The following is a 199,723-nucleotide window of genomic DNA, read 5'->3' as shown; positions in this document are numbered from 1 at the left end:
CGCCAGCCTGCGCAATATTGGACGGCGGCGGCGGCTCAACAGAGATCACCCGAATCGTGCCGATACCCGAGGCCTCCGTTACACGCCCGACATACCAGCGGTTGGCATGTTCAAGCCCGATCCGGTCACCGGGCGACAAGATGAGGGCTGGATCGACCGAGATGAAAGAGAGCGCGTTCCCAGAGGAAACCGAAGCCAAGCGGCCCGGCGTTCGCGCCGGTGCATGGTCCGTCCGATGCGCCATTGGATAACCATTGTGGGGCTGGCGAAACAGCACCGACCTGAGACCACCCCGCAGTGACAACCACCATGCCTCAACCGCAGAATACTCGTCATAGTCCAGCGGGCGCGTCTCAAGCGTGACCTCCCAAGCCGGCGCACCGACCTGGGTGTAGTTGATCAGGCCGCCGCCGGATGGAGATGCTGTGACGGTATCGCGAAGGATAAGATCGCTGGCCACATAGCCTACATCGGGGATCAATCGGGGAAAGGATACCGCCATCACAGCCCCCGCCGCTTTTGCGAGTTATGGACAGTGGATACGATCTGGTTCGGTAACTCTGCCTTGAGAGTTGCGAGCTGCCTTTCCACGCGTGCCAGGCCGGCGGCGTCCGCACCGGTGGCGTCGATGTGAATCTGGACCGGAGCGCTGACGCTGATCCCCTGCCCGCCGCCGCGGTTGTCGTTGAACCCGCGAAGTTGATGGTTCGGCACGACCTGCTCACCGCCCTTGAAGCGGACGAGCTCAGGCCCTTCCTCACCGACCATGGCGATACCTGCGCGAGCAGAGGCTGTGCCGTCGGCATATCCGTTCATCAGGAAGCCGCCGAGCGTAGTGTTAGCCTTGAAGCCTCCCCCACCACCAAAAAGGCCGCCGAACAGACCCGATAGGAATCCACCACCGCCCCCGGCCCCATTCACCTGGAACAGCGCATCCATGACGTCGCCAAGCAACTTATCGGTGATCCGATCGAGAACGTTGAGGGCAGCGTTGCCGAAGCTCTTCCAGAACCCCTCCCCGTTTTTCAGGCCGTTTCGGAGGTCGTTGACGAAGCCGAGCGCCGTCGACTTGGCGAAGTCCATCGCCTCTCTCGCCTTTTTCGTGGCTATTTCGGTCAAGGACATCTGACCAGCCAGGCTGTTCAACTCGCCCCGCTGCTTCGCCGTGAGAGCGATGCCTTTTTGCTGAGCCTCGTTGAGAAGATCCGTTTCGTACCGAAGCGAGAGGGAAGCCTGCTCGCTCATTCCCAATGCCAGTTGCTCGGCCTTCAGAGCGGCTATGCGCCGATTGGCTCCATCGACAATATCGGAGTATTTCTCGGCGTCCGACTTGCCGCCGGACTTCTTCTTTTTGTCGTCGACCGTGGTCATCCATTTGGCGAGCTCCTGAAGCTTGCCGGATGCCGCCGACGCGCCGCGGGAAATCGCCTCTCCGAACTGGCCGACGCGGTCCTGGCCCATGATGCGTTCGATGTTGGCGTTTCGGCCGTCCAACCCCTTTGCGACACGATCGGCAGCGCCACCATCGTCGATTCTGTAGTCGCCGAGGCTCACTTTGCCGAGTTGTGGAATCTGAAAGCCTTCGGGAAGGATTTTGTTCACCTGTGCGTGGAAGGTGTCCATCAGCTTCGCGGCCTTCTGAAGAAGGCTCTCGACTGCTGATAGGGCGACGTTTGCGGCCCCTACCACTGCAGCCTTGATAACATCCGGGAACGTATTCCAGATGAATTTCAGGTCCTCGAACGCAGCCTCGAACGAGTTGATCACGAAATTCGCGGCGTTCTTGACGTCACCGACGATGTCCCGCCCAAAAATCTGGGTGATTTCATCGCGGAAGATATTCATAGCCGCCACTGCTGCCGAAACGCCGAGAACAAACGCCCCCAGAGGGTTCGCCGCGGCTATGGCAACGCCCGCCGATACCGCTGCGACGGCCAGACGGCCAAGCAGGGCGATCACGCTCACGATGCCCCCGATGATGGCGGGCGCATAAAGCAGTGCGAGGCCAGCTGCTGCCGTTGCCGCATAGGGAGCAATCGTCACGAGCACGTTCGCCATCCCGCGCACAGCGTCGGCGGCAAGCTTCGTCCAGTTCACCATCTGCAAACCGGCGGCGGCGAACGCGGTAAGAGCAATTGATGCGAGCGATACGGGCGAAAGCAGCGATCTAAATGCAGTGGCGAAGACAGCGCTCGCCTTAGCTCCGCTCTGCATCGCCATTTCCATCTGGCCTGCGATCTGGGTGCCCTGCTGGAGGGCGATCATGACCGGGTTCATCCCCATCGCCGCGGTAACGCCGATGTCTTGGAACTGTGCGGCAAGGCCCGACATGCTGCCGCCCATACGATTCACCGTCACATTCGCCTTCGTGAGGTTGTCATTGACGGCGGCGGCGTGGGCTTTCGCGGCCGCTGTTGCTTTTTGGAAACCTCCAGCGGCCTGTGCAGCGGCAGCACCGGCATTCCGCGTCGATGCGGAAAGGCCATCGGCGGCAGCATCGGCGACCTTCGCAGCGTTGGAAAGCTTATTGAGATCGTTGGTGGCTGCCTTAACTTGAGTGGACTGGACTTCAAGACCTAGCTGAGCAACGTCCATTTGCGTTTCCTTTGGCGCGGGTTATCGTCCTCGCGCGTTTCAACGGAGGATGGCAATGAAGGCGATACTGATTGCGATGAGCGTGGTGGCGGTTCCCGCGTCGGCTAGTGCAAGCGACTGCAGCTCAGGGTCTGGCGATATACTAAAGTTAAACAGTTGGTCGGCTGCCGCGCGAGACGAGCGATCCACCAACGTATCGTTCACACTCGAAAACGTGACTGATCGCACCATTCAGATGGTTGACGGGACCGTTTGGTTTGAGGATGCGCTTGGTCAAAGCGTAGGTGGCATCGCCATTACGCCCGATGTTGCACTCGCCTCGGGAGCCGTGTTTGACCAGAAGAGCTTGATGGCCGGCTACGATCGGCTCGTTAAAGCCCGAAAACAAGACGTCAAGGCAATATCCTGCATCGATGCCGTTCTCTACGAAGATGGCACCAGGCAAGAGTTCAAATAGCCCGACTCGACTCCCGCCCAGATTGATTCCATGATGCCCTCAGGAGTTGGGGAACTCATCATGACAATCAATTTATCGTGGCGGATCGCCTCCGTCGCGGCGCTTTCATTTGTGCTTGCTTCCTGCGCGACGTCACAGACGCAATTCCGAAAGAATCCGAGCGCGGTCAGCAAGGCAAATCTCTGCCGAACATTCATAGATAGTCGAGACCAGGCTTACTTAATCGAACTGACCACCGAGCTAGCTCGCCGCGGTATTAACCCACTCGAATGCCACTACATGGTTCAGCAGCAGAACCAAGCTGCCGCTGCACTGGTGGCCGTGGCAATCGTTGGAACGGCCATCGCCGTCTGCGCCAACAATGATTGTGGTGGGCCGTCATATCCTTCCTACCGCGGCTATCCAGGGAACTGCCAGTATGAATGGCAGTATGACAGTGCCGGCCGCCGTTGCGGAAGGCGCGCCGCATCGGTTCGGGCTGGTGGATGGTAAAAGGCGCCCCGAAGAGCGCCTTTCGTCTTCATGCCTTCTTCTTGGCCTTGGCGGGTGGCTTCGCCGCCTGCCGATCGGAGAGGATCTTCTGCGCCTCTCCAAAGGTCACGTTTTCCGCTTCCATCAATTCACGTATGGGCTTGATTGTCTTCTCCCAACGCTTGAGTGCCGCGCGGGCATTTTTGATGTTTTCTTCCTTTGCATGCGTTGCTGCATCCAGGTCGGCAAGCGCAGCCAAACGCAGCGGCACATACGCGTAACCGCCCTCTGGCTGTTTCACGGCGAGGGTAGCCGGCGCATCATCCTTGATGAGCGATAGTTGTATGCCGTCGTCGCTGTTGATGCTGTGAGCATGCTTCAGGTGCGACTTGATCTTCCGCCTCACGGCCACCTCGGCAAGCATGCGCTCCGACTGGAACACTTCTACGCCTTTGGTCGCGATCAACTGAGCATAGACACTATCCACATCGAGGATCGCCCCCTGCTCGGTAAGCATGTCGCGGATAACCTTGGCGATCATCGGGCCGATATTAATCAGTGTGGACATTGCGATACTCCCAGTTCTGGTAGGCGACGTGGATGGCCTGCATCGTCATGAAGGCCTTGCGGAAGTGCTTGTTGATGTCGGGGGCTGCATATTTGGGGCAGTCATGGATGATGACGTCCACCGCGGTCTTAAGGTTGGCCAGCAGGGAGAACGCCTCAACCATATCGAACCGGTCGCTGTGATGCTTGTCATCGGCCGCGCGGTGGAGGTCCATGTTCTCCACGCCCGCCCCATGAAGTGCCTCGCGCCGCTCTGTCTTCGGCATTGTTGCCGCTGCACGCTGGAGTTCAGGGCGAAGCTGCACAACCTTCGATGCTTCGTGCAACGACATCTTGCCAGCTTCGACGGCAGCAACGACTTCCGGCTCGCCCTTCGCTGCAATAGACTTGGCAGTGCTCACCGACCGCTCTGAAACCTTCATTATCTTTGCCGCTTGGTGGGTCGGCAAATTTGCGGACCCACCCTTGTGTTGGTTTGCACCCATCTTCCAGTCGGCGAGCTTGCTGGCGGCCATAGCACGCTGGCTGGCATTGAGGTGCCGGCGGTGGAGGTTCAGAGATGCGACATACGCAGGGATATCCTCCTCATTCCCCTGAAAAAGACGGACCTTGGGCTCGATCTTGAGCCATGCACAAGCCCGAAGCCGATTTCGTCCGTCGATCACTTTTCCGTTGTAGACCACGATAGCTTCGCGCTGGCCGTGGTCCCTGATGTCGTCATGGAGATTTTTCCACTCCTCATCTGACATCTCGGGGAAGATCATTGCGGCAGGGTGGATCTGGTAATGCACTCCCGTTTCCTCTGTTCGTAGGCGTATCGCCATGTCAGGTCTCCTTCGGCGCTCGGCCGGCCAAGCCACAAGCGCAGTGGTCCGTTCTCACGGAACCGAGGCCGAAGAAGCTCGGTGTCCGCGCTTACCCTTTGGCCAAGGGTATTCAGTGATGTCAGATGGTCAGCGGAGAGTGCCGCTCGATCAGTATCTTGTTCGAACTGGACGTCTGGAAATGAAGCCGAACACTCTGAAGGCTGCGAAAATTCGTCCGATTTTCCAGTCTGTCGGAGTACCTGGCACCGGCATTGAGTATCCAGCCGTCAAACTCGGTCGTCAGCTCGTTCATCGCCGCGACGTAGGCATTCCAGTGATGTTCGGCCCGTTCCTTGGGCGTCAGCTGGTCCTCAACTGCCCTGACGCCGCCGGCTATGAACGGTGTAGCGGCAATCATACGAAGGACGTTCCGGCGTGGCGTTGACATCACACCACCTCCGGCTTCGGCTTCGCCGGCGGCTCGATAAAGTTCCGGCTGATCGTCACGAGCTGGCTCATATGGTCGATGGAAACACGCCAGTTTCCGCCATGAATGCGCTTCATAGCCTCGGCGAGGTAGTCGGCAGCGGCACGAACCTCTGCTTGAGCGACGGTGGCGGAAAGAACCGCCTGCGCGATGGACGGGTGGATTGCCAAAGACGGCGCGCGTTTGCTATCATGCGTTTGCATGTTGAAATCCTTCCAAGGGTTTTGATTGTTCGAAAGGCCGAAGCGGTGTTTTCTCAGGACCGCGCTTCGGCCTTTTCATTTGTGTGTCGCTCTATACGCTCTTTGAGAGCCATGATGATTTCAGCGTTCATCGAACGCATATTCAGGGCGGCGATTTCCTTAATGCAGCCACGCATCCCATTCGGCAGACGGAGGACATATTGGTCCATTTTGTCGCTCGGGTAATCAGTTCTAGCCAAATCGATCTCCTTCACCTTCTTATCGCCTAGTGCGATAGACTTGTTATCGCCTAGTGCGATAATTGCGTCAAGCGATTTTATATCCTAGTGCGATAAGAAATTCGGGAGACGTAAAATGGCGCAGGACACCCCCAGCCGAAAGCTGGATCAGTACATCGTTCGCTTCCCCGACGGGATGCGCGACCGCCTCAAGGTGGCTGCTGCTGAAAACAATCGCAGCCTAAATGCCGAAATCGTCGCTCGCCTTGAACAAAGCTTCGACCCGCTTATTGCCGAAGTTCATGGCGGCAGGGACATGCTGGACGTTCTTGCCGAAATGTCCGAGCGCATCGTCCGCAAGATCCGAGAAGAAGAGCGCAAGGAAGGCTTGGCTCCGCTTCCGTATGATCCTAAGGACGCCGACTAACCTCCCCTTCCGTTGAACACCTGCGCATTGAGACAGCGGAACACGGTCGGCGCAATCCCCTAAGATAAAGCAGAGGAGAACGCCGCGGGGAACGGCATCGAACAAGAATAAACTTCTAGGTCAACTTTGCACCAGACTGCTAATCTGGCGCTATCGCAAGGTTATCCACAGGGACCGTGCCATGCCCCTCACCCCACCCATTGAAGAAGCACTCGACCGCTTTGCTCTTGAGCAGAACATCACCCGGGAAGAAGCCCTCGCCGTTATCGCCGAGGACTGGCTGATCGGGCACGGCTACCTGTCGGCAGGCGAGGATGCGGAGCCGGCGGCAAACGAACCAGGCGCGGGCGGTGGTGGTTGAAGTGGTTTGGCTCTACCGCGAAATCCTGCGCACGAGGCTCGGTGGGTACTCCGATCTGTGAGTATTAGACTAGGTTCATTACCTACGGTGTTTCATTTCTTCTAATTCGTCCGGCGTTCGCAACTAGCGCCAATAGGTCGAATTGGATCGAAGGCTTGGAGTGGTCAATCTGCCGACCGTTCCACTCTAGGCGGCCCGCTGGTCGCGCGGGGGATGCGTAGCGTCAGCGGGTAGCCATCCGGCTGCGATACGTCTCCGATAGAGCGGATTGCCGCGTCCACCTCGGCGGCTATGGCGGTCCAGTCTTCGGCCATCATGCCCTCACGAGGAACTCAGTAGCGCCGCGGCTGCCGATGAGACCGGAAAGAACGCGCTCCACTTCGGTGAGCGTCGGCGCCATGTCCTCAGTCGTTGCAAAGGAGCGCAACGGCGTCCAGACAATGCCCTTTACGGCGGTGAGAACCTTCGACTGGCCAAGAACGACATCGGGCGACAGGCTGCCGGGCTTCCCGAGTTCGCGGAGTGCAGCGGCATAGGTGGCGCGCTCGACTTCGTCTGGCACCTCATCCGAAGCGATTGCATTGTGCTCGGCGTCAAATGCATTGATGCGAGGCCAATCACGAACCTGTGCGCGCGCACCGGCCTTCTGGCCGGGCCAACGGCTGCGATAGACGCCATCCAACCATTCAGACGCGCGAACAAGGGCGGATGTACGCTGTGGGTCTGTTGATGCTGCCCACGGCGCGTTTCCTCTCTCCTCGTGATAGGTTGCTGCATCAGCTAGCGTGCCATAATGAGTGGCCATCTAAATCCTCGCTCTCGTGCCTGGGCGGTAAGGCGTCAAACCGCTCTGGAAAATCAGGACTTTGCAAAAGTGACACGCATCAACTGCGTCCCGCCCTCCGAGCTCACAACGCCCCACCTGATTGCTGAATACCGCGAACTTCCGCGCATATTCGGTCTGGTCCGTGCCGCAATCGGGCGTGGAGAAAAGCCAGATGATGTCCGCAACCCAGCAGAATACCGGCTAGGCCAAGGGCATGTTCGGTTCTTCTATCCACGCCTCGGGTACCTGGCCAAACGCCAGAAAGAACTGATCGACGAAATGCTAAGCCGTGGCTACTCGCCAAACTTCACAGATCCGGCGGGGCTGCTCGCTGGGATCCCTGTCGAGTGGCAGGGGGAGTGGATACCGTCTGCCGCCGCTACTGCTCTCAATAGGGGCCGGATAGCCGAACGCCTAAAACTTTGACCGTGAAAGTCGGTATCAGCATAGTGAGCAAGCATGTGCCTTCCCCATGCTGACTACATTGCTTACCGGCGCTCTTCCCGGGCCAGATCACGCAGCGCGGCGAGGTCTTCGAGACTGTCGTTCGGGTCGAACTCGACCTGCATGCCTTCGAGATCCGCGGTGATCTCGCGGCGGGTTAGGCCGTTGGAGGCCATTTCCTCGGGTTGCTCAGCATTCAGGGCATTGAACTGCTCGATGAGCTTGTCCCGGCCCAGCTTGTGGTGCGGAGCCTTGCCGGTGGCTTCCTTGATTGCGGCACGAAGCTGATCATCGGAGAACTGGTCGCCGCTGTCCGTGCCGAGGCCGGCGGATGCGCCCTGCGTGGCCATTGCTTCGGCGATCTCCTCCGGCGTGCTGCGCGAGGCGTAGCCCACCGGTGGGTAGTTTGACGCTAGATAGCCGGCGGCCATGTATTCGGCGAGCGTGGGGCCATCTCCGCGAAGCGCGTCTTGCTCACCCGGCGGCTTGAAGCGAATGTCGAGCACCTTGAAGCCTTGCGCGTTCAGCTCGCGCTTGCGCTCAAAGGGCACCGGGTGGGTCTCATAGGCGATCCTGTCGAAAGAGAGCTTCTTGGACATGTCCGTCTCCAGTGTTGAATTTTGTGATGGGGGCGAGTGCTCCCCGCCCCCACTGCAAAAGCCAACGATCAGGCGAGGCCGACGGCGAGCGTGCCGGCGGTGTGCTTGATCGAGCTCGCAACCTTGTCCCAGTTGGAGCCGGTGGCGAGTTCCTGATCGGACGGAGATTTGCCGCCGTTCGCCTCGTCCCAGGTATAACCCTTGAGGCCCAGGCCGAACGTGTAGTCGATCTGCAGCGTGGTCTCGATCCGCTCCTTGCCGTTGCTCGTCTCGATGTTCGAGATGATGTCGCGGCTGTCGGTGACGGTTGCTGCACCGGCGACGAGGGAAAGGACACGACGCTTTGCCGGCGTTGCGGGATCGGCCACCGCTGCCGTGTAGAGCGCCGGGGCGTCGGTCACGACCGAGGTGCGGCCAAGGATCTCGATGACACGGACATTGCCGGCCTGGAACAGGGTGTTGGCGTTGGCGAGGTTCTGGCCGATGAAGTTGTGATAGGCCACGCCGTCCATGACCTGAGCCACGATCAGCGCCGAGTGGTCGCCGAACTTCGCATGGCTGTCGTTTACCGCGACGTAGTCGACACGCTTCGCGCCGCCGCCGGTCGAGACATCCACGGTGGTATCCGCGCCCTGGTTGCTGATGGCAGCCACCAGAGCCGCGATCGCCGTATTGAGCTGGTCCTGAAGCAGGGCCTCAGCGAAGTTGCGCGAAGCGACCTCGACACCCTCGGCAGTCGGCTTGTTCAGCCAGGTCATCTGCGACGGCTCGTAGCGAACGGGTCCGAAGCCGCCGGCCACCTTGACCGAGGTATGCTTGAGCTGCGTCAGATCCGTGGGCGCCGCGGCGTTGTTGGTCGCATAGCGATCGACACGGCGGCGGGCCGAATGAATGGCGGCGTAGAACGATTCCTGCATGAAATCGCCTTCGAAGCCTTCCGTGGTCAGACGGATTGCGCCGGCCGAAGCTGCATTGAACTTCTCGACCATCTGCGCGAGCGTTTCGATGGTGGCGGGCATGAAGTACTTGTTGAAGACCTGCATCTGCGAAAGAGACATGGCCAATTCCTTTCCGTTTTCCGTGATGGTTGGGTGTGGTGGCGGGCATTGCCCAGATGCCCGTCACCTCATTGAGATCACGGGAGCGCGCCCGGAGGCGCGAATGGTCAGGAGAGGCTAGGCCCCGCTCAGTTCAGGGAACATGCCGGCGATGGCCGCAGCACGGGCCTTCTGGTCGCCGCCGATATCACCTTTGACCTGCTGCTGCTGATGGCCGTTTTCGTTGCCTTTGGCGTTGTCGCCCTTGGCCGGGGCAACGAAGGACTTGCCCTCGTCGCCGGCAGCCCAGCGCTTGACCGCCTCCCCGATGCCCATCGGGCCAAGGCCGATATCCATGGAGGCTTCTTCAGCATCCATAGCGACACGCGGCTCCAGAAGCGCACGAGCAGCTTTGACGAAGGATGGGTTGGTGATGCCTGAGGCTGAAAGGGCGTCCGTCAGGGCTGCGTTGACCGCGGCCTTCTTGCCCTTGGTGACCTCGCCCTCGAACTTGCCCTTCCATTCGTCGCGCTCGCCTTCGAGGGTCTTGCGAAGCTCGACAAGCTGGCGCTGGTGGGCCGCGTCATCGGTCTTGCCGTCCTTGAGCTTCTTCCACGTCTCCGCGTCGAAGTCGTCGGGCGCAACCTTCTTCTTGGCCTGGGCAAGATCATTCTTGGCGGTGGCGAGATCGGCCTTCGTCCGGTCATAGGCATTGGCGAGAGGCAGCACGTCGCGGTGGCCGCGAACGCTGTCGGCGTCGGTATCCAGATGGAACTTGCCATCGGAATGCTCGACGTAAAGGGCCTTCAGGGCCTCGTCGACGTTGTCGAGCGAGTCCAGAACGAGTTTCAGGGCCATTGGCCTTATCTCCTGTTGATGGTGGCCGGAGTCCGGCCGGGTTTAGACGTGCGCCGCTGCGGCCTCGTCCTCTGCGCCCTCTGGATTGATGAGGGCGTATTCTTCTTCCGCGTCGCGCTCGGCAGAAAATATCCCGCCGGCCTGACCGCGTTCGTAGAATGTCTCCCAGGACATGCCGCCCTGGGTGTAGACTCCGAAGATCTGCGAGAAGTCTGCTGGTGACATGGTGCTGTCGAGCAGGTCTTTGGGCGGGTTCACGACGATATCGCCCTCGTCCAGCCCCTTCATACGAGCTGCGGCTTTCAAGCCACGTTCAAGAAGGGCTGCCGAGACCTGCGACACGCTCATGAGGTTGGCCGTCTCGCTGGCAAACCGCAGCTTGCGGGCCTCGCCGCTCTCCTGGCTGGACTTCTCCTGCTCAAACATCCGGGCGCCGGCCATGACGGCGGCTTCCTTCTGCTTCTCGATCGCGTCCTCGTGCTTCTGGATACCGGAGCACGTCGGAGAGACGTATTTCAGGTCGGGCGTCATGGTGTCGCTACCCATCATCTGGTGGACCACGCCGGCGCCTACAGTCTTCGGCGCCTCCCCATTGATGGCGACAAGCGTTTCCTGCCCGCTCATGAAGAGCTGCCAGCGCCAGTCGGCCGAAAGCTGGTAGGAGTTGATGATGGCGTTCGCGATCCCGATCAGCGGCGGCGTTTCCACCGCCGGCACCACGTCACGGGCATTGCCGACATAGAACGGCACGAAATCGAGGCGCTGGCCGCCGAGCGCAACAGGCTCCGTGGCGGTGATCGTGTTCAAGTCCTCGCCCTCGTAGACCGTTGAAACGTAGTGACCGTCGACCAGCTCAAGAACGCGGAATTTCGGATTGTCCTTCCATTCAAAGCCAACTCGGCGCTTGCCGCTCTCGTCCATGACGAAGAAGTCACGGTCCCAATTGATGATGCTGTCACCGGCATATCCGGCCAGGAAAGGTTCGCCGCCGTCGGCCGGGGCCGTGGTCAGGACCCCGTAGCGGCCAAGCCACAACAGATATCGGGTGATGCGGCGGTGGAAGGCCTCCAGGCTCATCCCCTCGCCATCGGCATTCTCCCAGATCGACGCCAGGCCATCGGGGATATCGATCTGCGTCTCCTTTGCGTGGATAATGCCGATCATCGCCGAAACGGATGGCGCCAGCAGCTCGGGGACGATAGCCCGGAGCTTGTAGGCCTTCTCGTATGCCTCCAATCCTCCGTCAGCCTGGGCCTTGAAGCCCGAGGGCATGGGCAGGTATCCGACGCCGGCCCGCTTTACCGATCGTGCGCCCTGCATCACGTCCCGCATCAGCTTCCAGTCGGCAAGCCGATCCGGTGTCAGGTCCGGGTGCATCGTCTTTACGTCTTGCATCAGATCAGACCTGTGATTGTCGTGGTGGTGGACGTGGGCTGTGGCGAGGCAATCTCGTTGAAAGCCCGGCTCGATGCGTCCACGATGTCTTTCAGTTTACCGTTCGGGAACACCTCGACCTCATCGAGGAACATGTCATTCCATTGCCCGGCGAGTATCACGACGTTCCCTGCCTCGCATTGGGCAGCCAGCGGCTCGGCGCGCGTGACCTTGTCACCGCTTTCCGGCGTGGCCTTGGCCCTGTATCCGGCCAGCATGGCAACAAGCTGCTGCGCCTGGTCCTTGCCCGCCTGCCCCGGATCCTTCGGCATTGAGACGATACAATCCCGCCCGTCCTGCTCGGCGGTGGTCTTGATCAGGGTACGGACACCTGCGGGGGACAGCCGATCGGCAGTGCAGTGAGCGATGATGAAGCGGCCGTCGGGCATCTTGCCGATCTTGACGCCAGCGGTTCGCGCGCCCTCGCCATCCTCGGTCGCAGCCAAGTCCCATCCGCGAACGAACCGCGTACCGGCGGGGACCACCTTGACGATCGAGAAATAGGCCCGCTTGAACATCCCGCCGCCACGCGGGGCCGGCCGCTGCTGGTTCTGCCCGGCGTGGCCGATCGATCCAAGCGAGACCTTGTCGCGCTCCACCACCTCACGAGAAAAGCGCTTGGTGAAAAGAAGCTCACCCTCTTCTGTCCGGATGTCCTGAGGATAGACCTCTTTCCACTCCGATTTTTCGACATATTCCTTGCGGCCCTCCGGGATCGCATCACCCTCGAAGTACCAGACCTGCTTGACCGGATCATATCGGCCCCGGTGAGGCTCCTCCTCATGGAAGGACGGTTTCACCACCGTGTAGCAGCGGCGCTCCGGCTCGAACTCCATGGGGAGCATCAAATGCTCGTATCCAAGGTTCTTGGACAACGCGACACCCGTCGTATCGTCCTCGTGCAGGCGCTGCATCACCAGGACGATGGCCGAGCTTTCCGGGTCACTGAGGCGAGACGGAACCGCCTCGAGGAAGGTTTCCCTCGCGTTCAGCCGGTCCGCATCAGACTTCGCCATATCAACCGAAAGCGGATCGTCGATGATCACCCGGTCGCCACGCTCGCCGGTGAGGGACTGGAACGACATAGCTGCCCGGAAGCCGGCAAGGTCATTCTCAAACTTCAGCGTCGAATTCTGGTCAGGCATCAGGTTGAACTGAGAGCCCCACCTATCCGTAAACCACCGCGACTTGATCAGGCGCCGGGCCTTGATGTTGTCGCGCTTCGCCAGCCCTTCCTTGTACGACGTGGCAATCGTTCGCAGGTGCGGCTTGTTGAGCGGCCCCCATTCCCATGCCGGCCAGAACACGCCCACTGTCAACGACTTCATGGTACCAGGCGGCACATTGATGATCAGTCGGGTCAGATGGCCGTCCGTGATCGCCCTCAGGTGATCCGAGATCGCATCGATATGCCAGCCGTGAACATACGCCCGGCCCGGCTCCAGCACATGCCAGCCGCCGCGGATGAAGGATGCGAGAGAGACGCCGGCCGCCGCAGCCTCCTCCTCAATCCTCTGGTTGGCTTCCCTCGCCTGCTTCTCCGCCCTGATCGCCTGCAGCGACAAGCCCGAGCTTCTGGAGAACTGGGTAGGCTGCTTCGAGAGATGCAAGCTCATCGTCCGTCAGCGCTTCCAGTTGTTTCGGTGTGATGGTGATGACCTGCAGCGTGCCGCTGATCTTTCGGTTCTCGACGCCGAGGCCGAACAGCTTTGCTTTTCCCATCGTGGCGCTCACAGCGGCCGACGATTGCTTTTCCTTCAAGGCGATAGCCCGTGCTTCCTCAAGCTCTTGAGCGAGGCTGTCGACGGTGATCTCGACCTTCTTGACGGTCTTGGACTGGAGTTCAGCGATCCGATTACGGATGCTGTCTTTTGCTGTCAGACGTGAGGCATTGCCCCTATCTGGCTTGTACCCGGCGAGCGAGTAGGCCTCGTCTGCCGTCTTCCCTTTCGCCAGCGCTTGGGCCATGCTCTCATGCCGTGCATTTTTCAGAACTGGCATGGGGGAACCTTGGGGGTAAAGATGGACGTAGCAACGGCGATCACTTCAGTCACAGCAGCTTTGGGACTTGTCAAAGAGCTTCGAGAAATCGACGTCCAATACGACAAGGCAGAGCTAAAACTAAAAATAGCCGATTTGACCGAAGCGTTGTCCGAGGCCAAACTTGGATTGGTCGATATCGCCGACCAACTTCGCGAAAAGGACGGTCAAATAGCCCGCCTCCAAGAACTCCTCCAGTTTCGAAACTCCAAGCTTCTAGACCGTGGCCAATTCCGTTTCTTTGCAGATGAGGCCGGAAATCCCAAAGGCCTACCGATTTGCCCGGTTTGCGAACGTAGAGGCAATCATCTTTCATTGGCCCAAGACAGAAGTAGAGGTGCCGGCGGGGTCACATATTACTGCCCCAGCTGCAAGGCAAACTATGGGCCACATGTTCCGAAGGGCTGACTCCGCTGGAGGATACAGAGAAAAGCATCTGAGAAGCCGGACCTAAGCCCGGCTCTCGTTTCAGGCATGCGGGATCAGCAGCGCCTTCGGAGCTCGACGAAGCGGATGGGGCTGCTGGACGTGTTGGCAAGGATCAGGCTGTCAGCGGCGCCGAGACTTCGGCCATCGGAACGGGTCATGACGGCCGGGGCTTCGCAGGTCAGCGCGACGTGCTCGTCGTAGACCTGGAGGATTGCCGGGGCGTCGAGGCTGGCCTTGACCGACTGGTAGATGCCCGGATCGGTGGGCGTGGCCGCAACTGCCGGCGCCGAGATGGTAAGGGCCATGGCCGCAAGGGCGAGGCCCGCATAGATAAGGCTTCGGATCATGCGCATACTGGTTCCTTTCTGCTGGGGTGGAAGAAGAAATTGGGGGTGCCGTGAATCGGGTGGCGCCACACAGAGCGACAGGTGACAATTCCTGCTTCAAAAAGGAGCAAGGCCATGTCATCCCTACTTGCATTCAACAGTATTGCGGCGGCGCGCGGCGACGGGCTGCGCCCAGAACTAGCCCGCGCCTTTGGTTGCGCTGGTCACGAGATCAGGCGTCCTGATATTCGGCAAAACCATCTTGCCGCCATGGACCATGACCTTCTTCGTCACGCGGCCGATGCGACAACGACGGTGAAGGCGGTTGACGACGTTCTCTGTCTCGCGCCGCATATCTTCAGCGAGCTTGAATAGAGTGACTGGCTGGGTCATCGCTCTCTCCTGAATGCGAAAGCCCGCCTCCGGGTGACAGACCGGGGCGGGCTCTCTAGCTCTATGCGATATGTATTATTCGGATCAGACGGTTACCGCGAACGGCAGCGTCCAGTCTTCGTCGTTTCCTTGTCGCCATCATCGTAGGCGATACCGATTTTCTCCCCAGAAAGGGAAGAAATCTTTCCGCTGTACCAGTCTCCGGCACCCTTGTAATTGCATTCAACCTTCGAGCCGACCTTCCAATCGTAAGGTCTCACGGCGCTCTGATATACCGTCTCCGTCTCACCGTCGTCATACTGGATGGTAATCTTGTCGCCAGAGGTCTTCGCGATAACACCAGGGAACCAGTAGCCAGCGCCTTGATAGTTTCCGAGCACCCAGTCCCCGACTGTTTGGGCATTTGCAGCGCCGGTACCGAATGCAAGGATACTGGAAACGATAAAAACTGTTGCATGCTTGAACAAATTACTTCTCCCAAAGCGAGCCCACAATCGGGCCCTAGGAGACGAAGTAGTGCTCGCCATATGAACGGCGGATTAACACCATCACGCGCATCTACGAAAAATACACGCAAAAAGCAGCGACGCGAGAGATTAAATCTTGCGCCTGATACGTGTACCCATTACCGCATGCGCGGAACATACCAACCATTTGAGGGAACAGCATGAAATTGAATATCAAGGGCTGCGTAGCCGCTCTCGCACTGACGGCCTCCGCTCTTGCGCCGACCACGTCAGCTTACGCGTGGGGCTGCATAGCAGTGTCAGCAGAGGGAACGTACGGTTACAGCTACGACTTCGACACCAGGAGCCAAGCGGAGAAGCGTGCGCTGAACGAATGCGCGAACCGGACAACGGACGATTCTTACTGCGAAATCACTGAGTGTGACGAAGACGATTGATCGTCTAACGTCCGGCGGCCCTACGACAGCGCGCCGCCGGACGGGCTCTTGTGCTTATTGCTAGTTGCTAACATTGAGAGAACAGTCGCGGAACAATTGCGGACCGATTGCGGAAATGATGCGACGCACTACGCCTTTGGAATAGGCGGAAAATCCCTGAGCAACCACTCCACTTTCCCGACTCCATGAAAATGGCCCGGCAGCGATGGCAGTCGCTCCGGGCCGCGGCTCTTTCATTCCGGGGAGGATTGAAAAGAACACGCTGAACGTTATCACGGCCACAAATTCAATTTCAACTGGCGCTGCTTCATCCGATAGACGCAGTGCGTGATTGCTGGCATCAGCCTTACTGAAGTCTTGCTCGGCTCCAGTGATACGCCCACCACGCAAAGCGGTACTTGATTCCGTGCTCAGGTGGGCCAAAGGGATGCTGCGGCAGCGGCCGGGCTCGCCGGCGTATTCACTACGGGCCCTCTGGGAACTGGTTGCGCTGGCAGGATTTCAACCTGCGGCCTCCAGCTTATGAGGCTGGCGAGCTACCGGACTGCTCTACACCCACATGAAGCCAAGGTTGCTATCCTCTGTGCAAGTGCCTACATAGGCGTAGTCGGCCCCGGCGCGAATATTGGCGCCCATTCCATGCCGCGATCTCAAGGAGACCAATCATGGCACAATCGAAAGACGCCTCGGCGTCTGCGAAAACTTATGACGCCAAGACACTTGCGAAGAAGCACCGTATCTCGGTGGAAGATGCCTCGAAGATCATTGCCCTGCATGGCTCCGATCTCAAGGCAGCAGACAAAGCGGCACGTCGCATAGCGGTGTAAAGCAAAAGCGGCAACGGGAAGGAGGCTGATCCGCCTTCCTGAGGCCGCTGCCGGGCTACCCTCCCGGCTTGGCCGCTGGGCCTTGGCGGCGTCACCCTCAGGTGGCCAAGGCTCCTATAGTGCGGGGCGCAGCGGCTTCCCCTTGGATTTCTACCCGGCGCCGAGGCTCCGGTTCTTGTCTGAATGCCGCGCCCGGACGCTCCGGGGGTCGAGTACCCTGACCGAGGCCAGAGCAGGGTCAACTTGCGGCTTCGCGTCCGGCGCGATCCAGTGTGTCGCGCATTTCTCGGACGGTACCGTTGTTGGTGTGTCTTCTACGCTGTTTTGCGACACGTCGTCCAGACGAATATCAAACCGAACCAGATGCTTACGGTTAAGTTCTGACGCAATGGTTTGACATGCCCGCTGAATTTTTCGCTCGAAAGTTCGGCGAACCATGTCATTTCGCTGAAGGTAGCGGTCCAGATACATGCCTTTCCGAGTCTTGATGAACCCATAGTCGTACACCAGCTTGCGATCGGCCTCGCCGAGGTAGGAGTTGATCCACGTCCATGTCTCTTCCATCCGGGAGATCGCGCCCGGGGCGAGGACGCGACGGAAGGAGGCTGAACCATAGCCATAGCTCTCCCCGATCTCGCGGACCACGTCGCCCATTGCCCCGCCTGCCATGCGCGGCCCGAGAGACGCCGGAGAGGCCAGAAGCGTGTCCGCCGCCTCAATGATCCGCGCCCTTACCTGTTCGTAGGTCCAGTCGACGAATACCGATACGTTCATGCCGCTTCTCCTATCATGTCCAAAAGATCGCCCTGGATGGGCTGGTAGAAGCGCACCGAGATCAGCACGAGCAGCGCCTTCCAATTCTCGATCGGCAGCTTCATCGCCTTCGTCTTGCGGCGCAGACTGCCGAGGTCGATTCCGTCAAAGTCCTTCATCAACGTGGCCGATTTTACGAGGTCGGGGTTCTCTACCAGCAGCGAGGAGACGGCCTTGAGCATATCCGCGAAGAGTTCCGCAGCGTTCATCTTGGTGCCCGTCATCAGCATGAACACGAGCCGAAGGTGTTCTTCCCCATGGTCCCGGCCAATCTCTCGCACCGTCGGCTTGCAGTAGCACTCGTACGCCTTCCGACCCGTCGGGCTATGCAGGTGCCCGTCGAACAGCTTCACGCCGCACTGGCGGGCGACCTTGTAGATATCGCAGCGATGGGTGCCACGAGGGGTCAATCGCCGCCCTCCCCGGCCAGCGGAAACCGCTTCTGCAGCATCCCGAAGTTCGGAGATCCGTCGGCGTCAAGGCAGTCCGCCGGCACCTCGACGAGCCCGACGACTTCCTTGTACTTCCCCGGCTTCTCACCGTGGTAGCAGACCGGCTGCCATTGACCGGTCATGGCACGTTCCCATGCAAACCAGATCATGCCGCAACTCCCTTCTCATCGACGTTGCGCGCCCCGCTGAAATATACCCGATCCACCTCCGACCGATACGAAGACGTTCCGTCGAAGCGCTCTCCGCGGATTTCCCGGCCGTTCATGAAGGCCAGCAGGTGCAACGAGACCTCTTTCCAAGCCTCGCCTTCCGTCTCGAAGACCTTGGGGCGCTCGCCCTTCGCCATTACCGGCCGGGGCTTTGCGTCGCGCGCAAAGCGTACCATCGCCCACCAGCCGAGGCCGCGCTTAAGGGGGTATCCTGAGAACTGGTTCAATTTTCCACTCCGTTAAGGCGTTCGAAAGAATGCCGCATCACAACCATGACAGGTGAATGAGGAGGAACATGATGCCCTGGCTTGAACACGTTGGTCGCGTATTTCATCGCAGAACAAACATCCGTGAGGTATTCGGCGGCAACCAGGTGATGGGCATTAGTGAGAGCCCGATCGAAGAAACGGTAATCGTTGTTTCCGACCCACATGGGAACAAATACAACTATCACGACCGCTTCCTTGCTGACGGAAGCTATGAATATTACGGCCAACGTGCCCAGGCGGGAGATCCCTGGCGGAACAACAACCACCAGATCCGCGATCACGCCGAAAACGGCAGGTCCCTGCTTCTGTTTTTGAAAGAGAATGACGAATATCGCTTCGATGGCGAGTGGTTCTACAATCGCCACCAGATCATCGATGTCAGAGGCGTGGAGCAGGTCGTTTTCAACCTGGTCAATGGTCGCGACCTCCGTCAGGAAAACCTCGAACGGGACATCGCCGCTCTTCAACGAGAAAATGCCGGCGCCTTGCGCGAGCGCGCAATTGCAGCAGGCAACCGAAATCCCGCCATTCGTGAACGAGCCGGAAACGTCTATCAACGCGCTGCAATGGTCGCCGCGCACGTCCTCAACCGAGCTGGAGGGCTTTGCGAATGCTGCGGTGAGGCTGCTCCATTCAACCGAGCTGATGGCCGACCGTACTTGGAATGCCACCATGTCGACCGACTGGCGGACCAGGGAGCCGACGATATCTATTCCGTGATTGCGCTTCACCCGGTTTGCCACAGATTTGTGCATCACGCCGGAGAGGCTGGACGAGCCCGCAATGATGAAATGCGCAATCGCTTGCGGGAGATCGAGCCCCGGCCTGCGTTGTAAAGGCATCACATGAGCCTCCCTTGATCCTGTTCCTGCAGGTCGGTGAACATGGTCTTCGCACCGTTCCAGCCGACCTCCTTGCGCTGGGGCCAGCGGGTGTGACGTGAAAGAGCGACGATGATCTCGGCCTTGCCCCGCACGCCGCCCATGACCTCCTCCCAGATCGGATGCAGGTCGGAACCCTCGGAGGGTTCAAGCTCCTGAAGGATTGGCTCGGCGCGAAATGGGATGATGACGTGGTTGGCGTCCTTTTCGCAGGAACCGTAGATGTCCGCGTATTTCGGGCGACGGCCGATGGCCTGAAGGAAGGTCGCGCGGCTCATCTTCCGGTCCTCGACGGCGAAGGTGTTCTTCTTGAGCTGCGCGGCCGCTACGATCGGGAGCCGAAGCCGGTTCGCAATCATCTTCAGGCGTCGTGTGACGAATGGCCCGAACTCCGTTTCCGATAGGCGCGCTGTCTCCCGATCTCGCTCCACAAGGCCGATATGGTCGATTATGGCCATGCCGCCGGGGTGACGCTTGGCGAAGTCCTTCAGGTCTCGCTCGATCTGTGCGAGCGTCATGCTGTCGTCACGGACGCAGACGCGCTCCTGCCATGTCTCGGCGTGGCGCCTGGCTTGCTCGAGCTGCTCATATTCTCGCTCGGAAACCTTGCCGCGGATCTGGCGCCATGCCTGGATATCGGTCACGCGAGACAGCGACCGGTGGGCAAGCTCCTCGAAACCCATCTCTCCGGAATAGACCCAGACCGGGTGACCGTTCGATGCCGCCCCGTGGATGATCTGCTCTATGAGGCTGGACTTGCCCTGCTTCGTGCCGCCGCCGATGACGATCAACTGGCCGGCGAGGAAGGGTCCGACCATATCCATCAGGAACCGAATGCCGTGATCGACGCCGGCGACGCCTCTGCCTTTGAATGCCGTGGCGGTCGATTCCAACGCGCGCTTGGCGCCTTCAGCAAGGGTTTTGGCCTGGCCGTTGCCGTTCAGCGCCCGAACGATGTCCTCGAACCGCGACCGAAGCGCATCCACCTCCTCCATGATCTCGAGATCAAGCGAATATGCTGCGTCCTCCATCTTCTGGCTTAGCGTGACGAAGGCGCGCCGGGCGGCGCTGTCCATGATGGTGTATGCGTAGTCCGGCACATTGACGATGTTCACGGCGCTGCCGGCGAGTGCGGCGAGATACTGGGCCGTCGTCATCCCGCCGATCTGGGTTTCAGGCACATGGTTCTTCACCGTGACCGTTGTGGCCACCCTGCCCGCGCGCTGGCATTCAAGGATGGCATCGAACATCTTGCCGTGGACTTCGTCGAAGAAGTGCTTGGGCTCAAGCGGGACACGGATGGCATCCAGCGCGTCGTTATTCAGCAGCAGCGCTCCCAGAAGGGCTTGCTCCGCCTCCACGTTCGCCGGCAGCTCCCGCTGCGGCGTCCCGTGCCTGGACATGTCGAATTGCTGGTGGGCGTTCATGCTGCTTCCCCCAGTTTTCCGGCCTCATCGCCCCACGATTGCCAGCCGTTGCGGTAGGTACGGGAGAACAGCTCCAGTCGCGTGGCCTTCGGCATCAGCTTCTCGGCAGCCCTATAGCCTTCCTCTGGCTTTTCAGAGTGCGAGCGAATGAGGCCGGTGAAGCCGGATCGGACGTTCTTCGCGGTGCGCGGGCTGCCGCGCGTGCCGATAAGGAAGGGTTCGTTGGAACCGCGTAGGATGTACCCGGTCCCGAAGTTGATCTTCCCGTTTTTCGTGGTCTTGAGCCACGTGCCGGCCGTCTTGAAGGTGAAGCCCCAGGCGGTCATCGTGGCTAGCGCCTGCGGCAGCATGGGGTTGACGGCCCAGAGCCAAAGTAGCGCATCAGGCGCGGCAAGATCGAGCACCGGCAGTGCTTTGATCTCGTCGATCGACATTGTTCGATATTGCGCCTGCGGCGACTTCGCCTCCCCGGCCTCGGAATACATCCGATAGGTCCACGGCGGATCGGCCATGATGAAATCGAAGCTGTGCGGCTGTAGGTCGCCGAAGGGCCATAGGTCTGCGAAGAGCCTCACCTCGCCTCCTCCCGCCGCTCGACCGGCTTTGCGCAGCAAACGCACCATTTCTCGATCACCTCGGCGGCGGTCAGGCTCTTGGTGCAGCGAGGGCATTGAGTGATGAGGGTCTTCATGCTGCTGCACCTCCGAAGAGATCACCGCCGGCGGTCGGGCGTTCGTTCCGCGCCATGCGCAGCGCCATCAGGGCGGGCTCGTAGCGGCGGGCATGGACCTTCGTGGCCGGAACCTGCGCGCAAATTGCCAGAGCGCAAGCTTCGGCAGCGTTGTGGGCGATGGTCTTCTGGGTGGGTAGAACGATGCCTAGCCGCTCACACTCGGCGACGCAGGCCTTTTTCCAGTCCTTCTTGCCCTTGCTGTCCACCGGAGGTTTGAAGCCGCGGCCGAAGAACGAGACGCGCCAGGTCACGGCCGGAATGCTGGCATAGGGTATGCCGAAATTTGCGAGGGTGGCGACGATGGCCGAATTCGCAACCCAGGGGTAGATCATGGCATCGGCGCTGGTGTTGCCGATCTTGGCAAGCGCCTGCTGCTCGATAATCGCGAAGGTCGGCTTACGCCCAGCCTTGATCTCTTCCGTGATGAGACCGCAGACTTTCCGGCCGATCTGGTCGGCCGTGTAGTAGTGGTCGGCTTTGTCCGGCATTTCGAGGACGCCGCAGCGGATCGCGCTATGATCGCGTGCCATGTCGCGCAGGCTCCAGCCGGTATGCTTGCTCGGGTCGAAGGCGATGATGTGCACGTCGGTCCTCGTGGAAAAGAGAGTGAGGCATTTGCGCCTCTAGTTGGCCCGCCGGTCTTGGGAGGTCAGCGGCGGGCTGGGAGGAGCTATTCTGCCGCTTCGGCCATCGCCTCGCCGCCGAACGGGTCATCCGTGTCGGGAGCCGGCTCTTCATTGGTGCGGGCAGCTTCGATGCGGGCGAGGATGTCCGGAATGTCCGTCTCGTATTCCCGCTTGCCCGCGTCGTAGGCCTCCAGCCATAGCTTGTCGTCGGCTGAGCCACCGTCGTAGCCGGACACGCGGTCGAGGTTCGTCAGACCGGCGTGATAGCCCTTGGCCTGGATAAGCTGGTCGCCATCGACGCGATCCGCCTGCTTGAGCAGGTCGCCGCCGGATGTTGCCGGGATAAGGCCGATCCATTCGAGGTTTTCACGGTCCGACTTCAGCTTGTCGACCGGCTTCTGCTGGTCCTCGGCTTGGAACGCCTTGAGATAGTGGTCGAGCTTCTGGGCCGGGAAGCCGGAGGCCTTGGCGTTCTGCCGGTTCGCCTTCTTCTCCTCACCGAGCGCCTTGATCTTGGCCGCGATATCCCTGTCCTTCTGGTGATAATACGAGAAGAGCTTTTGGCGGTCCTTCTCCGCCAGTTGGCTGTTATGTCCTGCTGTCATGCCTGGGTTCCTTTCCGTGCTCGTTCGACTTTCGCCGCCAAAACCTCAGCTTCAGCAGCAAGATCCGCAAAAGTGTCATCGCCGCCGATCCTCGCTTTCTCGACTTCAATCTCGTGCTGCAGTTCGGCGATCTGCCTGGCGCAGAAGTCGAGGTAGGCCGACCTGACGCGAGAGAAGACCGACACGCCGGGGTCCTTCGTCTCGCCGTTGATCAGCCGCCGGAGAGAGCGGGCCGTCATTCCGCACCGGCGCCCAACGCGCTCCAGTGCGTTCAGCTGGTCGCCGTTGCCGCGGCTCTCTCGCTCGACCATCTTCCGCGCATACGCCGCGGTCATTTCTGGGGTGAATGCGTCAACAGTACTCATCGCATGCGCCTCTGGTTTGGTGTGTCGGCTTGCCTTTGCCGGTCTGAAGTTTGCCATTTTTTGGTCGCCGCTCCTGATAGGTTGAACCCATCAGGAGTTGCGGCGACGGAAGGAGCTAAAGCCGCCCCGCGTAAGCGACCTTCCCTTTCGGCCAGCCGGTGGGCTTGGCGTCGGGATGGATCGGGTAAGGAGACGGAAGACGAAGAGCGGCGCTGCGGGCCTGTGAAACCATTGCAAGCGCTTCTTCTTCGGAAATCGACAGGCGAGACGCGATCTGCATCGTGTCATTGCCTGCGCGGAAGAGTTCGAGGGCGGAGAGAGGCCGTGCCATCAGCGCACACTCCGTACATCGCGCGTCGGGTTACGGTCGTCGCCCTCTGGGGCGCCAGAGGCCGCGTTCTCCGAACGAGCCGCAAAAAGAGACACGGCAGACAGGGCCAGGAACATGCCGACCATGACTCCGGTCTGAAAGGCCGTGAGCAATGCGACTGGATTGGAAAAGAAGTCACTCATGCTCCGCACCTCCAACGTCTTCGATGATCGGAATTGCGTCTGCCGAGACCGGCGAGAGTTCTGCCGCCGGCATGTGATGCGGGTGGACCGGGAGTTCGCACCAAGCCAGCGGCGGCACGGTCCCGTCTTCGCGAAAGCCCGGCCAGTAGCCGCCGTTCCGCGTCTCTTTCCACTTCGTCTTGATGATCAGATCGCTCTTCGGGTCCGCAGCAAGAATGTTGCGGTCGCGAGGGGCTTCGGCCATGGAGAAGTTCCAGGTCATGCCGCGCTCCCGAAGTGCTTCTGGATGTACGCAAGACCTTTCCCGGTCACCAAAGTTCTGGTGTAGGTATGACTCTCACCGCGCTTGTCTTTGTACTGGCCCTCGACCATGCGGAAGTAACCGACCTCGATCGCAGACTGGTACGGCTGATTGTCATTCATCAAAAGCTTGGCTTCGCGCAGCTTCTTGAAGAGGCGGTTCTGCCCCGTACCGATGAGCTTTGCGGCTTCCTGCACGGTCTGGCAGTTGACCGCGCTGGTGACAGCGTCGTGGAAGCTTGCCTTCGGCTTCATTATGCCGATGACGGCGTTCTGCTCCTCAACCTTCTCGGCAAGGTCGGCAGCGAGGCGAAGGGCTTCTGGGAGAGACTTCGGGACAAGAAACGTGACATTCGAGCCGTCAAACTGACTTTCAAGCTCGATCCAGCGATCGACTACTCTCGCTGTGAACTCCGGCGACAGGCGCGCGACAAGCACCAAACTATCCCGCTTGCTGAGCTTGAATTCGAAATAGGTGTTGCCGTTATGGTCAAACGGGAACTCCTCAATTTGAGGAGTTATGCCCCCCGCTCTGAGGTCACGGCAAACGCGCATCACGTTGTCGTGGCGCTTACCGGTCAGATCCGCGATTTCGCGGCTAGACATCGTGAGGGCTGCGCTGATCGGGATCATGTTCACTGCGCCGCCTCCGAGGCTGCGTGGTCGGCCAGAAGGCGACCGACAAGCTTAAGCACAGGGCCAGACGGGTTGGCCTTGCCGTTGATCCATTTGGAAACCGTACCTTGGTCAACACCGAGCTCCTCAGCGAGACGCGGCTGGTTCATACCGAGAGTTTCCATCGCGGTTTTGATGTCCTGGGAGTGGTCGGGTTCGCTTTGCATGACAATAAAATGCGTTACGCATTCTTTTCTGTCAATGCCTATCGCATACCGACTTCGGCTAAAAAATGCATATGGCAGATAATATTCGAATCGGTGAGCGTTTACGGCAGGCGCGCGAAGCTGCAGGCTTCAAGACGGCGAAGGCGGCCGCCGTGTCTCTTGGCGTCTCGTACCCCACATACTCGCAGCATGAAAATGGCACACGAGGGATTGTCCGTGAGGCCGAACTCTATAGCCGGCGTTACAAGGTATCGCTTGATTGGCTCATGCGGGGGAAAGGTCCAGGTCCGGGAGAAGACCTCCTTGAGCCGGCCACCGTCACGGACGTGCCACGGATTTCGTGGGTCAGCGCCGGAGAACTGCGCGACCAAGATGGCGTTACCGACTTCTCCGAGTACCCAACCGAGCCGGCGATCGATCTACCCGAGGGCGAATGGATATGCTTGGAAGTCGAGGGAAACTCGATGAACAAGATCTCTCCACCCGAATCCATCATCTTCGTGAACCTGCGCGACAAGCGCCTGGTATCGAACGCGCTCTATGTCGTCGCCGACGAGTCGGGCGCCACGACGTACAAGCGCTATCGTCCGAATGAGGAACCACAGTTTCAGCCGGCCAGCTATGAGGAAGTCGAGCCCCCGAGATTTCAAGGCGCCATTCGTGTGATCGGCCGCGTGCGCCGTTCCGTCATCAACATGTGATGTACGATGAAAAGCCCGAAGCCCAACCGCACCGAGATCAGATACGGGCTACGCGAGGACGGTACGGGTTTGTGGGCGGTCTACGACATCTTCACGGGGCTGACGGCTGAGGTGAATGGGATCCCGCAGGACGGGCTGGATGAGGTCGTCGTGAAATTTATGGTCCGTGAACTGAACGACGTATACATCGCCAGACGCAAGGGGACGACGCATTGAACGAGGCAGAGCCTCGACAACCTCAGATCGATCTGCTTTGATCGACTCGCAATTCTGGGGGATTCAATGAAATTCAAATACATTGCCGTCGCGCTTGCCGCGGCCGCCGTTACCTCTTGCGCAAAGCGTCCCGACGCTATCGTGCCGGCCGATATTCCAATGGCCGCTTACACCGGGCAGTCCTGCCCTACCCTTAAAACGGAGCTCGCTAAAGAAAAGGCCGCACTGCATGCAGTCTCAAAGGCGCAGCACGATGCGGCCAACGGGGATGCTTTCGGCGTCTTCCTAATCGGCGTTCCGATGTCGAGCACGTTTGGGGGGGACAAGGAAGGTCAGGTTGCAGTGGCCAAGGGGAAGGTTCAAGCGATCGAAAACGCCATGAAGAGCAAAGGGTGCACGATTTGATGAAACTGATCACGATCACCAGCATCCTGATATTCGGCCTGTCGCCGCCAGCTTCGGCCGCTCTCTCCGGCTTCTACGATAGCGGAGAGCAGATCTCCACGATCCTGACGAACGAGGCGGTTGGGAATGCTCTGCGGCAGGCTCCTATCGGCGCCATCACCAACACCGGCACCCGCGAAGATGGCGCGCATGCATGGGAAGTGAGAACCCAGGAATGTGACCTGAAGGTCTATCTCGTTCCGAAAGCGTCGGCGGGCGTTGGGAAGGTCACGTACACAGTCGAAGTACCGAAGGCGTGTGAGTAGCAAGACGTAGGGGGATGACGCATTGAGGGCTTACCAGAGGAGCGCCAGGGAGAGCCTGCGATGAGCGCGCCTGACCACGAATTCATTGCCTACATTGATGAAGGTGGAGACCCTGGCCTTAGGCGCGTCCGCCCAATTGATGAAAAAGGGAGCACCGAATGGATGGTACTGTCCGCTGTCGTCGTAAGCAGAGCGCAGGATGCAAATGCTAAGGCTTGGGTAGCCGACATCTGCAAAGCGACGGGGCAGGCCCACGATCAGGTCATCCATTTCAAAGACTTGGAACCGGAGCACAAATTGCTTGCCGCTCAATCGCTGGGGGCACTTCCAGTTCGGATTTTCACTGTCGCATCGAACAAGAAGAACATGCGACGACACCGAAACGAGCGCGCGGAAAGGATACCATCCAGGCAGTGGTTTTATAATTGGCTTGTTCGAATACTGATGGAGCGGTTGACGGATTGGTGTCTGCGCTATTCCCAAAAGCACAAACTGGGTCGCCGTCACGTTAAGCTAATGTTTTCGCAATCGGGTGGGCACTCCTACAGCCAAACTGCAGCGTATCACGAGTTGCTGAAAATTCAGGGGCAGAGCGGGACGTATCTAAAGAAATGGGTTCCGCGCAGTGAGGTCATGAGTATGCACCTCGTAGAAGCGCACCCGCACTACGCATTCGCTGGGCTTCAACTGGCCGATATAGCCGCAAGCTCTTTCTATCAGGCGGTAGACAACCTCGACACTGGCCCCTGCAACACGCAATACGCAATCGCTCTGGAGCCGCGGGTCGCTTACGGCGCAAACAATGACAAACGCGATTACGGCATTGTGTTGCAGCCAACACCACCATGGAAAGCGGACATATCCGACGACCAGAAAGAGATATTCCAGCACTACGGTTACGATTTCACTCCGCCCCGTTGGGCTATATGAAGGTGGCAGGCCCCGGCTCCAGTTTCGTCCGAGACTGGTAGGCAGCATCGTATTCGCTGCCATATCGCGGGTAAGACGCTTTCGCGTCGAGAGTGATCGGCGTTCCTGCCGAATCTGAGTGTATCAGAATATCCAATAGATGGAATCCCTGATCAGCCCGCCCTCACCGGCGGGCTTTTCATTCCCAAATCATTCGATCCCAAACCGGCGCACGTCCGGCGATCTCTCTCGCTATTTTCAAAGCGCGCAGCGCGGCTGTAGGCTTTGCGACGCCCAGGAGTACAATCGCTTCTGCGGTCACCATGACTTCGATCTGGCAACCCATGCAAACTTCATCGTACGCAATTGCCATGATCACGGACGCGCGGAGCCCCGCCCCGGCGGCGCCGGAGCTGAAAGTGCTGTACATTTCCATTGTCCTCTTTGACCGCAGACCCTCTAGCGGCACCTTATTTAGCGACAACGGAAACTCTCGAGGATTGTTCCTAGCCCCGTCTCGCGCGGGCTTTTCGTGCGGCGGCCCCTACAACTTTATGTAACGCGGAAACCCACAAGAAACCGCCTTCGGTTATCGTGCCCGCATGAGCAACTTCACCTATCTCGTCATTGGTGCATCGGTCGCGAGCTTCATGGCTACAGGCGGATATGCGTTCGTACCGCGCGCGCTCTACGATCCGGCCTGCAACATCAAAGGCAACATCTCGTACAATGCTGGCCAACGCATCTATCATGTTCCTGGGCAGCACTTTTACGCAAAAACCCGTATCAGCTACACACAGGGCGAGCGATGGTTCTGCTCAGAAGCCGATGCCCAGGCTGCTGGCTGGCGGAGAGCGGGGTACTGATCCACTCCACCCTTTCAACAACTGCCCTCAGAGTAGAAGGCTATCATTAGGATGGTCCTGTGAAGACCACACTTTCCTGCCGCCCAGCCCGCCTCACGCGGGGCTTTTCGTGCGACAGAAAAGCCTAGCGGTTTCAGTTTATGCGCACAAATTTTGCGAGAGAATGGTCTTGGACCGATCGGGCCAGCATAACGCCGGCCTCCGGAAAGCGAAACGAGAAGCCCGTGAGACTTCCTGTCCAAGCTGTTGTAGTCGTTGGGAAATTCTGGCTTCGTGTTAAAAGTCCAGCCCAGCCTTCCGTCTCCAGCATTTTGTACTGAAAATATTCAGCTCGCTGAAGTTCGGCTTCCGTGCCGGCCTGGCGATACAGCCCAGCAGCGGTGAATTGCCTGAGATCGCGCCCGCCCTCACGAGACCAAGTGGCCATTCCTTCCGAAGGAAGATACCCAGAATATGCTCCCGTATGAAGCTTTTCGAAGCCGAGGCGCAGGGGACTTTGAGAGCCGAAGATCAAATCGATAGGGATGTACCCCGATGCTATTACTCGCATTCTTGGCGGTAGTGGGCCATCCGTTAGAAGAATGCCTCCACCGTTGGTCGCCCCCACCAAGACCGGTGCGTTCACAACAGAGTAATCCCACACGGTGGCGCCAGAAATGGCGACGTTCTTTCTCTTGTCAAAGGCGTACAGCTCGGCCATGCAATCACTCCCAATGTCCTGCTGACATTGGAACAGGTTCTCAACCTGTTGTGGAGTCACGGCCTTCATTTCATCTAAACACGATATACACCCGGCCAGGCCATCCGGCCGGGTTCCTAGCACCTGTAAACTATCCACCCGTCAAGATGACGCGATCGTCATTCGTCCCACGCTTGGATCATTGTCTGACGAACTATGCTGCCGTCGGAAACATCGATCATAGCGGCGCAAAACACGCGGGTCCCATCGGGGTAAGCGCATGTCTCAGTAAGAGAGATCCGATCACCCTCGGTGACCGTGGCATCGACTTTGTGTTTCATTTCGCGGCTACAGACGTCGTTCCAGAATTCCGAAATTTCAGCTTTCCCCGTCAGTTCTCGTGGTCTGCTAGGGGGATTGTGCTTGTCGATAATCGTCAACACCGCGTTCTCAGCGTAAAATTCTGACAATGCGTGCCCGTCGCGTGTCTCGATCGCTTTCTGTATGGCCCTGCCATCTACGCCATTGCGCTCTAGCATTGTTGCCTCCTTCGGCAGCGAGTCGCCGCCCGCTTCTCAGCTCCTAACCCCCTCCGTATATTAGCACACCATATGAATACACAAAGCGCTGCACTGCTATCGGCGCGTCGTATTCCCCCCCTTCCAACAACTACCCTCAGAGTTAACTATCTATCTTTCTTTTCAAGGTCTTGAAGGTTGTGAGAGGGAGGGTTCCGGCCAAAGCTTCCCCCTACCCCGTGAACCAAGTTCAAGAGGCGGGGGAAACCTTGGCCAAGTCCTGAAGGCCGGAGCCGGGATGGGACACGTGCCAGGACGCCTTTCAGCAATCCACCCTCATTTTCTGGCAGCACAGTAGGGCTTTCGCTTCCCGCGCCTCGGGCTTCACCAGCTCGGGAATTGCACCCGGTCGCCCGTAGAATGCGACATTGATAAGCCTGTGCGTTTTGCATGGTCAAGACCAAAAGATGCATTTCGCATTTTCACCATTGACGTCGAAGAATGCGTTATGCATATTACCTATCGTAGACAGCGACCACGAAGACGCCTCGGCAGATCTGGATCGCGGTGAAACCGTATGACAGCCAATCCAGCAGGGAGGCGGTCATGTGAAGCGCAGCACGGATAACGCGGCGGGGCCCGTGCCTCGAACAACCCCGCCGCAACGACCTCGGCACGCAAGACGGTTCGACCTGATCTGCTGGGGTCTCAACAAGGGGATGGAAATGCCGCAGATTGCAGAGAACGTGCTGAAGGTACTGGATGCCGCCATCGTGGAAGGCTCGAAGGTTTTCCTCACCGGCCAGCTTGACCGCAAGCTCTACACCGAAACGGACAAGGTGCTTCAGGCCGCTGGCGGTAAATGGAACCGCTCGGCAAAGGCGCATGTCTTCGATGGCGATGCCAACGACGCCTTGGAGCCGATCATCCTGACCGGCGAGTACAGCCGCACCAAACAGGACTTCGGCCAGTTCGATACGCCGTCCGATCTCGCTGACGAGGTTGTCGGCATTGCCAGCATAAACGCAGGAATGAAGGTTCTGGAGCCGAGTATCGGCATCGGGAACATTGCGGTCGCCGCCGAGCGTGCTGGCGCGATCATCACCGGCTTTGAAGTCGATGTGACGCGCGCCGCGAAGGCCCATTCGTCTCTACCCAAGGCACACATCAAGGTCGCCGATTTCCTGACGGAAGAGCCGACCCCGGACTTTGACCGGGTCGTGATGAACCCGCCCTTCGCCAAGCAGGACGACATTCGCCACGTCATGCACGCCTTCAAGTTCCTGAAGGCCGGCGGTCTCCTCGTGGCGATCATGTCGGCCAGCGTCATGTTCCGCGACAACAAGCTCACCTCCGAGTTCCGCGATTTCGTTGAGGCCCGCGGCGGCAGCATCAAGCGTCTGCCCGAAGGCTCGTTCAAGTCCAGCGGAACCGGCGTCAACACCTGCATCGTGAACATCACCGCCTAGCAATTCACCGCCGCCGTTGCGGCAGACGGGCTTAGTTCAGCGTCCCGTCGCAATTTGAGGATGGGGAACAATGATTGTCGCAAAAGACGCGGATTTCATCTCCGTTGCGATCTCCGCTCAGAAGATCGCCGAGTCCGCACACACCGCCTACTGGCTCAAGCATGTCGAGGAAAGCATCGGCATGCCGAACAGTGCGCCGGGCTTCACCTCCCAGGAATGCAACGTCCTCGCCGGTTTCCGCGAGATCGCCGCGCAGCTCGGGTTCCGCGTGGAGCCGGTGAAGCGCCCCACCTCGCATCCCATCAACATCGCAGCGGAGTAATCGCTATGACAGCTCAGGCAATCGGCGCGCTGTCGTCGACAATCGTCAACCGTTGGGCATGGTGGCAGGCCGCGCTCAAAGGAATCTTCGGCCCGATGCATGAGGGCGAGCCGCAACAGGGCTTCTACCGTACTCGTTTCAAAGGCGGGAAGTGGGAGCCGGTCGCAATCTGGTGGGACGAGGACACCGGCTGGGTTGCGTATCGCAACGGCCGCGATGTCGATCCGGGCGAAGCTTGGAACTTCTGCCGGACGCATCCGATCACCAGAGAGGCCTATGACCGTGCCATGGACGGCCAGCCGTTCGACGACGAGGATGCGACCGTCGCCGCGCAGGTTGCGGCCGGCCACAATTCCGGCGACCTCGACATCGCAGACGAGCTCAAGGATCAGATCGAGTCTGCGCTCGCCGGCCTGAAAGCCTATGAGACCGTCGACAACGACGCTACAGCGGCAAAAGCGCTGTCTCTGCGCAATCGGCTCAACGAATTGTCGAACAAGGCCGACAAGGTGCGTACCGAGCAGAAGGCCCCTCACCTCGCCGCCGGCAAGGCCGTGGATGAGAAATGGCAGCCGCTGGTGAAGAAGGCCAAAGCCGGCGCCGATACGGTGCGCGATGCTATCGGCGCGTTCGAGACGCGGAAGCTGCAGGAGCAGCGCAAGCGAGAGCGCGAGGCCGAACAAGCCCGGCTCGCCGCTGAACAGGCTGCCCGCGAGCAGCAGGGCGAAACGGCGGTGGTCGAAGCTCCTGCACCTGCCCCCGCGCCTGTCGCCGCTCCGGCGCCGATCAAGGCCGCATACGGCAAGGCCGCGAGTGTCAAGGTCTCCACCGTCGTCAAGGACGTCACCGACTGGCCGGCGCTCGCCGTCTACATGTCAAACCATCCCGATTGCCAGGACCTGCTCCGCAAGCTCGCCCAGCGCGCGCTCGACGCCGGCCGCACGAACATTCCCGGCATCACCACCGAAGAGAAAGCAGCAGTACGATGACCGAAGCAGCAACCACCATCCGCCTCGCCGCCGCCGTCAAGTTCAAGTGGCAGAAGGACGATAAGACCTACGATTATTTCATCCCGGAAGGGTTGGAGCTCGCGCCCGGCGACAAGGTTCTTGTGGAGACCAAGCGCGGCGAGACCGAAGTCGAGGTCGTCGAGATCAAGACCGATTCCGAGCGCGCCGAGAAGGAAATCCTCCGCCGCGCCGATCCGAAGCCGGAACAGCCGGCACCCAACGGCGACTGGAACTTCTGATGCGCACGCGGAAGTGGACGAAGGGCCGCAAGTTGTCACCGATCGAGGCGTTAGCCGAGATCGCTGCCGGCCGCCCTGTCTACTTCCGCGACAAGTGGACACACAACGGATGGGCCCGAGGCTGGCAGATCGCCATGGTGATCGGTTCGGCGAACAGCGGCGTCATCTTCGAAGCCATAAGAATTCAGGGGATTGACGAATGAACGCGCTCGCCAAGACGGAAGCACCGAAGCCGCTGATGGTGGAAATGGCCGACAAGTACGGCCTCCAGCCTGCAGAATTCACGGCCACGGTTCGCAGCACCTGCGGCATGGGGAAGGCTTCAGCGGAAGAATTCGCGGCCTTCATCATGGTCGCCAAGGAATACGACCTGAACCCGCTGCTCAAAGAGATATACGCTTTCCCGGCGAAGGGTGGCGGTATCGTGCCGATCGTCTCGATCGATGGGTGGGTGAACCTTATCAACTCGCATCCGGCCTGCGACGGTTTCGAGTTCGAGTTCGAGCATACCGAGAACGGCGACCTCGTTTCCTGCACGTGCCGCATGTACCGCAAGGATCGCGGTCGGCCAGTGTCGGTCACAGAGTATCTTGCAGAGTGCGTGCGCTCCACCGACCCGTGGAAGATGAAGCACCGCATGCTTCGCCACAAGGCGATGATCCAGGCGGCACGATATGCGTTCGGTTTCTCCGGCGTCTACGACGAGGACGAGGGCAGCAAGATCGCGGACATGCGCGACGTCACTCCGGCAAAGCCCCAGCCTCCGAGGCCGCCGGTCCCACCGACCGAGATTATCGGACATGACGAGGACGGCGTTGTGATCGAGGAATCCGGCGTGATCTACGGCGAAATCGTCCGTGATGCCGCACCGACCGATGCCACGGAATTCTTCGAAGCTCTCGAGGCCGAACTCGCCGCCGCCGAAACTGTCGAGGACGTCGAGGAGGCTTGGACGGCGCGCGATCCGCTGGCCGTCTTTGAAGGCGATGAAACCAATCAGGCAATCGCGATTGCGATCAAGAATCGCCGCCTCAAGGCGCTGGGAGCGTGATCATGAGCAAGGGTGATTTTCCCGCGCTTAGAATGGTCGTAGGCAACGGCCGGCTCGTCCCGGCCACGCAGTTCGACCAGGAGCGCATCAATAGCTACCGCCGTGGCGCGATAGTCATGTGCAAGCTCAACGAGGAGAAAGACCGTGTCCTCGTCAGGAAGTGGTTCGCAATTCTCACCCTCGTGGTGAAGCAGTGCCAGACGCCTTGGAAAACCAAGGAGGAGGCCAGCGAGGCCATCAAGCTCGCTCTCGGCATCGTAAATCTCTCGAAGACCGTCGGCGGCGCCTTCATGCAGTACCCGAAGAGCCTGACCGAGCTCGACGACCCGGAGATGACCGATGCGCTTGAGCAAATGATCGCGCTGCTCGGCCACATGACTGGTGTCGACGTTGAAACGCTCAAAAAGGAAGCGGCCGACGTTGGCCGCGAGATCGAACACCAGGATTCCAATTCGGCGACCGAAGCCCTTTCCCCCTCGGGTCCGTCGCCGGATAACGACGAGCACCTCCCTGGCTCGTCGCAGGAGGACGGAGGCGAGGTTTCCCCCCAGCCCGCTTCGTCTCCGTCCTCATCCATTTCGGCCGATCTGACCGACGCCGACCGAGCGCTGTTCATGGAATGCGCGGCCAAGCTGTTCAGGATCACCGTTCAGGATGATCTTGACGGCCCGGCGAAGCGCCGAGTGCTAGAAGGTGCAAAGAACAACTGGAAGATCAAGATCCGCGCCGAGCATCACCAGAAGCTGGCGAGCATCTTCCTGTCGGCCGATTCCATCATCACCGGGAAGAACAAGGACCGTGCCGGCGCCATCCGTGAGGTGGCGGGCTGGCTGGAGTGCGTTCCGTCTGAAATCGGCGGTGCTGCATGACCAAGACGCAAGCCGACCGCCAGCACCAGATGACGGCACGCCTCCGCCGCGAACTCGATGTCGCGAATGGATTGCGCCGCTTGAACGAATACCGCGACGCCGCCGGCTGGAAACAGGACCGAACGGCCGGGCAGAAGGAAATGCTCGCCAGCATCCCGCCTATCACGGCCCTCATGGGAATGGAGGGCTGAGATGTCGTACCGGATCAACCACGCGGCATTCCGCACCGAGCCAGAGCCCCCGCGCCGACGGCCGAAGAAGCGGAGCGACTACCTGGCGTTCCTGCATAAGCTCCCCTGCGTCGTCACGGGCCGCGCGGGCGTGCAGGCCGCGCACCTCTCCTACGCCAACGTCTTCCACGGCCATTTCGGCCGCGGCAAGGGCACCAAGGCACCGGATAGGTTCGCCCTGCCCCTCTGCCCGGAAGAACACACCGCGCAGCACACCATGAACGAACGTTCCTATTGGGAGGCCAAGGGAATCGATCCTCACGCACTGGCGAACACGCTGTTCGGCCTCTGGAACGACTACGACGAGGAAGAGGCCGTGACCTACTGCACCAACCGGATCAACCAGGGCTTGGCGATCGCCGGCCGGCTGCCGTCGAGGGATTTGAGATGACCGACCTTTCCTCACTCATCGCAGACGAGTGGCAGCCGATAGAGACGGCGCCGAAGGATAGCACGAATATCCTCGTGTGGGCTGACGGCTATGAATGGCCAGAGGTGGCTCGCTACGAACTCTACAACAATCACGACATTGAAGAGGAAGCGGGCGAGCCGGGATTCTGGCGCTACTCCGACGACCTGTTCGCCGACGTTTGCGAGATCGAAGAAGGCGAGCTTTCGCACTGGATGCCCCTGCCGGCCGCCCCAGAAGCAACAGGAGCCCCCGCCGGCCGTGCTGCTCTGGAGGAGCGAGACGATGGGTGAGGCCACCACCATGGAACAGCTTCTTCAGCTGCGGGCTGTCATGCAGATGACAAGCTTGGGCAGCAGCACGATCTACCGCAAGATCGACAAGGGCGAATTTCCGAAGCCGAGGAAGCTCGGCGATAACTGCGTTCGCTGGCGTCTTTCCGACGTACAGCATTGGATAGAACGGTTACCCGAGGCGTCGTGACCGGCGCCTTGGACCACTCAGTAACTCTTCGGCGTCTGGCGCACCCTCAAGAAGAAGATCGGCCCAGGCCTGTGACAGCTCCGCCCGACGCTTCAGATGCTTCGCGCGGTTGTAGGCACCTTCCACTTTGTCCTTTGGGACGTGCGCGAGCATAAGATCAATGACCGGCTTGTCGGCCGGGAATAGCTCATTCATTACCGAGGAAAATGTAGCCCTCCATCCGTGCGGTACATGCTTGTGGTGGAAATCCGCCCGGTTCAACAGGTAGCCGATCGCGTTCTCACTCATCGGCTTGTGACTGTGCCGGGCGTTGGGAAACACATATATCCCCTTTCCCGAAAGTGGCCGTATCGCCTCGATCACTCTCAGCGCTTGCCGACTCAGCGGCACGAGATGGTCTCTGGCCTCGTCGTCCTTGTGCATAGCTTTCAGCTTCATCCGGGACGCAGGAACTTGCCACAGTGCTTCGTCACCGCCGAGGTCGAAAACCTCGTCCCATGGCGTGTTTATCAGTGTGCCCGGCCGCAGTGCGGTCAACGCAAGGAGCCGATGGGCCAGTTTGGTAGCGGGGTGGGCCGTCTGGGCCTCCACCGCGGCGAGTACCTCCCTTGCCGCCTTCAGCGTAGTGACCGCGGGCTGGCGTCCCTTTATCAGTGGTGCCATTGCTTTCATGACGACGGCGGCAGGGTCCGCATCCGCTCTGCCAGATGCTATCGCGTAGACGAAAACCGCTGACATGCGTTGCCTGATCCGCCTCGCTGTCTCCTTGGCTCCACGCGCCTCGATCGGACGAAGCACAGCAAGTACCTCGCTCGGGGTGATGTTGCGGATCGGATCATCTCCGAGCACGGGGAATATCTCGTTCTCAAGCGAGGTGATGACATCCGAGGAGTGCCTAGACGCCCATTGCGGGCTGTTCAGCCGGTGCCACTCGGTCGCGATTTCTTTGAACGTCTCGGATTGAGAGACCTTTCCTGCCAGGCGGGAAAGCTTCTTCGCCACAGACGGATCTCGCCCAGCCTTCAATACCTCCTTTGCTTGATCCCTGAGATTGCGGGCCTCGATCAGGGTTACTTCCGGATACGCACCAAGCGACAGGAGTTTTTCTTTGCCGGAGAATCGATACTTGAGCCTCCACAGCTTGCTGCCCACAGTGCTTATGAGCAGGAACAGACCGCCGCTGTCGGATAGCTTTACGGGCTTGATGTCCGGCTTGGCTCGCCTAATCTGTGCATCGGTAAGCATCCAATACCCCCAAAACATCCAGCGCGTACCCCCTTTCGTACCCCCAAAACAAAGGGATTGGATGGGAAGGCATGGCAAGACATGGGAGGTAAAGACCACGAAATACGCGGGTTAGCAATGGTTTCGGGAAGCCATGGGAGGGATCGGGAACGCCAAATGGCGGAAGAGGTGGGATTCGAACCCACGGTACGGTCTCCCGCACGCCGGTTTTCAAGACCGGTTCCTTAAACCACTCGGACACTCTTCCATCTGATCGATAGGGTTGTGAAATCAACATTTTGCTGATTTTTTGAAAACGGCAAGTGCTACCGCTTTGCGACCCAACCATTTGATCGCTGGCTTTTTAGCAGTTTTGATTGCCGCGTCAACTTGCCCGGCAGCGTTCCGACAGGATTGCGCGTTGAAATACCGCTCCCGGCGCGGCCCTTCCAACAGTAATATTAATTCACGAACCTCTTGCGGAACACATATGGAACAGATAGTGTCTGTTCTGGATTTGTTTCACGATTCTCGATGGGGATGCCATGCTGACGCGCAAACAACAGGAACTCCTGCTGTTCATTCACGAGCGTATGAAGGAGTCCGGCATTCCCCCGTCATTCGACGAGATGAAGGATGCGCTGGATCTCGCCTCCAAATCGGGCATCCACCGGCTGATTACGGCGCTGGAGGAGCGCGGCTTCATCCGCCGCCTGCCCAACAGGGCCCGGGCGCTCGAAGTGATCAAGCTTCCCGAAGCCTATTCCACGAGCCTGCAACCGCGCCGCGGTTTTTCGCCGTCGGTTATCGAAGGCAGCCGTGGCAAGCAGCCTGCGCCGGCCGCCCCGCCGCAGCGCGTGCCGCAATCCGAGATCGCCTCCTCCGTTTCCGTGCCTGTCATGGGCCGCATCGCCGCGGGCGTTCCGATCTCCGCTATCCAGAACAACACGCATGAGATCACCGTTCCCGCAGAGATGATCGGCAGCGGCAATCACTACGCGCTGGAGGTCAAGGGCGACTCGATGATCGAGGCCGGCATTTTCGATGGCGACACCGTCATCATCCGCGATGCCAGCACCGCCAATCCCGGCGAAATCGTCGTCGCCCTTGTCGACGACGAGGAAGCCACGCTGAAGCGGTTCCGCCGCAAGGGCGCCTCTATCGCGCTTGAAGCTGCCAACCCTGCCTACGAGACCCGCATTTTCGGGCCGGACCGCGTGAAGATCCAGGGCAAGCTCGTCGGCCTCATTCGCCGCTACCACTGACCGCAGGCTCGGTCTCGAAACTGCCTGTCCGCCAGTCATAGCTGCGATGACGGGACCATGGCCGCTCAAGCGTTTCGACGGCGGGCGTGACTGTTGCATCAGTCAGTGATGTGCCGGCATTGTCACCGGCGGGCGTGATTTCGAGAGCGCCCGTTCGACGCAGATGCCGCGCCGTGACCAGTCGTGCGCCGGTACGGCAGGCATTTAGCCGCAGCGCGAAGGGGACGACAACGAGATCCGCTCCGTCACAGGCGATCCCCAGGAAGGCCGTGTCCTCAAGTGTGACGATGCGCCAGCCGCTCGGCGACACGGCGGCGCAAAACGCCCCGGTTTCGCAGACAAAGCCCGGTCCCTTACGGGCTGCTTCCAATGCCGCGGCCATGGCGGCTTTCGCCTTCTGATGATTAGCCTGCCGGCGTGGTTTTTTCCAATTGTCGGCCGCCGCTCCCTCGTTTTCCGGTTCCAGCGTCAAGCCTGTGGTCTTTCTCAGTTCCGGTTTGACGAGAGTGCCAAGCCGAAGGGCGCGGCGCCATTGATCGTAGATGAAACCCGGCGGCCGGGTGCGGTTCGCGGCAATCCGGTCGTCGCGCAGGATGGCGACGAGCCGGCCGTCTTCCGACACAAGGACCTCCGGCAACCCCTTGCTGCCAGGCCAGAAGGCAAGGCCCAGTCCGAAAAGGACAAGCAGCGTTCCGGCATGACGCAGCCGCGTGCGCAGAAGGCAGACGAGGCCACCGCCAACACCGATCAGCAGGAAGGCAGACAAGGCAATGCGGCCAGTCACGACCTCGCCCTTCCAGCCAGCAACCCAGATCGACAGCGCGATCATCCATTCGATGCCCTTGCCCATGATCGCGAATGGAACCGCATCCAGGCCGAGCGGCATCAGCAGCACCGCAATGAGCCCGAATGGCATGACGATGGTGCTGATGACCGGCATGGCGAGCAGATTGCCGGCAAGCCCGTAGGCAGGAATGCGGTGAAAATGTCCGATGGAATAGATGAGCGTCGACAATCCACCGATCAGTGAGGAAAGCAGCAGGCCGCCGACAAAGCGCCCGGCCGCGCCTGCGAAGAGTTGGAACGGCCCTCCCCGGCTCTCCTGCCTGACCGGCCGCTCCCGCCAGGCGGCGTAGCCGGCGACGAGGCCGAGCGTTGCCGCATAGGACATCTGGAAACCGGGATTGGTGACTGCGGACGGCGTGACCAGCAGGATGAGGATCGCCGAGATCGCCACATTGCGCAGGCTGATGGCGGACCGCCCGAACAGCACGGCGACGAGCATGACGCAGATCATGATCCAGGAGCGCACCGCCGAGATCGCGCCGCCCGACACGAGGATATAAAGCGTCACCATGACGAGCGCTCCGGCGGCGGCGATCTTTTTTGTCGGGTAGCGCTCGGCAAACCCCGGGATCAATGCCATCAGCATGCGCATGCCGACGAGGAACGTGCCGGCGGCGAGCACCATATTCAGCCCGGAAATGGCAAGCACATGGGCAAGCCCGGCCTGCCTGAGCGCTTCGACCGTATCGGGGCTGATCGCCCGCTGTTCGGCGGTCACCAGCGCAGCCGCAATCGCGCCGGCATCGCCATCGATGCGGCCATGAATATGCTCGGTCAGATTGTTGCGCCAGGTCGCAATTTCCTGCCGGACCCGTTCCTGAAAGCCGGCCTCGCGCACAGCGCCAGCCGTCGGCACACTGTAAAAGTAACCGACTGCGCCGTTGCCGGAAAAATATGCGTCGAACGCAAAATCGTTGAGCCCAGACAGCGCCGGGCCGGACGGAGGCCCCAGGCGCGCGCGGCCCGCTATCCCGCTGCCGATGGGGATCGGCTCATGTCGGCTGCGGGAAAGCAGCGTCACCACATCGGGCGACCGCTTCAACACGGGATCACGCGTCGTCTCCAGCGCAATGCGATAGCGGATCGCACCCTTTCCGTCCCCCTCCCGGGAGAGCACGCGGCCGCTGATCTGCGTCGTCACCGGCGCATCGAGGATGATCGTGCCGAGCCGCGCGCTTTCGAGGGCGGCAAGCAGCATGCCGACGGGAATGAGCAGGGCGGCGCCAGCGGCGATCGCCACCCAATCCCCCGCGCGCCACAGCCGCCAGGCGGGCCACGACATGGCGAGGACGAGCACAGCAAGCGTGACCAGCGGCGGATCGGTTGCTGCCGTGAACCAGAGCGCCGCGCCGATACCGAGAAAGACGGGAACGAACAGAAAGAAGTGGCCGTGCGCCCTCTCCTGCGCGAATGCCGCAGCAAATGTCTGCCGCGCCGCGAGGCGCTTGCGAAGCCGGCGGGTGGCGCGCATGATGGTGCCGGGCTCCGCCAGATGTTGCGGCGCAGCGCGACGGAGAGCCGGCAAGGCTCGGTCCTCGCCCGTCGCCTGCCAGGCAAGGGCCTCGGGCATTTCCGCCTTTTGCGCGACTTCCACTTCGGCCATGATCGCGGCCCTGCTCCGTCCCGATTGCACTATGCAATCGAACGGGGAATTCTTCAATCGGCAGTAGGCGCATGAAATGCTAAGCAAGACATAAGGGATGCGCCCTCCATAATTTGCCAAGCACCCTCAATGGTTGCTTGCAACTTGATGGAAACGGTAGATATTGCGTTGCCGGAAAGTCCATTTCCGCAATGCACAATTTGCCTTTCGTATTGCTTGGCAGGGCGCCATAAATGGGCTAGCAAAACGAGCATGTCCATGGTTGCGGCACGGGTCTCGTGCCACCATTCGAAACAACGGAGGATCGTTATGACAGGAACCAGCGCGAGCGTATCGATAGGCGACAAGACAGTCGAACTGCCGACGCGATCCGGGACGATCGGCCCCGACGTGATCGACATCGGTACGCTCTACAAGAATACGGGCACTTTCACCTACGACCCCGGCTTCACCTCCACCGCTTCGTGCGAATCGAAAATCACCTATATCGACGGTGACGAAGGCGTTCTGCTGCACCGCGGTTATCCGATCGAGCAGCTCGCCGAGCACGGCGATTTTCTCGAGGCCTGCTACCTACTGTTGTATGGCGAACTGCCGACAAAGGCCCAGAAAGACGACTTCGACTACCGGGTCACGCACCACACCATGGTGCATGAGCAGATGTCGAAATTCTTCACCGGTTTCCGCCGCGATGCGCATCCTATGGCTGTCGTGTGCGGCGTTGTCGGCGCGCTCTCGGCCTTCTACCACGACTCGACCGACATCACCGATCCGCACCAGCGCATGGTCGCCTCGCTGCGCATGATCGCCAAGATGCCGACGATCGCCGCCATGGCCTACAAGTACCATATCGGTCAGCCCTTCGTTTATCCGAAGAACGACCTCGACTATGCGTCGAACTTCCTGCGCATGTGTTTTGCCGTTCCCTGCGAAGACTATGTGGCCAATCCGGTTCTTGCTCGCGCCATGGACCGCATCTTCATCCTGCATGCGGACCACGAGCAGAATGCATCGACCTCCACCGTGCGTCTTGCCGGCTCTTCGGGTGCCAACCCGTTCGCCTGTATTGCGGCCGGCATTGCCTGCCTCTGGGGCCCGGCCCATGGCGGCGCGAACGAAGCGGCGCTCAACATGCTCGCCGAAATCGGTTCGGTCGAGCGCATTCCGGAATATGTCGCCCGCGCCAAGGACAAGAACGACCCGTTCCGTCTGATGGGCTTCGGCCACCGCGTCTACAAGAACTATGATCCGCGCGCGCGCATCATGCAGAAGACGACGCATGAGGTACTGGGCGAGCTTGGCATCAAGGACGACCCGATGCTGGAAGTGGCGATGGAACTCGAGCGCATCGCGCTGACGGACGAGTACTTCATCGAGAAGAAGCTTTATCCGAACATCGACTTCTATTCCGGCATCACGCTGAAGGCGCTCGGCTTCCCCACCACCATGTTCACGGTGCTCTTCGCACTCGCCCGCACGGTCGGATGGATCGCCCAGTGGAACGAGATGATCGAGGATCCGGAACAGCGCATCGGCCGCCCGCGCCAGCTCTATGTCGGCGCCCCGAAGCGCGACTACGTCCCGGTCTCCAAGCGCTGATCTCAGCAGGACCACAAGAAATAAGCCCGGTCAGTTACGACCGGGCTTTTTTTTGGCGAGAAGATCGAGGATCACGGCCGCGCCGGTCTCGCCCGGCGGGCGATCGGTCTGCATCGCGTCATGGACGAGATCGTAGCCTTCCAGCATGGCACGGCGCTGCGCCGTGTCGCTCGAATGCCGCTCGAACCAGCGCGTCAAGGTGCCGGGGCGCACCTGTTCGTTGAGATATTCAGGCACAACGCCGTAATCTACGATCAGATTGGGGATCGCCGCCGTCCAGACCTTTATCCTGCGAAGGAAAAGGTTCGCCAGCCAGTCGAAGCGATATGTCGAGGCGACCGGCACGCGGGCAAGCGCCAGCTCGAGGATCACCGTACCGGAGGCGGCAATGGCGGCATCCGCCTCGGCAAACGCCCGCCACTTGTCCTCGGAAGAGACCGTAATTTCCGGCTTCACGGCCCAGTCCGCCGTCAGTCGCCGCACAAGCGTTTCCTGCCGCGATACGGTTGGCAGCAGAAAACGCATGCCCGGATGGCGCGCGGAAAGCTCCTTCACCGTCTCGCCGAAAATCGGCAACAGGCGGTTGATCTCCGTGCTGCGCGAGCCGGGGAGCAGCAGGCAGAGGCGTTCGCCCGCATCCCGATCCGCGCGGGAAAGCCGCAAGGCACGCACGCGCTGGATATCGGGATCGCCGATCAGCCGATGGCCGACATAGGTGGTCTTCGGGCCGCCGAGACGCTCCATCACCGCCGGCTCGAAGGGCAGCAAGGCAAGGACATGGTCGACATAGGCGCGCATGCGCGGCGCGCGCTCTTCCTTCCACGCCCAGACACTGGGGCAGACGTAGTTGACCACCGGCAGATCCGGCAGCGCCTTTCGCACGCGCCTGGCGACGCGATGGGTGAAATCCGGGCTGTCGATGATAAGCAGAACGTCCGGCCGCGCAGCGATCAGGGCATCGGCCGTCTGACGAATGCGGCGCAGCAGCGATGGCAGGCGCTTCAGCACCTGGGAAATACCCATGATGGACAGCTCGGAAAAATCGAACAGGGAAATGAGCCCCTGCCGCTCCAGCGCCTCACCGCCGACGCCGACAAGTTCGATCCCGCCCGGATAGGCAACACGCAGCGCCGCGACAAGATCGCCGCCAAGCAGGTCGCCGGAGACTTCGCCGGCAATGACACCGATCTTGATCGTCTCGCCCGTCATTAGGTTTTCTCCGCTCTTTCCGGCAGGATCCCGGTCACGAAAAGCCCGTCCGCATTGGCCTCCGCAACCAGCGCATCGCGCTCCAGCACCAGCGAGCGGCCCGCCTCCACGGCGATACCGGCAAGCCCGGCCGCTTTCGCGCGGCGCAAGGTTTCCACGCCGATCGACGGCAGGTCGGCGCGCAGATCCTGGCCCGGCTTGCAGAGTTTTACCAGTACGCCCTTGCGACGCTGGGAAATGCGGCCGGAGATGCGGAGCGCGGCAACACGCTCCAGCATGCCATCCGTGCCTTCCGCGCCCTCCAGCGCCACCACGCGTCCGCCGACGGCGACAGCGCCCTGCCCCACATCCAGCCGGCCGAGCGCCAGGGCGACGGCAGCGGCGGCGGCGATGTCGGCTTCGGCGGCGGTATCCGGCTTTACGGAGCCAAGCGGCCCCTCGGTGCCGAGCAAATCCGGCACGATTTCATGGGCGCCGACCACGCGCACGCCTTCCGCCTCGATGAGGCGGATAACCATCCTCAAAACGGTGTCGTCGCCGCCCTTGAGCAAGGTTCGCACAACGGAGGGAACGGCCAGCAGGGCCTTGAAGGGGGCGTGGATATCGCGCCATTCCGGCCGGCGTCGCACCCAGCCGGAAAGCACCGCGCGGCCGATGTCATGCTTGCGAAAGGCAGCGCCGATGCCGGCATAGTTTCCGATGGAGATGATTTCGTGGTCGAAGCCCGCCCAGTCCTCCGCGGACTCATCCCGCAGCGAGAGAATATAGGGGCTTTCGCCGCGCGCGCGGGCAGCTTCGGCGACATAGCGCGGCAGCAAGCCGCCGCCGGCGATGATGGCCAGCCGGTCATGTGCTCCGTGCCGGCCCTCCGTCATCGGGCTCAGCCCTTGCCCCGGTTCGGGGAGGACAGGGCGCGGTCGCTATCGGCAGCAATGAAATCAAGGATATGCATGACAGGAACGCTGTCGGCATATTGCTCACGGATCGCCGCCGCATTGGCGCGGACGGAACCCTCGCCCTCGAAGATCTGCTTGAAGGCGCGGCGGACCTGATGGATCGACGCCTTCTCAATACCGGCGCGGGCCATGCCGACGACGTTGAGGCCGCCGAGAATACCGGGATTACCGTTCAGCATGCCATAGGGAATGACGTCGTAGGACACCGCCGAAAGACCGCCGATAAAGGCATGGCGACCGATACGGGTGAACTGGTGCACCGCCGATCCGCCGCCGAGGATGACACGGTCCTCGACCTTCACATGGCCGGCGAGCATGACATTGTTCGACAGGATGATGTGATCGGCGAGGATGCAGTCATGCGCGACGTGCGAATTGGCAAGGAAGAGGTTGTGGTTGCCGACGACGGTCTTGCCGCCGCCCTCGGTCGTGCCGGTGTTCATCGTCACGCCTTCGCGGATCACACACATTTCACCGATGTCGAGCGTCGTCTCGGCGCCGTCGTGACTGACGCTCTGGGGCTCGCCGCCGATGACGGCATTGGCGAAAATGCGGGTTCCGCGGCCGATGACCGTGCGGCCGGTGACGACCACATGGGTCAGAAGCTCCACGCCATCATGAAGAACGACCTTGGGCCCGACATGGCAGAAGGGACCAACGACAACGTTCTCACCGATGATCGCCCCGTCCTCGATGACGGAGAGCGGGTGAATCTTCGCAGTGGCGGCAATCATTTTCAGGCGTCTTCCTTTTTCACGATCATCGCGCCGATATCAGCTTCGGCGACAAGTTGCCCATCAACTTTTGCGTCGCAGTGAAACTTCCAGATATTGCCACGCTGCTTCTGCTTCGTGACATGGAATTCCACGCGGTCGCCGGGCACGACAGGCTTGCGGAAGCGAGCATTGTCGATCGTCATGAAATAGACGAGGTTAGACCCCGTACCGGCCTTTCGGGCGCAGATCGCGCCGGCCGTCTGCGCCATGCCTTCGACGAGCAAAACGCCGGGCATGATCGGATGATCGGGAAAGTGCCCCATGAAGTGCGGCTCGTTCACCGTCACGTTCTTGATGCCAATCGCGGACTGGTCACCGTCAATCTCGATGATCTTATCGACCATCAGGAAGGGATAGCGGTGGGGAAGAAGCGTCAGGAGTTCACGCAGGTCAGCTACACCGAGCGTCGCCTTGGTTTCTTCACTCATCTTTGCCGCCTTTCTTCTGGACTCGAGTACCGGAGCGCATGACGATTTCCGCCATGTCGCGTAGAAAATCGCGCATCGGGCGCGCGGGAATGCCGCCGTATTTTTCGCCGGCCGGAATGTCGGAAACGACACCGCTCATTGCAGCGATCTGTACGCCGTCGCCGATGGTGATATGGCCGTTGACGCCGGATGCACCGCCGATCATCACCCCGTCACCGATCCGCGTGCTACCGGCAATGCCGACCTTGCTGACGATGCCGCAATGGCGGCCGATGCGCACGTTGTGACCAACCTGGACCTGATTGTCGATCTTGGTCCCCTCGCCGATCACCGTGTCGTCCATCGTGCCGCGATCGATCGTCGTGTTCGCACCGATCTCCACATCATCCTGAATGATGACACGGCCGATCTGCACGATCTTGATCATGCCCGGCTTGGGGCCAGGTGCATAACCGAAGCCGTCCTGACCGATGCGTGCGCCGGGATGGATGATGACATTGTTGCCGATCAGCGCATATTGCACCGTCGCCCCTGCGGCGATCGTGCAGTTGCGGCCGATCCGGCAATCCGCGCCGATGACGGCGCCGGAACCGATATGCGTGCCCTCGCCGATCTCCGCACCCTTGCCGATCACGGCCATGGGCTCGATGACGACGCCGGGCTCGACGCGCGCCTCAGGATCGACATAGGCGCCCGGCGCGATGCCGCTGGCGGCGGAAGTCATCGTTTCCGGCCGCATGGCCGAGGGATGCAGCAAGGCGCCGGCAAGCGCGAAAGCGGTATGCGGACGCCGGGAAAGCAGCACGGCGATATGGCCCGGCACCAGCGCAGCCAGAGCCGCATCGCACAGGATTGCGGTCGCCTGACTGGTTTCCAGCTCGGCCTTCATCTTGCGGGAAAGGATGTAACAGATATCGCCGTCTTTCGCCCGGTTTACGGGCGAAACGCTGCGCACGATACGATCGGCATGCGCAGCATCGGCAAGCTCCGCCCCAAGCGCTACCGCCAGGTCACCCAGACGGATCCCGTCATGGGGCGGAAAAAACCAGTTATGCTCCATCGGCACGACTCCAGAACGTCTATGTTCTCGCAGTTCTGGACAAAATGCCTCAGAACTGGGTTGCGATACCGAACTTGAAGCGCTGAACCTCGTCGAACGATTCCTTCTTGATAGGAACCGCATAGTCGAACCGCAGCGGACCGAACGGCGACGCCCAGATGATGCTGGCGCCGACGGATGCACGAAGGCTCATGCTCGTGCCCTGGACATTGTCCGCAGCAACGGTCGCGACATCATTGCCGTAGAGCGTGCCGGCATCGACGAACACCGCACCGCGGAAGCCCGAGTCACGCGGCAGCATCGGCAGCGGGAACGAGGCTTCGGCAGAAGCCGTGAAATAGGTCTCGCCACCAAGCGAGTCGCCCGTCGACGTCGCCCGCGGGCCGATGCCGTGGGACTCGAAGCCGCGAAGCTCGGATGCCGACAGCGTAAACTGGTCGAAGACCTTCGTTTCGCCGCCCGTGCCCCACATGTGACCACCGCTGACGGAGAGCGAGCCGATCACGTCCGCATCGTCGAGAATCGTGTGGAAGTACCGCGCCTTGCCCGAGATCTTGTAGAAGTCGGAATCCCCGCCCAGGCCGGCGAATTCCTGGGTAATCTGCGCAAAGATACCCTCGCGCGGCATCGTGCGGTCATCGATCGTATCATAGGTCAGGCTATGCGAGATCGACGAACGCACCCAGGGGCCGTTGTTGACGACGTCCTGATACGGCGAGGACAGCTTGGAAAGATCGCTCGAGTTGTAGTCGAGACGCGTGTAGTTGTAACGGAACGTCGTCGACAGGTCTTCGGTGATCGGTGCGGTCACACGCAGGCTGAAGCCCTTCGAGTTGACCGAGTAGAAGTCCTCGCTCTTGTCCTCGTTGCTGAAGACGTCAAAACCGGCCGCAAGACGGTAGCCGAGGAAGTAGGGCTCCGTGAAGGACAGGTTGTAGTCGCGGGAATCCCTGCCGCCGCCTGCCGCCAGGCGAATATACTGGCCGCGACCGAGGAAGTTCTTCTCTTCGATGGATGCTTCGAGCTTGAAGCCGCCGCCATTGCCGGTCTCGTAACCGCCGCCGATACCGAAGGAGCCGGTCGACTGGTCCTGAACATCGACAACCAGAACAACGCGGTCAGACTGGCTGCCCGGGGCGGTCGTGATGTTGACGGACGTGAAATATCCAAGAGCCTCAAGGCGGCGCTTGGCGCGCGCAATGACTTCCTGGTTGAATGCATCGCCTTCGCCGATATCGAACTCGCGACGGATGACATAGTCCCGGGTACGGGTGTTGCCGCGGATTTCGATCCGCTCGACATAGGCGCGCTCGCCCTGATCGACCAGATAGTCGACGGCGATCGTGCCATTGCCAAGGTCGCGGTTGCCGCGCGGCGTAACGCGAGCGAAGGGATAGCCCTTTGCTGCGACGCGCTGCGAAATCTCGGACATGGTCTCCTGCACGTCCTTCGCACGGTAGACCTTGCCGGGGCGCGATTCGATCAAGCCCTGCAATTCTTCGGCTTCGACGCCTTCGACAGTCGATTCGACGTTCACATTGCCGAAGTCGTAACGCTGGCCTTCTTCCACCGTGAAGGTGACGACATATTCGTTCGAGGCTTCATCGAGAACCGCTTCCGAGGAAATGACGCGGAAGTCGGCATAGCCACGGTTGAAGTAGAACTCGCGCAGCACCTCTTCGTCGGCGCGCAGCTTATCCTCGTTATAGACGTCCTTGCGGGTCAGGAACGAGAGGAAGTTCGACTTCTTGGTCATGATGACGGAACGAAGGCGGCTGTTGCTGTAAGCCTCGTTACCGACAAAATTGATCTGCGAGATCTTCGTGCGATCGCCTTCGTCCACGACAAAGGCAAGGTTCACGCGACCGTTGCCGAGCGGATAGGTCTGCGTGGTGACGTTGGCGTCGCTGCGGCCGATCGCGGCATAGGCGTCGCGGATAGCCTGCTTGTCGGCTTCGATCGACGTCTCGCTGAACGGGCCGTTCGAGCGCGAACGCAGCACGTTCTGCAGCTTGTCGTCCTTGATCTTGCGGTTGCCGTTGATGACAACTTCGTTGATCAGCTGGTTTTCGTTGACGACGACGACAAGTGCGCCGCCGGCCACTGAAATCTTGACGTCGGAGAAATAGCCGGTCGCGTAGAGGCGGCGTACCGACTCATCGATGTCAGCGTTGGAAAAATTCTTGCCGGGAGCAATCGAGATATTCGCCTTGACCGTATCTGCGCTGACGCGATCTGCGCCCCGCACCTGGATACTGCGCACGACGGCAGCTTCAGCCCCGGTGGCGGAGACAAGCGTGGCAACAGAGCCGCCCGTGACAACCATACTCGCCGACAATGCAACGGCAGACACGGCGTTCAAAAAGTTTGAACCAGCTTTCATGTTCACTACTTACCTTCGTTATATCGCCCGGCAGGCATGCCCGATTCCGGTCACGTTTGCCGTTTTAACCGCTTTTGCCATCTAAGCAAGGTCACGCGTTAATTTCTGTTTACTTCAAATGAAACCGTGGCCTCATGGCCACTACCTCTTTTTCATCACGGTAAACAGACCGTTAGCATGACCGTCTCTCGGCTGCGGCTCCCCTTAATCAATTTGCTGCCGCTCGGCTGAGCTGCCTCAACTGAGAAGCATGGAAATATCGTTCCAGGTCGCAAAAACCATCAACATCAGCACCAGCGCCATGCCGATGCGAAATGCGATCTCCTGCGCCCCGGGCCCGACAGGCCTGCCCCGAACAGCCTCCACCGCATAGAACATCAAGTGGCCGCCATCAAGTACCGGAACGGGCATCAGGTTCAAAAGTCCAATGGAAACAGAAAGTACGGCGGCCAGCTGCAGCAATGCGGCAACACCGAGCGTCGCCATCTGGCCCGAAGCCTGCGCCACACGGATCGGCCCGCCCAGTTGGTCCGCCTTCATGCGGCCCGTGACGAGATTCGCCAGATAATCGAACGTGCCCGTCACGATATGCCAGCTCTGCACCACGCCCTGCCCTACGGCTTCCAGCGGACCGTATTCCACGACGCGGAAATTGCCTGTTTCCTGGCTGGTGACGATGCCGATCTGGCCAAGTTCGATCTTGTTGCCGAACTGGTCCGTGATCTCGGTGCGCTTGGGCACCACGGGAAGGTCCAGGTCGGCGCCGTCGCGGCGCACGGTCACGGTGATCTTGAGTTCCGGGCGAACGCTCACATACCGGCGAACATCGTCGAACGTCACGACCGGGTTTCCGTCAAGCGCCAGCAGAAGGTCGCCCGGGCGCACGCCCGCTTCTTCCGCCGCGCTGTCCGGGCGGACTTCCGCAACGACCGGATCCGCGATCTGGCGGCCATAGATGGAGAACATCACGGCGAAAATGGCGATGGCCAGCAGGAAATTGGCGATGGGGCCGGCGGCGACGGTGATCGCTCTTTTCCACAGGGCGGCGCCCAGGAAGGTGCGCTCGCGCACGCCCTCGGGCAGCGCGGCAACGGCCTTGTAGTCGGGGGTCGAGGCCGGGTCGTCGTCGCCGAGGAACTTCACATAGCCGCCGAGCGGAATTGCGGAGAGCTTCCAGCGCGTGCCGTGCCGGTCGGTGAACCCCAGCAGCTCCGGGCCGAACCCGACGGAAAAGGCCGTGATCCCGATGCCCGACCAGCGTCCGGCAAGATAGTGGCCCATCTCATGCACGAAGACGATCAGCGTCAGCACGATCAGGAAGGGAACGATATACCCCGTCAAGAAGCCGACGGAGCCTGCCAGCATATCCATATTTCCAGTCCCCAGTCTTTCGTGATCACGGGCCGAAAAGGAACACGCCTGCCGGCGTATTCGCGGTGCCCGACACGATCGCGTCGCCAAGTACAATGAGGAACGCGGCGAAGCAGGCGAAAACAAGGCCGTCGACGCGATCCATGACGCCGCCATGTCCCGGAATGAGGCGGCTTGAATCCTTTGCGCCGAAGCGGCGCTTGATGAAGGATTCGAAAAGGTCGCCGATCTGGCTGAAAACCGACAGCACGAGGGCGATGATCGGCACCCACAGGCCGTTCAGCGAGAAGAACGCCATATGCACCAGCGTGCCGGCGATGACAGCGGAAAGCGCGCCGCCGATCGCCCCCGACCAGGTCTTGCCGGGGGAAATGGATGGCGCAAGCTTTGGCCCGCCGATCGCTCGGCCGATGAAATAGGCAAGGATATCCGTCGCCCAGACGACGGCGAAGATGAAGAGCATGGCCGCAAAGCCATGGGCGGTGTCACCGCGGATCGTGGCCAGCGAAATCACCGTCAGGCCAGAGTAGACGATACCGCCCGCAAGCCAGCCGCTCCCCTTCAGGACCAGCGTATAGACGATGCCGACGGCCGTAGCACCAAGAAGCAAAGGCAGCGCAAGCTCGTCGACGCCGAAAAGGACAAGGCTGGAGACGAGAACAACGGATAGCCAGCCGAATGCATTGCCGCGGAAATCCGTTTCCGGAAGCCGCGTGATCGTCGACCATTCGTAATAGACGAGCACGGCGATCGCTGCGGCGAGCGCGCGGAAGGCAAGCCCGCCGAACCAGGTTGCCGCCAGTACGACGGCGGCGAGCACGATACCGGAAAGAATGCGCAGGCGCAGTTCACTCTGCATCATGAACCCACCGCAAGCGTGGCGGCTGGCTGCAACCCGCCGAAACGGCGTTCGCGCATGGCATAGCGAGAGAGCGCGGACACGAAGGTCTCGCGCGTGAAATCCGGCCAGAAATCGGGAATGAACATCAGTTCCGCATAAGCTGCCTGCCAGAGCAGGAAATTGGAGAGCCGTTCCTCGCCGCTGGTGCGGATGATGAGGTCGGGGTCAGGAATGCCGGACGTATCGAGGGCTGCGCCGATACGCTCCGGCGTGATGTCATCGGCGGCAAGCCGTCCGGCGGCAACCTCTGCTGCGAGCGAGCGCATGGCACGGGCGATTTCGTCACGCGAGCCGTAGTTGAAGGCGATCACCAGCGTGATGCCGGTGTTTTCACGCGTCGTGTCCTCGGCTTCCAGCAGCAGCGGCAGGATATCACCAGAGAGGTTTTCCCGGTCTCCGATGATACGGATGCGCACATTCTGCCGCTTGAGCACGGCGAGGTCGCGTCGGATGAAGGTCTTCAGAAGCCCCATCAGGTCGGAGACTTCACTTTGCGGCCGGCTCCAGTTTTCCGAGGAGAAGGCAAAGAGCGTCAGGTAGGAAACACCGCAATCGCCAGCCGTCCGCACGGCTTCGCGCACGGCCTCGACGCCCTTGCGATGCCCCATGGCGCGCGGCAGTCCGCGCGCGCTCGCCCAGCGTCCGTTGCCATCCATGATGATGGCGACGTGTGCCGGTACGGTGCTGGGCGAGAGCTGGTTCATGAGCAATCCGGTAAGGAGAAACGAAAACAGGTGGCCAATGGCTTAAACCTGCATGATTTCCTTTTCCTTCTCTGCAAGCAAGCGATCGACGTCCAAAATCGTCTCGTCCGTCATTTTCTGTACTTTTTCCGATTGAACGCGGGACAGATCCTGCCCGATATCGCCATCCTTCTCGGCTTTCTTGAGGTCGTCCATGCCGTCGCGGCGCACGTGGCGGATCGCCACCTTGGCCTTTTCGGCATAGTCGTGGGCGACCTTGACCAGCGATTTGCGGCGCTCTTCGTTGAGCTCGGGCAGCGGAATGCGCAGGTTCTGGCCGTCGATGATCGGGTTGAGGCCGAGATTCGATTCACGAATGCCGCGCTCGACGGCGCTGACCATGCTCTTGTCCCAGACGGAGACCGACAGCATGCGCGGCTCGGGAACGGTGATGTTGGCAACCTGGTTCAGCGGCACGCGCGAACCATAGGCTTCGACCTGCACCGGATCGAGCACGTTGGCCGAGGCGCGGCCGGTGCGCAGCGAGGCAATGTCGTTCTTGAACGCGTTGATCGCGCCGTCCATGCGGCGCTTCAGTTCCTTAAGGTCAATACCTTCACTCATCGGAATACTCCCGTTTTCATAAAGCGGCGGCACGCGCAAGCTGTGCGCGCCTCAAGAATCAGTTGTCGGTTACGATGGTACCGTGTCCGCCGCCGGTCAATATTTCGGCAAATCCGCCCTTTTCATGGATGGAGAAGACGATGATCGGGATGGAATTTTCACGCGCCAGCGCGACGGCGGCGACATCCATGACGGCAAGGCCCTTTTCGAGCACTTCGCTATGCGTCAGGCGGTCGAAGCGGGTGGCGGTCGGGTCCTTCTTCGGATCGGCGGAATAGATGCCGTCGACCTGCGTGCCCTTGAAGATCGCCTCGGCGCCCATTTCGGCGGCGCGCAGCGCGGCGGCCGAATCGGTCGTGAAGAACGGGTTGCCGGTACCGCCGGCGAAGATCACCACACGGCCGGCCGCCAGGTGATGGAGCGTTGCTCGCTGCGAGAAGCTCTCGCAGATCTCCGGCATGGCGATGGCCGAAAGGACGACGGTGTCGATGTCGAGCTTGCGCAGCGAGGTTGCCAGCGCCAGCGCATTGATGATGGTCGCCAGCATGCCCATGTGGTCGCCGGTGACGCGGTCCCCACCCTTGGATGCCACGGCGACGCCGCGGAAGATATTGCCACCGCCGACCACGACGCCGACCTCGACGCCGAGCGCGCGGGCTTGCGCGATATCGGAGGCGATGCGATCGGCGACCGCGACGTCGATGCCGAAGCCCTGCGATCCCATCAGCGCCTCGCCCGAGGCTTTCAGCAGAACACGTTTGTAGATTGGCTTGGCAGTCATTGTCGCTCCTGAACTTGCGCGCCTGCTCGCCCGAACCCGCAGCCGGACAGAACCCGGGCGGTCCTGCGAAGGGCTACCCTTGCCGCAGAAGAAATTTCGGGGCAGGCATTTCGGCAAGCCGGATACACGAAGGGCGCCGCGTTGTCACGCGGCGCCCTCACCTTTTCCCTATCGGGCCATCTATTTCCCAAGAAGAATGGGAAAATCAGCCCTTGGCGGCTGCGGCTACTTCAGCGGCGAAGTCCGTTTCTTCCTTTTCGACGCCTTCGCCGAGCAGGAGACGGGCCATGCCGACGACTTCGATCGGCGCACCGACGGTCTTTTCAGCTTCCTTTACGGCAGCGCCGACGGTCAGGTCGGGGTTCATGACGAAGGCCTGCGACAGCAGGGCGACTTCCTCGAAGAACTTACGCATGCGGCCTTCGACCATCTTTTCGATGATGCTTTCCGGCTTGCCGGAATCGCGGGACTGCTCGATGAACACGTTGCGCTCGCGCTCGGCAACAGCAGCGTCGACTTCCTCGGCGCGGATGGCGAGCGGATTGGTCGCAGCAACGTGCATGGCGATCTGGCGGCCGATGGCGTTGAGGGCTTCCTTGTCGCCGGTCGACTTCAGCGCGATGAGAACGCCGAGCTTGCCAAGGCCGTCAGCAACGGAATTGTGGATGTAGGTCGCGACGACGCCGTCTTCGACCGACAGCTGCGTTGCGCGGCGCAGGTTCATGTTTTCGCCGATCGTGGCGATCGCGTCGGTGATCGTGTCGTGAACCGACTTGCCGGTTGCCGGATAGTTGGCAGCAGAAACCGCCTCGACGGAACCGTCGGTGCCGAGCGCGACGCTTGCGATGCCGCGGACGATGTCCTGGAAGGCATCGTTGCGGGCAACGAAGTCGGTTTCGGAGTTGACTTCGACGACGACGGCCTTGGTGCCGGCGCTGGCGATGCCGATCAGGCCTTCAGCTGCGGTACGGCCCGACTTCTTGTCAGCCTTCGCGATGCCCTTGGCGCGCAGCCAGTCGATGGCGGCTTCCATGTCGCCGTTGGTTTCAGCAAGCGCCTTCTTGCAATCCATCATGCCTGCGCCGGTCTTTTCGCGCAGTTCCTTCACCATTGCTGCAGTAACACTCATCGTATCGCCTCTTTGCAGGTTCTAAGGGGAGTTTGGCAGGCTGTAGCAGTCCGCTGCTCCCGGTTATCGGCAGGGGGATGCCCCCTGGATGTAACAATGTGATGAACGGATCATCACAACGTTTTCCGGCGGCCGACGCCTCAGCGTCGAAAACGCTATCCGGAAAACGAACAAGGCCGTTCGACCTTTGGATGGAGAACGGCCTTGTCCTGATTTTTCAACGGGTAGCCACGAAAATCGTCGCCACCCTGCCCGATCAGGCTTCGGCTTCGAGTGCCGGCTCGACCGGAACTTCAGCGGAGGCACCGAGGTCGCGGCCCGAAGCGCCCTGCTGGCGCGCGATGCCGTCGATGGCAGCGCGGGCGATCAGGTCGCAGTAAAGGGCGATGGCGCGCGAGGCGTCGTCGTTGCCCGGGATCGGGAAATCGATCGGGTCCGGATCGCAGTTGGAGTCGATGACGGCGACGACCGGAATGCCGAGACGCTTGGCTTCCTCGATCGCGATCGATTCCTTGTTGGTGTCGATGATGAACATCAGGTCCGGCGTGCCGCCCATGTCGCGGATACCGCCGAGAGCCTTGTCAAGCTTCGCGCGCTCGCGCTCAAGGGTCAGGCGCTCCTTCTTGGAGTAACCCGAAGCTTCCGAGCTGAGGATTTCGTCGAGCTTGCGCAGGCGCTGGATCGAGTTGGAGATCGTCTTCCAGTTCGTCAGCATGCCGCCGAGCCAGCGGGCGTTGACGTAGTACTGTGCCGAACGCTTGGCAGCGTCAGCGATGATCTCGGACGCCTGGCGCTTCGTGCCGACGAACAGAACGCGACCGCCGCCGGCGACCGTGTCGCTGACGACCTGAAGGGCGCGCGACAGCATCGGAACGGTCTGTGCCAGGTCGATGATGTGAACGTTGTTGCGGTCGCCGAAGATGTACGGCTTCATCTTCGGGTTCCAGCGGTGCGTCTGGTGGCCGAAGTGAATACCAGCTTCGAGAAGCTGGCGCATAGAGAAATCGGGCAATGCCATGCCTAGTTATCCTTTTCCGGTTGAACCTCCGCAAGGCAAACAGCACCCCCATTCGGGGATACCACCGGGCGGAACGGACCGGATTTCTCCCGGACAATCCCATGCCTCACGTGTGGAATGGCTGCCCCTTACCCCCAGTGTCCCGGAAAATCAAGGGCAGCCGGTCAAAAAAGCGGTGAGGCTGCTGCCTACTTGCACTCCTGCGCCTTGAACATTTCCAGCTTGGCGAGCTTGCCGGACAGCACGAATTCACCATAGTCCATGGTGAGGTCACGGGTGATGCCGTTCTCGTAGAGTTTGAAGGACATGCGGTAGACCGGGAGCGCATCGCCTTCGCTGGTGTCGTTATAGTAGGCGATGGAGACCGGCCAGAAGGCCTGCTTGGAGAAGCTGCCGGCCCTGTCGGCGTCCGGGTCGCCGCTCTTCGGTGTCTCCTTCTTTCCGACGACAGCGGTCGTCATCAGCGCCTTGTCGCCAGAATCCGAGCCGTCGAAGATGCGTGATTCGAAGAATCGCTCCCCCTTTTTGGCGCGTGCGATCACTTCCAGCATATGCCCGGTCGGAAAACGGCTTGCGGCAAGCTCCACCTGCTTGGCGTCCGGCGCGGTAAGATCGACGCTTACGCCTTCCTTTTCCTCGCGGGCTGAGCCGCGCACTTCCTTGTCCAGCTTCTCGTCGGTGAACGAGCGGGTGAGGAAGCGGAAACTGCCGTTCTTCAGGTCCTCGTAGGTCGTGGTCTGCTGGTCGGCAACGCGGGTCTCGTCGCCGGTATTGATCTGCGTGACGAAGCGGAAGCTGACCGTATAGCCATCGCAGGGACTTCCGTTGAACTCGTAGACCATACGGCCATACATGCCGGCGATGCCCGAGCGCTCGGTCGCATCCTTGAGCTGGAGGTCATAGACGGCACGGTGCGGCGCGAGCCCGGCCGCCGGCGTGGCGAAGGCACTTGGGATGCCGATGCCGGCAAAGCATGCCCCGGTCGCAAGCGCCGTGACAAAGGATGAACGAAACATCCGTTTCCTCCTGTTGAAGTCGGTCGCGATGTTATATGAACTCTTCCGGCAAAAGCGAGGCAATATGCGCGCAAGGCCATATTCATTTCGATATCGCCAACGCCCGCCGCAGCGATATCCCAGACTGGCCAACAAGGGAGACCGGAATGTCCGCTGAAATCGAAAATCGCGTCAAGGAACTGGGCTACGATATTCCCGTGGCGGCTGCGCCCGCGGCCAACTACGTGCCCTTCGTCATCAGCGGCAACGTGCTTCACATTTCCGGCCAGCTGCCCATGCTCGACGGAAAGCTAGCCTATACCGGCCACCTCGGCCGGAATGTGGACGTCGCCGGCGGCCAGAAGGCGGCCGAACTGTGCGCTCTCGGCCTCCTCGCGCAGGCCAAGGCGGCGCTCGGCGACCTGTCGCGCATCAAGCGCATCATCAAGATCAACGGCTTCGTCGCCTCCACGCCCGATTTCGTCGAGCAGCACCTCGTCCTCAACGGCGCATCCAACTTCCTCGTCGGCGCCCTTGGCGATGCCGGCAAGCATGCACGCGCCGCCGTCGGCATGGCCTCGCTTCCCCTGAACGCCGCCGTCGAGATCGACGCCATCATGGAAATCGCCTGATGCACAAGTTCAACTGGCTGACCGAGAGGCCGATCGCCCATCGCGGCTATCATGACCTCAACCGGAATGTCTGGGAAAATACCCTGTCTGCCTTCACGCGGGCCGTCGATGCCGGCTTCGCCATAGAGTGCGACCTGCAATATGCCGCCGATGCCATTCCCGTCGTCTTCCATGACGACGACCTGAAGCGCCTGTGCGGCATAGAGGGCGACGTACGTCAGCGCACGGCCGGCGAACTTGGCCTCCTGAAAGTCGGCGGTACGGCGGACAAAATTCCGACACTGCGCCAGCTTCTCGGCCTCGTGAAGGGCCGCGTGCCGCTCGTGCTGGAACTGAAGGGCCGCAAGGGCGACGACGAGGGTTTCGCCATGGCGGTGCTCGACGCCATCGAGGACTATGACGGCCCCGTCGCGCTGATGAGCTTCGACCAGTGGCTGCTGAAGGACCTCAAGGAAATCGGCACCAGCCGCCCGGTCGGCCTGACGGCGGAAGGGCCCCGTCCGGAGAATTTTGCCGTGCACGAGGAAGCGATGCAGCTCGGGCTCGACTTCATCTCCTACCACTATGGCCACCTGCCGAACGCCTTCATCAGCCGGCAGCGCGACCTGGGCAAGCAGATCATCACCTGGACCGTGCGCGACGACGAAGCGCGCACGATCACGGCCAACAATGCGGACCAGATGACCTTCGAAGGTTTCGATCCGCGCGAAGCCCTGACGGCCTGAAGTGACGGAAGCGCTGCGCATCCGCGTCGAAACGAGTTTCGCCGATATTCCGGCAGAAGACTGGGGGCGTCTTTCGGGCGCCTCCAGGGCCGATGCGCAAACGCCCTACAATCCCTTCGTCAGCCACGCCTTCCTCTCTTCCCTCGACGAATCCGGCTGCGCCACCGCCGGGACCGGCTGGCTCGGCCAGCATCTCCTGCTGGAAGGCGACGACGGTGCGTTGCTTGGCGCCCTGCCCGTCTATCTGAAAAATCACAGCCAGGGCGAATATGTCTTCGACCACGGATGGGCGGATGCCTTCGAGCGCGCCGGCGGGCAATATTACCCCAAGCTGCAGGCCTCGATCCCCTTCACACCTGCGACCGGCCCGCGCCTCCTCCACCGGCCCGACCAGCCTGTCCTTCAAACGCAGGCAGCGCTTGCCGAAGGACTGAAGGAGCTGACCCGGCGGCACGGCGCTTCTTCCGCACATGTAACCTTCGTGCCGGAGGCGGAAATGCCGGTCTTCGAGGCAGCGGGCTATCTGCACCGCACCGACCAGCAGTTCCACTTCATCAACGAAGGCTACGGCGGGCACGACGATTTTCTCGAAACGCTCGCCTCCCGCAAGCGCAAGGCGCTGAAGAAGGAGCGCCGGGCCGCGCTGGAACACGGCATCGAGATTGACTGGCTGACAGGCAAGGATCTGACCGAATCCATCTGGGACCAGTTCTTCACCTTCTACACGGACACCGGCGGCCGCAAATGGGGCCGGCCCTATCTCAATCGCCGCTTCTACAGCCTGATCGGCGAACGCATGGCGGACGACATCCTGCTCGTCATGGCCCGGCGCGACGGACACTACATTGCCGGCGCGATCAACTTCATCGGCGGCGACACGCTCTACGGCCGCCACTGGGGCTGCATCGAGGACCATCCCTTCCTGCATTTCGAGGTCTGCTACCACCAGGCCATCGATTTCGCGATTTCGAGGGGGCTCGCGCGCGTCGAGGCCGGTGCGCAGGGCGAACACAAGCTGGCCCGCGGCTACCTGCCGGTGGTCACCCATTCGGCCCATCATATTGCCCATGCGGGCCTGCGCCGCGCTATCGCCGACTATCTCGAACGCGAACGGCGCGACGTCGAGGCGACAGGCGAGTATCTTGCCGAACACAGCCCCTTCCGCCGCGGTACGGACCACGACGACATCGACTGAACCAATCGGAGACAAGCATGACCGCCTACGACACCAACAACATTTTTGCCAAAATCCTGCGCGGCGAGATTCCCGCGCAGCGCGTCTACGAGGACGAGCACACCGTCGCCTTCATGGATGTGATGCCGCAGGCGAACGGGCACACGCTCGTCATCCCCAAGGCGCCGTCGCGCAACATCCTCGACGCCGACCCGCAAACGCTCGCCCGCCTCATGCCGGTGGTGCAGAAGGTGGCGGTTGCAGCGAAGGAAGCCTTCGAGGCGGACGGCGTCACGGTCATCCAGTTCAACGAGCCGGCCGCCGGCCAGACGGTCTATCACCTGCATTTCCACGTCATCCCGCGCATCGAAGGCCTGCCGCTGAAGCCGCATTCCGGCACGATGGAAGATCAGGGCGTGCTGGCGGCAAATGCCGAAAAGCTGCGCGCGGCGCTGAAATAAGCTTCAGCCTCGGTCATGCGCCGAGCAATGCCAGCCCCGCGGCCAGGAATGCAATGGCCGCGGCTATGCTTAGGATCTGACGGAAGCGTCCGCCGAAGAAGAAGCACAGCGCGCCGAACATAACCGCGCCAAGCCGCAGCCAGAGCGGCGAGGTTTCGAGCGTTCCTGTCGGGAAGAAGATCATCTTGGCAATGACCGCCGCCACCAGCGCGGTTGCGACCGCCCGCACCCAGTTCAGGATTTCCGACCGTTCGTCGATCCGGCTGCCGACGAGCACGCCCGCCCAGCGCCAGAGATCGGTCGCGAGCCATCCGGCAATGGCGATGTAGATATAGGGCCAGAGCCCGTCGAAACTCATCGCCTCGCCTCCCGCCGGCGCAATGTCCGTTCACCCCACCAGGCCAGCGTGCCGCCGATGACGCCCGTCAGCAGGATATCGTATTCCGGTGCGATCACCGCGAAGAGCCAGCCGAGCGCAAGGCCGATGCCCAGCGCCCAGTAGATCACGCGGTGGCGCGCGGAAATCCAGATCGAGGAGAGGAAATAGACCGGCGTCAGGAAGAACAGGCTGCCCGAGACGATCGGCGGAAACTCCGAGACGGCACCGTAGACGAGGCCGACAAGCACGATGTTGGCCAGCGTCAGCGTGATGCTGAATCCGGCGAAGAAAGCGGTGCGGCCGCTGCGTGGCACCGCGCGCACCCGCTCCATGGCAAAGACCCAGGCGGTGATCGCGACGAAGTGGGAAAGGATCAGCAGGAGCCAGGTCGGCGTGCGGCGATCGCGGATTTCCGGGACCAGCGAGGCAACCATCGGCATCATCCGCACGGAGGAGAGCGTCACGGCGATGAAGGCCGTCGCAACATGCGCGCCGGAAAGCATGGAGCCGACGAGGATCACCTTGGCGGGCAGCGCCCAGACCATGCCGGTCATGAACATCACCTGCCCGACCGGTACTTTCGCCTCCGCCGTGAGGGCGGCGAAACCGACGAACGAGAGCATCAGGATGATCGCCGGCAGGCTGAACAGGCCGCACATGCCACGGAGGAACCAGTGCATCTGGGATCGGGTGTCGGGCGCGGTCTCGGCAGTCATCGGGTCTCAGGGTCTTGCAGCAAAAAGAAAGCCGGGCAGTCGCCTGCCCGGCTCACATGTCTCGTCCAGCCGTTATTTCTTGCGCGGAACCTTCGGAACCGTGCCGGACTTGCGGGCCGGCTCGTCCTTCGGCGCATCGACCTTGGCCTCGGCCGCCTTGCGGGGCGACTTGGCCTTGGGCGGAGCGGCTTCCGCCGCAACGGTTTCCTTGGCCTTGCGCGGCTTTGCCTGCTTGGCGGGGCGTTCGGCGATTTCGGCCTTCGGCTTGATCGGCGCGGTTTCCGGCACGGCGTCGAGGATCAGGCCCGTCGAGCCATCTTCCTTCGGGCCGACGGTGACGCGAACGACGCCGCCCTTCTTGAGCTTGCCGAAGAGGATTTCGTCGGCGAGCTTCTTCTTGATGTTCTCCTGGATGACGCGCGACAGCGGACGGGCGCCCATCTTCTCGTCGTAGCCCTTCTCCGCCAGCCAGGCGATTGCTTCCTGCTCGAGGTCGAAGGTGACGTTGCGTTCGGCAAGCTGGGTTTCCAGCTGCATGACGAACTTCTGCACGACCTGATGGATGACCGGCGTCGGCAGCGAGCCGAACGGGATGATCGCATCGAGACGGTTGCGGAATTCCGGCGTGAACAGGCGGTTGATCGCCTCCAGATCCTCGCCCTCGCGCTTGGACGAGCCGAAGCCGATCGCGGCCTTGGCCATGTCGGAAGCGCCCGCATTCGTCGTCATGATCAGGATGACGTTACGGAAGTCGATCTTCTTGCCGTTATGGTCGGTTAGCGAGCCGTGATCCATGACCTGCAACAGGATGTTGTAGAGGTCGGGATGCGCCTTCTCGATCTCGTCGAGCAGCAGCACGCAATGCGGATGCTGGTCGACGCCATCGGTCAGAAGGCCGCCCTGGTCGAAACCGACATAGCCGGGAGGTGCACCGAGCAGGCGCGAGACCGTGTGCCGCTCCATGTATTCCGACATGTCGAAGCGCAGCAGTTCCACGCCGAGCGAGCCGGCGAGCTGCTTGGCGACTTCGGTCTTGCCGACGCCGGTCGGACCCGAGAACAGGTAGCAGCCGATCGGCTTGTTCGGTTCGCGCAGGCCCGCACGGGCAAGCTTGATCGCCGACGCCAGCGCCTCGATGGCGAGATCCTGGCCATAGACGACCGAGCGCAGTTCCCGCTCAAGATTGGCGAGCACCTGCTCGTCGTCCTTGGAAACGGTCTTGGGCGGAATCCGGGCCATCGTGGCGATCGTCGCCTCGATCTCCTTCTCGGTGATCAGCTTGCGACGCTTGCCCGCCGGCAGCAGCATCTGCGCCGCGCCGGTCTCGTCGATCACGTCGATCGCCTTGTCCGGCAGCTTGCGGTCGTTGATGTAGCGCGCCGACAGTTCGACGGCCGACTTGATCGCCTCGTTGGAGTACCGCAGCTTGTGGTATTCCTCGAAATAGGGCTTGAGGCCCTTCATGATCTCGATCGTGTCGTCGATGGTCGGTTCGTTGACGTCGATCTTCTGGAAACGACGGACGAGCGCCCGGTCCTTCTCGAAGAACTGACGATACTCCTTGTAGGTCGTCGAACCGATGCAACGGATCGCGCCGGAGGACAGCGCCGGCTTCAGGAGGTTCGATGCATCCATCGCGCCGCCCGAGGTGGCGCCCGCGCCGATGACCGTGTGGATCTCGTCGATGAACAGGACCGCACCCGGATAGTCTTCCAGTTCCTTGACGACCTGCTTCAGGCGCTCCTCGAAGTCACCGCGATAGCGCGTGCCGGCAAGCAGCGTGCCCATGTCGAGCGAGAAGATCGTGGCGTCGGCCAGCGCTTCAGGCACCTTGCCTTCGACGATGCGCTTGGCAAGTCCCTCGGCAATCGCCGTCTTGCCCACGCCTGGATCGCCCACATAGAGCGGGTTGTTCTTGGAACGGCGGCACAGAACCTGGATCGTACGGTTGACCTCGGCATGGCGGCCGATCAGCGGATCGATCTTGCCGTTCCTGGCCTTCTCGTTGAGGTTGACGCAGTAGGCGGTCAGGGCGTCCTGCTTCTTGGCCGCCTCTTCCGGTTCGCTGCCGTTGCGCTGCTGCTTGGGCTCGTTCTCGCTGTCTTCCGCGCCGCGCACCTTGCGCTCCTCGGCAGATCCGGGCCGCTTGCCGATGCCGTGCGAGATGAAGTTGACCGCGTCGTAGCGCGTCATTTCCTGCTCCTGCAGGAAATAGGCGGCATGGCTTTCTCGCTCGGCGAAGATCGCGACGAGCACGTTGGCGCCGGTCACTTCCTCGCGGCCGGACGACTGGACATGGATCACCGCGCGCTGGATGACGCGCTGGAAGCCGGAGGTCGGCTTGGAATCCTCCTCGTATCCCGTCACCAGATTGGCGAGGTCGTGGTCGACATAGTCGGTGACGGTCTTGCGCAGCACGTCGAGATTGACGTTGCAGGCACCCATCACGGCGGCCGCATCGGCATCGTCGATCAGCGCGAGCAGGAGGTGCTCCAGCGTCGCATATTCGTGGTGGCGCTCGTTTGCGTAGGTCAGTGCCTGATGGAGCGCCTTTTCAAGGCTAGAAGAAAATGTTGGCACGTTCGTTCCTCATTTCTTTTCCATGACACATTGCAGGGGATGCTGGTGCTGGCGGGAGAAATCCATCACCTGTGTCACTTTGGTTTCGGCAACCTCGTAGGTGAACACGCCACACTCGCCTACGCCATGATTGTGCACATGCAGCATGATCCGTGTGGCCGCTTCGCGGTCCTTCTGGAAGAAACGTTCCAGAATGTGAATCACAAACTCCATGGGCGTATAATCGTCATTGAGAAGCAGGACGCGGTAAAGGCTCGGCTTCTTGGTCTTAGGCTTCGTGCGGGTAATGACGGAGGTGCTGCGACCGGGAGTGTCGCCGCCTTCATCGCCATCCTGCATCCGAACCCGTCTCACATTCATGCCTGCTCATTCCCTTGAATACAGTCGTTTGCCATGGCGCATTCGGCCGGGGCTGCCTTCTGGAACTGTTATCTAATGTCTCGGTCCATGATTGTAAGACCCCCGCTTCGCACTGCAATCAGAATCGCGGGCCATCCTAAGGAAATAGCGTAATTTGCCACCGCGGCACCAGCCTCGCGCAATCCCCGGAACGCCAAAGGCCGGCTGCGGTTGCCCGCAGCCGGCCGATAAACGCTATACGCGTGGCAGAACCTGGAAAGATCAGGCCGCGACGGCAGCCTTGGCGGCAGCAGTCGCCTTGGCGACCGGCGCTTCGTAGGTCTTGTACGCGCCCTTGGCGAGGTCGGCATACATTTCGCCAAGCTTGGTGGCTTCGGCGACGAAGCCCTCATAGGCTGACTTCACGAAAGCAGTCTGGAGTTCGACAGCAGCTTCGACGCTCTTGACGCCCGAGAGCTTTTCGAAATGGGCGACGCCATCTTCGAAGGACTTCTTGGAGTAGTCCGCGGTCTCGGTAGCGATCGCCTGCATGCCCTTGGCAACGCTCGTGTAGCCCTTGACGAGCGTTTCCACGGCTTCCTTGTTCTTCTTGCTTGCATCATCAAAATTGAACATCGAAGTCTCCTTTGGATCCCGGTGATTGACCGAAAACTATATGCGTCGCACAAAAAAGTCAACGCTAATGCTGCAATGCAATATTTCACAGGCAAAGCAAAGCCTTGCGCAATAGGTATGATCATTACAGCTGAGGCCGGCCGAAATTTCGCCATAAAAAAGGCCCGGCGCCATTGGCTGCCGGGCCTTTCTTCGGAACCGATCGACAGATCAAAGATCGATGTCGAGGATCGCCATGGAGAAGTTGTAGGACAGTTCACCGTCCTCGTCGTCGCGGAAGATGACGCCGAGAAATTCGTCGGCGAGGTAGACTTCAGCGGATTCATCCTTGCGCGCGCGGGCCTTCACGATAATCTCCTTGTTGAGATTGCGCTTGAAGTAGGCCTCGAGCTTCCTGATTTCTTCCGGCGTCACGATATGTCTCCGTCAACGTTTGATTTGTCGCGCTTCTCGCACCTGCTCCGGGGTGTGTAAACCCTCGAATCCCACGAGAAAGCGACTTTTCCCACCTAGAGATCGTAGTCGAAGGCCGCGAGCAACTGGTCCATGGCGCGTGAAGGCTCGTTGCAGCCCGCCGCGCCCACGACCCTGGCCGGAACGCCGGCGACCGTCGATTTCGCCGGGACGGATTTCAGCACGACCGAGCCGGCGGCAATGCGCGAGCAATGGCCGATGTTGATATTGCCGAGGATCTTTGCGCCCGCGCCGACCATGACGCCATCGCCGATCTTGGGGTGGCGGTCGCCGCCCTCCTTGCCCGTGCCGCCGAGCGTCACATTGTGCAGGATCGAGACGTTTTCGCCGATGACGGCGGTCTCGCCCACGACAAGGCCCGTCGCATGATCGAGGAAGAAGCCCTTGCCGATGCGTGCGGCCGGGTTGATGTCGGTCTGGAAGACGCTGGAAGAGCGGCTTTGCACGTAGAGGGACAGGTCACGCCGGCCCTTTTCATGCAGCCAGTGCGCAAGCCGGTGCGTCTGGATGGCGTGGAAGCCCTTGAAATAGAGCACGGCATCGAGGAACCGCAGGCACGCGGGATCGCGGTCGTAGACGGCCTGAATATCGACACGCAGGATGCTGCCCCAATCCGGCCAGTCTTCGAGCATCTCGTCGAAGATCTGGTGCAGGAGGTTGGCCTGCAGGTCCGGATGGTCGAGGCGCTGGCAAACGCGGTGGATGACGCTTTCCTCGAGCGAACGGTGGTTCAGCACCGTCGAGTAGAGGAACGCCGCCAGCAGCGGCTCATCCTGGGCGGCGACGCGGGCTTCCTCGCGCAGGCTGTCCCAGATCGGGTCCATGGCCTTGAGCTTGTCGCCGGCCCTCAGTTCGTTCGTCGCGACCATCGCCGCACTCCTTACTTTCATTTCCATGCAAATATAGTGCAAAGCATGCCGGAGCGAAATGGCCGCACGACCATTGTCTTGAGTGCAAGGTCAGCTGCCGTCGATTTCCGCATAGAAGTCCAGCACGGCGCGCTTGAACACCTTGTCGCCGACCGCCAGCATATGGTCACGGCCGGGAATGTCGAGCGCGCGGGCATCCGGCATCAGGTCGGCCAGCGGCTGCGGTGCGCCCGCAATATCGTCCTTCGTGCCGACGCCGATCAGCGCGGGAGCGTCGATGCGCCCCATATCCGCCTCCGTCAGGAGGTCGCGCGAGGTCATGATGCAGGCCGCAAGCGCCTGCCTGTCGGATTTCGTCTGGTCGGCAAAGGCGCGGAACATGCGCCCGCGTTCATGGGTAACGTCGTCCAGCGAAGGTGCCAGCAGCGCATCGGCGATCGGGTCCCAGTCGCCGACGCCCTCGACCATGCCGATACCGAGGCCCCCGAGCACGACGGAGCGCACGCGGTGGGGATGGGCAAGCGCCATGAAGGCCGTGATGCGCGCGCCCATGGAATAGCCGAACACATGCGCTTCGGGGATCGCGAGATGATCGAGCAGCGCCGCGGCATCGCCCGCCATCAGCGGCGGCGTATAGAGCGCCGGATCGTGCGGCTTGGCGCTGGCGCCATGCCCCCGATTGTCGAGCGCGATGACGCGGTAACCGGCATCGCCCAGCGTTTTCAGCCAGCCGGGAAACACCCAGTTGACGTTGGCGCTGGAGGCAAAGCCGTGGATCAGCAGCACCGGAGCCCCGGACGGATCGCCCTCGTCGAAGAAGGCAAGCTCCAGGCCATCATGGGTAAAGTTGGAAAAGGACGGAGGATCGAGGTTCATCGCTTGGCCATCTTTCGTTTTCTTGCCCTGCACATCGTGCCGGCCGGCCGCCGGCAAACCGCAGCCATGTGGAATTCTCATCGAGCGCGACGGTTTTGCATCTACACATTTCAGCGCAACGAGACTATGGTCCGCGCCAGAAAAGACGGTATTTACGGAGCATGACATGGCTGGGCACAGCATTCCCCACTTCCAGAACGACGGCGGCCATGGCACGATCGATATCGGCGTGAAGGAATTCATGTGCGTCGGCGCCTCGGTGCCCTACGACCATCCGCACGTCTTCCTCGACATGGGCGACGACAACGAGAAGGTCTGCCCGTATTGCTCGACGCTCTTCCGCTACAACCCGACCCTGAAGGCCAGCCAGACAGAGCCGGCCGGCTGCATTTTCACCAGCCAGGTCGCGGCGTAACGGCCGAAAGGCCGGCACCCCCATGTCTTCCATCAAATCGACAACCATCGTCGGCGCCGGCATTGCCGGCCTGACGGCGGCATTGGCGCTTGCCCGCAAGGGGATTGCCGCGCGCGTGCTGGAACAGGCCCCCGCTTTCGAGGAAGTCGGAGCCGGCCTGCAACTCTCGCCCAATGCGTCGCGTGTCCTCGCCGATCTTGGGCTTCTCGATGTGCTGAGCACCCGGTGGAGCGAACCGGATCACATCCTCCTGTCATCGGGAAAATCCCTCGCCCCCCTCGCCTCCGTGCCGGCCGGCCAATCCGCCCGCAGCCGTTGGGGTGCGCCCTATGGCGTGTTGCACCGCGCCTCGCTGCAGGCGGCGCTTGTCGATGCCGTTTGGGCTGAGCCGCTTTGCACGCTGGAGACCGGCCGGCGAATCGAAAGCGTTCGGGACGTGCCTTCCGGCGCGCCGGACGAAGTGCTGATTGCCGCCGACGGCGTCTGGTCGACGCTACGAAAGGCCGTGCCCGGCGCCCTGCCCGCGCGCTATTCCGGCAATATCGCCTGGCGTCTCCTCGTGCCCTACGCCGCCGCGCCGCCCTTCCTCAATCCGCGTACCGTCACGGCCTTCCTCGGCCCGCACGCTCACCTTGTCGCCTATCCGCTCGCAGAGGCCCAGGCCTTCAATATCGTCGCCATTCATGCCCAGGAGGATGCACCACCCGAGGGCTGGTCTCGCACGGGCGATACCGTCGCGCGCATGCGCCTGCAAAATGCTTTTGCCGGCTGGCATGCCGACATAGGCGATCTCCTGAACGCGGCGCAGGCCCCGTTGATGTGGCCGCTCTTCGGATGCCCGGACGGCGCCTGGACGGATGGCAAGACGGTGCTGATCGGCGATGCCGCCCACGCCATGACGCCCTTTGCGGCACAGGGCGCCGCAATGGCCATCGAGGATGCGGCGCTGCTGGCCAACCGGCTCGCCGCCGCCACGGACGTCGGCGAGGCCCTTCGTGCGTTCGAGAAGACCCGCCGCGAGCGCGTTGCCCGCGTGCGCAGCCGCGGTGCGTTCAACCGCTTCGCCTATCACGCGCGCGGACCGGCGGCGCTCGCCCGCAATCTCGTGCTGGCGTTGCGAAAGCCGGAAAGCCTTGCCGCCGATTTCGACTGGCTCTACGGCTATCGCACGCCGGATTGACGATCAGACCGCGCGCGCCGCGGCCAGACCCCGCTCGATATCCGCCTTGATGTCCTTGACGTCTTCGAGACCGATCTGAAGGCGCAGCACCGGGCCTTCCTCCGGCCCCTTGGCGACACGGCGGTCGGAGAGGCCGACATGCACGGCCAGGCACTCGAACCCGCCCCAGGAATAGCCGAGACCGAAAATGCCGAGCGCATCGAGAAAGGCGTGCGCCTTGGCCTTGTGGCGCGCCGGCGAACCGCCGTCGAGAACGATGGAGAAGATGCCGCTCGCGCCCTTGAAGTCGCGCTTCCACAGCTCATGACCCGGGAAGCTCGGCAGCGCCGGGTGCAGCACGCGGGAAACATCGTCGACACCCTCCAGCCAGCGCGCCAGTTCCAGTGCGCTCTCCTGGTGCCGCTCCAGCCGCACGCCCATGGTGCGCAGGCCGCGCAGCACCTGGTAGGCATCGTCCGGCGAGGCGCAGGTGCCGAGCGTGATCTGCGTCTCGTGCAGCTGCTCCCAATGGGCGGCATTGGCCGAAACGGTGCCGAACAGCACGTCGGAATGGCCTGCCGGATACTTCGTCGCCGCATGGATGGAGACATCCACGCCGAAATCGAGCGGGCGGAAATAGAGTGGCGTCGCCCAGGTATTGTCCATGGTGACGATCGCGCCGTGCCTGTGCGCAACGGCGGCAATGGCCGGGATGTCCTGCATCTCGAACGTATTGGAGCCCGGCGCCTCGGTGTGCACCAGCCTGGTGTTCGGCTTGATCAGGGCCTCGATGCCCGAACCGATCATCGGATCGTAATACTCGACCGTCACGCCGAGGCGCTTCAGCATCGTGTCGCAGAAATGGCGCGTCGGAAAATAGACCGAATCCACGATCAGCGCATGATCGCCCGCCGAAAGGTAGGCAAGAAACGGCACGGTGACGGCAGCAAGACCAGATGGAACGAGGATCGTGCCGGCCGAACCTTCCAATTCGTCGATCGCCGCGCAGAGCGCATCCGTCGTCGGCGTCCCGCGCGTGCCGTAAGTGTACTTCTGCGCACGCTTTTCCATCGTTTCCGCGTTCGGGAAAAGCACGGTGGAGGCATGCACGACGGGCGGATTGACGAATCCATGATAGTCCGCCGGGTCGTTTCCGGCATGGGCAAGGCGGGTATTCACGCCCGCGCCGGCGAGGATTTCGTCTCTGTTTTTCATGGGGTCAATCCGGAAACTGCGAGGGATCTGAGAGGCCCGACTTTTCGCCAGCGCGCTCTACAGGTCAACCCCCATACGAAAGGATGAAACGGCTCCCAAAGCGCTTCCGGCGTCAGATACGCAGTATTTTTGAGCGATTTACTGCACAAATCATCGATTTCTCGCCCAAAATTCCGTCAAATGCGGTCAAATTCAGGTTACCGGCCGGAAAATGTTCGCCCTCCCTTGACCCTGCGGAATTTTGAGAATGAGATAAGCAACCTCGCGCCGGGAGGGTGGCGAGTTTCGCGGGTGCTTCCCAATGGGAGCGGCCTGCGGACAAAACAAAGACAACAGAAAAAGGTTGTGTAAAAATGGCAAAAAAAATCGTGACGGCGCTCGTCGGTGCGGCCGTACTGGGGATTGGCGCAACGGCAGCACAGGCCGACACGCTCTCTGACGTGAAGGCCAAGGGCTTCGTGCAGTGCGGCGTGAACGGTTCGAACCTCGCCGGCTTCGGCGCACAGGATTCGGCCGGCAACTGGGCCGGTCTCGACGTCGACCTCTGCAAGGCCGTGGCTGCCGCCGTATTCGGCGATGCAACCAAGGTAAAGTACACGCCGCTCTCGGCCAAGGACCGCTTCCCGGCCCTGCAGTCCGGCGAAGTCGATATTCTTTCGCGCAACACGACCTGGAGCATCAGCCGCGATTCGCAGCTCGGCTTCGATTTCCGCGCCATCAACTACTACGACGGCCAGGGCTTCATGGTGAAGAAGGAACTCGGCGTGAAGTCGGCACTGGAGCTTTCCGGCGCTTCCGTCTGCGTCCAGTCCGGCACGACGACCGAACTCAACCTTGCCGACTATTTCCGTGCGAACAACATGGACTTCAAGCCTGTCGTGTTCGAAGCGCAGGATGAAGCCGACGCCGCCTACAATGCCGGCCGTTGCGACGCCTACACGACCGACGCCTCGGGCCTCTACTCGATCCGCCTGAAGATGGGCAACCCGGACGATCATATGGTCCTGCCGGAAATCATCTCCAAGGAGCCGCTCGGCCCGGCCGTGCGCCAGAACGACTCCAAGTGGTTCGACATCGTGACCTGGTCGCACTATGCGATGGTGGCCGCCGAGGAATTCGGCATCACGACGGCAAACGTCGAGGAAATGAAGGCGTCCGCCAACCCGGACATCAAGCGCTTCCTCGGCGAAGAAGCTGACAGCACCATCGGCGCCGACCTCGGCGTACCGAAGGACTGGGCTGTTCAGATCATCAAGGCCGTCGGCAACTACGGCGAATCCTTCGAGCGCAACGTCGGCGAAGGCTCGCCGCTCAAGATCGCCCGTGGCCTGAACGCACAGTGGACGAAGGGCGGCCTGCAGTACGCTCCGCCGGTCCGCTAAGCGATCGTCGAGACATCACGGGAGGGCAACCATTGCCCTCCCGTTCAAGGCACCTCCAGCAAAATGCGTCGCGGCTTGCGTATGCAATTGCGCTAAAACAAGAAACGGAGGATGTTTGTCTTTCTGAGGAAGACAGAAACACTCCAAACGAACACCCGGCAAACAGGGTGAGAACAATGTCAGGGGAAATGCATGGCACTTGCGGATGCCCGAACAGGGTCCGGCGAACCGCCGAAGGTATCGTTACTCTATAATCCAGCGCTGAGAAGCACCGTCTATCAGGTCGTGACGCTCGTCATTATCGTCGCCGCCATCTGGTACGCGTGGAACAATGTCGTCCAGAATCTTGCTCGCGCCAACATGACAGCCGGTTTCGGCTTTCTGAACAGCCGCGCAGGCTTCGACATCTCGCAGACCTTGATCGACTACAGCAGCGATTCGACCTATTTCAGGGCGCTGCAGGTCGGCCTCCTCAATACACTCATCGTCGCCGCCGCCGGCATCGTCACCGCGACGATCGTGGGGCTACTGGTCGGTATCGGGCGTCTGTCGCACAACTGGCTGATCGCGCGGCTTTGCACGATCTACGTGGAAATCTTCCGCAACATCCCGCCGCTGCTGGTCATCTTCTTCTGGTATCTCGGCGTTCTCGCCCTGCTGCCCTCGATCCGCACGATCTTCCAGCATCTGCAGGAAAATCCCGATGCGGTCTTCTTCATCTCGAACCGCGGCATCTACATGCCTGCCCCGGTCTTCGGCGACGGCTTCGCCATCGTTCTTGCAGCCTTCGTGATCGGTATTGTCGCCGCGATCGCCTTCACTATCTGGGCCAATGCCCGCCAGCGCTCCACGGGAAAGCGCCCGCCAGTGCTCTGGGTCAATCTCGGCCTCATCATCCTGTTCCCGCTGATCGTCTTCGTCCTGATGGGCAGCCCGCTCACGCTCGACTATGCGGTCCCGGGGTCCTTCAACATGAGGGGCGGCATGGTCATCGGGCCGGAATTCCTGGCGCTTTATCTCGCGCTGTCGCTCTACACCGCCGCGTTCATCGCCGAGATCGTGCGCGCCGGCATCCGCGGCGTATCCAAGGGCCAGTCGGAAGCCTCCTTTGCACTCGGCCTCAGGCCCGGCCAGGCGACCCGCCTCGTCGTGCTGCCGCAAGCGCTTCGGATCATCATTCCGCCGCTCACCTCGCAATATCTCAACCTCATCAAGAACTCCTCGCTCGCGGTGGCCGTCGGTTACGCCGATCTCGTCGCGATCGGCGGCACCATCCTCAACCAGTCGGGCAAGTCGATCGAGATCATCTCGATCTGGATGCTGATCTATGTGTCGATCAGCCTGATCACCTCGCTGTTCATGAACTGGTTCAATGCCAAGATGGCCCTGGTGGAGCGCTGAGATGACCGAGAGCATTACCTACATCCGCGACCGGTTCCTCGAGGCGGAAAAGCCGCCCGCCTCCGAAAAATCGGCCTACGCGTGGATCCGCAACAACCTCTTTGCGACGTGGAAGGACGGCATCCTGTCGATCGTCGCCATCACGGCGATCCTCTACTACATTCCGAAAGCGCTCGACTGGCTATTCTTTTCGGCCGTGTGGAGCGGCGCGGATCGCACGGCCTGCCTTACGACCGACCAGGGAGGCCAGCTGCCCTCGGGATGGAGCGGGGCGTGCTGGGCCTATGTGAACGACCGCTTCGTGCAGTTCATGTTCGGCTCCTACCCGCGTGACGAGCTATGGCGGCCGCTGCTGGTCGTCGCCCTGTTCGTGGCGCTGCTCATCCCCTTCCTGATTCCGAAAGTGCCGCGCAAGGGTCTGAATGCCCTTCTGCTGCTGATCGCCCTACCAATCGTCGCCTATTTCCTCCTGCTCGGCGGCTCCTTCGGCCTTCGGCATGTGGAGACGACGCTCTGGGGCGGCCTGATGGTGACGCTCATCATCTCCTTCGTCGGCATCGCCTTCTCGCTGCCGGCCGGCATCCTGCTGGCGCTTGGCAGGCGCTCTCGAATGCCGATCATGAAGACGGCCTGCATCGTCTTCATCGAATTGATCCGCGGCGTGCCGCTGATCACCGTCCTGTTCATGGCAAGCGTGCTTCTGCCGCTCTTCCTCGAACCGGGCAACAATATCGACAAGTTCCTGCGCGCGCTTATCGGTGTGTCGATCTTCGCATCCGCCTACATGGCGGAGGTTATTCGCGGCGGTCTTCAAGCCATTCCGAAAGGGCAATATGAAGCGGCCGATGCACTTGGTCTAAACTACTTCCACAAAATGACCTTCATCGTGCTTCCGCAGGCCATCAAGCTCGTGATCCCGGGCATCGTGAACACCTTCATCGGCATGTTCAAGGATACGTCCCTCGTCACGATCATCTCGATGTACGACCTGCTCGGCATCGTGAAGGCAAGTTTTGGGGATTCGGGCTGGATCACGCCTGTCACGCCTTTGACGGGTCTGATCTTCGCCGGCTTCGTGTTCTGGATTTTCTGCTTCGGCATGTCGCGCTACTCGGCCTTCGTGGAACGCCGGCTCGACACGAACCACAAGAAATAAACAAGAGGAAACAACAATGGCTAACCAGGCCCAGGCACAAAAAATGACGGTCTCCGCGACAGATGTCGCCGTCGAGATCAGCAACATGAACAAGTGGTACGGCGATTTCCACGTCCTGCGCGACATCAATCTCAAGGTCATGAAGGGCGAGCGCATCGTCATTGCCGGCCCGTCGGGCTCCGGCAAGTCGACCATGATCCGCTGCATCAACCGCCTCGAGGAGCACCAGAAGGGCAAGATCACCGTCGACGGCATCGAGCTCACCAACGACCTGAAGAAGATCGACGAAGTGCGCCGCGAAGTCGGCATGGTGTTCCAACACTTCAACCTCTTCCCGCACCTGACGATCCTCGAAAACTGCACCCTCGCTCCCATCTGGGTGCGCAAGATGCCGAAGAAGGACGCCGAGGAAGTGGCGATGCACTATCTCAAGCGCGTCAAGATCCCCGAGCAGGCGCACAAATATCCGGGCCAGCTTTCCGGCGGCCAGCAGCAGCGCGTGGCCATCGCCCGTTCGCTCTGCATGAAGCCGAAGATCATGCTGTTCGACGAGCCGACCTCGGCACTCGACCCGGAAATGGTGAAGGAAGTGCTCGACACGATGGTCTCGCTTGCCGAGGAAGGCATGACCATGCTGTGCGTGACCCACGAAATGGGTTTCGCCCGCCAGGTTGCAAACCGCGTCATCTTCATGGACCAGGGCCAGATCGTCGAAGAAAACGCGCCCGCCGAATTCTTCGATAATCCGCAGCACGAGCGCACGAAACTCTTCCTCAGCCAGATCCTGCACTAGCAGCATCTCCAGCCGAAGCGGCATCGCTTCGGCGTCCGCTCCAGGCGGATCGTTTTCGACATGCGGAAGGCGGGCTCAAGGCCCGCCTTTTCATTTGGCCCGCAAGTCCGCCCGCAGCTTCAGGGGGCTCGCACCGAAATGGTTGCGAAAGGCGCGGGAGAAGGCGGACAGACTGTCGAAGCCGCTGCGCAGCGCAACGTCCTGCATGGATAGCGGCGTGTCGCGCACCATCCTTTGCGCCGCCGTCAGCCGCAGCCGCAGGTAATATTTCCCCGGCCCTATGCCGAGGCCGCTTGCAAACAGGGTTTCCAGCTTGCGGGTGGAAAAGCCGAGCCGCCTCGCGAGCGCCGCGATGGTGAGCGGCCGGTCGATCGTGCGTTCCATCAGGCGGATGACGGCAGCAAGCTCCGGTCGATGCTCGCCCAGCCGTCCGAGCGAAACGAGCGGCTGCGCATCGGTTGCCGCATGAACCTCGTCATAGACGAAGACGCTGGCCACATCGAGCGCCACGGCCGAGCCGAACTGCGCGCGCACCAGATGCAGCATCATATCGAAGGTCGGCGAGGCACCGCCGGAGGTCCAGAGCGGCCCGTCAGTGACGAAGCGGTCCGCCCGCACGTTGAGTGCCGGAAAGGCCGCAGCGAAATCCTCCAGTTCCTCCCAGTGCGCCGTCGCATCCCGTCCGTCCAGAAGGCCCGAGCGAGCGAGCAGCCAGCACCCCGATTCAATGCCGGCGACGACGCCGAACCGGCGCGCCACTTTTTTCAGCCGGGCAACGAAGGTGCGGTCGGCATGGCGGTCCTGGTTGAAGCCCGCGATGAGCAACAGCGCGTCGCCGCTCGTCACGTCGGCAAATGCCCCATCCACGCGGATTTCCACGCCGCAGGTCAGCATGACCGGCATGCCCTGCGGCGAAAGGATCTTCCAGCGGAAAACCGGCTCCGGCACGACGCGGTTTGCGGCGCGCATGGGATCGAGCACCGAGGCAAGCGACATGATCGACGACTCGGGCAGAAGAACGATGGTTACGTCGAGCGGACCCTGCCGCGGCGCTTTTTTGCTCATGTGGAAATTGTCAAAAAAGATGCGCTTTATGTCAATCGGGAAAAATGTATTCGGGCATGATCGGGGCACAGGAGATCTGGAGATGCAGCCGGATCATGGTGCGAACCCCTGTACCCCGAACACCCTGATCCGCAATTTACCGGAACGGGTTGGCGAGCCTAGCGGCGGACCAGCCCGTTTTTTTTGCCGTCATTTATCGATCCGCAGGCCATCCAGCAGGGTCCGAAAACCATCGACGGCCCGTTTGGATGTCTCCTCGGGGTTTTCTGATTTCGCGATCCACAATGCGGCATGGCTGCTCGCGCCGTTGATCAGGCGTGCGGCGGCCTCCGTATCGATACCCGCCATTACACCATCCGCCTTCAACTGCTCGATACTGCGGCTGAGCGCTGCGATGCAGCCGTTGTTGGTCGGCCATTGCGACACATCGCCAAGCACTGCCGGTCCGTCGCGAAACATGATCCGCTGGATTTCCGGCTCCAGCGCCATCTCGATATAGGCGACGCATTCCTCGACGAAACCCTGCCACCGGCTCGGCGCGTCGGCTGAAATCCTGTTGAGCCGCAGGGTCATCTCCGCATCGATCTGCTGCAGGACCGCCTGGAGAAGCCCCTTCTTGTCACCGAAATGATGGTAGAGCGCGCCGCGTGTCAGCCCCGCTCCCGCCGTGAAATCATCCATGGAGGCGTCCGCATAGCCCACCGTACCGAAGGCACGGCGTCCGGCTGCGATCAGCTTGGCACGGGTTTCGGCGATCATTTCCTCGCGCGGCTTGCGCATGGCATCTCCTTTTCACATACGCTGCGTATTTTATTTGACATACGCTACGTATGCAAATATTTTCCAAACATACGCCGCGTATGTTAATAATTGAATCGCCCGTTTGCAGGAGCAGGCCATGCCTAACCCGTACAAAGAGATCTTCAGCGTGCCAGGAACCAGGGGCTTTTCCGCCGCCGGCTTCTTCGCACGCCTTCCAATCGCCATGGCGCCGATCGGCATCGTCGCCATGCTGTCGCAGACCCATGGCGAATACTGGCTCGCTGGCGCGGTCTCCGCGACCTTCGCGCTCACCAATGCCCTGATCGCACCGCAGGTCTCCCGCTTCGTCGACCGTTTCGGCCAGTCCGCCGTGCTGACGCCCGCGACGATCGTTTCCGTCATCGCCTTTCTCACGCTGATTGCCAGCGCCAATCAGGGCTGGCCGGTCTGGACGCTCTTCGCCTCCGCCTTCCTTGCCGCCGCAATGCCGAGCATGCCCGCCATGCTGCGCGCCCGCTGGACCGACATTTTCCGCGATCGGCCGCAGCTGAACACGGCCTTCGCCTTCGAATCGGCGGCGGACGAACTGGTCTATATCTCCGGCGCGTCGCTTTCGGTCGGCCTGGCCGTGGCGCTCTTTCCCGAGGCCGGCATGCTGATCAGTACGGCCTTCCTTGCGGTCGGCACGCTTGCCTTCGTGCTGCAGCGCTCGACGGAACCCGCCATCCGGCACGTTGCGGGCAGCGCCCCGCAGAAATCCGCGATCCGCCTGCGCCCCGTGCAGATCATCACGCTCGCCCTCGTCTTCGTCGGTTCGACCTTCGCGACGGCCGAGGTGAGCGCCGTGGCGATCACCAAGGAGCTCGGCCAGCCGAATGCCGCAAGCCTCGTCATCGGCGTCTATGCCATCGGCTCCTTCGCGGTCGGCCTCGTCATCGGCGCACTGAATCCGAAAATGGCGCTCCAGAAGCAATTGATGATCGCTGTCGCGATTTTGGCGCTGACCGCGCTCCCGCTGCCCTTTGCCGGCACGGTGCCGCTGCTGGCCGTTGCTGTCTTCGTCAGCGGCATCGCAATTTCGCCGACCTTCATCACCGCATTCGGCCTTGTTGAGCGCCGCGTGCCGCAAGCCATGCTGACGGAGGGCATCACCTGGGTTACCACCGGCATCGGCATCGGCATGGCGCTCGGCGCCTTCGCTGCCGGCTGGGCAGTCGACAGTTTCGGGGCGCAGAGCGGCTTCTGGGTCTCCGTCGCCGCCGGCATCGCCGCAGTCCTCACCATCGGCCTCGGTCAGAAAACGCTCGCCGGAGAAGGTTGCAACGACGGTATCTGCCCGCTCCCGCAGGCCGCAGCGTAGAAATCAAAAAAGCCCGGCAGGAATGCCGGGCTTTTCGCTTGGCGCAGATGTATCGAAAACTCAGACGAGACGGCTCTGTTCCAGAGCGGCTTCGACGAAGCTTGCGAAGAGCGGATGCGGGTCGAGTGGACGGCTCTTGAGTTCCGGGTGATACTGCACGCCGATGAACCACGGATGATCCGGGTATTCCACCGTCTCCGGCAGGACGCCGTCCGGCGACATGCCGGAGAAGACGAGGCCACAGCTTTCCAGCCGGTCCTTGTAGTCGACATTGACTTCGTAGCGGTGGCGATGGCGTTCGGAAATGTCCGTCGCGCCATAGATGTCGGCGATCCTGGTGCCGCCTTTCAGCGTCGCGCGATAGGCGCCGAGACGCATCGTGCCGCCGAGGTTGCCGGAGGCCGAACGCTTCTCCAGATCGTTGCCCTTCACCCATTCCGTCATCAGGCCGACGACCGGCTCGGCGGTCTTGCCGAATTCGGTGGACGAGGCCTTATCGATGCCGGCGAGGTTGCGGGCCGCTTCCACGACCGCCATCTGCATGCCGAAGCAGATGCCGAAATAGGGCACCTTGCGCTCGCGGGCAAAGCGCGCCGCATTGATCTTCCCCTCGGAGCCGCGCTCGCCGAAGCCGCCGGGCACGAGGATGCCATGCACCTTTTCCAGATACGGCGCCGGGTCTTCCTTCTCGAAGACCTCCGACTCGATCCACTCGAGCTTGACCTTGACCTGGTTGGCGATGCCGCCGTGATAGAGCGCCTCGATCAGCGACTTATAGGCATCCTTGAGGCCGGTATACTTGCCGACGATCGCAATCGTCACTTCGCCTTCCGGCGTCTTGATACGGTCGGAAACCGTCTGCCAGGCTTCGAGGCGCGGCTTCGGTGCCGGCTCGATGCCGAAGGCTGCAAGCACTTCGTCGTCGAGACCTTCCTTGTGATAGGCGAGCGGCACGTCGTAGATCGACGCGACGTCGAGCGCCTGGATGACCGCGGTCGGGCGCACGTTGCAGAACAGCGACAGCTTCTTGCGCTCTGCTTCCGGGATTTCGCGGTCGGCGCGTACCAAGAGGATATCCGGATGGATGCCCATGGCCTGCAACTCCTTGACGGAGTGCTGCGTCGGCTTGGTCTTGAGTTCGCCGGCCGCCGAAATGAAGGGCATCAGCGTCAGGTGGACATAGACGGCGGTGCCGCGCGGCAGATCGTTGCCAAGCTGGCGGATCGCCTCGATGAACGGCATGGCCTCGATGTCGCCGACCGTGCCGCCGATTTCGCAGAGAACGAAGTCATAGTCTTCGTTGCCGTCTGTAACGAAATTCTTGATCTCGTTGGTGACGTGCGGAATGACCTGCACCGTCGCGCCGAGATAATCGCCGCGGCGTTCCTTGTCGATGATGTTCTTGTAGATGCGACCGGTGGTGATGTTGTCGCTCTTGGTGGCCGAGCGGCCGGTGAAGCGCTCGTAGTGGCCGAGGTCGAGGTCGGTTTCCGCGCCGTCGTCGGTGACGAAAACTTCGCCATGCTGCGTCGGGCTCATCGTGCCCGGATCGACATTGAGATAGGGGTCTAGCTTCCGGAGGCGAACGCGGTAACCGCGAGCCTGAAGGAGAGCTCCGAGTGCTGCAGCGGCGATGCCTTTTCCGAGGGAAGAAACCACGCCGCCTGTGATGAATACATATCGCGCCATGGGAGTCACCGGATACCTTTTCAAAATTGATTCCGCCACCGAAAAATCACCTTGGCGGCAATTTCGGAAGGCGCAATCAGCGTTTTACACAGAAGAAGGCCGGTTGGAGTGACCCAACCGGCCGGTTCGTTTCGCTTGTTGCGGCTTACTGGCCGCTGGGGACGCCGGCGTTGCCGCCCTCGCCCGTCGCACCGCCCGTCGTCGTCGTGGGCGTGTTGCCGGTGCCAGTCGCCGCGCCGCCTTCGGTCGGAACGGCATCCGTGCCGGTCGTCGCAGGCGTCTGGTTGGTGTTGTTGTTCTGCTGGCTTTCGCCGCCGCCGAGCGCGTCGAGAACGCCACCCGTGCCGGTCGTGCCCGGAATACGGTCGAGAATGTCGGTCGGCTGCGTCTCGTAGCGGGCATAGATGCCCATGCCGAGCGCCAGCACGAAGAAGAGCGCGGCGAGGATCGCCGTCGTGCGCGTCAGGGCATTGGCCGTACCGCGCGCCGACATGAAGCCGGAGCCGCCGCCGATGCCGAGGCCGCCGCCTTCCGAACGCTGGATCAGCACGACGCCGATCAGCGCGACGACGACCATGAGATAGATGACGAGCAAAATGGTCTGCATGTTTCAGGATCCCGGCCGAACGGCCCAAATTTCAGGTTTGCGGCTCAATATACCAAGCCGTGCGCCATTCCAACCCCTCCCGGCCAATCCGCCCCTCCTTTTAGGGAAAGGCGGAGGCGTCCGGTCTCAGGCCGTCAGCGCTTCATATGCGCGGTAGATGGCAAGAAAATCGTCCGATTTCAAGCTTGCGCCGCCGATCAGCGCGCCATCGACATTGGCCACACCCATCAGTTCCTGCGCATTGCCGGGCTTGACCGAGCCGCCGTAGAGGATTCGCATCGTTGCGCCTTCCGTGGCGAAGCGCGTCGTCAGCTCGGCGCGCATGAAGGCATGCGCCTCTTCCACATCCGCTGCCGTCGGCGTCAGGCCCGTGCCGATGGCCCAGACGGGTTCATAGGCGATGACGGTGTTTTCAGCCGTCGCGCCATCCGGCACGGAGGCGGCAAGCTGGGTCTTCAGCACGTCGAGCGTCTTGCCCGCCTTGCGCTCGTCGCCGGTCTCGCCGATGCAGACGATGGCGACGAGGTCGTTCTCATGGGCGATCTCGGCCTTGGCGCGCACCAGCGCGTCGCTTTCCTTGTGGTCCGTGCGGCGCTCGGAATGGCCGACAATGACGTGGGTGCCGAAGCAGTCCGCGATCATCTCCGCGGAAATATCTCCCGTATGGGCGCCGGAGGCCTTTTCATGGCAGTCCTGCGCGCCGATCTGGAGCGGGCTGTCGTCGCAGAGCGCCGTCGCCACATAGAGCAGCGTTGCCGGCGGGCAGATCAGCGTCTCGACCTTCTCGGAAAGCGGCCCCTTCACGCCTTCGGCCATCGCCTTGATCTGGTCAAGCGAGGCGCGCGTGCCGTTCATCTTCCAGTTTCCGGCGACGAGCGGTGTAACGTCCGGGGTCATGAGGCTTCTCCATCCATAAATCTCGGTCGGCATGGGGCGTAGCAAATAGACGTGCGCAAGAAAAGATGCGTTTTGGCATCGGTCCGCCGGGCGGCTAGCGGGCAAACAGCCAGTTCAGCGTTTCCCGCCAGTCGGTCATGCGCACCGGCGTGCCGTGGCCGCCGGTCTGGAACAGCACGAAGCGGGTCGGCACGCCCGCCTTGCGCAGCTTGCGGAAGACGGCGATCTGGTCGTTTGCTGCATAGACGCTGTCGCTGTCGCCATGGGTGAAGAAGACCGGCAGCTTCGCCTTGAAGGCCGGCGTTTTCGCATAGTCGCCATCCGCCGCGCCCCCCATCAGCACCATGCCGGAAAGGCTCTTCACGGCGGTGGCGTCGCGGGCCACGCGCGCGCAGATGAAGCTGCCCATGGAGGCGCAAGCCAGAATAACCGGGGCATTGGGCGACAGCGCCTTGGCGGTGAGGATAAGGCCGGAAACGCGCGCGGCTCCCGCATCGTCGAAGGAAGGTACGCTCGGCGCATAATAGACGCCGCCATTCTGCACGGCGAGGTTCTTCAGCCGGTTGAAATTGCCGCCGAAACTCCAGTCGTTGCTGCCAAGCCGCCGGTCGCCGCCGCGGCCATGAATGAAGATGACGGTGAAGGCGGCCCCCTCGCCCTTGCCGGTCATCGTCACGTCGATGGGACCGGCGGGCGTGTCGATCCTTTGGTTCGCCTGCGCCTTCTTCACGCCGGTCGAGACATAGGCGGATTTCACCCGGCGCTCCGGCACCTGATCGCGCCCGTTGATGTCGCGCAGTTCCTGGTAGTCGACCACGCGCAGCGTATCGCCATCGCCGGTCTCGACCACCTGGCCATAGCCGAACAACTCGTCCTTCCAGGGCTTCAGCGTCAGCGCGGCCGCGTCCTGCACGGCCAGGCTCGCGAAGATTGCGGCCAGAACCAGCCGGTAGAAGCAATGAACTGTGGACTGAGGCATGAAGTAGCGCTCCCTTGCGGTGGCGATACTTGCCATCGGCCCGTGCGCAACGCAATCCTCCACCAGTGGTTGGCGCGCCCCGGCATCGCGAAAAGCCGCCGAATCTGGCAGAGTCGCCAGTGATTCGCCGATGCCCCATTTGCGCCAGACCCCGATCTCATATGGATCGGCGGAAAGAACTGGCAAACGGAACAAACTCTGAACAGCCCATGCAAGACGACAACAACGACCTTTTCGCCAATATGTCTTCCGAGCCCGCCCGGCAGCCCGCCGCGCCGGAGGAAAAACCCGTGACAGTAGCCCCCGCCCGCGCGGCGCCCCCGGCCGCGCCGACCGATGGATCCGGCGGCTACGATGCCTCGGCGATCCGCGTTCTCGAGGGTCTCGAGCCGGTGCGCATGCGTCCGGGCATGTATATCGGCGGCACGGACGAAAAGGCGCTGCACCACCTCTTTGCCGAAGTCATCGACAACGCGATGGACGAAGCGGTCGCCGGCCATGCGAATTTCATCGAGGTCAATCTCGACGCAGAGGGTTTCCTGACGGTCGTGGATAACGGCCGTGGCATCCCGGTGGAAAACCACCCGCAGATGCCGGGAAAATCGACGCTCGAGGTCATTCTCACCGTGCTGCATGCCGGCGGCAAGTTCGACGGCAAGGCCTATGAGACGTCGGGCGGCCTGCACGGCGTCGGCGTCTCGGTCGTCAACGCCCTCTCCGACCATCTCGAGGTCGAGGTCGCGCGCAACAAGAAGCTCTACCGCCAGCGCTTTTCGCGCGGCAAGCCGGTCGGGCCGCTCGAAGAGCTCGGTGACGTGCACAATCGCCGCGGCACCAGGGTGCGTTTCCATCCCGACCCGGAAATCTTCGGCGCGCATATGCGCTTCGATCCCGGCCGTGTCTTCCGTATGGCACGCTCGAAAGCCTATCTCTTCGGCGGCGTGGAAATCCGCTGGAGTTGCGATCCCACGCTGCTCCCGGAAGGCTCGGAGACGCCGGAAAAGGCCGTCTTCCACTTCCCCGGCGGCCTGAAGGACTATCTGCAGGCAACCCTCGGCAAGGACTACACGGTCACCCGCGAAATCTTCGCCGGCAAGAGCGAGAAGTCCGGCGGCCACGGTTCGCTGGAATGGGCCGTCACCTGGTATGGCGGCGATTCGCTGATCCATTCCTATTGCAACACGATCCCGACGGCCGACGGCGGCACGCATGAGGCTGGCCTTCGCATCGCCCTTACCAAGGGCCTGAAGAACTATGCCGAGCTGACGCAGAACAAGCGCGCGGGGGCGATCACCACCGACGACGTGATGATCTCGGCCGTCGGCATGCTCTCCGTCTTCATCCGCGAACCGGAATTCGTCGGCCAGACGAAGGACAAGCTCGCCTCGGCCGAAGCCCAGCGCATCGTCGAAAATGCCCTGCGCGACCCCTTCGACCATTACCTCGCCGACAACCCGGCGGAAGCGGCAAAGCTGCTCGAATGGGTGATCGAGCGTGCGGAGGAGCGCCTGCGCCGCCGCAAGGAAAAGGAAGTGAGCCGCAAGACGGCCGTGCGCAAGCTGCGGCTTCCCGGCAAGCTTGCCGACTGCTCGCAGAATTCCGCCGAAGGTGCCGAACTCTTCATCGTGGAAGGCGATTCGGCCGGCGGCTCGGCAAAGCAGGCGCGCAATCGCGCCAACCAGGCGATCCTGCCGCTGCGCGGAAAGATCCTGAACGTCGCCAGCGCCGGCCGCGAAAAGCTCAGCGCCAACCAGCAGATTTCCGATCTCGTGCAGGCGCTCGGTTGCGGCACCCGCTCGAAATACCGCGAAGAGGACCTGCGCTATGAACGCGTCGTCGTGATGACCGACGCCGACGTCGACGGTGCGCATATCGCCTCGCTGCTGATCACCTTCTTCTACCAGGAGATGCCGGACCTCATTCGCGGCGGCCATCTCTATCTCGCCGTACCGCCGCTCTACCGCATCAGCCAGGGCGGCAAGACGCTCTATGCGCGCGACGACCAGCACCGCGAGGAGCTGATGCGCACCGAGTTTTCCGGGCGCGGCAAGGTGGAGATCGGACGCTTCAAGGGTCTCGGCGAGATGCTCCCGTCGCAGCTCAAGGAAACCACGATGGATCCGAAGAAGCGCACCCTGCTCAAGGTGGCAATCGACGACGTCGATTTCGAAGGCACCCGCACGGCAGTGGACGACCTGATGGGCACCAAGCCGGAAGCCCGCTTCCGCTTCATCCAGGAGCGCGCGGTCTTCGCCGACAACCTCGACATCTGAGGGTTAGACGCCTTATTTTCGTGGCAATGCCGGCCTCTAACCGGCAACACAGAATGCGGAAAGGACGGCCATGAAAGCTGCTCTCATCGTCATGACGATCATGGGCTGCGACGACAGCGCGACCCAGTGCCACTATATCGACACGGCCAACCAGAGCTGGCAGACCGTAGCGCTCTGCGACGCGCAGGCCGAGACCTACATCAACCAGCACCAGAACAAGAACTACCCGGTCATCGTTGCCGTCTGCGAAAGCTCCGGCAACCGCATGACCGTCGAGGTGACAGAGACCGATCCGGAGCAAGCGCCGGCGCAAACCGCGCTCCCGGCCCCCGTCCAGACACCGGAAGAAAAGCAGGGCCTTGCCGCCCGCACGCTAAGCTTCGTCAGGAAGGCGATCCCGGACGCGGCATCGCTCAAGGCCGCCGTCACCACGCCGGTTCGCTATGCCGAAGACGGCTACTCCTGGGTCGTAAAGCGCTTCGCCGACTAGACCGACCGGGCCTCCACTCAGGACACAATTTCCCATCATCCGCGACGTCATCCTCGGGCTTGCCCCGGGGATCCATCGGCACGCGTGGCGTGAACTGGTGGAATGAGGAAACCTTCAGGCCGCTTCCCGCGTGGCGATGAGGGCATAGCTGCGCGCGGTCTGGCGTTGCTCGGCGATGGCGAGGCGCTCGACCAGCTCCAGCATGGACTGGCAGGAGGCGTTGCCTGCCGCCCGCGCACGGGAAAGCAGCTGCTCCGACACCGAAAGCAGCTCGTCCCCGCCCTTCGCCTCACGCCGCCAGAGCATTGTCGCCTCGGCAAAGAGTGCACTGATATCGCGTCCGAGGCCAGCAGCCTCGTAGAGGGCGCACACGGCCGCCTCGCGTCCATCCGACAAGATGGAACGAACGCGCGCCTCCGCCTGCCCCGAAAGATTGATGATGGCGGCAGCGAAGAACTCGGCGCGGCCGCTGCACAGCGCATGCATGAGGAAGACCGGCGTCAGCCGGCCGGAACGCCGCAGGTGCTCCACCAGCGAGGGCATTTCGGCGGCCGCTACTTCTCCCGCCATGCCGATCGTTGCGACATCGCAGGCTTCGCGCGTGATGCGCTCGACACGGCCGGTGCCGACAGCTGCCTGAATGAGCCCGTAGCCCGCCAGCGCAAAGCCGATCTTTTCCACCAGCGCATGGCGCGCATCGCTCGGCAAGTCCGCGCGATCGAGCAGCAGCGCGCGGATTTCCGCATCGTGGCCGAGCCGGTCGACGATGCGTGCGAGGCTGCGGCGGGAAAACGCCGCGCCCTCGTTGTCGAGCAGCGCCAGAACTTCCGCAACGTCGCCGATTTCCGCAAGGGCAGCCGAAACGGGCCGTGAGACAAAGGCGCGATGCGCGATCAGCATGCGCGTCACGTTGCTGCCCTTGGCGGCAAGGTCCACGAGGTCGGCATCGGTGAGCAGCGTCGAACAAAGAATGATATGGGCGGCGATTTCCGGCTGGTCTTCGGCGAGCGGCAGAATGACGGCGCGCGGCGCATCCTCACAGCCCGCAAGCGCTTCGGCGAGGGCAAGCCTCACCTTCGGCGCGGGATCGTCGAGCAGGAAGATCATCGCCATTTCGGCGGCATGCCGGTCCGTGGCGGCGATGCGCGAGCGCGTATAGGCCCGCGCCAGCACGCTGGCGGCCTTCGCCCTGTCGGCAGCCCGCGCGGTCTCGACCCAACGGAGAAATGCATGAACGATCAATGGACGCCCCAAACGCCTGAAAACGCTACTTTCAGCACGCTAGCGGCAAAGTGTTTAAGATTGGTTCACCATATCCATTAACCGGCTGGCGATTGCGCCCTCACCCCGCCTTGGGCCGCATCATGGCAAAGACATCCGCCCCGCCATCGCTGTAATCCATGTAGCCCATGCGCGCGAGCGGCCGGGCGACCGCCATGTCGAGCTTGCCGTCACGGATGATTTCCTGGCTGATATGGATGCCAACGACCTGACCGAACACCACCCAGTTGTCCGTTTCCCGCCCGTCGATATCCACCGGGCGCACAATCTGCGTCGCGCGGCATTCGAGCGCCGCATAGGCCTCGCCCACATAAGGCGCATCGACAAGACGGCCGGTAACCGGCGTCAGTTTGGCGAGTTCGAATTCATCGACCCCATGGGGAACGGAGACCGAGCTTGCATTCATCTGGTCGGCCAGATGCCGGCTCGCCAGCGAGCAGGTGAAGATGCCGGTCTCCTCGATGTTCGTTACGCTGTCCTTGTGCCCGCTCGAGGAGAACATCACGAGCTTCGGCCTGTCGCTGATCGCGTTGAAGAACGAATAGGGCGAAAGGTTGCGTCGCCCATCCGCCGCGCGGGTGCCGATCCAGCCGATCGGCCGCGGCGTCACGATCGCCTTGAAGGGATCGTGCTTCAGGCCGTGGGCGTTCGTTTCCGTCTCGTAGAACAGCGCGTCAGGCGTCATCACCCACCCATGTAACGATTTCGGCAAGTTCGGGACGCGGCCGTTCGGTCGGCGGCACGGTCGGGGTGCCGATATGAATGAAGCCCGCGATCTTCTCGCCCTCATTGACGCCGAGGATGGCATAGGCGCGCTGGTCGAAGGCGTACCATTCCGTCAGCCAGTTCGCGGCAAAACCGTGCGCATTGGCGGCCATCGACAGGTTGAGGCAGACGGCGCCCGCCGACATGATCTGCTCCCATTCGGGAATCTTGAAATGCGGCGCGGCGCGGCTGACGACGGCGACCACGACGGGCGCACGGCTGAGCCGCGTGTTTTCCACCTTCACCATTTCCTCGGAAAGCTCCGGCTTGTCGGCCATCGCGATCTTCGCGAGCGCTTCGCTGATTCGCTGGCGTTCCTCGCCGCGATAGACGATGAAGCGCCACGGCGCGAGCTTGCCATGGTCCGGCACGCGCGAGGCGAGCTTCAGCATCTCCTCCACCTCGCCCTTCGAGGGGCCAGGGCCACCCATCTGGAAGGCCGGGATAGACCGGCGGGTCGAAAGATAATCGATCAGCTTGATTTCGGTTTTCATCGGGAGGTAGTTCCAATAACTTGGCCCGCAAACGCGGCCTTGAAAATGCCATTTAGCCGGGTCTTCAAGTGGAGCCTTACAGTCAGGAAGTCAACCATTCCATGCGCATGCCGACCCAACCCGCCATCGCTTTGAGCCTCGTCATGGCCAGTCTTGCCCTGTCGCTCGCCCCGGCCCGCGCGCAGGACTCGGCAGAGAGCTTCTCCCAGGTCACCACCCCGCTGAAAGGCGGCAAGGTCACGTCATTCAACCCGATCGTCACCGGCGAGGCGACACCGGTGAACCTCAGGGACGTGACCTGCGAGGCGCTGCTGACCAAGGATGGCCAGCCGATGCAGCATGGCCTTACCTGGCGCGTCTTTTCGCCGATCCCCGCCGCGGACGGCAAGCTGCCGCTGCTTGCCACTTCCGAAGGCGGTTCGGCCGCCTTCCAGCTGGTGCCGGGCGAATATTTCGTCAATGTCGCCTTCGGCCGGGCTGGCGCCACCAAGAAGCTCGTGGTGCCCGCTGAAGGCGCGGTCGACAAGCAGGTGATGGTGCTCGATGCCGGCGGCATCATGCTCAACGCCATGTCCGGCGCGGACGTGCGCATCCCGCCGAAGGAACTGAGCTTTGCCGTCTATGCCGCGGAGGTGCGCGAGGACGGCGAACGTAACCTCGTCGTCGACAATGTGAAGCCGAACTCCGTCGTGCGCCTCAATGCCGGCACCTACCACGTCGTTTCCGACTACGGCACGGTCAACGCGGTCATCCGCGCCGACATCCAGGTCGAGGCCGGCAAGTTGACGCATGCGACGATCCAGCATCGCGCCGCCAAGTTGACGCTGAAACTCGTCTCCGACCCCGGCGGCGAGGCGATCGCCGATACCGCCTGGTCGATCCTCACCTCCTCGGGCGATACGGTCTCCGAAAGCGTCGGCGCTTTCCCGACGCTCGTGCTTGCGGAAGGCAGCTACATCGCCATCGCCCGCAACAAGAACAAGATCTACCAGCGTGATTTTCAGGTGAAGGCCGGCGTCAACACAGATGTCGAGGTGCTGCTCGACGAGAAGGCGGCCGACCAGAAGGCCGCCGCCGAGGACGTGGTGGACTGACCGCCACCAGCAATCCCCCGAAATGAAACCGGCCCCGAAGCAGTGATCCGCTCCGGGGCCGAACCGTATCAGGCCTTGCCGAGCTTGCGCTTCAAGTCCGGCGCCATGGCTTCCAGCGACAGGCTCTCGATCGCCTCGTCGAGCGACATCGCCGTCTGGTTCTGCGAACCGAGGCGGCGGATGTTGACGGAGCGTTCCTCCGCCTCGCGCTTGCCGCAGACGATGATGACCGGAACCTTGGTCACCGAATGCTCGCGGACCTTGTAGTTGATCTTCTCGTTGCGCACGTCGACCTCGACGGTCATGCCGGCCTCGCGCAGCTTTTCGGCCACCTCGCGGGCATAGTCGTCCGCCTCCGAGGTGATCGTCGCGACGACGACCTGCATCGGCGCGATCCACAGCGGCATGTGGCCGGCGAAGTTCTCGATGAGAATGCCGAGGAAGCGTTCCATCGAGCCGCAGATGGCGCGGTGGATCATCACCGGCTGGCGCTTTTCCGACGCCTGGTCGATGTAGAAGGCGCCAAAACGTTCCGGCAGGTTGAAGTCGACCTGCGTGGTGCCGCACTGCCATTCGCGGCCGATGGCGTCCTTCAGCGTATATTCGAACTTCGGCCCGTAGAACGCGCCCTCGCCCGGCAGGATGCCGGTCTTGATGTTGTTCGACTGTTGCTGGATCGTATCGAGAACCTGCGTCATCACGCTCTCGGCGCGATCCCACAATTCGTCCGAGCCGACGCGCTTTTCAGGCCGCGTCGAAAGCTTGATGGTGACCTCGTCGAAGCCGAAATCCTTGTAGACAGAGAGGATGAGCTCGTTGATGCGCAGGCATTCGGCCGCCATCTGCTCGTCGGTGCAGAAGACATGCGCATCGTCCTGCGTGAAGCCGCGCACGCGCATCAGCCCGTGCAGCGCGCCGGAAGGCTCATAGCGATGCACATTGCCGAATTCCGCAAGGCGAACAGGAAGTTCACGGTAAGACTTCAAGCCATGCTTGAAGATCTGGACGTGACCCGGGCAGTTCATCGGCTTCAGCGCGAAGACGCGCTCGTCATCGGTCTCGTCACCGGCAACGGTCACCTTGAACATGTTGTCGCGGTACCAGCCCCAGTGGCCGGACGTTTCCCACAGCGACTTGTCGAGCACCTGCGGCGCGTTCACCTCTTCATAGGTGCCGGCAAGACGGCGGCGCATATAGGCGACGAGCGTCTGGAACATGCGCCAGCCCTTGCCGTGCCAGAAGACGACGCCCGGCCCTTCCTCCTGGAAATGGAACAAGTCCATTTCGCGCCCGAGCCGGCGATGGTCGCGCTTTTCGGCTTCGGCGAGGATGTTGAGATAGGTGTCGAGTTCTTCCTGCGTGCGCCAGGCGGTGCCGTAGATGCGCGTCAGCATCGGATTGTTCGAATCGCCGCGCCAGTAGGCGCCCGCGACCTTCATCAGCTTGAAGGCCGTGCCGATCTGGCCCGTCGCCGCCATGTGCGGGCCGCGGCACAGGTCGAACCAGTCGCCCTGGTAGTAGATCTTGAGGTCCTGGCCCGCCGGGATCGCATCGACCAGCTCGACCTTGTAGGCCTCGCCCTTGGCGGCAAAGACTTCCTTCGCCTTGTCGCGCGGCCAGATTTCCCGGGTGAACGGCTTGTTGCGCTGGATGATCTCCTTCATGCGCTTTTCGATCTTCGGCAGATCTTCGGGCGTGAAGGGCTCTTCCTTGGCGAAGTCGTAATAGAAGCCGTTATCGATGACCGGACCGATGGTCACCTGCGTGCCGGGCCACAGCTCCTGTACGGCCTCGGCCATCACATGGGCGGCGTCGTGGCGGATGAGTTCAAGCGCGCGGTCGTCCTCGCGGGTGACGATCTCGATCCGGCCGTTGGAAACGGTGTCGGAGAGATCGCGCAGCTCGCCGTCGAGCGCGATCGCAATCGCCTTCTTGGCCAGCGACTTGGAAATCGCCTCGGCCACATCACGGCCCGTCGAGCCCGCGGGATATTCGCGGACGGAACCATCGGGAAAAGTCAGGGAAACAGGTGCAGACATAAAATCTCCTATCCAGTCCCGCCAACGAATGCGGGTGGTATGCGAGGGTAATAGGCCGAAAAACCGGCGCGTGCGGGGTGCGATATACGGGGATTTTGGGGGGATTGGAAGGGGTGGCGGAGATTTGCGGACCGGAGGGCAACACAACACGGACCTCTTCCGACAGATACGATGGTCACGGCTTGACGAGAACGTGTGCACGATAGAAGCTTCCCCATAAACGGGTAAGGGGGACTCAATGAGCACGATCGAAGAGAGCTTGCGCGCAATATCCGAGCGGGTGAAATCGCACTCCAGTACCATGGCCACTGAAGAGGCCGTGAAGACGGCTGTCGTCCTGCCTTTTCTTCGATCGCTAGGATATGACGTCTTCGATCCAACCGAGGTTGTTCCCGAGTTCACCGCCGACGCCGTCGGGAAGAAGGGCGAGAAAGTAGATTATGCAATCAAGATCGATGGCGAAATCCGTATCTTGATCGAGTGCAAGCCCATTTCAGTACAGCTGGAAAAGAAGCATCTCGACCAACTCTTTCGGTATTTCACCGTCACGAACGCAAAGTTTGCGATCCTAACCAACGGTCGAACTTTCAATTTCTATACAGATCTGGAAGCGCCCAACAAACTCGATACGCGACCGTTCTTCGTGTTCGATATTTCTGATTTCAATTCGACTATTGTCGCGGAGCTGCGAAAATTCGAGAAAGGATCGTTCGATGTATCGGCAATCCTTGCGACCGCCGAGCGGCTCAAATACACCTCCGGAATAAAACAGGAAATTTCCAAGCTCATTGAAGAGCCGTCGGAGGATTTTGTTCGCCTCGTAGCTCGTAATGTTTACGATGGCCAGATGAGGGCTCAGGCGAAGGAAATGCTTACTGGGGTCGTAAGAACGGCATTCCGTGAGGTCATTATGGATGCAGTCAAGAGCCGCCTGTCGAGCGCGCTCGCCGACACCCAAGAAGTCATCGAGAAAATCGACGATCCGGCTACCGACGAGCCCGAAGTTGTCACGACCGAGGAAGAGCGCGAGGGTTACATGATCGTGAAAGCGATCGTGCGCGATACGATCAGCTCGAAACGAGTCGTGATGCGTGATCAAAAATCTTATTGTGGCATCCTGATTGATAACAACAATCGACGCCCATTGGCGCGTCTTTGGTTTAATCGATCAGTTAAATATATCGGGCTTTTCGATGGTGAGAACGAGGAGAGACTGATCATCGACTCGCTCGACCAGATTTACGACTACAATGATCGTCTGCGCGCAACGGCGAGGAAATACGCAGCAGACTGATGGTATCGTAACAACCTCCCCAGCAAGCCCTGCCACCCAACTATCGCGTGCCCTCAGGCGAGCATCGCCGCAAGGCCGTTGATGGTGTTGGCGTTGCGCAGCGTGCCGATGCCGAGTTTTTTCGACGTCAGCTGCGACAAGAGTTTTGTCTCGCTCGGCTTGCGGGAGAAATCGATCCAGAGATCGCCGTCGACAAGGGCAAGGCGGATTTCGGGGGCGGCGATCCGTTCCAGCCTTTCCAGCGCATCCGGCTCGAGCGGCCGGCGCATGACGCGGATGCCGACATCCGGGCCGTTGCCGTCAGGAAAGGGATTTTGGGCGGCAAGGCGTGAAAAACCATCCGCAGTGCGCATGATGATATCGACATGCTTGCCGAACCGGGCGCGAAAGGCGGTTTCGAGCCGGTCTTCGATATCGCCAAGCGGAGCCGCCTGCCCCTCGAAGATCAGGTTGCCGGTGGCAACCAGCGTTCGGGGATTGCGAAAACCAAGATCTTCCGCCATCGCCCTCAAATCCGCCATCACCAGCCGCCGGCCGGGACCGAGCACGATCGAATGCAGGAGGGCCACATAGGTCTGCATCGTTCAGCCGCGCCCCGCCTTCGAGACGCGCCACAGCCGCCAGGGCGCCCACCAGGCAAGACGGGGCTCCAGCGTCTCGGGCACGGGGTCGAAGCCATGCGTGCCGCCCGGCCCGCAGCGGGCGACGCGAAAGAGGGTTATGAAGCCGCCGCGCCACAGGCCATGGCGCGCCACCGCCTCGTAGCCGTATTCAGAACAGGTCGGCAGGTGCCGGCAGGAATTGCCGATGAAGCCGGACAGCGTCAGCTGGTAGAGACGAATGAAGCCCATGCCAAACAGCCGCCCCGGCGTTTTGCGGAACGGCCCACGCCAGTTGCGGCCCTTGTGGGCGAGGCGCTGGGGGGTGTGGCGGCACTCGGGAGCTTCACACATGGTCGCGACCTTCGCGAGGCAGACGGCCCCTCACCCGGCCTTTTCCAGCCGCTTCGCCTCGATCTGGCCGATGGCGTCCACCACGGCGTCGAAGGTCAGCATGGTGGAGGCATGGCGGGCCTTGTAGTCCTTGACCGGTTTCAGGAACCGCATGTCCTCGAACCGGCCGTTCGGGCCATCCCCGTCGGCCTTCAGCATGGCCAGCATGTCCTCGCGCGCCTGCCGGATTTCGGCAATCGTCGCGCCGACGACATGGCGCGCCATGATCGAGGAAGACGCCTGGCCGAGCGCGCAGGCCTTCACTTCATGAGCGAAGTCGCTGACGCGGTCTTCGTCGAGCTTGAGATACACCTTCACCCGCGAGCCGCAGAGCTTGGAATGGGCGCCAGCCTCGCCATCGGCATCGGCAAGCATGCCGATGCGCGGAATGTTGCCGGCAAAGTCCAGGATACGGCTGTTATAAATATCGTCCATCATGGCCCTGTTTTCCGCGCATTTTGCGGAATCTTCAATGATCCGAGCAGATTATTCCGGCATCGTCGGTAAAAAAGCATGCCGTGTCGCCTTCCGCCTCTTTCGCAGTCGTCGGTCGATACTATATGATAACTCGTATTGGGGTGAGCGTTTTGCAAGAAGCAAGACAATTCCAGGAAAGGCGTGAAGCGGTTTTCCGTCCGGAATTGCCTGGGGCCAGAAAGCAGAACGATCACCTGTTGTTTGGGAAACCGTGCCGGACGGTCGACGCACTGTTAAGCGAAGACCTGAAAGCCCCGGAGCCCGCCAACGGAACCCAAGCCTGCAGGGTTAGGCGAATGGCCAGTGGCGAGTCCGATAAACACGTCAGTTAACCTGCAGAAAGGTCAATGGGTCCATGGACGCCATAGTCACCAATTTTCCGCGCATCGACGACCAGTCGGATCGCCCCTCGCAGAAAGAGGCCGAGGACGCCGTTCGCGTTCTGTTGCGCTGGGCGGGCGACGACCCGCAGCGTGAAGGCCTGCTCGATACGCCCAAGCGCGTCGCCAAGGCCTATCGGGAGCTTTTCTCCGGCTATGATCTGGCCGCCGAGGACGTTCTTGGCCGCACCTTCGAGGAGGTTGCCGGCTATGACGACATGGTGCTGGTGAAGGACATTCCGTTCTTCTCGCATTGCGAGCATCACATGGTGCCGATCATCGGCAAGGCGCATGTCGCCTATCTGCCGAACGGCCGGGTACTGGGTCTTTCCAAGATCGCCCGCGTGGTGGAAATCTTCGGCCGCCGCCTGCAGACGCAGGAAACCATGACGGCGCAGATCGCGCGCTCGATCGACGAGTCGCTGAGCCCGCGCGGCGTTGCCGTGATGATCGAGGCAGAGCATATGTGCATGGCCATGCGCGGCATCCAGAAACAGGGCTCGACAACGCTCACCACCACCTTTACCGGTGACTTCAAGACCGAGCCGACCGAACAGGTCCGGTTCATGACGATGATCCGGAGCTAGGCGACAGGCCGGCTCCGCGCAAGGAAGCCGACCACCATGCCGATCACCTTCAAAGCCCCTTCCAAGGACAAGGCCGAGCTCGAAACGGGCCCGGCCTTCACGCCGCGCTTCGACGACCACGGTCTCGTCACCGCCGTGGTGACGGATGCGAAGGACGGCGAATTGCTGATGGTCGCCCACATGAATGCCCAGTCGCTGGCGCTCACCATCGAGACGGGCATCGCCCACTACTGGAGCCGTTCGCGCAAGGCGCTCTGGAAGAAGGGCGAGACCTCCGGCAATCTCCAGACCGTCGTGGAACTCAGAACCGACTGCGATCAGGATGCCGTCTGGCTGAAGGTTTCGGTCGCCGGCCATGACGCAACCTGCCACACCGGCCGCCGCTCCTGCTTCTACCGCACGGTCTCGAACGGGCCGGACGGCGCCGCGCTGACGATCGCCGGCGGGGAACCGCAATTCGATCCGGCGGCGGTCTACAGCAAAAATTAAGCATCTGCGCGAATTGCGTTCCGTTCTGGGACGGATTCATCAATTGGCAACCGGTCCGGTCGCCTAATGTTCCCCATGGCGGCCTGTATCCCCGCCATGCGGATCAGGACATGGAATCCCATCGCTCGCATGCAAAGCCGGTTTCCAGCGCGCTCTCCAGCAGGGCGACGGGCCCGCGGGCAAGCGCACTCCTCCAGCCTCCGCTGGGCATGAAAAACGGCGTCTCCGGAGCTGTTTTCGCTGCGCAAGTTCCCCCCGTCACAGACTGCGACTATCCTGTCACTTATCGTGTTGCTGAAGGCGCCCGGACAGCGGAACCGTTTGCCACGCCGAGAATTCCTCTTGGATATGGAGGTCACGAATGCTGAACTGGAATTTCAACCGTAGCCTCGTAACGGCGGATGCTTCTACTCCGGACGGACCTTCCATGAATGACATGTCCCACATTCCCGCGCAGGCTGCGCCGCGCAAACCGAAAATCGCACTGGCGCTCGGCGGCGGCGCGGCGCGCGGCTGGGCCCATATCGGTGTCCTGAGGGCGCTTGAGGAGGAAGGCGTCGAGATCGGCATGATCGCCGGCACCTCGATCGGCGCCCTGGTCGGCGGCTGTTACCTCGCCGGCAAGCTCGAGGAGCTGGAGAGCTTTGCCCGTTCGCTCACCATGCGCCGTATCGCAAGCCTTCTCGACTTCACCATCCGCGGCTCCGGTCTTTTCGGCGGCATGCGGCTGACCAAGCGCATGCAGGAGCATCTGGAAAACCTTTCGATCGAAGATCTCGACCGCCCCTTCGTCGCGGTGGCGACCGAGGTCAATAGTGGCCACGAGGTCTGGATCAACAGCGGCACGCTGATCACGGCGCTGCGCGCCTCCTATGCGCTGCCGGGCATCTTCGAGCCGATCAAGTGTAACAACCGCACGCTGGTCGACGGCGCTCTGGTAAATCCGGTGCCGGTTTCGGTCTGCCGCGCCCATGAGGAGGCGCTGGTCGTCGCCGTCAACCTCAACTACGACCTCTACGGCCGCTCCGCTGTGATCAAGCACAGCGCCACGCCGCAAAAGCTGGAGGAACCCAGGCAGGAGGACAGCGCCGCACGCCTCGGCCTGACGAGCGTCATGGTGCAATCCTTCAACATCATTCAGGATCGCATTTCGCGTGCGCGCCTAGCCGGCGATCCGCCGGATCTGGCGTTGCATCCGAAGCTGGCCGATATTGGTCTTTCGGAATTCCACCGCGCCGGCGAATCGATCGATCGCGGCTATCAGGAAACCAAGGCACGGATTTTCGAGATCAAGCGCATGCAGGAAATCGTGACGACACGCTGAACACGCAAGCGCATGACAAGACGGCGGGCGGGACGAAAAATCGTCCCGCCCGAAACCGTTCAGGCTGCCAGATTTAGCTGGAGATATAGGCCTTGATCGCATCCGCTTCATTCTGCATGGCGCGGATGTGGGACTTCACCACGTCACCGATCGAAACGATGTCAACGAGGCGTCCTTCCTTTTCCACCGGGATATGGCGGGCGCGCAGCTTGCTCATCATTTCCATGAGTTCGTTGACGCCCTGATTTTCGTCACAACGATAGACGTTGCCCCACATGATGGAGGAAATGGGCTTGTCCATGCATTCGGCCCCGTTGCGGGCCACGGCAGCCACGATATCGCGCTCGGTCGCAATGCCCGCTATGCGGTCGTTGCGATCCACGATGACGATGGCGCCGATATGATTTTCATGCAGATAGACGGCAGCCTGCCTTACGGTGAGCTGCGGGCCGCCAGTCACGACGTTGCGGCCTTTTTCGTCCAGTATCGCCTTCACATACATGCGTACCTCCCGTGTGCATCATGACGCTGAGAGGCGGGACACCCGCAGGGATGCCCTGCCAGTACGTGGGCTGCATCCGCTTCCTCCTTGAGGATACTGCCCTGCTCCGGTGTGCATGTGCGAACCGGAACAGGCTTATGGTGCGCCACGATAGAGGCGATTGCAAGACCGCGAATGGACTATCGTTAATCCCGACGGTTGTCGGCGTTTGCGACGTCGAACAGGGGAAAGAAAAGGAATCCGAACAGGAAACCGCCGATATGCGCTTCCCATGCGATCGCTCCGCCGGCGGCCGAACCGAAGATCTGGCCGAAGCCGATCAGGAAGTTGGTGAGGAACCAGATGCCGGAAAAGACAAGCACGGAACGATTGGAAAGCGCCTCGGGAATGGTGAGCCGCCGGTTGAGATGGGCGAACTGCCGGCTGATGCGCCCGCTCGGGGAGAAGACGAAGCGGGCGGCCGCGCCCATGAGGCCGGAAACGACGCCGGAGGCGCCGACGACGAGGATCATCTCGTCCCAATGCAGCGCAGTGTGGAAGGCGACGGCCGCGGCAGACGAAAGACACCAGAAGAGAAAGAAGCGCAGGAGGCCGATGCGGCGTACCACCGGCGCACCGAACGCGACCATCCAGAAGGCATTGAAGACCAGGTGCTCCCAGCCGCCATGCAGCAGCGAGTAGGTGACCGGGCTCCACAGCCAGCCCAGATCCTGCTCGGCGAAAGGAATGGCGTAGCGCGCCGGAATGAAACCGAATTCCAGCACCACGAATTCATCGGTCGATGCCGACAGGAAATAGGTGCGCACGACGTGGATCAGCGTCAGCAAACCCAATGCGAAGACGAGGCTTCCCGGCAGGTTGAAGGCCGGCTCCCGCTTTCGGATCCCGGGCCCGCTCCCCTGTACGTCAACGCTGTCGCTACTCATGACCAACCACCAGACTCTTGAAAACACGAGTCGCGCTTATATAGATAAAAGAAAGGCCGTGCAGCTTTCGCTGACGGCCCGTGCCCCCAATCCCCGGGGCTGAAAAGAATGTGCAGTAACCATTCCCTCGTGGAGGGGATGACTGGAGGGTCGCTCAAGCCGGACGGCTGCGCAATCGAAACCAATCGTTAACCTTAATATCGCGCTGGCACGAAACTCGCTCAGTCATTCTCAAATGCCCCGTGCGCCGCATTTTGCGTGCCGCAACGGAACACAAGCGAGTGGAAGTGAAGATGCAGACCAGAGCCGCAACGGCGCTATTCGATTATTGGACACGCCAACGCGGCGAGCACGCAGTGCCGCTGCGCGCTACCATAGAGCCCGTCGCGATCGCCGCCATCCTGCCGGACGTCTTCATTCTGGAATATGGAAGACTGCAACCGCCGCGCTTCCGGCTTGCGGGAACACGTTTCTGTGCGCAGTTCGGGCGCGAACTGAAGGGCACTGATTTCGCGGGTCTGTTTGCGCCCGACCAGCGCGGCCGCGTCGTGCAGATCGCACAAAACGTCATGGCGCAGGCCGCGCCCGCCATTCTCGACATACAGCTCGTCGATGGCACAGCGGAGACGACCGACGCGGAAGTCGTGCTGCTGCCCATGGCGACCAGCGGCAATGCCGCGGACCGCATCATTGGGAGCTTCGCCCCCCTGCCCGGCCAGCGCCAGCCGCTGGCGGCCTTCCGATACGCAACGCTCACCTCCCTCTCGGTCATCGATGCCGAGCGGGCGGGCACTCTTGCCGGCAGCCGGCAACCGACCCCCGTTCCGACTTCGGTCATGGCCATGCGACCGGCAGGCCTCGGCCAGGCCGTGAGCCGTGTGATGCACCTGCGAATTTTCGAAGGCGGACGCAAGGGTAACGACATGCAGAGGCACCAGGACCACTGGCGCGATCGATAACATCTCCAGGTTGTCAAACCGCAAGGCTGCGACGATATTTTACAGTTGCGACAAACCTTCTGTTAACCCAGAAAGGTTAAGCCTTGGAAAGAGATAAGATCATTAGGCAACGCGCGTTCATGTATTCTTTTCAGCAAGCATCGCCCGCAGCAGCCAGGAATCCGCAGCAGGAACAGCGCAGCTTCCAGCGCGTTGCGGTCAACCTTGCCGGCCGCCTGATGCTTGCCAGCCACGATGAATATGACTGCACCGTCGTCGACATGTCGCCAGGCGACGCGAACTTCACCTGCACCGCCCGTCCGCGCATGGGCGAACGGATCATCGCCTATGTCGATCATCTCGGCCGCATCGAAGGCACAGTTGCACTTCTCAACGACCGCGGCTTCGCCATTGCCCTGAATGCAACCGACCGCAAGCGCGAAAAACTAGCAGCCCAGCTCACCTGGATTGCCAACAAACACGAACTCGGCCTGCCGGAAGATCGTCGCCACGACCGTCTTACCCCGCGCAACACCCGCACAGACCTGCTGCTGGACGATGGCCGCCGTTACCCCTGCCGCATCATCGACCTGTCGCTTTCCGGCGCAGCCGTCGATATCGACGTGCGCCCGGCGCTCGGGACCGCAGTCCAGCTCGGCAACATGAAGGGCCGCGTCGTCCGCCACTTCCAGGAGGGCGTCGCCATCGAGTTCTCCTCCGTGCAGTCGAAAGACTCCCTGACCGCTTTCCTGTAGCATTTCGGGACAACTGGAAAGACCGACACCATGAAAGGGCCCCGCGGGGCCTTTTGCTGTTTCATGGCGGTGCAGATGCGGTAGAAAAAAACCGAAAAAAATTTTATGGCCCCACAGACGCCTTCCCGACATCACACACCGAAGCGAGGTCAGGCGGCCGGGCCGAAAGACACGGCGGCGGAGGCATTCCCGCCGTGAAACACCCCTTGCGATCCGCCAGGCGCACACGGAAAAGGGGATAAAGCCATATCTATTCAATAATTTACGCCAGAATTTCAGGCCCAAGCACCGAGGAAATTCGTTACAATTTTAATCAAATTTGCTTCAAGTACAGATAAAATCAAATTCGAATTTTATTCTTGTTTTGCTCTTATGTGACCTTGATTTGAACTAAACTATACTTCGAGCCTTCGCGTAAGCTCAAAACATACGTGTCATTGTGACCTCATCAAACGGGGACGACGCAATGACAAAAAAAATCAAGACAGGGACGTTTGCTTTCCTCTTCTCCTTGGTCGCAGCACAGGCTGCCCTCGCATTGCCGGCCAACACGCCGCTGGCTGGCGCAACCAACCAGCCCATCGGCCACTATGAATTCTGCAAGCAGTACAGCGACGAATGCGGCCCGACCGGCAAGGATACCGGCCCGCTCAAGCTGACGCAGGAAAACTGGAAGACGATCCTCAACGTCAACTACACGGCCAACACCGAATTCGTGCCGATGACCGACATGGAAATCTACGGCGTCGAGGAGCAGTGGACCTATCCGGAAGCCGCCGCCGACTGTGAGGACTATGTCCTCGTCAAGCGCAAGCGCCTGATCGAAGCCGGCATTTCGGCCTCCAACCTGCTGATCACCGTCGTGCTGCAGCCGAACGGCGAAGGCCATGCGGTGCTGACCGTGCGTACCGACCGCGGCGACTTCGTGCTCGACAACATGCGCAACAAGGTCCTGCTCTGGTCCGAGACCGAGTACCGCTTCCTGAAACGCCAGTCGTCGGCCAATGCCGGCAAGTGGGTCAAGCTGCAAGACGGTCGCGCCGAAGCTGTCGGTAGCGTCAGGTAACACTTAGCGCGCGCTGCATGGCGCGGCACGATGAAATTGCCCGGCGGGCTCGCCGGGCGCGAGAAAAGGGCCCGGTCAGTCCCCCAATCCCCGTCCCGACCTTGGCCCTGCGGCCGGTTCTCCTGTCCCGGAACCGGCCGCTTCCTTTTGGGCGCACAGCAATCCCCTCAACCAAAAATTAACCCTGTTCGCGGAACCTTCGAAAAAATGTCCCGCAATGGACAGGCCGAAGGAATCACGAGGGGAAGATGGCTGCGGCAACGACCGGCAACGAAGACCACGCGCCTCTTCTCCCCACACGCCTCCTGACGCGCCTGACGATCGGCGTCGCGGTGCTTGCCACCCTGACGGTCGCCATCAGCGTCACGGGCCGCATACTCGGCGAACGCATCGCCCTTGCCGGGCATACCGAGAATACGACACCCATCGACGCCATCATCGGCCAGGACCATGTGCGTCTGCCGGCCAATGCGATCCGCGTCGAGGAACAGCGGCATACTGGCCGGGCAGAGCGCGTCGACCTCTATCTCACCTGGCCGGGCATGAATGGCTATTCGCATGCGGAGCGCGCCCGCTTCAATGATGCCACCCGGCCTGAAGGCTTGATTTTCCTCAACCTTTCACAAAGCACCATGTCCAGGGACATGTCCGGACGGCTCGGCCCGATTTACAGCCACCTCTTCGACGACCGCCCGGAACCCGGCCCTGCGGGCCTCACGCTACAGCGCCTGAAGGAAAATTCGGGCTATGGAGAAGAGGTGTTCTTCACCGGAATCCTGCCGGATGGGTCCGACTATGCCGTCCGCTGCATGATTCCCGCGGATGCACAGCAATCGACCAGCGCGGATTGCCAGCGCGATATCCACATCGGACGCGATCTTTCTGTGCTTTATCGCTTTTCGAGCAGACTTTTGCCGCAGTGGCAGGACATGGAGGCGCGCATCCGCACCTATCTGGGCGGATCCCTCGTCAAAAACGGCCGCTCTGCGTCCACCTCAGACAACCGAGAAAATTTCGTCGATCTCAGCAACCAATGATTCATCATAAACCGATTGGTAACGCTATCCAGCTACTGTCCCCGAACCGGACGTTCTGGCTGACCGCGCCGGGACCGTATGTGCAATCCGAGAATGAAGAGTAACCTAGTGCCCCGTTCCGTATTCCTCGATTTCATTCCCCGCTCCTGCAAAGCAGTTGCCACTGCGGCGAAAAGTCTGGTGGTAATCGGGATGGTGGTCACCGTCACCTATGCGACGCCGGCGGCAGCCAATCCGAAATATGCCGGCATCGTCATCGATGCGAAGACCGGCAAGGTGCTCTACAGCCAGGATGCCGACGAATTGCGCTATCCGGCATCGCTGACCAAGATGATGACGCTTTACCTGACCTTCGAGGCGCTTGAAGCCCGCAAGATCAGCCTCAAATCCCGCGTACCCTTCTCGAAGAATGCCGCCAGCGAGCCGCCGACCAAGCTCGGCGTCGGCACGGGCAACTCCATCACCGTGGAGCAGGCCATTCTCGGGCTCATCACGCGCTCCGCGAACGATGCCTCCACGGCGCTTGCCGAGTACCTCGGCGGCTCGGAGGAGCGATTCACCCGGATCATGACGCAGAAGGCGCGCGCCCTCGGCATGACGCGCACCGTCTACCGCAACGCCAACGGCCTTCCCAATTCTGCGCAGGTGACCACCGCGCGCGACCAGGCCCGTCTCGGCATCGCCCTGCGCCAGCATTTTCCGCAGTACTATTCCTATTTCTCGACGCGCAGCTTCCGCTTCGGCAAGCAGGTCATCAACGGTCACAACCGCCTGCTCGGCAACGTGAACGGCGTCGATGGCATCAAGACGGGCTATACCCGCGCTTCCGGCTACAACCTCGTAACCTCGGCGATTGCCGATGGGCGCAGCGTCGTGGCGGTCGTCATGGGCGGTCGCTCCGGCGGCGCCCGGGACCAGCAGATGCGCAAGCTGATTGCTGCATACATGCCGAAGGCCTCGCGGCGCGGTGGTGGCGACCTGATCGCCGAGACCAAGGACGCCCCGACGCTGACCGCCGAAGTTGCCACGCAGGCAGTGACGGCTTCGATCCGAGGCGGTGGTCTGGACCTGCCTGAAAACGGTCCGATCCCCACCTACCGCTACAACAATGAAAGCCGCATCGAAACGGCCTATGCCGCAACGTCCGCCACGGCTTCGGAAGTCGTCGGCAAGCGCGCGCTGGCCGCAACGCTCAAGATCCAGCGTGACGCCGCCGTTCCGCCGGAAGACTTGACGGAACAGGGCGACACCAGCGGCGTCGACAGGCTTACCACATCCGCCGTCTCGGAAACCGCGCCGTCCGGCTGGGTGATCCAGATCGGCGCGACGCCCGACCGCGACCAGGCCCAGAAGCTTCTGGCAAAGGCGCAGGACCAGGGCGGCAAGGCGCTCTCCGTCGCCAAGCCTTTCACGGTCGCCGTCAACAGCGGCAGCGAGCAGCTCTACCGCGCCCGCTTCGGCGGCTTCGACAACCAGGATCGCGCGGCGGCCGCCTGCAAGGCGCTGAAGCGCAAGGGCTTCGCCTGCTGGGCAAGCCAGCAGTAACAACGATACCGGACCGCGCCGTGTAACGGCGATGTCCCTGAACTACCGCCTTGCACCTGCAACGGCCACCGGTGAGGTATTGCGTACCGGGAAGCCGCAGGGCAAGGCCGGCAAGTCCGCTCAAACGGGCTCTGCCATCCTCGATTGGGTAATGCGTACGAGGCAGATCATGGCGATGAACGAGAACCTGTTCGATGTCCACTCCGACGAGCGCGAGGAAAAGCGCAGATCGCTGAAGGGCACGCTCCACCCGCTGCACGAGGCGGCAATGCGGATCGCGGACATCGGTCTTGGCCGTTCACGCAACAGGACGAAGGATCTCGTCGGCGCATTGCTTGCCCATGGCGCACGCGCCTGGCGCTCCGGTCAGCCGACCGCCGGGATCCATCTCCATGTCGGCGTCAGCGAGCGCCGTCACCCGGTGCGCCTGCGCCTGCGCCTTCGCTGAGGCGTGAAAGGGTTCAGAGCAGGCCGAGTTCGGCAAGCTCCCGGCGCAGCTCCAGCGGTAGATCCGCCGTCCCCTCGCCCATGTTCTTGAGATCGCGCGGCGCGTCTTCCTGCGACAGGTAGCGCCAGCCCTGAAAGGCGCGGCGGGGCTGGAATTCGGTCTCGATGACTTCCGGCCCGAGCACCAGTTCGCAGCGCGAAATCCCGTCGACATCCTTGAAGGTCTTGATGTCCAGCAATTGCTGGCGGGCCTGCACCTGCCCCTTGATGACCCAGTAGAGCGAGCCGCCGGCAAGCAGATCCTGATCGCGCTTGGGGACCATGCGGGTGATGTGGCTGGAATGCGGCTCCATACCCGCCGCCATCGCGATCAGCGAACGTTCGGACACCCATTCGCGCAGGTCATCGATCGAGTCCGCGCCGACACAGAGTTTGATGAGATGAAGGGCCATGGCTCTTTGAACGCTCTTGCGGCGGCCGGGTCAAGAGGCCGCCGCGTCGCACTCCACAGGCAACCGGACGGAAGCGTCAGCACTCCACCACGTTGACGGCAAGACCACCGGTCGAGGTTTCCTTGTATTTCTCGTTCATGTCGACGCCGGTCTGGCGCATCGTCTCGATACAGGCGTCGAGCGGCACAAAGTGCGTGCCGTCCCCCTTGAGCGCCAGCGAGGCGGCCGTGACCGCCTTTACCGCGCCAAGGGCATTGCGCTCGATGCAGGGCACCTGCACAAGGCCGGCAATCGGATCACAGGTCATGCCGAGATGGTGCTCGAGCGCGATTTCCGCGGCATTCTCCACCTGTTCAGGCGTGCCGCCCATCACGGCGGCAAGACCGGCAGCGGCCATGGCGGAGGCGGAGCCCACCTCGCCCTGACAGCCGACCTCCGCGCCGGAGATCGAGGCATTGTGCTTGATGATGCCGCCGACGGCCGCGGCCGTCAGCAGGTAGTCACGAATGCCGTCCTGGTCGGCATCCTCGTGGAAATGCAGGTAATAGCGGATCGTGGCGGGCACGACACCGGCGGCCCCGTTGGTCGGCGAGGTCACGACGCGGCCACCGGCGGCATTCTCCTCGTTGACGGCCATGGCGTAGACGGAGAGCCAGTCATTGGCCAGCAGCGGGTTCGCCTTGTTCGAGCGCCATTCCTCCTGAAGCTTGTCATGGATGGAGCGGGCACGGCGGCGGACCTTCAGCCCCCCCGGCATGATGCCCTCGTTCTTGAGGCCACGGTCGATGCAGCTCTTCATCGCGCCCCAGATGCGGTCGAGGCCGGCATCCAGCTCCTCGCGCGACATGGTCTCTTCTTCGTTGGCGCGCTTCATCTGGGCGATCGACATACCGGAGCGCGCCGCCATTTCGAGCATCTGCTTGGCCGAGCCGAAGGGGAACGGCACCTTCTTGTCGCTGGCGCGCGCCTTGCTGGCGCGCATCTGCTCGAGTTCCGTGTCGGTGACGACGAAACCGCCGCCGACGGAATAGTAGATGCGCTTCAGGAGAAGCCGGTCGTCACGGTCATGGGCGGTAAAGGTCATGCCGTTGGCATGGCCCGGCAGCGGGTTCTTCTTGTCGAAGACGAGATCGGTCTTCGGCTGGAATGCATATCCCGGATGGCCGGGCGGCGTAATGCGGCCGGTACGCTCCACCTCGCCGACGATCGCATCCATCCGGTCGGGATCGACCGAATCCGGCTTCTCGCCCATCAGACCGAGAATGACGGCGCGGTCGGAGCCGTGGCCGACGCCGGTATAGGCGAGCGAACCATGCAGGCTCATGCGGATGGCGACCACCTGCGCGCCTGTCGGACGCGGCCAGTCGGCGGAAAGGATCAGGTCCAGAAAGCGGTTCGCTGCCGACATCGGCCCCATCGTGTGGGAACTCGACGGCCCGATACCGATCTTGAAAACATCAAAAACCGAAAGAAACATTGCCCGGACTTCTCCCTTGCCTCAGCGGCGCTTTGCCCCGTGAAGCTACGTTATCATGACGCGCACCCATGGCGATCTGCCGACATAGGGTTTTACAAGCGCGACATTCCCCTCCCGCAGGCTATTAAAACAAAAACAGCGCGCCTGGGAGGGCGCGCTGCTAATGTAGTCATGATCGATGGCTCTTTTCAGATGCCGCCGAAGAGATAGGCGATAACCAGAACGGCGCCAAAACCGAGCACTGCGCGGGCCGTAACGCCCCAGCAGGATTTCTGAACGGTGCTTTCCATGATTTCCCCGATTGAAAGGATAGGATGCAGCAGCCGGGATCAGCGCTGCACAGCGCCCTGTTTAATGAAGAATTTGTGAAACTGCAATCACGAAAGATGGCGAAACCAAGGCATTGCGAGCATGGGAGCCCCGCGCCCAGCGCATGACATGTCGCAGAATCAGACAGTTGGGGGCAGATAGGCCCGCGCCGCCCTGCCGCCTTTTCGCCCAAGGTCTGAACGCGCCGGAAAGTTGCGCGACGCACCCATTGCAAAATGCGCAATCCATGGCAAAACGCTGTTCCATGAGCACACCGGACCTTTGCGCCCTCGCCATCTTCGTCACCCTGTGGATCGGGTATTCCTGGATCACCGACCGGGCGAAATTCTTCAATCGCATCAGCCTCACCCGGGCCATGAGTTCGCAGCGCGCCATCTGGATCCGCAATGCGATGCACCGGGACCTGCGCATGATCGATACGCAGATCATGGCGGGCCTGCAGAACGGAACGGCCTTCTTCGCCTCCACGTCGCTTCTTGCGCTCGGCAGCTGTTTCGCGCTCCTCGGTGCAACGGAACAGGTTTTTGCGATCTTCAGCGATCTGCCCTACTTCTTTCGTGGCAGCCGCGCCGGCTTCGAGTTGAAGGTCGGCGGCCTTGCCATCATCTTCGGCTACGCCTTCTTCAAGTTCGGCTGGTCCTACCGCCTCTTCAACTACTGCACGATCCTGCTTGGAGCGATGCCGATGAGCGGCGACATCCACAAGGACCCGGCCGGCGCCGATCTTGCCGCCGACAAGGTGATCCGCATGAACATTCTTGCGGCAAAGCATTTCAACAAGGGGCTACGCGCCATCTTCCTGTCGATCGGCTATCTCGGCTGGTTTGCCAGTCCCTACCTGTTCATCGTGACGACCATCGGCATCATCATCGTGCTCGTGCGCCGGCAATTCTATTCCGAAGCGCGCCTCGGCGTGCTGGAACGCCTCGACTGACATAACCACCCCAACGGCCACCTTTCGGCCATCCGCCCGGCGCAAGCTTGGCGTGTCATCCTCCCATGGACCAAAGCAATGCGGCGACCGAAAACCATGACGACCACGGTGATTGACGGGAATGCGCAAGGAGGTGACGGCACGACGCGCCGCATGCCGCGCATTCCACTGATCGACCAGGCCCGTGGCGTCGCGTTGATCGCGATGGCGATCTACCACTTCACCTGGGACCTTGGCTTTTTCGGCTATACCGACCCGCAAATGGCAACGACCGGCGGGTGGCGCATTTTTGCGCGGGTGATTGCCGGCAGCTTCCTGTTCCTTGTCGGCTTCAGCCTGGTGCTTGGCCATCAGCAGGGTTTTCGCCTGCGGCCGTTCCTCATGCGCTTCGGCAAGATCGCGCTTGCGGCGGCACTGATCACGGTTGCGACCTGGTTCGCCTTCCCCCAGACCTTCATCTTCTTCGGCATCCTGCACGCCATTGCCGCCGCAAGCCTTCTGGGCCTGCTCTTCGTCAGGCTGCCTGTCGCCGTCACCCTGCTTGCCGCCGCAGCCGCCGTCGCCGCACCGCTCTACCTGCGCGCGCCGATCTTCGATCATCCGGCCCTGTGGTGGGTCGGGCTATCCGTCAACGTTCCACGCTCGAATGACTATGTGCCGCTGCTTCCGTGGATGGCGCCGGTGCTGCTCGGCATCGCCCTTGCCCGTCTCTTTGTCGCCAGTTCCCTGCCGCAGCGGCTCGCCGGCGTGGGAACGAGCACGAAAAGCCGGTGGAAAAGCCTGCTGGAACAGGCCGGCCGCCACAGTCTCGCCATCTACCTTATCCATCAGCCTGTACTTATCGCGCTGGTCTACGGTTTTTCTCTCGTGGTTCCGGCGCCTGCCGCCGACCCTGCGGTGGACTATACCCGAAGCTGCATGCGGGCCTGCGAGGTCGAGCAGAACGCCGGCTTCTGCCAAAGTTTTTGCAAATGCACGCTCGACCGGCTGACGGAGCAGAACCTCTTCGCCGACCTGAACCGCGGCGCGATCGACGTAACGAAGGACGAGCGGATCGCCGCGCTCTCTTCGCAATGCACTGCCGACGCAGAAACGAGGACCGACCTCAAGGAGTAGGAATCATGAACGCCTATCGCATGAAACCACTCGCCTTTCCCTGGCCGCCGCTGATCTACAGCGCGGCCATCGCGGCGGCCATTCTGCTCCAGGCGTACTTTCCGCTCGCGGTGGCCGAAACGAACTTGTGGATCGCCCGGGCGGCCGGCGGTGGGCTGGTTCTTTCGGCGGTCATACTGGATGTCTGGGCGATGCGCACGCTGCTCGATTGCCATACGACAATCCTGCCGAACCGATGCTCCACGCATCTGGTGACCTCCGGTCCCTATCGCTTCACCCGCAATCCCATCTATCTCGGATACACGCTGGCGACCGCCGGCATTGGCCTTGCGATACTCAATCCATGGTGCATCGTGACGGCCATGCTGGCGGCAGGCATCACAAGCGTCATTGCGATCAAGCGCGAAGAACTGCACCTGCTCTCGCGGTTCGGCATCGATTTCGAGCGCTACTGCAACGGTACGACGCGCTGGATCTGACAGCGGCCGAAAGGCGGATCAGGTGCCGACGCCGATTTCGGCAAGGCGCGTGAGGCACGCTTCCTCGACATTGTCGAGTTCGGTAAGCGTCTCCTCGATGTCACGGCGCTTCTGACGCAGTTCGTCGCGCTTCTCGCTGACCTTCGCCATGAGCAATTCGAGCTGCCCGACTTCGCCCGGCGGATCCTTGTAGACTTTGATTATGTCGCGAATTTCGGCGATGGTGAAGCCGATGCGGCGGCCACGCAGGATCTCCTGGATCAGGCGGCGATCGGCGGGACGGAACAGACGCGTGCGGCCGCGGCGTTCGGGATGGATCAGCCCCTCGTCCTCGTAGAAGCGCAAGGTGCGGGTGGAAACCCCGAATTCGCGCGTCAGCTCGGTTATGGTATAAAACTTGTCCACGCCTGCTCCGATCATATCTGAACAGGCATTTTATTGACTTTTACGTATAAGTCAATTTTTCTCGTTTCCCAACGCAATTCCGGACGAAAAATCGCTGTGCGCTTTTGCCGGAATTTCCCTAGCGGATGGCGAACCACCATGTCGCAAGGCCGAGAAAGGCCGAGAAACCGACAATATCGGTGACGGCCGTCACGAAAACGCTGGAGGAAACGGCAGGGTCCGCCCCCGCCCGGTCGAGCAACATCGGAATCATGATGCCGGCAAGGGCCGCGGCGCACATGTTGATCAGCATGGCTGCGGCGATAACGCCGCCGATATTGACATCCTGGAACCACAGGCCCGCGACGGCGCCGATCATCAGGCCGAAGGCGATGCCGTGCAGGAGACCAACGCCCGCCTCGCGCCGGACGACGCGCCAGGCATTGTGAATGTCGAGATCGCGGGTGGCGAGCGCCCGCACGGTCACCGTCATCGTCTGCGAACCGGCATTGCCGCCCATGCCGGCGACAATCGGCATCAACACGGCAAGCGCCACGATGTCCTCGATCGTCGCCTCGAACATCGAGATGACGGAGGCGGCGATGAACGCGGTCAGGAGGTTGACGAGCAGCCACGGCGCGCGCGAACGGACCGTATCGATGGTGGTGTCCGACAGTTCTTCATCGCCCACACCACCAAGGCGCATCAGGTCTTCCTCGGCCTCCTCCTGGATGACGTCGACCACGTCGTCGATGGTGAGCACCCCGACGAGACGGCCGTTCTCATCCACGACGGCGGCGGAGAGCAGGTCATATTGCTCGAAGAGCTGGGCCGCCTCTTCCTGGTCCATCTCGGCCGGAATCGGATGGTTCGTCTCACGCATGATCGCTTCGATCTTCGTGCCGCGCGCCATACGCAGGATGCGGTCGAGATCGATGGCGCCGAGCAGGCGAAACGTGGGGTCGATCACGAAAATCTGGGAAAAGCTCTCCGGCAGGTCGGCGTCTTCACGCAGATAGTCGATCGTCTGCCCTACCGTCCAGAACGGCGGCACGGCAACGAACTCGGTCTGCATGCGCCGGCCAGCCGTGCTTTCCGGATAATCGAGCGAACGACGCAGACGGATCCGCTCGGTGAACGGCAGCTTGGAGAGGATTTCTTCCTGGTCCTCCTGGTCGAGGTCTTCCAGGATGTAGACGGCATCGTCCGAATCCATCTCGCCGAGGGCCGCGGCAATCTGCTCGTTCGGCAGGTGCTCGACGATGTCGAGGCGGATCGCCTCATCGACCTCGGTCAACGCCGCGAGGTCGAAGTCCGCTCCGAGCAGCGAAACCAGCTGGCGGCGCTGCTCCGGCTGGATGGCTTCAAGCAGGTCGCCCATTTCCGATTCGTGCAACCGCGCGACGTGGCGGCGCAAAAACAGCAGGTCCCGGTCGGCGATCGCCGCGCCGACATGCATGAGGAAATCCGAGCGGATCGAGCCGTCCTCGGCGTAAATGTCCTCAGCCTCGAAGGTATTTTGCTCTGGTTGCCCCTGATGGATACGGTCGTCGTCGCCGGTGTCTTCCATCGGGCCGCTCCTTGTATCGGGTTCGTCCGGCCCAATAGCATGGCAGGGCAGAAACGACAGGGATTGCATAGAGGTTTGTCGCGACGCCGCCTCGCCGGAGGCGTCGCTTTTCAAGGTGCTAAAGCAAACAGCGCGGCCGGTCCATTGCCGAAAGCGGCAAAAAACGGCCCGAAATAAAAATTTCGCAATCTGTTGCGGTTTCATGAAAAACACATGGTTGACGACGCCGCAGGAAGGCCGGGATTTTCCCTTTGCCGGAAACAGGCTAGGGAGGGCGAGTTCAATCAAAGCCCGGAGAAACCATGGCGATCCTTCCTATCGTCCGCTATCCCGACCAGCGCCTGCGCATGCCCTGCGAGCCGGTCACGGCCTTCGATGCGCGCCTGAAGGAAATGGCGGACGATCTGGCCGCCACCATGCGCGCCGCGCCCGGCATCGGCATCACGGCCGCCCATGTAGGGATTCTCGAACAGGTGACGGTCATCGAGCTCGACGGGCCGCTTTCACAGCGCGTCTATGTGAACCCGGTGATAGAGTGGCTTTCGCCGGAGCTGCAACGCCACACGGAGGGCAGCGTCTCCATGCCGGGCGTGACGGACGAAGTGGAGCGCCCTGCCCGCATCCGACTCACCTATCAGGACCTTGCCGGCGCGACCCACACGGATGAAGCGGACGGCCTCCTCGCCGTCTGCCTGCAGCATGAAGTCGACCAGCTCGGCGGAATTTTCTGGATCGACCGCCTGTCGCGCCTGAAACGCGAGCGCATCGTCAAGAAATTCCGCAAGATGGGCGAGCAATAGACAGCAGGGAAAAAGCCGGGGTGGTCGACCATGAACCGACCCGGCGTAGCCCTTGACGGGTTTGATTCAGCCGGAATCAAAAAGACCCGCCTTTCGGCGGGTCTTTTTTGGTGCGGTCGAGAAGACTCGAACTTCCACGGGTTGCCCCACAGCGACCTCAACGCTGCGCGTCTACCAATTCCGCCACGACCGCATCGTGGTAGGCGTCGTCTTGCGGCGACGAAGGTGCATGTAGCAAAAGGTTTTCGGACACACAAGGCGGTGTGACAAGAAAAGTGAGGGAAAGTGAAACAATTTCAACAGCCCCTTCGCAAAGGCGCGGAAACCTCTGAAATCCTTGCATGATCGCCCCCATATCTGGCACAACGAACCAAAAAGGACGGCCATCATGCAGCGTCAGGACATCTCCGCATCCCTTTTTGCGATTCCCGGCTCACCGCCGGTGCGCTGGCGCGTCGCGCCCGACCTCGTTCCCTATGACATCGCTGTCCAGACCATGGAAAACGAAGCCGCAGCCATCGCCAATGGCGAGGCCGACGAGCTTGTCTGGCTGGTCGAACACCCGCCGCTCTACACGGCGGGCACGAGTGCCGACGCAGCCGACCTGGTGGCGCCGGATCGATTCCCGGTGTTTTCCACAGGCCGCGGCGGCGAATACACCTATCACGGCCCCGGCCAGCGCGTGGTCTACGTGATGCTCGACCTGAAACGCCGCCGGCAGGACGTTCGCGCCTTCGTGGCGGCGCTCGAGGCGGTGGTGATCGACGCACTTGATTCCATGAACATCCGCGGAGAGCGGCGCGAGGATCGTGTCGGTGTCTGGGTGCGCAGGCCCGAGCGCCCGGCGCTGCCGGACGGCTCGCCCGCCGAGGACAAGATCGCCGCCATCGGCATCCGCCTGCGTCGCTGGGTGAGTTTCCACGGCTTTTCGCTCAACATCGATCCCGACCTCGAGCATTTTTCCGGCATCGTGCCCTGCGGCATCCGTGGCTACGGGGTGACGAGCCTCGTCGATCTCGGTCTGCCCGTCATGATGAGCGATGCGGATGTCCGCATCCGCGATTCGTTCGAGCGCGTCTTCGGCCCGACGATCTCCGACGCAGACTGTCAGCCGAAAAGCCAGTCACAGGCATAGATGATCGCTGACCCGTGCAGCACGATTGCGGCGTAGAGACCGAAGCCGGCCAGCAGCCGCTGCGGCGCAGTCATCGGATCGAGCGCCCGCCTTGGCTTCACCCCACCAGCCCCGATGAGGCTCAGCACGGTGAAGACGGCAAGCCCGGCGACCAGAAGCATCAAGGGCAGCCCGATCCGCCAGCCGACCCAGAGGATCGTCAGCGTCACGAGGAAACTTGCGACAACAAGGCCGCGCCGGGTGGAAAAGACCTGCCGCAGCACCTGTCCGCCATCGAACCGGTGCATGGGCAGGAGGTTCAGCAGATTGAACGCACCGACGATCAGGAGGAAGACGAGCAGTACGGCGCTGGCCGCCTTGCCGAAGACGTCATGCAGTCCAATGAGGGGCGGCACGAGAAAGGCCGACATGCCGGCCCCCATCAGGGCGCAAACCGCCACCTCGAAGCGGGAATTGTAAGGTCGTCCGCCGATGGCGATGCCGCCGAGCAACGGCACGAAAATCATGCGTGTCCGCCGGTGCCCGAAAGCACGGTAGGCGGCCATATGGCCGAACTCGTGCAGCACGATCACCACTGTCAACAGGCTGGACAGCAGAAGTCCCTGAGAATTGAGCCCGAAGAACGGCCAGAGCAACAGTGTGGAAAGCGCGGCAAGCCCCGTCTGCATCAACGGATGCTCCAGAACGCCCCTCACCTCGCCCTTTCCCGTCATCAGCCACCGGTCTAGCGCCTTCATCTCCCGGCGAAGCTGGACGTAGCGAAACAGCATGAAGGCGATTCCGCGGTAGCGGTCGGTCTGCTCCACGGTCAGCACGGTGCCGCCCGGAACCGGCCTAAGGAAGCGCCGCTCCACATAGTTTTTCCAGAAGGACGCATCGAGCGCGCTGTCTTCGATCACCCGCGTCTCGCAGGCGATGCCCTCGGCGTCCAGTGACTCGCTCACCCGCAGTGTCCGCGTAATCGGATCGCCACGCCGGTCGGGATAGGAAAAGGTTTGCCTGACATGATCGAGCGACAACCGCTCGCTGGAGAGCACCGACGGGTGCCAGTCAGCCTCCGCGCCGAGCGGGCTGACAAGCGCGGCGATGCGGCTCGGTGAAGCATGAAAGACGCGGGTGAGCTGTAGGGTGCGGCGGCCGACGGGCGCGGCAATCAGCAACCAGATCAGGCCGATATTGATCGCCAGAAGCAGGGTCACCGAAAATGTTGTCGACATGCCGTTCTCCCTCGCCCTCATGGCGAGCAAGGATCACGCTAGCGGCAACTTCCTAACAAACGTTAAGAACAATCCGTCAGGCGAATTCCATGATGACCGCATCGACGGCGAGGCTCTCGCCCGGCTTGGCACGCACCGCGCCGACGGTGAGGTCACGCTCGGCGCGCAGCACGTTCTCCATCTTCATCGCCTCTACGACGGCAAGTATATCGCCCGCCTTCACCTCCTGCCCCTCGCTGACGGCAATCGACACGACGAGTCCCGGCATCGGGCAGAGCAGCATTTTCGAGGTATCGGGCGGCAGCTTTACCGGCATCAGCGCGTCGAGTTCGGCAAGGCGCGGCGTAAACACCCGCGTGCGCACGGAAAGCCCCTGCCAGTCGATGCGCATGCCGTTCGGGAACGGCCGAAGTTGTGCCGTCACGCCGCGTCCGTCGATGACACCGCGCCAGACCGCTTCGCCGGGCTGCCAGCCGCTCTCCACCGCGTCCCCGCTCGACACCGCATGATACTCGTCGCCGATCTTCACCACCCAGTCCTCGCGCTGCCGGGAGACGGGGCGCAGCCGGTCGATATGGTCAGCGCGGCGCGCGGCATCGACAAGGTGGGTCGAGAGGGCAACACGGGCGAGGATCGCAGCCTCCTCTGCGCTCGGCGCCATGGGCGCAAAGCCGTCCGGATATTCTTCGGCGATGAAGCCGGTGGAAAGGCGTCCTTCCCGCCAGCGCGGATGGCGCATCAGGGCGGCGAGAAACGGAACGTTGTGCTCGATGCCATCGACGGTAAAGCCATCCAGCGCATCACTCATGGCGTCGATCGCCTCAAGCCGCGTCGGAGCCCAGGTGCAGAGCTTCGCCACCATCGGATCGTAATACATCGAAATCTCGGCGCCCTCATAGACGCCGGTATCGTTGCGCACGATCGCCGCGCCACTTACGCCTTCGGCCGGCGGCCGATAGCGTGTGAGCCGGCCGATGGACGGCAGGAAATTGCGGTACGGGTCCTCCGCATAGAGCCGGCTTTCCACCGCCCAGCCGTTCAGCTTGATATCCGCCTGCTTCAGCGTCAGTTTCTCGCCTGCCGCCACGCGGATCATCTGCTCGACAAGATCGATGCCGGTGACGAGTTCCGTGACCGGATGCTCCACCTGAAGACGCGTGTTCATTTCGAGGAAATAGAACTTGCGGTCGCGGTCAACGATGAATTCCACCGTTCCGGCGCTCTGGTATTCGACAGCCGCGGCGAGCGCCACGGATTGCTCGCCCATAGCCTTGCGCGTCGCCTCGTCGAGGAAGGGCGACGGCGCTTCCTCGACGACCTTCTGGTTTCGCCGCTGGATGGAGCATTCGCGCTCGCCGAGATAGAGCGCCGTGCCATGCGCATCTGCCAGGACCTGGATTTCGATATGGCGCGGATCGACGATATATTTCTCGATGAAGACGCGCTCGTCGCCGAAGGAGCTTTTTGCCTCGGAGCGGGCACGCTCGAAACCGTCGCGTACCTCGCCCTGATCCCAGGCGATGCGCATGCCCTTGCCGCCGCCGCCGGCGGACGCCTTGATCATCACCGGATAGCCGATTTCACCGGCAATGCGCTCGGCATGGACCGCATCCTCGATGACACCGAGATACCCCGGAACGGTCGAGACCTTCGCGGCATTGGCGAATTTCTTAGATTCGATCTTGTCGCCCATGGCGCGGATCGCCCTCGGCTTGGGGCCGATGAAGACGATGCCTTCCGCCTCCAGCGCCTCGCAGAAGCTTGCCCGCTCGGAAAGGAAGCCGTAGCCGGGGTGCACGGCCTCTGCGCCCGTCGCCTTGCAGGCGGCGATGATCTTTTCGGCGACGAGATAGCTCTCCGCCGCCGCCGCCGGGCCGATATGCACGGCCTCGTCCGCCATCTCGACATGCAGCGCATCCCGGTCGGCGTCGGAATAGACCGCGACTGTCGCAATGCCCATCCTTCGTGCCGTCTTGATCACGCGGCAGGCAATCTCGCCGCGATTGGCAATCAGGATCTTCTTGAACATGCTTTCCTCCCGGCATTTCATGTCAGGAGTTGTAGCCACAAACAGCCCGCCCGTTCAACGGCGCGAGACGAGCAATTCGCCCTTTGAAGCAGGCACTTTAGTCGAAGGCGATATCGGCCGATGCCTTGCGGGTTTTGTGCTCGCGCCAGATGATGAAGAGACCGGAGGCGACGATGATCGCAATGCCGAGCCATTTAGAGGGCGTCGGAAAATCGCCGAAGATCGCATAGCCGAGCACCGTCGCCGAGATGATCTCGAAATACTGGAAGGGAGCCAGCAGCGAGAGCGGCGCCATGCGGAAGGCACGCACGACCAGAATGTGGGCATAACCGGAAAGCGCGCCGAGGATGACCAGCAACATCAGCGTGAAGACAGAGGACGGCAGCGACGGGGCAAAATCGGCAATACCGGCAGAATCGCCGAGGAACAGCGCGACCCCCATGAAGATCGTGCCGCCGAAACCGGCAATGGTCTGCATGGTCAGCGGCGAATCGGCATCGCCAATGGCGCGGTTCATGAAGAGATAGATCGAATAGAGAAAGGCGCAGGCGACCGGCAGCAGCGCCGTCCAGCCGAACAGCACGAAGCTTGGCTGGATGACGATCAGCGCGCCGCCGAAGCCGACCATGATGGCGAGCCAGCGCCGCCAGCCGACCTTCTCGCCGAGAAAGGCGGCCGACATGGCGGTCAGGATGAAAGGCTCTACGAAATAGATGGCGAAGACGTCGGCAAGCGGCATGTATTTCACCGCCGCGAAGAACAGCAGGCTCGCCGCGCCGTGGATGGCGCCGCGCAACAGGTTCAACCAGGGTCGTTTCGGGTGGAGCGTCGCGCTGCCGGCCGCGGTGAAGATCAGCGGGACCGTGCAGACGAGCTGGAAGAAGAAGCGGTAGAACGTCACCTGCCCCGGCGACATGCCGGCGAATGTCGCCATGTATTTGGCGATCGCATCCATGCAGGGCAGCATCAGCATGGCGACGGCCATCAGCGCCACGCCCTGCATCGTGTTGCCGCCGGCCTGGTCGGTGGTGCTGGCCTTCACGTTCATGGCAGTTCTCCTCGCTCGCTCCTGCATAGTTCATTTGCGCCGGCGAGCAATGCGGTAAATCCTGCTGTTACAGGCGGCGGCGCAAAGCGGCGCAATTGAGGTAGAAGGCTATCCCCGATTGCCTGTAAACTTGCTTGAGAAGACAATGGAGGCCGTGATGACCTTTCCCGGCGAAAGCAACACCATCCCCTTCCCTTCGGGCCGCGCCGATGGCGACACGCTCGGCGGCCGCATCTGGCGGGCTCGCGACGCGCTGGGCCTGTCTCTCGAAGAACTCGCCTCCCGCATCGGCCTGCCGGAGGAAACGGTGAGCGGCTGGGAACGGGACCATGCGGAACCCGACACCAAGGCGCTCTTCATGTTGGCTGGCGTGCTTTCGGTTTCACCGTCCTGGTTGATTGCCGGCATCGGCGAGGCCCCGGCGGAGCCGGCGAGCGACGAACTGCTCCATCCATTGCTGCGCCAGTTGCAGGAAGTCCACCAGCTACACGACCAGACAGGCAAGGCGATCGCCGCGCTCGAAGCCGAGATCGCCAAATTGATCAGAAAAGATCAAGGCTGACATTTTTCCATTCCCACACTTGAGACCCTCGGCAGGCTCTGCAATGGTCGAGCCGAAATAGAATCCGCATAGGAGACAAGAAATGGACGTACGCGCCGCCGTTGCCGTTCAGGCCGGAAAACCGCTTGAAATCATGACCGTACAGCTCGAAGGCCCGCGCGCCGGCGAAGTGCTGGTGGAGGTGAAGGCAACGGGCATCTGCCATACGGACGAGTTCACGCTGTCGGGCGCCGACCCCGAAGGCATCTTCCCGGCCATTCTCGGCCATGAGGGCGCCGGCATCGTCGTCGATGTCGGCCCGGGCGTCACCTCGCTCAAGAAGGGCGACCACGTCATCCCGCTCTACACGCCGGAATGCCGCGAGTGCTATTCCTGTCTTTCGCGCAAGACGAACCTGTGCACCTCGATCCGCGCCACGCAGGGCCAGGGCCTGATGCCCGACGGCACCTCGCGCTTCTCGATCGGCAAGGACAAGATCTTCCACTATATGGGCTGCTCGACCTTCGCGAACTACACGGTGCTGCCGGAGATCGCGCTGGCCAAGGTCAACCCGGACGCCCCCTTCGACAAAATCTGCTACATCGGCTGCGGCGTGACGACCGGCATCGGCGCCGTCATCAACACAGCGAAGGTGGAAGTCGGCTCGACGGCCATCGTCTTCGGTCTCGGCGGCATCGGGCTCAACGTGCTGCAGGGCCTGCGTCTTGCCGGGGCCGATATGATCATCGGCGTCGACATCAACAATGACCGCAAGGCCTGGGGCGAAAAATTCGGCATGACGCACTTCGTCAACCCGAAGGAAGTCGGCGACGACATCGTGCCCTACCTCGTCAACATGACGAAGCGCAACGGCGACACGATCGGCGGGGCGGACTACACCTTCGACTGCACGGGCAATACGAAGGTGATGCGCCAGGCGCTGGAATCCTCGCATCGCGGCTGGGGCAAATCCGTCATCATCGGCGTTGCCGGTGCGGGGCAGGAAATCTCCACCCGCCCGTTCCAGCTCGTCACCGGCCGCAACTGGATGGGCACCGCCTTCGGCGGCGCACGCGGCCGCACGGACGTGCCGAAAATCGTCGAGTGGTACATGGAAGGCAAGATCCAGATCGACCCGATGATCACCCACACCATGCCGCTGGAAGACATCAACAAGGGCTTCGACCTGATGCATGCCGGCGAAAGCATCCGCTCGGTCGTCATCTATTGATAACGGCGCCTGCCTATAGCGTCGACGTGCGGAGGATGGAGACATTCTCCGCCGTCGAACTTTATGCGCTGCTGAAGCTGCGGGTGGACGTCTTCATCGTCGAGCAGGCCTGCGCCTATCCCGAGCTGGACGGCAAGGATGCGGAAGCGCTTCACCTGCGGCTGCTGATCGATGGCGACACCGCAGCCTATGCCCGGCTGTGGCGGCCGGAAAATGCGCCGCCACGCATCACTCGCGTCCTCGTTTCACCCGCCCATCGCGGCAAACGGCTCGGCGAGGCCCTCATGCAGGAGGCGATCCGGACCTGTGAGGCGCATTTCCCCGGCTCGCAGATCGCGCTCTCCGCACAAAGCCATCTGGAACGCTTTTACCGGTCGCTTGGCTTTTCGCCGACGTCGGAGGAATATGTCGAAGACGGAATTCCGCATATCGACATGCTCCGCCCATCACCAACGCCATTGCCCCAGGGGCAGCCATGAGCATAGCAAGCAGGCCGGGAATGCAAGTGAAACGTATGATTGCCGCAACGATCGTTTCAGCCACCGCACTGGCACCCTCCCTCGCGCTGGCGGGCCCGGAAGGCACCTATGCCATGACCGGCACCAACCCCGGCGACAAGAGCGCCTATGACGGCGTTATCGAGGTGCGGAAGACCGGCGAGACCTATGCCGTCACCTGGCGCTTCGGCGCGGACGAAACCAAAGGCATAGGCACGCTCGCAAGGGGCTCGGACAAGACGCTCGCGGTGAGCTACGATGCCGGCCAGAGCCACGGAATCGCGCTCTTCGAACTTCAGGGCGACGGATCCTGGTCCGGCGTCTGGTCGAGCATGGGCGGCGAGACGCTCGGAACGGAAATCTGGCGCCCGCAAAGCGGCGACACAACGATGCGCGACGGCACGGCGGGCTCGATGCCCGCAAGCGCCTCCACCCCGGACGGCCAGGGCGCCGCACGCCACCAATGAGCCGGGAGAGAGCATACGCATGACCAACACCCTGCCCACCATTTTCGTCGATGCGGATGCCTGCCCGGTCAAGCCTGAAATCCTGAAGGTCGCCGAGCGCCATGGCCTGCCGGTCACCTTTGTCGCCAATTCGGGCCTGCGCCCGTCGCGCGACCCCATGATCCGCAACGTCATCGTTTCCGGCGCCTTCGATGCCGCGGACAACTGGATCATTGACAATGTCGGCGAAGGCGACATCGTGATCACCGCCGACGTGCCGCTTGCCGGGCGAACGGTCGCCAAGGGCGCGCATGTCACCGGACCGACCGGCCAGCTCTTCGACCAGACGAATATCGGCATGGCAAGCGCCATGCGCGATCTCGGCGCGCACCTGCGCGAGACCGGCGAAAGCAAGGGCTATAATGCCGCCTTCTCGCCGCGCGACCGCTCGGCGTTCCTCGAAACGCTCGACCGTCTCTGCCGCCGGGCCAAGAATGCGCGGTCAGCACCATGACAGCCAGACCGGGGCACAGGATCTATGGTCGTCATGTCCCCTTCTATGCCGGCCTTGGCGCAGCCGCAGTGGCCCTTGCTGCCGCGCTCTGGCTGAAGCCGGATTTTGCCATCGCCGTCTCGGCCGTCGCCTTCTTCTTCTGCTACCTGTTGCTGTCGGCCAGGCGCCTGCCGCACCTGACGGCCGCCTATCTCGAACAGTATGCGACCGATACCGACGAGCCGGTGACGATCATCTTCGGCGTGACCTTTGCGGCCGTCGCCGTTTCGACCGGATCACTCTTCATCGTGCTCAATCGGCCTGACGCGACAAGCCTCGAATTCTTGCTCGCCTTTGCGTCCGTCGCCCTCGGCTGGTTCACCATCCACACCATGGCGGCCCTGCACTACGCCCATCTCTACTGGCGGCCGGCGAGCACGGAAACGCACCTTGCGGCTGGAAAAAGCCTCGATTTCCCCGGCAAGGCTCCGCCCGGCGCCTACGATTTCCTCTATTTCGCCTTCGTGATCGGCATGACCGCACAGACCTCGGATGTCGCGATCACCGCCACGGCGATGCGCAAGGTCAACCTGCTGCATGCTGTGGTTTCCTTCTTCTTCAACACGGTGCTGGTCGCTGCCGCGGTCAATGCGGCAGTTTCGCTCGCATCCTGAGATCAATCGGAGTTTTGCAATGAAAGTGCTATCCCAGAACACCGCCTTCGGCGGCATGCAGGGTGTGTTCTCCCACGAATCCGAAGCCTGCAAATGCGACATGACCTTCGCCGTCTTCGTGCCGCCGCAGGCGACGCGCGAACCGCGCCCGGTGCTTTGGTATCTGTCGGGCCTCACCTGCTCGCATGCCAATGTGATGGAAAAGGGCGAATACCGCCGCATGGCTGCCGAACTCGGCCTCATTATCGTCTGCCCGGACGTCAGCCCGCGCGGCGACGACGTACCGGACGAACTGACCAACTGGCAGATGGGCAAGGGCGCCGGCTTCTATCTCGACGCCACCGAGCAGCCCTGGGCCGAGAACTTCCAGATGTACAGCTATGTCACGGAAGAGCTGCCGAATTTCCTGAGCCAGCACTTCCGCATGGATATGAGCCGGCAGGGTATTTTCGGCCATTCGATGGGCGGCCACGGCGCGATGACGATTGCGCTCAAGCACCCGGACCGTTTCAAGAGCTGCTCGGCCTTCGCCCCCATCGTCGAGCCCTCCACCGCCGACTGGTCCGCCCCCGCCTTTGAAAAATATCTCGGCGCAGACAAGGCGACATGGCGTGAATACGATGCCTGCGCGCTCGTTGCCGATGGCGCGCGTTTCCCGGAATTCCTGATCGACCAGGGCAAGGCGGACGGCTTCCTCGACAACGGCCTGCGTCCCTGGCTCTTCGAGGAGGCGATCAAGGACACGGATATCAAGCTCACGCTGCGCATGCACGAGCGCTACGATCATTCCTACTACTTCATCTCGACCTTCATGGACGATCACCTGAAGTGGCACGCCGAGCGCCTCGGCTGAGAAGCGGGATATGGCGAGGGTGTACACCGGCATCCTCGCCCGAAATCCGTCGCCTAGATCCTGCGAACCCGGCGATTGTCGAGCGCGAAAGCACCCGGCCCCGCGACCGTCAGGTAGAGGAAGACGAATGAGAAGAGGATCGCGGCATCGCCGCGATTGTTGACAGGGAAGAAGCTTTGCGGAGCATGCGCCATGAAATAGGCGACCGCCATGAAGCCGCAAAGCACGAAGGCCACCGGCCGCGTGAACAGACCCAGCAGGATCAGTAGCCCGCCGACCACCTCCAGCACGCCCGCTACGCCGATCAGGTTCGCAAGATCGCCGAACGGCTGCCCGGCGGGCGGAAAATTGAAAAATTTCTGCGTGCCGTGCTCGATGAAAAGCAGCGCCGCCATGATGCGAAGCACGGCGAGCGCCTGCGGCCGATAGGCGGACAACCGGTCAGCCATGCCAGCCCTCCCTTCCGTCCTGATCAGAGGGGAATGTTATCGTGCTTCTTCCAGGGATTTTCCAGATCCTTGTTGCGTAGCAAGCGTAGCGCCCGGGCGATGCGCTTGCGCGTCGAATGCGGCATGATCACCTCGTCGATATAGCCGCGCTCCGCTGCCACGAAGGGCGAAAGGAAACGGTCTTCATACATCTTCGTGTGCTTGGCGATCTTTTCCGGATCGGTGATGTCCTTGCGGAAGATGATCTCGACCGCACCCTTGGCGCCCATTACGGCAATCTGCGCCGTCGGCCAGGCATAATTGAAGTCGCCGCGCAGGTGCTTTGACGCCATCACGTCATAGGCGCCGCCATAGGCCTTGCGCGTGATCAGCGTCACCTTCGGCACGGTCGCCTCGGCAAAGGCGAAAAGCAGCTTGGCGCCATGCTTGATGAGGCCACCATATTCCTGGCTGGTGCCCGGCAGAAAACCCGGTACGTCGACGAAAGTGACGACGGGGATGCTGAAGCAGTCGCAGAAGCGCACGAAGCGGGCCGCCTTGCGGCTGGCATCCGAATCGAGCACGCCGGCCAGCACCATCGGCTGGTTGGCGACAAAGCCGACCGTCGCGCCTTCGATGCGGCCGAAGCCGCAGACGATGTTCCTTGCAAAACTCTCCTGGATTTCGAAGAAATCCCCCTCGTCGACGGTCTTGAGGATCAGTTCCTTGATATCATAGGGCTTGTTGGCATTGGCCGGCACGAGCGTGTCGAGCGACGGATCGATCTCGTCCACCGACTGGAAGCACTCGATCTCCGGAACGGGCGAAGTATTCGACTGAGGCAGAAAATCGACAAGGCGGCGGACCTGCAGGAGCGCATCCACGTCGTTGTCGTAAGCGCCGTCGGCAATGGAGGATTTCGTGGTGTGGACGGACGCGCCGCCGAGTTCCTCGGCCGTCACCGTCTCGTTCGTCACCGTCTTGACCACATCCGGGCCGGTCACGAACATGTAGGACGTATCGCGCACCATGAAGATGAAGTCGGTCATGGCGGGCGAATAGACGTCGCCGCCGGCGCAAGGCCCCATGATCACCGAAATCTGCGGGATGACGCCGGAGGCAAGCACGTTGCGCTGGAAAACTTCGGCATAGCCGCCGAGCGCGGCGACGCCCTCCTGGATGCGCGCGCCGCCAGCATCGTAAAGGCCGACGATCGGCGCTCGGTTCTTGAGCGCCATGTCCTGGACCTTCATGATCTTCTGGGCATGGGTTTCGGACAGCGAGCCACCGAAGACGGTGAAATCCTTGGCGAAGACAAAGACCGTGCGACCGTTGACCGTGCCCCAGCCCGTAACGACGCCATCGCCGGCGATCTTCGTTTTCTCCATGCCGAAATCCGTCGAGCGATGCTCGACGAACATGTCGAACTCCTCGAACGAACCCTCGTCCAGAAACACCTCGATGCGTTCGCGGGCTGTCAGCTTGCCGCGCTGGTGCTGCGCATCAATTCGTGTCTGACCGCCGCCCATGCGGGCGCGCTCGCGCCGGACTTCGAGTTCGTGGAGAATTTCCTTCATGGTCCCTCGGCTCCTCCCGTTTCGACAACGGCTTAGCATGCGGAACCGGGAGCTTGAAGGGGACCTTCCTACATAGAAGGTCGTAGAGGCTTATGAACCGTCAGCGCAGGATGTCGGCAAGCACGGTAGCGGCGACATCCAGTTCCGCGCGCCGCAGCTCGCGGCGGTGGAATGCTTCCTCGTCCGTACCCCAATGCTCGATCTGCCAGTCCTCGTCGACATGGGCCAGCGACCAGACCTTGTCGGCGTCGATCACGCCTTCGGCGAGCGCCAGGCCGAGAAGCGCCGATCCGGTGAGCGTCGTCACCGTATGCAGGCAGGTCAGCACGATCGGATCGCGGTATGCCGACAGCGCGGCAGAAAAAGCCTCGATGGCCAGCGCCGGCTGCTCCTGGTGCATGACACCCTCAACGAGAATGAAGCGCGCGCCCTTGGCATCGGCAGCCCAACGGATGACCGGATCCCAGCCATCGCGCTGGCGCGCGACGAGGCCCTCCGGCGAATCCGCGCGGTAGCAGAGCATGTCGGTGCCGGAAAAACGCACGATCTCATCGAAGACCGCATCGAGATTGTCGGTAACGCCATCGATGGCCGTGTTGACGAGGCGCGTCACCGGCATTCTCGCCGGATCGATTTCCTCGCTCTGCCCGTCCCACTCGGCCTTCAGTCGATCGGCGATCGGCTGCACCGGCACGGCGAGCAGCTTCTTGCCGGGCGTGCGCACGGGGCGGCCGTCGAGCAGGATGCGAAAACCGTCCTCAGTCCTGTCTATCGAGACGTCCTTGTAGAAACGCTTCGGCAATGGCCGCTTCATCTGGATCTGCGCGCGGCGCACCGGATCGGGATCGCTCATCGCGTCGGAAAGGTCACTCAGAATGTCACGCATCGGAAATCTCCAGCCAGTCGAGAAGGTCGGCGGGCGTGCGCAGGATGTGATCCGCGCCCGCCTCGACCAGTTCGGGCACCGAGGCATAGCCCCAGGAAACGCCGATCGCCTTCGCGCCGGCCGCTTTCGCCATCTGCATATCGTAGATCGCATCGCCGATGACAACCGTCTGCCCCGCATCGATGCCCGCTTCGCTGCAGCATTCCGTCACCATGGCCGGGTGCGGCTTGGACGGGCAGTCGTCGGCAGTACGCGAGACGAAGAACGTCTTGTCGAAACCGTGCGCCGCACGGATGAGATCGAGACCGCGGCGTGATTTTCCGGTCACCGCGCCGAGGATCAGGTCATCCTCCCGTTCAAGCCGCGCCATCATGGCGTCAATGCCGGGGAAAAGCGGTTCCTGAAAACCCGGTTCGGCGCGCACGCCGGTATAGGTTGCCTTGTAATGCGCCGTCATAGCCAGCGCTTCGTCGTCGACATGCGCCTTGCCCTGCATGCGGGCGATCGCGATGTCGAGCGTCAGGCCGATGATCGCCTTGGTCTCGGCAATATCCGGTCGCGCATGGCCGAAATCGACGAAGGTGCGCGCCATGACCTCATGAATCAGCTTCGCGCTGTCGACCAGCGTGCCGTCGCAATCGAAAAGAACCAGACGCATCAGTCTTCCTCGTCCCCCGCGGTCTGGTCGAAGCCGAACAGGTTCCAGGTCTGCACCATGTGCGGCGGCAGCGGCGCGGTCACGCGCAGGCGCCCGCCATTGGGATGCGGAATATCGATGCGTCGGGCGTGAAGATGCAGCCTGTTCTGCACGCCGCCCGGGAACGACCAGTTGCTGTCGGCCTCGAAATATTTGGGATCGCCGAGAATCGGGTGGCCGATATGGGCGGCGTGGACGCGAAGCTGGTGCGTGCGGCCGGTATAGGGCTCCATCTCCAGCCAGGCGTAGGTCTGCGCGGCCTGCTCGATGATCCTGTAGAAGGAAACGGCGTGATCGGCGCCATCCTCGCCATGCTTGGCGATGCGCATGCGGTCGCCGTCAGGCGTCTGTTCCTTGACGAGCCAGGTCGAGATCTTGTCCTCGCGCTTCTTCGGCACACCCATCACCAGCGACCAGTAGGTCTTCTTGGTGTCGCGCTCACGGAAGGCGGCGGTCAGCTTCTGCGCTGCGCCACGGGTGCGGGCGATGACGAGCACGCCCGACGTGTCGCGGTCGAGGCGATGCACGAGGCGCGGCTTCTCGCCCTTCTGGCTCGTCCAGGCTTCCAGCATCTGGTCGATATGACGGGTGACGCCCGAGCCGCCCTGCACCGCGATGCCGGCCGGCTTGTTGAGCACGATGACCTTGTCGTCCTCATGCAGCAGCATGCGGGAGAGCAATTCGCCATCCGGGGAATGCTTGAGGTCGCGGCCGGCGATGGGGCCGGTCTTGACGGCCTTCTCGTCGATATCCATCGGCGGAATGCGGATCGTCTGGCCGGGCTGGACGCGCGTATCGCTCTTGGCGCGGCCGCCATCGACGCGGACCTGCCCGGAGCGCAGCAATTTCTGGAGCGGGCCGAAGCCAAGCCCCGGATAGTGGACCTTGAACCACCGGTCGAGGCGCATGCCCGCCTCGTCGTTGTCCACCTGCCTGTGTTCGATGCCTGCCATCTTCGCCTTCTTTCGTTGCGCCGTGCTTTAGCGCAAGAACAGCCGAAGGGGAACAGGCCTTAGAATGCGCGGAAGGTCAGCGTCGTCAGCGAACGCACGATGCCCGGGATGGAGGCGACGTGGTCGTTGATGAATTTGCCGATGTCCTCTTCGCTCTCGACATAGATCTTCAAGAGCAGGTCGTACTCACCGCTGGTCGAGTAGAGCTCCGAAATGAGTTCCGTAGCGTAAAGCGCATCGGCAACTTCGTAAGTCTTGCCCGGAGCACATTGCAATTGCACGAAAATCGGCTTCATCGGTCCTCCCGCGCCATTGGCGGCATGCTGATCGTTGTGGCGCAATCCGGCGGCGCATATCCGCTGGAAATGCCCGGCCCGCTCGATTCCGGCGGCCTTTGTCATCTCTTATGGCGGAATTCGCCGGGCAAAGGCAAGGCCGCCCGAAGATCGCACAGACCGTTAAAATTCAATGAAAATACAACCGTTGCGCTTCACACCTGCGAAAGGCGCAACTGTTAACCTGCATGAACGCAAAACAGATTCGTTGAACGCCATGACCCAGATCGTGACAGTCTCGCCAGCCACCGCTGCCTATGCCTCGCAGGGCATGAAGATGCAGACCCGCACGGGCACGCTCTTCGAACAGCGCATCCAGCACTGGAGCGAGGATGCCAAGGTGCGTGGCGATGCCCGCACGCTGGCGGTGCTCACCGTCATCCAGCCGCCCGCGCTGGCACTCGCCCTTCTGACCGCGCCCGGCAGCACGCCGCAGGTGACGGTAACCATGGCCGAGGCACAGCGACGCTATGACGAGCACGGCTTGCCCCTACCCGTCGAACCCGCCTGATCCTCCCGCAAGACACAGCCGTCCGACCTCCTCTTGCCCCCGTTTCGGGGGCTTTCTTTTGCCGCCTCCCCCTAACGACAAATATTTGTTCGACAGCGACGTCCGGCTCTTGCCAAAACACGGGCAAGGCCGTTATCTGAAACCGACCTCGCTGGGAGAAACTGGCCGCCTGAACAAGGCATGGCCGGTGCCGAAGGAGCAACCGCCCCGGAAACTCTCAGGCAAAAGGACCAGCAAGGTGCCGTCGGAACTCTGGAGAGAAGCGCGAAAGTGCTCGCCGAAGGGATAACAATCTCAGGCGAAGGGACAGAGGGGGCTCAGGAGAACGGCGCTTATGCGCCTGGATTGTGAGCCGGCGCCCGGGACAACGACGGGCGCCCAAGGAACGGAGGGCGCCTTTTGGACGGATCGTCTGAACTCAAGAAAACACCGCTTCATGCACTGAACCTGTCGCTCGGCGCCCGCATGGTGCCGTTTGCCGGCTATGAGATGCCGGTGCAATACACGGCCGGCGTGATGAAGGAACATCTGCACACCCGCACGGCCGCCGGCCTGTTCGACGTGTCCCACATGGGGCAGGTCACGGTGCGCGCCCGCTCGGGCGACAATGCCGATGCCGCCCGCGCGCTGGAAACGCTGGTGCCGGTCGATATCGTCGGTCTCGGCGAAGGCCGCCAGCGCTACGCGCTGTTCACCACCGAGGAAGGCGGCATTTCGGACGACCTGATGATCGCCAATCGCGGCGACCACTTCTACGTCGTCGTCAACGCCTCCTGCAAGGATGCGGATTTTGCCTATATGCAGGCGAAGATCGGCGATACCTGCGAACTCACGCTGCACGACGACCGCGCGCTGATCGCTCTGCAGGGGCCGCACGCCGAGGCGGTTCTGGCCGAACTGTGGGCAGACATCTCCTCGATGCGGTTCATGGATGTGCGGGCCTGCGACCTGCACGATGCCGACTGCATCGTCACGCGCTCCGGCTATACCGGCGAGGATGGCTTCGAGGTTTCCATTCCGGCCGAGCTTGCCGAAACCGTCTGCCGCCGCCTGCTCGACCACCCGGACGTTCTGCCGATCGGGCTTGGCGCCCGCGATTCCCTGCGGCTCGAAGCCGGTCTCTGCCTCTACGGCAACGATATCGACACCGGCACGACGCCGGTGGAAGCCGGGCTCGGCTGGGCCATCCAGAAGGTCCGCCGCACGGGCGGCGACCGTGCCGGGGGCTTTCCCGGCGCCGATATCATTCTCGCACAGCTCGAAAACGGCACGGAACGCCGCCGCGTCGGCCTCAGGCCGGAAGGCCGCGCCCCCGTGCGTGGCGGCGCGGTGCTCGCCACCGACCCCGAGGGCGAGGATGTCGTGGGAACCGTGACCTCCGGCGGCTTCGGCCCGAATGCCGATGGTCCCGTCGCCATGGGCTACGTTACCACCGCGACCTCGACGCCTGGCACCCAGCTCTATGCCGGCGTGCGTGGAAAATTCCTGGCCGTGACCGTCTCGGCCATGCCCTTCGTCAAGAACACTTTCAAACGCTGACCTAGAAAGGCTCGTCATGCTGAAATTTACTGAAGAACACGAGTGGCTGAAGATCGAAGGCGGCGTTGCGACCGTTGGCATCACGACGCACGCGGCCGAGCAGCTCGGCGATCTCGTCTTCGTCGAGCTGCCCGAGGTCGGCGGCACCTTCTCCAAGGGCGGCGATGCGGCGACGGTCGAATCCGTGAAGGCGGCTTCCGACGTCTATTGTCCGCTCGACGGCGAGATCGTCGAAGTCAACGAGGCGATCACCGCCGACCCTTCCCTCGTCAACAGCGACCCGCAGGGCGCCGGCTGGTTCTTCAAGCTGAAGCTCGCCAATCCGGCCGACGCGGACGCCTTGATGGACGAAGCCGCCTACAAGGAGCTTGTCGGCTGATGAACCTGCCCAAGGATTTTGCCTTTACCGACTACCAGCCCTACGACTTTGCCAATCGCCGCCATATCGGCCCCTCGCCCCAGGAAATGGACGCGATGCTGAAGGTGATCGGCTATAGCAGCCTGGATGCGCTGATCGACGACACCGTGCCGAAATCGATCCGCCAGACCAAGCCGCTCGAATGGGGCGCGCCGATGACCGAGCGTGAAGCGCTCGACAAGCTGCGCGAGACCGCCAACCGCAACCGGAAGCTCGTCTCGCTGATCGGCCAGGGTTACTACGGCACGATCACGCCGCCGGTCGTCCAGCGCAACATTCTGGAAAACCCCGCCTGGTATACGGCCTATACGCCCTACCAGCCGGAAATCAGCCAGGGCCGCCTGGAAGCGCTGCTGAACTACCAAACGATGGTCTGCGACCTCACCGGCCTCGACGTCGCCAACGCCTCGCTGCTCGACGAGGCGACTGCCGCCGCCGAAGCCATGGCCATGGCGCAGCGCGTGGCGAAATCCAAGGCGAACGCCTTCTTCGTCGACGAGAACTGCCACCCGCAGACGATCGCGCTCCTGAAGACCCGCTCCGAGCCGCTTGGCTGGGATATCGTCGTCGGCGACCCCTTCACCGATCTCGATCCCGTCGACGTCTTCGGCGCGATCTTCCAGTATCCGGGCACCTACGGTCACGTCCGTGATTTCACCGGCCTGATCGCGCGGCTGCACCAGACGGGCGCCATCGCCGTCATGGCGGCCGATCCGCTGGCGCTCGCCCTCCTCAAGTCGCCCGGCGACATGAATGCGGATATCGCCATCGGCTGCACCCAGCGTTTCGGCGTGCCGGTCGGTTATGGCGGTCCGCATGCGGCCTATATGGCCGTGAAGGACGCCTACAAGCGCTCCATGCCCGGCCGCCTCGTCGGCGTGTCCGTCGATGCGCGCGGCAACCGCGCCTATCGCCTGTCGCTCCAGACCCGCGAACAGCATATCCGCCGCGAAAAGGCGACATCGAACATCTGCACCGCGCAGGTCCTGCTCGCGGTCATGGCGTCGATGTACGCCGTCTTCCACGGACCGCAGGGCCTGAAGGCGATCTCGCAAAGCGTACACCAGAAAACCGTCAGCCTTGCCATGGGCCTTGAAAAGCTTGGCTTCACGGTAGAGCCCGAGGTGTTCTTCGACACGATCACCGTTCATGTCGGCAAGCTTCAGGGCGTCATCCTGAAGGCGGCCGTCGCTGAAGAGGTCAATCTTCGCAAGATCGGCGACGACCGCATCGGCATCAGCCTCGACGAGCGTTCGCGCCCCGTCACGCTGGAAGCCGTCTGGCGCGCTTTCGGCGGTGACTTCGAGGCAGCTGCGTTCGAGCCGGGCTACAGGCTGCCGAGCGACCTGCTGCGCACCAGCGCATACCTCACCCATCCGATCTTCCACATGAACCGTGCGGAAAGCGAGATGGTGCGCTACATCCGCCGCCTCTCCGACCGCGACCTCGCGCTCGACCGGGCGATGATCCCGCTCGGCTCGTGCACGATGAAGCTCAACGCCACGGCGGAAATGCTGCCGATCACCTGGCCGGAATTTGCGGAAATCCACCCGTTCGTCCCGGCCGACCAGGCACAGGGCTACCGCCACCTGATCGAGGACCTGTCGCAGAAACTCTGCGACATTACCGGCTATGACGCCGTCTCCATGCAGCCGAATTCCGGCGCGCAGGGTGAATATGCAGGCCTCCTGACGATCCGCGCCTATCACCTTGCCAACGGCAACGACCATCGCGACGTCTGCCTCATCCCGACCTCCGCGCACGGCACCAATCCGGCTTCCGCCCAGATGGCCGGCATGAAGGTGGTGGTGATCAAGGTGTCGGACAATGGCGATATCGACATCGATGATTTCCGTGCAAAAGCAGAGCAATACGCGGAAAATCTCTCCTGCTGTATGATCACCTACCCCTCCACGCACGGCGTCTTCGAGGAGAACGTGCGCGAGGTCTGCGAGATCGTGCACAAGCATGGCGGCCAGGTCTACATGGACGGCGCGAACATGAATGCCATGGTGGGCCTTGCCCGCCCGGGCGACATCGGTTCGGACGTGTCGCACCTCAACCTGCACAAGACGTTCTGCATCCCGCATGGCGGCGGCGGTCCCGGCATGGGGCCGATCGGCGTCAAGGCGCACCTTGCCCCCCACCTGCCGAGCCATCCGGAAGTGCCGGATCTTGGCGGCACGGGTGCGGTGTCGGCAGCTCCCTTCGGTTCGGCATCGATCCTGCCGATCTCCTGGAGCTACTGCCTGATGATGGGCGGCGAAGGCCTTACGCAGGCGACCAAGGTGGCTATCCTCAACGCCAACTACATCGCTGCCCGCCTCAAGGGCGCCTATGACGTGCTCTACAAGTCCGCCAAGGGCCGCGTGGCGCATGAATGCATCATCGATACGCGTCCCCTGGTCGACAGCGCCGGCGTGACCGTCGATGATGTCGCCAAGCGCCTGATCGATTGCGGCTTCCATGCGCCGACCATGAGCTGGCCGGTCGCCGGCACGCTGATGATCGAGCCGACCGAGTCGGAAACCAAGGCCGAGATCGACCGCTTCTGCGATGCCATGCTGGCAATCCGCGAGGAGGCGCGCGCCATCGAGGACGGCAGGATGGACCGGGACAACAATCCGCTCAAGAACGCCCCGCATACGGTGGAAGACCTGGTCGGCGAATGGGATCGCCCCTATTCGCGCGAACAGGCCTGCTATCCGCCGGGCGCCTTCCGCGTCGACAAGTACTGGTCGCCGGTCAACCGGGTCGACAACGTCTATGGCGACCGCAACCTCGTCTGCTCCTGCCCGCCGCTGGAGGATTACGCAGAAGCCGCCGAGTAAAAGACAGGCAACAAAAACAACCCCGGCCGATCACATCGGCCGGGTTTTTATTACGGCAGGGAAAAAATCAGGGTGCGATGGCGACGTCTACCCAGAAGCGGGTAAAGCCCTCGGCAAATTCCCGGTAGCCGCGCAGCGTCGACGGTTTCACCGCATAAGCGTTGGCGCCGTTTTCGTAGGCCCGGTTCACATCCATGGAATTGGATGAGGACGAAAGCATGATGACGGGCGTCACCGCCGTGCGCGAGCGACCGCGCAGGCGCTTGAGCAGGTCAAGGCCGCTCGTGCCGGGCATGCTGATGTCGAGCAGGATATAGTCGAAGGCTTCCCTGTCGAGGCGGTCGGAGGCCAGTTCCGCATCGGCCACATGAGTGATCTCGATCTGGCTGCCGGCGTCGCTGAAGGCACGCATCACAAAGCGCACATCCACGGGATCGTCATCAACCACGATCAGCTTTCTCGGCAAGCCCCCCACGATCGTCCCCCCTTGAAGTCATAGGTTGTGGAAACGTCACGATGAAGCGTGCGCCCGGACTATAGCTCGTGTCAAGCGCGATCACGCCCTCGTGGCTTTCCACGATACGGCGGGCCAGCGCAAGGCCGATGCCGGTGCCCTCATAGATCGTCTCGTCGCGGTGAAGTCGCTGAAAAACATCGAAAATCCGGTCCACATGCTGGGCATCGATACCGATCCCGTCATCCTCGACGACAAGATCGATGCCTTGCGCACCATGCCTGGAATAGATGCGGACAGTCGGCGCTTCGTCTCTGGCGCAGTACTTCAACGCATTGCCGATCAGGTTCTGCATGAGTCGTTTCAGAAGCTCCGGATCACCCATGATCTCCGGCAGCGGCTGGATATCGACCCGTCCGCCGCTTTCCTGCACATCGCTTTCCAGAAGCGCCAGCGCTTCGCGCGCCACGCCATTGAGCGCAACCGGTCTGGGCGACGTGATACGATAGGCGATCTGCGAAAATTCAAGTAGGCTGTCGATGATCCGGCGCATGCGCAGGGCGCTCTTGCGCACATGATCGGCATAGTGCGGCAGTTCGCCGAACTCGCCGCGATGCACATCCTCCGAAATCATCTCGGAAAACATCGAGAGGTGACGGAGCGGCGCCTTCAGATCGTGCGACACGATGGCGGTGAACTGGTCGAGCGCCTCGTTCTTGCGGCGCAATTCGCTCGCCTGCGCCTCCACCCGCTGCTGCTGACACTTGGCCTCGGTAATGTCGCGCCCCACGGTGACGACCTCGCTGACGCCGTCAGCGTCGAAGATCGCGATGGCCGTCCAGAGCATCCACATCTCCCGCCCCTCATGCTCGATGCAGATCTCGAGTGTCTTCACCGGCTTGTCGGGCGTATAGGCGGCAATATCCATCAGCGGCGCCGTCTGCTCCGGGGCGCATGCGACCTCCGGCAGATAGCGGCCGATCAGGTCATCGGTGGTCGAGAAAACATGCGCGGCATACTTGTCGTTGGCAAAACGAACGGTCAGGTTCCTGTCGAAGCGCAGGATCATGTCCGGCAGGATTTGCAGCAACGAGAGATATTCCCGGCGTTTTTCCTCCAGCGCCGCCTCGACACGTTTCAGATCCGACACATCGATGCGTAGCGCCACGACATCGCCGGTTTCCGCCACATGGCTCTCGCCGCGGATCCACTTGTCCTTGCCATATGCGAAGACGCTTCCGCCGCTGTCGGTATTCCTGTGGCTTTCAAGGCGATCACGAACCATCGCCTCGGCTTGCGGCGTGCCCGCCTGGACACCGGGGAACAATCCGACATGAATGAGGGCGCGCACGATACTTTCCAGCGTCGCGCCGACCCGCACGACCTCGCGGGCTTCGCCGCATCGCTCCTTGTAGGACCGGTTGTACATGACCAGCCGTTCCTGCGGGTCGAAGATCGCAAAGCCTTCTCGCATCGTGTCGAGCGCCGCCGTGATGCGCTGGCCGAGCAGGACCTGCTCGCTGTGGCTGCCGCCGCTGACAAGGCTGCGCAAGAGCAGCGCATATCGCGGACCGTCCGGTTCAGCGGGAAGAGCGATGACATGGGCCGTTGCCTCCACAAGCGAACCATTGTCGTGGCGGAATGCAAAGGGGTGGGTGTTCTCCCGGCCCTTGGATGCATGGCGGGCAAAGAGCGAGGCAGGGTTCTCCCCCTCTATAACGGGGAAAGCCGGCGGTTTCCGGCCGTCGCGATTCCAGCCGAAGGTGCGGGCCGCCGCCTCGTTGTGGGAGACGACGCACGCCTCTTCATCGACGATGAGAACGGGAAATGGCAGGTTTTCGTAAAGTGCCGCGGCAAAGCCGGTCATCGCTCGCCCCTCCCTGGCGATCACGCCGCACGAAAACCTCGTGCCGCGCGCGAAGACTAGGCAAAACCCTCAGCGATGGAAAGGTGCAAGGATCTGAATCCTGCACGCGGGATGTCAGGCGCGCACCGTCGGCTGGCCGGCGGCGGCAAGGGCTGCAAGGTCGGCAGGCTTGAGCTCGACCGATTCGCCGCAGCCGCAGGCAGACGTCTGGTTCGGGTTGTGGAAGGTGAAGCCGGAGCGCAGCGTCGTCACCTCGAAATCCATCTGGGTGCCGAGAAGATAGAGGACGGCTTCAGGCGCTACCCATACGCGGGCGCCATTGAGCTCGATCAGGTCGTCCTTGGCATCGGGCTCGGTGGTCACCAGATCGATGGAGTACTCCATCCCGGCGCAACCGCCCTTCTTGATTCCCACGCGGATGCCCTTGGCATCGCCGCCGGCATTGTCGACGATCGCCTTGACGCGGTTCGCCGCGGCATCGGTGAGTGTCATGATTGCAAAGGCCATGAACCGCTTCTCCTTCGACCGGACGGGTTCAAGGCCCGACGGTTTCCGACTCTGAATCTAGTGTCGCTCGGTCAAGCGATCAATAGCTTTGATGCTGTCCGAAAGGATTGCACCTTTCGGGATCAGGCTAATACCAGCCGACAGCGACCTGCGCCTCTTCCGACATGCGGTCAGGCGTCCACGGCGGATCGAAGGTCATTCTGACCTCGACGCCGGAAATGCCTTCCACCGCGCTTACGGCGTTTTCCACCCAGCCCGGCATTTCACCGGCCACCGGGCAACCGGGCGCCGTCAGCGTCATGTCGATCTTGACCATGCGGTCGTCTTCGATGTCGATCTTGTAAATGAGGCCAAGCTCGAAGATGTCAGCCGGAATTTCCGGGTCGTAGACCGTTTTCAGCGCGGATATGACGTCGTCGCTGAGGCGCGCCAGTTCGTCGGCCGGGATAGCCGAGTGAACGATACCGTCACGGACGTCGATCTTGTCTTCCGTTGCGTCGAGGGACATGGGCCTACTCCTCAGGCGAAGAATTTTCGAGCATGGTCAAGCGCATCGGCGAGTGCATCCACCTCGGCGCGCGTATTGTACATGCCGAACGATGCCCGGCATGTGGAGGTGACGCCGAAGCGTTTCAAGAGCGGCTGGGCGCAATGGGTGCCGGCGCGCACCGCGATCCCTGCCCGATCGATGACCATCGAGACATCGTGCGCGTGGATCCCTTCGAGTTCGAAGGAGAAGATCGAGCCCTTGCTAGGCGCCGTGCCGTAGATACGTAGCGAATTGATCGCGGAGAGCCGTTCATGGGCATAATCGCGCAAATCCGCCTCATGCGTCGAGATTGCCGCGCGGCCGATCTTTTCCATGTAATCGAGCGCATGGCCGAGACCGATCGCCTGCACGATCGGCGGCGTGCCGGCTTCGAAACGGTGCGGTGGATCGTTGTAGGTGACGATGTCTTCCGTCACGTCGACGATCATCTCGCCGCCGCCCTGGAAAGGCCGCATTTCCTTCAGCCGGTCCATCTTGCCGTAGAGCACGCCGATACCGGAAGGGCCGTAGAGCTTGTGGCCGGTCATGACGTACCAGTCGCAATCGATGTCACGCACGTCGACCGGCATATGTACGGCGCCCTGCGACCCGTCGATGAGCACCGGTATGCCGCGCTCGCGGGCAATCCGGCAGATTTCCTTGACCGGAACGATGGTGCCGAGCGCATTCGACATATGTGTAATCGCAATGAGCTTCGTGCGGTCCGTGAGGCACTTGACGAAGTCCTCGACATGGAAGGCGCCCGTATCGTCCACCGGCGCCCAGACGAGCTTGGCGCCCTGCCGTTCGCGGATGAAATGCCACGGCACGATGTTGGAATGGTGCTCCATGATCGACAGGACGATCTCGTCGCCCTCGCCGATCTTCGGCATGCCATAGCCATAGGCGACCGTGTTGATCGCCTCCGTGGAGGATTTCGTGAAGATGATCTCGTCGACCGACGAGGCATTCAGGAAGCGGCGCACTTTTTCGCGCGCCGCCTCATAGGCGTCCGTGGCAGCATTGGAGAGGAAATGAAGGCCGCGATGCACGTTTGCATATTCATTGGAATAGGCATGCGCGATCGCGTCGATCACCACCTGCGGCTTCTGTGCCGAAGCACCGCTGTCGAGATAGACCAGTGGCTTGCCGTAAACAGTTTTCGACAAGATCGGGAAATCCTTGCGGATCGCCTCGACGTCGTAGGCCGTTGCGGGTGTCGGCAGCGTGTGTTCCATCTCATTCGTCCTTTGTCAGACGCTTGTCAGGCGTGCTTTTCCAGCCAGCCGGCGATCACCTCTTCAAGTGCCTCGACCAGCGGCTCGTCTTCCAGCTCCTCGACGATCTCGGCGACGAAGGCGTTGACCAGCATGGCGCGCGCCTTATTTTCCGGAATGCCGCGCGCCATCAGGTAGAAAAGCTGCGTGTGGTCGATGTCGATCACGGTCGCGCCGTGGCCGCACTGCACGTCGTCGGCGAAGATCTCAAGCTCGGGCTTGGCGGAGAAATCCGCATCGTCCGAAAGCAGGAGCGTGTTGCACGACATCTTGGCGTCGGTCTTCTGCGCATCGGGCGCCACGCGGATCTGGCCCTGGAAGACACCGTGGGCGCGATCGAAGATCACGTTGCGGATGACTTCGCTCGACGTCGTGTTCGGTACATCGTGACCGACCGTGAAGGTGACGTCGTTGTGGGTTTCGCCACCGAGCAGGTTGATGCCGCGCAGGTTCAGGTCAGAGCCCTCGCCCGATACCACGACATGGATTTCCTGCCGTACCAGCTTGCCGCCGGCATTGATGACGTAGAGGCGCAGCTTGGCGTCCGTGCCGAGCGCGATGCGGATCTGACCAAGATGGGTATCCGCGCCGCCCTGTGCCTGGAAGATGATCCAGGTGATTTCGGCGCCGTCGGCGAGCGTGATGTCGCTGACCGTCGTGACCAGGCCGGCATTGTCGCCGGCGGCCAGGTGGCGCTCGATGACCGTCGCCTTGGTGCCGGCCCCGAAGGTTGCCGGAAAGCGCGTGTGCGTCTGGCCGGCATTCTGGATCGTCTGGAGTTCGAGCGGAGCTTCCAGCTCGGTGCCATCCGGCAGGTCGAGCACGAAACCGTCGCGCACGAAAGCGCCGTTGATGCGGCCGATCGTGTCGTCGCTGTCGCGGGCGGCAAGGCCGTCGGCGGCGGTGCCATCTGCCAGCGCATCGGCGAAAGTGCGAACCGTCACGCCCGCGACCCTGGCGCGCGCATCAGCCGTACCATTGACGACCGAAAGCACGGCAGAGCCCTCTACCAGCGGCGTGACCTTGGCCGCGGAGGCAGCGGAATCGAAGGCCGGAACCGTTCGCAGCAGCGCCTTGAGGTCCGTATAATGCCAGGCCTCGACGCGGCGTGTCGGAAGACCGGCAGCCTTGAAATCGCTGATGAGCGTGTCGCGGGCGGCGAGAACGTCGCCATTGCCCGGCAATTCGCCGATCGCATGGTCATAGGCTTCACAAAGCGCGGTCTCTGCGACCGAGAGCTTCATGCCTGTTTGCATATTCATGAAATCACTCCTTCACAGGCGCCGTCAGGCAGCAGCGCCGATGATGTCGGCGTAACCGTTTGCTTCCAGCTCGTGTGCCAGCGTCTTGTCGCCGGACTTGATGACCTGGCCCTTGTAGAGAACGTGGACCGTATCCGGCACGATGTAGTCGAGCAGGCGCTGGTAGTGGGTGATCACGACGACAGCGCGGTCAGGCGAACGCAGGGCGTTGACGCCATCGGCGACGATCTTCAGCGCGTCGATGTCGAGGCCCGAATCCGTTTCGTCGAGGATGCAGAGCTTGGGCTCGAGCAGCGCCATCTGGAGGATCTCCGCACGCTTCTTCTCACCGCCGGAGAAACCGACATTGAGCGGACGGCGCAGCATTTCGGGTGCGATCTTCAGCTCGGCAGCGGCTTCCTTGACCCGGCGCATGAAGTCCGGCGTCGTCAGTTCGTCCTCGCCGCGCGCCTTGCGCTGCTCGTTCATGGCGACCTTGAGGAACTGCATGGTGGCAACACCCGGGATTTCGACCGGATACTGGAAGGCAAGGAAAATGCCCTTGGCCGCGCGCTCCGACGGCTCCAGTTCAAGGATGCTCTCGCCGTTGTAGAGGATTTCGCCCTCGGTGACTTCATAATCCTCGCGGCCGGAGAGGATGTAGGAAAGCGTCGATTTGCCGGAGCCGTTCGGGCCCATGATGGCGGCGACTTCGCCTGCCTTTACGGTGAGGTTCAGGCCGCGGATGATTTCGGTGCCGTCTTCGGCGATGCGGGCGTGCAGATTCTTGATTTCAAGCATGATGTCTCGATCCTACATTCGGAGCGCATGCAGCACTCCCGTCTTCGTTTCAGAAGCCGAGGAAGAAGTGGACCAGCGGAAGCATCATGGCGGAGAATCCGCCGAGGCAAAGCCCCACTACCGTGCGTACGGCCACGTTCCGAACGTAGGGCGCATACGCTGCCAGTCCACCGCAAATCACGGCGTAGTAAGTCAGATTGACCGGATCCATGTCGTCTCTCCCGATGAGAACCGCACCGCTAATATAGCGGATCACGCGGCGACTTCATCGACAGGGCTTCTCCGGCCACCCGGCGGCAGACCGCCGGGCTATTTTTGCCCGGTCAGCCGACCGAGCCTTCAAGCGAAATGCCGATCAGCTTCTGCGCCTCGACGGCGAACTCCATCGGCAGCTCCTGGATGACTTCCTTGACGAAGCCGTTGACGATCAACGCGATCGCCGCCTCGGTGGGAATGCCACGCTGCAGGCAATAGAACAGCTGGTCTTCGGAAATCTTCGAGGTGGTCGCCTCGTGCTCGAAATGGGCAGTCGCGTTCTTCGCCTCGATATAGGGCACGGTATGCGCCCCGCACTTGTCGCCGATGAGCAGCGAGTCGCACTGGGTGAAGTTGCGGGCGTTCTCCGCCTTGCGGTGGGCCGAAACCTGCCCGCGATAGGTGTTGCTGGAGAAGCCTGCGGAAATGCCCTTCGAGACGATGCGGCTCGACGTGTTCTTGCCGAGATGGATCATCTTCGTGCCCGAATCGATCTGCTGGTGACCGTTCGAAACGGCGATCGAGTAGAACTCGCCGCGCGAACCATCGCCACGCAGGATGCAGGACGGATACTTCCAGGTGATCGCCGAACCGGTCTCGACCTGGGTCCAGGAGATCTTGGAATTCTTGCCCCGGCAATCGCCGCGCTTGGTGACGAAGTTGTAGATGCCGCCCTTGCCTTCCTTGTCGCCCGGATACCAGTTCTGGACGGTGGAATACTTGATCTCGGCGTCATCCAGCGCAATCAGCTCGACAACGGCAGCGTGTAGCTGGTTTTCGTCGCGCTGCGGCGCGGTGCAGCCTTCGAGGTAGGAGACGTATGCGCCTTCTTCCGCGATGATCAGCGTGCGTTCGAACTGGCCGGTGTCCTTCTCGTTGATACGGAAGTAGGTCGACAGTTCCATCGGGCACCGAACGCCCTTCGGCACGTAGACGAAGGAGCCGTCCGTGAAGACCGCGCAATTCAGCGTCGCGTAGAAATTGTCGGTCGTCGGCACCACGGTGGCGAGGTACTTCTTGATGAGCTCGGGATGCTCGCGGATGGCTTCGGAGATCGACATGAAGATCACGCCGGCTTTCTTCAGCTCTTCCTTGAAGGTCGTGACGACCGAAACCGAATCGAACACGGCATCGACGGCGATCTTCGAGGTCTGCACGCCGGCAAGGATTTCCTGCTCGCGCAGCGGAATGCCAAGCTTCTCATACGTCCTCAGAAGCTCCGGGTCGACCTCGTCCAGCGACAGCGGGCCGGTCTGGTTCTTCGGAGCCGCGTAGTAGTAGAGATCATTGAAGTCGATCTTCGGATAGTCGACGCGCGCCCAACTCGGCTCTTCCATGGTGAGCCAGCGGCGGTATGCCTCAAGGCGCCACTCGAGCATCCAGTCAGGCTCGTTCTTCTTGGCCGAGATGAAACGGATGATGTCCTCGGACAGCCCCTTCGGCGCCTTGTCCATCTCGATGTTCGTCTCGAAGCCGTATTTGTACTGGTCGACGTCTATCTGACGGACCTGGTCGATCGTTTCCTGCACCGCAGGCATATCGTTCTCCAATCTCGCCGGATCCAAGGTCCGGCAGCTTGTTAACGGGTGGCGGGTATTCCGCCGGTTATGTAAGCGCCAAAGGGGACTTTTCCCACCTTTTGGCAAGAGAAAACTCGCGTTTCCGCAAGAATCCGTTCAGGCCGCATTTCCGGTCACGCGCCGCCTCGAAGCGACGCGCGCAAAAGCGGCCAGAAAGCACTCCACATCCGCCGCCGTCGAGCTAGGTCCGAGCGATAGACGAAGCCCGCCAAGCGCTGCGTCGAACCCCATCGCCGTCAGCACGTGGCTCTGCCCGACCTTGCCGGAAGAGCAGGCCGAGCCCGCCGAGAGCGCAATGCCTTCGAGATCGAAGGCGATCTGCCCCGTTTCGGACTTGAGGCCCGGCAGGCTGAAGAAGGACGTGTTGGCGAGGCGCTCGACCTGCTCGCCGTGGATGATGACATCGCCCGCCACCGCGCGCATGCCGGTCTCCAGGGCATCTCGCAGCGCGCCGATCCGGGCGCTGCGCTCGGCCATATCGGCGGCCGCGCTACGGGCAGCGGCGGCAAAGCCTGCTATCGCCGCTGGGTTCTCCGTGCCCGAGCGGTGTCCCTTTTCCTGCCCGCCGCCGCGAATGAGCGGCAAGGGCATCAGAACCTCGCCACGCGAGACAAGCGCACCGGCGCCCTTCGGGCCGCCAAGCTTGTGGGAGGAGATGATGAGAAAGTCCGCGTCGAGCGCCTCGATATCGATCGGCATGCGGCCGGCGGCCTGCACCGCATCGACGACGAAAAGCCCGCCATGACGGTGAACGATCGCCGCCACGGCCTCTACCGGTTGCACGATGCCCGTTTCGTTGTTGGCCAGCATGACGGCGACCATCGGCAAGCCCGTCGCCTTGTCATGTCCCTGAAGAAGCGCTTCGAGGGCTTCCAGATCGACGACACCGGCGCTGGTAACGGGGATGCTCGTGACTGCCTCGCGGGCGAAACGGCCACCTTCGCGGATTGCCGGATGTTCGATTTCGCAGACATAGAGCCGGCCGATGGCAAGCGGCGTGCGGCCCATGCGATAATCGGGCGTCAGGGCAAGATTTGCAGCCTCGGTCGCGCCGCTCGTGAAGATGACATGCGCCGGTGCGGTATTGACGAGCGCGGCAACATCGCGGCGCGCAGCTTCAACCAGCATGCGCAGCGCCCGGCCCTCACCGTGGACGGAAGACGGATTGCCAACCATATCGAGAGCCGCGACAAAGGCGTCACGCGCGGCCGGCAGCAAGGGTGCCGTGGCGTTCCAGTCCAGATATGTGCGCGCCGTCTTCGTCATTCTTTGTCCCTGCCCGCCCGGCAAGTTCGAGGTGGCATTCATTTTCCTTGAAATTTCGGTCTTGCTTGCCTTATGACACCAATCTCACGGCGCCCGATGCGCCCAAACAGTTTCGAACAGTTCTAAACTAGGTTCTAGAAAAGCTGAGTGCTTTCGTCAAGACTTCAATTGACAAGAATCTGTTCCCGAACGTGAACCTGCCGGAGTAAGAATGCCCGAAATCATCTTCAACGGACCCGCCGGTCGCCTTGAGGGCCGTTACCAGCCGTCCAAGCAGAAGAACGCCCCGATCGCCATCGTGCTGCATCCGCATCCGCAATTTGGCGGGACGATGAACAACCAGATCGTCTACCAGCTCTTCTACATGTTCCAGAAGCGTGGTTTCACGACCTTGCGTTTCAACTTCCGCGGCATCGGCCGCAGCCAGGGCGAGTTCGACCATGGCGCGGGCGAACTGTCGGATGCGGCATCCGCGCTCGACTGGGTGCAGAGCCTGCATCCCGATTCCAAGAGCTGCTGGGTCGCCGGCTATTCCTTCGGCGCCTGGATCGGCATGCAGCTCCTGATGCGCCGTCCGGAGATCGAAGGCTTCATGTCGATCGCGCCGCAGCCGAATACCTATGACTTCTCGTTCCTTGCGCCCTGCCCGTCATCCGGCCTCATCATCAATGGCGACGCCGACAAGGTTGCACCGGAAAAGGACGTCAACGTCCTCGTGGAAAAGCTGAAGACGCAGAAGGGCATCCTGATCACGCACCGCACGGTGCCGGGCGCCAACCACTTCTTCAACGGCCAGACCGAAACGCTGATGGCCGAATGCGAGGATTACCTCGATCGCCGCCTCGCCGGCGAGCTGACACCGGAACCGGCCGCCAAGCGTATCCGTTAACGACCGAAGGCCCGAATGAACGAAGCCCGGTTGCCAATGGCAACCGGGCTTCTTCTTTTTAATCCGCGCGAGGCGCTATCAGAACACGAATTCTTTCGCCTTGCGGAAGCCTGGCAGCGGCTTCACGGCGGTATTGAAGACATTGCGCTCGGCAACGCGGCCGCTTTCCTTGATATAGAGGCGGGCCTGCGAGGCATTGCCGTAGCCTTCGACCACGACGAGGCGGCCACCGTCGCGCAACTGCGCAAAGAGCGCCTCGGGGACGAACTCGACGGCCCCCTGCAGGAAGATCACGTCATAAGGCGCTTCCGGCGCATAGCCGGCTTCGAGATCGCCGGTCACAACGGCAACATTGTCGTAGCCGAGGCGGGCAAGCGTTTCCGTTGCGGTCGCGGCAAGGTCCGCATCGCTTTCGAGCGCGACAACCGAGCTACCGAGCCGGGAGAGAATCGCCGAGGCGTAACCGGTGCCGCAGCCGACTTCCAGCACCACGTCGCTCACGGCGATTTCGGCGAGCTGGATCAGCTTGGCGAGCGGCGACGGCTCCATCAGATAGCGGCCCGGCGCAATCTGGCTGTCATCGTCGATATAGGCGAGCGGCTTTACGGCCGCGGGCACGAACTCTTCGCGCGGAACGGTCAGGAAGGCGTCGAGCACCTCGTGCGACGTCACATCCGTCGTACGGATCTGGTTGTCCACCATCTTCGTGCGCGCTGCTTTGTAGTCAATCATCTCTAGCCCTTGGAGTAAAACGGCGTAGACCGGCGCAAAGGCCCGACCATGCCGGATGCGTTGCAATTCTCTTAGAGCGGTTTCGGGGCGAGTGTCCATAGGCGGCGGCCGGTCGCGCGCAAAAACCGCAGGCACCGCCACATATCAGGGCCATTCCTTTATCATGAATAAAATACTCAACATATTATTGCCTGCACCATATAGAATGTCGTATTGAGCATTCAGGTTTTAGGGCGCTGGCGCCCGCACCCTGCCCGCTTCCCGGAACGGGCTCCGCTTGAACTGAGATATTCTAAAGGAATACCCCGTGCTGAAACGGTTTCGACTGCTATCCGCGATCATCCTGATGGCGCTCGCCGCCCCGCACGCTGTTTTGGCGCAGGCCCAGTCGCCCTCGATCCAGACGGACAGCCAGCCTGAAGCCGGCCAAACGTCCGGCGCGGCAACGACGACCACCACCACGGACACGACCTCCCGGCCAGCGGCAAGCGAAGGCACTGCCGATACGTCCGCGACCCCGATCACGGCTGACGAAGAGAACGAGGCCACGGAACTCGACGCCCTCGACGAGGGCGAGGCACGTCAGGCCGGATTGCCACACGACCTTTCGCCGTGGGGCATGTTCATGGCGGCGGACATCGTCGTCAAGGGCGTGATGGCAGGCCTTGCCTTCGCCTCCATCGTTACCTGGACGGTGCTGCTGGTGAAGCTCGCCGAACTTGGCGGGGCGCAGCGCTCCGCAAGCAAGGCGGTTCAGCAGCTTATCGCCGCGCGCGGCCTTGCAGATGGCGAACAGGCTCTCAGCCGCAGCAACGGCGTCGTCTCGCGCATGACCCGCGCCGCGCGCGAAGAAATGGAAGCGTCCGAAAGCGTTCTCGACCATGTGTCGGACGGCGGCGTGAAGGAGCGTATCGCCTCCCGCCTCACCCGCATGGAAGTGCGCGCAGGCCGCCAGATCGCCAAGGGCACGGGCCTTCTCGCCACGATCGGCTCGACAGCGCCCTTCGTCGGCCTGTTCGGCACGGTCTGGGGGATCATGAACTCGTTCATCGGCATCTCGAAGGCGCAGACCACCAACCTCGCCATCGTGGCGCCCGGCATCGCCGAAGCCCTGCTTGCAACTGCAATCGGCCTCGTCGCGGCCATTCCCGCCGTCGTGATCTACAACTTCCTCGCCCGTGCGATCACCGGATACCGCCAGAACCTTGCCGACGCTTCCGCTGCCATCGAACGGCTCGCCAGCCGCGACCTGGACGTCCGCCGCGCCCAGCGAAGCCCCGCGCAGCGCAGCGAACGCGCCGCCGGCTCCGTCGTGAAGATCGGGTAACGACATGGCCGGAAAGATCAAGGAAGGCCTCGGCGACGACCTCGAGGAAAACAGCGAAATCAACGTGACGCCCTTCATCGACGTCATGCTGGTGCTGCTCATCATCTTCATGGTGGCCGCCCCGCTCGCCACCGTCGACATCAATGTCGACCTGCCCTCCTCCGTCGCCCAGCCGGCGCCGCGCGAGGACAAGCCGATCTTCATGACGCTGAAGAAGGACCTCACCGTCTCGATCGGCAATGGCGAGATCGCCCGCGACAATTTCGGCCCCGAGCTCGACACCGTTACCGAGGGCAACAAGGATGCCCGTATCCTGCTGCGCGCCGACAAGGCGGTGGATTACGGCAGCGTGATGGACGTCATGAACCTGCTGCGCGCCGCCGGTTACGCCAAGATCGCCCTGGTCGGCCTCGAAGGCGCCCCCGCGCAATAAGCCTCAAGCGGCGCGCATCCGGCGCGCCGGCTTCCCGGCCGAAACTCCTGAAGCAGGCCGGCATCTTGCCGAGATTGCAATTGCAATGGTACGGGCAAGGCTCACGCAATCAGCTCGATTGCGGCCCGACCCAGCGCATTTCCTCGCCGCAGGTTTGCGCGGCACCAGAAACTGCTTCAGGATAGACATGTCAGACGCCGCCTCGTCCAAGACCGCCTACCGCACGGAAATCGACGGTCTTCGCGCCATCGCCGTGGTGCCGGTGATCCTCTTTCATGCCGGCATGCCCTGGGTGGGCGGCGGGTATGTCGGGGTCGACGTCTTCTTCGTCATCAGCGGCTACCTGATTACGCGCATCCTGCTCGATGCCCACCGGAACGGCACCTATTCGATCATCGACTTCTACCGACGGCGCTGCGTGCGTATCCTGCCGGCGCTGACCGTCGTGACCCTTGCCAGCTTTGCCGCCGGGTGGCTGTGGATGGCGCCGCAGGATTTTCAGAAATTTGCAGATAGCGTCGTCGCGGTCGCGACCTTCTCCTCCAACATCCTGTTCTGGCAGGAGAGCGGTTATTTCGACGTCCAGGCAGAGCTGAAACCTCTCCTCCACACCTGGAGCCTGGCGGTCGAAGAACAATATTACATTCTCTTCCCGATCATTCTCGCCGTGATCTGGAAGTTCGCGCCGCGGCTTGTCCTGCCGTGCGTGATCGCGATGGCAATCGCAGGGCTTTACCTGTCCGGCAAGATGGTCCGTCACTATCCGGAAGCGGCCTACTTCCTCCTCCCCTCGCGCGCCTTCGAAATCCTCGCCGGCTCCATCGTCGCCGCACTCGCCGGCTATAGCGTGTCGGCACGCCTCGATGCGATCAGCGACCGCATGGCGGAACTGCTGGCGGCTGTCGGGCTGGGCGCAATTGCCGTGTCCGTTTTCCTGTTTACCAGCACCACCCGGTTTCCCGGCTACAATGCTCTTGTACCGGTGCTGGGAACCGTTCTCGTTCTCCTTTTCGTTCGGCAGGGAAGCCTCATCTACCGATTTCTCGCCTGCCGGCCGCTCCAGCTGATCGGCCTTTCCAGCTACAGCGCCTATCTCTGGCACCAGCCGGTCCTCGCCTTCGCGCGCCTGCGCAGTCTCGATGCCCTTTCGCTCGCCGAAGCGCTGGCTCTCGCTGCTCTATCGATCGCGCTCGGCCTCCTGACCTGGAAATTCATCGAGATCCCGTCCAAGCGCCTGCACAAGCTGGAGGCAAAGCGGGTCCTCTCGCTGGCCGTCGCCAGTCTCGTCCTCCTTGGCGTGATCGGTTTTTCGGCCGTCAGGACCGGCGGATTTCCCGATCGGTTCCCCGCAGAGGTCGTGGCCGTCCTCGACGCGCCCGAGCTTCAGGACGGCGTAGCCTGCACCTATTTCGCCGTCAACGGATCGAGCGTTCCGCAAGGCTGCGCCTTCGGCGACGAAAACGGCACGCAAACGATCGCGCTCTATGGAGATTCCCACGCCGATGCGTTCCGCGCCACGCTGGACAAGGAATTCAAGCGCCTCAACATCCGTGGCCTGCGCGTCAACGTCACGCAGTGCGAGCCGGTCCCCTACGTCACCGTAGAGGGTCTTCCCGACGACCGGTTCGAGACTTGCATGCAGGCATTCGACGAAACGCTGGACTTCCTCAAGCGCGAGGCCGACGGCATCATCGTCGCGATCCGCTGGAACTACCGCCTCTATCCGGTACCCGGAAAGATCGACCGCCTGACCTTCGACAATGGCGAGGGCGGCGTCGAGCTGGACAAGGAGCGCATCTACGAGGCCCGGGGCGAAAACGGCGAAAGAAGCATTCAGGCGCCCGCAAAGGAGCAGGCAGTGAAGCGTATGTTCGATAAGCTTCAGGCGACCGGCCTGCCTCTCTCGATCGTCCATCAGGTTCCTGAAACAGGCATCGACATCAAGCGATACAATTTCATCCGCTATCTCGAGGACGGCCGCCTTCCCGAGGCGATATCGACCTCCTACGAGCGATACCAAAGCCGCAATGCGTTTACCGGCGCCCTGCTCGACGGGATAAGCGGTCCGACCATCACCCACGTCCATCCCGATCGCGCCCTCTGCGACACGTTCATAAAGGGACGGTGCGTGGTGCAGTTCGGCGGCAAGCGCTACTATTCGGATGACGACCACCTGTCGGGCGACGGCGCTTCGCTGCTGACCGCGGAAATTCTCCATCCGTTTCTGCGCGATTGAGATCAACAGGTGCGCCGCGTGGTGGAATTCTGCTGAAATATCGGCAAAGTCGAAAAAAGGGACGACATTTCAGAATGAAGCCCCTTGCACCCACTCTGAATTCGTTCTAAACGCCCGGCACCACTCGCTTTATAGCAAACGGACGGCCTCGTGGCGGAGTGGTTACGCAGAGGACTGCAAATCCTTGCACCCCGGTTCGATTCCGGGCGAGGCCTCCAACAAATTGCAGCTGAAAATTCAGCATTATAACGCGGCCCAATCGGCCGCGTTTTTCGTTTCATGCTGTCTCGAACGGCTGGCGTTTCCCGGTTGGCCTTAAAACCCGCTTCAGGCTAGACATCATCGACCGTCTTGCCTTTCGCACGGGCCTGGGCGAATCTCTCACGACGTACATTTTCCTGGACTGGCATTGGAATCCCATGAGCGACAAAATAATCGACACGTTGACCGGCACCTACTTCACGCTCGACGATCCCGATGGAAGTTATGGCACCGGCCAGGTCGTTCGGCTCGCTGCCGAAGGGATCTATTTCGTTCGCTTCGATGGGAACGAGGTGACGCTTCCCCTGGAGCTCATATCCCTCGGCGAAATGCTGGAGACCACCGACGAGGAATATAAGATCTGGCGGTTCTTCGACACGATCGAAGAGCGGGAGAAGTGGATCGAGTGGCTCGATGCACCATCCAAGCCGCGCGTCATCTCCCTCGTGCGCCCGACCAAGCCATCGGACTAGCTTGCCCCGGTAGAGCCAGCGTCGCTCCCGACGCCCACCTCCGGGTCGCTTTGATGTCGTTCTGACGCAATGAGCTAACCCTGGGAGGGCGACATGGTCGTTTCGGCGGTTGAATTGCGGAATATTGCTGGAACCGAAGCTGCCCTTGGATGGGCCGGTAGCCATACGGTCGTCGTTGACCGGCCGGATGGCAAGGCGGGCGGAAGAGGCCTGGGGTTCAACGGCGCGCAACTGCTTGGCCTGGCAATCGGCGGCTGCTACTGCAACGACCTCCGCTACATTGCTCACAACCTCGGACGTGAAATCGGCGCCATATCCGTCCGGGTTGCCCTCGTTCTGGAAGGATCGCCCCTCATCGTAACCAAAGCCGACATCGCGGTTGAAATCGAGATGCCGGATGATGGCGATCCGTCCAGCCTGATCGAAAAAGCGTGGGAAATCAGCACGGTCGCCAACTCCTTGAAGATCGGCATTCCGGTTTCCCTGACGCAAGGTTAGTGATGAACGAAGGAGCCCCGGCGTGAACCTGTGCCGGGCTCCTTTCCCGGCCTGGACGCTGCCATGGCCGAAACCATGCGTCGATAAGGCGTAGCGCAGCGTCTCGCTCAGGACGCCCTGGCCTTGGCCGTCGTCTTGTTGATCGATGTCACAGCCAGGTTCGTCAGCTTGTTGTTCGTCGCCTTCTCCTGATCGAGGATCTCGCTCAGAAGCTTGTGCGCCTCGTCATGGCCCAGGTCCTTGGCCCATTCGCGCAGAGAACCGTAGCGGGCAATTTCGTAGTGCTCGACCGCCTGACAGGCGGCCAGGAGGCCGGCGTCCAGCGCGGTGCCCTCGGCCTCGTCCATCAGCCCGTCGGCTTCCTTGATCAGCCCCTCGATGGCGTCGCACTTTTCGCCGGATGCCTTCTTGCCGATCGACTTGAAGACCTGCTCCAGCTTCTTGATCTGTTCCTTCGTTTCCGAAAGGTGCTCTTCGGCTGCCTTCTTCAACTCGGCGCTCCTGGCCGCCTTTGCGACCTTGGGAAGCGCCTTGGTGATCGCGATCTCGGCGTAGTAGATATCCTGCAGCGTGTGTTCAAAAATATCAGACAGCGATTTCATGAATTCTCTCCTTGGGCCAATGAGTGGCCGAAGAGAAAGCAATCCGTGCGCGAATCGTTCCACGGTCCTTTCGAAGGGAGCCCGGACGCGGGACGCCGGAGCCTAAACCGGATGCTCACGGAACGGTCACGCGATTGGCGAAGCCGGGAGCCTCTTCCGCCACGCCGTTCTTGATTCCGGCAGCAGCGCATTGTTCGCGAAGCCATTTTGCCGCCGGACCGGCGGGGCGCTGCTTGTTCCAGATCAGTTCCAGCGCGACGGGATGCGCGCCTTCATCGAATTGCAGCGACGGCGTGGCCAGCCCGGGCACCAGCGGAGAATTGGTCAGGATATGCTCCGGGATCAGCGCCCAGCCTATACCCTGCTGCAGGATCTGCAGGATGACCCAATGGCTTTCGACCCACCAGACCTCGGCGGCCACGCGCAGACGATGCGTTTCCATCCCGCTGCTGCGCTTCGTGACCATGATCTGGCGGTGCCGCTTGAGCTCCTCCCATGTCACGGGCGAGCCGGCCAACGGATGGTCTCGGCCGCACACGAGAATGAGGGGAACCCAGCCGATGGTATGAAAGCCCAGCGTCGGCGGAAGATTTTCCTGGCGCCACATCACGCCGAGATCGGCCTTTCCTTCCAGAACGAGCCCCTCGACGTCCTTGGTGGGCGGGAAAAGCAGTTCGAGTTCTACATGGGGAAACTGTTTGGCAAAGGCCGCAAACAGCGCACCGACAGCGGGCTCGGGATAAAGCTCGTCGATGGCGACGGCCAGACGCGTTTCCACATGCTCCTCGAAGTCCCTGGCAACGCCGATCAAATGCTCGCGGCGGTCGAGAATCAGCCGGGCCTCGGGGAGCAGCCTCCTGCCTGCGTCGGTGAGCGTCGGATTGCGTGTCGCCCGGCTGAACAGCTTGACCCCGAGATCGTCTTCCAGCGACGAGACAAGCAGGCTGATCGCCGACTGCGCCTTGCGCAAATGCCGCGCAGCAGCCGAGAACGAGCCGTGTTCCGCGGCGGTCACGAAGGCATCGAGCTGTTCGAGCGAAACGGTCATCTATCTCTATTTCGGATAGTATCTAACTTTTATTCCCGTAAATATCAGATAGACGTGCCGGCAACAACAGAAAGGAAATGAAATGCGTACCTTCCGCGATCGTGTCCGTCATGCGGTCATGTTCGAGCTTATCGGCCTGGCGATCTTTACGCCGGGCGCCGCCATTCTCTTCGACCAGCCCATCGGGCATATGGGCGTCATCGGCGTCGTCTCCGCGACCGCGGCGACGCTGTGGAACTTCGTCTTCAACCTGGGTTTCGACCGGGCCATGCTGCGCATTCGGGGCAGCGTGCACAAGACGATGCGGATCCGCATCGCCCATACGGCCCTTTTCGAGGCCGGGCTGATCGTCATCCTCATCCCCTTCATCGCCTGGTATCTCGGGATCAGCCTGATGACGGCGCTGCTGCTCGATATTGCTGTCGTCGCCTTCTACCTGGTCTACGCCTTCACCTTCAATATCTTCTACGACTGGGCATTTCCGATCCAGGCCTCGCCTCCACTGCCCCACGCATCCGCGTGAGGCAGCGGCGCCACAGAATCAACACACAGGTTAAGATGCTGTTTTAATTACAAAAATGTAATGTTCAATTCAGCTTTCGTTCATCAGCCCGGCACTAGGTTCCTCTCACCAACAACGAGGAACCAACCGATGAAGATCTTCACCCGCACCCTTCTCGCCGCCGTCGCCCTGACCTTCGCCGCAGCTCCCATGGCGCAGGCCCAGAACTACGGTCACGACCGCAAGCCCGGCTATTCCTCCTCCTGGGACAAGCACAAGACCAAGAAGCGGCACAACTGGCGCAAGGGTGAGCGCTATTCGGATTGGAAGCGTCGTCCGGCCGTGCGCGACTATCATCGCCATGGCCTGCGCAAGCCCGGCCGTGGCCAGCAGTGGGTGAAGGTGGACAATTCCTACCTCCTGATGAGCGTCGCCACCGGTCTGATCCTCGGCGTCGCCGCCGGTCGCTAAAACAAGAATGCCACCGCAGCACCCGGCCGCGGTGGCATTTTCACTCATACCGTTCAGCGAATGAGCAGCGCCGTTCCATAAAGCCCCAGAGCAAAGACCGTATGTGCGACCAGATTGAGGGCCCGCACCTTGTTCGCATTCGCCAGCTTCGAGGCCGCGAAACCGAGGCCGAGGCCGGGCTGCAGCAGGAACCAGCCGGCACCGACGGTGACAATGCCTAGAATCCACGCCGGCAGGAAGGTCGGCGCGGCGAACCAGGCCGCACCGGCGATCAATGCCAGAATGACGCCATAGAGAATGCCGACGGCATAGTGGCCGATCCAGCCGAGCGCCAGTTCATTGGCATAGGGCTCTGCCTTGCCGATATCGTCATGAAAGACGGTGCCGTTCTTCAGATGCCAGAACCAGCGCCCGACCGGCGCCCAGTTCGGCCGTGACTGGCCAAACCCTTTCCAGAGCAAGATCGCCCACACATCCATCAACACCGTCGCGCCTGCCCCGATCACGACACCCTTAACCAGCAAGTCCATGCACGTCCCCTCACCTGTAATTGACGCAAGGGGTTAGAGCAGGTCCGCCTGCCGCGTGCAATAAAGGGCGTGCAGGTCAGCGAGGGTTGCGCCGCGCCTTTCGGGTAGCCCACCACACAGCGAAGCGGCGTCGCTGGCGGCGCACAAGATGAGAATCGTGCGAAAGCACCAGCAGGCCGAGCGGCACCATCCAGAATCCGAGCACGGGCAGGAAGCCGAGCATGCCCCCGCAGACGAGAAGCACGCCGATCGTGGTGCGCAGCCAGCGCGATTCCGGCAGTTTCATGCGCAACGAGCCGATGACGATCTCCCGCGTGCGGGGGTCTATGCCAAAATGCATGTTTCTTTTTCGTGCCGTCATTCATTGCTCATTTGTCTGCAAAGCCCGGATTTCCAGGCAATTCCCCTTCCCAGTTGGAGACTTCTCCACAATCAATCAAGCTTGAAGTCTCTTTTTGTCAAAAAAGCGCTTGGCAAATCGATCCAGCGTTTGTATTACGCGCTCATTCCGCCCCGAGCGGGATAATCCCTGGTAGCTCAGCGGTAGAGCATTCGACTGTTAATCGACAGGTCGCCGGTTCGAATCCGGCCCGGGGAGCCAAATTTTGAAGGGCTGCGCTGAAAAAGCGCGGCCCTTCTGCTTTTCAGCCACAAGCCACTAAAGCCGCCCCGGACGGTGCGGCCTGCTCGTCAGAAACGCTGGCGCCGCTATCGTCGGTTCTGCGGCGGGCGCTTGATATTCATCTGGAGTTCGTGGCGGCTGGCAAAGCGGCCGAAGAGCAGCAGGAGCTTGCGTTCCTGCGCCTTGTCCACCCCGTTCTTTTGGCAATGTTCAGCGACATTGAGGACGGGGCGGATCTGCTGGGGGCCGAACTGGCGATTGTCGATGTGATGGCTCATGGCGCGCTCCTCCCATGCGGAGAGGAGTAACTCGCCGGGCGCGCGATTGTTCCCGGCGTAGCAAACGGATCAGGGCACCATTCCGGCGCCAGTCTCTCCGGCCGTGCGGGCGGCGCCATAGTCGCGCTCATGGGCGATGCGGCGAAAGGACTGGCTATACTCGCGCGGGCGGGCGGAAACGTCGACCAGCGGCGTCCCGATCACCCCGTCCGCAAAGGTCCCGGTGGCGATCTCGTCGTCCTTGGCGGGAGGGCTCTGAAAAAATCCGAAAAGCATCATGGTGTCTCCAGTTTCCGTCCAAACGGACGACGGGGATTTCCGTTCCGCCACCGCCGGATAGACACAAAATTAACCATCCTTGCTAACAGTTCGTTAAAATCCCGATCCCTTTCTCGCCGGCGGGCCGCGCGATGCGATCCCGCCTCTCGCGATTCACGTCTTGGCGTTTTGAGCCATTGACGCTAGCTTTCCCTCACGTCGGGTTGGCAGAGGGGCAATCGATGACGACTGAAATGATTTCAGAGACGCTGCTTTCGAACCGTGACCGGCTGACGCCGGAGAATTTCTCCGAACGCACGAAGGGCCTACCCTTCCGCGCCAGGATGGTGCTGCGCGGCCTCCTCGGCCTTGAAGCGGGCGCGCTCTCAATGACGATCCCCGGCGGACAAAACTTCGTGATCGGCGGCAAGACGCCCGGCCCGCACGCCGCCGTGACGCTCAACAACTGGAACCTCGTGACCCGCGCCGTCAGCGGCGGAACGATCGGCGTTGCCGAAAGCTACATGGACGGCGATTGGGAGAGCCCGGACGCCGGCGCCTTCCTCGAACTGATCCTCATCAACACGAAAGTCGTCGGCAACTACACCAACGGACCGCGCGGTATCCTGCTCCTTGCGGAGAAATTCCGCCACTGGCTGAACACCAACACCAAGCGCGGCGCGCAGCGCAACATCTCGGCGCACTACGATCTCGGCAACGAGTTCTATTCCCAGTGGCTCGACCCGACGATGACCTATTCCTCCGCGCTCTATTCTGGCGGCGCGAACGACCTCACCTCCGCACAGGTTGCCAAGTACCGCGCGCTTGCCGAGGCGACCGGGATAGGGCCGAACGACCATGTGCTGGAAATCGGCTGCGGCTGGGGTGGCTTTGCGGAATTCGCCGCAGGCGAAATCGGCTGCAGGGTCACGGGGCTGACGATCAGCCGCGAACAGCTCGCCTTCGCGCGCGAGCGCATGGCGAAAGCCGGCCTTTCGGATCGGGTGGAACTGAAATTCCAGGACTATCGCGACGAGAAGGGCAGCTATGACCGCATCGTCTCCATAGAGATGTTCGAGGCGGTCGGTGAGAAATACTGGCCGGCCTATTTTTCCAAGCTGAACGAATGCCTGAAGCCGGGCGGCCGGGCTGGCCTGCAGATCATCACCATCCTGCAGGAGGCCTATGTCGAATACCGCGCCAATCCCGACTTCATCCAGAAATACGTCTTTCCCGGCGGCATGCTGCCGACCCGCGAGCATCTTTCCTCGCTAGGCCACCAGTTCGGGCTCTCCACGGCCTCCGATATCGGTTTCGGCCACGACTATGCCCGCACGCTCGCCGAATGGCGGCACCGCTTCTGGGCGGCCTGGGAGCGCATCGTGCCGCTGGGCTTCGACGACCGCTTCCGCAAGCTCTGGGAGTTCTACTTCTATTATTGCGAAGCGGGTTTCCGAGCGAAAAACATCGACGTGCGGCAGGTGGTCTATACGCGGCCCCTCACCTGAACCGTCAGTGGAAAAAATCCCTCCGGAAGCGCCTTCTCAAAGAACACGATTTCTTGCCAAGGGCGTCTTGCCGGCCGAAAAGACGGCTTGATAATCTAGGCACCAATGCGCGAGGCTCGGGTCCCATGTCCATTCTTCCGTCCGTTCTGGATGCAATCGGTAACACGCCGCTAATCCGGCTCAAGGGCGCCTCCGACGCGACGGGCTGCGAAATCCTCGGCAAGGCGGAATTCCTGAACCCCGGCCAGTCGGTCAAGGACCGCGCGGCGCTCTTCATCATCCGCGCGGCGGAACGTTCAGGGGCGCTGCGCCCCGGCGGCGTCATCGTCGAGGGGACGGCCGGCAATACCGGTATCGGCCTTGCGCTGGTGGCCCAGGCGCTCGGCTATCGCACGGTGATCGTCATTCCGGAAACCCAGAGCCAGGAAAAGAAGGACGCGCTACGCCTGCTCGGCGCCGAACTGGTGGAAGTCCCGGCCGTTCCCTACAAGAACCCGAACAACTACGTGAAGCTTTCCGGCCGCCTGGCAGAGCAGCTTGCAAAGACCGAGCCGAATGGCGCGATCTGGGCCAACCAGTTCGACAATGTTGCCAACCGCGATGCCCATATCGAGACGACTGCGCCGGAAATCTGGCGCGACACCGAGGGCAAAGTCGACGGCTTCGTTTCGGCGGTCGGTTCGGGCGGTACGCTTGCCGGCGTCGCCGCGGGACTGCGCGCCAAAAACCCGAACATCAAGATCGCGCTTGCCGATCCGGACGGCGCGGCGCTCTACAACTACTATGCGCATGGCGAGCTGAAGTCGTCCGGCAGTTCGATCACTGAGGGCATCGGCCAGGGCCGCATCACGGCAAACCTCGAAGGCTTCACGCCGGATTACTCCTACCAGATCCCGGATTCCGAGGCCGTTCCGCTGGTCTTCGACCTGATCGAGAAGGAGGGCATTGCCGTCGGCGGCTCCACCGGCATCAATATTGCAGGCGCAATCCGCCTTGCGAGGGACCTCGGCCCCGGCCACACGATCGTGACGATCCTGTGCGACTATGCTAACCGCTATCAGTCGAAACTCTTCAACGCGGACTTCCTCGATTCGAAGGGCCTGCCCGTTCCGGGATGGCTACAGGCGAAATCGGGGATCAAGGTCCCCTATCAGCCGGTAGAATAGGTCTCATGTCCCTTCCCACCACTGCCCTCTTTCGTGACGATTTCTATCTTTCGACAAACGAGGCGGTGGTGACGGCGGTGCACGAGGACGGCGGCGTCGAGCTCGATCAGACCTGTTTCTATGCGACGTCGGGCGGCCAGCCCGGCGATACGGGCTTTCTGGAGCGCGCCGACGGCACGCGCATCGCGCTCGGCCCGGCCGCAACCGGCGCGACCAAGGAAATCGTCATCCATCGCCCGCTTGAGGGCGAAATGCTGCCGATCGTCGGCGAGACGGTCGTCGCCCATATCGACTGGGTGCGCCGCTACAAGCTGATGCGCATGCATACCGCCTGCCACCTGCTTTCCGTCGTCTGCCCCTACCCGATCACCGGTGCTGCGGTCGGCGAGGATGACAGCCGGGTCGATTTCGACATGACGGAGACCATCGACAAGGACGAGGTGACGGCCAGGCTGATGAAGCTTGTCGATGAAAACCATCCGATCTTCGTACAGTGGATCACCGATGCGGAACTGACCGCCAATCCCGGCATCGTGAAATCGAAGAACGTTCGCCCACCGATGGGTCTCGGCCGCGTCAGTCTCGTCTGCATCGGCGAGAATTCGTCCGTCGACAGCCAGCCCTGCGGCGGAACGCACGTCTCCGAAACGCAGGAGGTCGGCGCGATCCACATCGCCAAGATCGAAAAGAAGGGCAAGGAGAACCGCCGGTTCCGCATCCGTTTCGGCGCGCCCGGTTCCGAAGCCTGACAGGGAGGATACGATGTCCAATGACAAGAGCAGGTTCGTCGTTTCGGCGGACTGGGTGGAAAAGCAGCTCGGCGCGCCGGAATTTCGCATCGTCGACGCCTCCTGGTATCTTCCCGCGCAGAACCGCAACGGTGCCTCCGAATATGCGAGCGGCCACATTCCCGGCGCCGTCTTCTTCGACCAGGACGTAATTGCCGATCATTCGAGCGGCCTGCCGCATACCATCCCCTCGCCGGAACTCTTCGCGGCCGAAGTCGGCAAGCTCGGCATTCGCGACACGGACACGATTGTCGTCCATGACGGTCCGGGATTCTTCTCCGCCCCGCGGGCCTGGTGGCTGTTCCACACCATGGGCGCCCGGAACGTTTTCGTGCTGGATGGCGGCCTCGACGGCTGGAAGAAGGAAGGACGGCCGCTTCAGGCCGACCTACCGGAGCCGGCGCCGGCCATTTTCCGCACCAATTTCAATCCCTATGCCGTGACCTCCTACGAGGAGATGCGCGGCATCGTCTCGACGGGCTCGAAGCAGATCGCCGATGCGCGTGGCGCGGGCCGTTTTACCGGCGAAGAGGCGGAACCGCGTGCCGGCATGCGCTCCGGCCACATGCCCGGTGCGAAAAACATGCCGGCGGGATCCTTCTCCGAGGGCGGCGCGTTCAAGGACCTTGCAAGCCTTCGCAAGCAGTTCGAGGAAGCGGGCATCGACCTTTCCAGGCCCGTCGTCACCAGTTGCGGCTCCGGCGTCACCGCGGCGATCATCACGCTGGCGCTCCATTCGCTCGGCCATGAGAACAACACGCTCTATGATGGCTCGTGGTCCGAATGGGGCAGCCGTGACGACACGCCCGTCGTCACCGGAAAGGATTGAGCATGGCCAGGAAGGCCCAGAGCGCGCCCATCGCGATTCACATGACGGTGCTCGAAATGACGGCGCCGCCAAAACAGAGCCTGCCGGTGCCGGTCAATGTGCATACCGCCATCCTCGGTGCGCCGGAAATCCCGCTCGCATTCTATCGCTTCCTCTACCGGCAGGTCGGCAGCCGCTGGCATTGGGTCGATCGGCTGCGCATGGACGACGAGACGCTGGCGGCCACGCTCAACGACAAGCGCAACAGCGTGACGGTGCTCTATGTCAACGGCGCACCGGCCGGCTTCTTCGAACTGCTGCAGGTCGACGAGGAGACGATCGAGCTTTCCCATTTCGGCCTGCTCGAGCGTGCGCTGGGGCTCGGCATCGGCAAATGGTTCCTGCTCCAGACGCTCTATGCCGCCTGGGCGGCCGGGCCGAAGCGAGTCACCGTCACCACCAACAACCTCGACCATCCGCGCGCGCTCCAGCTGTACCAGATGTTCGGCTTTTCGCCGATCGGGACCGAGGATGCGGAGATCGTTCCGCTCACCGATGCCGAATTGCTGTCACTTGCCAAACGCGACTGCCAGTTGCCCATCCCGCAGCGTTAAACACTCTGAACGAGAGCTAACTGGCGGTTCATCTTCCCTTCAGGTCACCCGTGGCACTTTCCAGTCAACAGACGATAGAACGACAAGGAGACTTCACCATGCAACGTCGCGCTTTTCTGACCGCCCTTGCGACCGCCATCGCCGTGCCTACCTTCTCGCGCCTGGCGGTCGCGCAGGAAACCCCGTCGGAAGAGATGATCCTGCGCCGCCTCGATGCCGCGCCCGCCCGCCGCATGCGCGATGAGGAACGGGTGACGGTACGCGAATTCAAGCGTCGTCCGGATCTGCGCGGCGCGGCCCCTTCGATCAACATCCAGTCGATCAACTTCGCCTTTGCTTCGGCCGAAATCCCGCGTTCGGAATTCCGCAAAGTGCGCCAGATCGCCCGTGCCATGGAAAAACTCCTGCGTCGCCGCCGCCGCGCCGTCTTCCTGATCGAAGGTCATACGGATGCCGTCGGTTCGGCCTCGTCCAACCAGATCCTCTCCGAACGCCGCGCCGAATCGCTGAAGCGCCTTCTCGTGCAGGAATTCGGCCTCCCGTCGCGCGCGCTGGAAACCGTGGGTTATGGCGAGGAATACCTGCTCATCCCGACGCGGAACGAGGAATGGCGCAACCGCCGCGTCACCCTCCGCCGCATCGACGAGTTCGTGCGCTAATATCCGAAAATATCCCCTCACCGCCGGCCTTACGCCGGCGGTTTTGATTCGGGCGCGCAGAAATCGGGTGTCGGGATGGCGTAAAGGCATGGAAACTCCCGGCACACCAACCGGAGAGATCACCATGTCCATTCGCTTCCTGCCCATGCCGACCGAAACCGCAACCGCCTATTGGGACGGCGGGAACGATGCCTACGGCCTGAAACCGGAACGGCATGTTTCCGACGGCAACGGCGTGCCCTGCCGGCATTGCCTGCGGCTGGTCGGGGCGGGCGAGCCCTATCTCATCCTCGCCCACCGCCCCTTCCCGGCCCTCCAGCCTTATGCGGAGACTGGTCCGATCTTCCTTCACGCCGCCCCCTGCAAGGCGCACGAACCTTCGGGCGAGCTGCCGCCGATGCTGACGAGCAGCAGCTATATCGTGCGCGGCTACAGCACGGAAAACCGTATCCTCTACGGCACCGGCGCCGCGGTGCCGAATGCCGATATTCAGGACTACGCATCGGAACTCCTCGCACGCGAGGACGTCGCCTACCTGCACATCCGCTCGGCCCGCAACAATTGCTACCAGTGCCGCGTCGAGCGCGCATGAAAAGGCCCGGATCGCTCCGGGCCCCTCCTGTTGCCGGCTGATGGATCAGGCGACGTTCAGCACGGCTTCTGCCGCATAGGATTCGTAGCCGAGCGCTTCGGCGACGGGGCGGTTCGTGACGCGGCCCTTGTGCACGTTAAGGCCGGCGCGCAGGTGCCGGTCCTCGGCAACCGCCTTCAGCCCCTTGTCGGCAAGTTGCAGGCCGTAGTGCAGCGTGGCGTTGTTGAGCGCATGGGCAGAAGTGACCGGCACGGCGCCCGGCATGTTGGCGACGCAATAGTGAACCACACCGTCCACCTCGTAGGTCGGGTCGGAATGGGTCGTCGCATGCGAGGTCTCGAAGCAGCCGCCCTGGTCGATGGCGACATCGACGATGACGGCGCCCTTCTTCATGCCGGAGAGCATTTCGCGCGTGACGAGTTTTGGCGCAGCCGCACCGGGTATCAGCACGGCGCCGATAACGAGATCGGCGGAGAAGACTTCCTCCTCCAGCGCGTCGATCGTCGAATAGCGCGTGTGGACGCGGCCGCCGAACAGGTCGTCGAGTTGGCGCAGGCGCGGGATCGAACGGTCGATGATCGACACTTCCGCGCCAAGGCCTGCCGCCATCCTCGCGGCATGCAGGCCGACGACACCGCCCCCGATGATCGCTACCTTGGCCGGCAGTACGCCCGGCACGCCACCGAGCAGGATGCCGCGGCCGCCATTGGCCTTCTGCAGCGCGGTCGCTCCCGCCTGAATGGAAAGACGGCCGGCAACTTCCGACATGGGTGCCAGCAACGGCAGGCCGCCACGTTCATCCGTCACCGTCTCATAGGCGATGGCCGTGACGCCGGAGGCAAGCAGACCCTTGGCCTGTTCCGGATCGGGCGCCAAATGCAGGTAGGTGTAGAGAATTTGTCCGTCGCGAAGCTGCGCCCACTCGCCGGGCTGCGGCTCCTTGACCTTCACCACCATGTCGGACTTCTGGAAAATATCCGCGGCGGTGGGCACGATCCTCGCGCCTGCGGCGCGGTAGGCATCATCATCAGCGCCGATGCCGGCGCCAGCCTTGGTCTCGACAATGACCTCATGGCCATGCGCCACATATTCGCGCACGGCACCGGGCGTCAGACCGACCCGATATTCATGATTCTTGATTTCCTTCGGACACCCGACACGCATGCGCGTTCCTTTCCCAGTTGGTTCCCGTTTTATTGCCGCCTTCTGCGGGGGAACCATCGAAGCAGAGGCAGCGCGAAATGTCCGTGCAAAGGCGGTTTGCGAATGGGGCCGTTGTCGAATATTCTTCGAATATCAGCAGAATTTTCGAGGAAAATTCGAATGACGCATCTGGATGCAATCGATGCTGCGATCCTGCGGGCCGTGCAGCAGAACGGCCGGATCTCCAACGCCGAGCTTGCCGAGCGTGTCGGCCTCTCGCCATCGGCCTGTTCGCGCCGGCTCGATATCCTCGAAAAATCCGGCACGATCAACGGCTACTACGCTCGCGTCTCACCCAAGGCGCTCGACTACAAGATGATCGCCATCGTGCATATCTCGCTGTCCGGCCAATCCGCCAAGACGCTTGCCGAATTCGAGGCAGCGGTCAAACTCTGTCCGAACGTGCTGGTCTGCTACCTGATGTCCGGCGAATACGACTATATCCTGCGCGTCGCGGCCAAGGATCTCGAGGACTACGAGCGCATCCATCGCGACTGGCTCTCGGCGCTTCCCCAGGTGGTGAAGATCAATTCGAGCTTTGCGCTGCGCGAAATCATCGACCGGCCGAATGTCGGGGTCTGAAGGCCGCCCCGGCAAGGGTGCGCTCCGGCATCAGTAGACGTCCGGCACATACATCTCGTCTGGCGGCGGGCGGCGGATATAGTCGTCATGCCGCACGCGATCGGGCAGCTCGACGGCGGCCTTGGGCACGTCCTCGTAGGGAATCTGCGCGAGAAGATGGGCGATGCAATTCAATCGCGCCTTCTTCTTGTCGTCCGCCTCGACGATCCACCAGGGCGCTTCGGAAATATGGGTGCGCTCCAGCATCTCTTCCTTGGCCTTGGTGTAGTCCTCCCAGTGGACGCGGCTTTCAAGGTCCATCGGCGAGAGCTTCCACTGCTTCAGCGGGTCGTGGATGCGCATGCGGAAGCGGAACTCCTGTTCCTCGTCGCTGATCGAGAACCAATACTTGATGAGCACGATGCCGGAGCGCACCAGCATGCGCTCGAATTCCGGGACCGAACGGAAGAACTCTTCCAGCTCGTCCGGCGTGCAGAAGCCCATGACGCGCTCGACGCCCGCGCGATTGTACCAGGATCGATCGAACAGCACCATTTCGCCAGCGCTCGGCAGATGCGGCGTATAGCGCTGGAAATACCATTGGTTGCGTTCGCGCTCGGTCGGTGCCGGCAGGGCGACGACGCGGCAGATGCGCGGATTGAGGCGCTGGGTCACGCGCTTGATGGCGCCGCCCTTGCCGGCCGAATCGCGCCCTTCGAACAGTACGACGACCTTCAGTTTCTTGTGCTGCACCCAGTCCTGCAGCTTGACCAGTTCATGCTGCAGGCGGAACAGCTCGCGGAAATAGACCCGGCGCTCCAGCGTCTGCGCGGCCGGGCCGGACATGCCCTCGGCGATGAGGTCGTCCAGCCGTTCCTCCTCGATCTGCATTTCCAGCTCCTCGTCGAAGCTGTCGGCAATTTCCGCCTTGATGCGGTTGAGATGGTTGTCGTCGAACATGACCGGTATCCATGGCTGGTGGAAACTGCGCTCCAGAGGTCTTTCGGCCCCGGGGCGTGCGGATAGAATGACAGAATGGACGAGAAAGACTACGGCGCACACGAGGCGGGGACGCACTGGCGGTTCCCGGGCTGGTCGCGTGATACGGGATTGCGTTCAAAAGCCCCCCGCCATTCACCGCTCCTATCGATAAGCCACCATATTTCCGGGGCTTCCGTCCAATCGTATAGGAAGCCCTTGTGAAATCTCTGTGACAGCCCCGATGTTCCCGCAGGTCATGCGGAATCTAGCTGGAAACCACGCGGTTGCGGCCGGCGCTCTTGGCGGCATAGAGACGGGAATCGGCAGTAGAAAGCAGCGCGTTCAACGTCGTGCCGTCATGATAGCTGTTGGCGATGCCGATGCTGACCGTGACAGGCGCATCGTCCGGCCGGCGGATCTGCGTCTCTACCGACCGTCGCAACGCCTCAGCGCGCTCTGCCCCTGCCTCCGGCCCGGTGTCTTCGCAGATCACCACGAACTCCTCCCCGCCGAAGCGGAAGATCCCGTCGCCACCGCGCAGCGCCCGTTGCAGGCAGGAAGCCGTGTCGCGCAGCACGCCGTCGCCGGCCAGATGGCCGAAACGGTCGTTGACCTCCTTGAAATGGTCGGCGTCGATGATCATCAGAGCCATCGGCTTGCCCGCCGCCAGCATGGCCGAGAGCATGCGCGGCGCTTCAAATTCCAGCCGGCTTCGATCATAGACGCCAGTCAACGCGTCGCGGCCCGAGCGATCGAGCAGGTCCTCGTAGCGTTCGCGGAAGGTAAGGTCGGCAAAGATGTCCGAGATCGGCCGCGGCGAGACCGGGATCGCCGATATACGCGAATAGTGGAGATAGGCGGTGATCAGCACCGCATAGGCGCAGGCCGCCATCATCTTGGCGAGCCAGCCGCCCCAGAACACCTCCACCGGCGCGCGGTTGAGGAAATGCAGCGCAGCGAAGAAGCCGATCTGGTCGAAGGTCAGGACGACGACACCGGAGACGAAGAAGCGCATGGCCGTGCTCTTCCTGAATACCCGGCAAAGGCGTTCGTAGAGCAGGATGATGGCGAGCGAATCGACATAGAGCAGCATCGTGCCCCACAGCATGAGCCAGCCCATTTCGTCGATGAAGGCGAGATCCGCAATGCGGCCCGGCACCGCGCCGATCGTCTGGTGATGGCTCAGGAAGAAACCAAGGCCCACCGTCAGGAAATTACCGGCAAGCAGGCCATAGATCGGCGCACGCACGACGGCGGCATCTTCCTTCACGTAGAGAAGAAGGATCATCATCAGCTTGCCGGAAAACAGCACGGAGGAACCGGGCGAAATGACCCCGAACGGCAGCTCGATGTAGAAGACGGCCGCAAGATAGGTTTCGAGGAAATGCATCACACCGAGCGCAGCGACGAAAACGCCGATGCCGATCTGATGGCGCAGGTGCAGAATGCCCACCATGAAGACGAAATAGAACCCGGCCTCGATGAGTAGCAGGATCAGGTTTTCAGTACCCATGGGCGGTCCGCGATTTCCCTGATGATCCCTCAGCTAGTCCATAGGAACGGTCGCGACAGGTCATCATCTGCGCATATTAGAAAAAGCGCTGATTCTCCAGCGCTTTCACGCGTCTTGCAGGAACGAGGCAGTCCGGCTGTCAGACCTGCCGGCTCTCCACGCCGTCGCTGAACAACGAAGCGCCGTGCTGGTCGGCGATCTGCTTTGCCTTGCGGAAGGTCGAGGAGACGGTATCGTCCCGCGAGGAGAACAGATCGGCGCGGATGAAGGTGCGAATCAACACCCGTTCTCCGTCGAGCTTCTCGATCCGTCCTGCAAGCCGAAACTGGCCGCCTTCGGGAATCGGAGCCGCCACAAGGGTGAGGTCGTTGTAGGCTTCGGTTTCCTCCGCGATTTTTGCCGGAGCTGCCGAGCCGCCGCCGCGACCGAAGAGTTTTGAAAAGAATGATGCCATGGCCGATTGCTAGCACAGGCGGCAACGCCCTCCAAGGGAGAGCGCGCCGGCCCCGTCTCCTTCTAGATGATGAGGTTTGCGAGAATTTCGTTCTCGGTGATGTCCTGGTAACGCAGCCCTGCCCCGTCGAAGGCCTTCTTGAGCTCTGCGAAATTCTCTGGCGCCCTGGTCTCGATGCCGATCAGGATCGAACCGAAATTGCGGGCCGACTTTTTCAGATACTCGAATCGGGAGATGTCGTCGTCCGGACCGAGCAGGTTCAGGACATCGCGCAGCGCACCGGGGCGCTGGGCAAGCCGCAGGATGAAGTACTTTTTCAGCCCGGCATGGCGCATCGCCCGTTCCTTGACGTCGGGCAGGCGCTCGAAATCGAAATTACCGCCCGAAACGACCGCGACGACCGTCTTGCCCTCCAGCGCCTCGCGACCGAGCGCATCCAGCGCCGTCAGCGACAGCGCGCCGGCCGGCTCCAGCACCACGCCCTCGACATTCAGCATGTCGATCATCGTCACGCAGATCGCATTTTCCGACAGCAGCATGACCTGATCGGCGGAAAACCGGCTGAGCGCTGCAAAATTGAGGGCGCCAATCTGTCCGACCGCGGCACCGTCTACGAAATTGTCGACCTGATCGAGCGTTACCACCGCGCCGCTTTCCAGGCTCCGCTTGAGGCTGGGCGCGCCCGCAGGCTCGCAAAACAGAAAGCTCGACGGGCCGACCCTGTCGGCAAGGTAGCCGGTCACGCCCGAGGCAAGCCCGCCGCCGCCGACGGGAAGGACCACCAGGTCCGGCAGCTTGCCCTCGCCGAACTGCTCGACGATCTCCGCGGCAACCGTCGCCTGCCCTTCGATGATGTCCTCATGGTCGAAAGGCGGCACCATCAATGCCCCGCTCTCTTCGGCATGAACGCGCGCTGCATTGTAGCACTGGTCGAAGAAGTCGCCGACGAGCCTGATCGTGACGAAATCGCCGCCGAACATGCGCGTCTTGTCGATCTTCTGCTTGGGTGTCGTCACCGGCATGAAGATCACGCCCGGCACGCCGAAATGACGGCACACGAAGGCAAAGCCCTGCGCGTGATTGCCGGCAGAGGCGCAGACGAAGCTACGCGCGCCGTCTTCCTTCGCCAGAATCTTGCGGAAGAAATTGAATGCGCCCCTGATCTTGTAGGAGCGCACGGGGGAAAGGTCCTCGCGCTTCAGGTAGATCTCCGCGCCGTAGCGGGCAGAGAGGTGTTCGTTGAGTTGAAGCGGTGTTTCTGGGAAAAGCCCGCGCAAAGCTTCGCAGGCTGCGTCGACGTCCGGTTTCATGCCGCTCGATGCCATCCTTGAGTTTGGTCAATGCAAAGGCTATTGCATATCGCAGCGACGGACACCACCCGTCCCGGCCGCGCGGCCTTTCGAGACAGCACTTGAGCCAGCCGGCACGCAGGACGACCTTCCTTGAACGCCACCATCTTCCGGTCCGCCATCAATATCGCCGCCATCAGCGGCATCTATCTCTCTCTGGCGATGCTCATCCCGGCGTTCATCGACATCTATTACGGCCACCCCGATTCGGCGGTCTTCTTTCTGTCTGCCTTCTTTACCGGCGGCCTCTCGCTCGCCACGGCCGCTGCAACACGTGCCGGCCCGCCGCCCTTCAACAAGCGGATGGGCTTCCTCGTGGTCAACCTGCTCTGGCTGAGCGCCACGATCATCGGTGCGATCCCGCTCTGGCTGTCGTCCCTCGATCTTACCTTCGCGCAGGCCTTCTTCGAATCGGTCTCGGCCATCAGCACGACGGGCTCCACCGTCATCACCGGCCTCGATCATGCGCCGCCCGGTATCCTGATGTGGCGGTCGCTGCTGCACTGGCTCGGCGGTATCGGGATCCTCGCGCTCGGCCTCTTCATCATGCCGTATCTGCGCGTGGGCGGCATGTCCTTCTTCAAGCTCGAATCATCCGACACCGCCGACAAGCCCTTCGCCCGCATCGCAAGCTATACGCGCGCCTTCCTTGCCATCTACGTGGCCATCACCCTCATCTGCGCCGTCGTCTATGCCGCGCTCGGCATGAGCCGTTTCGACGCGCTGAACCACGCCATGTCGACGGTGGCGACCGGCGGGCTTTCGACGCACGACGCCTCCTTCGGCTATTTCAAGAGCCTGCCGATACTGTGGGCGGCCACTTTCTTCATGACGCTGAGCAGTCTGCCCTTCTCGGCGCTCATCCTCTTCGTCGTGCGGGGGCGGTTCGATGCCTGGCGCGATCCGCAAATTCGGGTCTTTCTCGGCTACCTCATCCTGTTTTCCATTGCCGCAAGCATCTTCCAGCGGCTGGAGAACGGCGTCAGTTTCCATGAGGCGCTGGCACACTCCTTCTTCACCGTCGCGTCGATCATCTCCACGACGGGCTTTGCCAGCGATGACTATACCCAATGGGGCCACTTCATCGTGGCGCTCGCCTTCGTCGCGACCTTCATGGGCGGCTGTTCCGGCTCAACTGCGGGCGGCCTCAAGGCCTACCGCCTGATCATCCTCTTCAACTTCATCCGCACCGGTCTCTACCGCCTGATCTATCCGGACGGCATCCATGCGGTGCGCTACGGCTCGATGACGGTGGATGCGGATCTGCAGCGCAACGTCTTCCTGTTCTTCATCACCTATGTGGCGATCTCCGCAATCGGCGCGATCCTGCTCGGCCTCATGGGCTACGACGTGCTGACGGCGATTTCGGCCGCGGCCACCTCGCTCTCCAACGTGGGCCCCGGCGTGACGCAGGCCATCGGCCCGGCCGGCAGCTTCAACGGCTTCCACGATGCAGCGCTCTACCTGCTTTCCTTCCTCATGCTGCTCGGCCGTCTTGAAATCCTGACGGTGCTGGTGATCCTGACGCCGCTCTTCTGGAAGAACTGATTTGACCTGTTCTTGACTGTTGTCACGCTTCTCCCCATCCTGCCGCCATCGCCTGGAGGAAGACGGAATGTTCGTGCCGAAGTCCCTGTTGCAAATGACCTTTGTCGCCGCGCTCGCGCCGACGCTTGCCCTTGCGGGCCCGCTGGCGGATGCCGCGAAGAAAGCGGAGGAACAGGCCGCCGCCGGCGATACGGTCGGCGCGCACAGCACGATCCGCGATGCCTACGGCGCCTTTGCCGCCACGCTGCCCTTTTCCATCGGCAAGGCCATCTTCGTTTCGACGCCGCCGGAAGGCTACGGCATGTATACGGCGCGGCCAGAGGCCAGTTTCAAGACGGGCGAAGCCTTGATCTCCTATGTCGAGCCGGTCGGTCTCACCTGGCGTCCGGCCGATGGCGGGCTCCTCGAATCGCATTTCACGGTCGATCTCGAACTGCTCGACCCCAAGGGCACCAAGCTTGCCGAGCAGAAGGCCTTCGGATCCTTCGACTTCAAGGGCAGCGTGCGAAACCAGGAAATCTTCGCCAAGTTGACGCTCAACCTCAGCAGCCCGCCCCCCGGCGACTATGTGCTGCGCTATCGCTTTCGCGACACGGCAAGCGGCGCGGTCGCCATCAGCGAACAACCGTTCAAGATCGTCCCCTGAGCGGTCTGTCGCGGTTTTGCCGCAGTGCAAGAGAACTGTGACAAGCTGCGAATCAGCGCTTTCCACCGCCACCCCGCTCAATTATGACAGCCGCATGACAACCCCAGCCACGTAAGGGGCACCCATGCTTTCGCTGTTTCGTAAACTCATGCCGCGCGAAGACCGTTTCTTCGATCTCTTCGAGCAGCATTCCCGTACCGTCGTCGGCGCCGCCGAATCCCTCCGTCTGCTGCTCGCCGGCGGACCGGACATGGAAAGCCACTGCAACCGGATCATCGAACTGGAGAACCAGGCCGACGATATCACGAGTGAAGTGATGCTGGCCGTCCGCCGCAGCTTCATCACCCCCTTCGACCGCGGCGACATCAAGGACCTGATCCAGTCGCTGGATGACGCCATCGACATGATGCACAAGACGGTCAAGACCATCCGCCTTTACGAGAAGACGGACTTCGAGCCCGGCATGCAGGAAATGGGCGAGGCCATCGTGAAGGCCGCCCACCTCATCGCCGAAGCCATTCCGCTGCTCGACAAGGTGGGGGTGCATGCCGGCCGCCTCAGCGCCATCGCGGAAGAAGTCACCCGCGTGGAAGGCCACTCGGACGAACTGCACGACCGGGGCCTGAAGGACCTGTACAAGCGCTTCGGCAAGTCCGATCCGATGGCCTACATCATCGGCAGCGAGATCTATGGCGAATTGGAAAAGGTCGTCGACCGTTTCGAGGACGTCGCCGATGAAATCAGCGGTATCGTGATCGAGAACGTCTGATGGACGCCACCCTTGCCCTTCCGCTGCTGATCGCCCTTATCGGCATCGCGCTGCTTTTCGACTTCCTGAACGGCCTGCACGATGCCGCGAACTCGATCGCCACGATCGTCTCGACGCGCGTGCTGCGGCCGCAATACGCCGTCATGTGGGCGGCCTTCTTCAACTTCATCGCCTTCCTGTTCTTCGGCCTGCATGTCGCAGAAACCCTCGGCCGGGGCATCATCGATCCCTCCATCGTCAGCCCGCTCGTCATCTTCTCGGCGCTGATGGGCGCGATCATATGGAACGTCGTCACCTGGATTTTCGGCATCCCGTCCAGCTCCTCGCACGCCCTCATCGGCGGCCTTGTCGGCGCAGGCCTGGCCAAGACCGGCTTCGACGCCGTCGTCTGGAGCGGCCTCCTCAAGACGGCGAGCGCCATCTTCCTGTCGCCTGCCATTGGCTTCCTCCTGGCGCTGGTCCTCGTTCTGGCCGTTTCCTGGCTTTTCGTGCGCCAGACGCCCTTTGCGGTCGACCGGACCTTCCGCGTCATGCAGTTCATCTCGGCCTCGCTCTATTCGCTCGGCCATGGCGGCAATGACGCGCAGAAGACGATGGGCATCATCGCCGTTCTGCTCTACTCGCAGGGCTATCTCGGCGGGGAATTCCACGTGCCGTTCTGGGTGGTCATCACCTGCCAGGCGGCGATGGCGCTCGGCACCCTGATGGGCGGCTGGCGGATCGTGCACACGATGGGTTCCAAGATCACCCGCCTCAACCCGATGCAGGGTTTTTGCGCGGAAACTGGCGGCGCCATCACGCTTTTCGCCGCCACCTGGCTCGGCATCCCGGTTTCCACGACCCACACGATCACTGGCGCCATCATCGGTGTCGGCGCGGCCCGCCGCGTCACGGCCGTGCGCTGGGGCATCGCCGGCAACATCGTCTGGGCCTGGATCGTCACCCTGCCCTCGGCAGCCGCGATTTCGGCGCTGTTCTACTTCGTGATCAACGCCTTTACGGGCTGACAACAAACACGGCGGCGCAAATCCAGACCGATTTGCCCGCCGACCCCCTCTCCCCCTTGATCACTCCCGCCGCCTCGGCTACGCACCATGCCAAGCGGGCGTGGCGAAACTGGTAGACGCAAGAGACTTAAAATCTCTCGGCCTTGGCTGTGCGGGTTCGATCCCCGCCGCCCGCACCAGCTTTCACGCAATTCCACATACAAAAAGGGTGCGGCCGCTGACGCTGGCCGCACCCTCTTGCTCAGCGACGTTTCAGGAGAACGTCAGGCCGAGAGCTTGGCCGCGATCTTGGCGACATGCGCGCCCTGGAAGCGGGCAGCTTCCAGTTCGACTTCGGAAGGCTGGCGCGTGCCATCGCCACCGGTGATCGTGGAGGCGCCGTAGGGCGAGCCGCCCTTGACTTCTTCCACGCCCATCTGGCCCTGGAAGGCGTAGGGCAGGCCGACGACGACGAGGCCGTGATGCATCAGCGTCGGGATGAAGCCGAGGATGGTGGATTCCTGGCCGCCGTGCTGGGTGGCCGACGAAGTGAAGATCGAGCCGACCTTGCCGACAAGCTTGCCCTTCGCCCACAGACCACCGGTCTGATCCCAGAAATTGCGCATCTGCGAGGCGACCGTGCCGAAACGCGTGCCGGCACCGACGATGATCGCGTCATAGCCTGCAAGCTCTTCGACCGTGGCGACCTCGGCCTCCTGGTCCATCTTGTAGTAGGATTCCCGGGCAACAGCTTCCGGCACCAGTTCCGGTACCCGCTTCACGGTCACGTCGGCACCCGCCGACTTTGCGCCTTCCGCCACGGCATAGGCCATAGCTTCGATATGGCCGTAGGCCGAGTAGTAAAGAACCAGTACTTTCGCCATCGTCGTCTCCTGTTCGAACGGGCTTTCCGCTTGATCGCGGCGTCGGCTTGGATGTAGCACTTTGAGAAGGTGGTTACAGAAGCTGTCCGGTCGACAGACTGTTCACCGGTCGTTGACAATGCCCTCCCGACAGGTCGGCATTTCTATCCAATTTCCGAGGGCACCCATGAGTTCCACGCCGATCGCCACTGCCGCCATGCTCGCCATCGGCGACGAACTGCTCTCCGGGCGCACCAAGGACAAGAATATCGGCCAGCTTGCCGACGTGCTCTTCCTCGCGGGCATCGACCTCAGGGAGGTACGAATCGTCCCCGACGAGGAAGACGCCATCGTCGAGGCGCTGAATGCGCTGCGGGCGCGCTACACCTATGTCTTCACCTCGGGCGGCATCGGCCCGACCCATGACGACATCACGGCGGATGCCGTCTCCAGGGCCTTCGGCGTGCCCTGCCTTCACGATCCGCTCGCCATGCAGCTGCTTGGCGCCATGTACGAGAAGCGCGGCGTGGAGTTCAACGAGGCCCGCCAGCGCATGGCCCGCATGCCGCAAGGCGCGGTCCATATCGAGAATGCAGTCTCCACGGCACCGGGCTTCAACATCGGCAATGTCTATGTCATGGCCGGCGTACCGCAGGTCTTCACCGCAATGCTCGGCAAGGTGGTGCCAGACCTGAAGGGCGGCCAGCCGATGCTTTCGCGCTCCGTCGCCTCGCCTTTCGGCGAAGGCGATATCGGCAGCGCCCTCGCCGCGATCCAGAAGAACCACCCGCAGACCAGCATCGGTTCCTACCCGCGTTTTTCTGAAAACCGCTTCTCGACGGAAATCGTCATCCGCAGCCGAACGGAAGCTCCGGCACAGGCAGCCGAACGTGATATACTAGCGATGATTGCCGAAATCGCCGCCGCCAAGGCGGCGTTTTGATCCGGATCAAGGTTCCGGCCATGCGGCAGGTGCAAGTTTCGAGCGAACCAGACAGGAGGCCGAAATGACCTACAAGACCATCGTGGCGGTACTAAGCGCCACCGAGGACGCCGGCAAGGTGACAGATCACGCACTCGCGCTCGCGCGACGGACCGGCGGCCATGTCGTCGGCATCCATGCGGAATCGCCGGTCGTGGTCACGCTGATCGCTCCCATGGAATATCCCGATCCGAATGCCGTGCTGGACCTCCAGGAGCGCGCCCAGCGCCAGTCCCGCGATGTCGAGCAGGCCTTCAGGTCGCGCTGCGAACGCGACGACATTTCCTATGAGTGGCGCCTCTTCACCGGCACCGCCGGCTACTCCTCGGCAGGCGTCATCGACAGCGCCCGCGGCGCCGACATCGTGATCGCGGGCCAGTTCGACCCCAATCTCGACGGTCCGTCGCGCGAAGACATCGAGGACCTGCTCTACGAAAGCGGCCGTCCGCTCTACATGGTCTCCAACGCGCCGGCCGGCCCCGCGCCGATCGAACGCGTGCTTCTCGCCTGGAACGGTTCGCGCGAGGCCGCGCGCGCCGCCTTCGACGCCCTGCCCTTCCTGAAAGCGGCCAAGGAAGTCGAGATATTCACCATCGACCCACCGGAAAACGCCATGCAGTCGCGTGACTTCTGCGGCGCGGAGCTTGCCGCCACCCTGGCACGCCACAACATCAAGACCACCGTCACCTCCCGGACGTCCGACCACCACTCGGTGGCCGAAGTCCTCAACCGTCGCGCAACGGAAATCGATGCCGGCCTCATCGTCATGGGCGCCTACAGCCATTCGCGGCTGCGCCAGCGCCTGTTCGGCGGCGTCACCAGTGCGATGATGCGCGGCGCACGCGTGCCCACCCTGATGTCACGCTGAAGCGCTACAGACTGTGGATCGCCCGGCTTGCTGGGCCGGGCGGTCATTTCCTTGGGGGCAAAACTGCATTAGAGAGAAGGAATCCTCTTCTTCTGCCTATCAGGAGCCTGCCATGTCGCTGCCGGACAAAGCCTTTCCCGTATCCTGGGACCAGTTCCACCGCGATGCCCGCGCGCTCGCCTGGCGGCTTGCGGATGGCGGGCGTGAATGGCGCGCCATCGTTTGCATCACACGCGGCGGCCTGGTCCCGGCGGCCATCGTCTCGCGCGAACTCAACATCCGCGTCATCGAGACAGTCTGCGTGGCCTCCTACCATGACTACGTATCGCAGGGCGAAATGCATGTCCTGAAGGGCATCGCCCCGGAACTGGCGAAGGAAGGCGGCGAAGGCATCCTCATCATCGACGACCTGACGGATACCGGCAAGACGGCGGCGGAGGTTCGCGCCATGCTGCCGAAGGCGCATTTCGCGGCCGTCTATGCCAAGCCGAAAGGCCGGCCGCTGGTGGACACCTTCGTCACCGAGGTCAGCCAGGACACGTGGATCTATTTCCCCTGGGATATGGGCTTCACCTATCAGGAGCCGATCGCCAAGGGAACGAATGGCTGAGCAGCCGCGGCGCCCGTTAGAAACCGGGTGAAGATCGCGCCGAAACATTCTGATTTAACGAATCTTCCTATTGGGCCGGCGGATGTGGAGCAAACATCCGCCGGCTCAATCTTTCGTCAGACCTGCCATGGATGGTTTCCTGCTCTTCAGCCCATGCCGGCGGTGAAAGGCACCGTTCCGGCATCGCGCCATGGCGATCGCCGCAATCCGGACGCGCTTTGACGTTACGGAAGAGAATCACTTTACCCACGGGGCACGGGTTCGATCCGGATGGCTACGCCTGAAAAACGTCGCGCCAGAAAAACCTGTCTTTTTATCTATAATTTTTTACTGCTTTTCCACAGTTGCGTGTCGCGCCACCTCACCTTTTGGCGTGAACCTCCTGATTCTTCAGGGCTTGGGGATGTCCCCATTTTCCACAGCAGACAGGCACAATATATAGACTTCAAACTTGCTTCACAAACCAGCCCTTGACGGGAATCGGCCATATGAGGTTAATGAAACGCAAGTTGCGGCGGCGACTGGACCGTAGTGTTACGAGGTCGGTTCTCATCACAAAATCGCGTTCCCAAACGCATGTGGCCGGGTGGATAACCCGCTCGCCGCACGAGGGTGTTTGCGGTCGGTTTTGTGATACGCCACGGCAAACGATTTGACTGGAAAAAAGAAGCTGTTGATACTATATTTAGTGTTTGCAGCCAAATTCATCACAAGATACAGAAATCCGAAATCAATCGGGTTTCCCCCACGGACTGGATGACTAGAGCTGGCTGCAAGGACATTGCGGCCGGACGGGTACAATTGCGCCCTGTTTTCACGACAGGCTGCGGCAGCGAAGGACACGGACAATGCGCATCGAACGTCGTTTCACAAAACCCGGCCAGTCGGCCTATGCGGAGATCGAGTTCCGCAAGGCCGTGAGCGAAATCAAGAACCCGGACGGCTCCATCGTCTTCCGGCTCGCTGACATCGACGTGCCGGCGCAGTTCTCGCAGGTCGCCGCCGACATCCTCGCGCAGAAATATTTCCGCAAGGCCGGCGTGCCCGCGCGCCTGAAAAAGGTCGAGGAGAACGACGTTCCTTCCTTCCTGTGGCGCTCCGTGCCGGACACCGAAGCTCTGAAGGAGCTCCCCGAGGGTGAGCGCTACGGCTCGGAAACCGACGCGCGCCAGGTCTTCGACCGTCTGGCCGGCACCTGGACCTACTGGGGCTGGAAGGGCAAGTATTTCGCCTCCGAAGAAGACGCTGCCGCCTTCAAGGACGAGCTTGCCTACATGCTTGCCACGCAGCGCGTTGCTCCGAACTCGCCGCAGTGGTTCAACACCGGCCTGCATTGGGCCTATGGCATCGATGGCCCCGGCCAGGGCCACTTCTATGTCGACCCCTTCACCGGCAAGCTGGTGAAGTCCAAGTCTGCCTACGAGCATCCCCAGCCGCACGCCTGCTTCATCCAGTCCGTCGAGGACGACCTCGTCAACGAGAACGGCATCATGGACCTGTGGGTGCGTGAAGCGCGCCTCTTCAAGTACGGTTCCGGCACCGGCTCCAACTTCTCGCATCTGCGCGGCGAAGGCGAAAAGCTTTCGGGCGGCGGCCGTTCCTCCGGCCTCATGAGCTTCCTGAAGATCGGCGACCGCGCCGCCGGCGCCATCAAGTCGGGCGGCACGACGCGCCGCGCCGCCAAGATGGTCGTGGTCGATATCGACCATCCGGATATCGAGGACTACATCAACTGGAAGGTCAAGGAAGAGCAGAAGGTGGCGGCGCTCGTCACCGGCTCGAAGATCGTGGCCGGCCACCTCAAGGCCATCATGAAGGCCTGCGTCAATTGCTCGGCCGAAGGCGACCGCTGCTATGACCCGGCGGAAAACCCCGCCCTCAAGCGCGAAATCCGCGCCGCCAAGAAGAACCAGGTTCCGGAAAACTACGTCAAGCGCGTCATCCAGTTCGCCAAGCAGGGCTATCGGGATATCGAGTTCAAGACCTACGACACGGACTGGGATTCGGAAGCCTATCTCACCGTTTCGGGCCAGAACTCCAACAACTCCGTCTCGCTGCGGGACGACTTCCTGCGCGCTGTCGAGACCGACGGCGACTGGAACCTGACCGCCCGCAAGGACGGCAAGGTCATGAAGACGCTGAAGGCGCGCGACCTGTGGGAATCGATCTCCTACGCCGCCTGGGCGTCGGCCGATCCGGGCCTGCACTTCAACACGACGATGAACGACTGGCACACCTGCCCGGCCGCCGGCCCGATCCGCGCGTCGAACCCGTGCTCGGAATACATGTTCCTCGACGACACGGCCTGCAACCTCGCCTCGCTGAACCTTCTTCAGTTCAAGGATGCGGCGACGAAGAAGATCAACATTGCCGATTACGAACACGCCGTCCGCCTGTGGACCATCGTGCTCGAAGTCTCGGTGATGATGGCGCAGTTCCCGTCGCGCCAGATCGCGGAACTTTCCTACGAATACCGCACGCTCGGCCTCGGCTATGCGAATATCGGCGGCTTCCTGATGTCGTCCGGCATCCCGTACGATTCGGCTGAAGGTCGCGCCATTGCCGGAGCGCTTACCGCCATCATGACGGGCGTCGCCTATGCGACCTCGGCCGAAATGGCGAGCGAACTTGGTCCCTTCCCGAACTTCGCCCCCAACCGCGAGAACATGCTGCGCGTCATGCGCAACCATCGCCGTGCAGCCTATGGCGAGGCAACGGGCTACGAGGCGCTCTCGGTCAGCCCCGTCGCCCTCATCCACGAAGAATGCACGGATGAGGCCCTCGTCGAGCATGCTGTCGCCGCCTGGGACAAGGCCGTCGAGCTTGGCGAAAAGCACGGCTACCGCAACGCCCAGACGACCGTGATCGCGCCGACCGGCACGATCGGCCTCGTCATGGACTGCGACACGACCGGCATCGAGCCCGATTTCGCACTGGTGAAGTTCAAGAAGCTCGCCGGCGGCGGCTACTTCAAGATCATCAACCGCGCCGTGCCGGAAGCCCTGCGCACCCTTGGCTACTCGGAAAGCCAGATCGCCGAGATCGAGGCTTATGCGGTCGGCCATGGCAACTTCAACCAGGCGCCCGCCATCAATCCCGGCTCGCTCAAGGCCAAGGGTTTCCCGGACGACAAAATCGAAGCCGTCAATGCCGGCCTGAAATCCGCCTTTGACATCAAGTTCGCCTTCAATCAGTGGACGCTCGGCGCCGACTTCCTGAAGGAAACCTTCAAGGTTTCCGACGAGCAGTTGTCCAACATGTCCTTCAGCCTGCTGGAGCATATCGGCTTTACGAAGAAGGAAATCGAAGCCGCGAACATCCACGTCTGCGGTGCGATGACGCTGGAAGGCGCACCCTTCCTCAAGGCCGAGCATCTGCCGGTCTTCGATTGCGCCAATCCCTGCGGCAAGATCGGCAAGCGCTACCTCTCGGTAGAAAGCCACATCCGCATGATGGCGGCCGCCCAGCCATTCATCTCGGGCGCCATCTCCAAGACGATCAACATGCCAAACGAGGCAACCGTCGAGGACTGCAAGAACGCCTACATGCTCTCCTGGAAGCTCGCGCTGAAGGCCAATGCCCTCTACCGCGACGGCTCCAAGCTCTCGCAGCCGCTCAACGCCTCGCTGATCGAGGATGCGGACGACGAGGACGATGCGGTCGAGGCACTGATCGCTGCTCCTGCTGCCGCCCAGGCGGTCACCGTCACGGAAAAAATCGTCGAGAAGATCGTCGAGCGCCTGGTCCGCGACCGTGAGAAGCTCCCGAACCGCCGCCAGGGTTACACACAGAAGGCCCTTATCGGCGGGCACAAGGTATATCTGCGCACCGGCGAATTCGGCGACGGCCGTCTCGGCGAAATCTTCATCGACATGCACAAGGAAGGCGCCGCCTTTCGTGCCATGATGAACAACTTCGCCATCGCCATCTCACTGGGTCTCCAGTACGGCGTGCCGCTCGAGGAATATGTGGAGGCCTTCACCTTCACGAAGTTCGAACCGGCCGGCATGGTTATCGGCAACGACGCGATCAAGAACGCCACGTCGATCCTCGACTACGTCTTCCGTGAACTGGCCGTCTCCTATCTCGGCCGCCATGACCTGGCCCATGTCGATACGTCCGACTTCTCCAACACGGCGCTCGGAAAGGGCATCCAGGAAGGCAAGACCAACCTGCTTTCGACCGGCTGGACGCGCGGCCACAAGCCGACGCTCGTCCAGGGCGGACCGGGTAGCGAGCGCCAGCTGGGCGAGCCGAAGGGCTCGGCCACCGCAGCGCCCGCCAAGGCCACGTCGACGGGCAACGTCACCGCCTTCGCCGGCGGCGCCGCCCGCAAGCTGGAGCCAGCCATGGCAATCTCAACCTCCGAAATCGTCGCTTTCAAGCGCGACTATGAGGAGCGCGCCGCCGAGCTTGCCGACGAAGTCGCAGAGGAAGTAGCCGAAGAGGCCCCCGAGGGCGTCACGGCCCTCTTCTCCGACAAGGCCGCAGCCGAAGCCGCCAGCGCCAAGGCCGACGCCAAGAAGCTCGAAGCCGAACGCCGCATTCGCTCCATCGCCCAGGGCTACACCGGCAACATGTGCTCGGAGTGCCAGAACTTCACCATGGTGCGCAACGGCACCTGCGAGAAGTGCGACACCTGCGGAAGCACAAGCGGCTGCAGCTGACCGGAACCGTTTGCGCCCCGTGCCCTCTGACCCGCGTCAAAGGGCACGGAAAGCAGACTTTCGAATATTCTGCCGGCGGACCCTGTCCGTCGGCAGTTGCATTTTGGGGAACCGGTTTGCAGCGCGACCGGCAGGCCGATGCGCCCCTGCCGCAATTGCCATGACGGGCCTGTTCGTTGTAGCCATTTCAATCAGGTCTGCTCCCGGAGGAACGCAGCATGGACCGATTTACCGGCGGATGCCTCTGCGGCAAGGTCCGGATTGTGGCGTCGGGACGCCCCTATCGGGTCGGCCTTTGTCACTGTCTCGACTGCCGCAAGCATCATGGGGCGCTTTTTCACGCTTCCGCTATTTTCCCTGAGAATGCCGTGGTGATCGACGGCGAAACACGAGACTATGCCGGGCACTTCTTCTGTCCCTGTTGCGGCTCGCCCGTTTATTCACGCACCGCGGACGAGATCGAGGTGAACCTCGGATCCCTGGACGCCCCTGATCAGCTGACGCCAACCTACGAACTCTGGACCCTGCGCCGCGAGGCCTGGTTGCCGCCGTTTCCGCTCGTGAGGCGATACGAGCGCGACCGTGACGCCGCGGGTCGCTTCGAGGACTAGGTTCCGCGAAGGAAACGAATCGCTGCTGCGCGCGCCCGGGATGTCTGCCCCGGATGTTTCCTCCTTCGCCCGCCCCGTCGTCATTGCGGCATGGGCATGTGCGAGGTACATGCAAACTTCTCTTTACGGAATCGCCCCCCGAATCCCGCAATGCAGAAGGAACAGTCGATGCCGATAGCGCCGCGCCGGGGACTGATTGCCCTTGCCTACCGCGTCCTCGTCCTGCCGGGCGTCATTGCCTACCTCTTCGCCGTCAGCATCGTGGTGCTTGCCGCCGATCGCTTCTGGCTTGTCGATCTCCTCACCTTCGCATGGCCCTATGTGGTGACGGTCGGCGTCCTCTTCGTGGTGGCTGCCTTGGTAACGCGCCGTATGAAAGCGATCGTGATCGGCCTTGCCGGCCTTGCCGTCGCGATCATTCCGGCCGCCGACGTGCCGACGGCGCACAACGCCGCTACCGGCAGCGACCTGAAGGTGCTGACCGCAAACCTCTACGTCAACAACACCGAGGATCCCTCAAACTTCATCGACCTCCTGCGCCGGGAGAAACCCGACATCGTCGTGCTGCAGGAAACGACGGAAGCCTGGGAGCGCGTGATCTCGCAGGCTCGGCTCTACCCGTATGAAAGCAGCGCCGACAGCCGCGAGCGCGATGACCTGAAGGTCTTTTCCAACCTTCCCATCCGCGCCGAGACGGAACTGAAGCGCGCCTTCACCGAGGAACATGCCTACAAGCAACCGCTCCGGCTGGAACTAGACCTGAACGGCAAGCCGCTCTTCCTCTATGCCTTCCACCCGGAAACGCCGCGCCGCCTCTGGCAGTGGCGCGATCGCAATGCCTATCTTGCCGCCGCCGCCGATGCCGTGAAGGGCGATCTCGAAAAGGCGCCGGTCATCGTTGCCGGCGACTGGAACACGCCGACATGGTCGCCGTTCTTCCGCGGCTTCCTCAAGCAGGCCGGCCTTGCCTCTACCGCCGGCGGCTGGTTGCAGCCGGTGACGCGCTTCTCGATGAAGCTCGACGCCTTTGCCTATATCGGCGCCTCGATCGACCACATCGCCGTCTCGCCGGATATTTTTCTGCGCGCCCGGCGGGTCGGCCCGGCTTTTGGCTCGAACCATCTGCCTGTCATCGCCGAACTCACCCTGCCGGCAAATTGAATCCTCGCCCTTGCGGAAAAACACCCTATCTTAGGAGGATAGCGAGGGAGACGAAAATGCCGACCGAGAAAAACAGCCCGAAAGAATCGCTGGAAAAAGAGCGCGCCCGCCAGAAGGACAAGAGCCCCAAGGCCGAGCAGGACGACTATCTGGAAGAGGCGCTGAAAGAGACCTTTCCGGCCAGCGACCCGATCGCGCCCGGCGACGTGAAGGACCATGCCAAGTGACACTGGCAGCATGAGGCAGGCCCCATGAGCATACCCTTTCTCTTCACCGGGCCTGAAGATGCGCCGGTTACCCTGCTTCTTGCCCATGGCAGCGGCGCACCGATGGATTCGGCGGCGATGAACGCCGCGACTGCGGCGCTTTCGGCCGAGGGCCTGCGTGTCGCGCGTTTCGAGTTTTCCTACATGGCGGCGCGCCGCACGGACGGCGGCCGCCGGCCGCCACCGAAGGCGGAAACGCTGAACCCGGAATTTCGCGCCGCCGTCGCCGCCCTCCAGGCGAAGGGCCGCCTCGTCATCGGCGGCAAGTCGATGGGCGGGCGCGTCGCCAGCATGGCGGCGGACGGGCTTCATGACGACGGCCTGATTGCCGGCCTGCTCTGCCTCGGCTATCCCTTCCACCCGCCGGAAAAGCCGGCGCAGCTGCGCACCGCCCATCTGATGGCGCTAAAAGCCCCGACCCTCATCTGCCAGGGCACGCGCGATCCCTTCGGCACCAGGGACGAGGTGCCAGGCTACGGCCTGCCGGAGCGCATCCGCTTTCTCTGGCTGGAAGACGGCGACCATGACCTGAAGCCGCGCAAGAGCATTTCCGGCTTTTCCGCCGCCGACCATCTCGCCACCATGGCAAAGACGGTGAAGGCCTGGACGCAAACGCTCTGAGCCTGTTCCTGGCGGAACAGCCAAGCCCCCCGCCGCATGCGACCCTCCAGTCACTCGGTGGAGAAAACCATCGGTAAACCGACACCCGAACGCGTCCGCGTCTGCCGCTGAACGGAGCCACCCGATTGTGGGTCGATCGTTGCGCGGCTCCAGCCGGCTGACGGCCTCACGGACGCGATGAAGCCCGGATGCGCGTTCCGCATCCGGGCTTCATGCCGTCAGATCAGTTGTCGCCCACTTGCCCCGCCCAGCTTTGCGCGCCGGTTTGGCCATTGAGGAATGGCAGTGCGGTGCTGACCAGCGCCGGCGCCGCAAAGGTTTCGTAATGGGTCAGCCCCGGCAGGATCGCGAGACGGTTCTTCGACATATGCTCGCGCATCCAACCCGCGTCGCGCAGCCCGCCGCCAAGCTTCTGGTAGAATTCGACGATATGTTCGGGACGGATCATGTCGCTGTCGCCGAAGATCAGCATGACGGGCATCGGCAGTTTCGCGACGGCATCCGACGCATCGTAGTCGGCGCGCATCGCCTCGCCCATGGCATCGAGCAGCTTCGGAAACTGGGAAGCATCCGGTGCGACGGCGACATAGGATTTGTACATCGGCGTCTCCTTCATCATCTCGGCCATCGCACCCGAAACCGATTGCTGTTGCGGGATCATTTCCGCAAAGAAGCCGTTCCTGGCGAAGGGCGCGGAGGCGATGACGAGGCGGCGCACCTTGTCCGGCGCTTGCGCGCCCATCTGCAGTGCGACCCCGCCACCGAAGGAATAGCCGAGCACGTCGACCTTGTCGTAGCCGAGCTTCGTAACGAGCTCGGCCATGTCCGCGCCGATGGCCGGAATCTCGATCGGTCGGTTGCCCAGCGGCGTGCGGCCATGCCCCTGAAGATCGACGCCGATCACCTGGCGGTTTTCCTGCAGCGTCTTGAGGTTTTCACCGAACATCTCGATCTGGCCGAGCCCGCCATGCAGCAGCAACAGCGGCTCGCCCTCGCCGCGGATCTCGTAGTAGTAGTTGATCCCGTTGACCTCGAGATGGCCCGCCTTGTCGGGCTTGCCCGCAACGCCCTGCAACGGATTTTCCGCAATCTCCCCGGCAGAGGCGGCCGGTGCGAAGGCGGCAAGGGCGGCGGTCAGCAGGGTGATGAGTGTGAACTTCGGCATGGTTTTCTCCTCGGGTTCCATCCGGCGGCCCGCCGGCTTCATGCACCAAGGACGCGGGCAGTCGGACAGCGCCGACATCGAGCCGAAACTTTTCTCGAACACTTGCCAAAGTGATTCATCCCGTTGCCGGATAGAATCCGGTTTCCGGCATAATCCCTTGAAAGAAAATCACTATTTATGGACGAGCCTTGATGGCCCCAAGGAAGGGAACATTAACCGGGACGTGCGAATATTAGCGCAGGACCAGATGCAGCCGGGCAAACGATGGCACACAGCTTCTCCTATACGCACTACGACCTCGGCATGCAGCGCGGCGGAGCGGTGATCGAGATCACGCTTTCGGCCATCGCCAATGTGCGCCTGATGAGCCACGCCAACTTCGACCGCTTCAGGAATACCGTCAAGCACAAGTTCCTCGGCGGCGTTGCCAAGCAGTCGCCGATCCGGCTGCGGATCCCGGAGAGCGGCCACTGGCATGTGGTCGTCGACATGGAAGGGCACCCCGGCAAGGCGGAATCCTCGATCAAGGTCATACCGCACGCGCCGCGCAACCCCTCGCCCCGCTTCGGCGCCGCCTAGAGCAATTCCGGTGAATACCGGAACCGTGATTGCTCCACAGGTTTTGTTTTTGCCGCATTATCCGACGCCGAAGCGACGCCGCTTCGACTGGAAATGCTTTAGCCCCGTTCCTTTCGCAGCTTCGCCCACCATTCGAGCCGCTTGCGCAACTCGCGCTCGAAGCCGCGCTCCGGCGGATCATAGAAGGTCCGGCGGCCCATCTTCTCCGGAAAATAGTCCTGGCCGGAGAAGGCATCCGGCTGGTCATGGTCGTAGCGGTAGCCGTCGCCGTAGCCTTCGCCCTTCATCAGCTTGGTCGGCGCATTGAGGATATGCTTGGGCGGCAGCAGCGAGCCGTTCTCCTTGGCCGCGCGCATGGCCGATTTGTAGGCGGTATAGACGGCGTTGGATTTAGGTGCGGTGGCTATGTAGATGCAGGCCTGCGCCAACGCCAGCTCCCCCTCGGGCGAGCCGAGAAAGTCGTAGGCGTCCTTGGCCGCGTTGCAGACGACGAGCGCCTGCGGATCGGCAAGGCCGATATCCTCGACCGCCATGCGCACCATGCGCCGGCAGAGGAACAGCGGGTCCTCGCCGGCATCCAGCATGCGGGTGAGATAGTAGAGCGCGGCATCGGGATCGGAGCCGCGCACGGCCTTGTGCAGGGCGGAGATGAGATTGTAGTGGCCGTCCTGCGATTTGTCGTAGACCGGCGCACGGCGCTGCACGATGCGGAACAGATCGTCCTGCCCGAAGGTTTCGCCGGAGCGCGCCGCGCGCCAGACCTCTTCGGCCAGCGTCAGCACCGCCCGCCCGTCGCCGTCGGCCATGCGCAACAGCGAGGCCCGCGCCTCCTCGTCGAGCGGCAGCGGCTTTTCCTCAACCGCCTCGGCGCGCTTCAAAAGCTCTTCCAGGCTTTCTTCGTCATGCGGCTTGAAGGTCAGCACCCGGGCGCGCGAGAGCAGAGCGGCGTTAAGCTCGAAGGACGGGTTTTCCGTCGTGGCGCCGACAAGCACGATCGTGCCGTCCTCCATGACGGGCAGAAAGCTGTCCTGCTGGGCGCGGTTGAAGCGATGGATCTCGTCGACGAACAGCAATGTCTCGCGACCGCCCATGCGGCGCAGGCGCGCGGCCTCGAAGACCTTCTTGAGATCGGCTACGCCGGAGAAGATCGCGGAAATCTGCTCGAAGGCGAGACCGGTTTCACCGGACAGCAGCCGCGCCACCGTCGTCTTGCCGGTGCCGGGCGGCCCCCAGAAGATCATCGAGCCGAGCGAGCCCGCCTCGATCATCCGTGAAAGCACGCCATCGGCACCCGTCAGGTGCTCCTGGCCGGACACTTCGCCCAGCGTGCGGGGGCGCAGGCGATCGGCCAGAGGCCGCTTCGCCGCCATACCCTCCGGTTCATGCGGGGCGAAGAGATCGCTCATCGGAAGAACTGGCGAATGCGCTGGCCGCCGCGCTCGATCTCGACGCGCCAGATGGACGGATCCTCATTGACCAGCGTGGCGAGAGTTTCGGTCGTCGCGACCTGCGTGCCGTTGAGTTCGATGATGATGTCGCGCGGCTGCAGGCCGATGCGCGCGGCCGGCGAACCACGATTGACCTCGGTGACGACGACACCGGCCGTCGTCTGGTTGGTGGGCAGGCGCAACTCTTCGGCGACGCGCGGCGACAGGTTGGCGACCACGGCGCCCGAGAAGGGATTGCGCCCTTCGATCAGCCGCTCGTCACGCGGGGTCGTTTCCGGCGCACGGTCGAGGGAAAGCGTCAGGTCCTCCGGCTTGCCGTTGGAAATGACCGTGATGCGCGCGGTCCCACCAATGCCGACCGTGGTGAGGCGGTAGCCGAGCGCGTCGGGGTGCTCGACCGGAATACCGTTGACGGCGGTGACCACCTGACCCGGCTTCATGCCGGCCTTTTCCGCCGGGCTGTCAGGCTGCACCTGAGAGATGAGCGCGCCGCGCGCCCGCTCTAGGCCGAGCGCCTCGGCCACTTCCGAAGTCACGGCATCGAAGGTCGCGCCGATGAAGGGACGATCGAAGCTGGCACTGCCGTTTTCGGCGCTGGCGACGAAGGTCTTCACGAGATTGGCAGGAATGGCGAAGCCGACGCCGTTGGAGCCGCCGCCGCGCGAGAAGATCGCCGTGTTGATGCCGATAAGCTCGCCGTTCATGTTGATGAGCCCGCCGCCGGAATTGCCCGGATTGATCGAGGCGTCGGTCTGGATGAAGAAGCCGAAATCGCCGGAGCGGACCTGATTGCGCGCGAGCGCCGAGACGATGCCGCTCGTCACCGTCTGGCCGACGCCAAATGGATTGCCGATGGCGAGCACCAGATCGCCGACCTGCACCGCATCGCTGTCGCCGAGCGGCAGGGCCGTGAATTCGACATCCGCCTTGATCTTCAGCACGGCGAGATCGACGCGTTCGTCCTTGAGCACGACCGTGCTTTCATATTCCCGTCCGTCCGCCAGCGCGATCTTGATATCGCTTGCGCCCTCGATCACGTGATTGTTCGTCACCACGATCCCCTTGGTGCCGACGATCACGCCGGAGCCGAGCGAGGACTGCTTTTCGCTGCGATTCGGCATGCGCTGGCCGAAGAACTCCTCGAAGAAGGGATCACCGTCGAAGATCGAGCGGCGCTCGACGACGCGCTCGGCATAGACGTTCACGACGGCGTTCTCGACCTGCTTGACGAGCGGGGCAAAGGAGAGCTGCATCTCGGTGCGCGACTGCGGCACGGTGCGTTCCTGCGCCGCGACGGGCGTTGCCAATGCAAGGGCAAGGGCAACCGGGGCGGCAAGCAGGATGCGGATTTTCAGCATGGACGCGTCTCCTTCGTTTCTGCGTCACGATCAGATAGGATCTGGCAGAAAGAAAGGCAAACGGCTCAGGTCGTTTGCCTCGCGAAAGCTCACGCGGCAAGCACGAAAAAGTGGTCGTCGCACGTCCCTTGCTGCCGTCGAAACAACATGTCTGTCATTTACGTAGATAGCAGGCAAAGCAACCGAACAGATCGAGCCCCCGCCATGTCTCTTTATCGTCCGCCCCGTATCACCGCTTCGGAAATCACGCCGGAACACTGTTTCTTCAATCGCCGCTCGTTTCTCGCGGCCGCCGCCGGCGGCGCGCTCATGGCGGCAGGCACTCCAGCCCTTGCCGAAGCGCTGAAGGCCTCGAAAAGCCCTTATATGGTCGACGAGAAGCTGACGCCCGAGAAGGACGTGACCAGCTACAACAATTTCTACGAATTCGGCATGGGTAAGGGCGATCCGCTTGCCAATTCTGGAAAATTCTCGCCGACGCCTTGGACGGTGAAGGTCGATGGACTCGTCGGCAAGCCGAAGGAGTTCGGGCTCGAGGAGCTGCTGGCCATGCCGTTGGAGGACCGGGTCTACCGCATGCGCTGCGTGGAGGCCTGGTCGATGGTTATCCCGTGGGTCGGTTTTCCGCTGGCTGCCCTGCTCGACAAGGTGGAGCCGCTCGGGGACGCGAAATACGTCGCCTTCGAGACGGTGGTCCGTCCGGAGGAAATGCCCGGCCAGTCCGGCTATTTCCAGCCGCTGCCCTGGCCCTATGTCGAGGGTCTGCGGCTTGACGAGGCTCGCAACCCGCTGGCCATCCTCGCCGTCGGCGTCTACGGCAAGACGCTGCCGAACCAGAACGGTGCACCGATCCGCCTCGTCGTGCCGTGGAAATACGGCTTCAAGGGCATCAAGTCGATCGTGAAGATCACCCTCACCGACAAGCAGCCCCCATCCACCTGGAACCTTTCCGCCCCTGACGAATACGGCTTCTACGCCAACGTCAATCCGGATGTCGACCATCCGCGCTGGAGCCAGGCGAGCGAGAATCGCATTGGCGAGGGCGGCTTCTTCGGCGCCAACCGACGGCCGACCCTGCCCTTCAACGGCTATGCGGAAGACGTCGCCGGCCTTTATGCAGGCATGGATCTCCGGGCGAGTTTCTGATGGTGAACCTGCCCGCCCTGCCCCACAAATACCATACGGCTTCGATCTGGCTGCTCTATACCGCCGGCCTGTTGCCGGCCGCCTACGGGTTCTGGCTGGGCGCGACCGGAATGCTTCCCGGCAATCCCGTCAAGGAGTTCGAGCACTTACTCGGCATCTGGGCGCTGCGCTTTCTCATCGCAACGCTCGCCATCACGCCGATCCGGGATATGTTCGGCGTCAACTGGATCCGATATCGCCGGGCGCTTGGGCTCCTCGCCTTCTGGTACGTGCTGATGCACTTCCTCACCTATATGGTGCTCGACCAGTATCTGAATTTTTCCGCGATCCTCGTCGACATCGCCAAGCGTCCCTTCATCACCATCGGCATGGCCGCCTTCACGATGCTGATCCCGCTGGCGCTGACCTCTAACAACTGGTCGATCCGCCGGCTCGGGCCGCGCTGGGGCAAGCTGCATAGACTGGTCTACGTCATCGCCGCGGCTGGCGCGCTGCATTTCGCCATGTCGGTAAAGGTCGTCGGGCTGGAGCCCTGGACCTACATCACGCTCGTGGCCCTGCTGCTCCTCTGGCGACCGATACGGCCGCACTTCAACCGCTGGAAGCGCGGGAGCAACGGCAGGCCGCAATTCAACAGGGCATAACGAAAAGGCCGGGATCTTGCGATCCCGGCCTTTTTCAATTCCGTATCCCGAAAGGATCAGGCGGCTTCTGCAGCTTCTGCTTCAGCAGCAACGCGGGCCTTGTCGGCTGCGCCCTTGGCGTCGACGTCGCGGTCAACGAACTCGATGACGGCGAGCGGGGCGTTGTCGCCGTAGCGGTAGCCGGCCTTCATGATACGCAGGTAGCCGCCGTTGCGCGTGGCATAACGGGTTGCGATCGCGTCGAACAGCTTGGCAACGACAGCAACGTCGCGGATCTGCGAGATCGCCTGGCGGCGAGCGTGCAGGTCGCCGCGCTTGCCGAGGGTGACGAGCTTCTCGACGATCGGGCGAATTTCCTTCGCCTTCGGCAGCGTGGTGACGATCTGCTCATGCGCGATGAGCGAAGCAGCCATGTTGGCGAACATCGCCTTGCGGTGGCTGGCGGTACGGTTGAGCTTGCGGCCGGAATTCTGGTGGCGCATCTCTGTTCTCCTTCACTTGCAGGCAGTCGCCTGCCGTTTGATGGTGGCGCATGTCCGTCCCGGTCGCGGGACTAAGCTACATACGCGTTTGTACATTGCTAAGGCCAGCTTTACGCGCCCCCGGAAGGGGCGCGAGCAGCCTTAGTACTGGTCTTCGTAGCGCTTGGCGAGATCTTCGATGTTCTCCGGCGGCCATGCGGGCACTTCCATGCCGAGGTGCAGGCCCATGGAAGCGAGAACTTCCTTGATCTCGTTGAGCGACTTGCGACCAAAATTCGGAGTGCGAAGCATTTCGGCTTCGGTCTTCTGAATGAGATCGCCGATGTAAACGATGTTGTCGTTCTTCAGGCAGTTCGCCGAACGGACCGAAAGCTCCAGCTCGTCGACCTTCTTGAGAAGCGCCGGGTTGAACGCGAGTTCGGTGACCGACTCTTCTTCGGCTTCCTTCTGCGGCTCGTCGAAGTTGACGAAGACCGAGAGCTGGTCCTGAAGAATACGGGCAGCAAACGCAATTGCGTCTTCGCCGGTGACGGAACCATCGGTTTCGATGGTCATCGTCAGCTTGTCGTAGTCGAGAACCTGACCTTCACGGGTGTTTTCCACCTTGTAGGACACTTTCTTGACCGGCGAGTAGAGGCTGTCGACCGGGATGAGGCCGATCGGCGCGTCTTCGGAGCGGTTGCGGTCGGCCGGGACGTAGCCCTTGCCGTTGTTGACCGTGAACTCCATGCGGATCTCCGCGCCCTCGTCGAGGGTGCAGATGACATGCTCGGGGTTCAGAATCTCGATGTCGCCGACCGTCTGGATGTCACCAGCCGTCACGACACCCGGACCCTGCTTGCGCACGACCATGCGCTTGGCATCGTCGCCATCCATCTTGATGGCGATTTCCTTGATGTTGAGCACGATGTCCGTCACATCTTCCCGGACGCCCGGGATGGAGGAGAACTCGTGCAGGACGCCGTCGATCTGCACGGCGGTAACAGCCGCACCGCGCAGCGACGACAGGAGAACGCGACGCAGCGCGTTGCCGAGCGTGAGGCCAAAGCCACGCTCCAGCGGCTCGGCAACAAGGCTTGCCTTGGTGCGGCCGGAGGAGGTGAACTCCACCTTGTTCGGCTTGATCAGTTCCTGCCAGTTTTTCTGGATCATATGTTTTGCCTTCCGTTCGCCGCCACCATCCAATCGTGGCGACCGAGCCCTGAAGTTCCACGGAAGCCGTCAACCGGCTTCCGCAGCAGTTCGAATGCGATGCTCAGACGCGGCGCTTCTTGCGCGGGCGGCAACCATTGTGCGGGATCGGGGTCACATCGCGGATCGACGTGATCATGAAGCCGGCAGCCTGGAGGGCGCGCAGGGCCGACTCACGGCCGGAACCCGGACCGCAGACTTCGACTTCCAGCGTCTTCATGCCATGTTCCTGGGCCTTCTTGGCGCAGTCTTCAGCAGCGATCTGGGCAGCAAACGGGGTCGACTTACGCGAACCCTTGAAGCCCTTCGCACCAGCGGACGACCAGGCAATCGCGTTGCCCTGTGCGTCGGTGATGGTGATCATCGTGTTGTTGAACGAAGAATTGACGTGCGCAACACCCGAGGTGATGTTTTTGCGTTCGCGACGGCGGACGCGTGCGGCTTCCTTGGCCATGGGTAGTCCTTTCGTTGATCTCGACACCGCCGTAGTTCCAGCGGCTCCACCGGGCGGAAGCGAACTCCTGCCCTGTACATAAAAATGCGCGCATGCCGAAAGGCGATGCGTGCGGCGATATCGTCACTGCCGTAGCACCAGCAGCTCCACCGACCGGGGCATCCGCATTGCGCAAAAGCCCCGCTCGAAACTCAAAAGAGGCCGGCGCAGCGCGCCAGCCTCCCGTTCCCCGTTTCCGGGAAATTACTTCTTCTTGCCTGCGATGGCCTTGGCCGGACCCTTGCGGGTGCGAGCGTTGGTGTGCGTGCGCTGGCCGCGAACCGGAAGGCTACGACGGTGGCGCAGGCCACGGTAGCAACCGAGGTCCATGAGACGCTTGATGTTCATCGAGGTGTCGCGACGCAGGTCGCCTTCCACCTGGTAGTCGCGGTCGATGGCTTCGCGGATCTGCAGAACTTCTGCGTCCGTGAGCTGGTGCACGCGACGATCAGCCGGGATACCGACCTTCTCGATGATTTCCTGTGCAAACTTCGGGCCGATCCCGTGGATGTAGGTCAGCGCGATGACTACGCGCTTCGCGGTCGGGATGTTGACGCCAGCGATACGTGCCACGCCTGTTCTCCTTGCTTCCAGTTGCCATCCGGCAAGTGGTCTTCTTCATTCGGTACGGCCACGAAAGCCGCGTTGCTTGTTCGATGTTCGGGACGTGTCGAACACGACCACACCCGGACTTCGTTCTTGGAAATCCGCGCCGATCGCAATGGCATGTCGCGAGTTGGCGCTGTCATAAGGGGAATCGGCCGAAAAAGTCAACTCCCCGGCCGGCCCTTTTTGGCTTTTGAGGCCTTTGAAGCTCTTCCTGACGAAAGCCGCTTCACACTTTTTCCGGAATCGCCGCTCAGGCGTTTTCCAGGATTCCTGCGATCTGGGCGGTCACGACGTCGACATGCGCCATGCCGTCAACCGTCTGCAGCTTGCCCGTCGAAGCGTAGTAGTTCGACAGCGGCGCGGTCTTCTCGCGGTATTCCGTCAAGCGGCGCTTGAAGGCTTCCGGGTTATCGTCGGAGCGAACCGTACCGCCGGCGGCGACCGTTTCGGCCACGCGATTCTCCATCCGCTTGACCAGGGCGTCCTCATCGACCTTCAGCTCCACGACGGCGTCGAGCGCAATGCCCTTGCCGGCGAGCATCGTGTCGAGGGCCTCGGCCTGCGGAACCGTACGCGGGTAACCATCGAGGATGAACCCCTTGGCACAGTCCGCCGAATCGATTCGGTCGGAAACGATCTCGTTGACGATCGCGTCGGATACCAGCTGGCCGGCGTCCATGACAGCCTTGGCCCGCTTGCCGACATCCGTGCCCGCAGCGACGGCTGCCCGCAGCATATCACCCGTAGACAGCTGCGGAATGCCGTACTTTTCCGTCAGGAGCTTGGCTTGTGTTCCCTTGCCCGCACCCGGCGGCCCCAAAAAAATCAGTCTCATCGTCCCCTCTTTCCACCACGCAGCTTCGACTTCTTGATCAGCCCCTCATACTGCTGAGCAATCAGGTGCCCCTGTATCTGTGCTACAGTATCCAAGGTTACACTGACAACAATCAAAAGCGATGTACCACCAAGGTAGAACGGCACCCCGGTCTGCGCGATGAGGATTTCGGGAAGGATACAGACGAAGACGAGATAGAGCGCACCGGTGACGGTGATGCGGGTCAGCACGTAGTCAATATATTCGGCGGTGCGCTCACCCGGACGAATGCCCGGAATAAAGCCGCCATGCTTCTTCAGATTGTCGGCCGTGTCCTTCGGATTGAAGACGATGGCCGTGTAGAAGAATGCGAAGAACGCGATCATGCCGGCATAGAGCAGCATGTAGAGCGGCTGGCCATGACCAAGGGTCGCCAGGACGGTGGTCGCCCAGGACGGCAGTTCGGTCGTGTTCGAGAAGCCGGCAAGCGTCGCCGGCAACAGAAGAAGCGAAGACGCGAAGATGGCCGGGATGACGCCCGCGGTGTTGAGCTTCAGCGGCAGGTGCGACGTGTCGCCCTGGAACATGCGGTTGCCGACCTGGCGCTTCGGATACTGGATCAGAAGGCGGCGCTGCGCGCGCTCGACAAAGACGATGAGCGCGATGACGCCGACAGCCATGACGACGACGGCGAGAATCACGCCGATCGACAGGGCGCCGGTGCGGCCAAGTTCGAGCGTACCGGCCAGCGCGGACGGCAGCGCGGCGACGATGCCGGCGAAGATGATCAGCGAGATACCGTTGCCGATGCCGCGCGAGGTGATCTGTTCACCGAGCCACATCAGGAACATCGTGCCGCCGAGCAGCGAGATGACCGTGGAAATGCGGAAGAACCAGCCGGGATCGTTGACCAGCCCTGCCCCGCTCTCAAGGCCCACGGCAATGCCATAGGCCTGCAGCGCGCCGAGCAGCACCGTGCCGTAGCGGGTGTACTGGTTGATGATCTTGCGGCCCTGTTCGCCTTCCTTCTTCAGCTGTTCCAGCGAAGGGACGACCGAGGTCATGAGCTGCACGATGATCGACGCGGAAATGTACGGCATGATGCCGAGCGCGAAGATCGCCATGCGCTCGACGGCGCCACCGGAGAACATGTTGAAGAGACCGAGAATACCGCCCGCCTGGCCACGGAAGGCCTGCGCGAACGCTTCAGGGTTGAGGCCCGGCAACGGGATATAGGTGCCGAGGCGATAGACGAGCAGCGCGCCCAGCGTGAACCAGAGACGCTTCTTCAGATCTTCCGCTTTCGCGAAAGTCGAGAAGTTGAGATTAGAGGCAAGTTGTTCCGCTGCCGAAGCCATGCATTTCTCCGCGAAGCCGTTCCGGCGGCGGGGAGCCCGGCCAGGTCCGGAATGGCTGATCCGTTGGCATTTGCGCCCGGCCCTCCTCGGACCGATGGCAGATGCTGAAATTCGTCGTGCCCGTCTGCCGTTGCGGCAAACATGGCGGATGGAGCCTAAACCGGTTGAAACGCGGGTTGTCAAGCAATCCCGGCCTCACCGCACTACATAATTCCTTAGACCGGGGTCGATCTAAGGAATTATGTAGCTGATTCAAAATTCTACAGTGAAGATTGCGCGTCATGGTTGACGCGCCACGCTGTAGTTTCTCTTCCGGACAACCGCAGGGACAAGAATCCCGACCGTCGTTGTGAGGCTCACATATGGGAGCAAAATCGCCCGGTGTGAAGCACACCGGGCGAAGATTTTGTCGAATTATTCGGCTGCTGCCAGGAGCTGCTTGATCGAGCCGCCGGCCTTTTCGATCTTCTCGACGGCAGGCTTGGAGGCGCCGGCGACTTCGAACGTCACCTTGCCCTTCAGCTCGCCATCGGCGAGGATGCGAACGCCGTCCTTCTCGCGACGGATGACGCCTGCAGCCTTGAGAGCTGCTGCATCAACGGTCGCCTTGCCATCGAGCTTGCCGGCATCGATCGCCTGCTGGATACGGCCCAGCGAAACGATGGCGAAGTCCGACGAGAAGATGTTGTTGAAGCCGCGCTTCGGCAGGCGACGGTAGATGGGCATCTGACCGCCTTCGAAGCCGTTGATGGCTACGCCCGAACGGGCCTTCTGACCCTTGACGCCGCGACCACCGGTCTTGCCCTTGCCGGAACCGATACCGCGACCTACGCGCTTACGGTCCTTCGAAGAGCCTTCGTTGTCCTTGATTTCATTAAGCTTCATGATCTTTACTCCCTCACTTCTCGTCGACGACGCGGACGAGGTGCTGGACGGCACGGATCATGCCGCGGACAGACGGGGTGTCTTCCAGCGTGCGAACCCGGTGCATCTTGTTGAGGCCCAGGCCGACGAGCGTGGCACGCTGTACGGCCGGACGGCGGATGGGGCTGCCGATCTGTTCGACAGTCACCGTCTTCGTAGCGGTTTCTTTCTTAGCCATTGTTCAGACTCCCTTATTCTTCGGAAGCGACGCCGGCGGACACACGACGGGCCTGCAGCGTGGCGTACTTCATGCCGCGCTGTGCCGCGATGTCCTTCGGGTGCATCTGGCTCTTGAGGGCGTCGAACGTCGCACGGATCATGTTGTACGGGTTCGACGAACCGGTCGACTTGGCAACGACGTCATGAACGCCGAGCGTTTCGAAGACGGCGCGCATCGGACCACCGGCGATGATACCGGTACCGGCCTTGGCCGAACGAAGCAGAACCTTGCCAGCGCCGTGACGGCCGTGCACGTCGTGGTGCAGCGTGCGGCCCGAGCGCAGCGGTACGAAGATGAGGTCGCGCTTGGCGGCTTCGGTGGCCTTCCGGATTGCTTCCGGAACTTCACGAGCCTTGCCGTGGCCGAAGCCGACGCGGCCCTTCTGGTCGCCGACGACGACGAGAGCTGCAAAGCCGAAACGACGGCCGCCCTTGACGACCTTCGCGACGCGGTTGATCGCGACGAGCTTGTCGACAAACTCGCTGTCGCGCTCTTCGCGGTTCTGGCGGTCATCGCGACCGCGCTTTTCCTGTGCCATTGTCCTTTTCCTTTTTCTTTTCCGGGTGCAATCGGCAGATTGACGAAAGTCGCTCCCATTCTTTGAACGGAAGCGACCAGGACCCTACTGACCTTGCCGGCGGGCGCTGGACGCGCCCGGCCGAAAGATCAGAAGCTCAGACCACCTTCACGGGCAGCATCGGCAAGAGCCTTGATGCGACCGTGGAAGATGAAGGCGCCGCGGTCGAAAACAACTTCCTTGACGCCTGCCTTGACGGCGCGCTCAGCGATGAGCTTGCCGACGGCAGCGGCGGCTGCCGTGTCAGCGCCCGTCTTAAGCGACGAGCGCAGATCGGTGTCGAGCGTGGAGGCGGACGCAAGCGTCGTGCCGGCCACGTCGTCGATGACCTGTACGTAGATGTTCTTCGACGAGCGATGAACAGACAGGCGCGGACGGCCATTGGCCACCGCCTTGATGGAACGGCGCACGCGGTTGGCGCGGCGCGCGAGAACTTCTTTCCTGCTAGCCATTTCGCGTGATCCTTACTTCTTCTTGCCTTCTTTGCGGACAATCCGCTCTTCGGCATACTTCACACCCTTGCCCTTATAGGGCTCGGGGCTACGGTATTCGCGGATTTCCGCTGCAACCTGGCCGACCTGCTGCTTGTTGATGCCGGAGACGATAATTTCCGTCGGCTTCGGGACAGCAATCGTGATGCCTTCCGGCGTCTGGTAGACCACGTCGTGGCTGAAACCGAGTGCCAGCTGCAGGTTCTTGCCCTGAAGCGCAGCGCGGTAACCGACGCCGTTGATTTCGAGCTTGCGCTCGAAGCCGTCCTTGACGCCCTTCATGATGCCTTCGACCATCGTGCGGGACATGCCCCACTTAGAACGAGCATCCTTAGAGTCGTTGACCGGCTGTACGACAACTGCGTTGTCTTCGAGCTTTACCGAAACTTCGTCATTGGCGACGAAGAACAGTTCGCCCTTCGGGCCCTTCACGGTGACCTTCTGACCTTCAACGGTCGCGGTGACACCAGCGGGAACCGGAACGGGCTTCTTACCGATACGAGACATTGTTATATCCTGTCTGTTCGTTATGGAGATCCTTGCCCAGTCTTAGAAGACCGAGCAAAGAATCTCGCCACCAACGTTCTGTTCGCGTGCCTGGTGATCGGCCATCACGCCCTTCGGAGTCGAAAGGATGGTGATGCCGAGGCCGTTCGCGACCTGCGGAATGGACTTGACCGAGACATAGACCCGGCGGCCCGGCTTGGAGACGCGGTCGATCTTGCGGATCACCGATGCGCCTTCGTAGTACTTGAGTTCGATGTTCAGCTCGGCCTTGCCGTTGCCGAATTCGACTTCCGAATATCCGCGGATGTAGCCTTCGGACTGAAGGACGTCCAGAACGCGTGCACGAAGCTTGGAAGCCGGCGTGGAAACGCTCGACTTGCGGCGTGCAGCGCCGTTACGGATACGGGTGAGCATATCGCCCAGAGGATCAGTCATTGACATGTGCCCGTCTCCTTACCAGCTCGACTTGACAATGCCCGGCACCTTGCCGGAATTGCCCAGTTCACGAAGCGCAATACGCGACATCTTGAGTTTGCGATAAAAGGCGCGCGGACGGCCAGTGACTTCGCAGCGGTTGCGGATGCGGGTCTTGGAACCGTTGCGCGGCATTTCGGCAAGCTTCAAGGTTGCCTTGAAGCGCTCTTCGATCGGAAGAGCCTGGTTCTGGATGATCGCCTTGAGGGCGGCACGCTTGGCGGCCTGGTTGGCGACCAGTTTGCGGCGGCGCTTGTTCTTTTCAACTGCGCTCGTTTTCGCCATAACAGTTATCCTTCTTTACGCTTGTCGTTACGGATTACTGGCGGAACGGGAAGCTGAACTCTTTCAGAAGAGCCCGTGCTTCGTCATCCGTCGTTGCCGTCGTGCAAACGATGATGTCCATGCCCCACATCTGATCAACCTTGTCGTAGTTGATCTCAGGGAACACAATGTGCTCCTTGATACCCATGGCGAAGTTGCCACGGCCATCAAAGGACTTCGGGTTCAGACCACGGAAGTCGCGTACGCGGGGCAGCGCGATATTCACGAGGCGATCCAGAAATTCGAACATGCGGGCGCCGCGAAGGGTAACCTTGGCGCCGATCGGCATGCCTTCGCGCAGCTTGAAGCCGGCGATGGAGTTGCGTGCACGCGTGATGACCGGCTTCTGGCCGGCGATCGCTGCGAGGTCGGCGGCAGCAACAGTCGGCTTCTTCGAGTCGCTGGTCGATTCGCCAACACCCATGTTGATGACGATCTTCTCGAGACGCGGGATCTGCATCTCGTTCGCGTAGGAGAACTGCTCCATCAGCGCCGGGCGGATACGCTCGACATATTCCTTCTTGAGCCGGGGCTCATACTTGGTGTCAGCCATCGATCGACACTCCCGAACGCTTTGCAACACGAACCTTCTTGTCGCCTTCGACCTTGAAACCGACGCGGGTCGGTTTGCCGTCCTTAGGATCGGCGATCGCGATGTTCGACAGGTGGATCGAAGCTTCCTTGGTGATGATGCCGGCTTCCTGGGTCTGGGTCTGGCGCTGGTGACGCTTCACCACGTTGATACCCTTGACGACCGCACGGTCTTCCTTCGGCATGACCTGAACAACTTCACCGGTGCGGCCCTTGTCCTTGCCAGTGAGTACGACGACCTTGTCGCCCTTACGAATCTTTTGCATAGCCATCGCTCCTTAGAGTACTTCCGGAGCCAGCGAGATGATCTTCATGTGGTTCTTTGCACGAAGTTCGCGCGGAACCGGTCCGAAGATACGGGTGCCGATGGGCTCTTTCTTGTTGTCGATCAGGACGGCTGCGTTGTTGTCAAAACGAATGACGCTGCCATCGGGGCGGCGGATGTCCTTGGCGGTGCGCACGACAACCGCCTTCATCACGTCACCCTTCTTCACGCGGCCGCGCGGGATCGCTTCCTTGATCGAGACGACGATGATATCGCCGACCGAAGCGTACTTGCGCTTGGAGCCGCCCAGCACCTTGATGCACATGACACGACGTGCGCCGGAATTATCCGCGACGTCGAGGTTAGTCTGCATCTGAATCATGTCAGGTCGCCTTCTTGTTTTACCGGACCGGTTGGGCGTTAGCCCCCTGTTCCAGCTTATGGAGTTTCATGTTTTCGCGCGGGATGGGTATTGCCAAGGTGGTTTCCCCTTCGGCGAACCGACGGACCTTCCCTGCGCTCAAAGCAAAAGAACGCTCGCGATTCCGAGCGTCCTTGCGCTGTTTCATACAGACTTTCGCGCCAGACGCAAGGGCCAGGCGCGAAAACCGGTATTTTTAAGCGTGGGCCGATACAACGGTCCAGCGCTTGTCCTTCGAGATCGGAGCGCATTCCTCAATGGAAACGACGTCGCCGACCTTGTACTGGTTGGTTTCGTCATGCGCCTTGTACTTCTTGGACCGGCGAACGGTCTTCTGAAGCAGCGGGTGAGCAAAGCGGCGCTCGACGCGAACGACAACAGTCTTGTCGTTCTTGTCACTGACTACCGTGCCCTGCAGAATGCGTTTCGGCATATTTTTCTGGTCCTTAGGCCTTGGCTTCTGCCGCCTTCTGGCGGGCAATGGTCTTGACGCGCGCGATATCCTTGCGGACTTCGTTGATGCGCGAGGTCTTCTCGAGCTGGCCAGTCGCCTTCTGGAAGCGCAGGTTGAACTGCTCCTTCTTCAGCTTGGCAAGCTCGTCGTTGAGCTGATCGGCGCTGAGCGCCTGAACGTCTACGGCTTTCATCGCTACTGCCCTTTACTCTGCAATGCGCTGTACGAAGCGCGTCTTGACCGAGAGCTTGGCCGAGCCGAGACGAAGCGCCTCGCGGGCGATCTCCTCGGAAACACCGTCGATCTCGAACATCATACGGCCAGGCTTGACCTTGGCTGCCCAGTATTCGACCGAACCCTTACCTTTACCCATACGGACTTCGGTAGGCTTCGCAGTGACCGGGACGTCGGGGAACACGCGGATCCACACACGGCCGGCACGCTTCATGTAACGGGTGATCGCGCGGCGAGCCGCCTCGATCTCGCGAGCGTTCACGCGATTCGGTTCCTGCGCCTTCAAGCCGAACTCGCCGAAAGCGAGGTCGGAGCCGCCCTTGGCGACACCCTTGATGCGGCCCTTGAACTGCTTGCGGTACTTGGTACGCTTTGGCTGCAACATTTTTTTACTTCTCCGATATTGGCTGCCAAACGCGACTGTTACGCGTTTTCACGACGACGGTCGCGGTCGCCGCGTTGTTCACGGCTGGCGGGACCCTGGCTGTCACTCTCGCTGGCGCGACGCTCCGAGGCCATCGGATCATGCTCAAGGATTTCGCCCTTGAAGATCCAGACCTTGATGCCGCAGATGCCGAATGCGGTCTCGGCTTCACCCGTACCGTAGTCGATGTCTGCACGCAGCGTGTGAAGCGGAACGCGACCTTCGCGGTACCATTCCGTACGAGCGATTTCCGCGCCGCCGAGACGGCCGCCGCAAGTGATCTTGATGCCTTCGGCGCCAAGACGCATCGCGGACTGAACAGCGCGCTTCATCGCACGGCGGAAAGCCACGCGGCGCTCGAGCTGCTGGGCGATCGACTGGGCGACGAGCGTCGCGTCGACTTCCGGCTTGCGCACTTCAACGATGTTGAGGTGCGTTTCGGAGTTCGTCATCGAGGCAAGCTTCTTGCGAAGCTTTTCGATGTCAGCACCCTTCTTGCCGATGATCAGACCCGGGCGAGCCGAGTGGATCGTGATGCGGCACTTCTTGTGCGGACGCTCGATGACGACCTTGGCGATACCGGCCTGCTTCAGCTCTTCCATGACGAAAGCGCGGATCTTCAGGTCTTCGTGGAGCAGCTGGCCGTATTCGGCATTGTCGGCGAACCAACGGCTGTCCCAGGTGCGGTTGATGCCGAGGCGGAAACCGATTGGATTAATCTTCTGGCCCATTATGCGGCCTCCCCTTTGGCTTCGACTTCACGGACAACGATCGTGAGATGCGAGAAAGGCTTCTCGATCCGCGATGCGCGGCCGCGGCCACGAGCGGCGAACCGCTTCATGACGATCGACTTGCCGACATATGCTTCCGCAACGATCAGCGAGTCGACGTCGAGGTCGTGGTTGTTTTCAGCGTTGGCGATAGCGGACTCGAGCGTCTTCTTGACGGTCTCGGCGCTACGCTTGCGCGAAAATTCAAGCTCAGCGAGAGCCCGGTCGACCTTCTTGCCGCGGATCAGCGCAGCAAGCAGATTGAGCTTCTGGGGGCTGACGCGGATCGTGCGCGCGATTGCCTGCGCCTCGTTATCCTTCAGCCGACGTTCGGCTTTAGCCTTACCCATCGTTACTTCCTCTTCGCCTTCTTGTCCGCACCGTGACCGTAATAGGTCCGGGTCGGAGCGAATTCACCAAACTTGTGGCCAACCATGTCTTCGTTGACGGCCACCGGGATGTGCTTGCTGCCGTTGTAGACGCCAAAGGTCAGTCCAACGAACTGCGGCAGGATCGTGGAGCGACGGCTCCAGATCTTGATAACTTCGCTGCGACCGCCTTCACGAACCTTCTCAGCCTTCTTGAGAAGATAGCCGTCAACAAACGGGCCTTTCCATACTGAACGAGCCATTCCTGACTACCTCTCTTACTTCTTCTTCAAGTGGCGCGAGCGCATGATGAACTTGTCCGTGGACTTGTTCGAACGGGTGCGCTTGCCCTTGGTGGGCTTGCCCCACGGGGACACCGGATGGCGACCACCGGAGGTGCGGCCTTCACCACCACCGTGCGGGTGGTCGACCGGGTTCATGACGACGCCGCGGTTGTGCGGGGTCTTGCCGCGCCAGCGCGTACGACCGGCCTTGCCGTCGTTGATGTTGGCATGGTCCGAGTTCGAGACCGCACCGATCGTTGCAAGGCAGGAGCTGTGAACCAGGCGCTGTTCGCCCGAGTTCAGGCGAAGGATCGCCATGCCCTGGTCGCGGCCGACCAGCTGAACGAAGGTGCCGGCGGAGCGAGCGATCTGGCCGCCCTTGCCCGGCTTCATTTCGACGTTGTGAACGATCGAACCAACCGGGATGTACTGCAGCGGCATCGCGTTGCCGGGCTTGACGTCAACGGCCTTGGTGGACGCGATGACCTTGTCGCCAGCTGCCAGGCGCTGCGGCGCCAGGATGTAGGCCTGCTCGCCATCGGCATAGTTCACCAGTGCGATGAACGCGGTGCGGTTCGGGTCGTATTCCAGACGCTCGACCGTGCCTTCAACTTCGAACTTACGACGCTTGAAGTCGATGAGACGGTAGGTACGCTTGTGACCGCCGCCGATGAAGCGGGCAGTGATGCGACCGAGGTTGTTACGGCCGCCGCTCTTGGAGAGGCCTTCGGTCAGAGCCTTGACGGGCTTGCCCTTGTAAAGGCCCGACCGGTCGACGATGACCAGCTGGCGCTGGCTCGGAGTGGTCGGATTGAAGTGTTTCAATGCCATTTTCTTGTTTCCTCTTTAGCCGAGTGCTCGATCAGAGCCCGGTGGAGACGTCGATCGACTGACCGTCAGCAAGCGTGACGATAGCCTTCTTGACATCTCCCTGCCGGCCGGCGAAGCCGCGGAAACGCTTTACCTTGCCCTTGCGGACGAGCGTGTTCACAGCCGTGACCTTAACGCCGAAGAGTGCTTCCACAGCAGCCTTGATTTCAGGCTTGGAAGCGCGCTTGGCAACGTTGAAGACGATCTGGTTGTTTTCGGAGACCAGCGTCGACTTTTCGGTGATCGAAGGAGATACGATCACATCGTAGTGGCGAAGATCCGTCATTTGAACCGCTCCTCGAGGGCTTCTACAGCAGCCTTGGAGAGCACGAGCTTGCCGCGGCGCAGGATGTCGTAAACATTGATACCCTGGATCGGCAGAACGTCCACGTTCGGGATGTTGCGAGCTGCGAGCTTGAAGTTGCCGTCAAGTTCTGCGCCGCCGATGAAGAGGGCATTGGTGAGACCAAGCGATGCGAATGCGCCGGCCAGAGCCTTCGTCTTTGCTTCGCTGGCAACGAGGTCGTCGATGATGATGACGTCGTCAGCCTTGATCTTGGCCGAGAGGGCGTGACGCAGGCCGAGTGCGCGAACCTGCTTGGGCAGGTCGTGAGCGTGGCTGCGCGAAACCGGGCCGTGAGCCTTGGCACCGCCGCGGAACTGCGGAGCGCGAGCCGAATGGTGACGAGCGCGACCCGTACCCTTCTGCTTGTACATCTTGGAGCCGGTGCGGGAAACTTCGCCGCGGGTCAGCGACTGATGCGTGCCCTGCTGCTTCTTCGCCAGCTGCCAGCGGATGACGCGGGCAATGATGTCTTCGCGCGGCTCGAGGCCGAAAATCGCGTCAGAGAGGGAGACCTTGCCGGCGTCCTTCCCTTCGAGGGTCGTGACTTTGAGATCCATGATCAGGCTCCCTTACTTGGCTGCGGCGCGCACGGCGGCCGGACGCGGAGCGTCGGACGGGGTGCCGGACTTGACGGCGTCGCGAACGATGATCCAGGCGCCCTTGGAGCCCGGGACTGCGCCCTTGACGAGGATAAGACCACGCTCTTCGTCAGTCGAAACGACTTCGAGGTTCTGGGTGGTGACGCGCGTCTGGCCCATGTGACCAGCCATGCGCTTGCCCTTCCAGACCTTGCCCGGGTCCTGGTTGTTACCCGTCGAACCGTGCGAACGGTGCGATACGGACACGCCGTGCGTTGCACGAAGACCGCCGAAGTTGTGGCGCTTCATGGCACCGGCGAAACCCTTACCGATCGTGGTGCCGGTAACGTCGACGAGCTGACCTGCGACAAAATGGCTTGCGGTCAGTTCCGCGCCGATGTCGATGAGGTTGTCTTCCGAAACGCGGAACTCGATGAGCTTGGCCTTCGGCTCGACGCTTGCTGCGGCGAACTGGCCGCGCAGTGCCTTGACCGTGTTCTTCACCTTGGAAGTGCCGGCGCCGAGCTGAACAGCCGTGTAGCCGTTCTTGTCCTGCGTGCGCTGTGCGACGACCTGGACGTTGTCCAGTCGCAGTACTGTCACGGGGATGTGCTCTCCTGCGTCGTTATAGACGCGGGTCATCCCTACTTTCTGTGCAATTACACCTGAACGCATGGTTCAATCCTCTTAGAAGTCCTGACAGGGTCGTGAAGCCCTGTCATGCCCCTTGGTTTAAGGATTCCACTCGGGCTCGAAGGCCGTCGGGTTTCCCGTTTTTAGAAGACGTCGGCTTACGCCACGTACCTTCCTTGTTATTTCGGCTTACGCCGGACTTAGAGCTTGATCTCTACGTCTACACCGGCCGCAAGGTCGAGCTTCATGAGAGCATCGACGGTCTGCGGGGTCGGATCTACAATGTCGAGCAGGCGCTTGTGCGTGCGCATCTCGAACTGTTCGCGGCTCTTCTTGTCGACGTGGGGCGACCGGTTGACCGTGAACTTTTCAATACGGGTCGGGAGCGGAACGGGGCCGCGGACGCTTGCACCGGTGCGCTTTGCCGTCGACACGATTTCACGCGTGGAGGCATCAAGGATCCGGTGGTCAAACGCCTTGAGGCGGATGCGGATGTTCTGGCCGTTCATACGACTTGTCCTTGTTCGTGATTCGCGTGATTCCCTTGGAAAAACGCGCTTTTTTTTAGATTCTGGCGGTTCCATAACGGAACGCGCGCGAAAACTCAATTGATGATCGACCAATCCGCCAATTTTTCAAAGATCGGAGGGACAGGGTGACCCCTGTCCCTTCCTATTTCGGCAGCCTGGTCGGCCTTAAGTCTTACTCGACGATCGAGGCAACGATGCCTGCGCCGACGGTACGGCCGCCTTCGCGGATAGCGAAGCGCAGCTTTTCTTCCATCGCGATCGGAACGATCAGCTCGACTTCAACCGTGACGTTGTCGCCCGGCATGACCATTTCCGTGCCTTCCGGCA

The 199,723-nt window shown here is 61.8% G+C and carries 241 protein-coding genes, 5 tRNA genes, 1 pseudogene and 1 riboswitch; of the genes and pseudogenes, 103 read left to right on the top strand and 144 right to left on the bottom strand.

All coding sequences use genetic code 11. The features are described from left to right. Both WA950_RS12570 and WA950_RS12565 read right to left on the bottom strand, forming a co-directional pair. A partial coding sequence (locus tag WA950_RS12570; RefSeq protein WP_424552039.1) for a hypothetical protein occupies window positions 1-502 on the bottom strand: 502 nt, incomplete at its 3' end. Beyond that, a complete protein-coding gene (locus WA950_RS12565) occupies window positions 502-2,595 on the bottom strand; it encodes a phage tail length tape measure family protein (protein WP_424552038.1) in 2,094 nt (697 codons plus the stop codon). The genes WA950_RS12570 and WA950_RS12565, both read right to left, overlap by 1 nt. Before the next feature lie 55 nt (window positions 2,596-2,650). Here WA950_RS12565 and WA950_RS12560 point away from each other — a divergent pair, with 55 nt between their 5' ends. Further along, window positions 2,651-3,052 (top strand): hypothetical protein, encoded by a 402-nt coding sequence (locus tag WA950_RS12560; RefSeq protein ID WP_424552037.1) that lies wholly within the window; start codon window positions 2,651-2,653, stop codon window positions 3,050-3,052. 60 nt (window positions 3,053-3,112) lie between these two features. Then, window positions 3,113-3,544 carry a hypothetical protein gene (locus tag WA950_RS12555; protein WP_424552036.1) on the top strand — a complete coding sequence of 144 codons (432 nt, stop codon included), beginning with the start codon at window positions 3,113-3,115 and terminating at the stop codon, window positions 3,542-3,544. Between the two features lie 28 nt (window positions 3,545-3,572). On the opposite strand, the gene WA950_RS12550 is transcribed toward WA950_RS12555, so the two are convergent. From WA950_RS12550 to WA950_RS12530, 5 genes are all read right to left on the bottom strand, one after another. Then, window positions 3,573-4,091 carry a hypothetical protein gene (locus tag WA950_RS12550; RefSeq protein ID WP_424552035.1) on the bottom strand — a complete coding sequence of 173 codons (519 nt, stop codon included), beginning with the start codon at window positions 4,089-4,091 and terminating at the stop codon, window positions 3,573-3,575. Next, window positions 4,075-4,914, bottom strand: a complete 840-nt coding sequence (locus tag WA950_RS12545) for a ParB/RepB/Spo0J family partition protein (RefSeq protein WP_424552034.1) — start codon at window positions 4,912-4,914, stop codon at window positions 4,075-4,077. Before WA950_RS12545 ends, WA950_RS12550 begins: the two co-directional genes overlap by 17 nt. Window positions 4,915-5,035: 121 nt before the next feature. Continuing rightward, window positions 5,036-5,344 (bottom strand): hypothetical protein, encoded by a 309-nt coding sequence (locus tag WA950_RS12540; protein ID WP_424552033.1) that lies wholly within the window; start codon window positions 5,342-5,344, stop codon window positions 5,036-5,038. Further along, complete coding sequence (locus WA950_RS12535; protein WP_424552032.1) at window positions 5,344-5,586, bottom strand: hypothetical protein; 243 nt, start codon at window positions 5,584-5,586, stop codon at window positions 5,344-5,346. Before WA950_RS12535 ends, WA950_RS12540 begins: the two co-directional genes overlap by 1 nt. A gap of 53 nt (window positions 5,587-5,639) precedes the next feature. Further along, window positions 5,640-5,840, bottom strand: a complete 201-nt coding sequence (locus WA950_RS12530; RefSeq protein WP_424552031.1) for an Arc family DNA-binding protein — start codon at window positions 5,838-5,840, stop codon at window positions 5,640-5,642. A gap of 100 nt (window positions 5,841-5,940) precedes the next feature. Here WA950_RS12530 and WA950_RS12525 point away from each other — a divergent pair, with 100 nt between their 5' ends. Together WA950_RS12525 and WA950_RS12520 are read left to right on the top strand one after the other, a co-directional pair. Continuing rightward, window positions 5,941-6,231, top strand: coding sequence for an Arc family DNA-binding protein (locus WA950_RS12525; protein WP_424552030.1), 291 nt, complete (start codon window positions 5,941-5,943; stop codon window positions 6,229-6,231). A 181-nt stretch (window positions 6,232-6,412) separates the two neighbouring features. Next, the gene (locus WA950_RS12520; RefSeq protein WP_424552029.1) at window positions 6,413-6,592 is read left to right on the top strand and encodes a hypothetical protein; all 180 of its coding nucleotides are present in this window, start codon (window positions 6,413-6,415) and stop codon (window positions 6,590-6,592) included. 313 nt (window positions 6,593-6,905) lie between these two features. On the opposite strand, the gene WA950_RS12515 is transcribed toward WA950_RS12520, so the two are convergent. Continuing rightward, a complete protein-coding gene (locus WA950_RS12515; protein ID WP_424552028.1) occupies window positions 6,906-7,397 on the bottom strand; it encodes a DnaT-like ssDNA-binding protein in 492 nt (163 codons plus the stop codon). Between the two features lie 69 nt (window positions 7,398-7,466). Between WA950_RS12515 and WA950_RS12510 the strand changes: the two genes are divergently transcribed. Continuing rightward, the gene (locus WA950_RS12510) at window positions 7,467-7,844 is read left to right on the top strand and encodes a pyrimidine dimer DNA glycosylase/endonuclease V (RefSeq protein ID WP_424552027.1); all 378 of its coding nucleotides are present in this window, start codon (window positions 7,467-7,469) and stop codon (window positions 7,842-7,844) included. A 62-nt stretch (window positions 7,845-7,906) separates the two neighbouring features. Here WA950_RS12510 and WA950_RS12505 read toward each other — a convergent pair whose 3' ends face one another. The 6 genes from WA950_RS12505 to WA950_RS12480 form a co-directional block, all read right to left on the bottom strand. After that, window positions 7,907-8,461, bottom strand: coding sequence for a hypothetical protein (locus WA950_RS12505; RefSeq protein ID WP_424552026.1), 555 nt, complete (start codon window positions 8,459-8,461; stop codon window positions 7,907-7,909). A 68-nt stretch (window positions 8,462-8,529) separates the two neighbouring features. After that, window positions 8,530-9,519, bottom strand: a complete 990-nt coding sequence (locus WA950_RS12500) for a major capsid protein (protein ID WP_424552025.1) — start codon at window positions 9,517-9,519, stop codon at window positions 8,530-8,532. 117 nt (window positions 9,520-9,636) lie between these two features. Continuing rightward, window positions 9,637-10,356, bottom strand: a complete 720-nt coding sequence (locus WA950_RS12495) for a hypothetical protein (RefSeq protein WP_424552024.1) — start codon at window positions 10,354-10,356, stop codon at window positions 9,637-9,639. Window positions 10,357-10,398: 42 nt separating this feature from the next. Next, window positions 10,399-11,751, bottom strand: coding sequence for a DUF4055 domain-containing protein (locus WA950_RS12490; RefSeq protein ID WP_424552023.1), 1,353 nt, complete (start codon window positions 11,749-11,751; stop codon window positions 10,399-10,401). Further along, a complete protein-coding gene (terL, locus tag WA950_RS12485; RefSeq protein WP_424552022.1) occupies window positions 11,751-13,355 on the bottom strand; it encodes a phage terminase large subunit in 1,605 nt (534 codons plus the stop codon). Before terL ends, WA950_RS12490 begins: the two co-directional genes overlap by 1 nt. After that, on the bottom strand, window positions 13,297-13,758 hold the full coding sequence (locus WA950_RS12480) for a hypothetical protein (protein WP_424552021.1): 462 nt from the start codon (window positions 13,756-13,758) through the stop codon (window positions 13,297-13,299). Before WA950_RS12480 ends, terL begins: the two co-directional genes overlap by 59 nt. Window positions 13,759-13,812: 54 nt before the next feature. Between WA950_RS12480 and WA950_RS12475 the strand changes: the two genes are divergently transcribed. Continuing rightward, window positions 13,813-14,238: a hypothetical protein gene (locus tag WA950_RS12475; protein WP_424552020.1), complete on the top strand. Its 426-nt coding sequence runs from the start codon at window positions 13,813-13,815 to the stop codon at window positions 14,236-14,238. A 74-nt stretch (window positions 14,239-14,312) separates the two neighbouring features. Here the strand turns inward: WA950_RS12475 and WA950_RS12470 are convergent, their stop codons facing one another. From WA950_RS12470 to WA950_RS12460, 3 genes are all read right to left on the bottom strand, one after another. After that, complete coding sequence (locus tag WA950_RS12470; RefSeq protein ID WP_424552019.1) at window positions 14,313-14,606, bottom strand: hypothetical protein; 294 nt, start codon at window positions 14,604-14,606, stop codon at window positions 14,313-14,315. Window positions 14,607-14,783: 177 nt separating this feature from the next. Further along, window positions 14,784-14,978, bottom strand: a complete 195-nt coding sequence (locus WA950_RS12465) for a hypothetical protein (protein ID WP_424552018.1) — start codon at window positions 14,976-14,978, stop codon at window positions 14,784-14,786. Between the two features lie 92 nt (window positions 14,979-15,070). After that, window positions 15,071-15,445, bottom strand: coding sequence for a tudor domain-containing protein (locus WA950_RS12460; RefSeq protein WP_424552017.1), 375 nt, complete (start codon window positions 15,443-15,445; stop codon window positions 15,071-15,073). A gap of 200 nt (window positions 15,446-15,645) precedes the next feature. On the opposite strand from WA950_RS12460, the gene WA950_RS12455 reads away from it, so the two are divergent. Further along, window positions 15,646-15,882 (top strand): DUF4189 domain-containing protein, encoded by a 237-nt coding sequence (locus WA950_RS12455; protein WP_424552016.1) that lies wholly within the window; start codon window positions 15,646-15,648, stop codon window positions 15,880-15,882. 60 nt (window positions 15,883-15,942) lie between these two features. Here WA950_RS12455 and WA950_RS12450 read toward each other — a convergent pair whose 3' ends face one another. Beyond that, entirely contained in the window at window positions 15,943-16,305 is a 363-nt protein-coding gene (locus WA950_RS12450; protein ID WP_424552015.1) for a hypothetical protein, read from the bottom strand. A gap of 242 nt (window positions 16,306-16,547) precedes the next feature. Between WA950_RS12450 and WA950_RS12445 the strand changes: the two genes are divergently transcribed. Beyond that, on the top strand, window positions 16,548-16,709 hold the full coding sequence (locus WA950_RS12445; RefSeq protein WP_424552014.1) for a hypothetical protein: 162 nt from the start codon (window positions 16,548-16,550) through the stop codon (window positions 16,707-16,709). A gap of 150 nt (window positions 16,710-16,859) precedes the next feature. On the opposite strand, the gene WA950_RS12440 is transcribed toward WA950_RS12445, so the two are convergent. The 4 genes from WA950_RS12440 to WA950_RS12425 are packed head-to-tail and all read right to left on the bottom strand — an operon-like array spanning window position 16,860 to window position 18,410. Continuing rightward, window positions 16,860-17,483, bottom strand: a complete 624-nt coding sequence (locus WA950_RS12440; protein ID WP_424552013.1) for a hypothetical protein — start codon at window positions 17,481-17,483, stop codon at window positions 16,860-16,862. Then, window positions 17,480-17,932 carry a hypothetical protein gene (locus tag WA950_RS12435; RefSeq protein WP_424552012.1) on the bottom strand — a complete coding sequence of 151 codons (453 nt, stop codon included), beginning with the start codon at window positions 17,930-17,932 and terminating at the stop codon, window positions 17,480-17,482. The genes WA950_RS12440 and WA950_RS12435 overlap by 4 nt, the downstream gene beginning before the upstream one ends. Next, the gene (locus WA950_RS12430) at window positions 17,929-18,123 is read right to left on the bottom strand and encodes a hypothetical protein (RefSeq protein WP_424552011.1); all 195 of its coding nucleotides are present in this window, start codon (window positions 18,121-18,123) and stop codon (window positions 17,929-17,931) included. Before WA950_RS12430 ends, WA950_RS12435 begins: the two co-directional genes overlap by 4 nt. Continuing rightward, entirely contained in the window at window positions 18,120-18,410 is a 291-nt protein-coding gene (locus WA950_RS12425; protein ID WP_424552010.1) for a hypothetical protein, read from the bottom strand. Before WA950_RS12425 ends, WA950_RS12430 begins: the two co-directional genes overlap by 4 nt. A 56-nt stretch (window positions 18,411-18,466) precedes the next feature. Between WA950_RS12425 and WA950_RS12420 the strand changes: the two genes are divergently transcribed. Continuing rightward, entirely contained in the window at window positions 18,467-19,288 is an 822-nt protein-coding gene (locus tag WA950_RS12420) for an HNH endonuclease (protein ID WP_424552009.1), read from the top strand. A gap of 5 nt (window positions 19,289-19,293) precedes the next feature. Here WA950_RS12420 and WA950_RS12415 read toward each other — a convergent pair whose 3' ends face one another. The 10 genes from WA950_RS12415 to WA950_RS12370 form a co-directional block, all read right to left on the bottom strand. Continuing rightward, entirely contained in the window at window positions 19,294-20,760 is a 1,467-nt protein-coding gene (locus tag WA950_RS12415) for a DnaB-like helicase C-terminal domain-containing protein (RefSeq protein WP_424552008.1), read from the bottom strand. Then, window positions 20,757-21,383: an MT-A70 family methyltransferase gene (locus WA950_RS12410; protein WP_424552007.1), complete on the bottom strand. Its 627-nt coding sequence runs from the start codon at window positions 21,381-21,383 to the stop codon at window positions 20,757-20,759. The genes WA950_RS12415 and WA950_RS12410 overlap by 4 nt, the downstream gene beginning before the upstream one ends. A 64-nt stretch (window positions 21,384-21,447) precedes the next feature. Further along, window positions 21,448-22,077, bottom strand: coding sequence for a hypothetical protein (locus WA950_RS12405; RefSeq protein ID WP_424552006.1), 630 nt, complete (start codon window positions 22,075-22,077; stop codon window positions 21,448-21,450). Between the two features lie 86 nt (window positions 22,078-22,163). After that, the gene (locus WA950_RS12400; protein WP_424552005.1) at window positions 22,164-22,724 is read right to left on the bottom strand and encodes a hypothetical protein; all 561 of its coding nucleotides are present in this window, start codon (window positions 22,722-22,724) and stop codon (window positions 22,164-22,166) included. Beyond that, a complete protein-coding gene (locus WA950_RS12395; RefSeq protein ID WP_424552004.1) occupies window positions 22,721-23,089 on the bottom strand; it encodes a hypothetical protein in 369 nt (122 codons plus the stop codon). The genes WA950_RS12400 and WA950_RS12395 overlap by 4 nt, the downstream gene beginning before the upstream one ends. Before the next feature lie 115 nt (window positions 23,090-23,204). Then, complete coding sequence (locus tag WA950_RS12390; RefSeq protein WP_424552003.1) at window positions 23,205-23,420, bottom strand: hypothetical protein; 216 nt, start codon at window positions 23,418-23,420, stop codon at window positions 23,205-23,207. Further along, window positions 23,420-23,602 carry a hypothetical protein gene (locus WA950_RS12385; protein ID WP_424552002.1) on the bottom strand — a complete coding sequence of 61 codons (183 nt, stop codon included), beginning with the start codon at window positions 23,600-23,602 and terminating at the stop codon, window positions 23,420-23,422. Before WA950_RS12385 ends, WA950_RS12390 begins: the two co-directional genes overlap by 1 nt. Continuing rightward, complete coding sequence (locus WA950_RS12380) at window positions 23,595-23,864, bottom strand: hypothetical protein (protein WP_424552001.1); 270 nt, start codon at window positions 23,862-23,864, stop codon at window positions 23,595-23,597. The genes WA950_RS12385 and WA950_RS12380 overlap by 8 nt, the downstream gene beginning before the upstream one ends. Then, on the bottom strand, window positions 23,861-24,535 hold the full coding sequence (locus WA950_RS12375; protein WP_424552047.1) for a phage antirepressor KilAC domain-containing protein: 675 nt from the start codon (window positions 24,533-24,535) through the stop codon (window positions 23,861-23,863). Before WA950_RS12375 ends, WA950_RS12380 begins: the two co-directional genes overlap by 4 nt. Before the next feature lie 2 nt (window positions 24,536-24,537). Continuing rightward, entirely contained in the window at window positions 24,538-24,744 is a 207-nt protein-coding gene (locus WA950_RS12370; RefSeq protein WP_424552000.1) for a helix-turn-helix domain-containing protein, read from the bottom strand. 71 nt (window positions 24,745-24,815) lie between these two features. Here WA950_RS12370 and WA950_RS12365 point away from each other — a divergent pair, with 71 nt between their 5' ends. From WA950_RS12365 to WA950_RS12345, 5 genes are all read left to right on the top strand, one after another. Further along, the gene (locus tag WA950_RS12365) at window positions 24,816-25,445 is read left to right on the top strand and encodes an XRE family transcriptional regulator (RefSeq protein WP_424551999.1); all 630 of its coding nucleotides are present in this window, start codon (window positions 24,816-24,818) and stop codon (window positions 25,443-25,445) included. Window positions 25,446-25,451: 6 nt separating this feature from the next. Continuing rightward, window positions 25,452-25,661: a hypothetical protein gene (locus tag WA950_RS12360; protein ID WP_424551998.1), complete on the top strand. Its 210-nt coding sequence runs from the start codon at window positions 25,452-25,454 to the stop codon at window positions 25,659-25,661. A 66-nt stretch (window positions 25,662-25,727) separates the two neighbouring features. Then, window positions 25,728-26,066, top strand: a complete 339-nt coding sequence (locus tag WA950_RS12355) for a hypothetical protein (protein ID WP_424551997.1) — start codon at window positions 25,728-25,730, stop codon at window positions 26,064-26,066. After that, window positions 26,066-26,371 (top strand): hypothetical protein, encoded by a 306-nt coding sequence (locus WA950_RS12350; protein ID WP_424551996.1) that lies wholly within the window; start codon window positions 26,066-26,068, stop codon window positions 26,369-26,371. Before WA950_RS12355 ends, WA950_RS12350 begins: the two co-directional genes overlap by 1 nt. A 60-nt stretch (window positions 26,372-26,431) precedes the next feature. Continuing rightward, window positions 26,432-27,301 carry a DUF3800 domain-containing protein gene (locus tag WA950_RS12345; protein ID WP_424551995.1) on the top strand — a complete coding sequence of 290 codons (870 nt, stop codon included), beginning with the start codon at window positions 26,432-26,434 and terminating at the stop codon, window positions 27,299-27,301. A 178-nt stretch (window positions 27,302-27,479) separates the two neighbouring features. Here the strand turns inward: WA950_RS12345 and WA950_RS12340 are convergent, their stop codons facing one another. Then, window positions 27,480-27,710 carry a hypothetical protein gene (locus tag WA950_RS12340; RefSeq protein WP_424551994.1) on the bottom strand — a complete coding sequence of 77 codons (231 nt, stop codon included), beginning with the start codon at window positions 27,708-27,710 and terminating at the stop codon, window positions 27,480-27,482. Window positions 27,711-27,882: 172 nt separating this feature from the next. Here WA950_RS12340 and WA950_RS12335 point away from each other — a divergent pair, with 172 nt between their 5' ends. After that, complete coding sequence (locus WA950_RS12335; RefSeq protein ID WP_424551993.1) at window positions 27,883-28,146, top strand: hypothetical protein; 264 nt, start codon at window positions 27,883-27,885, stop codon at window positions 28,144-28,146. Window positions 28,147-28,279: 133 nt separating this feature from the next. On the opposite strand, the gene WA950_RS12330 is transcribed toward WA950_RS12335, so the two are convergent. Then, window positions 28,280-28,846 (bottom strand): hypothetical protein, encoded by a 567-nt coding sequence (locus WA950_RS12330; RefSeq protein ID WP_424551992.1) that lies wholly within the window; start codon window positions 28,844-28,846, stop codon window positions 28,280-28,282. 158 nt (window positions 28,847-29,004) lie between these two features. Continuing rightward, a complete protein-coding gene (locus WA950_RS12325) occupies window positions 29,005-29,364 on the bottom strand; it encodes a nuclear transport factor 2 family protein (RefSeq protein ID WP_424551991.1) in 360 nt (119 codons plus the stop codon). Window positions 29,365-30,068: 704 nt separating this feature from the next. Here WA950_RS12325 and WA950_RS12320 point away from each other — a divergent pair. From WA950_RS12320 to WA950_RS12270, 11 genes are all read left to right on the top strand, one after another. Beyond that, window positions 30,069-30,812: a methyltransferase gene (locus WA950_RS12320; protein ID WP_424551990.1), complete on the top strand. Its 744-nt coding sequence runs from the start codon at window positions 30,069-30,071 to the stop codon at window positions 30,810-30,812. 70 nt (window positions 30,813-30,882) lie between these two features. Continuing rightward, a complete protein-coding gene (locus tag WA950_RS12315) occupies window positions 30,883-31,134 on the top strand; it encodes a hypothetical protein (RefSeq protein ID WP_424551989.1) in 252 nt (83 codons plus the stop codon). A gap of 5 nt (window positions 31,135-31,139) precedes the next feature. After that, the gene (locus WA950_RS12310; protein ID WP_424551988.1) at window positions 31,140-32,123 is read left to right on the top strand and encodes a hypothetical protein; all 984 of its coding nucleotides are present in this window, start codon (window positions 31,140-31,142) and stop codon (window positions 32,121-32,123) included. Next, entirely contained in the window at window positions 32,120-32,383 is a 264-nt protein-coding gene (locus tag WA950_RS12305; protein ID WP_424551987.1) for a hypothetical protein, read from the top strand. The genes WA950_RS12310 and WA950_RS12305 overlap by 4 nt, the downstream gene beginning before the upstream one ends. Next, window positions 32,383-32,586 carry a hypothetical protein gene (locus WA950_RS12300; RefSeq protein WP_424551986.1) on the top strand — a complete coding sequence of 68 codons (204 nt, stop codon included), beginning with the start codon at window positions 32,383-32,385 and terminating at the stop codon, window positions 32,584-32,586. Before WA950_RS12305 ends, WA950_RS12300 begins: the two co-directional genes overlap by 1 nt. Next, the gene (locus WA950_RS12295) at window positions 32,583-33,434 is read left to right on the top strand and encodes a recombinase RecT (RefSeq protein ID WP_424551985.1); all 852 of its coding nucleotides are present in this window, start codon (window positions 32,583-32,585) and stop codon (window positions 33,432-33,434) included. Before WA950_RS12300 ends, WA950_RS12295 begins: the two co-directional genes overlap by 4 nt. Before the next feature lie 2 nt (window positions 33,435-33,436). Next, entirely contained in the window at window positions 33,437-34,303 is an 867-nt protein-coding gene (locus WA950_RS12290) for a hypothetical protein (protein WP_424551984.1), read from the top strand. Continuing rightward, a complete protein-coding gene (locus tag WA950_RS12285; RefSeq protein ID WP_424551983.1) occupies window positions 34,300-34,494 on the top strand; it encodes a hypothetical protein in 195 nt (64 codons plus the stop codon). The genes WA950_RS12290 and WA950_RS12285 overlap by 4 nt, the downstream gene beginning before the upstream one ends. A gap of 1 nt (window position 34,495) precedes the next feature. Beyond that, the gene (locus tag WA950_RS12280; RefSeq protein ID WP_424551982.1) at window positions 34,496-34,924 is read left to right on the top strand and encodes a DUF968 domain-containing protein; all 429 of its coding nucleotides are present in this window, start codon (window positions 34,496-34,498) and stop codon (window positions 34,922-34,924) included. Beyond that, window positions 34,921-35,235: a DUF551 domain-containing protein gene (locus WA950_RS12275; RefSeq protein ID WP_424551981.1), complete on the top strand. Its 315-nt coding sequence runs from the start codon at window positions 34,921-34,923 to the stop codon at window positions 35,233-35,235. The genes WA950_RS12280 and WA950_RS12275 overlap by 4 nt, the downstream gene beginning before the upstream one ends. Next, complete coding sequence (locus WA950_RS12270) at window positions 35,228-35,425, top strand: helix-turn-helix transcriptional regulator (protein ID WP_424551980.1); 198 nt, start codon at window positions 35,228-35,230, stop codon at window positions 35,423-35,425. The genes WA950_RS12275 and WA950_RS12270 overlap by 8 nt, the downstream gene beginning before the upstream one ends. On the opposite strand, the gene WA950_RS12265 is transcribed toward WA950_RS12270, so the two are convergent. Then, the gene (locus tag WA950_RS12265) at window positions 35,408-36,670 is read right to left on the bottom strand and encodes a tyrosine-type recombinase/integrase (RefSeq protein WP_424551979.1); all 1,263 of its coding nucleotides are present in this window, start codon (window positions 36,668-36,670) and stop codon (window positions 35,408-35,410) included. The two genes, WA950_RS12270 and WA950_RS12265, sit on opposite strands and share 18 nt — an antisense overlap. 157 nt (window positions 36,671-36,827) lie before the next feature. After that, window positions 36,828-36,917, bottom strand: a tRNA-Ser gene (locus WA950_RS12260). 277 nt (window positions 36,918-37,194) lie between these two features. On the opposite strand from WA950_RS12260, the gene lexA reads away from it, so the two are divergent. Continuing rightward, on the top strand, window positions 37,195-37,914 hold the full coding sequence (lexA, locus tag WA950_RS12255; protein WP_424551978.1) for a transcriptional repressor LexA: 720 nt from the start codon (window positions 37,195-37,197) through the stop codon (window positions 37,912-37,914). Here the strand turns inward: lexA and WA950_RS12250 are convergent. Next, window positions 37,895-40,363, bottom strand: coding sequence for a ComEC/Rec2 family competence protein (locus tag WA950_RS12250; RefSeq protein WP_424551977.1), 2,469 nt, complete (start codon window positions 40,361-40,363; stop codon window positions 37,895-37,897). The two genes, lexA and WA950_RS12250, sit on opposite strands and share 20 nt — an antisense overlap. A 309-nt stretch (window positions 40,364-40,672) precedes the next feature. Between WA950_RS12250 and gltA the strand changes: the two genes are divergently transcribed. Further along, entirely contained in the window at window positions 40,673-41,962 is a 1,290-nt protein-coding gene (gene gltA, locus WA950_RS12245; RefSeq protein WP_424551976.1) for a citrate synthase, read from the top strand. 30 nt (window positions 41,963-41,992) lie between these two features. Here gltA and lpxB read toward each other — a convergent pair whose 3' ends face one another. From lpxB to bamA, 6 genes are read right to left on the bottom strand one after another with little or no spacing between them, the layout of a single operon-like run. Further along, complete coding sequence (lpxB, locus tag WA950_RS12240; RefSeq protein ID WP_424551975.1) at window positions 41,993-43,171, bottom strand: lipid-A-disaccharide synthase; 1,179 nt, start codon at window positions 43,169-43,171, stop codon at window positions 41,993-41,995. Continuing rightward, window positions 43,171-44,046 carry an LpxI family protein gene (locus WA950_RS12235; RefSeq protein WP_424551974.1) on the bottom strand — a complete coding sequence of 292 codons (876 nt, stop codon included), beginning with the start codon at window positions 44,044-44,046 and terminating at the stop codon, window positions 43,171-43,173. The genes lpxB and WA950_RS12235 overlap by 1 nt, the downstream gene beginning before the upstream one ends. 5 nt (window positions 44,047-44,051) lie before the next feature. Continuing rightward, window positions 44,052-44,861: an acyl-ACP--UDP-N-acetylglucosamine O-acyltransferase gene (gene lpxA / locus WA950_RS12230; protein WP_424551973.1), complete on the bottom strand. Its 810-nt coding sequence runs from the start codon at window positions 44,859-44,861 to the stop codon at window positions 44,052-44,054. 2 nt (window positions 44,862-44,863) lie between these two features. Then, window positions 44,864-45,331, bottom strand: coding sequence for a 3-hydroxyacyl-ACP dehydratase FabZ (gene fabZ / locus WA950_RS12225; protein WP_424551972.1), 468 nt, complete (start codon window positions 45,329-45,331; stop codon window positions 44,864-44,866). Beyond that, window positions 45,324-46,391 (bottom strand): UDP-3-O-(3-hydroxymyristoyl)glucosamine N-acyltransferase, encoded by a 1,068-nt coding sequence (gene lpxD, locus WA950_RS12220; protein WP_424551971.1) that lies wholly within the window; start codon window positions 46,389-46,391, stop codon window positions 45,324-45,326. The genes fabZ and lpxD overlap by 8 nt, the downstream gene beginning before the upstream one ends. Window positions 46,392-46,440: 49 nt before the next feature. Beyond that, window positions 46,441-48,717 (bottom strand): outer membrane protein assembly factor BamA, encoded by a 2,277-nt coding sequence (gene bamA / locus WA950_RS12215; RefSeq protein ID WP_424551970.1) that lies wholly within the window; start codon window positions 48,715-48,717, stop codon window positions 46,441-46,443. Here bamA and WA950_RS12210 point away from each other — a divergent pair. Then, window positions 48,689-48,859 carry a hypothetical protein gene (locus WA950_RS12210; RefSeq protein WP_424552048.1) on the top strand — a complete coding sequence of 57 codons (171 nt, stop codon included), beginning with the start codon at window positions 48,689-48,691 and terminating at the stop codon, window positions 48,857-48,859. The two genes, bamA and WA950_RS12210, sit on opposite strands and share 29 nt — an antisense overlap. Window positions 48,860-49,011: 152 nt before the next feature. On the opposite strand, the gene rseP is transcribed toward WA950_RS12210, so the two are convergent. From rseP to WA950_RS12170, 8 genes are all read right to left on the bottom strand, one after another. Further along, window positions 49,012-50,145 carry an RIP metalloprotease RseP gene (rseP, locus tag WA950_RS12205; RefSeq protein ID WP_424551969.1) on the bottom strand — a complete coding sequence of 378 codons (1,134 nt, stop codon included), beginning with the start codon at window positions 50,143-50,145 and terminating at the stop codon, window positions 49,012-49,014. 25 nt (window positions 50,146-50,170) lie between these two features. Next, the gene (locus WA950_RS12200; protein ID WP_424552046.1) at window positions 50,171-51,004 is read right to left on the bottom strand and encodes a phosphatidate cytidylyltransferase; all 834 of its coding nucleotides are present in this window, start codon (window positions 51,002-51,004) and stop codon (window positions 50,171-50,173) included. Next, entirely contained in the window at window positions 51,004-51,750 is a 747-nt protein-coding gene (locus tag WA950_RS12195) for an isoprenyl transferase (protein ID WP_424551968.1), read from the bottom strand. The genes WA950_RS12200 and WA950_RS12195 overlap by 1 nt, the downstream gene beginning before the upstream one ends. Before the next feature lie 42 nt (window positions 51,751-51,792). Then, complete coding sequence (frr, locus tag WA950_RS12190) at window positions 51,793-52,353, bottom strand: ribosome recycling factor (protein WP_424551967.1); 561 nt, start codon at window positions 52,351-52,353, stop codon at window positions 51,793-51,795. A gap of 58 nt (window positions 52,354-52,411) precedes the next feature. Beyond that, window positions 52,412-53,134 (bottom strand): UMP kinase, encoded by a 723-nt coding sequence (gene pyrH / locus WA950_RS12185; protein ID WP_424551966.1) that lies wholly within the window; start codon window positions 53,132-53,134, stop codon window positions 52,412-52,414. A 205-nt stretch (window positions 53,135-53,339) separates the two neighbouring features. After that, window positions 53,340-54,263, bottom strand: a complete 924-nt coding sequence (gene tsf / locus WA950_RS12180; protein ID WP_424551965.1) for a translation elongation factor Ts — start codon at window positions 54,261-54,263, stop codon at window positions 53,340-53,342. Window positions 54,264-54,519: 256 nt separating this feature from the next. Continuing rightward, entirely contained in the window at window positions 54,520-55,281 is a 762-nt protein-coding gene (gene rpsB / locus WA950_RS12175) for a 30S ribosomal protein S2 (protein WP_424551964.1), read from the bottom strand. Between the two features lie 188 nt (window positions 55,282-55,469). Then, window positions 55,470-56,297 (bottom strand): cell envelope integrity EipB family protein, encoded by an 828-nt coding sequence (locus tag WA950_RS12170; protein ID WP_424551963.1) that lies wholly within the window; start codon window positions 56,295-56,297, stop codon window positions 55,470-55,472. A gap of 146 nt (window positions 56,298-56,443) precedes the next feature. Between WA950_RS12170 and WA950_RS12165 the strand changes: the two genes are divergently transcribed. The 4 genes from WA950_RS12165 to WA950_RS12150 are packed head-to-tail and all read left to right on the top strand — an operon-like array spanning window position 56,444 to window position 59,268. After that, window positions 56,444-56,908, top strand: a complete 465-nt coding sequence (locus WA950_RS12165) for a RidA family protein (RefSeq protein ID WP_424551962.1) — start codon at window positions 56,444-56,446, stop codon at window positions 56,906-56,908. Then, the gene (locus WA950_RS12160; RefSeq protein WP_424551961.1) at window positions 56,908-57,633 is read left to right on the top strand and encodes a glycerophosphodiester phosphodiesterase; all 726 of its coding nucleotides are present in this window, start codon (window positions 56,908-56,910) and stop codon (window positions 57,631-57,633) included. The genes WA950_RS12165 and WA950_RS12160 overlap by 1 nt, the downstream gene beginning before the upstream one ends. A gap of 1 nt (window position 57,634) precedes the next feature. Then, complete coding sequence (locus WA950_RS12155) at window positions 57,635-58,828, top strand: GNAT family N-acetyltransferase (RefSeq protein WP_424551960.1); 1,194 nt, start codon at window positions 57,635-57,637, stop codon at window positions 58,826-58,828. A gap of 17 nt (window positions 58,829-58,845) precedes the next feature. Then, the gene (locus WA950_RS12150; RefSeq protein ID WP_424551959.1) at window positions 58,846-59,268 is read left to right on the top strand and encodes an HIT family protein; all 423 of its coding nucleotides are present in this window, start codon (window positions 58,846-58,848) and stop codon (window positions 59,266-59,268) included. A 13-nt stretch (window positions 59,269-59,281) separates the two neighbouring features. Here the strand turns inward: WA950_RS12150 and WA950_RS12145 are convergent, their stop codons facing one another. The 8 genes from WA950_RS12145 to WA950_RS12110 all read right to left on the bottom strand — a co-directional run bounded on the left by WA950_RS12145 (window position 59,282) and on the right by WA950_RS12110 (window position 66,137). Next, window positions 59,282-59,626, bottom strand: coding sequence for an AzlD domain-containing protein (locus WA950_RS12145; protein ID WP_424551958.1), 345 nt, complete (start codon window positions 59,624-59,626; stop codon window positions 59,282-59,284). Next, on the bottom strand, window positions 59,623-60,363 hold the full coding sequence (locus WA950_RS12140; RefSeq protein WP_424551957.1) for an AzlC family ABC transporter permease: 741 nt from the start codon (window positions 60,361-60,363) through the stop codon (window positions 59,623-59,625). The genes WA950_RS12145 and WA950_RS12140 overlap by 4 nt, the downstream gene beginning before the upstream one ends. A 72-nt stretch (window positions 60,364-60,435) precedes the next feature. After that, entirely contained in the window at window positions 60,436-62,943 is a 2,508-nt protein-coding gene (gene clpA / locus WA950_RS12135; protein ID WP_424551956.1) for an ATP-dependent Clp protease ATP-binding subunit ClpA, read from the bottom strand. Between the two features lie 9 nt (window positions 62,944-62,952). Further along, entirely contained in the window at window positions 62,953-63,303 is a 351-nt protein-coding gene (clpS, locus tag WA950_RS12130; protein WP_424551955.1) for an ATP-dependent Clp protease adapter ClpS, read from the bottom strand. Between the two features lie 261 nt (window positions 63,304-63,564). Then, on the bottom strand, window positions 63,565-63,918 hold the full coding sequence (locus WA950_RS12125; protein WP_424551954.1) for a phasin family protein: 354 nt from the start codon (window positions 63,916-63,918) through the stop codon (window positions 63,565-63,567). Between the two features lie 210 nt (window positions 63,919-64,128). After that, window positions 64,129-64,332, bottom strand: coding sequence for a DUF3126 family protein (locus tag WA950_RS12120; RefSeq protein ID WP_424551953.1), 204 nt, complete (start codon window positions 64,330-64,332; stop codon window positions 64,129-64,131). 95 nt (window positions 64,333-64,427) lie between these two features. Then, a complete protein-coding gene (gene cysE, locus WA950_RS12115) occupies window positions 64,428-65,261 on the bottom strand; it encodes a serine O-acetyltransferase (protein ID WP_424551952.1) in 834 nt (277 codons plus the stop codon). A gap of 90 nt (window positions 65,262-65,351) precedes the next feature. Further along, window positions 65,352-66,137: an alpha/beta fold hydrolase gene (locus WA950_RS12110; protein WP_424551951.1), complete on the bottom strand. Its 786-nt coding sequence runs from the start codon at window positions 66,135-66,137 to the stop codon at window positions 65,352-65,354. A 166-nt stretch (window positions 66,138-66,303) separates the two neighbouring features. On the opposite strand from WA950_RS12110, the gene WA950_RS12105 reads away from it, so the two are divergent. Then, window positions 66,304-66,552, top strand: a complete 249-nt coding sequence (locus WA950_RS12105; protein ID WP_424551950.1) for a zinc-finger domain-containing protein — start codon at window positions 66,304-66,306, stop codon at window positions 66,550-66,552. A gap of 22 nt (window positions 66,553-66,574) precedes the next feature. Continuing rightward, window positions 66,575-67,732 (top strand): FAD-dependent monooxygenase, encoded by a 1,158-nt coding sequence (locus WA950_RS12100; RefSeq protein WP_424551949.1) that lies wholly within the window; start codon window positions 66,575-66,577, stop codon window positions 67,730-67,732. 3 nt (window positions 67,733-67,735) lie between these two features. Here WA950_RS12100 and WA950_RS12095 read toward each other — a convergent pair whose 3' ends face one another. Continuing rightward, entirely contained in the window at window positions 67,736-68,926 is a 1,191-nt protein-coding gene (locus tag WA950_RS12095; protein WP_424551948.1) for a cystathionine beta-lyase, read from the bottom strand. Window positions 68,927-69,279: 353 nt separating this feature from the next. Between WA950_RS12095 and WA950_RS12090 the strand changes: the two genes are divergently transcribed. The 4 genes from WA950_RS12090 (at window position 69,280) to WA950_RS12075 (ending at window position 73,658) form a co-directional block, all read left to right on the top strand. After that, on the top strand, window positions 69,280-70,308 hold the full coding sequence (locus tag WA950_RS12090; RefSeq protein ID WP_424551947.1) for an amino acid ABC transporter substrate-binding protein: 1,029 nt from the start codon (window positions 69,280-69,282) through the stop codon (window positions 70,306-70,308). A gap of 192 nt (window positions 70,309-70,500) precedes the next feature. Further along, entirely contained in the window at window positions 70,501-71,709 is a 1,209-nt protein-coding gene (locus tag WA950_RS12085) for an amino acid ABC transporter permease (RefSeq protein ID WP_424551946.1), read from the top strand. Between the two features lies 1 nt (window position 71,710). Next, window positions 71,711-72,865 carry an amino acid ABC transporter permease gene (locus WA950_RS12080; RefSeq protein WP_424551945.1) on the top strand — a complete coding sequence of 385 codons (1,155 nt, stop codon included), beginning with the start codon at window positions 71,711-71,713 and terminating at the stop codon, window positions 72,863-72,865. Between the two features lie 16 nt (window positions 72,866-72,881). Continuing rightward, window positions 72,882-73,658: an amino acid ABC transporter ATP-binding protein gene (locus WA950_RS12075; protein WP_424551944.1), complete on the top strand. Its 777-nt coding sequence runs from the start codon at window positions 72,882-72,884 to the stop codon at window positions 73,656-73,658. A 90-nt stretch (window positions 73,659-73,748) separates the two neighbouring features. On the opposite strand, the gene WA950_RS12070 is transcribed toward WA950_RS12075, so the two are convergent. Both WA950_RS12070 and WA950_RS12065 read right to left on the bottom strand, forming a co-directional pair. After that, a complete protein-coding gene (locus WA950_RS12070; protein WP_424551943.1) occupies window positions 73,749-74,723 on the bottom strand; it encodes a GlxA family transcriptional regulator in 975 nt (324 codons plus the stop codon). 189 nt (window positions 74,724-74,912) lie between these two features. Further along, window positions 74,913-75,503 (bottom strand): TetR/AcrR family transcriptional regulator, encoded by a 591-nt coding sequence (locus WA950_RS12065; protein ID WP_424551942.1) that lies wholly within the window; start codon window positions 75,501-75,503, stop codon window positions 74,913-74,915. Window positions 75,504-75,621: 118 nt separating this feature from the next. On the opposite strand from WA950_RS12065, the gene WA950_RS12060 reads away from it, so the two are divergent. Further along, a complete protein-coding gene (locus WA950_RS12060) occupies window positions 75,622-76,845 on the top strand; it encodes an MFS transporter (RefSeq protein WP_424551941.1) in 1,224 nt (407 codons plus the stop codon). A 60-nt stretch (window positions 76,846-76,905) separates the two neighbouring features. On the opposite strand, the gene WA950_RS12055 is transcribed toward WA950_RS12060, so the two are convergent. The 4 genes from WA950_RS12055 to WA950_RS12040 all read right to left on the bottom strand — a co-directional run bounded on the left by WA950_RS12055 (window position 76,906) and on the right by WA950_RS12040 (window position 81,017). Next, window positions 76,906-78,534, bottom strand: a complete 1,629-nt coding sequence (locus WA950_RS12055; RefSeq protein WP_424551940.1) for a CTP synthase — start codon at window positions 78,532-78,534, stop codon at window positions 76,906-76,908. A 145-nt stretch (window positions 78,535-78,679) separates the two neighbouring features. Further along, complete coding sequence (gene secG / locus WA950_RS12050) at window positions 78,680-79,141, bottom strand: preprotein translocase subunit SecG (RefSeq protein WP_424551939.1); 462 nt, start codon at window positions 79,139-79,141, stop codon at window positions 78,680-78,682. Between the two features lie 126 nt (window positions 79,142-79,267). Beyond that, window positions 79,268-80,038, bottom strand: coding sequence for a triose-phosphate isomerase (gene tpiA, locus WA950_RS12045; protein ID WP_424551938.1), 771 nt, complete (start codon window positions 80,036-80,038; stop codon window positions 79,268-79,270). A gap of 94 nt (window positions 80,039-80,132) precedes the next feature. Then, complete coding sequence (locus WA950_RS12040; protein ID WP_424551937.1) at window positions 80,133-81,017, bottom strand: alpha/beta hydrolase; 885 nt, start codon at window positions 81,015-81,017, stop codon at window positions 80,133-80,135. 161 nt (window positions 81,018-81,178) lie between these two features. On the opposite strand from WA950_RS12040, the gene parE reads away from it, so the two are divergent. Both parE and WA950_RS12030 read left to right on the top strand, forming a co-directional pair. After that, window positions 81,179-83,290: a DNA topoisomerase IV subunit B gene (parE, locus tag WA950_RS12035; RefSeq protein WP_424551936.1), complete on the top strand. Its 2,112-nt coding sequence runs from the start codon at window positions 81,179-81,181 to the stop codon at window positions 83,288-83,290. A 70-nt stretch (window positions 83,291-83,360) separates the two neighbouring features. Further along, window positions 83,361-83,780, top strand: coding sequence for a hypothetical protein (locus WA950_RS12030; protein WP_424551935.1), 420 nt, complete (start codon window positions 83,361-83,363; stop codon window positions 83,778-83,780). Window positions 83,781-83,894: 114 nt separating this feature from the next. On the opposite strand, the gene WA950_RS12025 is transcribed toward WA950_RS12030, so the two are convergent. The 3 genes from WA950_RS12025 to WA950_RS12015 all read right to left on the bottom strand — a co-directional run bounded on the left by WA950_RS12025 (window position 83,895) and on the right by WA950_RS12015 (window position 86,320). Next, window positions 83,895-85,022: a DUF2336 domain-containing protein gene (locus WA950_RS12025; protein ID WP_424551934.1), complete on the bottom strand. Its 1,128-nt coding sequence runs from the start codon at window positions 85,020-85,022 to the stop codon at window positions 83,895-83,897. 100 nt (window positions 85,023-85,122) lie between these two features. After that, window positions 85,123-85,731, bottom strand: coding sequence for a flavin reductase family protein (locus WA950_RS12020; protein ID WP_424552045.1), 609 nt, complete (start codon window positions 85,729-85,731; stop codon window positions 85,123-85,125). A gap of 4 nt (window positions 85,732-85,735) precedes the next feature. Then, on the bottom strand, window positions 85,736-86,320 hold the full coding sequence (locus WA950_RS12015; protein WP_424551933.1) for a nitroreductase family protein: 585 nt from the start codon (window positions 86,318-86,320) through the stop codon (window positions 85,736-85,738). Window positions 86,321-86,421: 101 nt separating this feature from the next. Between WA950_RS12015 and WA950_RS12010 the strand changes: the two genes are divergently transcribed. Further along, on the top strand, window positions 86,422-87,414 hold the full coding sequence (locus tag WA950_RS12010) for a hypothetical protein (RefSeq protein WP_424551932.1): 993 nt from the start codon (window positions 86,422-86,424) through the stop codon (window positions 87,412-87,414). Between the two features lie 68 nt (window positions 87,415-87,482). Here WA950_RS12010 and thrS read toward each other — a convergent pair whose 3' ends face one another. Beyond that, entirely contained in the window at window positions 87,483-89,453 is a 1,971-nt protein-coding gene (thrS, locus tag WA950_RS12005; RefSeq protein WP_424551931.1) for a threonine--tRNA ligase, read from the bottom strand. Between the two features lie 238 nt (window positions 89,454-89,691). On the opposite strand from thrS, the gene WA950_RS12000 reads away from it, so the two are divergent. After that, complete coding sequence (locus WA950_RS12000) at window positions 89,692-90,747, top strand: type I restriction endonuclease (protein ID WP_424551930.1); 1,056 nt, start codon at window positions 89,692-89,694, stop codon at window positions 90,745-90,747. A 53-nt stretch (window positions 90,748-90,800) separates the two neighbouring features. Here WA950_RS12000 and WA950_RS11995 read toward each other — a convergent pair whose 3' ends face one another. Genes WA950_RS11995 through WA950_RS11985 form a run of 3 tightly spaced genes read right to left on the bottom strand, consistent with a single transcriptional unit; the run spans window position 90,801 to window position 92,177 of the window. Beyond that, entirely contained in the window at window positions 90,801-91,328 is a 528-nt protein-coding gene (locus WA950_RS11995) for a DUF1697 domain-containing protein (protein WP_424551929.1), read from the bottom strand. Between the two features lie 3 nt (window positions 91,329-91,331). Continuing rightward, entirely contained in the window at window positions 91,332-91,700 is a 369-nt protein-coding gene (gene yidD / locus WA950_RS11990; RefSeq protein WP_424551928.1) for a membrane protein insertion efficiency factor YidD, read from the bottom strand. Between the two features lie 30 nt (window positions 91,701-91,730). Beyond that, entirely contained in the window at window positions 91,731-92,177 is a 447-nt protein-coding gene (locus WA950_RS11985; RefSeq protein WP_424551927.1) for an iron-sulfur cluster assembly scaffold protein, read from the bottom strand. Window positions 92,178-92,571: 394 nt separating this feature from the next. Here WA950_RS11985 and folE point away from each other — a divergent pair, with 394 nt between their 5' ends. The 3 genes from folE to WA950_RS11970 all read left to right on the top strand — a co-directional run bounded on the left by folE (window position 92,572) and on the right by WA950_RS11970 (window position 94,996). Continuing rightward, the gene (gene folE / locus WA950_RS11980) at window positions 92,572-93,183 is read left to right on the top strand and encodes a GTP cyclohydrolase I FolE (protein WP_424551926.1); all 612 of its coding nucleotides are present in this window, start codon (window positions 92,572-92,574) and stop codon (window positions 93,181-93,183) included. A 36-nt stretch (window positions 93,184-93,219) separates the two neighbouring features. Beyond that, window positions 93,220-93,672: a phosphoribosyl-AMP cyclohydrolase gene (hisI, locus tag WA950_RS11975; RefSeq protein ID WP_424551925.1), complete on the top strand. Its 453-nt coding sequence runs from the start codon at window positions 93,220-93,222 to the stop codon at window positions 93,670-93,672. A 361-nt stretch (window positions 93,673-94,033) separates the two neighbouring features. After that, on the top strand, window positions 94,034-94,996 hold the full coding sequence (locus WA950_RS11970) for a patatin-like phospholipase family protein (RefSeq protein WP_424551924.1): 963 nt from the start codon (window positions 94,034-94,036) through the stop codon (window positions 94,994-94,996). Between the two features lie 73 nt (window positions 94,997-95,069). Here the strand turns inward: WA950_RS11970 and WA950_RS11965 are convergent, their stop codons facing one another. Then, window positions 95,070-95,498, bottom strand: a complete 429-nt coding sequence (locus WA950_RS11965; protein ID WP_424551923.1) for a CBS domain-containing protein — start codon at window positions 95,496-95,498, stop codon at window positions 95,070-95,072. Between the two features lie 185 nt (window positions 95,499-95,683). Next, on the bottom strand, window positions 95,684-96,424 hold the full coding sequence (locus WA950_RS11960) for a rhomboid family intramembrane serine protease (RefSeq protein ID WP_424551922.1): 741 nt from the start codon (window positions 96,422-96,424) through the stop codon (window positions 95,684-95,686). Window positions 96,425-96,717: 293 nt separating this feature from the next. Between WA950_RS11960 and WA950_RS11955 the strand changes: the two genes are divergently transcribed. From WA950_RS11955 to WA950_RS11930, 6 genes are all read left to right on the top strand, one after another. Continuing rightward, on the top strand, window positions 96,718-97,383 hold the full coding sequence (locus WA950_RS11955; RefSeq protein ID WP_424551921.1) for a PAS domain-containing protein: 666 nt from the start codon (window positions 96,718-96,720) through the stop codon (window positions 97,381-97,383). Window positions 97,384-97,502: 119 nt separating this feature from the next. Further along, the gene (locus WA950_RS11950; RefSeq protein WP_424551920.1) at window positions 97,503-98,117 is read left to right on the top strand and encodes a PilZ domain-containing protein; all 615 of its coding nucleotides are present in this window, start codon (window positions 97,503-97,505) and stop codon (window positions 98,115-98,117) included. A 466-nt stretch (window positions 98,118-98,583) separates the two neighbouring features. After that, window positions 98,584-99,183: a transglutaminase-like cysteine peptidase gene (locus WA950_RS11945; protein ID WP_424551919.1), complete on the top strand. Its 600-nt coding sequence runs from the start codon at window positions 98,584-98,586 to the stop codon at window positions 99,181-99,183. A gap of 248 nt (window positions 99,184-99,431) precedes the next feature. After that, window positions 99,432-100,220, top strand: coding sequence for a hypothetical protein (locus WA950_RS11940; RefSeq protein ID WP_424551918.1), 789 nt, complete (start codon window positions 99,432-99,434; stop codon window positions 100,218-100,220). 93 nt (window positions 100,221-100,313) lie between these two features. After that, a complete protein-coding gene (locus tag WA950_RS11935) occupies window positions 100,314-101,765 on the top strand; it encodes a D-alanyl-D-alanine carboxypeptidase (protein WP_424551917.1) in 1,452 nt (483 codons plus the stop codon). A gap of 169 nt (window positions 101,766-101,934) precedes the next feature. Beyond that, entirely contained in the window at window positions 101,935-102,213 is a 279-nt protein-coding gene (locus WA950_RS11930) for a hypothetical protein (RefSeq protein ID WP_424552044.1), read from the top strand. A 13-nt stretch (window positions 102,214-102,226) separates the two neighbouring features. On the opposite strand, the gene WA950_RS11925 is transcribed toward WA950_RS11930, so the two are convergent. Both WA950_RS11925 and WA950_RS11920 read right to left on the bottom strand, forming a co-directional pair. Further along, a complete protein-coding gene (locus WA950_RS11925) occupies window positions 102,227-102,664 on the bottom strand; it encodes a DUF1489 family protein (RefSeq protein WP_424551916.1) in 438 nt (145 codons plus the stop codon). 76 nt (window positions 102,665-102,740) lie between these two features. Beyond that, the gene (locus WA950_RS11920; protein WP_424551915.1) at window positions 102,741-104,141 is read right to left on the bottom strand and encodes an L-serine ammonia-lyase; all 1,401 of its coding nucleotides are present in this window, start codon (window positions 104,139-104,141) and stop codon (window positions 102,741-102,743) included. A 574-nt stretch (window positions 104,142-104,715) separates the two neighbouring features. On the opposite strand from WA950_RS11920, the gene WA950_RS11915 reads away from it, so the two are divergent. The 3 genes from WA950_RS11915 (at window position 104,716) to WA950_RS11905 (ending at window position 107,000) form a co-directional block, all read left to right on the top strand. Further along, a complete protein-coding gene (locus WA950_RS11915) occupies window positions 104,716-105,405 on the top strand; it encodes a DUF599 domain-containing protein (protein WP_424551914.1) in 690 nt (229 codons plus the stop codon). Between the two features lie 153 nt (window positions 105,406-105,558). Further along, window positions 105,559-106,521, top strand: a complete 963-nt coding sequence (locus WA950_RS11910; protein WP_424552043.1) for a heparan-alpha-glucosaminide N-acetyltransferase — start codon at window positions 105,559-105,561, stop codon at window positions 106,519-106,521. Window positions 106,522-106,526: 5 nt separating this feature from the next. Further along, window positions 106,527-107,000 (top strand): methyltransferase family protein, encoded by a 474-nt coding sequence (locus tag WA950_RS11905; RefSeq protein WP_424551913.1) that lies wholly within the window; start codon window positions 106,527-106,529, stop codon window positions 106,998-107,000. Between the two features lie 18 nt (window positions 107,001-107,018). On the opposite strand, the gene WA950_RS11900 is transcribed toward WA950_RS11905, so the two are convergent. Then, complete coding sequence (locus WA950_RS11900) at window positions 107,019-107,405, bottom strand: MerR family transcriptional regulator (protein ID WP_424551912.1); 387 nt, start codon at window positions 107,403-107,405, stop codon at window positions 107,019-107,021. Between the two features lie 118 nt (window positions 107,406-107,523). Further along, window positions 107,524-108,954, bottom strand: a complete 1,431-nt coding sequence (mgtE, locus tag WA950_RS11895; protein ID WP_424551911.1) for a magnesium transporter — start codon at window positions 108,952-108,954, stop codon at window positions 107,524-107,526. Between the two features lie 302 nt (window positions 108,955-109,256). Between mgtE and WA950_RS11890 the strand changes: the two genes are divergently transcribed. Continuing rightward, the gene (locus tag WA950_RS11890; protein ID WP_424551910.1) at window positions 109,257-109,754 is read left to right on the top strand and encodes a peptide deformylase; all 498 of its coding nucleotides are present in this window, start codon (window positions 109,257-109,259) and stop codon (window positions 109,752-109,754) included. Between the two features lie 108 nt (window positions 109,755-109,862). Here the strand turns inward: WA950_RS11890 and WA950_RS11885 are convergent. After that, window positions 109,863-109,947 (bottom strand) — tRNA-Leu (locus tag WA950_RS11885). 195 nt (window positions 109,948-110,142) lie between these two features. Between WA950_RS11885 and lipB the strand changes: the two genes are divergently transcribed. Next, window positions 110,143-110,889 (top strand): lipoyl(octanoyl) transferase LipB, encoded by a 747-nt coding sequence (gene lipB / locus WA950_RS11880; RefSeq protein ID WP_424551909.1) that lies wholly within the window; start codon window positions 110,143-110,145, stop codon window positions 110,887-110,889. Here lipB and WA950_RS11875 read toward each other — a convergent pair. The 3 genes from WA950_RS11875 to WA950_RS11865 all read right to left on the bottom strand — a co-directional run bounded on the left by WA950_RS11875 (window position 110,862) and on the right by WA950_RS11865 (window position 115,183). Beyond that, complete coding sequence (locus tag WA950_RS11875) at window positions 110,862-112,106, bottom strand: hypothetical protein (protein ID WP_424551908.1); 1,245 nt, start codon at window positions 112,104-112,106, stop codon at window positions 110,862-110,864. The genes lipB and WA950_RS11875 overlap by 28 nt on opposite strands. Window positions 112,107-112,182: 76 nt before the next feature. Beyond that, a complete protein-coding gene (locus WA950_RS11870) occupies window positions 112,183-114,135 on the bottom strand; it encodes an acetyl-CoA carboxylase biotin carboxylase subunit (protein WP_424551907.1) in 1,953 nt (650 codons plus the stop codon). Between the two features lie 97 nt (window positions 114,136-114,232). Continuing rightward, entirely contained in the window at window positions 114,233-115,183 is a 951-nt protein-coding gene (locus WA950_RS11865) for a DMT family transporter (protein ID WP_424551906.1), read from the bottom strand. A gap of 157 nt (window positions 115,184-115,340) precedes the next feature. On the opposite strand from WA950_RS11865, the gene WA950_RS11860 reads away from it, so the two are divergent. From WA950_RS11860 to fghA, 7 genes are all read left to right on the top strand, one after another. Next, window positions 115,341-115,745 carry a helix-turn-helix domain-containing protein gene (locus WA950_RS11860; RefSeq protein ID WP_424551905.1) on the top strand — a complete coding sequence of 135 codons (405 nt, stop codon included), beginning with the start codon at window positions 115,341-115,343 and terminating at the stop codon, window positions 115,743-115,745. An 82-nt stretch (window positions 115,746-115,827) separates the two neighbouring features. Further along, window positions 115,828-116,955, top strand: coding sequence for an S-(hydroxymethyl)glutathione dehydrogenase/class III alcohol dehydrogenase (locus tag WA950_RS11855; RefSeq protein WP_424551904.1), 1,128 nt, complete (start codon window positions 115,828-115,830; stop codon window positions 116,953-116,955). Next, window positions 116,955-117,434 carry a GNAT family N-acetyltransferase gene (locus WA950_RS11850; protein ID WP_424552042.1) on the top strand — a complete coding sequence of 160 codons (480 nt, stop codon included), beginning with the start codon at window positions 116,955-116,957 and terminating at the stop codon, window positions 117,432-117,434. The genes WA950_RS11855 and WA950_RS11850 overlap by 1 nt, the downstream gene beginning before the upstream one ends. Before the next feature lie 20 nt (window positions 117,435-117,454). Next, the gene (locus WA950_RS11845) at window positions 117,455-117,919 is read left to right on the top strand and encodes a hypothetical protein (protein WP_424551903.1); all 465 of its coding nucleotides are present in this window, start codon (window positions 117,455-117,457) and stop codon (window positions 117,917-117,919) included. 19 nt (window positions 117,920-117,938) lie between these two features. Then, window positions 117,939-118,412 (top strand): YaiI/YqxD family protein, encoded by a 474-nt coding sequence (locus WA950_RS11840; RefSeq protein ID WP_424551902.1) that lies wholly within the window; start codon window positions 117,939-117,941, stop codon window positions 118,410-118,412. Then, a complete protein-coding gene (locus WA950_RS11835) occupies window positions 118,409-119,065 on the top strand; it encodes a DUF1345 domain-containing protein (protein ID WP_424551901.1) in 657 nt (218 codons plus the stop codon). The genes WA950_RS11840 and WA950_RS11835 overlap by 4 nt, the downstream gene beginning before the upstream one ends. Before the next feature lie 19 nt (window positions 119,066-119,084). Continuing rightward, window positions 119,085-119,918, top strand: coding sequence for an S-formylglutathione hydrolase (fghA, locus tag WA950_RS11830; protein WP_424551900.1), 834 nt, complete (start codon window positions 119,085-119,087; stop codon window positions 119,916-119,918). Between the two features lie 53 nt (window positions 119,919-119,971). Here fghA and WA950_RS11825 read toward each other — a convergent pair whose 3' ends face one another. The 6 genes from WA950_RS11825 to WA950_RS11800 form a co-directional block, all read right to left on the bottom strand. Further along, on the bottom strand, window positions 119,972-120,367 hold the full coding sequence (locus tag WA950_RS11825; RefSeq protein WP_424551899.1) for a DoxX family protein: 396 nt from the start codon (window positions 120,365-120,367) through the stop codon (window positions 119,972-119,974). Window positions 120,368-120,390: 23 nt separating this feature from the next. Continuing rightward, window positions 120,391-121,923: an acyl-CoA carboxylase subunit beta gene (locus WA950_RS11820; RefSeq protein WP_424551898.1), complete on the bottom strand. Its 1,533-nt coding sequence runs from the start codon at window positions 121,921-121,923 to the stop codon at window positions 120,391-120,393. A gap of 100 nt (window positions 121,924-122,023) precedes the next feature. After that, the gene (locus WA950_RS11815) at window positions 122,024-122,809 is read right to left on the bottom strand and encodes an ATP12 family chaperone protein (RefSeq protein ID WP_424551897.1); all 786 of its coding nucleotides are present in this window, start codon (window positions 122,807-122,809) and stop codon (window positions 122,024-122,026) included. Beyond that, a complete protein-coding gene (locus tag WA950_RS11810) occupies window positions 122,802-123,467 on the bottom strand; it encodes an HAD-IA family hydrolase (protein ID WP_424551896.1) in 666 nt (221 codons plus the stop codon). The genes WA950_RS11815 and WA950_RS11810 overlap by 8 nt, the downstream gene beginning before the upstream one ends. Beyond that, on the bottom strand, window positions 123,467-124,459 hold the full coding sequence (locus WA950_RS11805; RefSeq protein ID WP_424551895.1) for an RluA family pseudouridine synthase: 993 nt from the start codon (window positions 124,457-124,459) through the stop codon (window positions 123,467-123,469). Before WA950_RS11805 ends, WA950_RS11810 begins: the two co-directional genes overlap by 1 nt. Before the next feature lie 59 nt (window positions 124,460-124,518). After that, window positions 124,519-124,755: an Lrp/AsnC ligand binding domain-containing protein gene (locus tag WA950_RS11800; protein ID WP_306034956.1), complete on the bottom strand. Its 237-nt coding sequence runs from the start codon at window positions 124,753-124,755 to the stop codon at window positions 124,519-124,521. A 256-nt stretch (window positions 124,756-125,011) separates the two neighbouring features. Here WA950_RS11800 and WA950_RS11795 point away from each other — a divergent pair, with 256 nt between their 5' ends. The 4 genes from WA950_RS11795 to gcvP all read left to right on the top strand — a co-directional run bounded on the left by WA950_RS11795 (window position 125,012) and on the right by gcvP (window position 130,093). Continuing rightward, window positions 125,012-125,305: a hypothetical protein gene (locus WA950_RS11795; RefSeq protein ID WP_424551894.1), complete on the top strand. Its 294-nt coding sequence runs from the start codon at window positions 125,012-125,014 to the stop codon at window positions 125,303-125,305. A 142-nt stretch (window positions 125,306-125,447) separates the two neighbouring features. Next, window positions 125,448-125,548, top strand: a riboswitch (glycine riboswitch). A 156-nt stretch (window positions 125,549-125,704) separates the two neighbouring features. Further along, entirely contained in the window at window positions 125,705-126,844 is a 1,140-nt protein-coding gene (gene gcvT / locus WA950_RS11790) for a glycine cleavage system aminomethyltransferase GcvT (RefSeq protein ID WP_424551893.1), read from the top strand. Between the two features lie 16 nt (window positions 126,845-126,860). Beyond that, on the top strand, window positions 126,861-127,223 hold the full coding sequence (gene gcvH, locus WA950_RS11785) for a glycine cleavage system protein GcvH (protein WP_424551892.1): 363 nt from the start codon (window positions 126,861-126,863) through the stop codon (window positions 127,221-127,223). After that, entirely contained in the window at window positions 127,223-130,093 is a 2,871-nt protein-coding gene (gene gcvP, locus WA950_RS11780) for an aminomethyl-transferring glycine dehydrogenase (protein ID WP_424551891.1), read from the top strand. The genes gcvH and gcvP overlap by 1 nt, the downstream gene beginning before the upstream one ends. Before the next feature lie 67 nt (window positions 130,094-130,160). Here gcvP and WA950_RS11775 read toward each other — a convergent pair whose 3' ends face one another. From WA950_RS11775 to WA950_RS11730, 10 genes are all read right to left on the bottom strand, one after another. Next, window positions 130,161-130,541 (bottom strand): response regulator, encoded by a 381-nt coding sequence (locus WA950_RS11775; RefSeq protein ID WP_424551890.1) that lies wholly within the window; start codon window positions 130,539-130,541, stop codon window positions 130,161-130,163. After that, window positions 130,534-132,414, bottom strand: coding sequence for an ATP-binding protein (locus tag WA950_RS11770; RefSeq protein ID WP_424551889.1), 1,881 nt, complete (start codon window positions 132,412-132,414; stop codon window positions 130,534-130,536). The genes WA950_RS11775 and WA950_RS11770 overlap by 8 nt, the downstream gene beginning before the upstream one ends. 114 nt (window positions 132,415-132,528) lie before the next feature. Continuing rightward, the gene (gene sufA / locus WA950_RS11765) at window positions 132,529-132,921 is read right to left on the bottom strand and encodes a Fe-S cluster assembly scaffold SufA (RefSeq protein WP_424551888.1); all 393 of its coding nucleotides are present in this window, start codon (window positions 132,919-132,921) and stop codon (window positions 132,529-132,531) included. A gap of 127 nt (window positions 132,922-133,048) precedes the next feature. Further along, window positions 133,049-133,429: an SUF system Fe-S cluster assembly protein gene (locus WA950_RS11760; RefSeq protein WP_424551887.1), complete on the bottom strand. Its 381-nt coding sequence runs from the start codon at window positions 133,427-133,429 to the stop codon at window positions 133,049-133,051. Window positions 133,430-133,440: 11 nt separating this feature from the next. Beyond that, window positions 133,441-134,688: a cysteine desulfurase gene (locus tag WA950_RS11755; RefSeq protein WP_424551886.1), complete on the bottom strand. Its 1,248-nt coding sequence runs from the start codon at window positions 134,686-134,688 to the stop codon at window positions 133,441-133,443. 26 nt (window positions 134,689-134,714) lie between these two features. Further along, the gene (gene sufD / locus WA950_RS11750; RefSeq protein ID WP_424551885.1) at window positions 134,715-135,989 is read right to left on the bottom strand and encodes a Fe-S cluster assembly protein SufD; all 1,275 of its coding nucleotides are present in this window, start codon (window positions 135,987-135,989) and stop codon (window positions 134,715-134,717) included. 24 nt (window positions 135,990-136,013) lie between these two features. Then, entirely contained in the window at window positions 136,014-136,769 is a 756-nt protein-coding gene (gene sufC, locus WA950_RS11745; protein WP_424551884.1) for a Fe-S cluster assembly ATPase SufC, read from the bottom strand. A 49-nt stretch (window positions 136,770-136,818) separates the two neighbouring features. Continuing rightward, on the bottom strand, window positions 136,819-136,980 hold the full coding sequence (locus tag WA950_RS11740) for a hypothetical protein (RefSeq protein WP_424551883.1): 162 nt from the start codon (window positions 136,978-136,980) through the stop codon (window positions 136,819-136,821). Window positions 136,981-137,092: 112 nt separating this feature from the next. Next, window positions 137,093-138,562, bottom strand: coding sequence for a Fe-S cluster assembly protein SufB (gene sufB / locus WA950_RS11735; protein ID WP_424551882.1), 1,470 nt, complete (start codon window positions 138,560-138,562; stop codon window positions 137,093-137,095). A 138-nt stretch (window positions 138,563-138,700) separates the two neighbouring features. After that, window positions 138,701-139,870: a cysteine desulfurase family protein gene (locus tag WA950_RS11730; RefSeq protein WP_424551881.1), complete on the bottom strand. Its 1,170-nt coding sequence runs from the start codon at window positions 139,868-139,870 to the stop codon at window positions 138,701-138,703. Window positions 139,871-140,081: 211 nt separating this feature from the next. Here WA950_RS11730 and WA950_RS11725 point away from each other — a divergent pair, with 211 nt between their 5' ends. Then, window positions 140,082-140,759: an alpha/beta hydrolase gene (locus WA950_RS11725; protein WP_424551880.1), complete on the top strand. Its 678-nt coding sequence runs from the start codon at window positions 140,082-140,084 to the stop codon at window positions 140,757-140,759. Between the two features lie 78 nt (window positions 140,760-140,837). Here WA950_RS11725 and WA950_RS11720 read toward each other — a convergent pair whose 3' ends face one another. After that, entirely contained in the window at window positions 140,838-141,488 is a 651-nt protein-coding gene (locus tag WA950_RS11720) for a protein-L-isoaspartate O-methyltransferase family protein (protein WP_424552041.1), read from the bottom strand. A gap of 349 nt (window positions 141,489-141,837) precedes the next feature. On the opposite strand from WA950_RS11720, the gene exbB reads away from it, so the two are divergent. The 6 genes from exbB (at window position 141,838) to WA950_RS11690 (ending at window position 146,719) form a co-directional block, all read left to right on the top strand. Continuing rightward, window positions 141,838-142,818, top strand: coding sequence for a tonB-system energizer ExbB (gene exbB / locus WA950_RS11715; protein ID WP_424552040.1), 981 nt, complete (start codon window positions 141,838-141,840; stop codon window positions 142,816-142,818). Between the two features lie 4 nt (window positions 142,819-142,822). After that, complete coding sequence (gene exbD / locus WA950_RS11710) at window positions 142,823-143,251, top strand: TonB system transport protein ExbD (protein ID WP_424551879.1); 429 nt, start codon at window positions 142,823-142,825, stop codon at window positions 143,249-143,251. A 187-nt stretch (window positions 143,252-143,438) separates the two neighbouring features. Then, a complete protein-coding gene (locus WA950_RS11705) occupies window positions 143,439-145,487 on the top strand; it encodes an acyltransferase family protein (protein WP_424551878.1) in 2,049 nt (682 codons plus the stop codon). Window positions 145,488-145,631: 144 nt separating this feature from the next. Next, window positions 145,632-145,705: transfer RNA gene (locus WA950_RS11700), tRNA-Cys, on the top strand. A 201-nt stretch (window positions 145,706-145,906) separates the two neighbouring features. Next, complete coding sequence (locus tag WA950_RS11695; RefSeq protein WP_424551877.1) at window positions 145,907-146,221, top strand: hypothetical protein; 315 nt, start codon at window positions 145,907-145,909, stop codon at window positions 146,219-146,221. A gap of 93 nt (window positions 146,222-146,314) precedes the next feature. Continuing rightward, the gene (locus WA950_RS11690) at window positions 146,315-146,719 is read left to right on the top strand and encodes an OsmC family protein (RefSeq protein WP_424551876.1); all 405 of its coding nucleotides are present in this window, start codon (window positions 146,315-146,317) and stop codon (window positions 146,717-146,719) included. A 107-nt stretch (window positions 146,720-146,826) separates the two neighbouring features. Here the strand turns inward: WA950_RS11690 and WA950_RS11685 are convergent, their stop codons facing one another. Then, window positions 146,827-147,321 carry a ferritin-like domain-containing protein gene (locus WA950_RS11685; RefSeq protein WP_424551875.1) on the bottom strand — a complete coding sequence of 165 codons (495 nt, stop codon included), beginning with the start codon at window positions 147,319-147,321 and terminating at the stop codon, window positions 146,827-146,829. Between the two features lie 115 nt (window positions 147,322-147,436). Further along, window positions 147,437-148,369: a LysR family transcriptional regulator gene (locus WA950_RS11680; protein ID WP_424551874.1), complete on the bottom strand. Its 933-nt coding sequence runs from the start codon at window positions 148,367-148,369 to the stop codon at window positions 147,437-147,439. A gap of 82 nt (window positions 148,370-148,451) precedes the next feature. On the opposite strand from WA950_RS11680, the gene WA950_RS11675 reads away from it, so the two are divergent. Beyond that, window positions 148,452-148,892 carry a PACE efflux transporter gene (locus WA950_RS11675; protein WP_424551873.1) on the top strand — a complete coding sequence of 147 codons (441 nt, stop codon included), beginning with the start codon at window positions 148,452-148,454 and terminating at the stop codon, window positions 148,890-148,892. Between the two features lie 129 nt (window positions 148,893-149,021). Continuing rightward, the gene (locus WA950_RS11670; protein WP_424551872.1) at window positions 149,022-149,342 is read left to right on the top strand and encodes an RcnB family protein; all 321 of its coding nucleotides are present in this window, start codon (window positions 149,022-149,024) and stop codon (window positions 149,340-149,342) included. Window positions 149,343-149,395: 53 nt separating this feature from the next. Here the strand turns inward: WA950_RS11670 and WA950_RS11665 are convergent, their stop codons facing one another. Further along, window positions 149,396-149,872: a DUF2938 domain-containing protein gene (locus tag WA950_RS11665; protein ID WP_424551871.1), complete on the bottom strand. Its 477-nt coding sequence runs from the start codon at window positions 149,870-149,872 to the stop codon at window positions 149,396-149,398. A 76-nt stretch (window positions 149,873-149,948) separates the two neighbouring features. Then, entirely contained in the window at window positions 149,949-150,212 is a 264-nt protein-coding gene (locus tag WA950_RS11660; RefSeq protein WP_424551870.1) for a hypothetical protein, read from the bottom strand. A 186-nt stretch (window positions 150,213-150,398) separates the two neighbouring features. Between WA950_RS11660 and WA950_RS11655 the strand changes: the two genes are divergently transcribed. Continuing rightward, window positions 150,399-150,473 (top strand) — tRNA-Asn (locus tag WA950_RS11655). A gap of 107 nt (window positions 150,474-150,580) precedes the next feature. Here WA950_RS11655 and WA950_RS11650 read toward each other — a convergent pair. Next, window positions 150,581-150,772, bottom strand: a complete 192-nt coding sequence (locus tag WA950_RS11650) for a hypothetical protein (RefSeq protein WP_424551869.1) — start codon at window positions 150,770-150,772, stop codon at window positions 150,581-150,583. Between the two features lie 69 nt (window positions 150,773-150,841). After that, a complete protein-coding gene (locus tag WA950_RS11645) occupies window positions 150,842-151,048 on the bottom strand; it encodes a hypothetical protein (protein WP_424551868.1) in 207 nt (68 codons plus the stop codon). Window positions 151,049-151,272: 224 nt separating this feature from the next. On the opposite strand from WA950_RS11645, the gene WA950_RS11640 reads away from it, so the two are divergent. From WA950_RS11640 to WA950_RS11610, 7 genes are all read left to right on the top strand, one after another. Then, entirely contained in the window at window positions 151,273-152,538 is a 1,266-nt protein-coding gene (locus WA950_RS11640) for a class I SAM-dependent methyltransferase (protein ID WP_424551867.1), read from the top strand. Window positions 152,539-152,663: 125 nt separating this feature from the next. Next, window positions 152,664-153,704: a cysteine synthase A gene (locus tag WA950_RS11635; protein ID WP_424551866.1), complete on the top strand. Its 1,041-nt coding sequence runs from the start codon at window positions 152,664-152,666 to the stop codon at window positions 153,702-153,704. A gap of 5 nt (window positions 153,705-153,709) precedes the next feature. Further along, the gene (locus WA950_RS11630; RefSeq protein WP_424551865.1) at window positions 153,710-154,453 is read left to right on the top strand and encodes an alanyl-tRNA editing protein; all 744 of its coding nucleotides are present in this window, start codon (window positions 153,710-153,712) and stop codon (window positions 154,451-154,453) included. A 13-nt stretch (window positions 154,454-154,466) separates the two neighbouring features. After that, window positions 154,467-155,321 (top strand): 3-mercaptopyruvate sulfurtransferase, encoded by an 855-nt coding sequence (gene sseA, locus WA950_RS11625; protein ID WP_424551864.1) that lies wholly within the window; start codon window positions 154,467-154,469, stop codon window positions 155,319-155,321. Between the two features lie 2 nt (window positions 155,322-155,323). After that, window positions 155,324-155,914, top strand: a complete 591-nt coding sequence (locus WA950_RS11620) for a GNAT family N-acetyltransferase (RefSeq protein ID WP_424551863.1) — start codon at window positions 155,324-155,326, stop codon at window positions 155,912-155,914. Window positions 155,915-156,012: 98 nt separating this feature from the next. Beyond that, window positions 156,013-156,573, top strand: a complete 561-nt coding sequence (locus tag WA950_RS11615; protein ID WP_424551862.1) for an OmpA family protein — start codon at window positions 156,013-156,015, stop codon at window positions 156,571-156,573. A gap of 124 nt (window positions 156,574-156,697) precedes the next feature. Next, window positions 156,698-157,165 (top strand): DUF1203 domain-containing protein, encoded by a 468-nt coding sequence (locus tag WA950_RS11610; protein ID WP_424551861.1) that lies wholly within the window; start codon window positions 156,698-156,700, stop codon window positions 157,163-157,165. Window positions 157,166-157,210: 45 nt separating this feature from the next. On the opposite strand, the gene ald is transcribed toward WA950_RS11610, so the two are convergent. Next, window positions 157,211-158,329 carry an alanine dehydrogenase gene (gene ald, locus WA950_RS11605; protein WP_424551860.1) on the bottom strand — a complete coding sequence of 373 codons (1,119 nt, stop codon included), beginning with the start codon at window positions 158,327-158,329 and terminating at the stop codon, window positions 157,211-157,213. A gap of 159 nt (window positions 158,330-158,488) precedes the next feature. Here ald and WA950_RS11600 point away from each other — a divergent pair, with 159 nt between their 5' ends. Then, on the top strand, window positions 158,489-158,950 hold the full coding sequence (locus WA950_RS11600) for an Lrp/AsnC family transcriptional regulator (RefSeq protein ID WP_424551859.1): 462 nt from the start codon (window positions 158,489-158,491) through the stop codon (window positions 158,948-158,950). 30 nt (window positions 158,951-158,980) lie between these two features. Here WA950_RS11600 and ppk2 read toward each other — a convergent pair whose 3' ends face one another. The 4 genes from ppk2 to ilvA form a co-directional block, all read right to left on the bottom strand. Further along, complete coding sequence (gene ppk2, locus WA950_RS11595; protein ID WP_424551858.1) at window positions 158,981-159,889, bottom strand: polyphosphate kinase 2; 909 nt, start codon at window positions 159,887-159,889, stop codon at window positions 158,981-158,983. Window positions 159,890-160,175: 286 nt separating this feature from the next. Then, the gene (locus WA950_RS11590; RefSeq protein ID WP_424551857.1) at window positions 160,176-161,423 is read right to left on the bottom strand and encodes a diguanylate cyclase; all 1,248 of its coding nucleotides are present in this window, start codon (window positions 161,421-161,423) and stop codon (window positions 160,176-160,178) included. A 139-nt stretch (window positions 161,424-161,562) separates the two neighbouring features. After that, complete coding sequence (locus WA950_RS11585) at window positions 161,563-161,877, bottom strand: HlyU family transcriptional regulator (RefSeq protein WP_424551856.1); 315 nt, start codon at window positions 161,875-161,877, stop codon at window positions 161,563-161,565. 62 nt (window positions 161,878-161,939) lie between these two features. After that, window positions 161,940-163,187 (bottom strand): threonine ammonia-lyase, encoded by a 1,248-nt coding sequence (gene ilvA, locus WA950_RS11580; protein WP_424551855.1) that lies wholly within the window; start codon window positions 163,185-163,187, stop codon window positions 161,940-161,942. Window positions 163,188-163,319: 132 nt separating this feature from the next. Between ilvA and WA950_RS11575 the strand changes: the two genes are divergently transcribed. From WA950_RS11575 to WA950_RS11555, 5 genes are all read left to right on the top strand, one after another. Beyond that, complete coding sequence (locus WA950_RS11575; protein ID WP_424551854.1) at window positions 163,320-164,774, top strand: TrkH family potassium uptake protein; 1,455 nt, start codon at window positions 163,320-163,322, stop codon at window positions 164,772-164,774. Between the two features lie 67 nt (window positions 164,775-164,841). After that, entirely contained in the window at window positions 164,842-165,420 is a 579-nt protein-coding gene (locus WA950_RS11570; protein WP_424551853.1) for a hypothetical protein, read from the top strand. Window positions 165,421-165,544: 124 nt separating this feature from the next. After that, window positions 165,545-166,189: a DUF47 domain-containing protein gene (locus WA950_RS11565; protein ID WP_424551852.1), complete on the top strand. Its 645-nt coding sequence runs from the start codon at window positions 165,545-165,547 to the stop codon at window positions 166,187-166,189. Beyond that, window positions 166,189-167,196 (top strand): anion permease, encoded by a 1,008-nt coding sequence (locus tag WA950_RS11560; RefSeq protein WP_424551851.1) that lies wholly within the window; start codon window positions 166,189-166,191, stop codon window positions 167,194-167,196. Before WA950_RS11565 ends, WA950_RS11560 begins: the two co-directional genes overlap by 1 nt. Before the next feature lie 94 nt (window positions 167,197-167,290). Beyond that, window positions 167,291-167,375: transfer RNA gene (locus WA950_RS11555), tRNA-Leu, on the top strand. Window positions 167,376-167,459: 84 nt separating this feature from the next. Here WA950_RS11555 and wrbA read toward each other — a convergent pair. Beyond that, on the bottom strand, window positions 167,460-168,059 hold the full coding sequence (gene wrbA / locus WA950_RS11550) for an NAD(P)H:quinone oxidoreductase type IV (RefSeq protein ID WP_424551850.1): 600 nt from the start codon (window positions 168,057-168,059) through the stop codon (window positions 167,460-167,462). A 166-nt stretch (window positions 168,060-168,225) separates the two neighbouring features. Here wrbA and WA950_RS11545 point away from each other — a divergent pair, with 166 nt between their 5' ends. From WA950_RS11545 to WA950_RS11510, 8 genes are all read left to right on the top strand, one after another. Then, window positions 168,226-168,981: a competence/damage-inducible protein A gene (locus WA950_RS11545; RefSeq protein ID WP_424551849.1), complete on the top strand. Its 756-nt coding sequence runs from the start codon at window positions 168,226-168,228 to the stop codon at window positions 168,979-168,981. Window positions 168,982-169,045: 64 nt separating this feature from the next. Then, a complete protein-coding gene (locus tag WA950_RS11540) occupies window positions 169,046-169,888 on the top strand; it encodes a universal stress protein (RefSeq protein WP_424551848.1) in 843 nt (280 codons plus the stop codon). A gap of 112 nt (window positions 169,889-170,000) precedes the next feature. Next, window positions 170,001-170,498 (top strand): xanthine phosphoribosyltransferase, encoded by a 498-nt coding sequence (gene gpt, locus WA950_RS11535; RefSeq protein WP_424551847.1) that lies wholly within the window; start codon window positions 170,001-170,003, stop codon window positions 170,496-170,498. Between the two features lie 848 nt (window positions 170,499-171,346). After that, window positions 171,347-175,165 (top strand): vitamin B12-dependent ribonucleotide reductase, encoded by a 3,819-nt coding sequence (locus WA950_RS11530; protein WP_424551846.1) that lies wholly within the window; start codon window positions 171,347-171,349, stop codon window positions 175,163-175,165. Window positions 175,166-175,383: 218 nt separating this feature from the next. After that, window positions 175,384-175,776: a GFA family protein gene (locus WA950_RS11525; RefSeq protein ID WP_424551845.1), complete on the top strand. Its 393-nt coding sequence runs from the start codon at window positions 175,384-175,386 to the stop codon at window positions 175,774-175,776. 168 nt (window positions 175,777-175,944) lie between these two features. Further along, window positions 175,945-176,937, top strand: coding sequence for an endonuclease/exonuclease/phosphatase family protein (locus tag WA950_RS11520; protein WP_424551844.1), 993 nt, complete (start codon window positions 175,945-175,947; stop codon window positions 176,935-176,937). A 56-nt stretch (window positions 176,938-176,993) separates the two neighbouring features. Continuing rightward, window positions 176,994-177,164: a hypothetical protein gene (locus WA950_RS11515; protein ID WP_424551843.1), complete on the top strand. Its 171-nt coding sequence runs from the start codon at window positions 176,994-176,996 to the stop codon at window positions 177,162-177,164. Window positions 177,165-177,188: 24 nt separating this feature from the next. Continuing rightward, on the top strand, window positions 177,189-177,824 hold the full coding sequence (locus WA950_RS11510; RefSeq protein WP_424551842.1) for an alpha/beta family hydrolase: 636 nt from the start codon (window positions 177,189-177,191) through the stop codon (window positions 177,822-177,824). Between the two features lie 223 nt (window positions 177,825-178,047). Here the strand turns inward: WA950_RS11510 and WA950_RS11505 are convergent, their stop codons facing one another. After that, window positions 178,048-178,989 (bottom strand): alpha/beta fold hydrolase, encoded by a 942-nt coding sequence (locus tag WA950_RS11505; protein WP_424551841.1) that lies wholly within the window; start codon window positions 178,987-178,989, stop codon window positions 178,048-178,050. Between the two features lie 264 nt (window positions 178,990-179,253). Here WA950_RS11505 and WA950_RS11500 point away from each other — a divergent pair, with 264 nt between their 5' ends. Then, a complete protein-coding gene (locus WA950_RS11500) occupies window positions 179,254-179,568 on the top strand; it encodes a DUF1883 domain-containing protein (RefSeq protein ID WP_424551840.1) in 315 nt (104 codons plus the stop codon). A 98-nt stretch (window positions 179,569-179,666) separates the two neighbouring features. Here WA950_RS11500 and WA950_RS11495 read toward each other — a convergent pair whose 3' ends face one another. Together WA950_RS11495 and WA950_RS11490 are read right to left on the bottom strand one after the other, a co-directional pair. Beyond that, window positions 179,667-180,974: a replication-associated recombination protein A gene (locus WA950_RS11495; protein ID WP_424551839.1), complete on the bottom strand. Its 1,308-nt coding sequence runs from the start codon at window positions 180,972-180,974 to the stop codon at window positions 179,667-179,669. Continuing rightward, window positions 180,971-182,374: a DegQ family serine endoprotease gene (locus WA950_RS11490; RefSeq protein WP_424551838.1), complete on the bottom strand. Its 1,404-nt coding sequence runs from the start codon at window positions 182,372-182,374 to the stop codon at window positions 180,971-180,973. Before WA950_RS11490 ends, WA950_RS11495 begins: the two co-directional genes overlap by 4 nt. Before the next feature lie 204 nt (window positions 182,375-182,578). On the opposite strand from WA950_RS11490, the gene msrP reads away from it, so the two are divergent. Further along, complete coding sequence (gene msrP, locus WA950_RS11485; RefSeq protein WP_424551837.1) at window positions 182,579-183,520, top strand: protein-methionine-sulfoxide reductase catalytic subunit MsrP; 942 nt, start codon at window positions 182,579-182,581, stop codon at window positions 183,518-183,520. Beyond that, window positions 183,520-184,164 carry a protein-methionine-sulfoxide reductase heme-binding subunit MsrQ gene (gene msrQ, locus WA950_RS11480; protein ID WP_424551836.1) on the top strand — a complete coding sequence of 215 codons (645 nt, stop codon included), beginning with the start codon at window positions 183,520-183,522 and terminating at the stop codon, window positions 184,162-184,164. Before msrP ends, msrQ begins: the two co-directional genes overlap by 1 nt. Before the next feature lie 56 nt (window positions 184,165-184,220). Here msrQ and rplQ read toward each other — a convergent pair whose 3' ends face one another. From rplQ to tuf, 28 genes and pseudogenes are all read right to left on the bottom strand, one after another. Then, the gene (gene rplQ / locus WA950_RS11475; RefSeq protein ID WP_424551835.1) at window positions 184,221-184,646 is read right to left on the bottom strand and encodes a 50S ribosomal protein L17; all 426 of its coding nucleotides are present in this window, start codon (window positions 184,644-184,646) and stop codon (window positions 184,221-184,223) included. A 141-nt stretch (window positions 184,647-184,787) separates the two neighbouring features. Further along, window positions 184,788-185,798, bottom strand: coding sequence for a DNA-directed RNA polymerase subunit alpha (locus tag WA950_RS11470; protein WP_134649060.1), 1,011 nt, complete (start codon window positions 185,796-185,798; stop codon window positions 184,788-184,790). Between the two features lie 103 nt (window positions 185,799-185,901). Beyond that, complete coding sequence (gene rpsK, locus WA950_RS11465) at window positions 185,902-186,291, bottom strand: 30S ribosomal protein S11 (RefSeq protein WP_424551834.1); 390 nt, start codon at window positions 186,289-186,291, stop codon at window positions 185,902-185,904. 243 nt (window positions 186,292-186,534) lie between these two features. Beyond that, window positions 186,535-186,903: a 30S ribosomal protein S13 gene (rpsM, locus tag WA950_RS11460; protein WP_424551833.1), complete on the bottom strand. Its 369-nt coding sequence runs from the start codon at window positions 186,901-186,903 to the stop codon at window positions 186,535-186,537. 286 nt (window positions 186,904-187,189) lie between these two features. Next, window positions 187,190-187,774 carry an adenylate kinase gene (locus WA950_RS11455; RefSeq protein WP_424551832.1) on the bottom strand — a complete coding sequence of 195 codons (585 nt, stop codon included), beginning with the start codon at window positions 187,772-187,774 and terminating at the stop codon, window positions 187,190-187,192. After that, a complete protein-coding gene (secY, locus tag WA950_RS11450) occupies window positions 187,771-189,111 on the bottom strand; it encodes a preprotein translocase subunit SecY (protein WP_424551831.1) in 1,341 nt (446 codons plus the stop codon). The genes WA950_RS11455 and secY overlap by 4 nt, the downstream gene beginning before the upstream one ends. 414 nt (window positions 189,112-189,525) lie before the next feature. Beyond that, window positions 189,526-189,996, bottom strand: coding sequence for a 50S ribosomal protein L15 (gene rplO, locus WA950_RS11445; RefSeq protein WP_424551830.1), 471 nt, complete (start codon window positions 189,994-189,996; stop codon window positions 189,526-189,528). Between the two features lie 13 nt (window positions 189,997-190,009). Next, the gene (gene rpmD, locus WA950_RS11440; protein WP_256116149.1) at window positions 190,010-190,213 is read right to left on the bottom strand and encodes a 50S ribosomal protein L30; all 204 of its coding nucleotides are present in this window, start codon (window positions 190,211-190,213) and stop codon (window positions 190,010-190,012) included. Window positions 190,214-190,226: 13 nt separating this feature from the next. After that, the gene (gene rpsE, locus WA950_RS11435; RefSeq protein ID WP_319319263.1) at window positions 190,227-190,793 is read right to left on the bottom strand and encodes a 30S ribosomal protein S5; all 567 of its coding nucleotides are present in this window, start codon (window positions 190,791-190,793) and stop codon (window positions 190,227-190,229) included. 128 nt (window positions 190,794-190,921) lie between these two features. Next, entirely contained in the window at window positions 190,922-191,284 is a 363-nt protein-coding gene (rplR, locus tag WA950_RS11430; RefSeq protein ID WP_424551829.1) for a 50S ribosomal protein L18, read from the bottom strand. A 12-nt stretch (window positions 191,285-191,296) separates the two neighbouring features. Continuing rightward, window positions 191,297-191,830, bottom strand: coding sequence for a 50S ribosomal protein L6 (gene rplF / locus WA950_RS11425; RefSeq protein ID WP_424551828.1), 534 nt, complete (start codon window positions 191,828-191,830; stop codon window positions 191,297-191,299). 42 nt (window positions 191,831-191,872) lie between these two features. Continuing rightward, complete coding sequence (rpsH, locus tag WA950_RS11420; protein ID WP_256116153.1) at window positions 191,873-192,271, bottom strand: 30S ribosomal protein S8; 399 nt, start codon at window positions 192,269-192,271, stop codon at window positions 191,873-191,875. 12 nt (window positions 192,272-192,283) lie between these two features. Beyond that, a complete protein-coding gene (gene rpsN, locus WA950_RS11415; RefSeq protein ID WP_424551827.1) occupies window positions 192,284-192,589 on the bottom strand; it encodes a 30S ribosomal protein S14 in 306 nt (101 codons plus the stop codon). 34 nt (window positions 192,590-192,623) lie between these two features. Further along, on the bottom strand, window positions 192,624-193,181 hold the full coding sequence (gene rplE / locus WA950_RS11410; protein WP_424551826.1) for a 50S ribosomal protein L5: 558 nt from the start codon (window positions 193,179-193,181) through the stop codon (window positions 192,624-192,626). Continuing rightward, window positions 193,174-193,485 carry a 50S ribosomal protein L24 gene (gene rplX / locus WA950_RS11405; RefSeq protein ID WP_424551825.1) on the bottom strand — a complete coding sequence of 104 codons (312 nt, stop codon included), beginning with the start codon at window positions 193,483-193,485 and terminating at the stop codon, window positions 193,174-193,176. Before rplX ends, rplE begins: the two co-directional genes overlap by 8 nt. A 12-nt stretch (window positions 193,486-193,497) precedes the next feature. Then, a complete protein-coding gene (rplN, locus tag WA950_RS11400) occupies window positions 193,498-193,866 on the bottom strand; it encodes a 50S ribosomal protein L14 (protein ID WP_018328276.1) in 369 nt (122 codons plus the stop codon). 235 nt (window positions 193,867-194,101) lie between these two features. Further along, the gene (gene rpsQ / locus WA950_RS11395) at window positions 194,102-194,338 is read right to left on the bottom strand and encodes a 30S ribosomal protein S17 (RefSeq protein WP_306034602.1); all 237 of its coding nucleotides are present in this window, start codon (window positions 194,336-194,338) and stop codon (window positions 194,102-194,104) included. 13 nt (window positions 194,339-194,351) lie between these two features. Beyond that, window positions 194,352-194,552, bottom strand: a complete 201-nt coding sequence (gene rpmC, locus WA950_RS11390) for a 50S ribosomal protein L29 (RefSeq protein ID WP_424551824.1) — start codon at window positions 194,550-194,552, stop codon at window positions 194,352-194,354. Between the two features lie 12 nt (window positions 194,553-194,564). Then, a complete protein-coding gene (rplP, locus tag WA950_RS11385; RefSeq protein ID WP_117372290.1) occupies window positions 194,565-194,978 on the bottom strand; it encodes a 50S ribosomal protein L16 in 414 nt (137 codons plus the stop codon). Window positions 194,979-195,016: 38 nt separating this feature from the next. Then, window positions 195,017-195,748, bottom strand: a complete 732-nt coding sequence (gene rpsC, locus WA950_RS11380; RefSeq protein ID WP_424551823.1) for a 30S ribosomal protein S3 — start codon at window positions 195,746-195,748, stop codon at window positions 195,017-195,019. Next, complete coding sequence (gene rplV / locus WA950_RS11375) at window positions 195,748-196,137, bottom strand: 50S ribosomal protein L22 (RefSeq protein WP_023514179.1); 390 nt, start codon at window positions 196,135-196,137, stop codon at window positions 195,748-195,750. The genes rpsC and rplV overlap by 1 nt, the downstream gene beginning before the upstream one ends. Window positions 196,138-196,139: 2 nt before the next feature. Beyond that, window positions 196,140-196,418: a 30S ribosomal protein S19 gene (rpsS, locus tag WA950_RS11370; protein ID WP_023517272.1), complete on the bottom strand. Its 279-nt coding sequence runs from the start codon at window positions 196,416-196,418 to the stop codon at window positions 196,140-196,142. A 15-nt stretch (window positions 196,419-196,433) separates the two neighbouring features. Then, entirely contained in the window at window positions 196,434-197,270 is an 837-nt protein-coding gene (rplB, locus tag WA950_RS11365) for a 50S ribosomal protein L2 (protein ID WP_424551822.1), read from the bottom strand. Between the two features lie 31 nt (window positions 197,271-197,301). Beyond that, entirely contained in the window at window positions 197,302-197,595 is a 294-nt protein-coding gene (locus tag WA950_RS11360) for a 50S ribosomal protein L23 (protein ID WP_117372286.1), read from the bottom strand. After that, window positions 197,592-198,212, bottom strand: coding sequence for a 50S ribosomal protein L4 (rplD, locus tag WA950_RS11355; protein WP_424551821.1), 621 nt, complete (start codon window positions 198,210-198,212; stop codon window positions 197,592-197,594). Before rplD ends, WA950_RS11360 begins: the two co-directional genes overlap by 4 nt. Before the next feature lie 12 nt (window positions 198,213-198,224). Next, entirely contained in the window at window positions 198,225-198,908 is a 684-nt protein-coding gene (rplC, locus tag WA950_RS11350) for a 50S ribosomal protein L3 (protein ID WP_424551820.1), read from the bottom strand. A 158-nt stretch (window positions 198,909-199,066) separates the two neighbouring features. Next, the gene (gene rpsJ / locus WA950_RS11345; RefSeq protein ID WP_003507767.1) at window positions 199,067-199,375 is read right to left on the bottom strand and encodes a 30S ribosomal protein S10; all 309 of its coding nucleotides are present in this window, start codon (window positions 199,373-199,375) and stop codon (window positions 199,067-199,069) included. A gap of 193 nt (window positions 199,376-199,568) precedes the next feature. Next, window positions 199,569-199,723 (bottom strand): annotated as a pseudogene (gene tuf, locus WA950_RS11340) (elongation factor Tu); the annotation flags it as partial.

The organism is Shinella sp., assembly GCF_049651085.1.
In the GTDB taxonomy this organism is placed as follows: domain Bacteria; phylum Pseudomonadota; class Alphaproteobacteria; order Rhizobiales; family Rhizobiaceae; genus Shinella.
Note: the sequence above shows the minus strand (reverse complement) of the source record. Positions and strands in the feature narration are given on the sequence as shown.

What these genes read in the sequence shown, in the direction of transcription:
- gcvH (WP_424551892.1), top strand. Translation starts at nt 126,861, where the DNA reads ATGCTGAAATTTACTGAAGAACACGAGTGGCTGAAGATCGAAGGCGGC.
- rplR (WP_424551829.1), bottom strand. Translation starts at nt 191,284, where the DNA reads ATGGCTAGCAGGAAAGAAGTTCTCGCGCGCCGCGCCAACCGCGTGCGC.
- ald (WP_424551860.1), bottom strand. Translation starts at nt 158,329, where the DNA reads ATGCGTGTCGGGTGTCCGAAGGAAATCAAGAATCATGAATATCGGGTC.
- WA950_RS11635 (WP_424551866.1), top strand. Translation starts at nt 152,664, where the DNA reads ATGTCCATTCTTCCGTCCGTTCTGGATGCAATCGGTAACACGCCGCTA.
- WA950_RS12010 (WP_424551932.1), top strand. Translation starts at nt 86,422, where the DNA reads ATGCGCATGCCGACCCAACCCGCCATCGCTTTGAGCCTCGTCATGGCC.
- WA950_RS11505 (WP_424551841.1), bottom strand. Translation starts at nt 178,989, where the DNA reads ATGCCGAAGTTCACACTCATCACCCTGCTGACCGCCGCCCTTGCCGCC.
- WA950_RS11620 (WP_424551863.1), top strand. Translation starts at nt 155,324, where the DNA reads ATGGCCAGGAAGGCCCAGAGCGCGCCCATCGCGATTCACATGACGGTG.
- WA950_RS12495 (WP_424552024.1), bottom strand. Translation starts at nt 10,356, where the DNA reads ATGGCCCTGAAACTCGTTCTGGACTCGCTCGACAACGTCGACGAGGCC.
- yidD (WP_424551928.1), bottom strand. Translation starts at nt 91,700, where the DNA reads ATGTGTGAAGCTCCCGAGTGCCGCCACACCCCCCAGCGCCTCGCCCAC.
- WA950_RS12515 (WP_424552028.1), bottom strand. Translation starts at nt 7,397, where the DNA reads ATGGCCACTCATTATGGCACGCTAGCTGATGCAGCAACCTATCACGAG.
- cysE (WP_424551952.1), bottom strand. Translation starts at nt 65,261, where the DNA reads ATGGTCGCGACGAACGAACTGAGGGCCGGCGACAAGCTCAAGGCCATG.
- rpsS (WP_023517272.1), bottom strand. Translation starts at nt 196,418, where the DNA reads ATGGCTCGTTCAGTATGGAAAGGCCCGTTTGTTGACGGCTATCTTCTC.
- rplP (WP_117372290.1), bottom strand. Translation starts at nt 194,978, where the DNA reads ATGTTGCAGCCAAAGCGTACCAAGTACCGCAAGCAGTTCAAGGGCCGC.
- WA950_RS11545 (WP_424551849.1), top strand. Translation starts at nt 168,226, where the DNA reads ATGAGTTCCACGCCGATCGCCACTGCCGCCATGCTCGCCATCGGCGAC.
- WA950_RS12320 (WP_424551990.1), top strand. Translation starts at nt 30,069, where the DNA reads ATGCCGCAGATTGCAGAGAACGTGCTGAAGGTACTGGATGCCGCCATC.
- WA950_RS12070 (WP_424551943.1), bottom strand. Translation starts at nt 74,723, where the DNA reads ATGAGCAAAAAAGCGCCGCGGCAGGGTCCGCTCGACGTAACCATCGTT.
- WA950_RS12470 (WP_424552019.1), bottom strand. Translation starts at nt 14,606, where the DNA reads ATGATCCGAAGCCTTATCTATGCGGGCCTCGCCCTTGCGGCCATGGCC.
- rseP (WP_424551969.1), bottom strand. Translation starts at nt 50,145, where the DNA reads ATGGATATGCTGGCAGGCTCCGTCGGCTTCTTGACGGGGTATATCGTT.
- WA950_RS12475 (WP_424552020.1), top strand. Translation starts at nt 13,813, where the DNA reads ATGGACGTAGCAACGGCGATCACTTCAGTCACAGCAGCTTTGGGACTT.
- WA950_RS12145 (WP_424551958.1), bottom strand. Translation starts at nt 59,626, where the DNA reads ATGAGTTTCGACGGGCTCTGGCCCTATATCTACATCGCCATTGCCGGA.
- WA950_RS12305 (WP_424551987.1), top strand. Translation starts at nt 32,120, where the DNA reads ATGACCGAAGCAGCAACCACCATCCGCCTCGCCGCCGCCGTCAAGTTC.
- gltA (WP_424551976.1), top strand. Translation starts at nt 40,673, where the DNA reads ATGACAGGAACCAGCGCGAGCGTATCGATAGGCGACAAGACAGTCGAA.
- msrP (WP_424551837.1), top strand. Translation starts at nt 182,579, where the DNA reads ATGTCTCTTTATCGTCCGCCCCGTATCACCGCTTCGGAAATCACGCCG.
- WA950_RS12445 (WP_424552014.1), top strand. Translation starts at nt 16,548, where the DNA reads ATGGCACAATCGAAAGACGCCTCGGCGTCTGCGAAAACTTATGACGCC.
- lpxD (WP_424551971.1), bottom strand. Translation starts at nt 46,391, where the DNA reads ATGGAGCATAACTGGTTTTTTCCGCCCCATGACGGGATCCGTCTGGGT.
- rplE (WP_424551826.1), bottom strand. Translation starts at nt 193,181, where the DNA reads ATGGCTGACACCAAGTATGAGCCCCGGCTCAAGAAGGAATATGTCGAG.
- WA950_RS11800 (WP_306034956.1), bottom strand. Translation starts at nt 124,755, where the DNA reads ATGAAGCCGATTTTCGTGCAATTGCAATGTGCTCCGGGCAAGACTTAC.
- rpsC (WP_424551823.1), bottom strand. Translation starts at nt 195,748, where the DNA reads ATGGGCCAGAAGATTAATCCAATCGGTTTCCGCCTCGGCATCAACCGC.
- WA950_RS12490 (WP_424552023.1), bottom strand. Translation starts at nt 11,751, where the DNA reads ATGCAAGACGTAAAGACGATGCACCCGGACCTGACACCGGATCGGCTT.
- WA950_RS12165 (WP_424551962.1), top strand. Translation starts at nt 56,444, where the DNA reads ATGTCCGCTGAAATCGAAAATCGCGTCAAGGAACTGGGCTACGATATT.
- WA950_RS11495 (WP_424551839.1), bottom strand. Translation starts at nt 180,974, where the DNA reads ATGAGCGATCTCTTCGCCCCGCATGAACCGGAGGGTATGGCGGCGAAG.
- WA950_RS12110 (WP_424551951.1), bottom strand. Translation starts at nt 66,137, where the DNA reads ATGAACCTCGATCCTCCGTCCTTTTCCAACTTTACCCATGATGGCCTG.
- WA950_RS11610 (WP_424551861.1), top strand. Translation starts at nt 156,698, where the DNA reads ATGTCCATTCGCTTCCTGCCCATGCCGACCGAAACCGCAACCGCCTAT.
- sufA (WP_424551888.1), bottom strand. Translation starts at nt 132,921, where the DNA reads ATGGCCTTTGCAATCATGACACTCACCGATGCCGCGGCGAACCGCGTC.
- WA950_RS12375 (WP_424552047.1), bottom strand. Translation starts at nt 24,535, where the DNA reads ATGATCCCGATCAGCGCAGCCCTCACGATGTCTAGCCGCGAAATCGCG.
- hisI (WP_424551925.1), top strand. Translation starts at nt 93,220, where the DNA reads ATGCCGATCACCTTCAAAGCCCCTTCCAAGGACAAGGCCGAGCTCGAA.
- WA950_RS12285 (WP_424551983.1), top strand. Translation starts at nt 34,300, where the DNA reads ATGACCAAGACGCAAGCCGACCGCCAGCACCAGATGACGGCACGCCTC.
- lpxB (WP_424551975.1), bottom strand. Translation starts at nt 43,171, where the DNA reads ATGACGGGCGAGACGATCAAGATCGGTGTCATTGCCGGCGAAGTCTCC.
- WA950_RS11725 (WP_424551880.1), top strand. Translation starts at nt 140,082, where the DNA reads ATGCCCGAAATCATCTTCAACGGACCCGCCGGTCGCCTTGAGGGCCGT.
- WA950_RS12040 (WP_424551937.1), bottom strand. Translation starts at nt 81,017, where the DNA reads ATGCCTCAGTCCACAGTTCATTGCTTCTACCGGCTGGTTCTGGCCGCA.
- WA950_RS11685 (WP_424551875.1), bottom strand. Translation starts at nt 147,321, where the DNA reads ATGAAATCGCTGTCTGATATTTTTGAACACACGCTGCAGGATATCTAC.
- fghA (WP_424551900.1), top strand. Translation starts at nt 119,085, where the DNA reads ATGAAAGTGCTATCCCAGAACACCGCCTTCGGCGGCATGCAGGGTGTG.
- WA950_RS12365 (WP_424551999.1), top strand. Translation starts at nt 24,816, where the DNA reads ATGGCAGATAATATTCGAATCGGTGAGCGTTTACGGCAGGCGCGCGAA.
- rplO (WP_424551830.1), bottom strand. Translation starts at nt 189,996, where the DNA reads ATGAAGCTTAATGAAATCAAGGACAACGAAGGCTCTTCGAAGGACCGT.
- WA950_RS12275 (WP_424551981.1), top strand. Translation starts at nt 34,921, where the DNA reads ATGACCGACCTTTCCTCACTCATCGCAGACGAGTGGCAGCCGATAGAG.
- WA950_RS11520 (WP_424551844.1), top strand. Translation starts at nt 175,945, where the DNA reads ATGCCGATAGCGCCGCGCCGGGGACTGATTGCCCTTGCCTACCGCGTC.
- WA950_RS11865 (WP_424551906.1), bottom strand. Translation starts at nt 115,183, where the DNA reads ATGAACGTGAAGGCCAGCACCACCGACCAGGCCGGCGGCAACACGATG.
- wrbA (WP_424551850.1), bottom strand. Translation starts at nt 168,059, where the DNA reads ATGGCGAAAGTACTGGTTCTTTACTACTCGGCCTACGGCCATATCGAA.
- WA950_RS11565 (WP_424551852.1), top strand. Translation starts at nt 165,545, where the DNA reads ATGCTTTCGCTGTTTCGTAAACTCATGCCGCGCGAAGACCGTTTCTTC.
- WA950_RS11835 (WP_424551901.1), top strand. Translation starts at nt 118,409, where the DNA reads ATGACAGCCAGACCGGGGCACAGGATCTATGGTCGTCATGTCCCCTTC.
- WA950_RS11805 (WP_424551895.1), bottom strand. Translation starts at nt 124,459, where the DNA reads ATGGCAGGCATCGAACACAGGCAGGTGGACAACGACGAGGCGGGCATG.
- WA950_RS11690 (WP_424551876.1), top strand. Translation starts at nt 146,315, where the DNA reads ATGGTCGTTTCGGCGGTTGAATTGCGGAATATTGCTGGAACCGAAGCT.
- WA950_RS12105 (WP_424551950.1), top strand. Translation starts at nt 66,304, where the DNA reads ATGGCTGGGCACAGCATTCCCCACTTCCAGAACGACGGCGGCCATGGC.
- WA950_RS11760 (WP_424551887.1), bottom strand. Translation starts at nt 133,429, where the DNA reads ATGTCCCTCGACGCAACGGAAGACAAGATCGACGTCCGTGACGGTATC.
- WA950_RS11500 (WP_424551840.1), top strand. Translation starts at nt 179,254, where the DNA reads ATGGCACACAGCTTCTCCTATACGCACTACGACCTCGGCATGCAGCGC.
- msrQ (WP_424551836.1), top strand. Translation starts at nt 183,520, where the DNA reads ATGGTGAACCTGCCCGCCCTGCCCCACAAATACCATACGGCTTCGATC.
- WA950_RS12355 (WP_424551997.1), top strand. Translation starts at nt 25,728, where the DNA reads ATGAAATTCAAATACATTGCCGTCGCGCTTGCCGCGGCCGCCGTTACC.
- parE (WP_424551936.1), top strand. Translation starts at nt 81,179, where the DNA reads ATGGATCGGCGGAAAGAACTGGCAAACGGAACAAACTCTGAACAGCCC.
- WA950_RS11930 (WP_424552044.1), top strand. Translation starts at nt 101,935, where the DNA reads ATGGCGATGAACGAGAACCTGTTCGATGTCCACTCCGACGAGCGCGAG.
- WA950_RS12015 (WP_424551933.1), bottom strand. Translation starts at nt 86,320, where the DNA reads ATGAAAACCGAAATCAAGCTGATCGATTATCTTTCGACCCGCCGGTCT.
- WA950_RS11960 (WP_424551922.1), bottom strand. Translation starts at nt 96,424, where the DNA reads ATGAGTAGCGACAGCGTTGACGTACAGGGGAGCGGGCCCGGGATCCGA.
- WA950_RS11695 (WP_424551877.1), top strand. Translation starts at nt 145,907, where the DNA reads ATGAGCGACAAAATAATCGACACGTTGACCGGCACCTACTTCACGCTC.
- WA950_RS12550 (WP_424552035.1), bottom strand. Translation starts at nt 4,091, where the DNA reads ATGTCCACACTGATTAATATCGGCCCGATGATCGCCAAGGTTATCCGC.
- WA950_RS11530 (WP_424551846.1), top strand. Translation starts at nt 171,347, where the DNA reads ATGCGCATCGAACGTCGTTTCACAAAACCCGGCCAGTCGGCCTATGCG.
- rpsH (WP_256116153.1), bottom strand. Translation starts at nt 192,271, where the DNA reads ATGTCAATGACTGATCCTCTGGGCGATATGCTCACCCGTATCCGTAAC.
- WA950_RS11640 (WP_424551867.1), top strand. Translation starts at nt 151,273, where the DNA reads ATGACGACTGAAATGATTTCAGAGACGCTGCTTTCGAACCGTGACCGG.
- WA950_RS11510 (WP_424551842.1), top strand. Translation starts at nt 177,189, where the DNA reads ATGAGCATACCCTTTCTCTTCACCGGGCCTGAAGATGCGCCGGTTACC.
- WA950_RS11965 (WP_424551923.1), bottom strand. Translation starts at nt 95,498, where the DNA reads ATGTATGTGAAGGCGATACTGGACGAAAAAGGCCGCAACGTCGTGACT.
- sufB (WP_424551882.1), bottom strand. Translation starts at nt 138,562, where the DNA reads ATGCCTGCGGTGCAGGAAACGATCGACCAGGTCCGTCAGATAGACGTC.
- WA950_RS11680 (WP_424551874.1), bottom strand. Translation starts at nt 148,369, where the DNA reads ATGACCGTTTCGCTCGAACAGCTCGATGCCTTCGTGACCGCCGCGGAA.
- WA950_RS12560 (WP_424552037.1), top strand. Translation starts at nt 2,651, where the DNA reads ATGAAGGCGATACTGATTGCGATGAGCGTGGTGGCGGTTCCCGCGTCG.
- WA950_RS11875 (WP_424551908.1), bottom strand. Translation starts at nt 112,106, where the DNA reads ATGTCGACAACATTTTCGGTGACCCTGCTTCTGGCGATCAATATCGGC.
- WA950_RS12415 (WP_424552008.1), bottom strand. Translation starts at nt 20,760, where the DNA reads ATGAACGCCCACCAGCAATTCGACATGTCCAGGCACGGGACGCCGCAG.
- WA950_RS12150 (WP_424551959.1), top strand. Translation starts at nt 58,846, where the DNA reads ATGACCGCCTACGACACCAACAACATTTTTGCCAAAATCCTGCGCGGC.
- rplB (WP_424551822.1), bottom strand. Translation starts at nt 197,270, where the DNA reads ATGGCATTGAAACACTTCAATCCGACCACTCCGAGCCAGCGCCAGCTG.
- WA950_RS11825 (WP_424551899.1), bottom strand. Translation starts at nt 120,367, where the DNA reads ATGGCTGACCGGTTGTCCGCCTATCGGCCGCAGGCGCTCGCCGTGCTT.
- rplV (WP_023514179.1), bottom strand. Translation starts at nt 196,137, where the DNA reads ATGGGTAAGGCTAAAGCCGAACGTCGGCTGAAGGATAACGAGGCGCAG.
- WA950_RS11870 (WP_424551907.1), bottom strand. Translation starts at nt 114,135, where the DNA reads ATGTTCAAGAAGATCCTGATTGCCAATCGCGGCGAGATTGCCTGCCGC.
- WA950_RS12390 (WP_424552003.1), bottom strand. Translation starts at nt 23,420, where the DNA reads ATGGCACGGCCTCTCTCCGCCCTCGAACTCTTCCGCGCAGGCAATGAC.
- WA950_RS11855 (WP_424551904.1), top strand. Translation starts at nt 115,828, where the DNA reads ATGGACGTACGCGCCGCCGTTGCCGTTCAGGCCGGAAAACCGCTTGAA.
- WA950_RS12360 (WP_424551998.1), top strand. Translation starts at nt 25,452, where the DNA reads ATGAAAAGCCCGAAGCCCAACCGCACCGAGATCAGATACGGGCTACGC.
- sufD (WP_424551885.1), bottom strand. Translation starts at nt 135,989, where the DNA reads ATGAATATGCAAACAGGCATGAAGCTCTCGGTCGCAGAGACCGCGCTT.
- rpmD (WP_256116149.1), bottom strand. Translation starts at nt 190,213, where the DNA reads ATGGCTAAGAAAGAAACCGCTACGAAGACGGTGACTGTCGAACAGATC.
- secY (WP_424551831.1), bottom strand. Translation starts at nt 189,111, where the DNA reads ATGGCTTCGGCAGCGGAACAACTTGCCTCTAATCTCAACTTCTCGACT.
- WA950_RS12480 (WP_424552021.1), bottom strand. Translation starts at nt 13,758, where the DNA reads ATGGCCCAAGCGCTGGCGAAAGGGAAGACGGCAGACGAGGCCTACTCG.
- WA950_RS11660 (WP_424551870.1), bottom strand. Translation starts at nt 150,212, where the DNA reads ATGCATTTTGGCATAGACCCCCGCACGCGGGAGATCGTCATCGGCTCG.
- rplX (WP_424551825.1), bottom strand. Translation starts at nt 193,485, where the DNA reads ATGCAAAAGATTCGTAAGGGCGACAAGGTCGTCGTACTCACTGGCAAG.
- WA950_RS12300 (WP_424551986.1), top strand. Translation starts at nt 32,383, where the DNA reads ATGCGCACGCGGAAGTGGACGAAGGGCCGCAAGTTGTCACCGATCGAG.
- WA950_RS12170 (WP_424551963.1), bottom strand. Translation starts at nt 56,297, where the DNA reads ATGTTTCGTTCATCCTTTGTCACGGCGCTTGCGACCGGGGCATGCTTT.
- WA950_RS11940 (WP_424551918.1), top strand. Translation starts at nt 99,432, where the DNA reads ATGGCTGCGGCAACGACCGGCAACGAAGACCACGCGCCTCTTCTCCCC.
- WA950_RS12465 (WP_424552018.1), bottom strand. Translation starts at nt 14,978, where the DNA reads ATGACCCAGCCAGTCACTCTATTCAAGCTCGCTGAAGATATGCGGCGC.
- pyrH (WP_424551966.1), bottom strand. Translation starts at nt 53,134, where the DNA reads ATGACTGCCAAGCCAATCTACAAACGTGTTCTGCTGAAAGCCTCGGGC.
- WA950_RS12330 (WP_424551992.1), bottom strand. Translation starts at nt 28,846, where the DNA reads ATGGCCGAGCTGTACGCCTTTGACAAGAGAAAGAACGTCGCCATTTCT.
- WA950_RS12310 (WP_424551988.1), top strand. Translation starts at nt 31,140, where the DNA reads ATGACAGCTCAGGCAATCGGCGCGCTGTCGTCGACAATCGTCAACCGT.
- WA950_RS12395 (WP_424552004.1), bottom strand. Translation starts at nt 23,089, where the DNA reads ATGAGTACTGTTGACGCATTCACCCCAGAAATGACCGCGGCGTATGCG.
- WA950_RS11615 (WP_424551862.1), top strand. Translation starts at nt 156,013, where the DNA reads ATGCAACGTCGCGCTTTTCTGACCGCCCTTGCGACCGCCATCGCCGTG.
- WA950_RS12200 (WP_424552046.1), bottom strand. Translation starts at nt 51,004, where the DNA reads ATGCAGAGTGAACTGCGCCTGCGCATTCTTTCCGGTATCGTGCTCGCC.
- ilvA (WP_424551855.1), bottom strand. Translation starts at nt 163,187, where the DNA reads ATGAAACCGGACGTCGACGCAGCCTGCGAAGCTTTGCGCGGGCTTTTC.
- WA950_RS12075 (WP_424551944.1), top strand. Translation starts at nt 72,882, where the DNA reads ATGGCTAACCAGGCCCAGGCACAAAAAATGACGGTCTCCGCGACAGAT.
- WA950_RS12340 (WP_424551994.1), bottom strand. Translation starts at nt 27,710, where the DNA reads ATGTACAGCACTTTCAGCTCCGGCGCCGCCGGGGCGGGGCTCCGCGCG.
- secG (WP_424551939.1), bottom strand. Translation starts at nt 79,141, where the DNA reads ATGCAGACCATTTTGCTCGTCATCTATCTCATGGTCGTCGTCGCGCTG.
- WA950_RS12030 (WP_424551935.1), top strand. Translation starts at nt 83,361, where the DNA reads ATGAAAGCTGCTCTCATCGTCATGACGATCATGGGCTGCGACGACAGC.
- fabZ (WP_424551972.1), bottom strand. Translation starts at nt 45,331, where the DNA reads ATGAGTGAAGAAACCAAGGCGACGCTCGGTGTAGCTGACCTGCGTGAA.
- WA950_RS11820 (WP_424551898.1), bottom strand. Translation starts at nt 121,923, where the DNA reads ATGAAGGAAATTCTCCACGAACTCGAAGTCCGGCGCGAGCGCGCCCGC.
- WA950_RS12400 (WP_424552005.1), bottom strand. Translation starts at nt 22,724, where the DNA reads ATGACAGCAGGACATAACAGCCAACTGGCGGAGAAGGACCGCCAAAAG.
- WA950_RS12440 (WP_424552013.1), bottom strand. Translation starts at nt 17,483, where the DNA reads ATGAACGTATCGGTATTCGTCGACTGGACCTACGAACAGGTAAGGGCG.
- WA950_RS12525 (WP_424552030.1), top strand. Translation starts at nt 5,941, where the DNA reads ATGGCGCAGGACACCCCCAGCCGAAAGCTGGATCAGTACATCGTTCGC.
- rplF (WP_424551828.1), bottom strand. Translation starts at nt 191,830, where the DNA reads ATGTCTCGTATCGGTAAGAAGCCCGTTCCGGTTCCCGCTGGTGTCACC.
- WA950_RS11995 (WP_424551929.1), bottom strand. Translation starts at nt 91,328, where the DNA reads ATGCAGACCTATGTGGCCCTCCTGCATTCGATCGTGCTCGGTCCCGGC.
- WA950_RS11585 (WP_424551856.1), bottom strand. Translation starts at nt 161,877, where the DNA reads ATGGCATCATTCTTTTCAAAACTCTTCGGTCGCGGCGGCGGCTCGGCA.
- WA950_RS11630 (WP_424551865.1), top strand. Translation starts at nt 153,710, where the DNA reads ATGTCCCTTCCCACCACTGCCCTCTTTCGTGACGATTTCTATCTTTCG.
- WA950_RS11645 (WP_424551868.1), bottom strand. Translation starts at nt 151,048, where the DNA reads ATGCTTTTCGGATTTTTTCAGAGCCCTCCCGCCAAGGACGACGAGATC.
- WA950_RS11860 (WP_424551905.1), top strand. Translation starts at nt 115,341, where the DNA reads ATGACCTTTCCCGGCGAAAGCAACACCATCCCCTTCCCTTCGGGCCGC.
- WA950_RS11650 (WP_424551869.1), bottom strand. Translation starts at nt 150,772, where the DNA reads ATGAGCCATCACATCGACAATCGCCAGTTCGGCCCCCAGCAGATCCGC.
- WA950_RS11490 (WP_424551838.1), bottom strand. Translation starts at nt 182,374, where the DNA reads ATGCTGAAAATCCGCATCCTGCTTGCCGCCCCGGTTGCCCTTGCCCTT.
- lipB (WP_424551909.1), top strand. Translation starts at nt 110,143, where the DNA reads ATGCAGCGTCAGGACATCTCCGCATCCCTTTTTGCGATTCCCGGCTCA.
- WA950_RS11455 (WP_424551832.1), bottom strand. Translation starts at nt 187,774, where the DNA reads ATGAGACTGATTTTTTTGGGGCCGCCGGGTGCGGGCAAGGGAACACAA.
- clpS (WP_424551955.1), bottom strand. Translation starts at nt 63,303, where the DNA reads ATGAATGTGAGACGGGTTCGGATGCAGGATGGCGATGAAGGCGGCGAC.
- WA950_RS11740 (WP_424551883.1), bottom strand. Translation starts at nt 136,980, where the DNA reads ATGGATCCGGTCAATCTGACTTACTACGCCGTGATTTGCGGTGGACTG.
- WA950_RS11890 (WP_424551910.1), top strand. Translation starts at nt 109,257, where the DNA reads ATGGCGATCCTTCCTATCGTCCGCTATCCCGACCAGCGCCTGCGCATG.
- WA950_RS11525 (WP_424551845.1), top strand. Translation starts at nt 175,384, where the DNA reads ATGGACCGATTTACCGGCGGATGCCTCTGCGGCAAGGTCCGGATTGTG.
- WA950_RS12085 (WP_424551946.1), top strand. Translation starts at nt 70,501, where the DNA reads ATGGCACTTGCGGATGCCCGAACAGGGTCCGGCGAACCGCCGAAGGTA.
- WA950_RS11970 (WP_424551924.1), top strand. Translation starts at nt 94,034, where the DNA reads ATGCTGAACTGGAATTTCAACCGTAGCCTCGTAACGGCGGATGCTTCT.
- WA950_RS12090 (WP_424551947.1), top strand. Translation starts at nt 69,280, where the DNA reads ATGGCAAAAAAAATCGTGACGGCGCTCGTCGGTGCGGCCGTACTGGGG.
- WA950_RS11840 (WP_424551902.1), top strand. Translation starts at nt 117,939, where the DNA reads ATGACCAACACCCTGCCCACCATTTTCGTCGATGCGGATGCCTGCCCG.
- WA950_RS11810 (WP_424551896.1), bottom strand. Translation starts at nt 123,467, where the DNA reads ATGCGTCTGGTTCTTTTCGATTGCGACGGCACGCTGGTCGACAGCGCG.
- WA950_RS11955 (WP_424551921.1), top strand. Translation starts at nt 96,718, where the DNA reads ATGCAGACCAGAGCCGCAACGGCGCTATTCGATTATTGGACACGCCAA.
- WA950_RS11360 (WP_117372286.1), bottom strand. Translation starts at nt 197,595, where the DNA reads ATGACGGATCTTCGCCACTACGATGTGATCGTATCTCCTTCGATCACC.
- WA950_RS12250 (WP_424551977.1), bottom strand. Translation starts at nt 40,363, where the DNA reads ATGGCCGAAGTGGAAGTCGCGCAAAAGGCGGAAATGCCCGAGGCCCTT.
- WA950_RS11985 (WP_424551927.1), bottom strand. Translation starts at nt 92,177, where the DNA reads ATGATGGACGATATTTATAACAGCCGTATCCTGGACTTTGCCGGCAAC.
- gpt (WP_424551847.1), top strand. Translation starts at nt 170,001, where the DNA reads ATGTCGCTGCCGGACAAAGCCTTTCCCGTATCCTGGGACCAGTTCCAC.
- WA950_RS12420 (WP_424552009.1), top strand. Translation starts at nt 18,467, where the DNA reads ATGAGGAGGAACATGATGCCCTGGCTTGAACACGTTGGTCGCGTATTT.
- rplQ (WP_424551835.1), bottom strand. Translation starts at nt 184,646, where the DNA reads ATGCGCCACCAGAATTCCGGCCGCAAGCTCAACCGTACCGCCAGCCAC.
- WA950_RS12100 (WP_424551949.1), top strand. Translation starts at nt 66,575, where the DNA reads ATGTCTTCCATCAAATCGACAACCATCGTCGGCGCCGGCATTGCCGGC.
- lexA (WP_424551978.1), top strand. Translation starts at nt 37,195, where the DNA reads ATGCTGACGCGCAAACAACAGGAACTCCTGCTGTTCATTCACGAGCGT.
- WA950_RS11540 (WP_424551848.1), top strand. Translation starts at nt 169,046, where the DNA reads ATGACCTACAAGACCATCGTGGCGGTACTAAGCGCCACCGAGGACGCC.
- WA950_RS12280 (WP_424551982.1), top strand. Translation starts at nt 34,496, where the DNA reads ATGTCGTACCGGATCAACCACGCGGCATTCCGCACCGAGCCAGAGCCC.
- WA950_RS11705 (WP_424551878.1), top strand. Translation starts at nt 143,439, where the DNA reads ATGTCAGACGCCGCCTCGTCCAAGACCGCCTACCGCACGGAAATCGAC.
- WA950_RS12545 (WP_424552034.1), bottom strand. Translation starts at nt 4,914, where the DNA reads ATGGCGATACGCCTACGAACAGAGGAAACGGGAGTGCATTACCAGATC.
- WA950_RS12350 (WP_424551996.1), top strand. Translation starts at nt 26,066, where the DNA reads ATGAAACTGATCACGATCACCAGCATCCTGATATTCGGCCTGTCGCCG.
- WA950_RS12160 (WP_424551961.1), top strand. Translation starts at nt 56,908, where the DNA reads ATGCACAAGTTCAACTGGCTGACCGAGAGGCCGATCGCCCATCGCGGC.
- WA950_RS11920 (WP_424551915.1), bottom strand. Translation starts at nt 104,141, where the DNA reads ATGTTTCTTTCGGTTTTTGATGTTTTCAAGATCGGTATCGGGCCGTCG.
- WA950_RS12385 (WP_424552002.1), bottom strand. Translation starts at nt 23,602, where the DNA reads ATGAGTGACTTCTTTTCCAATCCAGTCGCATTGCTCACGGCCTTTCAG.
- rpsQ (WP_306034602.1), bottom strand. Translation starts at nt 194,338, where the DNA reads ATGCCGAAACGCATTCTGCAGGGCACGGTAGTCAGTGACAAGAACGAC.
- tsf (WP_424551965.1), bottom strand. Translation starts at nt 54,263, where the DNA reads ATGAGTGTTACTGCAGCAATGGTGAAGGAACTGCGCGAAAAGACCGGC.
- WA950_RS12315 (WP_424551989.1), top strand. Translation starts at nt 30,883, where the DNA reads ATGATTGTCGCAAAAGACGCGGATTTCATCTCCGTTGCGATCTCCGCT.
- WA950_RS12080 (WP_424551945.1), top strand. Translation starts at nt 71,711, where the DNA reads ATGACCGAGAGCATTACCTACATCCGCGACCGGTTCCTCGAGGCGGAA.
- thrS (WP_424551931.1), bottom strand. Translation starts at nt 89,453, where the DNA reads ATGTCTGCACCTGTTTCCCTGACTTTTCCCGATGGTTCCGTCCGCGAA.
- WA950_RS12235 (WP_424551974.1), bottom strand. Translation starts at nt 44,046, where the DNA reads ATGACGGAGGGCCGGCACGGAGCACATGACCGGCTGGCCATCATCGCC.
- sseA (WP_424551864.1), top strand. Translation starts at nt 154,467, where the DNA reads ATGTCCAATGACAAGAGCAGGTTCGTCGTTTCGGCGGACTGGGTGGAA.
- WA950_RS12060 (WP_424551941.1), top strand. Translation starts at nt 75,622, where the DNA reads ATGCCTAACCCGTACAAAGAGATCTTCAGCGTGCCAGGAACCAGGGGC.
- rpsN (WP_424551827.1), bottom strand. Translation starts at nt 192,589, where the DNA reads ATGGCGAAAACGAGCGCAGTTGAAAAGAACAAGCGCCGCCGCAAACTG.
- WA950_RS12055 (WP_424551940.1), bottom strand. Translation starts at nt 78,534, where the DNA reads ATGGCGCGATATGTATTCATCACAGGCGGCGTGGTTTCTTCCCTCGGA.
- WA950_RS12140 (WP_424551957.1), bottom strand. Translation starts at nt 60,363, where the DNA reads ATGACTGCCGAGACCGCGCCCGACACCCGATCCCAGATGCACTGGTTC.
- WA950_RS11470 (WP_134649060.1), bottom strand. Translation starts at nt 185,798, where the DNA reads ATGATCCAGAAAAACTGGCAGGAACTGATCAAGCCGAACAAGGTGGAG.
- gcvP (WP_424551891.1), top strand. Translation starts at nt 127,223, where the DNA reads ATGAACCTGCCCAAGGATTTTGCCTTTACCGACTACCAGCCCTACGAC.
- WA950_RS12380 (WP_424552001.1), bottom strand. Translation starts at nt 23,864, where the DNA reads ATGACCTGGAACTTCTCCATGGCCGAAGCCCCTCGCGACCGCAACATT.
- WA950_RS11910 (WP_424552043.1), top strand. Translation starts at nt 105,559, where the DNA reads ATGCCGCGCATTCCACTGATCGACCAGGCCCGTGGCGTCGCGTTGATC.
- mgtE (WP_424551911.1), bottom strand. Translation starts at nt 108,954, where the DNA reads ATGGAAGACACCGGCGACGACGACCGTATCCATCAGGGGCAACCAGAG.
- WA950_RS11590 (WP_424551857.1), bottom strand. Translation starts at nt 161,423, where the DNA reads ATGGGTACTGAAAACCTGATCCTGCTACTCATCGAGGCCGGGTTCTAT.
- WA950_RS12195 (WP_424551968.1), bottom strand. Translation starts at nt 51,750, where the DNA reads ATGAACCAGCTCTCGCCCAGCACCGTACCGGCACACGTCGCCATCATC.
- WA950_RS11560 (WP_424551851.1), top strand. Translation starts at nt 166,189, where the DNA reads ATGGACGCCACCCTTGCCCTTCCGCTGCTGATCGCCCTTATCGGCATC.
- WA950_RS11515 (WP_424551843.1), top strand. Translation starts at nt 176,994, where the DNA reads ATGCCGACCGAGAAAAACAGCCCGAAAGAATCGCTGGAAAAAGAGCGC.
- rpsE (WP_319319263.1), bottom strand. Translation starts at nt 190,793, where the DNA reads ATGGCACAGGAAAAGCGCGGTCGCGATGACCGCCAGAACCGCGAAGAG.
- ppk2 (WP_424551858.1), bottom strand. Translation starts at nt 159,889, where the DNA reads ATGTTCGACGACAACCATCTCAACCGCATCAAGGCGGAAATTGCCGAC.
- WA950_RS12065 (WP_424551942.1), bottom strand. Translation starts at nt 75,503, where the DNA reads ATGCGCAAGCCGCGCGAGGAAATGATCGCCGAAACCCGTGCCAAGCTG.
- WA950_RS12430 (WP_424552011.1), bottom strand. Translation starts at nt 18,123, where the DNA reads ATGATCTGGTTTGCATGGGAACGTGCCATGACCGGTCAATGGCAGCCG.
- WA950_RS11770 (WP_424551889.1), bottom strand. Translation starts at nt 132,414, where the DNA reads ATGACCGGCTTTGCCGCGGCACTTTACGAAAACCTGCCATTTCCCGTT.
- WA950_RS12555 (WP_424552036.1), top strand. Translation starts at nt 3,113, where the DNA reads ATGACAATCAATTTATCGTGGCGGATCGCCTCCGTCGCGGCGCTTTCA.
- WA950_RS12535 (WP_424552032.1), bottom strand. Translation starts at nt 5,586, where the DNA reads ATGCAAACGCATGATAGCAAACGCGCGCCGTCTTTGGCAATCCACCCG.
- rplD (WP_424551821.1), bottom strand. Translation starts at nt 198,212, where the DNA reads ATGGATCTCAAAGTCACGACCCTCGAAGGGAAGGACGCCGGCAAGGTC.
- rpsJ (WP_003507767.1), bottom strand. Translation starts at nt 199,375, where the DNA reads ATGAACGGCCAGAACATCCGCATCCGCCTCAAGGCGTTTGACCACCGG.
- WA950_RS12370 (WP_424552000.1), bottom strand. Translation starts at nt 24,744, where the DNA reads ATGCAAAGCGAACCCGACCACTCCCAGGACATCAAAACCGCGATGGAA.
- bamA (WP_424551970.1), bottom strand. Translation starts at nt 48,717, where the DNA reads ATGGTTGTCACGGGCGGCTCTGTTGCCACGCTTGTCTCCGCCACCGGG.
- WA950_RS11950 (WP_424551920.1), top strand. Translation starts at nt 97,503, where the DNA reads ATGTATTCTTTTCAGCAAGCATCGCCCGCAGCAGCCAGGAATCCGCAG.
- WA950_RS12410 (WP_424552007.1), bottom strand. Translation starts at nt 21,383, where the DNA reads ATGGTGCGTTTGCTGCGCAAAGCCGGTCGAGCGGCGGGAGGAGGCGAG.
- WA950_RS11670 (WP_424551872.1), top strand. Translation starts at nt 149,022, where the DNA reads ATGAAGATCTTCACCCGCACCCTTCTCGCCGCCGTCGCCCTGACCTTC.
- sufC (WP_424551884.1), bottom strand. Translation starts at nt 136,769, where the DNA reads ATGCTTGAAATCAAGAATCTGCACGCCCGCATCGCCGAAGACGGCACC.
- rplC (WP_424551820.1), bottom strand. Translation starts at nt 198,908, where the DNA reads ATGCGTTCAGGTGTAATTGCACAGAAAGTAGGGATGACCCGCGTCTAT.
- WA950_RS12265 (WP_424551979.1), bottom strand. Translation starts at nt 36,670, where the DNA reads ATGCTTACCGATGCACAGATTAGGCGAGCCAAGCCGGACATCAAGCCC.
- WA950_RS12270 (WP_424551980.1), top strand. Translation starts at nt 35,228, where the DNA reads ATGGGTGAGGCCACCACCATGGAACAGCTTCTTCAGCTGCGGGCTGTC.
- WA950_RS11755 (WP_424551886.1), bottom strand. Translation starts at nt 134,688, where the DNA reads ATGGAACACACGCTGCCGACACCCGCAACGGCCTACGACGTCGAGGCG.
- WA950_RS11815 (WP_424551897.1), bottom strand. Translation starts at nt 122,809, where the DNA reads ATGCGTGACATTCTGAGTGACCTTTCCGACGCGATGAGCGATCCCGAT.
- rpmC (WP_424551824.1), bottom strand. Translation starts at nt 194,552, where the DNA reads ATGAAAGCCGTAGACGTTCAGGCGCTCAGCGCCGATCAGCTCAACGAC.
- exbD (WP_424551879.1), top strand. Translation starts at nt 142,823, where the DNA reads ATGGCCGGAAAGATCAAGGAAGGCCTCGGCGACGACCTCGAGGAAAAC.
- WA950_RS12505 (WP_424552026.1), bottom strand. Translation starts at nt 8,461, where the DNA reads ATGTCCAAGAAGCTCTCTTTCGACAGGATCGCCTATGAGACCCACCCG.
- WA950_RS12455 (WP_424552016.1), top strand. Translation starts at nt 15,646, where the DNA reads ATGAAATTGAATATCAAGGGCTGCGTAGCCGCTCTCGCACTGACGGCC.
- WA950_RS12325 (WP_424551991.1), bottom strand. Translation starts at nt 29,364, where the DNA reads ATGCTAGAGCGCAATGGCGTAGATGGCAGGGCCATACAGAAAGCGATC.
- WA950_RS12565 (WP_424552038.1), bottom strand. Translation starts at nt 2,595, where the DNA reads ATGGACGTTGCTCAGCTAGGTCTTGAAGTCCAGTCCACTCAAGTTAAG.
- WA950_RS11905 (WP_424551913.1), top strand. Translation starts at nt 106,527, where the DNA reads ATGAACGCCTATCGCATGAAACCACTCGCCTTTCCCTGGCCGCCGCTG.
- WA950_RS11925 (WP_424551916.1), bottom strand. Translation starts at nt 102,664, where the DNA reads ATGGCCCTTCATCTCATCAAACTCTGTGTCGGCGCGGACTCGATCGAT.
- WA950_RS11845 (WP_424551903.1), top strand. Translation starts at nt 117,455, where the DNA reads ATGCAAGTGAAACGTATGATTGCCGCAACGATCGTTTCAGCCACCGCA.
- WA950_RS11935 (WP_424551917.1), top strand. Translation starts at nt 100,314, where the DNA reads ATGAAGAGTAACCTAGTGCCCCGTTCCGTATTCCTCGATTTCATTCCC.
- WA950_RS12345 (WP_424551995.1), top strand. Translation starts at nt 26,432, where the DNA reads ATGAGCGCGCCTGACCACGAATTCATTGCCTACATTGATGAAGGTGGA.
- WA950_RS12520 (WP_424552029.1), top strand. Translation starts at nt 6,413, where the DNA reads ATGCCCCTCACCCCACCCATTGAAGAAGCACTCGACCGCTTTGCTCTT.
- lpxA (WP_424551973.1), bottom strand. Translation starts at nt 44,861, where the DNA reads ATGATTGCCGCCACTGCGAAGATTCACCCGCTCTCCGTCATCGAGGAC.
- WA950_RS12540 (WP_424552033.1), bottom strand. Translation starts at nt 5,344, where the DNA reads ATGTCAACGCCACGCCGGAACGTCCTTCGTATGATTGCCGCTACACCG.
- WA950_RS12125 (WP_424551954.1), bottom strand. Translation starts at nt 63,918, where the DNA reads ATGTTCAATTTTGATGATGCAAGCAAGAAGAACAAGGAAGCCGTGGAA.
- WA950_RS12000 (WP_424551930.1), top strand. Translation starts at nt 89,692, where the DNA reads ATGAGCACGATCGAAGAGAGCTTGCGCGCAATATCCGAGCGGGTGAAA.
- frr (WP_424551967.1), bottom strand. Translation starts at nt 52,353, where the DNA reads ATGAGTGAAGGTATTGACCTTAAGGAACTGAAGCGCCGCATGGACGGC.
- rpsB (WP_424551964.1), bottom strand. Translation starts at nt 55,281, where the DNA reads ATGGCATTGCCCGATTTCTCTATGCGCCAGCTTCTCGAAGCTGGTATT.
- WA950_RS12095 (WP_424551948.1), bottom strand. Translation starts at nt 68,926, where the DNA reads ATGAAAAACAGAGACGAAATCCTCGCCGGCGCGGGCGTGAATACCCGC.
- WA950_RS11795 (WP_424551894.1), top strand. Translation starts at nt 125,012, where the DNA reads ATGACCCAGATCGTGACAGTCTCGCCAGCCACCGCTGCCTATGCCTCG.
- WA950_RS11665 (WP_424551871.1), bottom strand. Translation starts at nt 149,872, where the DNA reads ATGGACTTGCTGGTTAAGGGTGTCGTGATCGGGGCAGGCGCGACGGTG.
- tpiA (WP_424551938.1), bottom strand. Translation starts at nt 80,038, where the DNA reads ATGACCCCGGACGTTACACCGCTCGTCGCCGGAAACTGGAAGATGAAC.
- WA950_RS12335 (WP_424551993.1), top strand. Translation starts at nt 27,883, where the DNA reads ATGAGCAACTTCACCTATCTCGTCATTGGTGCATCGGTCGCGAGCTTC.
- WA950_RS12290 (WP_424551984.1), top strand. Translation starts at nt 33,437, where the DNA reads ATGAGCAAGGGTGATTTTCCCGCGCTTAGAATGGTCGTAGGCAACGGC.
- WA950_RS11730 (WP_424551881.1), bottom strand. Translation starts at nt 139,870, where the DNA reads ATGACGAAGACGGCGCGCACATATCTGGACTGGAACGCCACGGCACCC.
- WA950_RS11600 (WP_424551859.1), top strand. Translation starts at nt 158,489, where the DNA reads ATGACGCATCTGGATGCAATCGATGCTGCGATCCTGCGGGCCGTGCAG.
- WA950_RS11945 (WP_424551919.1), top strand. Translation starts at nt 98,584, where the DNA reads ATGACAAAAAAAATCAAGACAGGGACGTTTGCTTTCCTCTTCTCCTTG.
- WA950_RS11675 (WP_424551873.1), top strand. Translation starts at nt 148,452, where the DNA reads ATGCGTACCTTCCGCGATCGTGTCCGTCATGCGGTCATGTTCGAGCTT.
- exbB (WP_424552040.1), top strand. Translation starts at nt 141,838, where the DNA reads ATGGCGCTCGCCGCCCCGCACGCTGTTTTGGCGCAGGCCCAGTCGCCC.
- WA950_RS12295 (WP_424551985.1), top strand. Translation starts at nt 32,583, where the DNA reads ATGAACGCGCTCGCCAAGACGGAAGCACCGAAGCCGCTGATGGTGGAA.
- rpsK (WP_424551834.1), bottom strand. Translation starts at nt 186,291, where the DNA reads ATGGCCAAGGAAGCCGCACGCGTCCGCCGTCGCGAACGCAAAAACATC.
- WA950_RS11915 (WP_424551914.1), top strand. Translation starts at nt 104,716, where the DNA reads ATGAGCACACCGGACCTTTGCGCCCTCGCCATCTTCGTCACCCTGTGG.
- WA950_RS11570 (WP_424551853.1), top strand. Translation starts at nt 164,842, where the DNA reads ATGTTCGTGCCGAAGTCCCTGTTGCAAATGACCTTTGTCGCCGCGCTC.
- rplN (WP_018328276.1), bottom strand. Translation starts at nt 193,866, where the DNA reads ATGATTCAGATGCAGACTAACCTCGACGTCGCGGATAATTCCGGCGCA.
- WA950_RS12500 (WP_424552025.1), bottom strand. Translation starts at nt 9,519, where the DNA reads ATGTCTCTTTCGCAGATGCAGGTCTTCAACAAGTACTTCATGCCCGCC.
- folE (WP_424551926.1), top strand. Translation starts at nt 92,572, where the DNA reads ATGGACGCCATAGTCACCAATTTTCCGCGCATCGACGACCAGTCGGAT.